General features: G+C 70.8%; 171 protein-coding genes, 1 tRNA gene, 2 pseudogenes and 1 riboswitch. Of the genes and pseudogenes, 95 read left to right on the top strand and 79 right to left on the bottom strand.

What is annotated here, in order from left to right; all coding sequences use genetic code 11:
- Positions 1-118 precede the first annotated feature (118 nt).
- The 3 genes from ACZ42A_RS32945 to ACZ42A_RS32935 form a co-directional block, all read right to left on the bottom strand.
- Positions 119-1,132 (bottom strand): ribonucleotide-diphosphate reductase subunit beta, encoded by a 1,014-nt coding sequence (locus ACZ42A_RS32945; RefSeq protein ID WP_468530968.1) that lies wholly within the window; start codon positions 1,130-1,132, stop codon positions 119-121.
- Positions 1,132-3,504: a ribonucleoside-diphosphate reductase subunit alpha gene (locus tag ACZ42A_RS32940; protein ID WP_468530967.1), complete on the bottom strand. Its 2,373-nt coding sequence runs from the start codon at positions 3,502-3,504 to the stop codon at positions 1,132-1,134. Before ACZ42A_RS32940 ends, ACZ42A_RS32945 begins: the two co-directional genes overlap by 1 nt.
- A gap of 121 nt (positions 3,505-3,625) precedes the next feature.
- Positions 3,626-3,749, bottom strand: a riboswitch (cobalamin riboswitch).
- 52 nt (positions 3,750-3,801) lie between these two features.
- On the bottom strand, positions 3,802-4,308 hold the full coding sequence (locus ACZ42A_RS32935) for a GNAT family N-acetyltransferase (RefSeq protein WP_468530966.1): 507 nt from the start codon (positions 4,306-4,308) through the stop codon (positions 3,802-3,804).
- A gap of 188 nt (positions 4,309-4,496) precedes the next feature.
- On the opposite strand from ACZ42A_RS32935, the gene ACZ42A_RS32930 reads away from it, so the two are divergent.
- The gene (locus ACZ42A_RS32930; protein ID WP_468530965.1) at positions 4,497-8,129 is read left to right on the top strand and encodes an NACHT domain-containing protein; all 3,633 of its coding nucleotides are present in this window, start codon (positions 4,497-4,499) and stop codon (positions 8,127-8,129) included.
- 105 nt (positions 8,130-8,234) lie between these two features.
- Here ACZ42A_RS32930 and mctP read toward each other — a convergent pair whose 3' ends face one another.
- From mctP to ACZ42A_RS32915, 3 genes are all read right to left on the bottom strand, one after another.
- The gene (gene mctP / locus ACZ42A_RS32925; RefSeq protein WP_468530964.1) at positions 8,235-9,863 is read right to left on the bottom strand and encodes a monocarboxylate uptake permease MctP; all 1,629 of its coding nucleotides are present in this window, start codon (positions 9,861-9,863) and stop codon (positions 8,235-8,237) included.
- Positions 9,860-10,117 carry a DUF3311 domain-containing protein gene (locus ACZ42A_RS32920; protein WP_468530963.1) on the bottom strand — a complete coding sequence of 86 codons (258 nt, stop codon included), beginning with the start codon at positions 10,115-10,117 and terminating at the stop codon, positions 9,860-9,862. The genes mctP and ACZ42A_RS32920 overlap by 4 nt, the downstream gene beginning before the upstream one ends.
- 113 nt (positions 10,118-10,230) lie before the next feature.
- Positions 10,231-10,995, bottom strand: a complete 765-nt coding sequence (locus tag ACZ42A_RS32915; protein ID WP_365757924.1) for a GntR family transcriptional regulator — start codon at positions 10,993-10,995, stop codon at positions 10,231-10,233.
- A gap of 398 nt (positions 10,996-11,393) precedes the next feature.
- Here ACZ42A_RS32915 and ACZ42A_RS32910 point away from each other — a divergent pair, with 398 nt between their 5' ends.
- Complete coding sequence (locus tag ACZ42A_RS32910; protein ID WP_468530962.1) at positions 11,394-11,948, top strand: DoxX family protein; 555 nt, start codon at positions 11,394-11,396, stop codon at positions 11,946-11,948.
- 69 nt (positions 11,949-12,017) lie between these two features.
- On the opposite strand, the gene nagB is transcribed toward ACZ42A_RS32910, so the two are convergent.
- On the bottom strand, positions 12,018-12,803 hold the full coding sequence (gene nagB / locus ACZ42A_RS32905) for a glucosamine-6-phosphate deaminase (protein ID WP_468530961.1): 786 nt from the start codon (positions 12,801-12,803) through the stop codon (positions 12,018-12,020).
- A 200-nt stretch (positions 12,804-13,003) separates the two neighbouring features.
- On the opposite strand from nagB, the gene ACZ42A_RS32900 reads away from it, so the two are divergent.
- Positions 13,004-14,074 (top strand): SIS domain-containing protein, encoded by a 1,071-nt coding sequence (locus ACZ42A_RS32900; protein ID WP_468530960.1) that lies wholly within the window; start codon positions 13,004-13,006, stop codon positions 14,072-14,074.
- A gap of 88 nt (positions 14,075-14,162) precedes the next feature.
- Here ACZ42A_RS32900 and ACZ42A_RS32895 read toward each other — a convergent pair whose 3' ends face one another.
- Entirely contained in the window at positions 14,163-14,915 is a 753-nt protein-coding gene (locus ACZ42A_RS32895) for an SDR family oxidoreductase (protein ID WP_468530959.1), read from the bottom strand.
- A 97-nt stretch (positions 14,916-15,012) separates the two neighbouring features.
- Between ACZ42A_RS32895 and ACZ42A_RS32890 the strand changes: the two genes are divergently transcribed.
- Positions 15,013-15,735, top strand: coding sequence for a TetR/AcrR family transcriptional regulator (locus tag ACZ42A_RS32890; protein ID WP_468530958.1), 723 nt, complete (start codon positions 15,013-15,015; stop codon positions 15,733-15,735).
- Positions 15,736-16,205: 470 nt separating this feature from the next.
- On the top strand, positions 16,206-17,672 hold the full coding sequence (locus tag ACZ42A_RS32885; protein WP_468531019.1) for a sensor histidine kinase: 1,467 nt from the start codon (positions 16,206-16,208) through the stop codon (positions 17,670-17,672).
- 224 nt (positions 17,673-17,896) lie between these two features.
- On the opposite strand, the gene ACZ42A_RS32880 is transcribed toward ACZ42A_RS32885, so the two are convergent.
- Complete coding sequence (locus ACZ42A_RS32880) at positions 17,897-18,154, bottom strand: WhiB family transcriptional regulator (protein WP_003992873.1); 258 nt, start codon at positions 18,152-18,154, stop codon at positions 17,897-17,899.
- A gap of 318 nt (positions 18,155-18,472) precedes the next feature.
- Entirely contained in the window at positions 18,473-19,441 is a 969-nt protein-coding gene (locus tag ACZ42A_RS32875) for a diacylglycerol/lipid kinase family protein (protein ID WP_468530957.1), read from the bottom strand.
- Positions 19,442-19,735: 294 nt separating this feature from the next.
- Between ACZ42A_RS32875 and ACZ42A_RS32870 the strand changes: the two genes are divergently transcribed.
- Complete coding sequence (locus tag ACZ42A_RS32870) at positions 19,736-20,182, top strand: hypothetical protein (RefSeq protein WP_468530956.1); 447 nt, start codon at positions 19,736-19,738, stop codon at positions 20,180-20,182.
- 20 nt (positions 20,183-20,202) lie between these two features.
- Here ACZ42A_RS32870 and ACZ42A_RS32865 read toward each other — a convergent pair whose 3' ends face one another.
- The 3 genes from ACZ42A_RS32865 to ACZ42A_RS32855 form a co-directional block, all read right to left on the bottom strand.
- Positions 20,203-21,333: an RNA polymerase sigma factor SigF gene (locus ACZ42A_RS32865; protein ID WP_468530955.1), complete on the bottom strand. Its 1,131-nt coding sequence runs from the start codon at positions 21,331-21,333 to the stop codon at positions 20,203-20,205.
- Positions 21,334-21,350: 17 nt separating this feature from the next.
- Positions 21,351-21,764 (bottom strand): ATP-binding protein, encoded by a 414-nt coding sequence (locus ACZ42A_RS32860; protein ID WP_015657891.1) that lies wholly within the window; start codon positions 21,762-21,764, stop codon positions 21,351-21,353.
- Positions 21,765-22,083: 319 nt separating this feature from the next.
- A complete protein-coding gene (locus ACZ42A_RS32855) occupies positions 22,084-22,344 on the bottom strand; it encodes a UBP-type zinc finger domain-containing protein (RefSeq protein WP_468530954.1) in 261 nt (86 codons plus the stop codon).
- Positions 22,345-22,405: 61 nt separating this feature from the next.
- On the opposite strand from ACZ42A_RS32855, the gene ACZ42A_RS32850 reads away from it, so the two are divergent.
- Positions 22,406-24,001, top strand: coding sequence for a Na+/H+ antiporter (locus ACZ42A_RS32850; RefSeq protein WP_468530953.1), 1,596 nt, complete (start codon positions 22,406-22,408; stop codon positions 23,999-24,001).
- A 168-nt stretch (positions 24,002-24,169) separates the two neighbouring features.
- Entirely contained in the window at positions 24,170-27,076 is a 2,907-nt protein-coding gene (gene fxsT / locus ACZ42A_RS32845; protein ID WP_468530952.1) for an FxSxx-COOH system tetratricopeptide repeat protein, read from the top strand.
- Here the strand turns inward: fxsT and ACZ42A_RS32840 are convergent.
- Entirely contained in the window at positions 27,073-27,969 is an 897-nt protein-coding gene (locus tag ACZ42A_RS32840) for a 1-aminocyclopropane-1-carboxylate deaminase/D-cysteine desulfhydrase (RefSeq protein ID WP_468530951.1), read from the bottom strand. The two genes, fxsT and ACZ42A_RS32840, sit on opposite strands and share 4 nt — an antisense overlap.
- Positions 27,970-28,008: 39 nt before the next feature.
- Positions 28,009-28,599, bottom strand: a complete 591-nt coding sequence (locus ACZ42A_RS32835) for an N-acetylmuramoyl-L-alanine amidase (RefSeq protein WP_468530950.1) — start codon at positions 28,597-28,599, stop codon at positions 28,009-28,011.
- Positions 28,600-28,911: 312 nt separating this feature from the next.
- On the opposite strand from ACZ42A_RS32835, the gene ACZ42A_RS32830 reads away from it, so the two are divergent.
- The 6 genes from ACZ42A_RS32830 (at position 28,912) to ACZ42A_RS32805 (ending at position 34,121) form a co-directional block, all read left to right on the top strand.
- Positions 28,912-30,318, top strand: a complete 1,407-nt coding sequence (locus ACZ42A_RS32830) for a family 2B encapsulin nanocompartment shell protein (protein ID WP_468530949.1) — start codon at positions 28,912-28,914, stop codon at positions 30,316-30,318.
- 112 nt (positions 30,319-30,430) lie between these two features.
- Entirely contained in the window at positions 30,431-31,606 is a 1,176-nt protein-coding gene (locus ACZ42A_RS32825; RefSeq protein ID WP_468530948.1) for a family 2 encapsulin nanocompartment cargo protein polyprenyl transferase, read from the top strand.
- Positions 31,607-32,079: 473 nt separating this feature from the next.
- Positions 32,080-32,688 (top strand): GNAT family N-acetyltransferase, encoded by a 609-nt coding sequence (locus tag ACZ42A_RS32820; protein ID WP_468530947.1) that lies wholly within the window; start codon positions 32,080-32,082, stop codon positions 32,686-32,688.
- Between the two features lie 127 nt (positions 32,689-32,815).
- Positions 32,816-33,400: a dihydrofolate reductase family protein gene (locus ACZ42A_RS32815; protein WP_468530946.1), complete on the top strand. Its 585-nt coding sequence runs from the start codon at positions 32,816-32,818 to the stop codon at positions 33,398-33,400.
- Positions 33,401-33,454: 54 nt separating this feature from the next.
- On the top strand, positions 33,455-33,676 hold the full coding sequence (locus ACZ42A_RS32810) for a hypothetical protein (protein WP_468530945.1): 222 nt from the start codon (positions 33,455-33,457) through the stop codon (positions 33,674-33,676).
- A 16-nt stretch (positions 33,677-33,692) separates the two neighbouring features.
- Positions 33,693-34,121, top strand: coding sequence for a YciI family protein (locus ACZ42A_RS32805; RefSeq protein ID WP_468530944.1), 429 nt, complete (start codon positions 33,693-33,695; stop codon positions 34,119-34,121).
- On the opposite strand, the gene ACZ42A_RS32800 is transcribed toward ACZ42A_RS32805, so the two are convergent.
- Entirely contained in the window at positions 34,118-34,861 is a 744-nt protein-coding gene (locus tag ACZ42A_RS32800) for a VOC family protein (protein ID WP_468530943.1), read from the bottom strand. The genes ACZ42A_RS32805 and ACZ42A_RS32800 overlap by 4 nt on opposite strands.
- A gap of 163 nt (positions 34,862-35,024) precedes the next feature.
- Positions 35,025-35,420 (bottom strand): superoxide dismutase, Ni, encoded by a 396-nt coding sequence (gene sodN, locus ACZ42A_RS32795; protein ID WP_166002256.1) that lies wholly within the window; start codon positions 35,418-35,420, stop codon positions 35,025-35,027.
- A gap of 143 nt (positions 35,421-35,563) precedes the next feature.
- On the opposite strand from sodN, the gene sodX reads away from it, so the two are divergent.
- A complete protein-coding gene (gene sodX / locus ACZ42A_RS32790) occupies positions 35,564-35,998 on the top strand; it encodes a nickel-type superoxide dismutase maturation protease (RefSeq protein ID WP_468530942.1) in 435 nt (144 codons plus the stop codon).
- Here the strand turns inward: sodX and ACZ42A_RS32785 are convergent.
- On the bottom strand, positions 35,902-36,531 hold the full coding sequence (locus ACZ42A_RS32785; RefSeq protein WP_468530941.1) for a CGNR zinc finger domain-containing protein: 630 nt from the start codon (positions 36,529-36,531) through the stop codon (positions 35,902-35,904). The two genes, sodX and ACZ42A_RS32785, sit on opposite strands and share 97 nt — an antisense overlap.
- Before the next feature lie 101 nt (positions 36,532-36,632).
- On the opposite strand from ACZ42A_RS32785, the gene ACZ42A_RS32780 reads away from it, so the two are divergent.
- Positions 36,633-37,403 carry a class I SAM-dependent methyltransferase gene (locus tag ACZ42A_RS32780; RefSeq protein WP_468530940.1) on the top strand — a complete coding sequence of 257 codons (771 nt, stop codon included), beginning with the start codon at positions 36,633-36,635 and terminating at the stop codon, positions 37,401-37,403.
- Between the two features lie 127 nt (positions 37,404-37,530).
- On the opposite strand, the gene ACZ42A_RS32775 is transcribed toward ACZ42A_RS32780, so the two are convergent.
- Genes ACZ42A_RS32775 through ACZ42A_RS32765 form a run of 3 tightly spaced genes read right to left on the bottom strand, consistent with a single transcriptional unit; the run spans position 37,531 to position 40,282 of the window.
- The gene (locus ACZ42A_RS32775) at positions 37,531-38,337 is read right to left on the bottom strand and encodes an amino acid ABC transporter ATP-binding protein (protein WP_468530939.1); all 807 of its coding nucleotides are present in this window, start codon (positions 38,335-38,337) and stop codon (positions 37,531-37,533) included.
- Positions 38,334-39,272 carry an amino acid ABC transporter permease gene (locus ACZ42A_RS32770; protein ID WP_468530938.1) on the bottom strand — a complete coding sequence of 313 codons (939 nt, stop codon included), beginning with the start codon at positions 39,270-39,272 and terminating at the stop codon, positions 38,334-38,336. The genes ACZ42A_RS32775 and ACZ42A_RS32770 overlap by 4 nt, the downstream gene beginning before the upstream one ends.
- A gap of 41 nt (positions 39,273-39,313) precedes the next feature.
- Positions 39,314-40,282 carry an ABC transporter substrate-binding protein gene (locus ACZ42A_RS32765; protein WP_468530937.1) on the bottom strand — a complete coding sequence of 323 codons (969 nt, stop codon included), beginning with the start codon at positions 40,280-40,282 and terminating at the stop codon, positions 39,314-39,316.
- A gap of 549 nt (positions 40,283-40,831) precedes the next feature.
- Here ACZ42A_RS32765 and ACZ42A_RS32760 point away from each other — a divergent pair.
- From ACZ42A_RS32760 to ACZ42A_RS32745, 4 genes are all read left to right on the top strand, one after another.
- Positions 40,832-42,055: an NAD(P)-dependent malic enzyme gene (locus ACZ42A_RS32760; protein WP_468530936.1), complete on the top strand. Its 1,224-nt coding sequence runs from the start codon at positions 40,832-40,834 to the stop codon at positions 42,053-42,055.
- A 300-nt stretch (positions 42,056-42,355) separates the two neighbouring features.
- Complete coding sequence (locus tag ACZ42A_RS32755) at positions 42,356-43,321, top strand: zinc-binding dehydrogenase (RefSeq protein ID WP_468530935.1); 966 nt, start codon at positions 42,356-42,358, stop codon at positions 43,319-43,321.
- Between the two features lie 140 nt (positions 43,322-43,461).
- A complete protein-coding gene (locus ACZ42A_RS32750; protein WP_003997975.1) occupies positions 43,462-43,671 on the top strand; it encodes a helix-turn-helix domain-containing protein in 210 nt (69 codons plus the stop codon).
- The gene (locus ACZ42A_RS32745; RefSeq protein ID WP_468531018.1) at positions 43,671-44,234 is read left to right on the top strand and encodes a Clp protease N-terminal domain-containing protein; all 564 of its coding nucleotides are present in this window, start codon (positions 43,671-43,673) and stop codon (positions 44,232-44,234) included. The genes ACZ42A_RS32750 and ACZ42A_RS32745 overlap by 1 nt, the downstream gene beginning before the upstream one ends.
- 64 nt (positions 44,235-44,298) lie before the next feature.
- Here the strand turns inward: ACZ42A_RS32745 and ACZ42A_RS32740 are convergent, their stop codons facing one another.
- On the bottom strand, positions 44,299-45,330 hold the full coding sequence (locus tag ACZ42A_RS32740) for a PadR family transcriptional regulator (RefSeq protein ID WP_468530934.1): 1,032 nt from the start codon (positions 45,328-45,330) through the stop codon (positions 44,299-44,301).
- 1 nt (position 45,331) lies between these two features.
- On the bottom strand, positions 45,332-46,252 hold the full coding sequence (locus tag ACZ42A_RS32735; protein ID WP_468530933.1) for a DUF4097 family beta strand repeat-containing protein: 921 nt from the start codon (positions 46,250-46,252) through the stop codon (positions 45,332-45,334).
- A gap of 152 nt (positions 46,253-46,404) precedes the next feature.
- On the opposite strand from ACZ42A_RS32735, the gene ACZ42A_RS32730 reads away from it, so the two are divergent.
- A complete protein-coding gene (locus ACZ42A_RS32730) occupies positions 46,405-47,223 on the top strand; it encodes a hypothetical protein (protein WP_468530932.1) in 819 nt (272 codons plus the stop codon).
- A 146-nt stretch (positions 47,224-47,369) separates the two neighbouring features.
- Here ACZ42A_RS32730 and ACZ42A_RS32725 read toward each other — a convergent pair whose 3' ends face one another.
- Positions 47,370-47,549: a DUF6104 family protein gene (locus ACZ42A_RS32725; RefSeq protein WP_003992906.1), complete on the bottom strand. Its 180-nt coding sequence runs from the start codon at positions 47,547-47,549 to the stop codon at positions 47,370-47,372.
- 148 nt (positions 47,550-47,697) lie between these two features.
- Here ACZ42A_RS32725 and ACZ42A_RS32720 point away from each other — a divergent pair, with 148 nt between their 5' ends.
- The 4 genes from ACZ42A_RS32720 to ACZ42A_RS32705 are packed head-to-tail and all read left to right on the top strand — an operon-like array spanning position 47,698 to position 55,320.
- On the top strand, positions 47,698-48,168 hold the full coding sequence (locus ACZ42A_RS32720) for a CU044_2847 family protein (protein ID WP_468530931.1): 471 nt from the start codon (positions 47,698-47,700) through the stop codon (positions 48,166-48,168).
- On the top strand, positions 48,165-50,177 hold the full coding sequence (locus tag ACZ42A_RS32715; RefSeq protein WP_468530930.1) for a VMAP-C domain-containing protein: 2,013 nt from the start codon (positions 48,165-48,167) through the stop codon (positions 50,175-50,177). Before ACZ42A_RS32720 ends, ACZ42A_RS32715 begins: the two co-directional genes overlap by 4 nt.
- Complete coding sequence (locus ACZ42A_RS32710; RefSeq protein WP_468530929.1) at positions 50,174-51,220, top strand: AAA family ATPase; 1,047 nt, start codon at positions 50,174-50,176, stop codon at positions 51,218-51,220. Before ACZ42A_RS32715 ends, ACZ42A_RS32710 begins: the two co-directional genes overlap by 4 nt.
- Positions 51,217-55,320 carry an SAV_2336 N-terminal domain-related protein gene (locus ACZ42A_RS32705; protein WP_468530928.1) on the top strand — a complete coding sequence of 1,368 codons (4,104 nt, stop codon included), beginning with the start codon at positions 51,217-51,219 and terminating at the stop codon, positions 55,318-55,320. Before ACZ42A_RS32710 ends, ACZ42A_RS32705 begins: the two co-directional genes overlap by 4 nt.
- A 66-nt stretch (positions 55,321-55,386) precedes the next feature.
- Here the strand turns inward: ACZ42A_RS32705 and ACZ42A_RS32700 are convergent, their stop codons facing one another.
- The 5 genes from ACZ42A_RS32700 to ACZ42A_RS32680 all read right to left on the bottom strand — a co-directional run bounded on the left by ACZ42A_RS32700 (position 55,387) and on the right by ACZ42A_RS32680 (position 62,688).
- Complete coding sequence (locus ACZ42A_RS32700) at positions 55,387-59,205, bottom strand: multifunctional oxoglutarate decarboxylase/oxoglutarate dehydrogenase thiamine pyrophosphate-binding subunit/dihydrolipoyllysine-residue succinyltransferase subunit (protein WP_468530927.1); 3,819 nt, start codon at positions 59,203-59,205, stop codon at positions 55,387-55,389.
- Positions 59,206-59,497: 292 nt separating this feature from the next.
- A complete protein-coding gene (locus ACZ42A_RS32695; protein WP_468530926.1) occupies positions 59,498-60,607 on the bottom strand; it encodes a sensor histidine kinase in 1,110 nt (369 codons plus the stop codon).
- Positions 60,604-61,344, bottom strand: a complete 741-nt coding sequence (locus ACZ42A_RS32690; RefSeq protein ID WP_468530925.1) for a response regulator transcription factor — start codon at positions 61,342-61,344, stop codon at positions 60,604-60,606. The genes ACZ42A_RS32695 and ACZ42A_RS32690 overlap by 4 nt, the downstream gene beginning before the upstream one ends.
- A gap of 123 nt (positions 61,345-61,467) precedes the next feature.
- A complete protein-coding gene (locus ACZ42A_RS32685) occupies positions 61,468-62,142 on the bottom strand; it encodes a spermine/spermidine synthase domain-containing protein (protein ID WP_468530924.1) in 675 nt (224 codons plus the stop codon).
- A 54-nt stretch (positions 62,143-62,196) separates the two neighbouring features.
- A complete protein-coding gene (locus ACZ42A_RS32680) occupies positions 62,197-62,688 on the bottom strand; it encodes a MarR family winged helix-turn-helix transcriptional regulator (RefSeq protein ID WP_468530923.1) in 492 nt (163 codons plus the stop codon).
- A 258-nt stretch (positions 62,689-62,946) separates the two neighbouring features.
- Here ACZ42A_RS32680 and ACZ42A_RS32675 point away from each other — a divergent pair, with 258 nt between their 5' ends.
- On the top strand, positions 62,947-63,768 hold the full coding sequence (locus ACZ42A_RS32675; protein WP_468530922.1) for a lysozyme: 822 nt from the start codon (positions 62,947-62,949) through the stop codon (positions 63,766-63,768).
- A gap of 61 nt (positions 63,769-63,829) precedes the next feature.
- On the opposite strand, the gene ACZ42A_RS32670 is transcribed toward ACZ42A_RS32675, so the two are convergent.
- The 3 genes from ACZ42A_RS32670 to ACZ42A_RS32660 all read right to left on the bottom strand — a co-directional run bounded on the left by ACZ42A_RS32670 (position 63,830) and on the right by ACZ42A_RS32660 (position 67,787).
- Positions 63,830-64,168 carry a hypothetical protein gene (locus ACZ42A_RS32670; protein ID WP_468530921.1) on the bottom strand — a complete coding sequence of 113 codons (339 nt, stop codon included), beginning with the start codon at positions 64,166-64,168 and terminating at the stop codon, positions 63,830-63,832.
- Between the two features lie 214 nt (positions 64,169-64,382).
- Positions 64,383-66,806, bottom strand: a complete 2,424-nt coding sequence (lon, locus tag ACZ42A_RS32665) for an endopeptidase La (RefSeq protein WP_468530920.1) — start codon at positions 66,804-66,806, stop codon at positions 64,383-64,385.
- A gap of 192 nt (positions 66,807-66,998) precedes the next feature.
- Positions 66,999-67,787: a protein phosphatase 2C domain-containing protein gene (locus ACZ42A_RS32660; protein ID WP_468530919.1), complete on the bottom strand. Its 789-nt coding sequence runs from the start codon at positions 67,785-67,787 to the stop codon at positions 66,999-67,001.
- Between the two features lie 356 nt (positions 67,788-68,143).
- On the opposite strand from ACZ42A_RS32660, the gene ACZ42A_RS32655 reads away from it, so the two are divergent.
- The 8 genes from ACZ42A_RS32655 (at position 68,144) to ACZ42A_RS32620 (ending at position 76,441) form a co-directional block, all read left to right on the top strand.
- Positions 68,144-71,029, top strand: a complete 2,886-nt coding sequence (locus ACZ42A_RS32655) for a sensor histidine kinase (protein WP_468530918.1) — start codon at positions 68,144-68,146, stop codon at positions 71,027-71,029.
- Positions 71,026-71,529 (top strand): roadblock/LC7 domain-containing protein, encoded by a 504-nt coding sequence (locus ACZ42A_RS32650; protein ID WP_468530917.1) that lies wholly within the window; start codon positions 71,026-71,028, stop codon positions 71,527-71,529. The genes ACZ42A_RS32655 and ACZ42A_RS32650 overlap by 4 nt, the downstream gene beginning before the upstream one ends.
- Positions 71,526-71,945 (top strand): DUF742 domain-containing protein, encoded by a 420-nt coding sequence (locus ACZ42A_RS32645; RefSeq protein WP_468530916.1) that lies wholly within the window; start codon positions 71,526-71,528, stop codon positions 71,943-71,945. The genes ACZ42A_RS32650 and ACZ42A_RS32645 overlap by 4 nt, the downstream gene beginning before the upstream one ends.
- Positions 71,926-72,564 (top strand): GTP-binding protein, encoded by a 639-nt coding sequence (locus tag ACZ42A_RS32640; RefSeq protein ID WP_468530915.1) that lies wholly within the window; start codon positions 71,926-71,928, stop codon positions 72,562-72,564. Before ACZ42A_RS32645 ends, ACZ42A_RS32640 begins: the two co-directional genes overlap by 20 nt.
- A 24-nt stretch (positions 72,565-72,588) precedes the next feature.
- On the top strand, positions 72,589-73,842 hold the full coding sequence (locus ACZ42A_RS32635; protein ID WP_468530914.1) for a styrene monooxygenase/indole monooxygenase family protein: 1,254 nt from the start codon (positions 72,589-72,591) through the stop codon (positions 73,840-73,842).
- A 108-nt stretch (positions 73,843-73,950) separates the two neighbouring features.
- Entirely contained in the window at positions 73,951-74,646 is a 696-nt protein-coding gene (locus ACZ42A_RS32630) for a VanZ family protein (protein ID WP_468530913.1), read from the top strand.
- Positions 74,647-74,655: 9 nt separating this feature from the next.
- Complete coding sequence (locus ACZ42A_RS32625; RefSeq protein WP_468530912.1) at positions 74,656-75,363, top strand: response regulator transcription factor; 708 nt, start codon at positions 74,656-74,658, stop codon at positions 75,361-75,363.
- Positions 75,356-76,441, top strand: coding sequence for a sensor histidine kinase (locus ACZ42A_RS32620; RefSeq protein ID WP_468530911.1), 1,086 nt, complete (start codon positions 75,356-75,358; stop codon positions 76,439-76,441). The genes ACZ42A_RS32625 and ACZ42A_RS32620 overlap by 8 nt, the downstream gene beginning before the upstream one ends.
- Here ACZ42A_RS32620 and ACZ42A_RS32615 read toward each other — a convergent pair.
- The 4 genes from ACZ42A_RS32615 to ACZ42A_RS32600 form a co-directional block, all read right to left on the bottom strand.
- On the bottom strand, positions 76,438-77,484 hold the full coding sequence (locus ACZ42A_RS32615; RefSeq protein WP_468530910.1) for a C40 family peptidase: 1,047 nt from the start codon (positions 77,482-77,484) through the stop codon (positions 76,438-76,440). The genes ACZ42A_RS32620 and ACZ42A_RS32615 overlap by 4 nt on opposite strands.
- A gap of 103 nt (positions 77,485-77,587) precedes the next feature.
- Positions 77,588-77,902: a hypothetical protein gene (locus ACZ42A_RS32610; RefSeq protein ID WP_468530909.1), complete on the bottom strand. Its 315-nt coding sequence runs from the start codon at positions 77,900-77,902 to the stop codon at positions 77,588-77,590.
- Positions 77,903-77,912: 10 nt separating this feature from the next.
- Positions 77,913-78,569: a TetR/AcrR family transcriptional regulator gene (locus ACZ42A_RS32605; protein WP_468530908.1), complete on the bottom strand. Its 657-nt coding sequence runs from the start codon at positions 78,567-78,569 to the stop codon at positions 77,913-77,915.
- A 270-nt stretch (positions 78,570-78,839) separates the two neighbouring features.
- The gene (locus ACZ42A_RS32600; RefSeq protein ID WP_468530907.1) at positions 78,840-79,778 is read right to left on the bottom strand and encodes an AurF N-oxygenase family protein; all 939 of its coding nucleotides are present in this window, start codon (positions 79,776-79,778) and stop codon (positions 78,840-78,842) included.
- A 139-nt stretch (positions 79,779-79,917) separates the two neighbouring features.
- Between ACZ42A_RS32600 and ACZ42A_RS32595 the strand changes: the two genes are divergently transcribed.
- Positions 79,918-81,024 carry a ferritin-like domain-containing protein gene (locus ACZ42A_RS32595; protein WP_468530906.1) on the top strand — a complete coding sequence of 369 codons (1,107 nt, stop codon included), beginning with the start codon at positions 79,918-79,920 and terminating at the stop codon, positions 81,022-81,024.
- A 12-nt stretch (positions 81,025-81,036) separates the two neighbouring features.
- Here the strand turns inward: ACZ42A_RS32595 and ACZ42A_RS32590 are convergent, their stop codons facing one another.
- The 4 genes from ACZ42A_RS32590 to ACZ42A_RS32575 form a co-directional block, all read right to left on the bottom strand.
- Entirely contained in the window at positions 81,037-82,494 is a 1,458-nt protein-coding gene (locus ACZ42A_RS32590; RefSeq protein ID WP_468530905.1) for a penicillin-binding transpeptidase domain-containing protein, read from the bottom strand.
- Positions 82,491-83,855, bottom strand: a complete 1,365-nt coding sequence (locus ACZ42A_RS32585; RefSeq protein ID WP_468530904.1) for an FtsW/RodA/SpoVE family cell cycle protein — start codon at positions 83,853-83,855, stop codon at positions 82,491-82,493. Before ACZ42A_RS32585 ends, ACZ42A_RS32590 begins: the two co-directional genes overlap by 4 nt.
- A 149-nt stretch (positions 83,856-84,004) precedes the next feature.
- Positions 84,005-85,276 carry an ATP-binding protein gene (locus tag ACZ42A_RS32580; protein ID WP_468530903.1) on the bottom strand — a complete coding sequence of 424 codons (1,272 nt, stop codon included), beginning with the start codon at positions 85,274-85,276 and terminating at the stop codon, positions 84,005-84,007.
- Positions 85,273-86,028, bottom strand: coding sequence for a hypothetical protein (locus ACZ42A_RS32575; RefSeq protein WP_468530902.1), 756 nt, complete (start codon positions 86,026-86,028; stop codon positions 85,273-85,275). Before ACZ42A_RS32575 ends, ACZ42A_RS32580 begins: the two co-directional genes overlap by 4 nt.
- Before the next feature lie 201 nt (positions 86,029-86,229).
- Here ACZ42A_RS32575 and ACZ42A_RS32570 point away from each other — a divergent pair, with 201 nt between their 5' ends.
- Complete coding sequence (locus ACZ42A_RS32570; protein ID WP_468530901.1) at positions 86,230-87,033, top strand: nuclease-related domain-containing protein; 804 nt, start codon at positions 86,230-86,232, stop codon at positions 87,031-87,033.
- 36 nt (positions 87,034-87,069) lie between these two features.
- On the opposite strand, the gene ligD is transcribed toward ACZ42A_RS32570, so the two are convergent.
- Complete coding sequence (ligD, locus tag ACZ42A_RS32565; RefSeq protein ID WP_468530900.1) at positions 87,070-87,951, bottom strand: non-homologous end-joining DNA ligase; 882 nt, start codon at positions 87,949-87,951, stop codon at positions 87,070-87,072.
- A 90-nt stretch (positions 87,952-88,041) separates the two neighbouring features.
- Here ligD and ku point away from each other — a divergent pair, with 90 nt between their 5' ends.
- The gene (gene ku, locus ACZ42A_RS32560; protein ID WP_468530899.1) at positions 88,042-89,061 is read left to right on the top strand and encodes a non-homologous end joining protein Ku; all 1,020 of its coding nucleotides are present in this window, start codon (positions 88,042-88,044) and stop codon (positions 89,059-89,061) included.
- Positions 89,062-89,636: 575 nt separating this feature from the next.
- Positions 89,637-90,488, top strand: a pseudogene (locus tag ACZ42A_RS32555) (IS5 family transposase).
- On the opposite strand, the gene ACZ42A_RS32550 reads toward ACZ42A_RS32555, so the two are convergent.
- Complete coding sequence (locus ACZ42A_RS32550; RefSeq protein WP_468530898.1) at positions 90,467-91,051, bottom strand: hypothetical protein; 585 nt, start codon at positions 91,049-91,051, stop codon at positions 90,467-90,469. The pseudogene ACZ42A_RS32555 and the gene ACZ42A_RS32550 sit on opposite strands and share 22 nt — an antisense overlap.
- Before the next feature lie 573 nt (positions 91,052-91,624).
- Here ACZ42A_RS32550 and ACZ42A_RS32545 point away from each other — a divergent pair.
- The 5 genes from ACZ42A_RS32545 to ACZ42A_RS32525 all read left to right on the top strand — a co-directional run bounded on the left by ACZ42A_RS32545 (position 91,625) and on the right by ACZ42A_RS32525 (position 96,755).
- Positions 91,625-92,941 (top strand): NACHT domain-containing protein, encoded by a 1,317-nt coding sequence (locus tag ACZ42A_RS32545; RefSeq protein WP_468530897.1) that lies wholly within the window; start codon positions 91,625-91,627, stop codon positions 92,939-92,941.
- Positions 92,942-92,949: 8 nt separating this feature from the next.
- Positions 92,950-93,696: a hypothetical protein gene (locus ACZ42A_RS32540; protein ID WP_468530896.1), complete on the top strand. Its 747-nt coding sequence runs from the start codon at positions 92,950-92,952 to the stop codon at positions 93,694-93,696.
- 430 nt (positions 93,697-94,126) lie between these two features.
- Entirely contained in the window at positions 94,127-94,873 is a 747-nt protein-coding gene (locus ACZ42A_RS32535) for a hypothetical protein (protein WP_468530895.1), read from the top strand.
- 8 nt (positions 94,874-94,881) lie between these two features.
- Positions 94,882-95,295, top strand: a complete 414-nt coding sequence (locus ACZ42A_RS32530) for a hypothetical protein (RefSeq protein WP_468530894.1) — start codon at positions 94,882-94,884, stop codon at positions 95,293-95,295.
- A 992-nt stretch (positions 95,296-96,287) separates the two neighbouring features.
- Positions 96,288-96,755: a DUF6083 domain-containing protein gene (locus tag ACZ42A_RS32525; protein ID WP_468530893.1), complete on the top strand. Its 468-nt coding sequence runs from the start codon at positions 96,288-96,290 to the stop codon at positions 96,753-96,755.
- 175 nt (positions 96,756-96,930) lie between these two features.
- Here the strand turns inward: ACZ42A_RS32525 and ACZ42A_RS32520 are convergent.
- A tRNA-Arg gene (locus ACZ42A_RS32520) sits at positions 96,931-97,002 on the bottom strand.
- Positions 97,003-97,085: 83 nt separating this feature from the next.
- On the opposite strand from ACZ42A_RS32520, the gene ACZ42A_RS32515 reads away from it, so the two are divergent.
- The 26 genes from ACZ42A_RS32515 (at position 97,086) to ACZ42A_RS32390 (ending at position 125,138) form a co-directional block, all read left to right on the top strand.
- Positions 97,086-97,628, top strand: coding sequence for a response regulator (locus ACZ42A_RS32515; protein ID WP_468531017.1), 543 nt, complete (start codon positions 97,086-97,088; stop codon positions 97,626-97,628).
- A gap of 156 nt (positions 97,629-97,784) precedes the next feature.
- A complete protein-coding gene (gene nrtL, locus ACZ42A_RS32510) occupies positions 97,785-98,762 on the top strand; it encodes an ArgS-related anticodon-binding protein NrtL (RefSeq protein ID WP_468530892.1) in 978 nt (325 codons plus the stop codon).
- 17 nt (positions 98,763-98,779) lie between these two features.
- Entirely contained in the window at positions 98,780-100,171 is a 1,392-nt protein-coding gene (gene lysA / locus ACZ42A_RS32505) for a diaminopimelate decarboxylase (protein ID WP_468530891.1), read from the top strand.
- 148 nt (positions 100,172-100,319) lie between these two features.
- Positions 100,320-101,612: a homoserine dehydrogenase gene (locus ACZ42A_RS32500; RefSeq protein WP_468530890.1), complete on the top strand. Its 1,293-nt coding sequence runs from the start codon at positions 100,320-100,322 to the stop codon at positions 101,610-101,612.
- A 6-nt stretch (positions 101,613-101,618) separates the two neighbouring features.
- The gene (gene thrC / locus ACZ42A_RS32495) at positions 101,619-102,677 is read left to right on the top strand and encodes a threonine synthase (RefSeq protein WP_468530889.1); all 1,059 of its coding nucleotides are present in this window, start codon (positions 101,619-101,621) and stop codon (positions 102,675-102,677) included.
- A 282-nt stretch (positions 102,678-102,959) separates the two neighbouring features.
- Complete coding sequence (gene thrB / locus ACZ42A_RS32490) at positions 102,960-103,907, top strand: homoserine kinase (protein ID WP_468530888.1); 948 nt, start codon at positions 102,960-102,962, stop codon at positions 103,905-103,907.
- Between the two features lie 409 nt (positions 103,908-104,316).
- Complete coding sequence (gene rho, locus ACZ42A_RS32485; RefSeq protein WP_468530887.1) at positions 104,317-106,281, top strand: transcription termination factor Rho; 1,965 nt, start codon at positions 104,317-104,319, stop codon at positions 106,279-106,281.
- A 207-nt stretch (positions 106,282-106,488) separates the two neighbouring features.
- Positions 106,489-108,306 (top strand): trypsin-like serine protease, encoded by a 1,818-nt coding sequence (locus ACZ42A_RS32480; RefSeq protein ID WP_468530886.1) that lies wholly within the window; start codon positions 106,489-106,491, stop codon positions 108,304-108,306.
- Positions 108,307-108,516: 210 nt separating this feature from the next.
- Positions 108,517-109,650, top strand: a complete 1,134-nt coding sequence (locus ACZ42A_RS32475) for an LCP family protein (protein ID WP_468530885.1) — start codon at positions 108,517-108,519, stop codon at positions 109,648-109,650.
- Between the two features lie 200 nt (positions 109,651-109,850).
- Complete coding sequence (gene rpmE / locus ACZ42A_RS32470) at positions 109,851-110,075, top strand: 50S ribosomal protein L31 (protein ID WP_030944953.1); 225 nt, start codon at positions 109,851-109,853, stop codon at positions 110,073-110,075.
- Positions 110,076-110,181: 106 nt separating this feature from the next.
- On the top strand, positions 110,182-111,249 hold the full coding sequence (prfA, locus tag ACZ42A_RS32465; protein WP_468530884.1) for a peptide chain release factor 1: 1,068 nt from the start codon (positions 110,182-110,184) through the stop codon (positions 111,247-111,249).
- 36 nt (positions 111,250-111,285) lie between these two features.
- The gene (prmC, locus tag ACZ42A_RS32460; RefSeq protein WP_468530883.1) at positions 111,286-112,131 is read left to right on the top strand and encodes a peptide chain release factor N(5)-glutamine methyltransferase; all 846 of its coding nucleotides are present in this window, start codon (positions 111,286-111,288) and stop codon (positions 112,129-112,131) included.
- Positions 112,132-112,182: 51 nt separating this feature from the next.
- Positions 112,183-112,830, top strand: a complete 648-nt coding sequence (locus ACZ42A_RS32455; RefSeq protein ID WP_468530882.1) for an L-threonylcarbamoyladenylate synthase — start codon at positions 112,183-112,185, stop codon at positions 112,828-112,830.
- A complete protein-coding gene (locus ACZ42A_RS32450) occupies positions 112,827-113,492 on the top strand; it encodes an arsenate reductase/protein-tyrosine-phosphatase family protein (RefSeq protein ID WP_468530881.1) in 666 nt (221 codons plus the stop codon). The genes ACZ42A_RS32455 and ACZ42A_RS32450 overlap by 4 nt, the downstream gene beginning before the upstream one ends.
- A 259-nt stretch (positions 113,493-113,751) precedes the next feature.
- On the top strand, positions 113,752-114,990 hold the full coding sequence (locus ACZ42A_RS32445; RefSeq protein ID WP_468530880.1) for a serine hydroxymethyltransferase: 1,239 nt from the start codon (positions 113,752-113,754) through the stop codon (positions 114,988-114,990).
- A 129-nt stretch (positions 114,991-115,119) separates the two neighbouring features.
- The gene (locus ACZ42A_RS32440; protein WP_468530879.1) at positions 115,120-116,421 is read left to right on the top strand and encodes an MraY family glycosyltransferase; all 1,302 of its coding nucleotides are present in this window, start codon (positions 115,120-115,122) and stop codon (positions 116,419-116,421) included.
- Between the two features lie 286 nt (positions 116,422-116,707).
- A complete protein-coding gene (locus ACZ42A_RS32435) occupies positions 116,708-117,145 on the top strand; it encodes a hypothetical protein (protein ID WP_468530878.1) in 438 nt (145 codons plus the stop codon).
- A 225-nt stretch (positions 117,146-117,370) separates the two neighbouring features.
- Positions 117,371-118,192, top strand: coding sequence for a F0F1 ATP synthase subunit A (gene atpB, locus ACZ42A_RS32430; RefSeq protein ID WP_468530877.1), 822 nt, complete (start codon positions 117,371-117,373; stop codon positions 118,190-118,192).
- A gap of 78 nt (positions 118,193-118,270) precedes the next feature.
- Positions 118,271-118,507, top strand: coding sequence for an ATP synthase subunit c family protein (locus ACZ42A_RS32425; RefSeq protein ID WP_030042676.1), 237 nt, complete (start codon positions 118,271-118,273; stop codon positions 118,505-118,507).
- Between the two features lie 44 nt (positions 118,508-118,551).
- A complete protein-coding gene (locus tag ACZ42A_RS32420) occupies positions 118,552-119,103 on the top strand; it encodes a F0F1 ATP synthase subunit B (protein ID WP_468530876.1) in 552 nt (183 codons plus the stop codon).
- Entirely contained in the window at positions 119,100-119,915 is an 816-nt protein-coding gene (locus tag ACZ42A_RS32415) for a F0F1 ATP synthase subunit delta (RefSeq protein WP_468530875.1), read from the top strand. Before ACZ42A_RS32420 ends, ACZ42A_RS32415 begins: the two co-directional genes overlap by 4 nt.
- A 139-nt stretch (positions 119,916-120,054) precedes the next feature.
- Positions 120,055-121,662 (top strand): F0F1 ATP synthase subunit alpha, encoded by a 1,608-nt coding sequence (gene atpA / locus ACZ42A_RS32410; protein ID WP_468530874.1) that lies wholly within the window; start codon positions 120,055-120,057, stop codon positions 121,660-121,662.
- 21 nt (positions 121,663-121,683) lie between these two features.
- Entirely contained in the window at positions 121,684-122,601 is a 918-nt protein-coding gene (locus tag ACZ42A_RS32405) for a F0F1 ATP synthase subunit gamma (RefSeq protein WP_468530873.1), read from the top strand.
- Positions 122,601-124,037, top strand: coding sequence for a F0F1 ATP synthase subunit beta (gene atpD, locus ACZ42A_RS32400; RefSeq protein ID WP_468530872.1), 1,437 nt, complete (start codon positions 122,601-122,603; stop codon positions 124,035-124,037). Before ACZ42A_RS32405 ends, atpD begins: the two co-directional genes overlap by 1 nt.
- 117 nt (positions 124,038-124,154) lie before the next feature.
- Positions 124,155-124,529, top strand: coding sequence for a F0F1 ATP synthase subunit epsilon (locus tag ACZ42A_RS32395; protein WP_166002312.1), 375 nt, complete (start codon positions 124,155-124,157; stop codon positions 124,527-124,529).
- A gap of 162 nt (positions 124,530-124,691) precedes the next feature.
- Entirely contained in the window at positions 124,692-125,138 is a 447-nt protein-coding gene (locus ACZ42A_RS32390; RefSeq protein ID WP_468530871.1) for a DUF2550 domain-containing protein, read from the top strand.
- Positions 125,139-125,147: 9 nt separating this feature from the next.
- Here the strand turns inward: ACZ42A_RS32390 and ACZ42A_RS32385 are convergent, their stop codons facing one another.
- The 3 genes from ACZ42A_RS32385 to ACZ42A_RS32375 form a co-directional block, all read right to left on the bottom strand.
- Complete coding sequence (locus ACZ42A_RS32385) at positions 125,148-126,977, bottom strand: glycosyl hydrolase family 18 protein (protein WP_468530870.1); 1,830 nt, start codon at positions 126,975-126,977, stop codon at positions 125,148-125,150.
- 136 nt (positions 126,978-127,113) lie between these two features.
- Positions 127,114-127,755 (bottom strand): response regulator, encoded by a 642-nt coding sequence (locus ACZ42A_RS32380; protein ID WP_468530869.1) that lies wholly within the window; start codon positions 127,753-127,755, stop codon positions 127,114-127,116.
- Positions 127,752-128,936, bottom strand: a complete 1,185-nt coding sequence (locus ACZ42A_RS32375) for a sensor histidine kinase (RefSeq protein WP_468530868.1) — start codon at positions 128,934-128,936, stop codon at positions 127,752-127,754. Before ACZ42A_RS32375 ends, ACZ42A_RS32380 begins: the two co-directional genes overlap by 4 nt.
- Before the next feature lie 152 nt (positions 128,937-129,088).
- Here ACZ42A_RS32375 and ACZ42A_RS32370 point away from each other — a divergent pair, with 152 nt between their 5' ends.
- The gene (locus ACZ42A_RS32370) at positions 129,089-129,700 is read left to right on the top strand and encodes a hypothetical protein (protein WP_468530867.1); all 612 of its coding nucleotides are present in this window, start codon (positions 129,089-129,091) and stop codon (positions 129,698-129,700) included.
- On the opposite strand, the gene ACZ42A_RS32365 is transcribed toward ACZ42A_RS32370, so the two are convergent.
- The 3 genes from ACZ42A_RS32365 to ACZ42A_RS32355 are packed head-to-tail and all read right to left on the bottom strand — an operon-like array spanning position 129,626 to position 131,760.
- The gene (locus tag ACZ42A_RS32365) at positions 129,626-130,198 is read right to left on the bottom strand and encodes a cob(I)yrinic acid a,c-diamide adenosyltransferase (protein ID WP_468530866.1); all 573 of its coding nucleotides are present in this window, start codon (positions 130,196-130,198) and stop codon (positions 129,626-129,628) included. The two genes, ACZ42A_RS32370 and ACZ42A_RS32365, sit on opposite strands and share 75 nt — an antisense overlap.
- A 13-nt stretch (positions 130,199-130,211) precedes the next feature.
- Positions 130,212-130,967 carry an ABC transporter permease gene (locus ACZ42A_RS32360; protein ID WP_468530865.1) on the bottom strand — a complete coding sequence of 252 codons (756 nt, stop codon included), beginning with the start codon at positions 130,965-130,967 and terminating at the stop codon, positions 130,212-130,214.
- Between the two features lie 10 nt (positions 130,968-130,977).
- The gene (locus ACZ42A_RS32355; protein WP_468530864.1) at positions 130,978-131,760 is read right to left on the bottom strand and encodes an ABC transporter ATP-binding protein; all 783 of its coding nucleotides are present in this window, start codon (positions 131,758-131,760) and stop codon (positions 130,978-130,980) included.
- An 84-nt stretch (positions 131,761-131,844) separates the two neighbouring features.
- Here ACZ42A_RS32355 and ACZ42A_RS32350 point away from each other — a divergent pair, with 84 nt between their 5' ends.
- The 4 genes from ACZ42A_RS32350 (at position 131,845) to ACZ42A_RS32335 (ending at position 136,788) form a co-directional block, all read left to right on the top strand.
- Positions 131,845-132,486, top strand: coding sequence for a TetR/AcrR family transcriptional regulator (locus ACZ42A_RS32350; RefSeq protein ID WP_468530863.1), 642 nt, complete (start codon positions 131,845-131,847; stop codon positions 132,484-132,486).
- Positions 132,487-132,612: 126 nt separating this feature from the next.
- A complete protein-coding gene (locus ACZ42A_RS32345) occupies positions 132,613-133,461 on the top strand; it encodes a 3-hydroxyacyl-CoA dehydrogenase family protein (RefSeq protein ID WP_468530862.1) in 849 nt (282 codons plus the stop codon).
- Positions 133,462-133,636: 175 nt separating this feature from the next.
- Positions 133,637-133,960, top strand: a complete 324-nt coding sequence (locus ACZ42A_RS32340; protein ID WP_468530861.1) for an STAS domain-containing protein — start codon at positions 133,637-133,639, stop codon at positions 133,958-133,960.
- 263 nt (positions 133,961-134,223) lie between these two features.
- Positions 134,224-136,788: an ATP-binding protein gene (locus ACZ42A_RS32335; protein WP_468530860.1), complete on the top strand. Its 2,565-nt coding sequence runs from the start codon at positions 134,224-134,226 to the stop codon at positions 136,786-136,788.
- Between the two features lie 66 nt (positions 136,789-136,854).
- Here ACZ42A_RS32335 and nucS read toward each other — a convergent pair whose 3' ends face one another.
- Positions 136,855-137,526, bottom strand: coding sequence for an endonuclease NucS (nucS, locus tag ACZ42A_RS32330; RefSeq protein ID WP_468530859.1), 672 nt, complete (start codon positions 137,524-137,526; stop codon positions 136,855-136,857).
- Positions 137,527-137,779: 253 nt separating this feature from the next.
- On the opposite strand from nucS, the gene ACZ42A_RS32325 reads away from it, so the two are divergent.
- Entirely contained in the window at positions 137,780-138,172 is a 393-nt protein-coding gene (locus ACZ42A_RS32325) for an SCO5389 family protein (RefSeq protein ID WP_468530858.1), read from the top strand.
- A 98-nt stretch (positions 138,173-138,270) separates the two neighbouring features.
- Here ACZ42A_RS32325 and ACZ42A_RS32320 read toward each other — a convergent pair whose 3' ends face one another.
- Complete coding sequence (locus ACZ42A_RS32320; protein ID WP_468530857.1) at positions 138,271-139,299, bottom strand: LLM class flavin-dependent oxidoreductase; 1,029 nt, start codon at positions 139,297-139,299, stop codon at positions 138,271-138,273.
- A 219-nt stretch (positions 139,300-139,518) separates the two neighbouring features.
- On the opposite strand from ACZ42A_RS32320, the gene ACZ42A_RS32315 reads away from it, so the two are divergent.
- Positions 139,519-139,860, top strand: coding sequence for an ATP/GTP-binding protein (locus tag ACZ42A_RS32315; protein WP_468530856.1), 342 nt, complete (start codon positions 139,519-139,521; stop codon positions 139,858-139,860).
- A gap of 18 nt (positions 139,861-139,878) precedes the next feature.
- On the opposite strand, the gene ACZ42A_RS32310 is transcribed toward ACZ42A_RS32315, so the two are convergent.
- From ACZ42A_RS32310 to mce, 7 genes are all read right to left on the bottom strand, one after another.
- Positions 139,879-140,727 (bottom strand): ABC transporter permease, encoded by an 849-nt coding sequence (locus ACZ42A_RS32310; protein WP_468530855.1) that lies wholly within the window; start codon positions 140,725-140,727, stop codon positions 139,879-139,881.
- Complete coding sequence (locus tag ACZ42A_RS32305; RefSeq protein WP_468530854.1) at positions 140,724-142,130, bottom strand: ABC transporter ATP-binding protein; 1,407 nt, start codon at positions 142,128-142,130, stop codon at positions 140,724-140,726. Before ACZ42A_RS32305 ends, ACZ42A_RS32310 begins: the two co-directional genes overlap by 4 nt.
- A 124-nt stretch (positions 142,131-142,254) precedes the next feature.
- Positions 142,255-143,025, bottom strand: coding sequence for an ABC transporter permease (locus tag ACZ42A_RS32300; protein ID WP_468530853.1), 771 nt, complete (start codon positions 143,023-143,025; stop codon positions 142,255-142,257).
- A 4-nt stretch (positions 143,026-143,029) separates the two neighbouring features.
- Positions 143,030-143,983 (bottom strand): ABC transporter ATP-binding protein, encoded by a 954-nt coding sequence (locus tag ACZ42A_RS32295; RefSeq protein ID WP_468530852.1) that lies wholly within the window; start codon positions 143,981-143,983, stop codon positions 143,030-143,032.
- A gap of 107 nt (positions 143,984-144,090) precedes the next feature.
- The gene (locus ACZ42A_RS32290; protein ID WP_468530851.1) at positions 144,091-145,026 is read right to left on the bottom strand and encodes a cellulose-binding protein; all 936 of its coding nucleotides are present in this window, start codon (positions 145,024-145,026) and stop codon (positions 144,091-144,093) included.
- 219 nt (positions 145,027-145,245) lie between these two features.
- Positions 145,246-149,259 (bottom strand): polarized growth protein Scy, encoded by a 4,014-nt coding sequence (gene scy, locus ACZ42A_RS32285; protein WP_468530850.1) that lies wholly within the window; start codon positions 149,257-149,259, stop codon positions 145,246-145,248.
- Between the two features lie 211 nt (positions 149,260-149,470).
- Positions 149,471-149,911, bottom strand: coding sequence for a methylmalonyl-CoA epimerase (mce, locus tag ACZ42A_RS32280; protein ID WP_073940977.1), 441 nt, complete (start codon positions 149,909-149,911; stop codon positions 149,471-149,473).
- 148 nt (positions 149,912-150,059) lie between these two features.
- Here mce and ACZ42A_RS32275 point away from each other — a divergent pair, with 148 nt between their 5' ends.
- Together ACZ42A_RS32275 and meaB are read left to right on the top strand one after the other, a co-directional pair.
- Entirely contained in the window at positions 150,060-151,265 is a 1,206-nt protein-coding gene (locus ACZ42A_RS32275; RefSeq protein WP_468530849.1) for an acetyl-CoA C-acetyltransferase, read from the top strand.
- Positions 151,266-151,300: 35 nt separating this feature from the next.
- The gene (gene meaB, locus ACZ42A_RS32270; RefSeq protein WP_468530848.1) at positions 151,301-152,257 is read left to right on the top strand and encodes a methylmalonyl Co-A mutase-associated GTPase MeaB; all 957 of its coding nucleotides are present in this window, start codon (positions 151,301-151,303) and stop codon (positions 152,255-152,257) included.
- Between the two features lie 124 nt (positions 152,258-152,381).
- On the opposite strand, the gene ACZ42A_RS32265 is transcribed toward meaB, so the two are convergent.
- On the bottom strand, positions 152,382-153,032 hold the full coding sequence (locus ACZ42A_RS32265; RefSeq protein WP_468530847.1) for a PepSY domain-containing protein: 651 nt from the start codon (positions 153,030-153,032) through the stop codon (positions 152,382-152,384).
- A gap of 118 nt (positions 153,033-153,150) precedes the next feature.
- On the opposite strand from ACZ42A_RS32265, the gene ACZ42A_RS32260 reads away from it, so the two are divergent.
- Complete coding sequence (locus tag ACZ42A_RS32260; RefSeq protein ID WP_468530846.1) at positions 153,151-153,816, top strand: response regulator transcription factor; 666 nt, start codon at positions 153,151-153,153, stop codon at positions 153,814-153,816.
- Positions 153,813-155,228 (top strand): sensor histidine kinase, encoded by a 1,416-nt coding sequence (locus tag ACZ42A_RS32255; protein ID WP_468530845.1) that lies wholly within the window; start codon positions 153,813-153,815, stop codon positions 155,226-155,228. Before ACZ42A_RS32260 ends, ACZ42A_RS32255 begins: the two co-directional genes overlap by 4 nt.
- 81 nt (positions 155,229-155,309) lie before the next feature.
- On the opposite strand, the gene ACZ42A_RS32250 is transcribed toward ACZ42A_RS32255, so the two are convergent.
- The 4 genes from ACZ42A_RS32250 to ACZ42A_RS32235 form a co-directional block, all read right to left on the bottom strand.
- Positions 155,310-155,786, bottom strand: coding sequence for a MarR family winged helix-turn-helix transcriptional regulator (locus tag ACZ42A_RS32250; protein ID WP_468530844.1), 477 nt, complete (start codon positions 155,784-155,786; stop codon positions 155,310-155,312).
- 93 nt (positions 155,787-155,879) lie between these two features.
- Positions 155,880-156,680: an AIM24 family protein gene (locus ACZ42A_RS32245; protein WP_468530843.1), complete on the bottom strand. Its 801-nt coding sequence runs from the start codon at positions 156,678-156,680 to the stop codon at positions 155,880-155,882.
- Complete coding sequence (locus tag ACZ42A_RS32240; protein ID WP_468530842.1) at positions 156,677-157,327, bottom strand: AIM24 family protein; 651 nt, start codon at positions 157,325-157,327, stop codon at positions 156,677-156,679. Before ACZ42A_RS32240 ends, ACZ42A_RS32245 begins: the two co-directional genes overlap by 4 nt.
- 1 nt (position 157,328) lies before the next feature.
- Positions 157,329-157,961: an AIM24 family protein gene (locus ACZ42A_RS32235; protein ID WP_468531016.1), complete on the bottom strand. Its 633-nt coding sequence runs from the start codon at positions 157,959-157,961 to the stop codon at positions 157,329-157,331.
- 168 nt (positions 157,962-158,129) lie between these two features.
- Between ACZ42A_RS32235 and ACZ42A_RS32230 the strand changes: the two genes are divergently transcribed.
- Both ACZ42A_RS32230 and ACZ42A_RS32225 read left to right on the top strand, forming a co-directional pair.
- Positions 158,130-158,480: a DUF3817 domain-containing protein gene (locus ACZ42A_RS32230; RefSeq protein WP_468530841.1), complete on the top strand. Its 351-nt coding sequence runs from the start codon at positions 158,130-158,132 to the stop codon at positions 158,478-158,480.
- The gene (locus ACZ42A_RS32225; RefSeq protein ID WP_468530840.1) at positions 158,477-158,773 is read left to right on the top strand and encodes an MTH1187 family thiamine-binding protein; all 297 of its coding nucleotides are present in this window, start codon (positions 158,477-158,479) and stop codon (positions 158,771-158,773) included. The genes ACZ42A_RS32230 and ACZ42A_RS32225 overlap by 4 nt, the downstream gene beginning before the upstream one ends.
- 7 nt (positions 158,774-158,780) lie before the next feature.
- On the opposite strand, the gene ACZ42A_RS32220 is transcribed toward ACZ42A_RS32225, so the two are convergent.
- Genes ACZ42A_RS32220 through ACZ42A_RS32210 form a run of 3 tightly spaced genes read right to left on the bottom strand, consistent with a single transcriptional unit; the run spans position 158,781 to position 160,860 of the window.
- Complete coding sequence (locus tag ACZ42A_RS32220; protein ID WP_468530839.1) at positions 158,781-159,431, bottom strand: TetR/AcrR family transcriptional regulator; 651 nt, start codon at positions 159,429-159,431, stop codon at positions 158,781-158,783.
- Positions 159,428-160,108: a DUF4166 domain-containing protein gene (locus ACZ42A_RS32215; RefSeq protein WP_468530838.1), complete on the bottom strand. Its 681-nt coding sequence runs from the start codon at positions 160,106-160,108 to the stop codon at positions 159,428-159,430. Before ACZ42A_RS32215 ends, ACZ42A_RS32220 begins: the two co-directional genes overlap by 4 nt.
- Positions 160,105-160,860, bottom strand: coding sequence for a hypothetical protein (locus ACZ42A_RS32210; RefSeq protein WP_468530837.1), 756 nt, complete (start codon positions 160,858-160,860; stop codon positions 160,105-160,107). Before ACZ42A_RS32210 ends, ACZ42A_RS32215 begins: the two co-directional genes overlap by 4 nt.
- 164 nt (positions 160,861-161,024) lie before the next feature.
- Here ACZ42A_RS32210 and ACZ42A_RS32205 point away from each other — a divergent pair, with 164 nt between their 5' ends.
- The 3 genes from ACZ42A_RS32205 (at position 161,025) to ACZ42A_RS32195 (ending at position 163,690) form a co-directional block, all read left to right on the top strand.
- A complete protein-coding gene (locus ACZ42A_RS32205) occupies positions 161,025-161,534 on the top strand; it encodes a MarR family winged helix-turn-helix transcriptional regulator (RefSeq protein ID WP_468530836.1) in 510 nt (169 codons plus the stop codon).
- Between the two features lie 43 nt (positions 161,535-161,577).
- Positions 161,578-161,916 carry a DUF3817 domain-containing protein gene (locus ACZ42A_RS32200; RefSeq protein ID WP_468530835.1) on the top strand — a complete coding sequence of 113 codons (339 nt, stop codon included), beginning with the start codon at positions 161,578-161,580 and terminating at the stop codon, positions 161,914-161,916.
- Between the two features lie 73 nt (positions 161,917-161,989).
- The gene (locus ACZ42A_RS32195) at positions 161,990-163,690 is read left to right on the top strand and encodes an acyl-CoA mutase large subunit family protein (protein WP_468530834.1); all 1,701 of its coding nucleotides are present in this window, start codon (positions 161,990-161,992) and stop codon (positions 163,688-163,690) included.
- Positions 163,691-163,720: 30 nt separating this feature from the next.
- Here ACZ42A_RS32195 and ACZ42A_RS32190 read toward each other — a convergent pair whose 3' ends face one another.
- Positions 163,721-164,332 carry a TetR/AcrR family transcriptional regulator gene (locus tag ACZ42A_RS32190; RefSeq protein WP_468530833.1) on the bottom strand — a complete coding sequence of 204 codons (612 nt, stop codon included), beginning with the start codon at positions 164,330-164,332 and terminating at the stop codon, positions 163,721-163,723.
- A gap of 236 nt (positions 164,333-164,568) precedes the next feature.
- Between ACZ42A_RS32190 and ACZ42A_RS32185 the strand changes: the two genes are divergently transcribed.
- The 4 genes from ACZ42A_RS32185 to ACZ42A_RS32170 all read left to right on the top strand — a co-directional run bounded on the left by ACZ42A_RS32185 (position 164,569) and on the right by ACZ42A_RS32170 (position 168,821).
- Positions 164,569-165,540 carry a tetratricopeptide repeat protein gene (locus tag ACZ42A_RS32185; protein WP_468530832.1) on the top strand — a complete coding sequence of 324 codons (972 nt, stop codon included), beginning with the start codon at positions 164,569-164,571 and terminating at the stop codon, positions 165,538-165,540.
- 611 nt (positions 165,541-166,151) lie between these two features.
- Positions 166,152-166,787: a DUF6230 family protein gene (locus ACZ42A_RS32180; protein WP_468530831.1), complete on the top strand. Its 636-nt coding sequence runs from the start codon at positions 166,152-166,154 to the stop codon at positions 166,785-166,787.
- Between the two features lie 110 nt (positions 166,788-166,897).
- The gene (locus ACZ42A_RS32175) at positions 166,898-167,476 is read left to right on the top strand and encodes a DUF6114 domain-containing protein (RefSeq protein ID WP_468530830.1); all 579 of its coding nucleotides are present in this window, start codon (positions 166,898-166,900) and stop codon (positions 167,474-167,476) included.
- Complete coding sequence (locus ACZ42A_RS32170; RefSeq protein WP_468530829.1) at positions 167,466-168,821, top strand: hypothetical protein; 1,356 nt, start codon at positions 167,466-167,468, stop codon at positions 168,819-168,821. Before ACZ42A_RS32175 ends, ACZ42A_RS32170 begins: the two co-directional genes overlap by 11 nt.
- Before the next feature lie 107 nt (positions 168,822-168,928).
- Here the strand turns inward: ACZ42A_RS32170 and pyk are convergent, their stop codons facing one another.
- The 3 genes from pyk to pta form a co-directional block, all read right to left on the bottom strand.
- Entirely contained in the window at positions 168,929-170,359 is a 1,431-nt protein-coding gene (gene pyk / locus ACZ42A_RS32165; protein ID WP_468530828.1) for a pyruvate kinase, read from the bottom strand.
- 73 nt (positions 170,360-170,432) lie between these two features.
- Positions 170,433-171,653, bottom strand: coding sequence for an acetate kinase (locus tag ACZ42A_RS32160; protein ID WP_468530827.1), 1,221 nt, complete (start codon positions 171,651-171,653; stop codon positions 170,433-170,435).
- The gene (pta, locus tag ACZ42A_RS32155; RefSeq protein WP_468530826.1) at positions 171,650-173,740 is read right to left on the bottom strand and encodes a phosphate acetyltransferase; all 2,091 of its coding nucleotides are present in this window, start codon (positions 173,738-173,740) and stop codon (positions 171,650-171,652) included. Before pta ends, ACZ42A_RS32160 begins: the two co-directional genes overlap by 4 nt.
- A gap of 203 nt (positions 173,741-173,943) precedes the next feature.
- Here pta and ACZ42A_RS32150 point away from each other — a divergent pair, with 203 nt between their 5' ends.
- Positions 173,944-174,969, top strand: coding sequence for an ATP-dependent 6-phosphofructokinase (locus ACZ42A_RS32150; RefSeq protein ID WP_468530825.1), 1,026 nt, complete (start codon positions 173,944-173,946; stop codon positions 174,967-174,969).
- Between the two features lie 39 nt (positions 174,970-175,008).
- Here ACZ42A_RS32150 and ACZ42A_RS32145 read toward each other — a convergent pair whose 3' ends face one another.
- The 3 genes from ACZ42A_RS32145 to ACZ42A_RS32135 form a co-directional block, all read right to left on the bottom strand.
- Positions 175,009-175,716, bottom strand: a complete 708-nt coding sequence (locus ACZ42A_RS32145) for a helix-turn-helix domain-containing protein (protein ID WP_468530824.1) — start codon at positions 175,714-175,716, stop codon at positions 175,009-175,011.
- A 154-nt stretch (positions 175,717-175,870) separates the two neighbouring features.
- On the bottom strand, positions 175,871-176,560 hold the full coding sequence (locus ACZ42A_RS32140; protein ID WP_468530823.1) for a response regulator: 690 nt from the start codon (positions 176,558-176,560) through the stop codon (positions 175,871-175,873).
- The gene (locus ACZ42A_RS32135; RefSeq protein ID WP_468530822.1) at positions 176,557-178,182 is read right to left on the bottom strand and encodes a sensor histidine kinase; all 1,626 of its coding nucleotides are present in this window, start codon (positions 178,180-178,182) and stop codon (positions 176,557-176,559) included. Before ACZ42A_RS32135 ends, ACZ42A_RS32140 begins: the two co-directional genes overlap by 4 nt.
- Positions 178,183-178,340: 158 nt before the next feature.
- Between ACZ42A_RS32135 and ACZ42A_RS32130 the strand changes: the two genes are divergently transcribed.
- Positions 178,341-179,762: a cation:dicarboxylate symporter family transporter gene (locus ACZ42A_RS32130; protein WP_468531015.1), complete on the top strand. Its 1,422-nt coding sequence runs from the start codon at positions 178,341-178,343 to the stop codon at positions 179,760-179,762.
- A gap of 76 nt (positions 179,763-179,838) precedes the next feature.
- Here the strand turns inward: ACZ42A_RS32130 and ACZ42A_RS32125 are convergent, their stop codons facing one another.
- Both ACZ42A_RS32125 and ACZ42A_RS32120 read right to left on the bottom strand, forming a co-directional pair.
- Positions 179,839-180,717, bottom strand: coding sequence for an aldo/keto reductase (locus ACZ42A_RS32125; RefSeq protein ID WP_468530821.1), 879 nt, complete (start codon positions 180,715-180,717; stop codon positions 179,839-179,841).
- The gene (locus tag ACZ42A_RS32120; RefSeq protein ID WP_468530820.1) at positions 180,714-181,625 is read right to left on the bottom strand and encodes an NAD-dependent epimerase/dehydratase family protein; all 912 of its coding nucleotides are present in this window, start codon (positions 181,623-181,625) and stop codon (positions 180,714-180,716) included. Before ACZ42A_RS32120 ends, ACZ42A_RS32125 begins: the two co-directional genes overlap by 4 nt.
- A 45-nt stretch (positions 181,626-181,670) precedes the next feature.
- Here ACZ42A_RS32120 and ACZ42A_RS32115 point away from each other — a divergent pair, with 45 nt between their 5' ends.
- From ACZ42A_RS32115 to ACZ42A_RS32100, 4 genes are all read left to right on the top strand, one after another.
- Positions 181,671-182,189, top strand: coding sequence for an Lrp/AsnC family transcriptional regulator (locus ACZ42A_RS32115; protein ID WP_468530819.1), 519 nt, complete (start codon positions 181,671-181,673; stop codon positions 182,187-182,189).
- Positions 182,190-182,218: 29 nt separating this feature from the next.
- Entirely contained in the window at positions 182,219-182,599 is a 381-nt protein-coding gene (locus ACZ42A_RS32110; RefSeq protein ID WP_468530818.1) for a MerR family transcriptional regulator, read from the top strand.
- Positions 182,596-182,928 carry a thioredoxin gene (gene trxA / locus ACZ42A_RS32105; RefSeq protein ID WP_468530817.1) on the top strand — a complete coding sequence of 111 codons (333 nt, stop codon included), beginning with the start codon at positions 182,596-182,598 and terminating at the stop codon, positions 182,926-182,928. Before ACZ42A_RS32110 ends, trxA begins: the two co-directional genes overlap by 4 nt.
- Before the next feature lie 167 nt (positions 182,929-183,095).
- Positions 183,096-185,333: a HelD family protein gene (locus ACZ42A_RS32100; protein WP_468530816.1), complete on the top strand. Its 2,238-nt coding sequence runs from the start codon at positions 183,096-183,098 to the stop codon at positions 185,331-185,333.
- Here ACZ42A_RS32100 and glgB read toward each other — a convergent pair.
- The 4 genes and pseudogenes from glgB to ACZ42A_RS32080 all read right to left on the bottom strand — a co-directional run.
- Positions 185,308-187,959 (bottom strand): 1,4-alpha-glucan branching enzyme, encoded by a 2,652-nt coding sequence (gene glgB, locus ACZ42A_RS32095; protein WP_468530815.1) that lies wholly within the window; start codon positions 187,957-187,959, stop codon positions 185,308-185,310. The two genes, ACZ42A_RS32100 and glgB, sit on opposite strands and share 26 nt — an antisense overlap.
- A gap of 34 nt (positions 187,960-187,993) precedes the next feature.
- On the bottom strand, positions 187,994-189,394 hold the full coding sequence (locus ACZ42A_RS32090; protein ID WP_468530814.1) for a maltokinase N-terminal cap-like domain-containing protein: 1,401 nt from the start codon (positions 189,392-189,394) through the stop codon (positions 187,994-187,996).
- Positions 189,395-189,500: 106 nt separating this feature from the next.
- Entirely contained in the window at positions 189,501-191,201 is a 1,701-nt protein-coding gene (gene treS, locus ACZ42A_RS32085) for a maltose alpha-D-glucosyltransferase (RefSeq protein ID WP_468530813.1), read from the bottom strand.
- Positions 191,198-191,713: pseudogene (locus tag ACZ42A_RS32080) on the bottom strand (alpha-1,4-glucan--maltose-1-phosphate maltosyltransferase); the annotation flags it as partial. The pseudogene ACZ42A_RS32080 and the gene treS, both read right to left, overlap by 4 nt.

Below are 191,713 nucleotides of genomic sequence, written 5' to 3'. Positions count from 1 at the left end.
GCCGACCTCCCGGTCTCCGTCACCACCGTCGTGGAGAAGGAGCCGCTCGGCCGCGGGGGGGGGGGGGGGGGGGGGGGCCCCCCCCCCCCCCCCCCCCCCCCCCCCCCGGCCCTGGGGCTCAGAAGTCCTCGTCCAGGTCCACGGTGCCCTCGACCGCGACCTGGTACGCGGACGGACGCCGCTCGAAGAAGTTCGTCAGCTCCTGGACGCCCTGCAGCTCCATGAAGGAGAACGGGTTCTCCGAGCCGTACACCGGGGCGAAGCCCAGCCGGCTCAGGCGCTGGTCGGCCACGCACTCCAGGTACTGCCGCATGGACTCCGTGTTCATGCCCGGCAGGCCGTCGCCGCACAGGTCACGGGCGAACTGCAGCTCCGCCTCGACGGCCTCCCGCAGCATGTCCGTCACCTGCTGCTGGAGCTGGTCGTCGAAGAGTTCCGGCTCCTCCTTGCGGACGGTGTCGACCACGTCGAACGCGAAGGACATGTGCATCGTCTCGTCGCGGAACACCCAGTTGGTGCCCGTCGCCAGGCCGTGCAGCAGGCCCCGGCTGCGGAACCAGTAGACGTAGGCGAACGCGCCGTAGAAGAACAGGCCCTCGATGCACGCGGCGAAGCAGATCAGGTTCAGCAGGAAGCGACGGCGGTCCGCCTTCGTCTCCAGCCGGTCGATCTTCTCCACCGAGTCCATCCACTTGAAGCAGAACTCGGCCTTCTCCCGGATGGACGGGATGTTCTCCACGGCCGCGAAGGCCGCCGCCCGGTCGTCCGGGTCGGGCAGATAGGTGTCCAGCAGCGTCAGATAGAACTGGACGTGCACGGCCTCCTCGAAGAGCTGGCGCGACAGATACAGGCGCGCCTCCGGGGAGTTGATGTGCTTGTAGAGGGTCAGCACCAGGTTGTTCGCCACGATCGAGTCGCCCGTCGCGAAGAACGCGACCAGACGACCGATCAGGTGCTGCTCGGCCGGGGTCAGCTTGGCGAGGTCGGCGACGTCCGAGTGGAGGTCGACCTCCTCCACGGTCCAGGTGTTCTTGATGGCGTCCCGGTAGCGCTCGTAGAAGTCCGGGTAGCGCATGGGGCGCAGGGTCAGCTCGAAGCCCGGGTCGAGGAGATTCTGGTCACGGGTGGACATTACTGGCAGGCCTCGCAGGACTCGGGGTTCTCAAGGGAGCAGGCGACCGCTTCGGGGTCGGCGACCTGCTGGACGGGGATGTTCTTCTCGGGCTGAGCCTGCGCCTGGGCGGCGCGGGCGATGCGCGTCGCGGGGCGCGAGCGCAGGTAGTACGTCGTCTTCAGCCCGGACTTCCAGGCGTACGCGTACATCGAGGAGAGCTTGCCGATGGTCGGCGTCTCCATGAACAGGTTCAGGGACTGCGCCTGGTCCAGGAACGGAGTGCGGGCCGCGGCCATGTCGATGAGGCCGCGCTGCGGGATCTCCCACGCCGTGCGGTACAGCCGCCGTACGTCCTCCGGGATCCACGCGAAGTCCTGCACAGAGCCGTTCGAGTCGCGCAGCGCCTCACGGGTGCGGGCGTCCCAGACGCCGAGGTCCTTCAGGTCCTGCACCAGATAGGAGTTGACCTGGAGGAACTCGCCGGAGAGCGTCTCGCGCTTGAACAGGTTGGACACCTGCGGCTCGATGCACTCGTAGACGCCCGCGATCGAGGCGATGGTGGCGGTCGGCGCGATGGCCAGCAGCAGCGAGTTGCGCATGCCGACCGACGCGATCCGCTCGCGCAGCGCCGCCCAGCGCTCCGGCCAGGTCAGCTCCACGTCGTAGTGGTCGGGGTGCAGCACGCCCCGGGCGGTACGGGTCTTCTCCCAGGCCGGCAGCGGGCCGTTGCGCTCGGCGAGGTCGGCGGAGGCCTCGTACGCGGCGAGCATGATCCGCTCGGAGATGCGGGTGGAGAGCCGCTTCGCCTCCGGAGAGTCGAAGGGCAGCCGCAGCTTGAAGAAGACGTCCTGCAGACCCATCGCGCCGAGGCCGACGGGACGCCACTTGGCGTTGGAGCGGCCCGCCTGCTCGGTCGGGTAGAAGTTGATGTCGACGACGCGGTCGAGGAAGGTGACGGCGGTGCGGACGGTGGCGTCCAGCCGCTCCCAGTCGATGTCGTCGCCGTCCACGAAGGCGCCGAGGTTGACGGACCCCAGGTTGCAGACCGCCGTCTCGCCGTCGTCGGTGACCTCCAGGATCTCCGTGCAGAGGTTGGAGGAGTGGATGACGTGGCCCGGCTCGGCGGTCTGGTTGGCGGTGCGGTTGGCGGCGTCCTTGAACGTCATCCAGCCGTTGCCGGTCTGCGCGAGGGTGCGCATCATCCGGCCGTACAGATCGCGGGCGGGGATGGTCTTCTTGGCGAGGCCGTTCTCCTCGGCCTTGCGGTACGCCGCGTCGAACTCCTCGCCCCACAGGTCGACCAGCTCGGGTACGTCGGACGGGGAGAACAGGGACCACTGCTCGTCGGCGTTCACGCGGCGCATGAACTCGTCCGGCACCCAGTGCGCGAGGTTCAGGTTGTGGGTGCGGCGGGCGTCCTCGCCGGTGTTGTCGCGCAGCTCCAGGAACTCCTCGATGTCGGAGTGCCAGGTCTCCAGGTAGACCGCGGCCGCGCCCTTGCGCCGGCCGCCCTGGTTCACCGCGGCGACCGAGGCGTCGAGGGTCTTCAGGAACGGGACGATGCCGTTGGAGTGGCCGTTGGTGCCGCGGATCAGCGAACCGCGCGAGCGGATGCGGCTGTACGACAGACCGATGCCGCCGGCGTGCTTCGAGAGGCGGGCGACCTGGTGGTAGCGGTCGTAGATGGAGTCCAGCTCGTCCTTGGGGGAGTCCAGGAGGTAGCAGGACGACATCTGGGGGTGCCGGGTACCCGAGTTGAACAGCGTGGGGGAGGAGGGGAGGTAGTCGAGGCGGCTCATGAGCCCGTAGAGCGCCGCGACCTCCTCCAGGGAGCGGATGGTGTCGTCCTCGGCGAGACCGGCGGCGACGCGCAGCAGGAAGTGCTGGGGCGTCTCGACGACCTTGCGGGTGATCGGGTGGCGCAGCAGATAGCGGCTGTGCAGGGTGCGCAGGCCGAAGTAGCCGAAGCGGTCGTCGGCGGTGCGGTCGACGAGGGCGTCGAGACGCTCGGCGTGCAGCCGGACGAACTCGGCGGTGCGGTCGGCGATCAGGCCCTCGCGGTGGCCGACGGCGACGGACTCGGTGAAGGACGTGACGCCCTGCGAGGCGGCCTCGGCGGTGATGCCGATCGCCAGCAGCCGGGCGGCGAGCCTGCTGTAGGCGGGGTCCTCGGAGATGAGGCCGGCGGCCGCCTCCGTGGCCAGCTCGCGCAACTCCGCCTCGTCCGCGTTCGCCGACCGTCCGCGCAGCGCGGCGGCGGCGACCCGGCCGGGGTCGGCGTCGGGGAGGTCGGCGGTCAGCTCGGTCAGGGTCCGCAGCAGCGCGGCGCCGGGACCGTCGTCGTGGGACGGGACCGCTGCTGAGGCCGGATCTGCGGGCGCGATGGTCACGTGGGGCTCTCCCTCGCTCGGCAAGGGGCCTACGAGGGCAGGGGGCAGCTCACGAGCGCACGCGGCGTCGCGTCCACCGGCCCATTCCGCGAGGCCCGGACGTCAGGGCACACCGGCCGGACGGCCGGGTGCGCTGTCGGCAGGTCCTCGGACTGAACAGGCGTGCAGATGCACGCAAGTACACCGTTGCGGGACAGTTCCGGATTCGCACCGGATTCCCCTGCGGCGACAGCGAGCATGAGCATACATCTTGTGCCGGGCTGTCGTGCCACCCCCAGATGTTGTGTCGGGGTGGCTTCAGAGCGTCAACTCGTAGGTGAGCAGAGTGATGTCGTCCAGCTCGGGGATCGGGTTCCAGTCCCGCTCCGGGGTGCGGACGAAGCCCAGGCGCTCGTAGATGCGGTGGGCGGTGCGCATGGTGCGCTGGGACGACAGGACGACGCGGACGCAGCCCGGCGTGGCGCGGGCGCGGTCGACGCAGGCACGCACCAAGGCCTCGCCGGCTCCGCGGCCACGGGCCTCGTGGGCGACCGCCAGCATGCGTATCTCGGCCTCGCCCGGGCCCGCGACGTCGGCCATGGGGCCGCCCGACGGGACGAAGGTCACGCCGCCGAGGACCCGGTCCCCCTCCACGGCGACCAGCACCTTGGCGGCGGCGGCCCGCTTGGCCACGTCCCTCAACTCGGCCAGATAGGCGTCGCTCGTCCCGAAGTCGAGCAGGCCGTCCCGGAGGTAGGCCTGGGCGGTGATCTCGGCGAGGGCGTCGTACTCGGCGGGGGCGACGGGGCGGATGACGATGTCCATGGGGCCGAGTGTGCCGGAGGGGGCCGACAACGGCTCCGGATTTTCCACAGGCGTCGCCCCGGGACCGCGGGGTCCGCTTGCGGGGCCCGGCCGGAGTGATTCCATGGAAGGAGGACTCTCGTGAGGAGATCACACCATGCCGGGGGTCACACCATGACGGGGGGTCGCACCATGACGGGGGCCGGCCCGTGACGAGGGTCGTGCGGAACCCGCCGGGCAAGGAGCGCCCGCCCGACGCGCCGATGACGACACTGGAGCTGAGGCGCGCGGCGAGCCGGGCCCGGCACGGACTGCTGGGGTACTGGCACACCCTGACGATCCGGCTGGAGGCCCGGCGCGGCGGTGCCCGCCCCAGGAAGTGGCGCCGATGGCTCTCCTACACCAACGTGACCAGGGTCGTGTGGCTGCTGGCCGCGCTGCTGGTGGTCGTCTGGTGCGGGGAGGCGGTGTACAACATCGCCACCAGCAGGGAGAGCCCCGTCGACCGCCTGGGCGGTGCGACCAACGGCCTCGAGGATCTCCTCCGCTTCGTCGGCCCCGTTCTCACCGCGTCCGTCGCCGCCGCGCTCTTCCTGTTCTGGTGGTACAGCTGGACCAAGCGCCGCTACCTCGCCCGGGCCCGCTCCTGCCCCCGCCGGCTGGTGCTCACCGCCGGGCCGGACATCGACGAGATCGTGGGCCGCGAGGAGGTCGCCCAGGTCATCGCCGAGCGGCTGCGGCAGCGCGACACCCGGCGGCCCTATCTGCTCGTCGGCGGCGTCGGCGCGGGCAAGACCGCGGTCCTGGTGCGGCTGACCGAACTCCTGGCCCGGCAGCAGGCCGTACCGGTGCCGATCCGGCTGCGCGACGCGGACGGAGCGGCCGCCGCCCTGAACTTCGAGACGCTCGCCAAGCAGCGTTTCGCCGAGGAGGCGCCGCGCGGTCTCCTGGCCCGCACCAAGAACGAGCGGGTCTGGCAGCAACTGCTCGCCGACGACAAGGTGGTCGTCATCGCCGACGGCCTGGAGGAGACGCTGCTCGACGAGTCCCTCCAGCAGAACCGGGACAACATCATCCGCCGGGCCATCGAACGCGCCCACGAGGAGAAGCTGCCCCTCGTCATCGCCTCCCGCCCGCACAGCCCGCTGGAGAGCACGCCCGCCGCGATCGTGGAGCTGGAACCGCTGAGCGAGGAGGAGGCGCTGCGCTTCGTCGCGTCCCGGGTGCCGGACACCGACGAGCGCCGGGTCGACTGGATCGTGGAGACGGCCGAGGTGACCGAGTCGCCGATCTATCTGCAGATCGCCCGCGAGCTGCACCACCACGGCCTGCTGGAACGGGACCGCCCGCGCGGCGACCCGTACCGGCTGGACACCCGCAGCAGGGACCGCGGCACGCTCCGGCTGTGGCTGCTGGAGACCTGGGAGGCCGCCCTGTGCGACGGCCTCCTGCGGGACGACGTGGCGCTCGGTCCACGGGAACGGCGCGAGACCCTGGAGGTGGTCTCCGCCCTGGCGTGCGTCGGGCTGCTCCAGGACAAACTGGAGGTCGGCTTCGGCGAGCTGCTCGACCAGGACGTCCACCCGGGGCCGACCCGGCGGGTCCGGGCCCGCACCGACCATCTGTGGGCCGGCCGGCGCGGCTTCGACCGGTACGGCAGACGCGGCACCGTCTTCTCCGAGTGGCACCGGCAGCGGATCTGGGACACGCTCTGCGACCGGCTCGGCGACGAGACGCGCCGGCGGTTGCGCGAGGGGAACATGGACCAGTGCCATGCCCTGCTCGCCGGGTTCGTCGCGCGCGCGGACAGGCTCGAACTCGTCGAGGGCTCCGAGAAGAAGGTCCGCTTCCCGCACAGCATCATCCAGGCCTACTTCGGCTTTCGCGTGCTGAACCACCTGGGCGAGCGGGGCGCCGGCGACCTGGTCGAGCACGCGCTGCAGCCGCCCGGCCCCAGCCGTGAACTGCTGATCGCCCTCGTCCTGCTGTCCCGTCGGCGGGCAGCGGAACTCGCGGGCGACGGCGGCGGGGTGCGGGCGGAGGTGCGCAAGGGGGTACGTGAGCGGTGGCGGCAGACCCCCGTGCGCGGTCGCCCCCTGGCCCGCCGGCTCAGCGCCGCCGCCGATCGCCGTACCGACGATCCGAAGGCCCTCGACCTGTTCGCTGCGGCCCTCGAAGTGGAGAGCGTGGAGGACGACCCGAGAGCCCTCGGCGACATCGTCGCCGCCGTGCACGCCCGCTGGCCCCGCATCAAGGGCGACCCGCGCACCCTCCAGGACGCCAAGCTCAGGCTGCTGAAACAGCTCGGCCGGGCCCTGCGCCAGGTCTCCGACCGGATGGACACCACCCCCCTGTACTGGCGGCTGTTCCGGATGGGCACCGAGGAGCCGTCGTACCCGATACGGCTCGCCGCAGCCCAGGAGTTCGGCACCGGCGGCAACTCGGCGTTCGCGGTGATCCGGGAGCGGGTCGGGCTGACCACCGATCCCATCGAGGAGTACAACGCCAAGGTCGGCGAGCTGAAGGCCTGGAAGCGGCGGGAGTACGAGACGTGGGCCGCGGAGATGACCCGGGCCCGTTCCGCCCGGGGTGCCGCGCGGGCGGAGGTGCCGCGGCGCATCGAGGAACTGATGTGCCGGCGCCACGAGTTGAACCTGCGGTACCGGGAACGGCGGGTCGCCCTGTTCCGGGAGTTCGTGATGCGGGCCTGGATGGTGCCCATGCTGCTGGGCTCCGTCGACGACGCGCACCGCGACGAGGCCCGCGAGCGGCTCAGCAGATGGCTGCGTCACCTCGACCCGAAGTACACCGGCGGCACGCCCGATCTGCCTCTCGCTCTGGAGGCCGCGCTGGCCCAGGGCTTCAAGTACGCGGCGAACCGGCGCAAACGGCATCCGCACACCTACCCCGGCAACCGCGCCGAGCTGATCCGCCAGGCGGAGACCGTGCTCCAGCGGTCCCGGTGCTGGTACACGCAACTGGTGCTGCTCCAGGCGCTCTGCCTGTGGGAGCTGCCGGACACCGCGGGCCGGCGCGACCACGCCCTCGGCGACGGCGCCGGACGGCAGGGCGAGCATCCGGACGGGGCGCGCCGGCCGGGCACCGGGATCGGCGGGGCGAGCGCCGTCCAGACCGTGGAGCGCTGGCTGTCGATGGCCGGTACGGTGAACCGGCCGCCCGGCGTGGCCGGGGCGCACGCGGACGGGCCCCGGCGGCGGTTGCATCCGTTCGTCGCCGAGGCGGGCGACCTGGTGGCCCTCGCCCTGGAGACGGGTGAGCCCGAGCGGTTCCTGTGGGTCGACGAGAAGGCCGTCAGCGACACCATCGGCTCCCGGGCCCGCTGCGCCGGCGGGTACCGCAAGCACAACCTGTGGATTCCGCCGTCGGTCGGCTGGAGCACCCTCGACCCACGGGCCCAGCGCCTCGTCGCCGATGTGCTGGTCCTGCTGAACCTCATCGAACGGGACGGGCATCCGGACGAGGTCGAGGAGCGGCTGGCCCGCGTGGAGCAGCCGGACATGCCGCTGCCGCCGTGCATCCGCACCGACCGGGAGCCACTCCGGCCGGGACTCCAGGCCGGCACCTCGGTCCTGCCCCCGCCCGGCACCACCTGCCTGCCCGACTGCGAGTTCCAGCTCTGCCCCTATCCGCCGCGCGGCTGTGTTCCGCGCGGCGAGATCCGTGAGCCGTTCTGCCGCCAGCAGCAGGCGCTCCTCCCCGGCCGCTGGCGCCGCTGCCTGCCCCGGGGACTGCGCCGGAAGACACCCCACTGGGTGGGCATGCGAGTGAGGGAACTGGACCGGTTCTGGGGGGAGATGGCCCGGCGGACGAGGGACGACTGACAGCGGTCGGCGGCGACCCGCAACGTGCGGATCGCCGCCGAAACTCGCGGCTCAGGCCGGTTCAGTGGGCTCAGTGGACCAGTGGGCCCCGTGGGCTCCGTGGGCTCAGTGGGCGGATCCCGCCGTCGCCGGCGGCAGCTCGACCTGGACGCCGGGGTCGCCCGCGTCCGCCGTGTAGTCCTCCGGCTTGGTCTCGTCGACGCCCTCGGGAGCCTTGGCCGCCTTGAAGACGAAGGTCAGGACCACGGTCACGACCACGTTGAGGACGAACGCCGTCAGACCGATGTAGCCGATCTCGCCGATGCCCGGGATCTCCTTCGACGAGCCGCCGAAGTGCTTCTGCGTCGGCGAGGCCACCCCGTACGCGGCGACCGTGCCGTAGATCATGCCGACCGCCCAGCCGGCGAGCAGCGCCCAGCGGTGGAACCAGCGGGTGAACAGGCCGCCGACGAGGGCCGGGAAGGTCTGCAGGATCCAGATGCCGCCCAGCAGCTGGAAGTTGATCGCGACGGTCTTGTCCATGGTCAGGACGAAGACCAGCGCACCCACCTTCACCAGCAGCGACACCAGCTTGGAGACCTTGGTCTCCTGCGCCGGCGTGGCGTCGGGGCGGATGAAGTCCTTGTAGATGTTGCGGGTGAAGAGGTTGGCCGCCGCGATGGACATGATGGCCGCCGGCACCAGCGCGCCGATGCCGATCGCCGCGAACGCGACGCCCGCGAACCAGTCCGGGAACATGGTCTCGAACAGCTGCGGGATGGCCAGCTGGCCGTTCTGCACCTTGATCCCGGCCGCGATCGCCATGAAGCCCAGCAGGGCCAGCAGACCGAGCATGAGCGAGTACAGCGGCAGGATCGTGGTGTTGCGGCGGATCACCTCACGGCTCCTCGAGGAGAGCGTCGCGGTGATCGAGTGCGGGTACATGAACAGCGCCAGTGCCGAGCCCAGTGCCAGTGTGGCGTACGTCCACTGGCCCGCCTCCGCCGGGACCAGGGCACCGCGTGGCGCGCCGGTCGCCGGGTTGGTCTCGCCGAACGCCTCGCCCGCCTTGGCGAAGATCTCGTCGAACCCGCCCAGCTTGATCGGGATGTAGATGATCGCCACGGCGATGACGATGTAGATCAGCGTGTCCTTCACGAACGCGATCAGCGCCGGGGCCCGCAGACCCGAGGAGTAGGTGTACGCGGCCAGCACACCGAAGGCGATCAGCAGCGGCAGGTCCTTGATGAACCAGTTGGTGTCCTCGCCGCCGCCGACGCCCATCACGTCCAGCACGGCCTGGATGCCGACGAGCTGGAGCGCGATGTACGGCATGGTGGCGAGGATGCCGGTGAGCGCAACCGCCAGCGACAGCCCCTTCGAGCCGAACCGGCCGCGCACGAAGTCCGAGGTCGTCACATAGCCGTGCTTGTGCGAGACCGACCACAGACGCGGCAGGAACGTGAAGATCAGCGGGTAGACGAGGATCGTGTACGGCACGGCGAAGAAGCCGGCCGCGCCCGCCGCGTAGATCGCCGCCGGTACGGCGACGAAGGTGTACGCCGTGTAGAGGTCGCCGCCGAGCAGGAACCAGGTGATCCAGGTGCCGAACGACCGGCCGCCCAGACCCCATTCGTCGAGGCTGTGCTCGTTCTCGGCCTTGCGCCAGCGCGCGGCCAGGAAGCCCATGACCGTGACGGCCAGGAAGAAGAAGATGAAGACGGCGAGTGCGACGCCGTTCACGCCGTCCTTCATCGCTGCTCACCGCCCCGGCGGGCGCGCTGGTCACGCTGCCACAGCTTGAACGCGATCATCGTCAGCAGGGTGGAGATGACCACCCAGGCCATCTGGTACCAGTAGAAGAACGGGATGCCGATGAACGCCGGGTCGGTCTTCGCGTACGAACCGACCCAGAGCATCGCCACGAACGGCGCTATGAGGCAGAGGGCGATGACGACGCGCACCGGCGTCACCACCGCTCCTCTGCCGACTTCTGGGGCTTGTGACATCGGCGGCTCCGTCCCCTCACTGATCACCTGCGTAATGGGCTGGCAATCTAGGTCACGGTGTCGCGGAAGAGGAACCCCTCGTCCGTATATCGGTCACCGCCTTTACAAAATCGCTATTCGGCGGGGCGCTTCAGCCGCGCCACGAACTTGTAGCGGTCGCCCCGGTACACCGACCGCACCCACTCCACCGGCTTGCCCTCGCGGTCCAGGGAGTGGCGGGAGAGCATCAGCATCGGCAGGCCCACGTCGGTGCCGAGCAGACCCGCCTCGCGCGGGGTGGCCAGCGAGGTCTCGATGGTCTCCTCGGCCTCCGCGAGGTGGACGTCGTAGACCTCGGCGAGGGCGGTGTAGAGGGATGTGTACTTGGCCAGCGACCGCCGCAGCGCGGGGAAGCGCTTGGCCGACAGATGGGTCGTCTCGATGGCCATCGGCTCGCCGTTGGCCATGCGCAGCCGCTCGATGCGCAGGACCCGGCCGCCGGTGGTGATGTCGAGCAGCTCGGCGAGCCGGTCGTCGGCGGTGATGTAGCCGATGTCGAGCAGTTGCGAGGTGGGCTCCAGGCCCTGGGCGCGCATGTCCTCGGTGTAGGAGGTGAGCTGCAGGGCCTGGGAGACCTTCGGCTTGGCGACGAACGTGCCCTTGCCCTGGATGCGTTCGAGGCGCCCCTCGACGACCAGCTCCTGCAGAGCCTGCCGTACGGTCGTGCGCGAGGTGTCGAACTCCGCCGCCAGCGTGCGCTCGGGCGGGACCGGGGTGCCCGGCGCCTGTGTCTCCGTCATGTCGAGCAGGTGCTTCTTCAGGCGGTAGTACTTGGGCACGCGCGCGGTACGGACGGTCGCCCCGCTCTCGTTCTCCGCACTGCTGACGTCGGTGCTCATGCTCCGCCTTCCCGGCTCCGTAGAGGGTGTCGTCGGCACGCTCCGTGATCCCCTCTGTATACCGTCACGGCTCGCGCTGGTCTAGTCCACCACGCTGAAGTGGTCTACCTGAGTATGACGCCTCCGGCCGCTGTTTTCGCCGGGTTCTTACTTAAAGGTTCCTGCATATCTAGGTCCCATAACGGCTGGTCGGGCCCTGCCTCAGACCCTTTGCGCGCCATTTGATCCGACCCAGGCCCCCCGCACTGGTCTACACCATTGGTCCAGATCCCGGCCCCTGGGCGGTATTGCCCTCTCCCTCTCGGCGTCCTCTCCCTCCTTTGGACGTCCTCTCCCCGGGAGAGGAGGATCGGAAGGGTGAGACCGCACCGAGGGCCGTGCCCGGAGGTGATGTCGCGATGACACCCCCCACTGAACGATCAAGCAACTCCGCCGCGACCATCGACAGGAGACCGGCGCCGCGGGCGGGCGCCGCCGACGTGGGCACGCTCCTCCTCCGGCTGGCGGTGGGCGTGATCGTGGCGGGTGCCGGCGCACAGAAGTTGTTCGGCATGTTCGGCGGTCCGGGTCTCGACGCCTCGGGCAAGGCCTTCGCCGAGCAGGGGTACGAGCCAGGGGTCTTCTTCGCCGTCCTGGCGGGAACCTCCGAGGTCGTCGGAGGCCTTGGCCTCGCCGTCGGGCTGCTCACCCCACTCGCCGCCGCGGCCACGGTCGGGGTGATGATCAACGCCATGGCGGTGGCGTCCGAGTACAGCCTGTGGCCCGCCGGGCCCCCGTCGTTCTCATACCCCCTGGTCCTCTGCGTCGCCGCACTCGCCATAGCCGCCGTGGGCCCCGGCCGCCTGTCGCTCGACGCCTTCTTCCCCTGGCGGGACGGCGGCTGGATCCCGTTCCTCGTCGCGCTGGTCCTGGGCGTGCTCGGAGGTGTGCTCGTCATCGTCCTGGAGCTGTGAGACGCACACGGCGACGGCCGGCGCCCGTTCCGATGACCCACCTGCCCGGCGATCACCAGGCCGGGTCGGCTAAATGCCCTGCCACTCCGGCTTGTTGGCGTACGTGTGCCGGAAGTAGTCCGCCAGCTTCAGCTTGGACGCGGCGGCCTCGTCCACGACCACGGTGGCATGCGGATGCAACTGCAGCGCCGAGGCGGGACACACCGCGGCGACCGGCCCCTCCACCGTCGCGGCGACGGCGTCGGCCTTGCCCTCGCCCGTGGCCAGCAGCACCAGGTGCCGCGCCTCCAGGATTGTCCCGATGCCCTGGGTGATGACGTGGTGCGGGACCTGGTCGATGTCGCCGTCGAAGAAGCGCGCGTTGTCGATCCGGGTCTGCTCGGTCAGCGTCTTGATCCGAGTGCGCGAGGCGAGCGAGGAGCACGGCTCGTTGAACCCGATGTGCCCGTCGGTCCCGATCCCGAGCAGCTGGAGGTCCACCCCGCCGGCCTCGGCGAGCGCCCTGTCGTACGCCTCGCAGGCCGCCTGGACGTCCTCCGCCTCGCCGTCGGGCCCCATGAACGCGTCCATCGAGAGTCCCAGCGGCTCCAGCACCTCCCGCCGCAGCACGGAACGGTAGGACTCCGGATGCGACGCGGGCAGCCCCACGTACTCGTCGAGCTGCGCGATCCGCGCCCGTGAGGCGTCCACGGCGCCGGAGCGCACCTTGGCCGTGAGGGCCTGGTAGATGGGCAGCGGCGTCGAGCCGGTGGCGACACCGAGCAGGGCATCGGGCTTACGCCGGAGCAGCTGCGCCATGGCCTCGGCTATCAGTTCGCCGCCGGCCGCGGCGTCCGGAACGATGACAACTTCCACGCTGGCCTGCCGATCTGAAGAGGGGACTCGAAGGCACCCGAAGGGGTCCATGTGGTTTAGACCAATCTAACAGAGCGGGGGTCCCGCGTCCCAGCCTTCGGTGGTCCCCGGGCCGGCCCCATCGGCGCGCTGTGAGCAGGCGCGCCGACCTGCGGGGGAGTGCAATGGGAGGTGCATCCCCACCCCACCCCGGAGGACCCATGACCGCCACCCGACCGGCCTCCCCGACCGACGTCCCCGGCCGGATCATGTCCCGTGAGATGGGCGAGCAGCCTGCCGTGCTGCGGCGGATCCTGGAGGCCGGCACCCCGGACATCCGCCGGGTCGCCCAGGAGATCGCCGCCCGCAGGCCCCGCTTCGTCCTGCTCACCGCCCGCGGCACCTCCGACAACGCCGCGCTCTACGCCAAGTACCTCCTGGAGATCCGCCTCGGCCTGCCCTGCGGCCTCACCTCGATGTCGACCACCACGGCCTACGGCGCCCACCCCGACCTCACGGACGTCCTCGTCATCACCGTCAGCCAGTCCGGCGGCTCCCCGGACCTGGTCGCCTCCACCCGGGCCGCCCGCCAGGCCGGCGCGATCACGCTCGCCGTGACCAACAACCCGGACTCACCGCTGGCCGGCGTCTCCGAGTACCACATCGACATCCTGGCCGGGCCGGAGAAGGCCCTGCCCGCGACCAAGACCTATACGGCCTCCCTTCTCGCGCTCTATCTCTTCGTCGAGGGCCTGCGCGGCGGCGACGGCGCCGCTGCGGGCCCGCTGCCCGGTCTCGCCGAGCAACTCCTCGCCCGGCAGGACGAGGTGCGCGCCCTCGCCGCCCGCTACCGCTTCGCCGAGCGCATGGTGATCACCTCGCGCGGCTATGGCTACCCCACGGCCAAGGAGGCCGCCCTCAAGCTGATGGAGACCAGCTACATCCCCGCCCTCTCCTACTCCGGCGCCGATCTGCTGCACGGCCCCCTCGCGATGGTCGACAACGTCTCGCCGGTGATCGCCGTCGTCACCGACGGCCGGGGCGGCGAGGCCCTCCAGCCCGTTCTGGACCGGCTGCGCGGTCGCGGCGCCGATCTGGTCGTCTTCGGCCCCAGGCGCCAGGTGGAACAGGCCTCGGCCGGGTTCGTCCTGCCCACGGAGGGCGTCGCCGAGGAGGTGCAGCCGATCCTGGAGATCATCCCGCTCCAGCTGCTGGCCTACGAGGTCACCATCGCCCGCGGCCAGGACCCGGACGCCCCTCGCGCCCTGGCCAAGGTGACGGAGACCCGCTGAACCGCCTCGCCGGGCGGCCGGGCCCGGCTCGGGTCAGAGAAGCTGAGGTCAGAAGACCTCTGGCCAGGGAAACGTCAGGTCAGGCACCTCAGGTCAGGGAACCCCCTGTGGCGTCCACCCAGCTCCCCGTGATCCACCGCCCGTCGTCCGAGGCCAGGAACGCCACCACATCGGCGACGTCCGCCGGAACTCCCACCCGGCCCAGCGCCGATATCGCCGCGGCCTGCGCCCAGCCGCCCTCGGTGCCGTGCAGCAGCTCGGCCGTGTTGTCGGTGTCGATGATGCCGGGCGCCACCGAGTTCACCGTGATGCCCCGGGGGCCGAGCACCTTGGACAGGTCCCGGGTGAAGACGTCCAGCGCGCCCTTCGTCATCGCGTAGGCCATCTTGTCCGGCATCGCCGCCGTGCGGGCGAGCCCGGAGGAGATGTTGATGACCCGGCCGCCGTCGCGGAGCCGGCCGAGGCCCTGCTGGACGATGAAGTGGGGAGCCTTCACGTTCACCGCGAAGACCCGGTCGTATTCGGCCTCGTCGATCTCCTCCAGGGCCGACGACGTCCCGATGCCCGCGTTGTTCACGATGATGTCCACGCCGTCCGCGTGCCGGTCGAACTCCGCCCACAGCGCCTCGGCGTCCCCCGGCCGTCCCAGCTCCACGCCGATCGCGAAGGCGGAGCCGCCCGCCGCCTCGATGGCCGCGACGGTCTCCTTCGCCGCCGCCTCGTTCACGCCGTAGTGCACCGCGACCCGCGCCCCGTCGCGCCCCAGCCGCTCGGCGATCCCGCGCCCGATTCCCCTGCTCGCCCCCGTGACGAGTGCCGTCCTGCCGGTCAGCGCGCCCATGGCGACGCCCCCTTCGCAATTAGCTAGCGGTCGATACAGAAATGACCGTAGATCACGTCGCTGACATTTGTCTAGTGCCCGCTATAAAATGCACTCCATGGTGAGCGCGCAGGAGAACAAGGAGCAGGCCACGGCCCCGCGGACCGCGGCTGCCACCCCTCGGACCCCGGTGGCCGGCCCTCGGGTCCCGGCTGCCGCCCCCGCCGAGGGTTCGCCCGCCGGACATCGCGGTCGCGGCCGGGGCCGGCCCCGCTCCTTCGACCGGGAGACCGCCCTGGAGAAGGCGATCATGGCCTTCTGGGAGCACGGCTACGAGGCCACGTCCGTCTCCGACCTCACCCGTGCCATGGGCATCGGCGCCCCCAGCCTCTACGCGGCCTTCGGCGACAAGCGGGCGCTCTTCGACGAGGTCGTGCAGGTGTACGGCGAGCGGTACGGGTCCTTCATCGAGCGCGCCCTCGCCGAGGAGCCCACCGCCAGGGCGGCCGTGCGGCGCGTCCTGCGCGAGGCCGCCGCCGAGTACACCGCCCCCGGCCGCCCGCACGGCTGTCTCGTCGTCCACGCGGCGACCAATTGCACCAGCCCCGAGGTGGAGGAAGCCCTGCGCGCGCGGCGCAACGCCAACATCGCCGCCTTCGAAAGCCGGATAAGGGCGGACATCGCCTCGGGCGAGCTGCCGCCCGGCACCGACGCGGCGGCGCTCGCCCGGCACACCGGAGCGATGATCCAGGGCATGTCCCAGCAGGCGCGCGACGGCGCGAGCCGGGTGGAACTGGAGGCGCTCGCCGAAATTGCCCTGTCCGTGTGGCCCCGCGGATGACCGGGGCACGTTAGGCTGCGAGGGCGGCCGGCGGCCCCGCGCCGCACGGTCTTCGACAACAAAGAGCCTCCGACGCATGGACACGCCGAGTGGTCTAGTCCACAATCGTTGCAGACCGCCATCATGGAAACCTACTGTGCGGTAGTCCCCATGCGTGGGAACAAGCATCCGTCTTCCCCGCACAGGAAGACGGACCGAGGAACCGGTGCTCTCTGCCCTGACTGCCCCGGCTCCTCATCCTTCGGCCGACCGGGACCGCACACCCCACGGCCGATATTGCTCCGGGCTGCGGTGCCGGGAGGGTTGAGGGTCCCTCCCAGGCGCCGCGGCCCGCGGGTGTCTTCGGGGCCGTATGCGTCGGGCCCTACGAGTCTGGCCGGGCCCGTACGAGTCGGGCCGTACAGGGTCGCGCAAGGGCGCACATTTCAGTGCCGTACAAACCCCCGGGTACGCTCGCACACGTGCCCTCCATGAACGAACTGGTCCGCCAGCACACCGCCCTCGACGACTCCGACCTCGAGTGGCTGCATCTGCTGGTCTCGGAGTGGCAGCTGCTCTCCGACCTCTCCTTCGCCGACCTGGTCCTGTGGGTCCCCACCCGTGACGGCACTCGCTATGTCTCCGTCGCCCAGATGCGGCCCAACACCGGCCCGACCTCCTACCAGGACGACATGGTCGGCCACCTGGTCCCGCGCGGCCGCCGCCCCATGCTGGACGTCGCGCTCGACGAGGGCCGGATCGTGCGCGAGGGCGACCCGGAGTGGCGCGAGGAGGTCCCCGTACGGGTCGAGTCGATCCCCGTACGACGGGAGGGGCGCGTCCTCGGTGTCATCGCCCGCAACACCAACCTGCTCACCGTGCGCACCCCGAGCCGGCTGGAGCTGACCTACCTCCAGTCCGCCTCGGACCTCGCCCAGATGATCGCGGCCGGCGCCTTCCCCTTCGCCAACCAGCAGGTCGACATGGACGCCTCGCCCCGGGTGGGCGACGGCCTGATCCGGCTCGACGCGGACGGCATCGTTCAGTACGCCTCCCCGAACGCCCTCTCCGCCTACCACCGCATGGGCCTCGCCGCCGACCTGGTCGGCCACCACCTCGGCCGGACCACCGCCGAACTGGCCCCCACCCGCGGCCCCGTGGACGAGGCGCTGGCCAAGGTCGCCAGCGGCTGGGCGCCCCGCGAGTTCGAGATCGAGGCCAACGACGGGGTGATCCAGTTCCGGGCGATCCCGCTCAAGCCCAAGGGCACCCGGATCGGTTCGCTGGTGCTGCTCCGGGACGTCACCGAACTGCGCCGCCGCGAACGCGAGTTGATCACCAAGGACGCCACCATCCGGGAGATCCACCACCGGGTGAAGAACAACCTCCAGACGGTGGCCGCCCTGCTGCGCCTGCAGGCCCGGCGGATCGAGTCCGAGCGGGGCCGCGCGGCGCTCGAAGAGGCGGTACGGCGCGTGGGCTCGATCGCGATCGTGCACGAGACGCTGTCCCAGAACCTGGACGAGCGGGTGGAGTTCGACGAGATCGCCGACCGCGTGCTGGCGATGGTCGCGGAGATCTCCCCGGGCAAGGTCACCGGCCGGCGCACCGGGCGCTTCGGCATCCTCGACGCCGAGGTCGCCACCCCGCTGTCCATGGTGCTGACCGAGGTGCTGCAGAACGCCCTGGAGCACGGCTTCCGCGAGGGCGACACCGGAACCGTCGAGGTCTCGGCGGTCCGTGGCGGCACGACGAAGGAGGCCCGCCTCCTGGTCACCGTCCAGGACGACGGCGTCGGCCTGCCGCCCGACTTCGACCCGCACACCTCCGGCAACCTCGGGCTGCAGATCGTACGGACGCTGGTCGAGGGGGAGTTGGGCGGCACCTTCGACATGGTCCCGGCGCCGGAGCGCGGCACCCAGGTGCTGCTGGACATCCCGGTGCGGGCGCAGAAGTAGCCGGGCTCTCCCGGGTCGGCTCCGGGCCCGCTCCGGGTCGGCTCGGGGTCGGCTCGGGGACAGCAAAAAGCCCCGGACCTTGATCGGTCCGAGGCCAGTGCTCGCTGCTGCTCTGCTCGTTTGCTAAGCGCATCGGGGGTACTGCGCGCTGCGTGCTCGGGGGCGGGAGTTGCGTACTCGCTGTACGCGCCGCCAAGCTCAGGCTGTCAGCGGGGTGGGTTGTGTCAGGCGGAGGCCTGACGAGCCCGGTTGCGGGCGGCGCGGCGCTTCATCGCGCGGCGCTCGTCCTCGCTGAGACCACCCCAGACGCCGGAGTCCTGGCCGGACTCGAGCGCCCACTGCAGACACTGCTCGATCACCGGGCAGCGACGGCAGACGGCCTTGGCTTCCTCGATCTGCAGCAGCGCAGGACCGGTGTTGCCGATGGGGAAGAAGAGCTCGGGGTCTTCCTCGCGGCAAACGGCGTTGTGACGCCAGTCCATGGCTGCTACCTCTCCTTGGTATTACGTGCAGGTTGCTTGTGAATGTGAACGCTTTCACGAATCCCTCAACAAGTGAAGGGCCGACCGCCAGGTTCCCTGGCGTGGTCCTTGGTTTGGAGAGGGGTTCCGGTGATCTGTGGGGGCCGTTCCTGCGGGCCGTCCCGATCGCCACGTAGAGACTCGCAAACCTCAGCGGCGGATACAACCCCTTCCGGAAAGTTTTTTTTGATTCCTCGGTGTCGACTAGGTCACAGCCGTACTTCCATGGGGTGGATCCTGGCCTAAACGTTCGAGTGAAAGGACTTTAGCCCCTTCTGCTCACACAATCACACGCAGTGCACGGCGTACGCCTGTGAACGTCACGCTCGTACGCAGCCCCAGGTGGTCACCGTCCATCTGGAGGGGCAGAGGCACCTTCGAATGCAAGGTGAACTCGGTCAGATCGTGCAGGGAGACGGCGTGCTTTCCCCGGGGTCCACGCTCGGGGGACGAAGTGAGCAACTGGGTGCCATACCGGGCAACCGCGGCCGTGGACAGGCGGCTGAGACCGAATACGTCGAGGCCGGTGTCGAACGATGCCTTAGGCGACGCATACATGGGGCGATTGCCGAGGAACGTCCACGGGGCGGTGTTCGAGACTATGGACAGCACCAGATCCGTCGCCAGTTCCTCGCCGTCCTGCTCCAGGGTGATCGTCCCGTGCCGGCGATGGGGCTCGCCGAGCAGTTGGCGCACCACCTGGCGGACGTAGAGGGCGTGCGTGGACTTCTTGCCCCGCTCCCGCTGCTGCTCGACCCGGCCGACCACGCCCGCGTCGAAGCCGAGCCCGGCGTTGAAGGTGAACCAGCGGGACGGGACGGCCTCGTCCTCGGTACCGGGGGTTCCCGACGTCAGCCCCAGCCCGACCGTGCGCTGGCTGCCCTCGCGCAGGGCGTCCAGCAGGGCGCCGGTCGCCTCCACGGCGTCGTTGGGCAGGCCCAGCGCGCGGGCGAAGACGTTGGTGGAGCCGCCGGGCACCACGGCCAGTCCCGGCAGGTTGTCCGGGTCGGGGCCGCCGTGCAGCAGACCGTTGACGACCTCGTTGACCGTGCCGTCGCCGCCGAGGGCCACGACCAGCTCGATGTCCTCGCTGTCCGCGGCCTGCCGGCCGAGGTCGCGGGCATGGCCGCGGTACTCGGTGGTGACCGCTTCCAGCTTCATCTCGCTCGCGAGCGCGTGGATCAGCACATCGCGCGTACGTGCGCTTGTGGTGGTTGCCGCCGGATTGACCACGAGAAGTGCACGCATGGATGGCAGCGTACCTACTGGGGGGTACCTGGCCCAGACCGGATCAAGGATGACGTAGGAGTTCGAGGCGTGAACCTCGACACGGGGGCGCGGAAGCGACCTGCGGGCGCATGCCCGTGCCCGCCTGGCGCCTCGGGGCGTTGGAGGGGCCTCACGGTGTCGGCTCGTGCCTGGCAGCTCCGGCGCCTCGGGCCGCGCCCCGCACCTACGGCCCCTGGCCCGCCTTAGCGCCCGCCGCGGTCGCGGCTCGTACCTCGTCCGCGGTCTCCGCGACCCGGCCGCTACCCTGCATGGGTGAGCTCTGCGCAGAACCCCAGCCCCGAAGCCGCCGACGAGGCGGGCCCGCGTCCTGTCCGGCTGACCGCTGCGGCGGCCCTGGCCGCGCTGGAGGGGCTGGCGCTGGTGGTCGGGGGTGTCTGGATGCTCGTTCTCGGGCTGACCGGCGAGCCGGACGACCGGCAGCAGGCAGTCACGGGGGGCGTCACCCTCGTTGTGCTGGCGCTGCTGCCGCTGCTCGCCGCCCGGGGCCTGCTGGCCCGGCGCAGCTGGAGCCGCGGCCCCGCCGTCATCACGCAGATCATGGCGCTGCCCGTGGCCTACAACCTGCTCCAGGCCGACAGCATGGCGATCCCCGCGGGCATCGCGCTGGCCGTCGTCGCCGTCGCCGCGCTCGTGCTGCTGATCAACGCCGAGACGACCCGGGCCCTCGGCATCCGCGGGCCCGGCAACGCCGACAAGTAACCGCCACTCCTCCAGGACCGCTACTCCTCCACGAGCAGCTTCTCCCGCAGCTGCGCCAGCGTGCGCGCCAGCAGCCGGGAGACGTGCATCTGCGAGATGCCGACCTCCTGCGCGATCTGCGACTGGGTCATGTTCCCGAAGAACCGCAGCAGCAGGATCCGCTTCTCGCGCGGCGGCAGATCCTCCAGCAGCGGCTTGAGCGACTCCCGGTACTCGACGCCCTCCAGCGCCTCGTCCTCCGCGCCCAGGGTGTCCGCGACCGCCGGGGACTCGTCGTCGGTGTCGGGGACGTCCAGGGACAGCGTGGAGTACGCGTTGGCGGACTCCAGTCCCTCCAGGACCTCCTCCTCCGAGATCGACAGCTTCTCGGCCAGTTCGTGGACCGTGGGGGAGCGGCCGTGCAGCTGCGACAGCTCCGCCGTGGCCGTGGTCAGGGCGAGCCGCAGTTCCTGCAGACGGCGTGGGACGCGGACCGCCCAGCCCTTGTCGCGGAAGTGCCGCTTGATCTCGCCTACGACCGTCGGAGTCGCGTACGTCGAGAACTCCACGCCGCGGTCCGGGTCGAAGCGGTCGACCGACTTGATCAGCCCGATGGTGGCGACCTGAGTGAGGTCGTCCAGCGGCTCACCCCGGTTGCGGAAGCGGCGCGCGAGGTGCTCGACGAGCGGCAGGTGCATCCGGACGAGCCGGTTGCGCAGCTCCGCGTACTCCGGGCTGCCCTCCTTCAGCGTGCGCAGCTCGACGAACAGGGCGCGCGCCCCGCTGCGGTCCTGAGGGTCGTGGTGCGCGGGCGGCGCGGTCGGCGCGACCGCCGCGTCGTCCTCGGAATTTCGCTCGTGCTCGCTCATCGTCCCGCCCGTCGCCCTTCCCCGAGCCCTCGCCTCGGCCCGGACAGGGGAGCCCCCGTTCCGCCGCTCCAGAGGCGCGCCCTGCACGGCACTGTCCCGATCCCGCTGCCCGTCGCCGGGGAAGTCCGCCCGAGGGGAGTCCTCCTCCGGGTGCGGCCGGGCCTGCTCGGGGATGCCGTCGATGCCGTCCGCCATGCGTCGGGAACCGTCCGGACCGCTCGGAGCGTCCGGGCTGCCCGGACCCGCCGGTCCGCCCGTGCCCTCGGCCGGCAGCTCCCGTGTGCCGCGCTCTTCGTCCCGCACCGGCCCGTCCCCGTTCCTCACGCCGGCCCGGGTCCCGCGCCGCGCTGTTTGTAGAGGCTGATCGAAACGGTCTTGTCGTCGTCCACGGCGGAGGAGACCTTGCCCGCGAGGGCGGACAGGACGGTCCAGGCGAAGGTGTCGCGCGAAGGGGCGTGACCGTCCGTGGTCGGCGCGGAGACGGTGACCTCCAGCGAGTCGTCGACGAGCCGGAAGACACAGCTGAGCACCGAGCCGGGCACGGCCTGCTGGAGCAGGATCGCGCAGGCCTCGTCCACCGCGATGCGCAGGTCCTCGATCTCGTCGAGGGTGAAGTCCAAACGGGCCGCGAGGCCGGCCGTGGCCGTCCGCAGCACCGACAGGTAGGCACCCGCAGCCGGCAGCCGGACTTCGACGAAGTCCTGGGTCGCGGGCTCGCCTGCGATCTGGGACACCCTCACCTCCAAGGTGGTACAAGCTCTACGGGGCCGAGGGTCGCCCCCCGGGGTAACGCGATGTGTGGTTCAGCGGTGACGCTACCGCGCTCTCGATTTTTCTGTCCCGGGACCCCAACCCCCTGCTGTCACTCATAGTAAACACATGAATACGCACAGTGGCTAGAGGGTGGGCGGTCCCAATTCGGAACAGGGCGCGCCGGGTTGACGTACCCCGGCGTCAGACGCTCGAACCGTCAGGATCCAGTGTCTCGAACCGCCAGGATCCAGTGTCTCGAACTGTTCCGATCCAGTGTCCGGAACCGAGGTCACGAGCGGGTCACACCAGGACGTGGTCGACGAAGCACCAACGCCAATTCTCACCCGGTTCGAACGTTCGCATCACCGGGTGCCCCGACTTCTCGTGGTGTTCGGTGGCGTGCCGCCCCGGCGAGGAGTCGCAGCAGCCGACGTGACCGCAGGTGAGGCACAGCCGCAGCTGCACCGGGTGCGACCCCTCCGCCAGACATTCCGGGCAGGTCTCGCTCAGCGGTGCGGGTTCCGGGTGCGGCAGCGCGTCGGCGTGCGTGCACTGTTTCATGATTGCCAGATTACGACGGGTGTGCGGATGACCGCGCGGAAAACGAGAGCGGGCGAGAACCATGGACGTGATGCCCCTGCTGTTGCTGGTGGCCGGCAGTGCCGCGATCGCCGCGGCCGGCCGCCGGACCCCGGTGCCGGCGCCGTTGCTCCTGGTCGCGGCCGGACTGGCGGTGTCGTACATCCCCGGGGTCCCCGACTACACCCTCGACCCGCACATCGTCCTGCCGCTCCTGCTGCCCCCGCTGCTGCACACCGCGGCCACCGACAGCTCCTACCTCGACCTGCGCGCGCAACTGCGGCCCGTCGCCCTTCTCTCCGTCGGCTACGTGCTCTTCGCGACCGTCGTGGTCGGCTGGGCCGCCTATGTGATCGTGCCCGACCTCCCGCTGACCGCGGCGCTGGTGCTGGGCGCGGTGGTGGCGCCGCCGGACGCGGTCGCGGCCACGGCGATCGCCCGCCGCGTGGGGCTGCCCTCCCGGATCACCACCATCCTCCAGGGCGAGTCCCTGGTGAACGACGCCACCGCGATCACCGCCTACCGCGTGGCCGTCGCCGCCGCCCTCGGCGAGGCCACCACCTGGGCCGGAGGGGTCGGCGAGTTCCTGCTCGCGGCGGTCGGCGGCATCGGCGTCGGACTGCTGCTGATGATGCCGATCCACTGGCTGCGCACCCACGTCAAGGAGGCACTGCTCCAGAACACGCTCTCCCTGCTGATCCCGTTCGTGGCGTACGGCGTCGCCGAGCAGGTGCATGCCTCGGGCGTCCTGGCGGTCGTGGTCGTCGCCCTTTATCTGGGCCACCGCGCGTGGGAGGTCGATTTCGCCACCCGCCTCCAGGAGGAGGCGGTGTGGAAGATGGTCGCCTTCGTCCTGGAGTCGTCGGTGTTCGCCCTCATCGGACTCCAACTGCCGGTGGTTCTGCGGGGGCTCGGGGAGTACGAGGGCGCCGACGCCGCCTGGTACGCGGTCGCCCTCTTCGTCGTCGTGGTCGTCGCCCGGTTCGTCTGGGTCTACCCGGCGACGTTCCTGCCGCGAGCGCTGTCCGCGCGGATCCGCAAACGCGAGGACAACCCCACCTGGAAGGGGGCGTTCATCATCTCCTGGGCCGGCATGCGCGGCGTGGTCTCCCTGGCCATCGCCTTCTCCATCCCGGTGACCATCCACGGCGGCGAGGACTTCCCCGGCCGCAACCTGATCCTCTTCCTGACCTTCACCACGGTCATCGGCACCCTCGTCGTCCAGGGCCTCACCCTGCCGCCCCTGATCCGCCTGCTGCGCCTGCCCGGCCGCGACCCGCAGGCCGAGACCCTGGCCGAGGCCAACGCCCAGGCACAGGCCTCCCGCGCCGCCGAACAGCGCCTCGACGAACTCCTTTCCGACGAGCGCAACGCCCTCCCGGCGCCGCTCGCCGACCGGCTGCGCACCGTCCTGGAACGCCGCCGCAACGCCGTGTGGGAACGGCTCGGCCAGCCCAACCCCATCACCGGGGAGACCGCCGACGACACCTACCGCCGGCTCGCGCGGGAGATGATCAGCGCCGAGCGGGAGGTCTTCGTCAAGCTGCGCGACCTGCGCTACATCGACGACGAGATGCTGCGGACCCTGCTGCGCCGACTGGACCTGGAGGAAGCGGCGGCGTACCGGGAGGCGACGTGATGTGATGCGAGGTGCGTTGTCAGTGCGAGGGGGGATCATTGGCTCCACAGGCACGACACGCACCTCAGACGCGGCACGCACGACAGGCACGGCAAGCACCACAGCACGGCACGCACGACCGGCACATCACGCAGGACACGAACGGGACTTGGTGACTCGGGGGGCTCGGTGACCGGCACCACACAGCGGTACTTCATCAGTTACGCGGGCGCCGACCGCTCCTGGGCCGAGTGGGTGGGCTATCACCTGGAGCAGCACGGCCACCAGGTCATGCTCGACGTGTGGGACTGGCGCACCGGCGACGACTTCGTGCAGCGCATGGACGAGGGCCTGCGGCGGGCCGACGCGGTGGTGGCGCTGTTCTCCAAGTCGTACTTCGAACCGGGCCGGTGGACCCGCGAGGAGTGGACCGCCGCCGTCGCCCGCCGGGACCGCGTCATCCCGCTCGCCGTCGAACCGCTCACCAACCACGACATCCCCGCGATGCTCGCCACCAGGATCCGCAAGGACCTCCACGGGCTGGACGAGGAGGGCGCCCGCGCGGCGCTGCTGGCGGCGGTCGACGGAGGCGGCCGGCCGAGCGCCCCGCCGCCGTTCCCGGGCGGTGCCGCGGCCCCGACGCAGAAGCCGCAGCAGCCGAAGACCGGGACGGCCAAGGAGGTGAAACCCCGGCTGCCGGACAGCACCAAGCGGGCCGAGGTGTGGAACGTCCGCCGGAAGAACGCCGACTTCTCCGGCCGGGAGGCGGTGCTCGTCGCCCTGCGGGAGGGGCTGCTCGGCAGCCGCGACACCGCCGCGTACGCGCTCCACGGGCTGGGCGGCATCGGCAAGAGCCAGATCGCCCTGGAGTACGCCCACCGCTTCGCCGGCCAGTACGACCTGGTCTGGTGGATCGACGCGGAACAGGCCGACCAACTCCCCGTCCACTACACCGAGCTGGCGGACCGGGTCGGCGTCGCCAACCCCGAGGCCAGCGCGGAGCACAACGCCCGTACGCTGCTGCAGCATCTGCGCGACCGGCCGCGCTGGCTGATCATCCTGGACAACGCCGAGAACCCCGCCGTGGTGGAGAACTGGCTCCCCGAGGGCCCCGGCCACGTCCTGATCACCTCCCGCAACCCCAACTGGCGGGACATCGCCCACCCGTTGGCCCTGGACGTCTTCACCCGCGAGGACTCCCTCGCCTACCTCGGCAAACGCATCCCCGGCATCCCCGAGGAACAGGCCCGCGCCCTGGCCCAGGACCTCGGCGACCTGCCGCTGGCCCTCGCCCAGGCCGCCGGTGTGATCGGCAACGGCATGACGGTGGACCGCTATCGCCGGCTGCTGACGGAGAGCACCGCGCGGATCCTCCAGGAGGGCGAGGTCCCCGGCTATCCGGCGTCCCTGGCCGCCACCGTGGGCATCGCGACGGAGGGCCTGGCGGAGGACCGTCCCGAGGCGGCGGCGCTGCTCCGACTGGCCGCCTTCCTGGGACCCGAGCCGATCCCCACGGCGTGGCTGGAGGAGGCACGGCCCCGGCTGACGACGATCCCGGGGGACCCGGCGGACCCGATGTGGCTCCAGGCGGCCCTGTCGGCGCTGAGCCGCTTCGGTCTGGCCCGCATCGATCACGAGGCGTTCCAGATCCACCGGCTGACGCAGGCGGTGCTGCGGGACCAGGTCGAGGGAGAGCAGGCGAACGCGGTCCGCGACGACGCGGCGGCCGTCCTGGCCGGCGTCACGGCAGGCGACGAGGAGCGGCCCGAGAACTGGCCGGCCTGGGCGAGTCTGATCTCTCACCTCACCGCGCGGCACCTCGACGTCACCGCGCGGCACGAGCTGCGGCCGACGCTGCGGGGTGGGATGCACTTCCTGCTCCGCAGCGGCCAGGCCCGGTCGGCGCTGGAACTCGCCACACAGCTGCTCGAGTCGTGGACCGCTGTGCTGGGCCCCGACCATCCCGATGCCCTGACGTGCAGGCAGTACCTGGGGCATGCGACGGCGGACCTCGGGGATCTGCGGGGCGCACGGCCCCTCATCGAGGACGCGCTGGAACGGCGGCGGCGCACGCTCGGTGACGATCACGTGGACACGCTCAAGTCGGCCAACGACCTCGCGGTGATCCTGGGTCAGCTCGGCGACGACGCGAAGGCGCTGCTGATCAACGAGGACACTCTCGCCCGTCGCCGTCGGATTCTCGGCGACGATCACCCGGATACCTTCCAGTCCGCCCTCAACCAGGGGGTCAATCTCGACGCGCTGGGACGGTACGCCGAGGCGCGGGCCCTGCACGAGGACACCCTCGCTCGCTGCCGTCGCGTCCTGGGGGACGACCACCCCTTGACCTTCCTGGCCGCTGCCCACGTCGGAATGACCCTGACGGAGCTGGACGAGCTGTCGGCGGCTCGTCGCCTGCTCGACACGGTGCTGCGGCAGTGCCGCGACACCCTCGGCGACGACCATCCGACCACGCTGCACGTGAGCTACTGCCTGGGCGAGGCGCTGTACCGGATGAACGCGTTCGAGGAGGCGCGCCAGTCGCAGCTCGACGCTCTCGCCCGTCATCGCCGCGTTCACGGAGCCGACCATCCCGACACCCTGGCGTGCGCCGACGCGCTGGCTCGCACCCAGGTCGAGGTGGGCGATTTCGCGGAGGGGCGTCGTCTGCTGGAGGACACGCTGGAGCGCGCGCGGCGCGTCCTCGGCGAGGACCATCCAGGCTGCCTGGACTATGCCCACAGCCTGAGCGCGATCCATTACAAGACCGGTCTCTACCGAGAGGCACGCCGTCTGGCGGAGGACGTCCTGACACGGCGTAGCCGCGTCTCCGGCCCCGACCACCCCAGCACGCTCGCGTCCGGTTTCGGCCTCGCCGTCACCCTGTACGAACTGCGCGCGTACCCGCAGGCGGCCGAGCTGCTGGAGGACGTACGGGCCCGCCAGCGCCGGGTACTCGGCGACGACCACCGGGACACCCAGCGCACGACCAGGGCCCTTGCCGACGCCTACACCGCCATGGGCAAGAAGTTCAAAGCCCAGAAACTGCTGGGCAAGAAGAGGGCCGTCCGTAAAGTCGGCCGCAGGGGGCGCTAAGGAGCCCCGGTCAACACGGCCGCCACCACCGTGCCCTCGGCGAAGGACCCCTGTTCCACCAGAGTGAAGAGCCCGTACAGCATCTTGGCGACATAGAGACGCTCCACGCCCACCGCATGCCGCTCCTCGAACTCCTCAGCGAACGCATGCAGTTCCGGAGTCGTCCGCGCATACCCACCGAAGTGAAAGCGCTCGTCCAGCCACCATTCCCCCCGCGGCCCCCCGAACGCCGCCTCCTGCAGCGCCCGTATCTCGTCACCGAGAAAGCCGCCCTTCAGCACGGGTATGCCCAGCACCCGCTGCCCCGGCCCCACCCCCGCCGCCAGCCCGGCCAGCGTGCCCCCGGTCCCGCAGGCCACCGCGACCACGTCCGCCTGCCCGCGCAGTTCCTCGCCGAGGGCCAGGCAGCCGTGGACGGCCAGGGCGTTGCTGCCGCCCTCGGGGACGACATAGGCGTCCTCGGTGCCGGTCGCGCGGAGGATGCGTGCGAGGGTGTCCGGATCCTTTTTGTGGCGATACTCCGTTCTGGTGACGAAGTGCAGCCGCATCCCGTCGGCCACGCAGCGGGCCAGCGACGGGTTGAGGGGGCGGTCGGCCAGTTCGTCGCCGCGCACCACGCCGATGGTGGGTACGCCGAGCAGGCGGCCCGCGGCGGCGGTGGCACGCAGATGGTGGGAGTACGCGCCGCCGAAGGTGACGATCGGCCGACCGTCCGCCGCCGCGAGGTTGGGCGCGAGCTTGCGCCACTTGTTGCCGATCAGGTCGGGGTGGATGAGGTCGTCGCGCTTGAGCAGCAGTCGCACGCCATGGCGGGAGAACCGGTCGTCCCGCACTTCCTGCACTGGGGAGGGAAGCCTCGGACCCAGGGCGGCGAGGGCGTCGTTGCTGGTCACGGCACCATTGTCACCCCTGCGGCGTCACATCAGGCGCCCTTACGTCAGCCGGTCCCCGATCCGCTTCCGCATCGACTCCATGGTGAACCCGCGCGGATCCACTTTCCCGGGCTGCCATTCCTTGTGCCCGATGACCGACCGCTCCGTCCATCCGTGGTGGCGGCAGATCGCCGCGGCGGCCCGTTCGACGGCCTCCAGCTGGGCCGCGGGCCAGGGATCCTCGCCATCGCCGAGGTTCTCGCACTCGAAGCCGTAGAAGTGCCGGTTCCCGTCCGTGTTGGTCTCGTTGTCCTTCGGCAGCGGTCTCTCGTCGATCACCGCGCGCAGGACGTCGTCGTCGCCACCGCCGGCGTGGTTGGCCCGGCCGTAGCCGACGAGGTGGACGGTTCCGTCCTTGGTGATGACGCCGTGGCACAGCGGCCCCGGCAGGTTGGCGTGGCCTTTCCGGCACAGGTCCACGGTGACCTTGCTGCCCCGGGTCACCGTGTGGTGGATCATCACGCCGTGAACGGGGCCCCACGGGCCCACGTGATTGCGGTTGTGGTGCTCCCAGTCGCCGACCTCGACGACCTTGACGCCTTCCGCGCGCAGCACTTTGAGGAACCGGTCCGCGGACATCGGTGAGGCCATGTGAGCCCCCTTTCGCAGGGTCCGTGACGGCCGCCCGTCACGACCGTCCGTACCGCTGCTTGTACGGAGTGTGACACCACGGAATCACGCATTCGCACAGCGTGCGAGCCGATCCGGACAGCGCGCTTCCGGCGGCGCGCGCCTGCGGGATGCCAGGAAAGGTCCCTATGTGTGCCCAGCCGACGATGATCCATTCCCGCTCTTTCGGGTAATAGCACGACCACGTTGCGTGATGGAAGGCTTGGTCGGGAGATCGCGAGATCGGTGCCCGGCGCAGATCGCTGCCAGGCATGACCGGGAGGGCAATTTTCTATGTCGGTAGGCGAAGAGGTCCGCACGGAACAGAGCAGGCCGCAGCAGAGCCTCGGCACGGCTGCCGCGCGGAACCTGGCCACCACCACCAAGTCCGTTCCCCAGATGCAGGAGATCAGCTCGCGCTGGCTGCTGCGGATGCTGCCCTGGGTGGACGTGCAGGGCGGCACGTACCGGGTGAACCGACGGCTGACCTTCGCGGTGGGCGATGGGCGCATCACCTTCGTGAAGACCGGTGACCGCGTCGAGGTCATCCCCGCCGAGCTCTGCGAGCTGCCCGCGCTGCGGTCGTACGAGGACGAGGAGGTGCTGGCGGAGCTGGCCCGGCGCTGCGAGCAGCGGGAGTTCGGGGCGGGCGAGGTGATCGCCTCCTTCGGCAGCCAGACCGACGCCGTCTACCTCCTCGCGCACGGCAGGGTGGAGAAGATCGGCACCGGCCCCTACGGCGACGACGAGAGCCTCGGTGTCCTCGCCGACGGTGCCTACCTGGGCGACCAGGCGCTGCTCGACGCGGACGCCATCTGGGAGTACACGGCCCGCGCGATCACCGCGTGCACCGTCCTCATGCTGTCCCGGCAGGACTTCGAGCAGGTCGCGGAGCGCTCCGACTCGCTCCAGGGCCATCTGGAGCAGCGGCGCTCGCTGCCCCGGCAGCGCACCAACAAGTACGGCGAGAAGGAGATCGACCTGGAGGCCGGCCACACCGGTGAGCCGGACATCCCGCACACCTTCGTCGACTACGAGGCCCGGCCCCGCGAGTACGAACTGAGCATCGCCCAGACCGTGCTGCGCATCCACACGCGCGTGGCGGACCTCTACAACCAGCCGATGAACCAGACCGAGCAGCAGATCCGGCTCACCGTGGAGGCGCTGAAGGAGCGCCAGGAGCACGAGCTGATCAACAACCGCGAGTTCGGTCTGCTCCACAACTGCGAGTACGACCAGCGGATCCAGCCGCACGACGGCGTGCCCAGCCCCGACGACATGGACGAGCTGCTGAGCCGCCGGCGCGGCACCAAGATGTTCCTCGCGCACCCGCGGGCCATCGCCGCGTTCGGCCGCGAGCTGAACAAGCGGGGCCTGGTGCCGGAGACGATCGACGTCGGCGGCAACCGCATCCCCACCTGGCGCGGCGTGCCGATCTACCCGTGCAACAAGATCCCGGTCACCGAGGCCCGCACCAGCTCCATCATCGCCATGCGTCTCGGCGAGGGCGACCAGGGCGTCATCGGCCTCCGCCAGTCCGGCATCCCGGACGAGATCGAACCGAGCCTCTCGGTGCGGTTCATGGGCATCAACGAGCAGTCCATCATCAAGTACCTGGTGACGGCGTACTACTCGGCGGCGGTCCTGGTCCCGGACGCCCTCGGCGTCCTGGAGAACGTCGAGATCGGCCGCTGGCGGTGATCCTTCTCGCCCCGAGTCCGTGTCCCCGCCCGGCAGGGCGGGTACACCCTCCGGGGACGTGCCCGATCGGAGCGGACGCGCCACCGTCCGCGCAGCCCGCGAGGGGGATTTCGTGACCGAGTCCGTGACGCAGGCCGAGCAGCGCCGCGCCGGGACACGCGGTGGTGTCGCCGGTCCGCGCCCCGCGGCTCCGCGCCGGGGCGTCGACCCGCGCGAGAGGCGGAGTCCCCTCCCGGCCGACACGGACGGCGGGCCGGGCCGGCCCGCCGGGGACGAGGCGGCGGTGATCCTGGAGCGCGCCCGGGCGTCGGTCGACCCCGAACTGCGCGCGGCGGTGGAGTCGTTGCCGGGTGCGATGCGCCGGGTCGCGCGCTATCACTTCGGCTGGGAGCACGCGGACGGCACTCCGGCGGCGGGCAACGCGGGCAAGGCGATCCGGCCCGCGCTGGTCCTCGCCGCGGCCGCCGCGCTCGGCGGTCCGGGCGGCCAGGCGGCGGCCGTGCGGGCGGCCGCGGCGGTGGAGCTGGTGCACAACTTCACGCTGCTGCACGACGATGTGATGGACCGGGACACCACGCGCCGGCACCGTCCCACCGCGTGGACGGTGTTCGGCGACGCCGACGCCATCCTCGCCGGTGACGCCCTCCAGGCGCTGGCCCTGCGGCTGCTCGCCGAGGACCCGCATCCGGCGTCGGCCGCGGCCGCGGCCCGGCTCGCGGCCTGTGTGGTCGAGCTCTGCGAGGGTCAGCAGGCGGACACCGCGCTGGAGCGGCGTGGCCCCACCGAGGTCGCTCTGGACGAGGTGCTGGTCATGGCCGAGGCCAAGACCGGGGCGCTGCTGGGGTGCGCGTGCGCGCTGGGCGCGTTGTACGCGGGGGCGTCCGCCGAGGACGTCGAGGCGCTGGACGCGTTCGGCCGGGAGGCCGGGCTCGCCTTCCAGCTGATCGACGACGTGATCGGCATATGGGGCGATCCGAGCCGCACCGGGAAGCCGGCCGGCGCGGATCTCGCCGCCCGCAAGAAGTCCCTGCCGGTGGTCGCCGCGCTGGCCTCCGGCACCCCGGCCGCGGCGGAACTCGCTGAGCTGTACGAAGTGCCGTACGACGGCGGGGATCTGGAGCCCACCGTGCTCGCCGTGGAGCGGGCGGGCGGCCGTGACTGGGCCCAGGGCCAGGCGGCGGATCACATGGCCCGGGCGATGCAGGAGCTGGCCCGCGCCATCCCGGAGCCGGAGTCGGCGGGCGGCCTGCTGGCCCTCGCCGAGTTCGTCACCCGGCGCACGACCTAGACCGCCGTACGGCTCGGGCGGCGTGCGGCCTCGACCGCCGTACGCCTCCGACCGCCGCAACCCGCCGTCCGCCGCAACCCGCCGTCCGCCGTCCTCCGTCCGCCGTCCGCGGCAACCCTCCGACCGCCGTACGGCCGGGGCCGGCGATAGGCCCCCGCCGACTGCGCCCGCCGCCCGCCTCCGACGGCCGACCGCCTCCGCCCGCCCCAACCCCGTCCGCCTCCGCCTGCCGTCCGCCCCCCAACTCCCGTCCGCCCCCAACCCCCGTACGGCTCGGACCGCCGTACCCCGCAGACCCCGGCGCCCCCGGGACCGCGCGGCTCCTGACCCCGCGCGGTGGCCGGGGGCTCCGGTCCAGGGGTCCCGCACATCCCCACGGTGTGCGGGGCCCGCCCCGTCTCCGGTCCCGCCCGGCGTACCGGTTAGGCTCAACGGCCGTACGGACACGGCAGGTTGCGGCGAAGGGGCGGGGTATGGGCGTGGCGATCCGGGCGGCGGGGGAGGGCGACCGGGAGCTGGTCGTCCGGTTGCTGGACGAGGCGTTCCGGGAGGACCCGGTCAGCCGCTGGGTCTTCCCCGGCGACGAGTACCTCCGCAGTACCCACCACAAGCTCATGGCCGCCTTCACCGACATCGTGCTCGATGCCGGGCGGGTCGATGTCACCGAGGACGGCTCGGCGTGTGCGCTGTGGCTGTCGGTGCCCGCGGCCGATCCGGACGACGAGGGGCACGCCGACGACGACGGCCCCGCCCAGGTCCGCGCGGCCGTCGATCCCGCGAACGAACGCGTGGAGCTGATCGGCCGGCTCACCGGGGAGATCCACCCCGGGGACCGTGCCCACGAGTATCTGTGGATGATCGGCGTGGCACCGGACCGCCGGGGCGAGGGCCTGGGTACCGCGCTCATCGCGTCGGTCCTCGACCGCTGCGACCGCGAGGGCCTGCCCGCCTATCTGGAGGCGAGCAACGCCGACAGCCGCCGGCTCTACGAGCGGCTCGGCTTCGCGGTGATGGCCGACCGGGTGCTGGAGCTGCCGGACGGCCCGACGATGTGGCCGATGTGGCGGGAGCCGCGCGGCTGAGCCACCGACCGACCAAGCGGAACTACCTCTCCCACTTTCCCCGATCTTCGCCACACCCTTGCAACCACTACAGCTGGAGTACTACAACTGGAGTAGTCACCGAAAGAGCCAAAGAAAAGAGCCCCGCTTGCGCAAGCTCACGTACTTCATCGCCTGTTCCCTCGACGGTTTCATCGGGGACCCGGACGGCGACGCGTCGTCCATGTTCCTCTTCGTCGAAGAGGAGTTCCTCACCTTCCTCAAGGAGGAGTATCCGGAGACCGTGGCGACCCACGGCCGCCGCGCGCTCGGCATCGACGACCTGCCGAACAAGCGGTTCGACACCGTCATCCAGGGGCGCGCCAGCTACGACCTGGCCCTCAAGGAGGGCATCACCAGCCCGTACGCCCACCTGCGGGAGTACGTCGCCTCCCGCACCCTCACCGAGTCCCCGGACCCGAACGTCGAGATCATCGCCGACGACCTGGTCGGCCGGGTCCGCGCGCTGAAGGCCGAGGACAGCCCGCTGGACATCTATCTGTGCGGCGGCGCGCGGCTCGCCGGTGAGCTGATCGACGAGGTCGACGAGATCGTCATCAAGACGTACCCCCTCGTGTACGGCTCCGGCATGCCGATGTTCGCCTCCGGCTTCGCCGCCACCGAGTTCACCCTCGAATCCGTGCGCGCCTTCGGCAACGGCGTCCTGGTACGGACGTACGCCAGGAAGCGGTGAACGAGGGGCGAACGGCGGGGAGCGCTCCGGCGCCGGGCGTCCTACCCTGAGGACATGGACAGCGAAGAACACGCCTGTCCCGTCTGCGGACAGCCCGTCGAAACGGTCGTCCGGCGCCACAAGACGCTGGGCGCGTGGGTGCCGACGTGGGTGGCGGGCCCGTGCCGGAACCCCAAGTGCGAGGCCTACGTCGGGGAGGGCGCCGAAGCCGCCGAGGAGCGGCCCGGGCGCCCCGCCGTGCACGCGCGGCACCCGGGGCACGCCAGAAAGCCCTGAACCGAGGAGCGCACGCATGAAGTACCTGGTCGTCGTGCAGGGCACCCAGGCGGACTACGAGGCGATGAGCGGCAAGGCCTCCGCGCACGCCCCGGTGTGGACGGAGGACGACCTGAAGGCGATGTACGCCTACATGGGTGCGATCAACGCCGAGCTGGCCGAGACCGGCGAGCTGGTCGACGCCCAGGGTCTGGTCGAACCCGCCCGCACCCGCCTGGTCACCCGCGGTCCGGACGGCCGTACGGTGATCGCCGACGATCCGTACGACGCGACCGAGGTGGTGTCGGCGGGCTACTGGCTGCTGGACTGCCCGAGCCTGGAGCGGGTCACGGAGATCGCCGAACGCGTCACCCGCTGCCCCGTTCCGGATGGGACCGCCGATGTGCCGGTGGTGATCCGGCCCGTCCAGGACGGCGCCGACGACGTCCGGACCGACGTGGCCTAGGCCGCCCCGGGCAGCCCGCCCGTCTCAGGGTCCCGCCCCGTGAGGCAGTACGTGCCGCCCGCCGGGTCCCGCAGCACCGCCCAGTGCGCGCCGCGCGCCACCCGTACCGCGCCGAGCCGTTCGTGCTCGGCGCGGGTGGCCTCGATGTCGGCGCAGGCCAGGTCGAGATGGGCGGAGACCGGCCGCTCGGTGCCGAGGCGCTGCAGCAGCACCCGCACCGGCAGTCCGGCCGGCGGCACCACCCCATGGAACTCCGGCAGGGACCCCGGCCGGGACGACCAGCCGGTCAGCAGCCCGCTCCAGAAGGCGACTTCGGCGTCGTAGGACGACGGCGGGACGTCGACACACACCTGGTCCAGCCGGCTGCCGCGCACCACGGGCGGCCGGACCGACTCGCCGTGCCACGGCACGGCGCAGAACAACTGCCCGGCCGGCGACCGCAGGACGGCCCAGCCCTCGTGCTCGGCGACGGTCCGCGCCCCCAGCCGCAGCGCGCTGCCGACGAACTCGTCCACGTCGTCCACGGCGAAGTCGAGATGCGCCCCGCCGTCCCCGGAGTCCACGCCCTGCACCTTCACACAGGCGTCGGCCCCACCGCCCGGCAGCAGCGTCGCGAACTCGCCCCTCTCGCCCCGGGGCGCGGACAGCCGGGTGTCCGTGACGGCCGTCCAGAACTCCTGGGCCCGGCCGAGGAGGGCGGCGGGGCGGTCGACGAAGGCGTACGTCCAACGGATGGTCATGAACGCGATCGTAGAAGGAAGCACCGCACCGCCCGTGCGAATGCCCGAGCGCAGAGCGCCCGTTGGACGCCACAGGGGCCGGTCGGTGTTCCGACCGGCCCCTGTGGGATGCCCGGTGACCTGCGATGGTGCACCGATCGCGGGTCGTGGAGCAGGCCTTGGATCAGGCCTTCTTGGTCTCCCAGAAGATCTTGTCGATCTGGGCGATGTAGTCCAGGGCCTTCTGACCGGTGGCCGGGTCGGTCGACGCCTTGGCGGCCGAGAGGGCCTTCAGGGTGTCGTTGACCAGCTGGTGGAGCTCCGGGTACTTCTCGAAGTGCGGCGGCTTGAAGTAGTCGCTCCAGAGCACCGAGACGTGGTGCTTGGCAAGCTCCGCGCGCTGCTCCTTGATGACCGTCGCACGCGCCTGGAAGTGCGGGTCGTCGTTGGCGGCCATCTTCTCCTGGACGGCCTTCACCGACTCCGCCTCGATGCGGGCCTGGGCCGGGTCGTACACACCGCAGGGGAGGTCGCAGTGCGCGCTGACCTTGACCCTGGGGGCAAACAGGCGGGAAAGCATGGAGCATTCCTTCCTCGTGATCGTCTTCTCAGGTGGGACATTACTCCCTGAGGGACGGGATTTCGCGAGTGCCCCCTTGGGCTTAGGACAAAAGTCCCGGGTGAGACTGAGACTGGTGGAGGATCGGACGGGGAGGTGCCGGGATGCGGGAGCTGTCGCAGGAGACCGAGCGCAGGGGGGCGGTGGCGCCCTTCGGGCTGGCGGAGGTGACCGGGCCGTCGATGGTGCCCACGCTGTACCACGGGGACCGGCTCGTGGTGCGCTACGGCGCCCGGATCCGCCCCGGTGACGTGGTCGTCCTGCGCCATCCGTTCCAGCAGGACCTGCTGGTGGTGAAGCGGGCCGTGGAGCGGCGCGACGGCGGTTGGTGGGTGCTCGGGGACAACGCGTATGCGGGCGGCGACAGCACCGACTACGGCACCGTCCCGCCGGAGCTGGTGCTGGGCCGGGTGCGCTGGCGGTACCGGCCGCGCAAGCCGGGTCAGCGCTCGCCGCTGGCGGTGCTGCGCTGGGCGCTGTCGGCGGTCAGGCCGGTCTTCTGCGACCGGTCCGCCTCCAGGCGCTTGCGGGCGCGGTAGGCGGCCACGTTCGCCCGGGTGGCACAGCGGTCGGAGCAGTAGCGCCGGGAGCGGTTGGTGGAGGTGTCGAGGAAGGCGTTGCGGCACGGGGCCGCCTCGCACAGGCCCAGCCGGTCCACGCCGTACTCGGTGAGGTGGAAGGCGAGGCCCATCGCCGCGATGGCCGCGTAGCCGGCGGTCGCGTTCGACGGGTGGTCGGCGAGGTGCATGTGCCACAGCGGGCGGCCGTCCTCGTCCCGGAAGTCGTGGCCGGAGATCTGCGGGCTCACCGGGAACTCCAGCAGCAGGGAGTTCAGCAGGTCCACCGCCAGGGTCTCGTCGCCGCCGGCGGCCGCCTCGAAGACCGCGCGCAGCCGGGCCCGGACCGAGCGGAAGCGGGTGACGTCCGCCTCGGTGGCGCGCCGGGCCGCCGACTGGTTCTCCACGAAGAGACCGCGGACGGCCTCGACGGACGTCAGCGAGTCCTTGCCCCGGGCCGGCTCCTCGCTGTTGACGAGACGTACGGCGTAATCCGAGTAATAGGCCAGTTCCACTTGTAGTCCTTACGAGGGCACTCTATGGTCATGCTTGCGGTCGGGTAACAGACGATCGTGCTTCCAGGGTATTACGCATGCGTACGTCAGGGAGGGCGACGATGACGGACACGGGCATCACGGCGACGGGCACCGACTGGCAGGCCTGGCAGCGGAGCTGGGACCGCCAGCAGGAGTGGTACATGCCCGACCGCGAGGACCGGTTCCGGATCATGCTGGACATGGTCGAGGCCGTCGTCGGACGCGCGCCCCGCGTACTCGACCTCGCCTGCGGCACCGGCACCATCACGGCCCGGCTGCTCGCCCGCTTCCCCGACGCCACCAGCACCGGAGTCGACCTCGACCCGGCCCTGCTCACCATCGCCGAGGGCACCTTCGCGGGCGACGACCGGGTCACCCTGGTCACCGCCGACCTCAAGGACCCGGACTGGCCGGCGAAGCTGCCCCACGGCTCCTACGACGCCGTCCTCACCGCGACCGCCCTCCACTGGTTGCACAGCGAACCCCTCGCGGCCCTCTACGGTCAGGTCGCGGAGCTGGTCCGCGACGGCGGTGTCTTCATGAACGCGGACCACATGATCGATGACACCACGCCCCGGATCAACGCCGCGGAGCGCGCGCTGCGGCACGCCCGGATGGACGAGGCCAAGCGCGGCGGCGTGCTCGACTGGGCCGAGTGGTGGCAGCTGGCCGCCGAGGACCCGGTGCTCGCCGCGCCCACCGCCCGCCGCTTCGAGATCTACGGCGAGCACGCCGACGGCGACATGCCGTCCGCCGCCTGGCACGCCCGCGTGCTGCGCGAGAAGGGCTTCGCCGAGGCCCGGCCGGTGTGGTGCTCGCCGTCGGACACGCTGCTGCTGGCGCTGAAGTAGGCCGGGTAGGCGAAAGGGGCGGTACGGGAATCCCGTACCGCCCCTTTCAGCGCCCCACAGAGGCGCGGGGAACTGCGTGACCAGCCACAACGCACGCGCCGGCGAACGCGGCGCCACCCGGCGGAGCCTAGAGCACCTTGGACAGGAACGCCTTCGTCCGCTCGTGCTGCGGGTCGGTCAGGACGTCACGCGGGTTGCCGGACTCGACCACCACACCGCCGTCCATGAAGACCAGGCTGTCGCCGACCTCGCGGGCGAAGCCCATCTCGTGGGTGACGACGACCATCGTCATGCCGGACTCGGCGAGGTCGCGCATGACGTCGAGGACGTCGCCGACCAGCTCCGGGTCGAGCGCCGAGGTCGGCTCGTCGAACAGCATGAGCTTCGGGTCCATGGCCAGCGCGCGGGCGATGGCCACGCGCTGCTGCTGGCCGCCGGAGAGCTGCGAGGGGTAGTTGCCGGCCTTGTCGCCCAGGCCCACCCGCTCCAGGAGCTGCATCGCGCGCTCCCTGGCCTCCGTCCTGCTCTTGCCCTTGACCTGGACCGGGGCCTCCATGACGTTCTCGACGGCCGTCATGTGCGGGAACAGGTTGAAGCGCTGGAAGACCATGCCGATGTCCCGCCGCTTGAGCGCGACCTCGCTGTCCTTCAGCTCGTAGAGCTTGTCGCCCTTCTGGCGGTAGCCGACCAGTTCGCCGTCGACGTACAGCCGGCCGCCGTTGATCTTCTCCAGGTGGTTGATGCACCGGAGGAAGGTCGACTTGCCGGAGCCGGAGGGGCCGATGAGGCAGAACACCTCACCGGTCTTCACCTCCAGGTCGATGCCCTTGAGGACCTCGACGTGGCCGAAGGACTTGTGGACGCCCTCGGCCTTGACCATCGGGACGGTGGAGTGCTCGACGGGCTCGTCCGTCTTGCTGAGCTTGTCGGTCATGCCATGCCCCCCTTCGGGCGGCCGAGGGACAACATGTTGGCCTTCACCTTCTGCCACGGCGTGGGCGGCAGCTGGCGGCTCGCGCCGCGGGCGTAGTACCTCTCAAGGTAGTACTGCCCGACGCTGAAGACCGAGGTCAGCAGCAGGTACCAGGCCGCGGCGAGGAACAGCATCTCGGCCGGGGCGCCGGAGGTCTGGCCGATGTCCTGGGCGACGCGGAACAGCTCGGAGTACTGGACCACGGACACCAGCGAGGTCGTCTTCAGCATGTTGATGACCTCGTTGCCCGTCGGCGGCACGATCACCCGCATCGCCTGCGGGATCACGATCCGGCGCAGGGTCTTGGCGTGACTCATGCCCAGGGCGTGCGCCGCCTCGGTCTGGCCCTCGTCGACCGCGAGCAGACCGGCGCGGCAGATCTCCGCCATGTACGCGGCCTCGTTGAGGCCGAGGCCGAGCAGCGCGGTCAGGAACGGGGTCATGAAGTCCGACCACTCGTCCTTGTAGACCGGCCCGAGGTTGATGTACTCGAAGACGAGGCCCAGGTTGAACCAGACCACGAGCTGCACCAGGACCGGCGTGCCGCGGAAGAACCAGATGTAGAACCACGCGATGGACGAGGTCACCGGGTTCCGGGACAGCCGCATGACGGCGAGCAGGATGCCGCCGACGATGCCGATCGCCATGGACAGGACGGTCAGCAGAAGCGTTTTGCCGACGCCGCTGAGGACGCGGTCGTCGAAGAAGTACTCGGGGATCGCGTCCCAGTTGATCCTGCCCTGGGAGAACGCGTACACGACCGCGCCGAACAGCGCGAGCGCGACGACGGCGGAGACATACCGCCCGTAGTGCCGGACCGGGATGGCCTTGATGGCCTCCGGTCCGGCCGGGGGCGTGTCGGCCGGACCCGTCGTCTTGTCGATGTCAACAGTCACGGGTGTTGCCTTTCAGTGCCCGCAGTGCGGTGGTCACGCGGTCACTTGCCGCCGTTGATGGTGGCTTCCTCGACGGCGCCTTCGGCGACGCCCCACTTGTCGAGGATCTTGTCGTACTCGCCGTTGGCGATGATCGCGTCCAGCGCTGCCTTCAGGGCGTCCCGCAGCTGGGCGTCGTCCTTGGCGACCGCGATGCCGTACGGCGCCGCCTCGACCTGCTCGCCGACCAGCTGGAAGTCCTTGCCGCCGCCGGAGGTCTTCACGGCGTACGCGGCGACCGGGAAGTCGGAGGAGCCGGCGTCCGCGCCGCCGCCGCGCAGGCGGGTCTGGGCCTGCTGGTCGTTGTCGAAGGCCTCGATGGTGATCTTCTTGCCCTTCGGGCACTTCTTCGACTCGGCCTTGGCCAGGTCCTCGGAGACCGTGCCGCGCTGCACCACGATCTTCTTGCCGCACAGGTCGGACCAGGTCTTGATGCCCTGGTCGTCGCCCTTCTTGGTGTAGATCGAGACACCGGCGGTGAAGTAGTCGACGAAGTCGACGCCCTCGCCGACCTTCTTGCCGGTGTCGGAGTCGATGCCCTCCTGGCGGTCCTTGGTGTCGGTCATCGCGGACATGGCGATGTCGTAGCGACCCGAGCGCAGACCGGTGATCAGGGTGTCGAAGGTGCCGTTCTCGAACTGGAACTCGACGCCGAGCTGCTTGCCCATGGCGGCGGCGATGTCCGGGTCGATACCGATCGTCTTGCCGGAGTCGTCCTTGAACTCGACGGGCGCGTACGCGATGTCCGAACCGACCTTGATGACGCCCTTGTCGCGGATCTCCTTGGGCAGCCGGTCGGCCAGCGGGGCCTCCACGGTCTTCGTCGCGGTGTCCGTGCTGCCCGAGCCGCCGCCGTTCTCCGTCTGGTCGCCGCAGCCGGTGAGCAGCACGGCGCCTGCGACCGCGATCGCACCGACCGCGGCTAGCCGGGAACGCGCGGCGGTCGGACGACGGGTGGAGCTTGCGGTCATTTTGGGTTCCTCCGGCGGATGGGTGGAGTTGCCGATGGGTCGACGAGAACACACACCTTCGGGTGTCGCGACCTCGTGTGATTACGGCATCTTGCCATTCGGACTGAGCCATTCAGGCGGCCCGCTATGTCAAAATCGGATAACGGGTGACCCCCGAACCGCATCACTCCGGACAACACGACCGCACCTTCTGCGGGAATCCCTCCTTCCAGCCGGAAGATCTTCGGCGTGTCTCACGATGTGGATGTTCGAAACCTGGCATTTGCCGGTTGTCGATCGCTTGTCAAGGGTTTGTCGAGCCCTTGTCCCCATATTCATCTATGAGTCATGTCACCGGCATGTGACCTTCGCGTTATGGACTCGTCGGCGACGCCCTTCGTCCGGTAAGAAGGTTCTTTACACCCCTCATCCGGGGCAGGGCGCGTGTGCGGCGCGCCCGTCGCGTATGTGCCCGTACGCATCACTCACTGGGTCATACGCGGTGCCCGCCCACCCCTCACCAGGAGTGGACCCACCCTCAAACCATGAACACTTAAGGGGTAAAACGAAGTGGCAGCGGAGATCGTCAATCCTCGCAGCGAGACGAATACGGATCAGGAGGGCGGTGCGGAGCCCCTCGATTCCTTCGATCCGGCGTTCGCGCTGCACCGCGGCGGCAAGATGGCCGTGCAGGCCACCGTGCCGGTCCGTGACAAGGACGACCTGTCCCTGGCGTACACGCCCGGCGTCGCGAAGGTGTGCACCGCGATCGCCGAGCAGCCGGACCTCGTGCACGACTACACCTGGAAGTCGTCGGTCGTGGCCGTCGTGACGGACGGTACGGCCGTGCTCGGGCTCGGCGACATCGGACCCGAAGCCTCCCTTCCTGTCATGGAAGGCAAGGCGATCCTCTTCAAGCAGTTCGGCGGCGTCGACGCCGTGCCGATCGCGCTGGCCTGTACCGACGTCGACGAGATCGTCGAGACCGTGGTGCGGCTCGCCCCGTCCTTCGGCGGTGTGAACCTGGAGGACATCTCGGCACCCCGGTGCTTCGAGATCGAGCGCCGGCTCCAGGAGCGGCTCGACATCCCGGTCTTCCACGACGACCAGCACGGCACGGCGGTCGTGACCCTCGCGGCGCTGCGGAACGCGGCGAAGCTCTCCGGGCGTGAGCTCGGCGATCTGCGGGCGGTCATCTCGGGCGCCGGCGCGGCCGGTGTCGCGATCGCCAAGATGCTGATCGAGGCCGGCATCGGGGACGTCGCGGTCACCGACCGCAAGGGTGTCGTCTCCCGGGACCGTGAGGACCTGACCGCGGTCAAGCGCGAGCTGGCGGAGATCACCAACAAGGCCGGGCTGAGCGGTTCGCTGGAGCAGGCCCTCGCCGGTGCGGACGTCTTCATCGGCGTCTCCGGCGGTACGGTGCCGGAGGAGGCCGTCGCCTCCATGGCCGAGGGCGCGTTCGTGTTCGCCATGGCCAACCCGAACCCCGAGGTGCACCCCGACGTCGCGCACAAGTACGCGGCGGTCGTCGCCACGGGCCGGTCCGACTTCCCGAACCAGATCAACAACGTGCTGGCGTTCCCCGGGATCTTCGCCGGGGCGCTCCAGGTGCGGGCCTCCCGGATCACCGAGGGGATGAAGATCGCGGCGGCGGAGGCGCTGGCCGCGGTGGTCGGCGACGACCTCGCTCCCGACTACGTCATTCCCTCGCCGTTCGACGAGCGGGTCGCGCCGGCCGTGACGGCGGCGGTGGCCGCGGCGGCTCGGGCGGAGGGTGTGGCTCGGCGGTGACGCCGGACGCGTCGAGGCGCTGAGTTCAGCCGAATGGCCCCGTCCTTTTTGGGCGGGGTCATTTTTTTCGTGGGGTTGGGCTGTTCGAGTGGGGGCGCCTTGGGTGGGGAGGTGGGGCCCGCCGTAGGTGATCGCGAGCGGGGAGGTGGGGCCCGCGGTGCGCGACCGCGGGTGGTCTGTGGCTGGTCGCGCAGGTCCCCGCGCCCCGTTCGGGGCGTGCGGTCGCCCGGCGTGCAAGAGGGTATGTCTCACAGGGTGGCGCGGTTCCGTCGGCCCGGACGTACGCCTATCGTCGCCCCCATGTTCGCTGTCTACGCCGCCCGAATCGACCCCGACCAGCCGCTCAGCGGCCTGGAGTTGGGGGAGCGTCCCGCCCCCGAGGCCCGGCCCGGCTGGAGTGTCGTCAACGTCAGGGCCGCCTCCCTCAACCATCACGACCTCTGGTCCCTTCGCGGGGTCGGCCTCCCCGAGGACCGGCTCCCGATGATCCTCGGCTGTGACGCCGCCGGCGTCGACGAGGACGGCAACGAGGTCGTCCTGCACTCCGTCATCGGCCAGACCGGCCACGGCGTCGGCCCGAAGGAACCGCGCTCCATCCTCACCGAGCGCTACCAGGGCACCTTCGCCGAGCAGGTCGCCGTGCCGACCTGGAACATCCTGCCGAAGCCCAAGGAGCTGTCCTTCGAGGAGGCCGCCTGTCTGCCGACCGCCTGGCTGACGGCGTATCGGATGCTCTTCACCAACGCCGGGGTGCGCCCCGGTGACTCGGTGCTCGTGCAGGGTGCGGGCGGCGGCGTCGCCACCGCCGCGATCGTGCTCGGCAAGGCGGCCGGGCTGCGGGTCTTCGCGACCAGCCGGGACGAGGCCAAGCGGAAGCGGGCGCTGGAACTCGGGGCCGTGGAGGCGCTGGAGCCGGGGGCGCGACTGCCGCAGCGGGTGGACGCCGTGATCGAGACGGTGGGCGCCGCGACCTGGTCGCACTCGGTGAAGTCGCTGCGGCCCGGCGGCACGCTGGTCATCTCCGGTGCCACCAGCGGCGACCGGCCGTCGCACGCCGAACTGACGCGGATCTTCTTCCTGGAGCTGAAGGTGGTCGGGTCGACCATGGGCACCAAGGACGAGCTGGAGGACCTGCTGTCGTTCTGCGCGGCCACGGGCGTACGGCCGGTGATCGACGAGGTGCTGCCGCTGGACCGGGCGCGGGAGGGCTTCGAGCGGCTGGCGGCGGGGGAGCAGTTCGGCAAGATCGTGCTCACCAACTCCTGAGCACCACGGCTCCTCAGTACCGCAACTCCTGAGTGCCGCCGCGCGTTTCGGCCGGTCCGGTTCTTCCGGGCCGGCCGTTTTCGTGGACGGGATGTCAATCAGGGTTGACATCCGGGGATGTGTCAACTTAGGTTGACATCATGACCGAAGCAACGGATCTCGCCGAGCGCGCGGGCGACCGCGACCCCCGGGTCGGACTGCGGGCCGTCGCCGCCCTGCGCAGGCTGCTGGAGCAGTTGGAGGCCGTGCAGGTGCGCAGTGCGCGCAATCAGGGCTGGTCGTGGCAGGAGATCGCCGCGGAACTCGGAGTGAGCAGGCAGGCCGTGCACAAGAAGTACGGGAGGCGATGATGTTCGAGCGGTTCACCAAGGACGCCTGTGAGGTGGTGAAGGGGGCTGTCGTCCACGCCGAGCGCGAGCGGGCGCGGACCGTCGACGCCGGGCATCTGCTGCTGGCGCTGCTCGACCGGGAGGCGAGCCGGGACTCCTTCGTGCTGGCGGCGCTGGGGGCCGGGCGCCGGGAGTCGATGACCCGGGCGCTGGCCGAGGCGCGGCGCCGCGCCGGGCTGTCCCAGGCCGAGACCGAGGCGCTGGCCGGACTGGGGATCGACGTGGCGGAGATCGTGGCCCGGGTGGAGGAGGTGCACGGCGTCGGCGCGATGGCCGGGTCCCCGAAGGACAAGGCGTGGTGGGGCTCGGGCCGCCCCTCCTTCGGCCGGGACGCGAAGGAGGTGCTGGAGAAGTCCCTCCGCATCACCCTGGCCCGCCGCGACCGTGCCATCGGCGACCAGCACCTCCTCCTCGCCCTGACGACGCTCCCGGGCGTCGCCGCGGAGGTCCTGGCGGACCATGGCGTGTCCTACGAGTCGGTGACCCGGGTGCTGGACGGCGGGGGAGAGGCGAAGGCGGGCTGAGGGGGACTGAGGTGGCCTGAGGTGGCCTGAGGCGGGCCCCTCGCGGGGTTGCCGCCCGGCCTCCCTACACCTTCGGCTTCGGCGCCCGCAGCAACGCACCGATGTGCGCCGCCGCCATGGACAAGTGACCGCGGGCGTCGCGGAGTTGGTCCGGTGTGACGCCGTGGTCGCGGGCCGCGTCCCGGATGTCGTCGCGGAAGCGGTCCAGAAGGCGGTCCAGGTCGCGGGCGGGGTCGCCGGTCGGCGGCTCATGGGCCCAGGACGGTTCGTAGTCGGCCGGGAAGTCCTCGGGGGTGGCCGCATACTCGGGCTCCGGCCCGGCCTTGGTCGCCTGGCCGCGGCCGAAGCCCATGTCCTTGCCGAACTCCTTGCCGAAGTCCTTTCCGAACTCGCCGAACTCCTTGGCCAGTTCGGTCAGTCCTTCACGCAGCCCCGTCGGCCAGTCGCCGCGCGCGAAGTGGTCCTGGACCTGCTCCTGGACCCGTCGCGCGATGCGCTGCACCTCCTCCTGGGCCTGCGTCCGGGCGCGCTCCTGCGCCTCCTTCGCCTGGCGCCGGGCGCGCTGGGCCTCCTCGCGGGCCCGGCGGCTCTCGTCCTTGGCGCGGCGGGCCTGCTCCTTCCACTCCTGCTTGACGCGCCGCATCTCCTCCTTGGCCGCGCGCCAGGCCTCCTTGTCCACAGGCTCCTCGGCGGCGCCGGTGCCCTCCCGGGCCTGGCTCGCCGCGGCGGCCCTCATCTCGCGCCGCAGATCACCGGCCGCGCCCCGCACATCGGCCCGGATCTCCGCGGCCAGCTCGGCGACCGACTCCCGGATCTCCAGCTCCAGGTCGGCCAGCTCTCCGCTGCGGTCGGCCAGTTCGGCGCGGCCCGCGTCCGTGATGGCGTACACCTTGCGGCCGCCCTCGGTGGTGTGGGTGACCAGGCCCTCGCTCTCCAGCTTGGCCAGGCGCGGATACACGGTGCCCGCCGACGGCGCGTACAGCCCCTGGAAGCGTTCCTCCAGGAGGCGGATCACCTCGTAGCCGTGGCGCGGGGCCTCGTCGAGCAGTTTCAGCAGATAGAGGCGGAGGCGGCCGTGGGCGAAGACGGGGGGCATGTCAGAGCACCTTCTTGTCGGTCGTGCCGTCGGCCGGGGCGCTGGTCGGGGACGAGCCCTCGCCCGGACCGGCAGCGGCATTCTCCCCCGAGCCCTCCCGTGTCCACGGCTCCCCCTCCTCCTGCGGCCGGCGCAGGAGGGCGATCGAGCCCGAGACGGTCGTCGCCTTCAGGCTGCCGTTGCCCGCGCCGAGGCGGCCGGTGATGCGCTTGGCGCCCCACTGGCCGCTGACCCGGAGGTCCTCGAAGGCGTTGGAGACGGTGCCGCTGGCGGTGTTCGCCTCCACCTTCGCGTCCGCCGGCTGCGGCAGGCGGATGGCGATCTCACCGGAGACGCTGGTGAGGCTGATGTCGGTCGGGCGGCCCGCCGGGTCGAGGTCGACGATCATCGAGCCGCTGACCGAGTCGGCCTTCACGGAGGAGCCCGCCTCGACGACGGTCAGGTCCCCGGAAGCGGAGTTGAAGCGCAGATCGCCGGTGAGGGCCTGTGCCTCCAGGTTGCCCGAGACGAGGTCCGCGCGGACCGGTCCGGCGAGCCCGACCAGCGTGGTGTCCCCGGAGACACCCTTCACCTCCACATGGCCCTCGATGCCGGAGACCACCGTGGCGGCGCCGATCGTGCCCACCTGGACGTGCGTGCCCGCGGGGACGGCCAGGGAGACGACGGCACTGCGCCGCCACTCCTTCCGGTCGAGCCACTTCCGGACGTCCTTCCAGGGGAGATCCTCGTAGGTCACCGTCAGCCTGCCGCCCTGCTGGGTCACCAACACGGGTGGGCCCTCGATCTCGGAGATCTCCAGGCGGGCGGAACCCTCGTCCGTGCCCACCACGTTCACCGTTCCGTTGACGACCTGGACGTGCAGCTCGCGCACGGGCTCGTCGATGGTGAGCTTGCTCGGCTCCGCGACGGACCACTCGGACATGGTGCAGACCTCCTCGAACGCACAGCTCCCCATCGACGCGCCATATCGCGTCTCACGTAATTCACGATATATCGCGGCTGGGAGAAGTCAAGAGACTCGTTCTGGCGATCACCAAGCTCACAAACCAGACAAAGTGGCCTAGCGTGTGAGGCATGTCGAAGGACGACTCCCCGGGCGCCCTGCTGCTCTGCCGTGCGGACCCCGACTCCGTCGCCTCCACCGCCCGGCTGCTGCGCGAGCCCATGCTGCTCACCGGCGCCGGGGCGCAGTGGAGCGTGCTCGTGCCGGAGGGCACGCCGTGGCGGGACGGCGGCGAGCCGGTCGACCGGGTCGCCACCGGGTGGGCCGCCGCTCTCGCCGTCAGCGCTCCCTGGCCGGTTCTCGCCCTGTGGTGGGACGCCGACCGCGCGGGCTACACGCTCGCCTCCGGCTTCCGCCGCCCCGTCGGCTACATCTGGCTCACGGCCGGCACCCCCGCCGGGGAGGACGAGGCCATGCGCACCTTCGCCGCCCGGCTGGGCCTCGACCCGGTCCTCGACGTGCAGTCCCTCGACCAGCTGACGCGGCCCGACGCCGAGGCCGACGCCCGCGCCCGGATGCGCGGTCTGCTCGCGGTCCTCACCCGCGTGGGCGTGGCCCTGCCCGCCGGTCTCGCCCCCGGCGAACCCGCCGGCCGTCTGACCGAGGCCGCCCGGGCCCGCCCCGACGTCCGGCACATCGAGTGGCCGGGCCTGCGGGAGGCCGTCCGCGCGGAGCCGGCCGTCGTCGAGCACAGTCGCCTCGGGTCGTATCTGCCTCCGTACGGCGACCCCAGGGCCCGCGGCCTGGCCCTCGCCCAGATCGCCGCCGGTCTGCCGCTCACCGCGTGGGGCCTGCGGCGCCGTAGCGCCGGCTGGCTGGTCGCGGGCGCCCTCCTGCTGGCCCACGGCACCCTCGGCCTGGCGTACGAGCTGACCCACCCGCGCGACTGACGCGGCAGCGCGGGGGGAACGAAGCCGGGCAAACGAAAACGGGGCACCCTAAGGCGCCCCGCTCACCGTCCGTACCGGAAATCCGTCCGTACCGGAATCCCGGCCGTACCCGGAATCCCGGCCGTACCGACGACCTGGTCGTCGTCCTACTCGTCGTCCTCGTCGTCCAGCCGCGCCAGCCACGTCGCCAGCCGCTCGACCGGCACCTCGAAGTCGGGGTTCAGATCGACGAACGTCCGCAGCTGCTCGGCGAGCCACTCGAAGGTGACCTCCTCCTCGCCGCGCCGCTTCTCCAGCTCTTCGATGCCTCGGTCGGTGAAGTACACGGGTGTTCTCCTGGGGCTGGGCCTGTGGCCTCGGGGTCTACCCCACCAGGTTATGCGCAGCGCGCGCGTGACCTGCCCTGGCCGGATCCGGACCCCCGTGCATGCCGGTGCGTGCACAATATGCGCACCTACAGTCACGGGGGACGCCATGGACCACCGCAGAATTCAGGAGATCGAGCTGCCCGGCGGCGGAACCGTCCTCGCGCGCGTGAGCGTTCTCGAACCGGACGAGGTGCCCGGCGCGCCCGACGAGTTCTCCTACGAGGACGTCGGCGCCCTGGACCACATGGCCGCCCGCATCGACCAGCTCAACGAGCTGGTCCGGGGCGTCGGCTCGGCCGTGCTCCAGGCGGCGCGTACCGTCCGGCCCGACGAGGTCAGCGCCACCTTCGGCGTCGAACTCGCCGTGAAGCCCGGCAAGGCCGTCGCCCTGCTCGCCGACGGAGAGGCCAAGGCGGCCCTGTCCATCACGCTCACCTGGCACGGCGACGGCGCCCGGTCGTCCGCCGACGGGACCGCCACGGCTGCCGACGCGTCCACCTCCACCGGAACCGCCACCGCAGGAACCGCCACCGCCACCGCCACCGCCGTCGGCAGGCAGGGCACGCCGACGGCATGACGGCCAGGCTCGACGCGCTGATCGTCCGTGCCACCGTACGGATAGGCCCGGAGGGCGAACCGGACACGCTGTGGGGCAGCGGTTTCTTCGTCGCGCCCGGCTGGGTGCTCACCTGCGCGCACGTCCTGCCGCCGGAGGCCCGCGGCCCGCGGCGCACGACCCTCCGCGTCCAGGGGCACGGCGGCCTGGACGCGCGGGCACGGACGGCGTACTGGCTCGGCGGCACCGATCCGGAACAGGACCTCGCACTGCTCCGGGTCACCGACGCGGTGGACCACGTCTGCGTGCGCCTCACCGACCGCTACGACCCCCCGCTCGCCGTCACCGCCCACGGCTGGCGCTCCCCTGGGGGCGCCGTACCCCAGCGGTGGAGCGGACAGACCGAGTGCAACGGCAAGGACGGCGCGCACGGTCTCACCCTCGCGCCGCTGGTGGAGATCCCGCACGGCGCCTCCGGCGGGCCGCTGCTCGACCGGGAACGCGGTGTGGTGGCGGGCGTCGTCAAGGCCCGGCGCAAGGACAAGGACGGCGGCCTGGCCGTCGCGATCACCGCCCTGCGCGGCTTCCGGCGCGCGATGCCGGTGGGCGACGAGTCCTCCCTCGGCGCCGACCCCTACGCCGCGCTGATCCGCGCCCACGACATCTGGCACCAGCGGGTACGCGGCGGCCAGGCCTGGGTGAAGGCGCAGCAGGAGCTGTACGGGTCGGGCGCCCGCCGGTGGACGCCCCGCGACAGCGCGGAGGCCGGCGCGCTGCTCGCCGCCCTGCCCCGGCCGGGCTCGCCGGCGGAGTTGCAGGCGCTGATCGAGCGGGTGCTGGGCGACGAGCCGCTGTGGGAGGACGAACGCGCCCCGCACGACTGGCGCGACGGCCAGGGGTGGCTCTACGAGCACGCGGAGGGCGCCGACGTCGTCTCGCTGCACTATCTGCGCGTGGTCGCCCACGCCTGCGCCGACCGCGCTCCGGAGGCGGCGGCCCGCCTGGAGCGATGGGTCGAGGAGCGGGCCGGGCAGCTCCCCGACCACCTGCGTGCCCTGCTGATGAGCGTGGCGGCCTCGGCCCCCGCGCCCTGGGCCCCGCCCACGGTGGCGACCGACGCCACGGGCAGCGGATTCGAGACAGGATCCGGCAGCGGCCACACCCCGGACGACGACGGCGCGGACGGCAGCGACGAGCACGGCCATGACGAGCACGACGAGGGCCCCGTCGTCGCCGTCGAGCTGGAGCCCGACCTCTTCCGCCCGCACGACCGCTTCCACTGGCGCATCTGGACCTGGACCGGCGCCCACGACACCGCGCGTGCCGTGGACCAGGACACCGACGGCGAAGGCGCCTCCCTCGCCGACCTGCCGTACGTCCTGAACGAGCCGCTGACCCGCACCTTCGGCCTGCTCGACACCGCGCGGCGGGCCCGGCTCGAACTCGCCGTGCCGGTCGAGCACTTCGGCGTGGACGTCCACCTGTGGCGGCCCGGCCCCGTCGTACGCAGCCTCAAACCGCACCCCGCCGAGCGGCCGTTCGGCGTGCACCGACAGGTCGTGCTGCGCTGCCTCAAACGCCGCGGTGAACCCACCGACGTCTGGCGCGAGCGCTGGCGCGGGGTCGCCGAGGGCACACCCAAGGCGCTGCCGGTGCCCTCGGAGGCCGTCGCCGCACAGACCCTCGCCGAGGCGCCGCCCGGCGCCGTGCCGGTGCTGTGCCGGCCGCCCGCCGAGAGCACCGGCCCCCTGACGCGGGCGATCAGCGCCGGATACGGCGTCATCCTGTGGAACCAGAAGGCCGAGCACACCCACGGCTGCGGGCCGGACTGCGAGCGGCTCCACGACAAGGCCGCCGAACTGCTCGCCTCCACCAGCAGCGCGACCGCCCTGCCGGAGCGGCTGCGCGCCCTGCGCGAGCGGGTCAGCCAGTCCCACGCGGACGCGTACTGGGCGGAGGACCTCGCGCTGCTTTACGACGACCCGCGACGCCCCATCCCGCTCTGCGACGACCTGCTGGAGTCCCCGTGACCGAGACCCCCGAGACGGACTGGCACATCTACCGGGGCACCGGTGAACCGCACGACGGGATCACCAGGCTGCCGCCCCCGCCGCCCTGGCGCGACTTCGACGGCGGTCCCGTGATCGACGCGGTGCCGCCGCTCGGCACCGAGTCGGTGCGCCGGCTGGGCGGGTACGGCGAACACGGCATCGCGTGGCGGCCGGAAGAGCTGGAGCTGATCAACGCCGCGCTCTATCTGCGCCGCCCGCTGCTGGTGACCGGCGACCCCGGCTCCGGCAAGTCCACGCTCGCCCACGCCATCGCCCACGAACTCGGCCTCGGCCGCGTCCTGCAGTGGCCGATCGTCAGCCGTACGACCCTGCGCGACGGCCTCTACACCTACGACGCCATCGCCCGGCTCCAGGACACGCAGATGGCCGAGCTGGGCGGCGAGACCCGCAAGGACATCGGCGCCTACCTGCGGCTCGGCCCGCTCGGCACCGCCCTGCTGCCGTACGACCGCCCCCGTGTCCTGCTCGTCGACGAACTCGACAAGAGCGACATCGACCTGCCCAACGACCTGCTGAACGCGCTGGAGGAGGGCGAGTTCCGCATCCCCGAACTCCAGCGCGTCGCCGACCGGCAGGAGGAGGTGCGGGTGCTCACCGACGACGACGAGCACGCCCCGGTGCGCGGCGGCCGGGTCCGCTGCCGCGCCTTCCCGGTCGTGGTGATGACCAGCAACGGCGAACGCGACTTCCCCGCCCCGCTGCTGCGCCGCTGTCTGCACCTGGACCTGCCCTCGCCGCGCGACGACGCGTGGGGCCGGGCCCGGCTCGGCGCCATGGTCGGCGCCCACTTCGGCGCCGCCGACGCGCGGCGCAACGACGACCTCGTCCGCTCCTTCCTCGGCTCGGCGCCGGGCGCGCTGCGCGCCGCCGACCAGCTCCTGAACGCCATCTACCTCACCCAGGAGGCCGCGCGGCAGGGCGGCGGCGACCGGGACCGCCTCGCCGACCTGCTGATGCGGCCCCTCGACCACGGCGAGCAGGGGAGCGGACGCCGCGCATGACCACACCGGACGGGCGGCTGGGGGAACTGGCCGAGCGACTGCGCGCGCTCGGCGCCGAGCCGTCCGCGCGTGAGCTCGCCGAGGCCCTGTGGCTCGCCCGCTACGTGGCCCCGGCGGCCGTACGCCCCGACCCGGCACCGGTCGCGCCGCCCACCGCCGACCGGCCCGCCACCGACCCGTCCGCCACGGACCCGGAGCCCGCCCCGCACGCACAGGACAGCGCACCCGTGTCCCACACCCCCGACGCACCGGACGCCCGCACCCTGCTGCACGCCGAGCGGCCTGGGCCGGCCGACCGGCCCGGGCCCGACGCGCCCGGCGACACCGCGGGCCCCGTCCGGGTCCGCGTGCCCATGGCCACCGCGCTGCCCCAGCCCCTGGATCTCCAGCGGGCCCTGCGCCCCCTCCAGCACTACCGCCCGCCCGTCCGCGCCGCCGCCGTCCACCTCGACGAACAGGCCACCGCCGAACAGGCCGCCGAGACCCGGCTGCTGCTGCCCGTACTGCGCGCCGCCGACCGCCGCGAGGCCCGGCTGCGGCTGCTCATGGACGTGTCGACCTCCACCGGGGTGTGGGACACGGCGCTGGAGGAGCTGCGCCAGATCTGCGCGGGCCTCGGCGCGTTCCGGGAAGTGGCGGTGCACTACGTCCGCGAGGACGCCGACGGGCACCTGGTGGCCACCACCGCACGCGACGGCGGCCGGTCGGTGCGCGCCGCCGAGCAGCTGCGCGATCCGACCGGGCGGCAGCTGACCCTCGTGCTCAGCGACTGCGCCGGACCCCTGTGGCGGTCGGGCCGGATGCAGCGGCTCCTGCACCACTGGGGCCAGGCGGCGCCCGTCGCCGTCGTACAGCCGTTGCCCCAGCGCATGTGGCGGCGCACCCACCTGCCCGCCCTGCCCGGCACCCTCCGGCGCCGCGAAGGACTCGGCGCCCGGCTGGAGTTCACCCCGCTGGACGGCGAACTGCCGCCGGGCGCGCTGCCCGTGCCCGTGCTGGCGCCCACCCGCACCGCGCTCGGCACCTGGGCCCGGCTGCTGGCCGGCAGCACCGGGCTGGCGCTGCCCGCGCCCGCGTCCTGGGTGCACGCCGACCACCCCGCCGCCCCGCCCCGCGCGGCGCGCCCCACCCCCGACGCCGACGCCCTGGTCCGCGCCTTCCGCCGCACCGCCTCCCGCCAGGCCGTCCAGCTGGCCGTCACCTTCTCCGCCGTCCCCCTCCTGCTCCCGGTGATGCAGCTCGTCCAGCGCGCCATGCAACCCGAGTCCGGCCCGACCGTGCTGGCCGAGGTGCTGCTGAGCGGGCTCCTGGAGCGCGGCGCGCAGGACGGGTGGTACGAGTTCCGGCCCGGCGTACGGGAGGAACTGCTGCGCCTGCTGCCGCCCGGCGACGCCCTCCTGGTGCTCAAACACAGCGGCGACTACGTCGACCGCCACTTCGGGCGCCGGGCCCGCAACTTCCCGGCCCTGGCGCTGAACCGGCTGACCGGGCGGCCGACCGCCCTGCCGGAGGGCGAGGCCGGCGACACCGTGCCCGAGGCGTTCGCCGAGGTGTCCGCGCTGGTGCTGGACCGGTTCGCGGCATCCGCCCCGCAGCCACGCCGGGAACGCCTCGACATCGTGTACGTCGAGGAGGACCAGGAGTGGGCGACATGGGCGGCGGCGGTCCTGGCCGCGGCGGGCCAGGAGGTGTCGCTGCGCCAGGTGCTCGGCGGCCCCCCGGCACTGCCGGACGTGGTCGCGCAGCGGCTCGCCGACCGCCCCGGACTGCGCGTGGCCCTGCTGATCGGGCGCTGGCACACCGGTCACGCGGAGAGCGGTCGGCTGCGCGCCCTCGTCGAACGGCACGCGGACCGGCTGTTCCCGTTCATGGTGACGCCGACGGGGTGGGCGGCCGGGCTCGACTCCGTCACCCGGCTGTGGGACACGACCGCGGCCGACGCAGGGCGGCGGCTGCTGGCCCGGTTCGGCATCGAGACCCAGGCCGGTTCGACGGGGCACTTCCCGGGTCCGCAACTGCGCCTGCGGCACGGCGTGCCCAGCGTCGATCCCGGCACGGTGGTACCCGACGACGCGCTGCGCAGGGTGCGCGAGAGCCTGGCGCCGGAGCGCCTCGACGCGGCGTGCGTGGTGACCGGACCGTCTTCCGAGGACAAGGCGGCCCTCGCGGCGGAGTACGTGCGCCGCCACGGGGCCGAGTACGACATCGTCTGGTGGATCGGCGACGCCGGACCCGAGCACCGCCGCGAGGAACTGGCGCGGCTCGGCGTCGAGTTCGGCCTGCCCGCGAGGGGCGGCCTGGACAGCCGCCTGGCCGAACTGTCCCAGGTCCTGCGCGACACGGCCGTCAAGTGGCTGCTGGTCTTCGCCGACTGGGACGACGCCGAGGCCGGGGTCTACCTCCCGGAAGGCGGCCACATACTGATCACCTCGGTGCGGGAGCGGTGGCCGGGGACGTTCGACGTCGTACGGCTGGACACACCGGCCCCGGAGGGCGAGGAGTCCGTCCACCGGGCCCTGCTCCGGGTGCGGGCCGCGGACGGCACCACCCGCACCGGCTTCTTCCTGACCCCGGATGTCGTGCTGACCTCGGCACGCGTGGCGGGGCAGGACGGGGTCACCGCGACGACGGCGGACGGCGAGACGTACGCCCTGCTCCCGAAGCGCGTGGTCGGTCGGCTGGCGCTGTTCGACGTGCCGGGAGACACGGAGTATCCCTGTGTGTGGCTCACCGACCGGCCCGACACCCGTCCCGAGGACGTCACCGTGTACACGGCCCCGGAGCGTCCGCGACTCCCGGCGACCATCACGCCGTCCCGTACGGCAGGGCAGCCGGGGCTGCTCGCTCTGCCGCTCCAGGGTGCTCGGCTGCGTCCCGAGAGCATCGGCGCTCCGGTGCTGAGCCTGCGCGACGGCTCCGTCATCGGCGTCGTCACGGCACCGGACGAGGCGGTGCGCATCGAGGCGCTGCGGTCCCTGTGCGAGGAGGACGACGAGGGCCCGGAGCTGTGGCACGGCATCATGCGCGCGCACGACGGCCTCGCCCGGATGTCGTCGTACGACCCGAGACCTCCGTCGCCCCAGCGGCTGGACCTGTACGCCCGGCTGGCCCGGCTGGAGCCCCCGTGGGAGCCGGGGATCGTGCAGCGGCTCATCGACCCGGACGGGAAGCTGCCGGACCCGCCCCACCCGCTGCGCAGCTGGCGCGACGGGGCCGGGCACCTGTACGCGCTGGAGTCGGAGGACGCCGTCGTGCGCTACGTCGGGCGGGTCCGGGACGATCTCGCTGCGCGGCGGGAGACGCAGGGTCACTTCGCGTTGCAGCAGTGGATCGACCGGGAGGTGGACGAGCTACCCGAGAAGGAGCGGCAGAGGGTGCTCGGCGGTGCCACCGGGTGCCACATCACTGTGAAGATCTCCCAGGGACCCGAGTGGAGCCTGAGTGCTGTCCAGGGCGGCAGACGCCTCCACGAGGCGACCGGCCGGATGCACGGCGCCGGGGACATCTCGCCGGTGCTGTTGGAGGACAGTCTGCGGACCGCGCTGGGGCAGGCCGACACCAGCAGGCGCCGGCCCACGGTGGAGTTCCGGCTGCCCGAGTGGCTGCTGTGGTCCGTCGCGGTCGATGACTGGACCCCGCACCTCCCGCTGCGCGCCGAGTGCAACGTGTTCATCCGCGGGCTCCAGAGGAGCAGGGCCGACGTGCGGCGCCTGGCCGCGCTGCGGCGCGGACCGCTGACCGCGCTCAGACCGCACGCCGACCGAGGGACGGCCCCCTTTGAAGCCGACTTCCAGGCGTTGCTGGACACCCCAGCGAACGCCGTCCCGCTCCTGTGTCGGCACAGCGGCCACCCGCGCCCGACCACCGTGCCCGACCGGGCGCGCGCCCTCGGCTATCCGCTGATCCTGTGGAGCCGCGCGGAGCAGCACCGCGACTGTGTGGCCGCCTATGACGAGGTGGAGAGCGAACTCGTCAGGTCGGGCAGCGTTCCCGAACTGCTCGCCCGCCTGCGGGGCCTGCGGATCCGCCCGGTCTTCGGCAGCCGACTGCGCGACTCGATGAAGCACCTCACCGTCTACTACGACCCCCCGACCGCATGACGAAGGGCCCGGCCCCCGAAGGGGACCGGGCCCTCACACCGAACCGGTGTTGTCAGTGGCTCGGGCTCACGCCTCGAACACCTCACGCACCAGCTGCTCCTGCTCGGCCTGGTGCCGCTTCGCGGAACCGACGGCCGGGGACGAGGAGTGCGGACGCGAGATGCGGCGCAGGCGCTCGCCGTGCGGGACGTCGGCGCCGACCGCCAGGTCCAGGTGGTCGATCAGGTTGAGCGCGATGAACGGCCACGCACCCTGGTTCGCCGGCTCCTCCTGGGCCCACAGGTACTTCTCGGCGTTCGGGTACTTCTTGATCTCCGCCTGGAGCTCGGCACCCGGCAGCGGGTACAGCCGCTCGATACGGATGATCGCGGTGTCCGTCACGCCGCGCTTGACCCGCTCGGCTTCCAGGTCGTAGTAGACCTTGCCCGCGCAGAAGACGACCTTCTTCACGGCCGCCGGGTCCACCGAGCCGTCGCCGATGACCGGGCGGAACTGGCCCGTGGTGAACTCCTCCGCCTTCGACGCGGCGGCCTTGAGGCGCAGCATCGACTTCGGCGTGAAGACGACCAGCGGCTTGTGGTGCGGGTTGTGCACCTGCCACCGCAGGAGGTGGAAGTAGTTCGACGGCGAGGTCGGCATGGCGACCGTCATGTTGTTCTGCGCGCACAGCTGGAGGAACCGCTCCGGGCGGGCGGACGAGTGGTCCGGGCCCTGGCCCTCGTAGCCGTGCGGGAGGAGCAGGACGACGCCGGACGTCTGGGCCCACTTCTGCTCGGCCGACGAGATGAACTCGTCCACGACCGTCTGGGCGCCGTTGACGAAGTCGCCGAACTGGGCCTCCCACAGCACGAGCGCGTCGGGGCGGGCCAGCGAGTAGCCGTACTCGAAGCCCATCGCCGCGTACTCGGACAGCAGGGAGTTGTAGACGTTCAGCCGCGCCTGGTCCTCGGAGAGGTACTGCAGCGGCGTGTACTCCTCGCCCGTCTCGCGGTCGATGATGACCGCGTGGCGCTGGCCGAAGGTGCCGCGCTGGGAGTCCTGGCCCGCCAGGCGGACCGGCACGCCCTCCAGGAGCAGCGAGCCGAACGCGAGGGTCTCGCCCATGCCCCAGTCGATGGTGCCGTCCTCGACCATCGTCGCCCGGCGCTGCAGCTGCGGCAGCAGACGCGGGTGGACGGTGATGTGGTCGGGGATGTTGACCTGCGACTCGGCGATCCGCTTGACGACCTCGGAGGTGACCGCGGTGCCGACGGCGACCGGGAACTCGGCCTGCGCGTCGGGGACGGCCACCGCCGCCGGCTGCGAGGTGGCCTCGCGGACCTCGGTGAAGACCTTCTCCAGCTGGCCCTGGTAGTCCTGGAGCGCCTGCTCGGCCTCTTCCAGGGTGATGTCGCCGCGACCGATCAGGGACTCGGTGTAGAGCTTGCGCACCGAGCGCTTCTTGTCGATCAGGTCGTACATCAGCGGCTGGGTGAAGGCCGGGTTGTCCGACTCGTTGTGACCGCGGCGGCGGTAGCAGATGAGGTCGATCACCACGTCCTTGTTGAACGCCTGGCGGAACTCGAAGGCCAGACGCGCGACGCGGACCACGGCCTCCGGGTCGTCGCCGTTCACGTGGAAGATCGGGGCCTCGATCATGCGGGCCACGTCCGTGGCGTACATCGACGAGCGAGACGACTCGGGCGCGGCCGTGAAGCCGACCTGGTTGTTGATGACGATGTGGACCGTGCCGCCGGTGCGGTAGCCGCGCAGCTGCGACATGTTCAGGGTCTCGGCCACCACGCCCTGGCCCGCGAAGGCCGCGTCGCCGTGGATCGCCACCGGCAGGACGGTGAAGTCCGTGCCGCCCTTGTTGATGATGTCCTGCTTGGCGCGGGCGACGCCCTCCAGGACGGGGTCCACCGCCTCCAGGTGCGACGGGTTCGCGACCAGGGAGACCTTGATCTGCTCGCCGTCCAGGCCCGTGAAGGTGCCCTCGGCGCCCAGGTGGTACTTCACGTCGCCGGAGCCGTGCATCGACTTCGGGTCGAGGTTGCCCTCGAACTCGCGGAAGATCTGGGCGTACGACTTGCCGACGATGTTGGCGAGGACGTTCAGGCGGCCGCGGTGGGCCATGCCGATGACGACCTCGTCCAGGCGGGACTCGGCGGCCGAGTCCAGCACCGCGTCCAGCAGCGGGATGACGGACTCGCCGCCCTCCAGGGAGAAGCGCTTCTGGCCGACGTACTTCGTCTGCAGGAAGGTCTCGAAGGCCTCAGCCGCGTTCAGCCGGCGCAGGATGCGCAGCTGCTCCTCGCGCTCCGGCTTGGCGTGCGGGCGCTCCACGCGGTCCTGGATCCACTTGCGCTGCTTGGGGTCCTGGATGTGCATGAACTCGATGCCGGTGGTGCGGCAGTACGAGTCGCGGAGCACGCCGAGGATGTCGCGGAGCTTCATCATCGACTTGCCGGCGAAGCCGCCGACGGCGAACTCGCGCTCCAGGTCCCACAGCGTCAGCCCGTGCTCGACGATGTCGAGGTCCGGGTGCTTGCGCTGGCGGTACTCCAGCGGGTCGGTGTCGGCCATGACGTGGCCGCGGACCCGGTAGGAGTGGATCAGCTCGAAGACGCGGGCGGCCTTGGTGACGTCGTCGTCGTGCGAGGCGTCGATGTCCTTGAGCCAGCGGACCGGCTCGTAGGGGATGCGCAGCGCCTCGAAGATCTCGTCGTAGAAGTTGTTCTCGCCGAGCAGGAGGTTCGCGACCTGGCGCAGGAACTCGCCGGACGCGGCGCCCTGGATGACCCGGTGGTCGTAGGTCGACGTGAGCGTCATGACCTTCGAGATGCCGAGCTTGTTCAGGGTGTCCTGGGAGGTGCCCTGGAACTCCGCCGGGTAGTCCATGGAGCCGACGCCCATGATCACCGACTGGCCGGGCATCAGGCGCGGCACGGAGTGGACGGTGCCGAGGCCGCCGGGGTTGGTCAGGGAGACCGTGACCCCGGTGAAGTCGTCCATCGTCAGCTTGCCGTCACGGGCGCGGCGGACGATGTCCTCGTAGGCCTGCCAGAACTCGAAGAAGTTCAGCGTCTCGGCCTTCTTGATCGCCGCGACGACCAGCTGCCGGTCGCCGTTCGGCTTGACCAGGTCGATGGCGAGGCCGAGGTTGACGTGCGGGGGCTTGATGAGGGTCGGCTTGCCGTCCTTCTCCCCGTACGACCAGTTCATCGACGGCATGGCCTTGATGGCCTGCACCATCGCGAAGCCGATGAGGTGGGTGAAGGAGATCTTCCCGCCCCGGGCCCGCTTCAGGTGGTTGTTGATGACGATGCGGTTGTCGAAGAGCAGCTTCACCGGCACCGCGCGGACCGAGGTGGCGGTCGGCAGCTCCAGCGAGGCGTTCATGTTCTTCGCGACCGCGGCGGCCGGGCCGCGCAGCGTGACCAGCTCGGGGCCCGCGGGGGCCTCGGTGGCCGGAGCGGCCTTCGGCTGGGCGGCGGCGGGCTTCGCCGGGGCCGGAGCCGGAGCGGCGGCCTTGGCGGCCGGAGCGGCCGGGGCCGGAGCGGCGGCGGGCTTCGGGGCCGCCGGGGCCGGGGCCGGGGCCTGAGCGGCCGGGGCGGCGGGAGCGGCCGGAACCGCGGGCGCGGCCGGCGTCTGAGCCGTGGTGGTGGTCTCCGCGGCCCCCGCGGCCGCGGTACCCGCCGGAGCCGAGGCGTTGGCCGCCCCCGGCTTGTAATCGGCGAAGAAGTCCCACCAGGCGCGGTCTACCGAATTCGGGTCCTGGAGGTACTGCTGATAGATCTCGTCGACGAGCCACTCGTTGGCACCGAACGCGGCAGCGGGGTTCTTGCCCGCTTGGTCGGCGTCGGTGGAGATGCTCGATGCGTTACTGGGGGACTGTGGCGACACGGCGGCAACCGCCCTCTTCCGCTTCACAAGGTGATGGACAGCGGGAATAAAGGCTACGCCTCCCTGACCGTGAAGGTCAGGCCCGGCCCGTTCATCGTCGCGTAAGTCACATCGGAAAGCGTGTTTCGGGCTTGATAATGGCGGGAAACAAGCGTGGTTCCGGCCTGTGAGCAGGCACGACGGGTACGACGAGACGGGCCCGGCGCGGCAGGAGGCGCGGACCCTTCCCTGATCACACGTGTCCGTCAGTGCGGACGTCCGTGGATCTTGTGGCTCCGCTTCGAACCTTACGTCAACTTGGCAGGGATGGCAGTCCCGGAAGGGTGACAAGAATCCGGCAACCCCGCTCGGATTCGGCCACCCCGATCCGGCCGCCGTGCAGATCCACCGCCCAGCGCGCGATCGCCAGACCCAGACCCGTGCCGCCGTCGCTGCCAGGGCCGTGCGGCCGGCTGACCACACCCCGGTTGAACCGCTCGAACACCCGGTGCCACTCCGAACGCGGAATGCCCGGGCCCTCGTCCAGCACCTCCAGCTCCAGCGACTCCGGCTGGGCCCCGCGCCGCGCCTTCACCGTCACCCGGCCGTGCGGCGGGCTGTGCTTGACCGCGTTGTCGATCAGGTTGGCGACCACCTGGTGGATGCGCTCCGGGTCGGCGTGCGCGGTCAGCTCCGGCGGGGAGACGTCGAGATGCAGATGGACGTCGGTACGGGTGTGGCTGCCGGAGCCGGAGGCGATGCCCGCGCGCGCCGAGGCGACCATGTTGGCCTCCTTCAGCACGCCCGACAGATACGGCCACACCTCGAACCGCCGCTTCTTCAGCGGGACGACGCCGTTGTCCAGCCGGGACAGGTCCAGCAGCGTCTCCACCAGCCGCCCCAGGCGCTCGGTCTGCTTCAGCGCCGTACGCATGGTCTCGGGGTCGGCCTCGGCGATGCCGTCGACGACGTTCTCCAGCACCGCGCGCAGACCCGCGATGGGGGTGCGCAGCTCGTGCGAGACGTTGGCGACCAGCTCCTTGCGCTGGCGGTCCTGCGCCTCCAGCTCGTCCGCCATGACATTGATCGTCTGGGCCAGGTCGCCCAGCTCGTCCCGCCGGTTCTCGCGCACCCGGCGGCTGTAGTCGCCCTGCGAGATGGAGCGGGCCACCGCGTTCATCTCGTCCAGCGGCGCGGTGAGCGAGTGCGCCACGAACTGCGTGATCAGCAGCGTGGCGATCATCGAGAAGACCGTGATGAAGCGCAGTTCGGTCTCGGTGCGCATGGCCACCATCATCAGACCGGTGGTGATCAGCACCGAGATGACGACCAGCGCCCCCAGCTTGGTCTTGATCGAGAACGGGCGTAGGCCGCCCCAGGGCTCCCCGGGGCTCCTCCGTGCGGCTCTCCGCCCGTCGCTCATGGCGTCGGGGTCTCCAGGGCGTAGCCCACGCCGTGCACCGTGCGGATCCGCTCGGCGCCGATCTTCCGGCGCAGCGCCTTGATGTGGCTGTCGACCGTGCGGGTGCCGGAGGCGTCCGCCCAGTCCCACACCTCGGCGAGCAGCTGCTCACGGGAGAGCACCGCGCGCGGGGTGTTCGCCAGGCACACCAGCAGATCGAACTCGGTGGGCGTCAGATGCACGTCCTCCGACTTCACCCGCACCCGGCGCTGCGCGTGGTCGATCTCCAGTTCGCCGAGGCGCAGGATGCCGCTGCGCGGCGTGGAGGCGGCCAGCGCGGCCCGCTCCACCCGGCGCAGCAGCACATGCACGCGGGCGGCCAGCTCCCGCATGGAGAACGGCTTGGTCATGTAGTCGTCGGCGCCGACGCCGAGCCCGACCAGCATGTCGGTCTCGTCGTCGCGCGCGGTGAGCATCAGGACCGGGACGGGCCGCTGGGCCTGCACCCGGCGGCACACCTCCAGCCCGTCGAAGCCCGGCAGCATGATGTCGAGAATCAGCAGGTCGGGCTGCCAGGCCTCCGCCGTGTCGACCGCCGCCGGACCGTCGCCGGCCGTTTGCACCAGGAATCCCTCGGCGCGCAGGCGGGCCGCGATGGCGTCGACGATCGTCGGGTCGTCCTCGACCACCAGGACCCGGCGCTGCGCGCCCGGAGTGGTCGTCGCCGTGCCGTTGTGGGAGGTCTGTGTCTGCTCCATCGCCCGCCCCAAAAGTGTGCTTTCCGGAATCAGTGGGGTGATCCCATGTCTGCGCATGACTGCGATTGACGCTTGAATGATCCGCGTCAGGGAAGCAGCGTACGGGGAGTCACCGCGCCTTTGCTATCCAGGTCGGACGCCGAGGTGCACGACGTCCGGAACGCCCCGGGCAACGGGGATCTCTTCGGTACGCACATGCTGGAATCCGGCATTCCACAAGGTTTCTTCGAATTCCGGGGAGGGTTCCGCGGACCATACCGCGAGCACCCCGCCGGGACTCAACACCCTTGCGCAGCTTGCCAGTCCGGCCGGTTCGTACAGTCCGTCGTTGCCTTCCGTGACGGTCCATCCGGGCCCGTTGTCGATGTCCAGGCACAGCGCGTCATACGTGGCGGATGTCTCATTGACGAAACTGACGAGATCAGCCTCGACGATCTCGGTGCGGGGATCGGACAGAGCCTTCCGGGACAGGTCGGAAAGGGGTCCGCCGCGATGCCAGTCGATGACGGCGGGCTCGCGCTCCACGACCGTGATCCGCCCCCAGCGGGCGTTCGCGGCGTGTGCGAGCGAGAAGCCGACCCCCAGTCCGCCGATCAGCAGCCGGGGCGCCGGCCGCTCGTCGAGCGCGGCCAGCGCCGCGTCGACCAGCCGCCGTTCCGAACGGCCGTCGGAGGTGTCCATCAGGAAGCAGCCGTTCGCGATGATCTGCAGCACATCACCGTGCCGGCGCAGCACGACCTCGCCGTAGGGGCCCTCGCGGCGGTCCAGCACCTCAGGAATGTCGTAAGCGGTGGACATCCGTCCATCCTGGCACTTCGCTGACGGCCCGTCGGCGGAATTACCGACCGGGGGCTACTTCTCCATGCCGCGGTTGAGCTGCTGCAGCAGTCGGGCCAGTTCCGCCACCTCGCGGCGGTCCCAGTGGGCGAGCTGGCTGACGTAGCGGGCCCGGCGGGCCTCCCGCACCCGCTGCACCCGGCGGCGGCCCTCCTCGGTGAGGTGCACCAGCCAGGCGCGGCCGTCGGCCGGGTCCGGCTCGCGGGCCACCAGGCCCAGGTCCTCCAGGGCGCGCAGCTGACGGGACATGGTGGCCTTGCCGACGCCGATGTAGGCCGCCAGCTCGGTGGCGCGCTGCCGGCCGCACTCGTCCAGCCGTACGAGCAGGCCGTACGCCGCCGACTCCAGGTCGGGGTGGACCGCGCGGGCCATCTCGCCCTGCTTGGCGCGGGCCCGGCGCATCAGCACCGTCAGCTCCCGCTCCAGGGCCAGGTACTCCTGGTCCACACCACTCGGCGACGCCGCGGATTCGCCTCCGTGTCCGCCGCCGTTTCCGTCCTCGTGCACGTCAGCACCCCTGATCCGGTTTCCCGATCCTGAAAGTTCCTGCCAAAGGCAACCATCGCCGCAGCTCCGCCAGTATTTCGCAGGCGTAGACCAACGGCGGCAACCGGTCCCTCTTCCCACCCGCACTTCTGCGTGCGTAGCTTCTTTACCAGGCAATTACTGGCATGCCCACGCCAGTACCGGACGATGACGTCCACCCCACCGTGTTCCCCCCACCGAGCACCCCCTCATCGAGTCTTCAGTCTTCGGAGGCACGTCATGCCCGTGCACAGATCCGGAACGACCCGACGCCGGCGCCGTCTGACCGTCGCCGGCATCCTGCTCGCCGCCTTCTCCCTCCTCTTCACCGTCCCGTCGTCCGCCGCCGACACCCCCGCCCGCGGCACCGCCTACATGGGCATGGGCGTGCCGGCCCACGACGGCGTGCACGGCACGCCCACCCCCGGTGACGCCACCCAGACCGAAGGCGTGGACGTCAGCAGCCACCAGGGCAACGTCGCCTGGACGACCCTGTGGAACAGCGGGGTGAAGTGGGCCTACGTGAAGGCCACGGAAGGCACGTACTACAAGAACCCGTACTTCGCGCAGCAGTACAACGGCTCGTACAACGTGGGCATGATCCGTGGCGCCTACCACTTCGCCACCCCCGACACCACCAGCGGCGCCACCCAGGCCAACTACTTCGTCGACAACGGCGGCGGCTGGTCCCGCGACGGCAAGACCCTCCCCGGTGCCCTCGACATCGAGTGGAACCCCTACGGCGCCGCCTGCTACGGCAAGTCGCAGACCGCGATGGTCTCCTGGATCCGCGACTTCCTGAACACCTACAAGGCCCGCACCGGCCGCGACGCCGTCATCTACACCGCCACCAGCTGGTGGAAGCAGTGCACCGGCAACTACGCCGGATTCGCCCAGTACAACCCGCTGTGGATCGCGCGGTACGCGTCGACGGTGGGGGAGCTGCCGGCGGGGTGGGCGTACTACACGATGTGGCAGTACACCTCCACGGGCCCGACCGTGGGAGACCACAACAGGTTCAACGGCGCGTACGACCGACTGCAGGCGCTCGCCCTCGGATAGCCCCACGGACACGGCGATGCCCCGCCGGTCGAGGGACGGCGGGGCATCGCGTCGGTACGGATCAGTCGTCGTGCTTGTCCTTCTTGTGGTGGTCCTTCTTGTGGTGGTCGTGGTGGTCATGGTGATCGTGGTGGTCGTGGACCTTGACCCACTTGCAGTGCTTGTGCCAGTGGCCGTGCTTGTGGTGCTTGTGCCACTTGCAGTGCTTCTCCCAGTGCCCGTGGTCGCTGTGCGTGGCGACCGAGCTCACGGCCGACGATGCGGGCATCGGGGCCGCCGAGGCCGCGCCCCCCGAGAGGAACATCCCGCCGGCGGCCACCGCGACCGAGGCCACGACCGTCGCGAGACGGATTCCGCGCTTCTGACGGATCTCCGGCTTGTTTTCCTTCGTGTGCGTCATGGGTTCGTCCTACTCTCCGAGGGCCCTTCGCCTTGTCCGGTCTTTCCGGTGGGGCCGCACTTCCAGTAGGCCGAATCGGGGCAAAAGGGTCATGTTCCGAAGTTTCGGGACTTGACACCACACGGAGTAGGGGTTAGGGCCCGCCCACGCGCCCATGGCGAAGGCCCGGGCCTCCCTCACGGGACCCGGGCCTTCTGTTGTCCGGACGCGTCCGTCACGCCGCGACCGGAACCTCCGGCGCCGCGCCGCTCGTGGCCGGCGTCAGGGCCAGCTCCAGGACCTGGCGGACGTCGGTGACGGTGTGGACGTCGAGCTTGTCCAGCACCTCGGCGGGGACGTCGTCCAGGTCGGGCTCGTTGCGCTTGGGGATGATCACCGTGGTGACGCCCGCGCGGTGCGCGGCGAGCAGCTTCTGCTTCACGCCGCCGATGGGCAGGACCCGGCCGGTCAGGGAGACCTCGCCGGTCATGGCCACGTCGGTGCGGACCAGGCGGCCGGAGAGGAGGGACGCCAGGGCCGTCGTCATCGTGATGCCGGCGCTCGGGCCGTCCTTCGGGACCGCGCCCGCCGGGAAGTGGATGTGCACGCCCCGGTCCTTCAGGTCGGCGACCGGGAGTTCCAGCTCGGCGCCGTGGGAGCGGAGGAAGGACAGGGCGATCTGTGCGCTCTCCTTCATCACGTCGCCCAGCTGGCCGGTGAGGGTCAGGCCCGCCGCGCCCGTCTCCGGGTCGGCCAGCGACGCCTCCACGTAGAGGACGTCACCGCCCGCGCCGGTCACCGCCAGGCCCGTCGCCACGCCCGGGACGGACGTACGGCGCTCGGCCGGGTCCTGGGCCGACTCCGGCACATGGTGCGGGCGGCCGATCAGGCCGCGCAGATCGGCGTCGGTGATGGTGAACGGCAGCTCCCGCTCGCCCAGTTCGTGCTGTGCGGCGACCTTGCGCAGCAGCCGGGCGACGGACCGCTCCAGATTGCGTACGCCGGCCTCGCGCGTGTACTCACCGGCCAGCTTGCGCAGCGCGCTCTCGTCGATGGTCACCTCGTCCGCGCCGAGCCCGGCGCGCTCCAGCTGGCGCGGCACCAGGTGGTCACGGGCGATGACGACCTTCTCGTCCTCGGTGTAGCCGTCCAGCCGGACCAGTTCCATCCGGTCGAGCAGGGCCTCGGGGATGGCCTCCAGGACGTTGGCCGTGGCCAGGAAGACGACGTCCGACAGGTCGAGTTCGACCTCCAGGTAGTGGTCGCGGAAGGTGTGGTTCTGGGCGGGGTCGAGGACTTCGAGGAGCGCCGCGGCCGGGTCGCCGCGGAAGTCGGAGCCGACCTTGTCGATCTCGTCCAGCAGGACGACCGGGTTCATCGAACCGGCCTCCTTGATGGCGCGGACGATCCGGCCGGGCAGCGCGCCGACGTACGTGCGCCGGTGGCCGCGGATCTCCGCCTCGTCGCGGACACCGCCGAGGGCGACGCGGACGAACTTGCGCCCCATGGCGTGCGCGACGGACTCGCCGAGGCTGGTCTTGCCGACGCCGGGCGGGCCCACCAGGGCCAGGACGGCACCGCCGCGCCGTCCACCGACGACGCCGAGGCCGCGCTCGCCGCGGCGCTTGCGCACCGCCAGGTACTCGGTGATCCGCTCCTTCACGTCCTCCAGGCCGGCGTGCTCGGCGTCCAGGATCGCCTTGGCGCCCTGGATGTCGTACGCGTCCTCGGTCCGCTCGTTCCACGGGAGTTCGAGGACGGTGTCCAGCCAGGTGCGGATCCAGGAGCCCTCGGGGGACTGGTCGCTCGCCCGCTCCAGCTTGTCGACCTCCTTGAGGGCGGCCTCGCGGACCTTCTCGGGCAGGTCGGCGGCCTCGACGCGGGCGCGGTAGTCGTCGGACTCCTCGCCCTCCTTCTCGCCGTTCAGCTCGCGCAGCTCCTTGCGGACCGCCTCCAGCTGACGGCGCAGCAGGAACTCGCGCTGCTGCTTGTCGACGCCCTCCTGGACGTCCTTGGCGATGGTCTCGGCGACGTCCTGCTCGGCGAGGTGGTCGCGCAACTGCTGGGTGGCGAGCCTGAGGCGGGCGACCGGGTCGGCGGTCTCCAGCAGCTCGACCTTCTGCTCGGTGGTGAGGAACGGGGAGTAACCGGAGTTGTCGGCGAGCGCGGAGACGTCGTCGATCGCCTGCACCCGGTCGACCACCTGCCAGGCGCCGCGCTTCTTCAGCCAGGCGGTGGCGAGGGCCTTGTACTCCTTGACCAGCTCGGTGACGTGCCCCGGCAGCGGGTCGGGCACGCTCTCGTCGATCCGCGTGCCCTCGACCCACAGGGCGGCGCCCGGCCCGGTCGTCCCGGCGCCGATCTTCACCCGCCCACGCCCGCGGATCAGGGCGCCCGGGTCACCGTCCGCCAGCCGGCCGACCTGCTCGACGGTGCCGAGCACACCGGTGCTCGCGTAGGTCCCGTCGACGCGGGGCACCAGGAGGACCCTGGGCTTGCCCGGCTCCGACCGCGCGGCCGCCTGAGCGGCTTCCACCGCGGCCCGTACATCGGCGTCATTGAGGTCCAGCGGAACCACCATCCCGGGCAGCACGACCTCGTCGTCGAGCGGCAGCACAGGCAGGGTGAGCGGTGTGAACGCCGTGGACTCAGCAGCCATGATCTCCCCTTCGGCAGTCAAGTTGAGTTATGCCGACTCAATGCGCGGAAGAGCTTGAATGTTCCCAGGCCCTTGTTCGCTGTCAGCGATCACTGGCTCCGGGTGCTGTTTCCGCTGGTGGGAGCGGGGGTGCCGGCCTCGGGCGCTACTCGGGACTCCGCTCGGAAGCCCACTCAGAACTCAGAACTTCACTCAGAACTCCACGAACACCACCGTCGCGTCGTCGTGCGTCTTGCCGCGGCCCAGGCGCGTCCGCTGCTCCCGGTCCGCCTCCTCCAGGGTGCGCACCCGGTCGATCAGCCACTGGGGGCCGTTCTTGCGGATCGCGCTGTGGAGGTCGGTCCAGTCGCCTTCCCGGAACTTCTCCGTCCAGCGGGTGGCGCCGTCGGTGAGGGCGGTCAGGGAGGCGACCGACGCGCGCGGGACGGTGCCCGTCACCGCGCGGGCGGCGACCGCCGGGTCCGCGGCGGCGGTGAAGAAGCCGCCCTCCTTGTTGCGCAGGGTGGCGTCGATGGCGGTGTCGGAGGTGAGGGCCGCGCGGGGGAGGCGGGTGAGGCGGTCGTCGAGGACGGGGGTGACCGCGCCGTCGGGGGATTCGAGGAGCAGGGCGGAGTCGGACAGGACCAGGTACTCGACGGTCTCCTCCGTCCAGCGGGCCAGGACCACCGTTGCCTGTGGGGTGCGTGGGTGAGAAAGGTCACAGGTTTCGGTGTGGGCTTCGGAGGTACGTGCGATCGCGCGGGCCAGTGCGTCCGCCAGCGGAACATCCGGGAGTGAAACGGTCAGTTCGGTCAGCGCCCCGCCCAGGCGCGCGGTGTACCAGGGGACGGAATGCAGACAGCCGGTTCCGCCCCGCGGCGGGGTCACGCCGTCCAGGACGACCAGACAACCGCCCTGTCCGGAGGCGGGAAGTCCGACACCGGCGAAGTCCTCGTTGGGGCGCGCGGGATCGCCCGCCACCGAGACAAGTTCCGTACGCATCCGGTCAGTCTGCACGAGCCCTTCACAAGGTCCGCGAAAGGCTGGCATCGGTCGCCGAATCATCGAACCGTCGCAGGTCAGGAGCCGGGTTTGGGATGGAATGGCGCACTCCGGGAAGGCGTGGCGGCGAATCCTGCCAAAGCCTGCGGCAGACGTCCAACCGGCCCGCCGCGCAAGGCTGTCGCACGCGCCAGAGGAACTTGCCCGCCAACTCCGGTCCGATGTTCACTCCTTCGGGTGGCGGGTCAGACGATGCACGTCCCCTGCCCACCGGCACTGGGAGGGTCGGGAACTGTACCGGGAGTACGCACCAGTTGACGGAGCGTCACCCGGGTCCACGGGTACACGAGTCAGGAATGCGAGCACCGGTGCAGAAGAAGCGGCCTCGGCGCACAGACAGGCAGACGGCCCCCGAGGGGGCAGCGGAGCACACTCCCGTCGGCAAGGGCCGCCCCACCCGCGTACGCAACCGCCTCATCGTGGCCGTCGCCGTGGTGGCCGCCGCGATCGCCGGTGCGGGCACCCCCTCCGTGCTCGCCGCCGCGGGACAGGCCCACGACACCCAGGAACTGGTGACGCTCTCCGAGCAGACCCAGGACGCCCTCGCCCTCGCCCACGCGCTCGCCGACGAGCGCGACGAGGTGATCTCGTACGTCGCGGCCGGCCGCCCCAAGTCCAAGGCGCCCTCCGAGCAGCGCTCCGCCCGGGTCGACCGGCAGGTGGAGGAGCTGCGCGCGGACAGTGACACCCCGGCGTCGGTGCTGAAGGACCTGGACGGTATCGCGGCCGTCCGCAGAGCGGCGCTCACCGGAAAGAGCACCGCTCTCGAAGCGCACCAGGCGTACTCCGACGCCATCGCCGAACTCCACCGGCTCGCCGAGGACCTGGCCGAACAGCTCCCGCCCCGCGCGGGCGCCGGAGCGTACGCCCTCGCCGAACTCGACTCCGCCGTCCAGCAGTCCGCCGCCGCCCGCGGCCTGCTGCTCGCCGCGCTCAACGTGCCGCGCACCACCCAGACGGTCATCGACCCCGTCACCGGCGTGCCCACCACCGCCACCACCTCCTCCCAGGCCGACGCCCGGCAGCGCGCCGCGCTCACCGCCGCCGCCCAGCAGGCCCGGCTGCGCTCCGACGCGGCCCTGGCGGACTTCCGGGAGACCGCGCCCAAGGCCGCCCGCACCTCGTACGACTCCACGGTCACCGGCCCCGAGGTCAACTCCGCCGAGAAGTACCTCGCCGCCCTCACCGACCAGCCGACCCTCTCCGACACCGAACTCGCCACCGACGCCGCGAAGCTGAACGCCGCGCTCTCCGCCCGCGTCGACGCGATGCGCGGCGTCGAGTCCGCGCTCTACGACCGCCGCACCAAGGACCTGGAGGCGCTGCGCGACGACGACGTCACCGAGCTGGAGATCCGGATCGCCCTCCTCGGCGCGCTGCTCCTGCTCGCCGTCGGCATCGCCACCGCCATGGCGCGCACCCTCACCCGACCGCTCGCCGTGCTGCGCATCGGCTCCGCCCGGCTCGCCGAGGCCGCCGACCCGGCCGCCGAGGAACCGGTCAAGTTCACCGGGCGCAACGACGAGTTCGCCCGCGTCGTTCGCTCCGTCAACGCCCTGCACGCGCAGGCCGTCGCCCTGCACGAGCGGGTCGCCACGCTGGAGGCCGACCGCAAGCACCTGGTCGGGCAGCGGCAGAAGATGGCCGACGCCCGCGAGCAGCTGCGCGCGGAACTGGCGGAGTCGACCGCCCAGTTGGAGCGGGTGCGCACCAGCATCGGCGGTACGTTCGTCAGCCTGGCGCTGCGCACGCTCGGTCTGGTCGAACGTCAGCTCGCCGTGATCGAGCAGCTGGAGGAGCGCGAGCAGGACCCGGACCGGCTCTCCACCCTGTTCAAGCTCGACCACTTCGCCACCGTGATGCGCCGGCACAGCGAGAACCTGCTCGTCCTGGCCGGTACCGAGCACGTCCAGCAGCACCACGGACCCGTCCCGCTGGTCGACGTCGCCCGGGCGGCGGTCAGCGAGATCGAGCGCTACGAGCGGGTCCGGATCTCCGCGCTGCCGCCGCACGCCCACATCGCCGGGTTCGCCGCCGACGACCTCTCCCACCTGCTCGCCGAGCTGATGGAGAACGCCACCTCGTTCTCCCCGCCCGACGTGCCCGTCGAGGTCTCCGGCTGGCTGCTGGAGAACGGCGAGGTCATGCTCTCCGTGCAGGACGGCGGTATCGGCATGACCGAGGAGCGGATGACCCGGCTCAACGCCCGGCTCGCCGACTTCGACCCCGAGGCCGCGTACGACCAGGAGGGCGACGACGGGCTCGGGCTGGGCCTGTACGTCGTCGCCCGGCTCGCCCACCGGCTCGGAGTGCGGGTCCAGCTGCGGGAGCAGAAGCAGGGCGGCGTCGCGGCGGTCGTGGTGCTGCCGCAGCCGCTGCTCGCCGAGGCCGGGCCGGCCGCCGTGCCCAGCGCCTCGCCCTCCCCGGACGGCACCCTCACCTTCTCCCTCCCCGGCGCGGACGCCGAGGCCAACTCCAACGTCCTGCCCGGCCGCGCCAAGCACACCGACCCGCTGGTCGCGCTCGCGGAGAAGGCCGTACGGCAGGAGGAGGCCGCCGCGGACGCCGCGGCCGGCGTCGAGGCGGACGTACGGCCGGAGGAGCAGGCCGGGAGCGACGTAGAACCGGAGCCGCAGCAGGAGCCGGAGTCGGAGCGGGAGCGGGAGCCGGAGCCGGGCGACGAGCCCGAGTCGGACGGCGAGCCCGAGTCCGAGGCGGTGCCCGCCGCGGAGGCCCCCGCCGAGACCACCATGGAGCTGCTCATCCCGGAGCCCGCCGCCGAGCCGGAGCCGGAACCCGAACCCGAGCGGCCCGCCACGAAGACGCCGGAGGCCCCCGCCGACCCCTACGCCATCGGCCCCGACACGCACGACCGCGCTCCCGACGAGGGCGAGGACCAGCTCACCGACAAGGGGCTGCCCAAGCGCACCCCGAAGATCACCGCGCCCGCGGCGGCGCCCCGGCAGCGTACCGAGGGCGTCGACGCCGAGGCACTGCGCCGCCGGCTGGGCGGCTTCCGCCGGGGGGCGGAGGCCGGGCGCCGTGATGTCGAGGCGGAGATCGCCGAGCAGACGGCCCAGACCAGGACGCCGGACGTCCCCGCACCTCACCACCGCACGACCGCAGGACACGCACAAGCCGAAGAAGCCACGGGGGGCACAGTCGAGGAGGCAAGCAGTTGACCGCGCCCAGTACCTTCGGACTGAGCAGTGAAGCCCGCAACCTGCACTGGCTGCTGACCAACCTCGTCGAGGAGGTGCCCGGCATCCTCTCCGTCGCGGTGGTCTCCTCCGACGGACTGCTGCTGCTCTCGTCCGACCCCGGGCGGAACGAGGCCGCCCGCGCCCCCCGCGCCGGCCGCCCCGCCGGCCCGCGCGGCTCCTCCGCCGACCTGGCCACCATCGTCTCCGGCATCGGCAGCCTCACCATCGGCGCCGCCCGGCTGCTGGAGTTCGGCGGGGTGAAGCACACCATGGTCGCGATGGACGAGGGCAGCCTGTTCGTGATGTCGATCAGCGACGGCTCGCTGCTCGGGGTGCACGGCTCCGCGGACTGCGACATGAGCGTGGTGGCGTACCACATGGCGCTCTTCGTCGGCCGCGCCGGCCATGTGCTGACCCCCGAACTGCGCAGCGAGCTACGGAAATCCCTGGAGTCCGAGTCGACGGGGAGTGCCCGATGAGTACACCCAAATCGCAGCTCCCGGTGCGCGGCGGCGACCGCAAGCCCGCCCGCGTCCGCCCCTACTCGCTCACCGGCGGCCGTACCCGCTTCGGGCACGTCCTGCTGGTCGAGACGTTCGTGGCTTCCACGGCCGCGCTGGACGCCGCCGAGCAGCGGAAGGAACTGACGAATGGTTCCCTCACCACCCGGGTGATGCCGGAGATGCGGGCCATCGTCGAACTGTGCCGCCGGATGCGCACGGTGGCCGAGATCGCCGCGCTGCTGAGGATGCCGCTCGGCGTGGTCCGCGTGCTCCTCAGCGACCTCGCGGACCAGGGAAAGATCCGGGTGTACGGAACCGGTACCGGGCACGGCACGGGCCGCCCGAACCGAGCGCTGCTGGAAAGGGTGCTGAGTGGACTCCGTCGTCTCTGATGCCGCTCGCGGCGTCTCCCCGCTCCTCGACGACGAGGGGCCCGTACAGCCCTGGCAGACGGACCGCACCCGCGCCCCCGTCGCCACGAAGATCGTGGTGGCGGGCGGCTTCGGCGTCGGCAAGACCACGCTGGTCACCTCCGTCTCGGAGATCACCCCGCTGCAGACCGAGGCCCTGATGACCGAGGCCAGCGAGGAGACCGACGACCTCACCGCCACGCCCGGCAAGCTGACCACCACCGTGGCCATGGACTTCGGCCGCATCACGCTCGACGACGACCTGGTGCTCTACCTGTTCGGCACGCCGGGCCAGCAGCGGTTCTGGTTCATGTGGGACGACCTGGTGCGCGGCGCGATCGGGGCGGTGGTGATGGCCGACACCCGCCGTCTGAAGGACTGCTTCCCGGCACTGGACTACTTCGAGAGCTGTGGACTGCCGTACGTCGTCGCGGTCAACCACTTCGACGGCAGCGAGCTGTTCGATCCCGAGGACGTCCGCGAAGCCCTCACGATTCCCCCGCACATACCTGTCATGATCATGGACGCGCGGCGCCGGATCTCGGTGATCGAGACGCTCCTCGCCCTCGTGGCCCACGCGCTCGAGGAAACCCCCGAGTAGCCCACCTAGGAGAGACATTTCCGCATGCGGAAGATACTCGTCGTAGGGGCCGGCCAGTCCGGCCTCCAGATCGCCCTCGGCCTCCAGTCGCACGGCTACGAGGTCACCCTGATGTCGAACCGGACCGCGGACGAGATCCGCTCCGGCCGGGTCATGTCGACGCAGTGCATGTTCCACACGGCACTCCAGCACGAGCGCGACCTCCAGCTGAACTTCTGGGAGTCCCAGGCCCCGAAGATCGAGGGACTCGGCGTCTCCGTGGCGGCGCCCGGCTCGCACGACCCGGGCCCGACACAGCGCGCGATCGACTGGGTGGGCAGGCTCGACGGGTACGCGCAGTCGGTCGACCAGCGGGTGAAGATGGCCGGCTGGATGGAGACCTTCGCGCAGCGCGGCGGCCAGCTCGTCATCCACGGCGCGGCGGTCGGCGACCTCGACTACTTCTCCCGTACGTACGACCTGGTGCTGGTCGCGGCGGGCAAGGGCGAGCTGGTGCAGATGTTCGCCCGGGACCCCGAGCGCTCTCCCTACGCCGAGCCGCAGCGCGCCCTCGCGGTGGCCTACGTCCACGGCCTCGGCCCGCGCCCGGAGCACCCGGAGTTCGACGCGGTCCGCTGCAACCTGGTGCCCGGAGTCGGCGAGCTGTTCGTCATGCCGACGCTCACCACCTCCGGCCGCGCCGACATCCTGTTCTGGGAGGGCATACCCGGCGGCCCGCTCGACGTCTTCCAGGGCGTCAAGGACCCGGCGGAACACCTCTCCCTGACTCTGGAACTCATGGAGAAGTTCACGCCCTGGGAGTACGCGCGGGCCACCAAGGTCGAGCTGACGGACGCGGGCGGCACGCTGGCCGGCCGCTACGCGCCCACGGTCCGCAACCCGATCGGCCGCCTCCCCGGCGGCGGTCTGGTCCTCGGCGTGGCCGACGTGGTCGTCGCCAACGACCCGATCACCGGGCAGGGCTCCAACTCGGCGTCCAAGTGCGCGGCGGCGTATCTGGCGGCCATCCTCGAACACGGTGACAAGCCGTTCGACGAGGAGTGGATGCAGGCCACGTTCGACCGCTACTGGGCCACGGCCCAGCACGTCACCAAGTGGACCAACGCGATGCTGGCTCCGCCGCCCGAGCACATCCTGAACCTCATCGGCGCCGCCGGGCAGCTTCAGCCGGTGGCGGATCGTTTCGCCAATGCGTTCAACGATCCTGCGGATTTCGAGAACTTCTTCTACGAGCCGGAGAAGACCCAGGCGTACCTGTCCTCGGTCACGGGAGCCTGACGGGCCTCCGACCAGCGGTCCGGCGGTCGTCGTCGGGGATTCCGGGTATCGCGGGCGTATCGAGAATCGCATACGCCGGCGCAACGGCCCTCCGTCTCCAATGGGGGCATGAACCACAACGCGTCCCTGTCGGCACCGCCCCGCCGCACGCGCGGCATCGTGCTCCTCGGCCTGGCGATCCTCGGCGTGGCGGCCGCCGCGTTCGTCGTGCGGCGGCCGCTCATGATGTCCGCTCCGATGTGCATGGCCGGGCGGTGGCACGGCTGCTTCGGTACGTTCAACGGTGTAGTGCTCATGACGTTGGTCGCGCTGCCGTTGGCCGCGTTGGCGGTGTGGGCCCTGGCGCGGCGTCGGCGGGCGGCCGGCACCACCGCGCCGTGGCGGATGTCGCTGGCCGAGGTGGGCATGGTCCACGGGACGGTGCCGTTCCTGTGGATGACCCTGATGCCGGGCGGCGGTGCCGGCACCGTCCCCGCCCGGGTGAGCCTGGTACCGCTGCGGGACCTGGTCACGATGGGGACGCTCGGCATCGTCGGCAACCTGCTGGTCTTCGCGGCGCTGGGGTTCTTCGCCCCGATGCGGTTCGCGGCGCTGGCGTCCGTGCCGCGGATCCTGGCGCTCGGGGCGGGCTGCTCGGCCCTGGTCGAAACCGCACAGTACGTCCTGCGTCTTGACCGGGTGTCCTCCGTGGACGACGTCCTGGTCAACGCCGCCGGCGCCGTGCTGGCCGCGCTGGCGTCGCGCCGTTGGTGGCGTACTACGGCAAAAGCGCCGCATACGTCGGCGATATGTGGTGCTGCCTAGGCTTCGGACATGCGCGTACTGATCGTGGAGGACGAGCCCTACCTGGCCGAAGCCGTGCGTGACGGTCTCCGGCTGGAAGCGATCGCCGCCGACATCGCCGGGGACGGCGACTCCGCTCTGGAGCTGCTGAGCGTCCACTCCTACGACCTCGCGGTCCTCGACCGCGACATCCCCGGCCCCTCCGGCGACGAGGTCGCCCGGCGCATCGTCGCCTCCGGCAGCGGCATCCCGATCCTCATGCTCACCGCCGCCGACCGGATCGACGACAAGGCGTCCGGGTTCGCGCTCGGTGCCGACGACTACCTCACCAAACCGTTCGAGCTGCGGGAGCTCGTCCTGCGGCTGAGGGCGCTCGACCGCAGGCGCGCGTACGCCCGGCCCCCGGTCCGCGAGATCGCGGGCCTGCGCGTCGACCCCTTCCGCCGGGAGGTGTTCCGCGACGGACGCTACGTCGCGCTCACCCGCAAGCAGTTCGCCGTGCTCGAAGTCCTCGTCGCCGCCGAAGGCGGGGTCGTCAGCGCCGAAGAGCTGCTGGAACGGGCCTGGGACGAGAACGCCGACCCCTTCACCAACGCCGTCCGCATCACCGTCTCCGCGTTGCGCAAACGGCTCGGCGAACCCGGGATCATCGCCACGGTGCCGGGTGTCGGCTATCGCATCGACACCGGCCCCGACACCGGCCCCGGCACCAGCCGACCCGGCAGTACGCATGCGTAGGCGTCCAGGGCTCAGCGTCCGGCTGAAGCTCACCCTCAGCTACGCCGGGTTCCTCGCCGTCGCCGGCGCTCTGCTGCTGGCCGTGGTGTGGGGGTTCGTGCTGCGCTACGTACCCGACAAGCCCCAGGGTCTTCTCGGGATCGCGCCCAACCGCTACCTCCTCGTGCGCACCTTCGTCCCCGCCGCGGCCCTGGCGATGGCCTTCCTGCTCGTGTTCGGCCTCGTCGGAGGGTGGATTCTCGCCGGACGGATGCTCGCACCGCTCACCCGGATCACGGCAGCCGCACGGATGGCAGGGAACGGATCGCTGTCCCACCGGATCCGCATGGCAGGCCGGCAGGACGAATTCCGTGAACTCGCCGACACGTTCGACACCATGCTCGAACAGCTCGAGTCGCACGTCGCCGAGCAGCAGCGGTTCGCCGCGAACGCCTCCCACGAACTGCGCACCCCGCTGGCCATCTCGCAGACGCTGCTCGACGTCGCCCGCAGGGATCCCACGCGGGACCAGGACGAGCTCTTCGCCCGCCTGCGGGCCGTCAACACGCGCGCGATCGATCTCACCGAGGCCCTCCTGCTGCTCAGCCGCAGCGACCGCGGGAACTTCACGCGCGAGAGCGTCGACCTCTCCCTCGTCGCTGAAGAGGCCGCCGAAACCCTGCTTCCCTTCGCCGAACAGCGCGGGATCACGCTCGACGTCACCGGCGGAGCGGCACGGACCAGCGGCTCGGCGGAGCTTTTGCTGCGGATGGTGACGAACCTCGTCCAGAACGCCATCGTCCACAACCTCTCCGCCGGCGGCACCGTGACGGTCCACACCGAAGCACAGAGCGACGCGAGCGTGCTGCGGGTCGAGAACACGGGTCATCCGCTCCCACCGGAACTGGTGCCGACCCTCACCGAACCCTTCCGGCGCGGAACGGAACGCGTACGCACCGACGAGCACGCCGGCGTCGGCCTCGGCCTTGCCATCGTGCACAGCGTCGTCCGCGCCCACGACGGGACCCTCGACCTCGTCGCCCGCCCCGCCGGCGGCCTCCTCGTCACGGTTCGGCTTCCCGGCATGCCGCCCCCTTAGCGGCGCTCACCCGGGCGTACCGCTCCCAGGATCGGGTTGCCGGCGATCGGCGAGAGCTTGACCTTCTCGCCGGGGCGAGGGGCGTGGACCACCTTGCCCTCGCCCGCGTACATCGCCACGTGGGTGGCCTTGGGGTGGTAGATGACCAGGTCGCCGGGGCGCAGGGCGCGTAGCGGGACTCTCGGGAGCCGGGCCCACTGTTCCTGGCTGGTGCGGGGGATGCGGGTGCCGGCGGCGGCCCAGGCCTCCGAGGTCAGGCCCGAGCAGTCGTAGGTCTTCGGGCCCTCCGCGCCCCACTCGTACGGCTTGCCGACCTGCCGCATGGCGTAGCGCAGGGCCCGGTCGCCCTCGTCGGACGGCTTGGCGTCGTCGCCCAGTGCGCCGGAGGTCACCAGGTCCCGCTGCGCCTTCTCGATCCCCTTGTTCTCGAAGTCGGCGAGCGCGGTCAGCTGCTCGGCGGTGAGGGAGGCCAGTAGTTCCTCGACGTCGCCGAGGCGCTCGCGTACGGCGTCGCGCTCCTTCTTCTGCCGTTCCGCGAGGGCGAGTTGGGTGTCGAGGGCCTTGCGGGCGCGGCGGGCCAGTTCGTCGGCCTTGCGCTCGGTGCCGGTCAGGCGGCCGACCGTCTCGGCGCGCTCCCGGGCCAACTGGCCGATCACATGGCCCTGGTCGAGGGCGTGCTGCAGATCGCGGGCCATGAGGAGGCGTGCGTAGGGGGAGATGTCGGTGCTGGTCTGGTACTGGTGGCGGGCCAGGCGGCCTGCGGCCCCTCGGCTGTCGTGCAGGGAGAGGCGGGCGCGGGCCAGGGCGCGGTCGAGGCGGGCGACCTCGGCGCGCTGCCTGCGCAGCTTCTCCTCGGTGGCGTTGTAGGTCTCGGTCGCCTGTTCGGCCTCCTGGTACAGCCGCTGAAGGTCCGTCAGTAGTTCGGCGACGCTGCGGTCCTGGGGCGGCTCGGGTTCGGGTGCGGCGGTCGCCGGGCCGGGCGTGAGGGTGGCGCAGACCGTCACGGCCGCCGTACAGACCAGTCGCAGAAGCCTTCCTGACACGTCATCACCTCCGATGCGGGGCGGAGTCTCCGCGCCGCACCGTGAGCATCCGGCGGGTTCGCGCGGTCCGCGCGCCGGGCGTGCTCGGGATGGCGTAACCGCGTCACCCGTCGGCGTCGTCCCGGTTGCCGCCCGGCGTGGCACCGGGGCCGGAGGACGGCTTCGGCTTCGACCACGGCCACTTCGGGCCGCGGCCGCCCTGGTCACCCGCCGGATCGTGGACGTACTTCCAGCGCTGGGTCAGCCGGGCCTGGCCGCGCGACACCCTGCGGTAGACCAGTACGGTCGGCGGGCCGCCCGCCGGGTCGGGGACGGGGATGCGGTAGGTCTTGGGCGGATGCCCGGTGATCCCCAGCAGTACGGGCAGTGTCCGGCCGTCCATCGGCCCGCCCTCGAAGGGGGTGTCTTCGCTCTTCACGGCACCAGTGTCAGCCATCCGCCGAGGTGAGGGCGTGCACCACCGCCGCGGTCTGGTCGTCCCGCGCGGCGGTCACCGACAGCACCGCGACGAACTGGTCCACCAGCCAGTCCCGCAGCTCCTCGACGGGCGGGCGCTTGTCGTCGTCCAGCCACATCAGGGAGGCCGCCTCGACGGCCGTGATCCACATCCGGACGGTCATGCGGAGTCGGGGGCCGGGCCCCTCGACGCCCAGGTGGCGGAAGATGTGCTCGGCCGCGGCGCGCCGTACGCCGTCCACGATGGCCGTCGTACGGGAGGTCTCGACCACGCTGCCGCCCTGGAGGAGGGCGGCGAAGCCCGCGTCGTGCTCGTCGACGAAGGTCAGATAGCGGTCGAGGGCCCGGGCCAGGCGGGGGAGCAGCGGGCCCTCGCGCGGCTCGTCGAAGCAGCCCTGGAGCGCCTCGGCGGCGGAGCGCAGGGCGGCCTCGTACAGCTGCTGCTTGCCGCCGGGGAAGTAGCGGTACACCAGCGGCCGGGACACTCCGGCGGCCTCCGCCACGTCGTCCAGCGAGACGTCCTCGGGGGCCCGGTGCGCGAAGAGCGAGAGCGCGGCGTCGAGCAGCTGGCTGCGCCGTTCCTCGACACTGAGCCGGCGGTAGGTGCGGGCGGGGGCCTGGGGGGTCATGACCCGCAGCGTAGTCGGGGGCTGCCGGTGGTGGGGTGGGTGCGGGTCCGGTGGGGGTCTTGACGCCTGCGGCGGCCTGTGGGGGGTGGGTGGGGGTTCGCGTAGCGCCTGCGGGCGGTGGGTGGGGCGGGGCCGTGCCGGGGGGTGCCCGTCCTCGGTCCGGCGGTTGCCGTGGGGCAGGAGGTGCTGTTCGTTGACGCCGGCCGCTGCGGGCGGGCACCCCCCGGCACGTCCCCTTCTCGCCGTGCGCGGCTGCGGGCCCGTGGACGCCTACGCCAGTAGGCCCGACGACTTCCACAGGCGTCGGCCGACCCCGCGCAGTACGCCGATGTCGTCCAGGAAGTCCGTCAGCCGCTTCGCGCCTGTCTGCATGATCTCGCGGCGGTGGCCGCTCGCCTTGACCTGGGCCATGGCCTCACGCTTGTCGAGGCCCACGTTGGTGTACACCTCGGGGTTGACGAAGGCGACGGAGAACACGCGGGCGAACTCGCCGGAGGTGACGCGGGTGAACTCCTGGGACCATTTCGGCGCCGTCACCATCTGGCGCCGCAGTTCCTCGCGGGCGTAGCGGACGTGGCGGGCCTCCTCCACGACGTGGATGCGGGTGACGCCGCGGATCAGCGGCTGGACGCGCTCGTCGGGGAAGGTGAGGCGCTGCATCCAGTCGAGGACCTCCTCGCCGAGCAGGGTCGCGGTGAAGGAGCCCGGCGTGGTGGAGATGGTCTTGAAGAGGCGGCCCAGGTGCTGGTGGGTGCGGCTGACCGGGTACCAGGGGGTCTCGCCGCGGGATATCAGCCGGGCGAACATCTTCGAGTGGCGGCACTCGTCCTCGATCTCGGTCAGCGCGTAGCGCACGTGTGCGCTCGTCGCCGCCTTGTCGTAGATGTGCCGGACGAGCAGCTGCATGAGGATGATCTCGAACCAGATGCCCAGGGAGGCGAGCGCCGCCGCCTCGTGCTGGGACAGCAGGATCCGCTGCTCCTCGCCCATCCGCTTCCACAGCGGGGTGTCGTAGAGCGACACCAGCTCGGGCGGCCAGAACCACTTGCCCTCCTCGAAGGGCGCGTCCCAGTCCAGTTCCTTGTCCGGGTCGAAGGAGTGCTTGGCGGAAGAGTCGAGCAGCCGCTCGGCCACCTGCTCCCGGTCCTTGAGCAGGCCGAGCGCGTCGCGCAGCCCCTCGACCGCGTCGGCTTCCGTCAGGGTCGTCATGGCAGTCCCATCTCGTCGTACGGAGCGGTGTTCCGGTTACCCGTGGGTCACTGCTTATGAGACTGCTTGTCAGCAAGCCCGTCAATACTCCGTGCGCGACTTGTTGACCGCGCGTCTACTACGCGGGAGCCTGCGGGACATGCCGACCTTCGACGTGTACGTCACCCCGCCGGAAGGCCCCCAGTGGGCGGTCCCCGCGAGCGGCGCCGCCCGCTTCAACTGGGAGTACGAGGAGGGACGGGACCGCCTGCTGGCCCTCTACCAGAAGGGCAAGGACAAGCAGTGGGACGGTGCGAAGCGGATCGACTGGGAGCTGGAGGTCGATCCGTACGACCCCCTCGGTACCCCCGACGAGGCACTGTCCCTGTACGGCACCCCATACTGGGCGAAGCTCACCGAGAGGGACCGTGCCGACCTGCGCCGGCACTACGCCTCCTGGCAGTTCAGCCAGTTCCTGCACGGCGAACAGGGCGCGATGATCTGCGCCGCGCGGATCGTGGAGTCCGTGCCCGACCTGGACGCCAAGTTCTACTCGGCCACCCAGACCATGGACGAGGCCCGCCACGCCGAGATATACGGCCGCTTCCTGCACGAGAAGATAGGGCTCCTCTACCCGATCAACGACAACCTCCAGTCCCTCCTCGGCGACACCCTGCGCGACAGCCGCTGGGACATGCCGTACCTCGGGATGCAGGTGCTGATCGAGGGGCTGGCCCTGGCCGCCTTCGGGATGATCCGGGACACCACCAACAAGCCGCTGCCCCAGCAGATCCTCGCCTACGTCATGCAGGACGAGGCCCGGCATGTGGCCTTCGGCCGGATGGCGCTGCGCGACTACTACAAGCAGCTGACGGACGCCGAGCTGCGGGAACGCGAGGAGTTCGTCATCGAGGGCTGTTACCTCATGCGCGACCGGTTGCGGGGTGTCGAGGTCCTGGAGAATTTCGGCATCCCGAAGACCGAGGCCGAGGAGTACAGCGAGCAGTCCGAGTTCCTCGCCCTCTTCCGCAAACTCCTCTTCAGCCGCATCGTCCCCTGCGTCAAGGACATCGGTCTCTGGGGCAAGCGCCTCCAGCAGGCCTACGTCGACCTGGGCGTCCTGGAACTGGGTGACGCCAACCTGGACCTGTTGATGTCCCAGGACGAGGAGGTCGCGGAGAAGCTGGACGCGGAGCGGTTCGCGGTGGAGGAGAGGGAGCGGGTCGCGGAGGTGCGGGACGCGATCGAGGAGGGGGCGAACGGCTGAGCCAGGCCCGTCTCACGACGTGAGCACCGCTTCCATCACCGCCTTGGCGATCGGCGCCGCAACCCCGCCCCCGGTGATGTCGCCCCGGTCGGCCGCCGCGTCCTCTACTACTACTGCTACCGCTACCTTCGGCTCCAGGTCCCGCCCGCCCTGCGCCCAGGAGACGAACCACGCGTACGGCGTACCGGAGTTGCCGATGCCGTGCTGGGCGGTGCCGGTCTTGCCGCCGACCGTGGCGCCGGGGATCGCCGCGTTGATGCCGGTGCCCTTCTCGACCACGTTCCGCATGAGTTCGCGCATGCGGACGGCGGTCGACGGGTGCATCGCCTGGCGGACCGGGCGGGGGCCGGCGCCGGCCACGGTCGCGCCGTGCGCCGTCGTCGTCCGCTCCACCAGATACGGCTCGCGCACCTGACCGCCGTTCGCCACCGCCGCCGCGACCATCGCCATCTGCAGGGGCGTCGCCCGGGTGTTGTACTGGCCGATGGAGGAGAGGGCCAGCTGCGCCTTGTCGACGGTGGTGTCGAACGTGCTCGTCGCGACCGAGTACGGGATCCGCAGGTCCCTGTCGTTGAAGCCGAACGCCTCCGCCGTGGCCGCCATGTCCTCCACCCCGACGTCCACGCCCAGCTTGGCGAACACCGTGTTGCAGGACCACTCGAAGGCCACCCGCAGCGGCGCGTTCTCGCAACCCCTGCTCCCGTTGGTCAGGGTTGTTCTGGTGCCGGGCAGGGTGTAGGGGGCGGGAGAGTCGGTCGGCTCGTCGAGGTTCCGGATCACGCCCGCGTCCAGCGCTGCCGCCGCCGTCACCACCTTGAAGGTGGAGCCCGGCGGATACGTCTGCCGTGCCGCCCGGTTGAGCATGGGCTTGTTCGGGTCCTCGTTCAGCTGCGCCCAGGACCGGGCCACCATCTCGCCGTTGCCCGAGAGTGACTCCGGGTTGTACGAAGGGGTCGAGACCAGGGCCAGGATGCGGCCGGTCGCCGGCTCCAGCGCCGCCACCGCGCCCTTGCGCGCGCCGAGCCCGGCGTACGCCGCCCGCTGGGCCGCCGCGTTGAGGGTGGTGGCCACGTCGCCGCCCGGGGTGCGCGCCCGGGTGAGGTCGCCCACCAACGGGAACGGCGACAGCAGCGGGTCGGTGCCGGAGAGGATCCCGTCCTCCGTGTGTTCCAGGAGCGAGGAGCCGTACACCTGGGAGGCGAAGCCGGTGACCGGGGCGTACAGCGGGCCGTCGGTGTACGTCCGCTCGTAGCGGAGCCGGCCCGCGGTGTCCTTCGAGCCGGTGATGGGCCGGCCGCCGACCAGGATGTCGCCGCGCGGCTGGCCGTACCGGGCGATGGACTGGCGGCGGTTGGCGGGGTTGTCGTCGTACGCCGGGGCCTGGAAGACCTGGATGCGGGCGGCGTTGACCAGCAGCGCCGCCAGGAGCAGGGCGCAGAAGACGGCGGCGTGCCGGATGTACCGGGTCATGGGCCCACCTGCCCGTCGTACTGTTTGCGGGCCGCATGGCTCACCCGGATCAGGAGGGCCACGATCGCCCAGTTGGTGACGACCGAGGAGCCGCCCTGGGCGAGGAACGGCATCGCCATGCCGGTCAGCGGGATCAGCCCGGTCACCCCGCCCGCGATCACGAACACCTGGAGCGCCACGATGGAGGCGAGGCCGACCGCGAGGAGCCGGCCGAACGGGTCGCGCAGGGCGAGGCCCGCGCGGTAGCCGCGCTCCACCAGCAGCCCGTAGAGCAGGAAGATCGCGGAGAGTCCGGCGAGGCCCAGTTCCTCGCCCGCCGTGGCCAGGATGAAGTCCGACTTGGCGGCGAAGCCGATCAGGATGGAATGGCCGAGGCCCAGGCCGGTGCCGAGCACGCCGCCCTCGGCGAAGGCGAACAGCGACTGGGCGAGCTGGTTGGGCCCCTGACCCGCGTCGATGGTGGCGAACGGGTGCAGCCAGTCCTGGATGCGGCCGTGCACATGCGGTTCCAGCCGGGCCACGGCGACCGCGCCGAGCACCGCGAGCAGCAGGCCGACGGCGATCCAGCCGGTGCGGCCGGTGGCGACGTAGAGCATGACGACGAACAGGCCGAAGAAGAGCAGCGAGGTGCCGAGGTCGCGTTCCAGGATCAGCACGCCGACGCTGAGCAGCCAGATCGCGACGATCGGGCCGAGGACCCGGCCGGTGGGCAGCTGGAGCCGCCAGATCCTGCGGCCGGTGTACGCCAGGGCGTTGCGGTTGGCGGCCAGGTACGCGGCGAAGAAGACCGCCAGCAGCACCTTCGCGAACTCGCCCGGCTGGATGGAGAACCCGGCGACGCGGATCCAGATGCGCGCGCCGTTCACCGCCGGGAAGAAGATCGGCAGCGTCAGCAGGGCGAGCGCGGCGGCCACGCACACGTACACGTAGCGCTGGAGGAGGCGGTGGTCGCGCAGGAGGAAGACGACCACGATGAACAGCCCCACGCCGAGCGTGGACCAGACGAGCTGGGCGGGGGCCGCCCGGTCGCCAGGGGTCTCCAGGTCGAGGCGGTAGATCAGGACCAGGCCGAGGCCGTTGAGCAGGACGCCGATGGGGAGCAGCAGGGGATCGGCGTAAGGGGCGCGCAGCCGTACCCCCAGATGGGCGAGGAGTGCGAGGACGCCGAGCCCGGCGCCGTAGCCGGCGGCACCGGGCGGGAGGGTGCCGTGCTGGGCGAGGCCGACAGCGCAGTAGCCGTACACCGGGAGGAGTACGGCCACGACGATGAGGGCGAGTTCGATGCCACGGCGCCGGGGGAGGCGTACCGCGGGAGCGGGCACGTCCGCAGCCACGGCGGTTCCGGTTCCGGCCTTCGTCATGTCCGGAACTTACCCAAATAGGACGAGTTGCTCGCTGTGTCCGTCAGCACCAGCGTGGCGTGGGGAGGTGCCACAGGGGGTGTGCGGGGAGGCGGCACAGGGGGTGTGGGGAGGCGCCACCGGGGGGTGTCATGTCGCCATCGGGGGTGTCATGCCACGCCGTCGGCGAGGGCGCCCCGCCCCGGCGGGGTCTGAGGCAGCGTCAGGGTGGCCACGGCTCCGCCGTCCGGGGCGTTGCCGAACTCCAGGCGGGCGCCCAGGACCTCCGCCTGGCCCAGGGCGATCGTCAGGCCCAGGCCGTGTCCGCGCGCGCCGCCCTCCGTGCGGAACCGCTGCGGGCCGTGCGCCACCAGGTACTCCGGATAGCCGTCCCCGTGGTCCCGTACGGTGACCACCGGCCCGTCCACCGTCAGCACCACCGGCGTCCGCCCGTGCCGGTGCGCGTTCGCCACCAGATTGCCCAGCACCCGCTCCAGCCGCCGCCGGTCGGTCTCCACCCGCGCGTCCCGCACCAGCCGCACCTCGGTGTCGGTGCCGGACGCCCGCACCACCCGCCGGGCCAGCGCCCCCAGCTCCTCGCTGTCCAGCTCCAGCCGCTCCCGGCCGGTGTCCAGCCGGGAGATCTCCAGCAGGTCCTCGGTGAGCGTGCGCAGCGCCGCCACCCGGTCGCGCACCAGCTCCGTCGGCCGCCCCGGCGGCAGCAGCTCGGCCGCCGCGTGCAGCCCGGTCAGCGGGGTGCGCAGCTCGTGCGCCACGTCCGCGGTGAACCGCTGCTCGGCCAGCAGCTTGCCCTGAAGCGACGCCGCCATGGAGTCCAGCGCGCCGGCCACCGCGGCCACCTCGTCCTGCGGGCGGCCCGGATCCTCGGCCCGCCGGTCGTGCACCCGCGCGTCCAGATCGCCGGCGCTGATCCGCCGCGCGACCCGCGCCGTGGCGTGCAGCCGCCGGGTCACCCGGGTCACCGCGAACGCGCCGACCAGCAGCGTCGCCCCGATCGCCAGCGCCGAGGACCACAGGATCGCCCGGTCCAGGCCCTCGATGGTGCGGGCCTGCTGCGAGTAGTCGACGGCCACCGCGAGCGCGCGTCCGCCCTCGGCGGGGCCCGCCGCCCACATCGTGGGCCGGCCCTGATGGTCGGCGACCATCGTGCCGCGCTCCCCGTCCGCCGCCAGCTCCCGCAGCGGCCCGGGCAGCTCGTGCGGGTCGACGCCCGCGCCCGGCAGCAGCGGATCGCCCGCCTCGTACGCCGCCGTCGCGTCCGTCAGCCGGGACAGTGCGAGGTCACGGGCCTCGCCGACGGTCTGGTTCGTCACCGAGACATGGACGAGCGCGCCGAGCAGCGCGGCGAGCGCGCAGCACATCACGGTGATGAACAGCGCCGCCTTCACGGCCAGGGCGCCGGCCCACTGCGGAAGCCTCATCGCGGGCTCTCCGCGGGGGAGGGGGTGCGCTCCGCAGGGGAGGGCGTGCGCCGGCTTTCCGCCGGGCTGGGCGTGCGCCGGTCGGTGCGCAGCATCTCGTCGTGGGTCAGCAGCATCGCCCGCTGCTCCGGGTCCCAGCTCCACTGCAGCCGGTACTCGTACCCCTTCACCTCCGACGGCGACCGGATGATCACCGACCGCCCGGCCAGCTCGACCCCGCTGACGGCGTCGTCCCACGTCATGACCCGCACGAGCCGGTTCTTCTCCACGGTGTACACCCGTACGGCGGTCAGCTCGCCGGGCAGCTGCCGGAAGCCCAGCGTCAGGTCGTCGCGCCCGTCGCCGGTCAGATCCCGGTAGTACGGCGCGAGCACGGGACACCCGCCGCGGCCCGGCCCCGCGGCGCACTCGGCCATGTGCGCCCCCGTCTCCCGGAAGCGCGCGTCGGCGCCCTCGTACAGGTCCGGATGCGCGTCGATCTCGGCTCGTACGACCGTCACCGGATCCACCGTGTGGACGTTCCCGCCGGGCACCCGCACACCCTTGATCACCTCGCGCTCCACCTCGCCGATCTCGAAGGCGGGACTGGACGCCGGCGGCAGCGTCGGCCACAGCAGGACGGGCCCCTCGGCGGTCGGTGTGGGCCCCGCGGCCTGCAGCCCGCCGGCGTCCCCGCAGGCCGTGGCGGCGATGCCGGTGACCAGCAACAGGGCGGCGACGGCACAGGCGCGGGGGCGGACGCGGACGGGCACGGCACTCCGGTGATCAGGCTGACCAGGGACCCGTACACCTTATTCGTACGGACGTCCTTTTTGCGCACCGCGAGGCGTTCCGCGGCGGCCGGTGAGGGTCACTCTGCCAGGCGGGGACCGCTCCGCGCGCCTCCCGAAGGCAGACGGGGTTCTTGCCCGCGCAGCACCGCGCCTGTTCCCATGGTCGAGGGGTGATGCCGCATGAGCGCACTGCGCGTCATACCGACCCGGCGGCACGGCCGGGATCGGCTCTACGTCTGTCTCCCGGACGGCGCGAACATCGCCTGGTACGACCGTGAGACGGCCCGCGTCAACCTGCTGAGCGAGGACCGCAGAGAGGACGTCCTCGCCGCCCTGCGCCCCTTCGTCACCGGCCCGGTCACGGTCGGCCCGCCTCCCGTCCCGACCCCCGCCGAGCTGGCCCGGCTCAGCCTCCACCCCGACGACGACCTCGCCCCGAACCGCCCCGGCGAGGCCCTGCTCGTCGCCGTCGACCGGGACCCGGCCCCCGGGCGGCTGCTGCGCCCCGACCCGCGGCGCCGCGCTCTGGAGGCCGAGCAGACGGTCGGGGACGCGCTGGACGCCCTGGACGGGGCCGGCTGGCACACGCTGCACTCCGTACCGCTGCCCGGCGGCGGCCGCGTCCACCATCTGCTGATCGGCCCCGGCGGCCTGTTCGCCGTCCACACCCTGTACGCCCGCAGGCAGCGGGTGCACATCGCCGACCCCATGGTCGCGCTGGGCCACCGCGAGCCGGAGCCGCTGCTGCGCCGCGTCCGCGCCGAGGCGTCCCGGGCCTCGTACGCCCTGACCGCGGAGGTCCGCCCCGTGCTGGCGCTGGTCGGGCCGGGGCGGCTGAGCGTGCCCGGCCCGGTCCGCGAGGTCCGCGTCCTCACCGACGCCGACCTCGACGGCCTGGGCCGACTCGGCGGTGTCCTCAAACCGGCGGACGTGGAGGCACTGCACGCGATGGCGCGGGACCGGAACACGTGGACGCGGGTGTGACAGGTGTGACAGCCGTGTGACAGCTGGGCACCCGGGTCACGGCAGCGGACCCGCGCGCTCGGGATCGAGCAGCGGGGCCAGCAGATCGCCGTAGTCCTGCACGCGCGGGGCGATGTCCGGGGCCCGGAACGTCAGCTGTGCCGGATCCCCGCACGCCTCGACCTCCTCCCAGGTCACGGGCGCGGAGACCCAGGGCTCGGCGCGCGCCCGCAGGGTGTACGGGGTCGCCGTCGTCTTGCGGGCGGCGTTCTGGCTCCAGTCGACGAACACCTTGCCCGGGCGCAGGCTCCGCGTCATGCGGTGGACGACCAGCCTGGGCATCGCCCGCTCCGCCTCCACGGCGAGCGCCTTGGCGTACTCGGACGTCTGCTCGGAGGACGCTCCGCGCACCGCCGCCAGCAGATGCAGCCCCTTCGACCCGGACGTCTTGGCATACGCCTCCAGCCCGTCCTCGGCGAGCCGCTCCCGCAGCCACAGCGCGACCTCGCAGCAGTGCACGATGGTCGCCGGCGCCCCCGGGTCCAGATCGAAGACGACCCGGTCCGCCTCCTCCGGACTTTCCGCGAGCCACTGATGGGTATGGAACTCGGCGACCAGGTTCGCCGCCCACATCAGACTCGGCAGATCCTGCACCAGCACCATCCGCGCCGGGCCCTCCGTGCGGGGCACCTCGGCGGTCGTGACCCAGTCGGGGGTACCCGGCGGCACGTTCTTCGTGAAGAAGACCTGCCCGTCGGGGCCGTCCGGGTAGCGCAGGAAGGACACCGGCCGATCGCGCAGATGCGGCAGCAGGACGTCGGCGGTGACGGCGTAGTAGTGCAGCACCTCGCCCTTGGTGAAGCCGGACGCCGGGTACAGCACCTTCTCCAGGTTGCTCAGCGCGAGCCTCCGGCCCTCCACCTCTGTGATCGGCGTCATACGATGAGAATCACACGAAACTGGATGAAACCGGTTGAAATCAGCCGATATCCCCCATCAGGACGCTCGCCGGATCGAAAGGTGCCGCAGGTGCGATCCATATGGAACGGAGCCATCTCGTTCGGCCTCGTCAGCATCCCCATCAAGCTGGTGAACGCCACCGAGAGCCATGCGATCTCCTTCCGCCAGATCCACACGGAGGACGGCGGCCGCATCCGCTACCGCAAGGTCTGCGAGCTGGAGGACCGCGAGGTCAGCCAGGCGGAGATCGGCAAGGGCTACGAGGACGCCGACGGCACGATCATCCCGATCACGGACGAGGACCTGTCCCACCTGCCGATTCCGACGGCGAAGACGATCGAAATCGTGGCCTTCGTCCCGGCCGACCGCATCGACCCGCTCCAGATGGACGCGGCCTACTACCTCGCCGCGAGCGGCGCGCCCGCCGCCAAGCCGTACACCCTCCTGCGCGAGGCCCTGAAACGCAGCAACAAGGTGGCGATCACGAAATACGCCCTACGCGGCAGGGAACGCCTCGGCATGCTCCGCGTCGTAGGCGACGCGATCGCCATGCACGGCCTGCTCTGGCCCGACGAGGTACGCGCCCCCGAGGGCGTCGCGCCCGACACCGGCGTCACCGTCCGCGACAAGGAGCTCGACCTCGCGGACGCCCTCATGGACACCCTCGGCGAGGTCGACCTGGAGGACCTGCACGACGAGTACCGGGAGGCCGTCGAGGAGGTCATCGCCGCCAAGGCCGCCGGCGAGGCACCCCCCGAGGCGCCCGAGCCCGCGGCGGGCGGCAAGGTCCTCGACCTCATGGCCGCCCTGGAGAACAGCGTCCGCGCGGCCAGAGAGTCCCGCGGCGAGGAAGCCGAGGTCAGCCCCCTCCCCGAACGCAAGACGGCGCGCGCCGCCCCGAAGCCGACGGGCGGCAAGAAGTCGACGGCCACGGCGAAGAAGACGACGAAGAAGCCCGCCGCCTCCGCCACGAAGAAGTCGACGGCCAAGTCGACGACCCAGGGCACGAAGAAGACGACGGCGAAGGAGACAACGACCAAGAAGCCGGCGGCGAAGAAGACGACAGCGTCCCGCAAACGCCCGGCATGAACGGCCGGTGCCGGCGGGGCGGGGCCCGGGGCTTAACCTGCTCGACCGTTTAGGCCATGTGGTGGATGGGCCAACCAGTGACGGCGAGCGCACTGTCCGGGACCAGCCTTCGGGGACTCTGACGTCAAGAGCTCCGGGCGCACTTGAGGGAGTTCGGCACGGCAATACGCCTTCCCGCCGCAGCAGGTCGACTGCGAACGCATGACAAAGAGCGGGACACCCAGCAACATTGGGTCCCGCTCTCGTATGTCGGCATCCGCCCTGGTCACACCTTTACACCTGGCTGTGACCGGCGAGTGCCCCGGCAGGATCGAACCTGCGCACACGGCTCGGGAGGGCATGTCTATAACATGCTTGATTACAGCTCCGACTGGGCAAACAGCCAGGCGGGATCCCGAGATTTTGAAACTCACACATCTCTCACGCACAGGGCTTGCTTCTTTGGGGCCAGCAAGGAGTAGCGACCTGTGCCCCACCGCTGGTGGCAGGCGGCAGCACAGGGTGTTACAGCCACGGGTTTCGGACACCCGGACACTTGCGTCTTAGAGGTCATCTTATTTGGCCAGCTCGGTTGGCTGCGGGCTGTGGTGGGGGTTGTCGAGCGGCTGGTGCCGGACGAGCTGTGGGAGCTGTTCCAGCGAGTGGTGCCGGAGGCTCCTTCGCGGCCCCAGGGTGGTGGCCGGCGTCGGCATGGTGACCGAGAGGTGCTGGCCGCGATCGTGTTCGTGGCCACGTCGGGCTGTACGTGGCAGCAGCTGCCGTCCGCGTCGTTCGGGCCGTCGGGAGCGACAGCCCACCGGCGCTTCTCCGAGTGGACGAAGGCCAGGGTGTGGGCCAAGCTCTACCGCCTGGTCCTCGACGAACTCGGGGCCCGAGGCGAGCTGGACTGGTCCCGCTGCGCGATCGACTCGGTGAACATGCGGGCGGTGAAAAGGGGGACCTGACAGGTCCGAATCCTGTGGACCGGGGCAATACGGCTCGAAGATTCACTTGATCACCGAGCGGACCGGTCTGCCCATCTCTGTCGGGATCTCGGCGGCGAACCTGCACGACAGCCAGGCCCTGATCCCGCTGGTGAAGGGCATACCGCCGATCCGCTCCCGCCGCGGGCCCGTCGGCGCAAGCCGGGCAAGCTCCACGGCGACAAAGGCTACGACTGCTCCCACCTGCGGCGGTGGTTACGCGAGCGGGGCATCACCCACCGCATCGCTCGCAAGGGCGTCGAGTCCTCGCAGCGACTGGGTCGTCATCACTGGACCATCGAACGCACCATGGCCTGGCTCGCCGGCTGCCGGCGCCTCCATCGACGCTACGAACGCAAAGCCGACCACTTCCTTGCCTTCACCAGCATCGCCTGCACCCTCATCTGCTATCGCAGGCTCATGCCCACCCGGGGCGACAGAGCTCAGGTGTTCGCGGCGCCATAGTGCAGGACGTCGCCTTGTGGAAGCAGGTATCCGATGTCACGCGTCTGCGGCAGCACTCCCGCCAGCGTCGACGCGTCGGTGCAACCGGAGACCTCGAAACCGATAACCCCCAGGCTGAAGGAGGCGCTCTTGAAGGTTTCGGCCCCGATGGCAGCCAGCCATTCGTCTATCCCGGCAGACCTGAAGAACGGTCGGCCGTCCCAGTAGGCGACACCTGCTTTGCTCAGGGCACCGACGGGGATGTAGAAGTCCAGCCAGTCACTGCTTTCATCACCGCCCCGGATCGCCACACAACCGCACACGGCCAGCTGGCCCGTCGGTAGCCGGACCTGACCGTGCAGGTGACCGAACTCGGCCAGTGATCCCACTGTGCATGGCACGGGATCCTGCTCCTCAGGTTCACGGTCTCTCCGCCCGAAGCACCCGCGAATGTCTGCGGCAGACCACAGAGCACTCAGGACGGCTTGGATCTGGGCGTCATCGCTTGACCCAACCTCTATGGCCAGCTCGTAGTAGCCGTCGGACCAGTTGGTCTGGTCCCGGAAGGAGGCAGGACTCGTCATGACGTGATCATGTGGCAGAGCCACCCCTCAACGCCACCTGCAATTCAAACGCGCGGCCGAACCAATTGAGATGGCCTCTAAAGCTCGCCGCCGCCCGCCGCCTCCCTGTCAAGTTCGGCGTGTAGCTGGTTTGGTTCTGCGCATACTGCCGTTGCCTGCGCTTGATGGCGGCAGGGATGCGACGGACTGCGAGGCGCTTGGGAGAGCGGAGGCGCCGGAAGGAATCCGGCTTCATGTGTCCTCTCTGACAAGCCATCTGATTTGGTGTAGATGACCTGTTAGGAGGTGGGTATCCCGCTGTGCGCGGCACGGCAGTGGAAGATCTGAAGCACCTACTCGCTTCATTCGCTTCTGATGACACCGGTTGTTGACGAGTTTGGACACAGGCCCAGACTGGAGCCTTCGAAAATTTTCACGAACTCGGCAACACCTCCAACGTGGCATCGTCCATGGAATATCGCGGAGTCAGCGGCTGAAATCTTAGGAATGTCGTCCGGGCTACCGCATGATCGCCTTGTGAGACGTGTACCGAAGCAGGTCGGGCTACTATATGTAGTCCTGGTCGGGGCATTCTTGGCGTGGTACATCGCGCTCGGCCACAAGATCGACTACCTGATCGCCGTGGTATCCGCGTTCACCGGCCTGCTGGCACTGCCCGCCGCAGTGATCGCCGTGCTCCGCGCCGGCCAGAGCCGACCGGCCCCCGATCGGCTGGAAGACGTGGTCGACCAGCTTGCGCAGGGTGTGCGCCAGCAGTGGGAGGCCGAGGCACAGCTACGTCGCCTCAACGATCCGTTCCCAATGTCGGTCGAATGGACTGCTGCCGACTCGGACCTTGTCGAGTCATGGCCGCACCTCAGGGAGCTGGCTGAGGACTGGTCTGGCCGACGTGCAGAGTCCCCCACCACGTGGGCTGCCAGCCCCCGAGGACTGGCCGGCGAGGGAGGCGCCATCGCCCACGTCCTCGAACGCGTTCCCACCCGCCGCTTGGTCATCCTCGGCGAACCAGGCGCCGGCAAGACCATGCTGCTCATCCGCCTCACCCTGGCCCTGCTTGAACACCGCCCGCTTGGTGGCCCAGTTCCTGTTCTGTTCGCCTTGGCCTCGTGGGACCCAACACAGCAGGACTTGTATGCGTGGATGGCCGCCCAACTGGTGCGGGAGCACCCCGCGCTATCAACCCACGCGCCCGACAACCCCCCACGGGCCAGCACCGGTACTCAGGCCGCAGCCCTGCTCACGCGGCGGCTAATCCTGCCCATCCTCAACGGCCTGGACGAACTCCCTGAGTCCCTGCGCTCTCATGCCCTACACGCCATCAACCAGGCACTGCCAGCTGGGCAGCCGCTCGTGCTCTCCAGCCGCACCGCCGAGTACCGCAACGCTGTGGCCTCACCGGCCGGGACCACCGTGCTCCTGAACGCGGCCGCGGGGATCCGCCTCGTCCCCCTGGACCCAGCGAAAGTAGCCGCCTACCTGGAGCGGGACGCCGGAGGTTCCGGCACCCAGGCCGCAGCCCGCTGGAGACGAGTCATTGCTGCGCTGGGCACCGGTGCCCCCGTCTCCCAGGCGCTGAGCACGCCGCTCGGACTGTTCCTGGCCCGAACCATCTACAACCCTCGCCCCGGCGAGGGCTTCACCGATCTCTCCGATCCCAACGAACTCCTCGATCAGGATCTTTTCCCTACTCGGCAGGACATCGACAGGCATCTGTTCGCCGCCTTCATCCCAGCTGCCTACCGCCCCGACCCTCAGCACCCCCCTCGCTGGACCACCCGACAGGCCCAGCGCACCCTCACCTTCCTGGCCTGCCACCTTCAGTACACCTCAACGGCACGCCCAACCTCGCCTGGTGGCAGCTGCCCAAAGCTCAGCCTGACCGGGGACTAAATCTTGCGGTGGGACTCGCGATCGGACTCATGGGCGCGTTCCCCATCAGCCTTGTGCTCGGGCTCACGACCGGCCTCCTCGCGCCCGCGCTCGCTTTCGGGTTTTGGATCGGGCTCCCGTGGACCGCGGCGGCAACGCTCCTTGCCAGGTCGGCAAGAGACAAACATCCGAGTTCGGGGATGCGCTGGAGTTTGAGGGGGAGATCCTGGCTGAGATTCGGGGTCCCATTCGGAACCGTTTTCGGATTCCTACTCGGATATGGGTGGTATGGGCTCACGAACCGGCTCCTGGCCGCGATCGTTGTCGGGCTCGTGTCCGGGCTTCCATTCGTGCTCATGGGTGGGTTGCGATCCGAACACCCTGATCTGGCCAAAGCCGTGGGGCCAGGCTCTGTGCTGGCCCGCGACCGGCGCACCTTCTGGACCATGACATTCGCGGGCGGGCTCGCGGGCCTACTTACGTTCGCACTCGCGGGCGCGTTCCTGTTCGGGTTCAAGGCCGCTTTCTTGTGGGCGCTCCTGATGGGGCTTGCGTTCGGATTCGCGGTCGGTCTCATGCTGGGACTGGTTCGGACCGTCTGGATGGAATTCCTGATGGCACGGATCAGACTGGCGGCGCAAGGGCGCCTCCCCTGGCGCTTCATGACGTTCCTGGCCGACGCCCACGAGAAGCGTGGAGTACTACGCCAGATGGGAGCTGTGTACCAGTTCCGCCACGTCGACCTGCAGCGTCACCTGGCAGGACGCGCGCCATGACTCGCCGACTGCAAGCAACTGCCTTGGGCTTGGAACCGCCATCGAGTCTGCCGATTCCGCCTCCCACGCCTGTGCGATGAGCATCCCTGGGCGGAAGGGCGGCTGGCTCGCGCGGTTCCCCTGACCCGGCAAGCCACCTAGGGCATACGTGGGCCTGCCCAGGGTGACCTCTCAATCGCTGCACTGCGGTCCGCACGTCGCCTGGTGTGTTGCCCCGGCCAACTACGCCATACGAGATGACCTGTTAGGGATGTTCGACCCATTCGTGAAGGTCGTAGCCCTGACCGGACAGTCGGACACCCTGTGCCTCCCGGGGGAGCGGCAAAACCGTGATCATTCACCTCCCAACCCGATAGGATGCTGCGCCTGACGTAAGGTGAAGTGCCTTGGTAGACACGGGAGTTAAGGCGAGGGCGTGGAAACGGGGAGGGTGCTCTTCGGGCTGTCTGCGGCAGTGCTTGTTCCATGGGGGATTGGCTGGCAGCGATCGCGCCCCTGGTCGATGGTTCTCTTCACTGTGATCTACGGCGGGTTTGTGATCTGGCCATACCGGGCTGAGGAGAAGCCCTTGTTGGCTTTGATTGCGGTCTGCTTAGTGGCCTGGTCCACGGTGCTCCTGTATAGGCCCGCCGGTATGCCCCCCTTGGGGTTCTCCATCACGCTGCCTCTCACGTCTGGGTCGGTGCCAGCTGTGCGACGCGTTGGCGCCGGTGTGTTGGTGATTGCGACGCTCGTGGCGTGGTGGGCTGCTGGCGCGACTGCCCAGGCGCTGGGTGAGGCGCTGCTGCTGAGCGATAGGGCGACGATCTTTATGTCTGCCGGGCTCGTTGCCGTGTTCGGCGGCGGTGCCTTCGCCCAGGCTGCAACTGCTCCAGTGCGTCGAGCGGTCGATGCGCTGCCGGTGGGGGACACTCAGCGCCGTCTCGCTGAGGACTTCATGATGGGCAGTCGCAGTATCGGCCTCTTGGAGCGAGGTCTTATGTTTGCGTTCCTGGCCGCTGGTCAGCCGGAGGCTGCGGCACTCGCCTTGACCGCCAAGTCATTGGCGCGTGGTCCTGCCTCCGACCATGGCAAGTACGCCTCTGAGTACTTCCTGCTCGGTACGCTGGCGAGTGTCATTGCATCGTTGGCCATGAGTATGGCTGCTCGCGCGACGGTCGGGCTGCCTGTCCTGTAGGAGGCGCGTTGGAGCTGAGCAGGCACCCGCTGATTGAGAAGTTGCGCTCGCTCCAGTTGCCGCCGGCGGACTACGTCGTTGCTGGTAGCGGCCCACTGCTTGCCCACGGGCTTCGGCAAGAGATCAGAGACCTCGATGTCGTGGCTCGTGGTACTGCCTGGAAGCTGGTATCGGACCTGTCTGATCCCATGCTTGCTCCTTCCGGATGCGGCCGCATGGTGCTTCTCTTCGAAGGCGCCATTGAGGTATTTGATCGCTGGCTTCCAGGCACAAAGGAGCCCGACAACTTGATTGAGGAGGCAGAACTAATCGGCGGGATTCCCTTCTGCCCGTTGCAAGAGGTTCTTGATTGGAAAGTGCGGTTCGATCGGCAAAAGGACCGAGAGGACGTCAAGCTAATCAAGGAGTACCTGGGCCGTTAATCCTTCCCGCCTGTGAGTTCTGGGGTGCAGTAGCACCCCAGGTAGGGGCAGCGCAGTTGGTCGGGACGACCTACTAACAGGGTGTGGGTGGAGGCGAGGGCGTACGCCTTCCCGCCGGTCAAGTTCCACTCGCCCCCTGGCGGAGAACCCGTACGCCGGTCGTGCCTCCTGCATCACCCAGTGGCTCAAGGCCGGTCTCGCGATCGCGGAAGTAGCCCGGCGAGCCGGAACCTCCCCGGAGGTCATCGACCGGCATACGCGGGCTCGTCGACAACAGCGAGGAGGAGGACAACAAGATCGAGAAGGCGATGGACGGGGAGACGCCCGTCGCCGCGTGAGCCTGTGCGTGGCTCACGCACTCCTCACGGACAAGCGGTGAGAGGGCGTGAGAAGGGGGGGCAGTGAGCCTGACTCCCGCCCTTTGCTGTCGGCATCCGTCCTGGTCAGACCCTGCTTGTGAGTCTCTGACCGGCGAGTGCCCCGGCCGGATTCGCACCTGCGCACACGGCTCCGGAGGGGCCCTTAGATCCCAGAGAAAGCTACTGGGCAGCACCTCGACACCTTCGGCACTGCGAAGGGCGGGTGGCTCTTCACGAACGAGCGCGGGGGAGTCGCGGCTCGTCCACGTACTACCGCGTATGGCAGGAGGCGCGCGCTGGCTTCCGCCGGCCGTGGTCGCCTCGCCGCCCGCCGCCCGCCGCCCGCCCCCTACGACCTGCGGCACTCGGCGCTGCCGACCTGGCTCAACTCCGGGGTCGATGCGACCGAGGTCGCCGAGCGGGCGGGCAACAGCGTTGAGGTCCTGCTGAGCCGCTACGCGAAGTGCATCGCTGGTCGGCAGGAAATCGCTAACCGCAAGATCGAAGAGTTGGTGCGCGAGTACGAGTGATCGGTCCCTAGAGCGTTAGCCCCCGGCTTTCGGGCTGGGGGCTCCGTCGTGTCTCGGTCGCGCTTCTTCGGTCGGTGGTTGCTAGTTGCACCTGCCGGGTCGTATGCCATTCCATCAGCGCACGACTGCCTCAGGTATCCCGTCTGGTTCGCGCTCTACGCACAGGTCGCCGAGCTGCCCACCCTCGCCCTATGGGGCTTTAGAGAAGACGCCGCGCCGACTGGGTAGCGGGCAGTCGCGCTGTCCGTACTGCGGCTTACCGCAAGATCGAGTGGCGACGCTTGAGTATGACTGGGTGATGTTGGAACCGGACATGGCTCCCCTGGCCCACACGGTGCCGGCGGAGCACCGGTGGATCCAGCTATCTGATGGGCGGGTGACCGTCTACGGGGTCTGTCCGCCGGATCAGTTCCAGCGGTGCCGTATCGAGCACCGCCTGGCCTGCCCGGCGCAGCCACTGCCGGATCTGTGGCCGTGGCTGACGGCCCTGCGAGGGGAGAATGCGCGGCAGGCGGAGCGGGACGAGCCGGAGCCGCCTCCGCCCCCTGAGCAATGGCCGGACGCCGGCTGACGGGCACTCCGAAAACTCAGGGGCTGACCAGGCAAGACGCCCCATGATCCGGTCCATGAATAGTCCACAGACCCCGCCCTAGGGCCGCTCAGCGCTGCATACACCTGCACATACGCCAAGACCCCGACCTCAGCGTTTCCACTGGCGACGGGGTCTTCAGGCACCTCATAAGGGGTGCCCCCGGCAGGATTCGAACCTGCGCACACGGCTCCGGAGGCCGTTGCTCTATCCCCTGAGCTACGGGGGCGCGTCGTTCGCGGTGTCTTGCGGCGACGGGTAGAACATTACCAGCTCCGCGGGGGTGTTCATGAACGGGTTTCCGGGGTGGTGATGTGGGCCGGGGGAGGGCCGGGTCGCCCGCAGGGGGTGGAAGTGGGGAAAACCGGGACGCGGTGGCCGGTCCGGACCTACTCTCAAGTTGTGCCAGGCGCGTCGGGCCGGGTGCTTGTTGTGGACGACAACAAGGTCATCCGGCAGCTGATCAGGGTCAATCTCGAGCTGGAGGGTCTCGAGGTCGTGACCGCGGCCGATGGTGCCGAGTGTCTTGATGTTGTGCATCAGGTGCGGCCCGATGTGGTGACGCTCGACGTGGTCATGCCGCGGCTGGACGGCCTGCGGACCGCCGCCCGGCTGCGCGACGACCCGCGGACCCGTGATCTTCCGCTCGCGATCGTCAGCGCCTGTACGCAGTACGAGGTCGAGAGCGGTCTCGAGATCGGCGTCGACGCCTTCCTCACCAAGCCTTTCGAGCCCTCGGAACTCGTGCGGATGGTGCGCCGGTTGCTGGAGGGGAAGAGGGCCGGCGGGAGCGGGCCGGCCGGTGGGCTGATCGGCGCGGAGGAAGGGGAGATCGCCGGGCGCGCCGGGAGTTGAGGGCGGGGTCCGCCCGCCGCGGCGTCCGCTGCTGACGCCAGTGCGCCCGCCGTCGATGCCAGGTAGCCGCGCCGCAGCGGCCCGCGTCGTCCACATGCCGGAAGGCTCCGTAAACCGGTTCGCATACCCACCCCCCTCCTCCCCTACGCTTGTCCCGTGACCCCCGTCGAGCTCTCGCGCACCGTGCTGCACGCGGTGCGTCGTGCTGTCGACGCGGGGGAGCTGAGCGTGACCGTTCCCGCACGGGCCGTGGTGGCGCCGCCGGGGCCGGGGGGCTGGGGGGACTACGCGACCAACATCGCGCTTCAGCTGGCCCGGCCGGCCGGGCAGCCGCCGCTGCGAGTTGCCGAGGTGATCCGGCCGTATCTCGCGGGAGTGGAGGGCGTCGGCGGCGTGCGGATCACCGGGCCCGGGTTCATCAATATCCGGCTTCAGGGCTCGGCCGTCGACCGGCTCCTGCGGCGGATCCTCAGCGACGGTGCGCGGTACGGGCACAGCGACTCCCTCGCCGGGCAGGTCGTGGACCTGCGCATTCCGTACGACGTGCGCGCCGAAGTCGTCGCCGACGCGCTCGTGCGGATCGTCGGTTCCCAGGGCGGGCGGGCAGAGGTGGAGCACGGTGAGCCCGTGACGCTGCGGCCCGTGCCCGCGCCGGAGGATCCCGCGCCGCTCGGACGTGACGCCGCGCGCTGGGCCCTGTTGCATCCCGCCCCGCACGACCGGCCCCGGATCAGCGCCGATCATCTCGTCCAGCGGGAGAGTAATCCGCTCTTCCGCGTGCGTTACGCCCACGCCCGCACCCGGGCGCTCCAGCGCAACGCCGCCGACCTCGGTTTCACCGCCGAGCCGGGTCCGCTCGGCGACCGTGGAGACAGCGACGGGCTGCTCGCTCTCCTCGCCGATCACCCCCGCATTCTGGCCGCGGCCGCCACCCACCGTGCCCCGGACCGTCTCGCCCGGCATCTCGTCAGCGTCGCCGACGCCGTTCTCCCCGTGCTGCCCGCCGTGCTCCCGCGCGGTGCGGAGAAACCCTCGGCCGCCCACCGTGCCCGGCTCGCCCTCGCCGAAGCCGCCGGGGCGGTGCTGGCCGGCGGCCTGTCCCTGCTCGGCATCGACGCACCCGAACACCTCTGAGAGAGCCACGACACGTCATGAGCCGTTCCGCACACCCCGCCGGGCCCCGTCACGCCGACGTCCTTCCCGAGGGCCACTACTCCGCTCCGCCCGCCGACCTCAACGCCCTCGACCCCAAGGTGTGGGCGCACACCGTCGACAGGAACAGCGACGGTGTCCTCACCGTCGGCGGAATCGACGTCAAGAGCCTCGCCGAGGAGTTCGGCACCCCGGCCTACATCCTCGACGAGACCGACTTCCGGGCGCGGGCGCGGGCCTGGCGCACCGCCTTCGGCCAGGACGCCGACGTCTTCTACGCGGGCAAGGCGTTCCTGTCCCGCGCGGTGGTGCGGTGGCTGCACGAGGAGGGGCTCAACCTCGACGTCTGCTCCGGCGGTGAGCTGGCGACGGCGCTGTCGGCGGGGATGCCGGCCGACCGTATCGCCTTCCACGGCAACAACAAGTCCCCGGCGGAGATCGAGCGGGCCATCCGCGCCGGGGTCGGGCGGATCGTGCTCGACTCCTTCCAGGAGATCGCCCGGGTCGCGCACATCGCCCAGTCCCTCGGCGTCCGGCAGCGGGTGCAGATTCGTATCACCGTCGGGGTCGAGGCGCACACGCACGAGTTCATCGCCACCGCCCATGAAGACCAGAAGTTCGGTATCCCGCTCGCGGGCGGGCAGGCGGCCGAGGCCGTGCGGCGGGCGCTCCAGCTGGACGGGCTCGAGCTGATCGGGATCCACTCGCACATCGGGTCGCAGATCTTCGACATGTCCGGCTTCGAGGTCGCCGCCCACCGCGTGGTCGGACTGCTCAAGGACATCCGGGACGAGCACGGCGTCGAGCTGCCCGAGATCGACCTCGGGGGTGGTCTCGGCATCGCTTACACCAGTGACGACGATCCCCGCGAGCCGCACGAGATCGCCAAGGCCCTGACGGAGATCGTCACGCGTGAGTGTGAGGCCGCCCGCCTCCGCACCCCCCGTATCTCCGTCGAGCCGGGGCGCGCCATCGTCGGGCCGACCGCCTTCACGCTCTACGAGGTCGGCACCATCAAGCCGCTGGACGGGCTGCGGACGTACGTCTCCGTCGACGGCGGCATGTCCGACAACATCCGTACGGCGTTGTACGACGCGGAGTACAGCGTCGCGCTGGTCTCCCGCACCTCGGACGCCGCGCCGATGCTCACCCGGGTCGTCGGCAAGCACTGCGAGAGTGGTGACATCGTGGTGAAGGACGCGTTCCTGCCCGCCGACCTGGCACCGGGCGACCTGATCGCCGTACCGGCCACCGGGGCGTACTGCCGCTCCATGGCCAGCAACTACAACCACGTCCTGCGCCCGCCGGTCGTCGCCGTGAAGGACGGCGAGGCGCGGGTGATCGTCCGCCGGGAGACCGAGGACGATCTGCTGCGGCTCGATGTGGGCTGACCCGTGTCAGCCGCCGGGGCGGAAGATCTCCTGTCTGAAGCCCCTGCGAAAATGAAATAGACGTCTCACGATCCGGACCAGTGGCAGAAACTCCGGTCCGGTGAGTGAGACTGGTCCAACCGAAGACGGTATGAGGAAACGAGGTCGGATGATGCGTACGCGTCCGCTGAAGGTGGCGCTGCTGGGCTGTGGAGTGGTCGGCTCAGAGGTGGCGCGCATCATGACGACGCACGCCGACGACCTCGCCGCCCGGATCGGGGCCCCGGTGGAGCTGGCGGGCGTGGCCGTACGGCGGCCCGACCGGGTCCGGGAGGGCATCGACCCCGCCCTCGTCACCACCGACGCCACCGCCCTCGTCAAACGCGGGGACATCGACGTCGTCGTCGAGGTCATCGGCGGTATCGAGCCGGCCCGCACCCTCATCACCACCGCCTTCGAGCACGGCGCCTCCGTCGTCTCCGCCAACAAGGCCCTCCTCGCCCAGGACGGCGCCGCCCTGCACGCGGCGGCGGAGGAGCACGGCAGGGATCTCTACTACGAGGCCGCCGTCGCCGGTGCGATCCCGCTGATCCGGCCCCTCCGCGAATCGCTCGCCGGTGACAAGATCAACCGGGTGATGGGCATCGTCAACGGGACGACGAACTTCATCCTCGACAAGATGGACTCGACCGGCGCCGGCTATCAGGAGGCGCTCGACGAGGCCACCGCGCTCGGGTACGCCGAGGCCGACCCGACCGCCGACGTCGAGGGCTTCGACGCCGCCGCCAAGGCCGCGATCCTCGCCGGCATCGCCTTCCACACGCGCGTACGCCTCGACGACGTCTACCGCGAGGGCATGACCGAGGTGACGGCGGCGGACTTCGCCTCCGCCAAGGAGATGGGCTGCACCATCAAGCTGCTCGCCATCTGCGAGCGGGCCGCCGACGGGGAGTCCGTCACCGCGCGCGTGCACCCGGCGATGATCCCGCTGACCCACCCGCTCGCCTCCGTGCGCGGTGCGTACAATGCCGTGTTCGTGGAGTCCGACGCCGCCGGGCAGCTGATGTTCTACGGCCCCGGTGCCGGCGGCTCGCCCACCGCCTCCGCCGTCCTCGGCGACCTCGTCGCCGTCTGCCGCAACCGGCTCAGCGGCGGCACCGGCCCCGGCGAGTCCGCGTACGCCGCGCTGCCCGTCTCGCCCATGGGCGAGGTCGTCACGCGCTACCACATCAGCCTCGACGTGGCCGACAAACCGGGTGTGCTCGCCCAGGTCGCGACGGTCTTCGCCGAGCACGGTGTCTCGATCGACACCGTCCGCCAGCAGGGGAAGGACGGCGAGGCGTCCCTCGTCGTCGTCACCCACCGCGCGTCCGACGCCGCCCTGAACGGGACCGTCGAGGCGCTGCGCAAGCTCGACACCGTGCGCGGTGTCGCCAGCATCATGCGGGTTGAAGGAGAGTAACCAGCAATGACCCACCAGTGGCGCGGAATCATCGAGGAGTACCGGGACCGGCTGCCGGTATCCGACACCACGCCGGTCGTGACGCTCCGTGAGGGCGGCACGCCGCTCGTGCCCGCGCAGGTGCTCTCCGAGCGCACGGGCTGCGAGGTCCACCTCAAGGTGGAGGGCGCGAACCCGACCGGGTCCTTCAAGGACCGCGGCATGACCATGGCCATCTCCAAGGCCAAGGAGGAGGGCGCGAAGGCGGTCATCTGCGCGTCCACGGGCAACACGTCGGCCTCCGCCGCCGCGTACGCTGTGCGCGCCGGTATGGTTTCGGCCGTTCTCGTCCCGCAGGGCAAGATCGCGCTCGGCAAGATGGGCCAGGCCCTGGTGCACGGCGCGAAGATCCTCCAGGTCGACGGCAACTTCGACGACTGCCTGACGCTGGCCCGCGCGCTCAGCGACAACTACCCGGTCGCCCTGGTCAATTCGGTCAACCCGGTGCGTATCGAGGGCCAGAAGACGGCCGCTTTCGAAATCGTCGACATGCTCGGCGACGCGCCCGACATCCACGTCCTGCCGGTCGGCAACGCGGGCAACATCACCGCCTACTGGAAGGGCTACAAGGAGTACGCCGCCGACGGCGTGTCGGCCAGGACTCCGCGTATGTGGGGCTTCCAGGCGTCCGGCTCCGCGCCCCTCGTGCGCGGCGAGGTCGTCAAGGACCCGTCGACCATCGCCACCGCGATCCGGATCGGCAACCCCGCCTCCTGGCAGCACGCGCTGAACGCCCGCGACGAGTCCGGCGGCCTCATCGACGAGGTGACGGACCGTGAAATCCTGCGCGCCTACCGCCTGTTGGCCGCCCAGGAGGGCGTCTTCGTGGAGCCCGCCTCCGCCGCGTCGGTGGCCGGTCTGCTGAAGGCCGCCGAGCAGGGCAAGGTCGACCCCGGCCAGCGGATCGTCTGCACCGTCACCGGCAACGGCCTGAAGGACCCGGACTGGGCCGTCGCCGGCGCGCCGCAGCCGGTCACCGTCCCGGTCGACGCGGCGACGGCGGCCGAGCGCCTGGGCCTGGTGTAACCAGCGCCACGTCAGGCGTAAGAGGGCGCTTGCCTGGGGAACTTCTCTACGGTGGGTGCACAGGGGGCTTACGACACGCATCGTGCGCCTCCTGTGCGCCCTATGTCGCCACAGAACCTTCCTTCGATAGGCTGTACCGAACCCGCCCGCCGCATATGCCGCGGTGCCGCGCCGTCTTCGTGATCAGCGGCCCCATCAGCGGTTCCCCCAGCGGTCCCCTGGGTTCTCGTACGTCATCGAATGTCTTCGACAATCACGCAGCTCAAGGAGAGTCATCGAGCGATGGCCGGTCCAGCGTTCCGCGCCGCCGCCGTCCGGGTGCGCGTCCCCGCCACCAGCGCCAACCTCGGCCCGGGCTTCGACGCCCTCGGCCTCGCGCTGGGTCTGTACGACGACGTGGTCGTCCGGGTGGCCGACTCCGGGCTGCACATCGACATCGCGGGTGAGGGAAGCGAGACGCTTCCCCGCGACGAGAAGCACCTGCTCGTGCGCTCGATGCGCGCCGCCTTCGACATCCTGGGCGGACAGCCGCGCGGCCTGGAGATCGTCTGCGCGAACCGCATCCCGCACGGCCGCGGCCTGGGCTCCTCCTCCGCCGCCATCTGCGCCGGCATCGTCGCGGCGCGCGCCGTGACCATAGGCGGCGAGGCCCGTCTCGAGAACGCGGCGCTGCTTGAGCTGGCCACCGAGATCGAGGGCCACCCCGACAATGTCGCGGCCTGCCTGCTGGGGGGCTTCACCCTCTCCTGGATGGAGAACGGCGCCGCGCGGGCGATCAGGATGGATCCCGCGGATTCCATCGTTCCGGTGGTTTTCGTGCCCGGAAAGCCGGTCCTGACCGAGACCGCGCGCGGCCTGCTCCCGCGCACCGTGCCGCACGTCGACGCCGCGACCAACGCCGGCCGCGCCGCCCTGCTCGTCGAGGCCCTGACCAGGCGCCCCGAGCTGCTGCTGCCCGCCACCGAGGACCGGCTGCACCAGGAGTACCGCGCCCCCGCCATGCCGGAGAGCGCGGCGCTGGTGGAGCGGCTGCGGGCCGACGGGATCCCCGCGGTGATCTCCGGCGCCGGACCGACGGTGATGGCCCTGGCCGACGCCGAAACGGCCGACAAGGTGGAAGCGCTGGCCGGTGCGGACTGGGCGGCGAACCGGCTGGCCCTCGACCTGCACGGAGCGAGCGTGCTGCCGCTCGCGACCGGCGGTGCGAACGGCGCGAACGGCGCGAACTGAAAAGCAGCGGGCGATTGCCGGATGTGGAGAGGGGGAATGTTTGTTGGATCCGGTAGTGTTAACCTCAAGTCTGCACCCGACCCCACCATGGCGAGGTGCCTCGTGTCCCCGTCCGGGACAGACATTCTTCCGGGAGCCCCCCAAGTCGCACTGTGTCTCGTACCTCGTATGCGGGCAGTACGTCGTACGTCGACACTGAGCGGCCCGCCGGGCACGCTCCGGAACCGGTGCGACCACGCCACGTGACACCAGGTGCCACGGCTCGAGGAAGCGCCATCACCAGATATCTCTTCCGCCGCTTAGGCGGACCACCGCCCCGGCACGGTTCACAGAGCAAGGACCGAAGCCGGACAGCACAACCGGTCGCCGAGCCAGACAGGCCGACGTCCGCTCCAGGGAAGGACCCTTCGTGAGCGACACCACCGATCTGATGGGCGCACGTGTCGAGGAGACCGCTGCCGCGCCCGCCACGGACGCCTCCGCGCCTGCCACCGGTGCCGGCTCCCGGCGGCGCCGCGGTACCGGCCTCGAGGGCATGGTGCTGGCCGAGCTGCAGCAGGTCGCATCCGGCCTCGGAATCAGGGGCACCGCGCGCATGCGCAAGAGCCAGCTGATCGAGGTCATCAAGGAGGCGCAGGCCGCCGGGGGCGCCCCGGCCAAGGCCGAGACCGCCACCGAGACCAAGCCCAAGCGCCGCGCCACCTCCAAGGCCCGTACGGGTGAGGAATCCGCCGCGCCGAAGAAGGCGGAGAAGTCCGAGGCCCCGGCCGAGAAGGCCGTGGCCCAGCAGCAGATCGAGATCCCCGGCCAGCCGGCCTCCGACGACGCCCCCGCCGAGCGCCGTCGCCGCCGTGCCACCGCCGAGGCCGGTGCCCCCGCTGCCGCCGCCCCCGAGACGGTCGCCGCCGAGGCGAAGAGCGAGCCGAAGGCCGAGACCCCCGCGCAGCAGCAGCCGCAGGGCGACGCCGGTGAGGGCGGCGAGGGCCGCCGCCGCGACCGCCGCGAGCGCGGCCGGGACCGCGACCGCCGCAAGGGCGACGACCAGCAGGGTCAGGGCGGCCAGCGCCAGCAGCAGAGCCAGCAGCAGGGCCGCCAGGACCGGCAGGACCGGCAGCGGGCCGATGAGGACGGGGACGACTTCGAGGGCGGCCGCCGTGGCCGTCGCGGCCGCTACCGCGACCGCCGTGGCCGTCGTGGCCGCGACGACGTGCAGGAGCCGCAGATCGCCGAGGACGACGTCCTGATCCCGGTCGCGGGCATCCTGGACATCCTCGACAACTACGCCTTCATCCGCACGTCCGGCTACCTGCCCGGTCCGAACGACGTGTACGTCTCCCTCGCCCAGGTCCGCAAGAACGGCCTGCGCAAGGGTGACCACATCACCGGTGCGGTCCGCCAGCCGAAGGAAGGCGAGCGGCGCGAGAAGTTCAACGCGCTCGTGCGGCTCGACTCCGTCAACGGCATGGCGCCCGAACACGGGCGTGGGCGGCCGGAGTTCAACAAGCTGACGCCGCTGTACCCGCAGGACCGGCTCCGTCTGGAGACCGACCCGGGCGTGCTCACCACCCGCATCATCGACCTGGTCTCGCCGATCGGTAAGGGCCAGCGCGGTCTGATCGTGGCCCCGCCGAAGACCGGTAAGACCATGATCATGCAGGCGATCGCCAACGCGATCACGCACAACAACCCCGAGTGCCACCTGATGGTCGTCCTCGTCGACGAGCGTCCGGAAGAGGTCACCGACATGCAGCGGTCGGTCAAGGGCGAGGTCATCTCCTCGACCTTCGACCGCCCGGCCGAGGACCACACGACGGTCGCCGAGCTGGCCATCGAGCGCGCCAAGCGCCTCGTGGAGCTGGGTCACGACGTGGTCGTGCTGCTCGACTCGATCACGCGTCTGGGCCGTGCGTACAACCTGGCGGCGCCCGCCTCCGGCCGCATCCTGTCCGGTGGTGTCGACTCGACCGCGCTGTACCCGCCGAAGCGCTTCTTCGGTGCGGCGCGGAACATCGAGGACGGCGGTTCGCTGACCATCCTCGCCACCGCCCTGGTGGACACCGGGTCCCGCATGGACGAGGTGATCTTCGAGGAGTTCAAGGGCACCGGCAACATGGAGCTGAAGCTCGACCGGAAGCTCGCGGACAAGCGGATCTTCCCGGCGGTCGACGTGGACGCCTCCGGTACCCGTAAGGAAGAGATCCTGCTCGGGGCCGAGGAGCTGGGCATCGTCTGGAAGCTGCGGCGGGTGCTGCACGCGCTTGACCAGCAGCAGGCGATCGAGCTGCTGCTCGACAAGATGAAGCAGACCAAGTCGAACGTCGAGTTCCTGATGCAGATCCAGAAGACTACGCCCGCGCCGGGAAACGGTGACTGATCGCCGTTGACCGACCAGGTCGTCGGTTGGCTGCGGGTTGTGTGTGGCTTGTCGCGCCCACGCGGCGGAGCCGCATATTGATACAGCCCCGCGCCCCTTAGAGGCCGGTCCTCGTCACGTCAGTGACGAGGACCGGCCTTTTGGCGCTGAGGGGAAGGGGCGTATCAGCTCGCCTCTTCTCACTCATGCACCTCTGGGGGGACCTTCTTGTCCACGACCACGTCCGGCGGTCGTCACAGACGTCGGATACGTATCGCGCTGCCCGTCTCCGCGGCCGGGGTCGCCGCCGCTGTCGCCGCCGCGCTGCTGACCAGCTCCGCGGACGCGGCGACGCCGTTGCCGCAGCCCGCCGTCAAGCCCGTCACCAGCTCACCGTCGGCCGCCGAGCTGGAGCGGCGGGTCGTCACCGCGGTCGCCGGGGACGACACCGCCGGCGAGAGCCTGAGCAAGTCGTCGTACAGCTCCGGGACCACCGAATCGACCGTCGACGCGATGATCATCGGCGGTAGCACGACGACCATCACCTCCGCGCCGTGGATGGCGCAGCTCTGGTACGGCGACGACAAGGGCACCGCCGACAAGTCCGACGACGTCGGCTTCTTCTGCGGCGGGGCGGTGGTCGCGCCGACGAAGATCCTCACCGCCGCGCACTGTGTCGCCGGGTACGACTGGCACAACCACGGTTCGATCATCACCGGCACCGCGCAGCTGCCGACCGTCGACGACCAGGGCAACATCACCGACCTGCACGGGGGCAGCCTCAGCGGCGTCTGGCGGCAGTGGAACCACCCGTCGTACCGCCCGGCGACCACCGACGCCGACCTCGCCGTCCTGACCCTGCCGTACGCGGTCAAGGCGACGCCGATCCGCATGACGACGTCCGGGGACACCGCCTCGTACGCCGCCGGGACCAGCGCGAAGGTCTACGGCTGGGGCCGGACCAGCTCCACGAACGACAACATCTCGGAGACGCTGAAGACGGCCACGCTGCCCGTCCAGTCCGACACCACCTGCGCGGCCGCCTACGGCTCGGCCTTCATCAAGGGCCACATGGTGTGCGCGGGCAAGCCCGCCACCGGCAGCGACAGCGGCACCACCACCGCCTGCAACGGCGACTCCGGCGGCCCGCTGGTGGTGAACAACCGGATCGTCGGCATCGTCTCCTGGGGTGTGGAGGACTGTGTCGCCAAGGGCGCCTACAGCGTCTTCACCAAGGTCAGCACCTATGTCGGCGCCGCCTATCCGCGCCTCGACGACACCAACGTCAACGGCGACCACAAGGCCGACCTGTGGCTGCGCAACGCCGCCACGCAGACCGGCTACTCCAAGAACTCCAACGGCACCTCGTTCGCGGCCCGGGAGACCTGGGGCAGCTGGGCCGGAGTGAACCTGGTCCTGCAGACCGATCTGGACCGGGACGGCTACCAGGACCTCGTCTACCGCCGCAGCAGCGACGGCGACGTCTTCTGGACCCACTACGTGCGCTCCAGCAACTCCTGGGCCACCCAGCGGCTCGCCGACAACTGGCAGACCCGCACCCGCATCGTCACCCCGGGCGATGTCACCGGCGACTACCTGCCCGACCTGCTCTCGGTCGACTCGGCCGGCGTGCTGTGGATCTACCCCGGCCAGGGCAACGGCTCCTTCGCCACCCGGGTCAAGGTCGGCTCCGGCTGGAACCAGTACAACTCCCTGCGCGGCCACGGCGACTTCACCGGCGACGGCAAGACCGACCTGATCGCCCGCGCCAAGACCAACGGCTACGTGTACCTCTACAAGGGCACCGGCAAGGCGGGCACCGGCGCGTTCGCCACCCGGATCAAGGTCCGCACCTGGAGCAGCTCGACGTACAACGCCTTCGACGCGGTCGGTGACGTCACCGGCGACGGCCGGGCCGACTTCCTGGCCCGTACGCCCGGCGGCACGCTCTACCTCTACAAGGGCACCGGCAAGGCCACGAGCGAGATCTTCGCCACAAGGATCTCGGTCGGGACCGACTTCAAGCAGTACGACATCTTCGGCTGAAATCGCAGGTGACAGGCGGATCCGTCCCCTCGCCACCGCTACGCACCGTGCCCACCCGGACCCCGGGTGGGCACAGTGCGTCATGCAACCCTGTGCCGAGTTTCCCCGTCTGACCCGGCGGGGCGACGATGGAGCGGTACGGGGTCGTGCCTACGACCGAGTCTGACCGCCACCGCAGGGGGTAACCGACCGACGAGAGCCGAGGAGCACATGTCTGCCCAGAGCACGCCGGAGCCCGGCATACCGGGCGAGCCCGGCACCAGCGGCCCACGCCACCGCGCCAAGGGCCGTCGCCGCAAGCCCCGGGGCAAGCGCCGCAAGGGGCTGATGATCACGGCCTGGACCGCGGCGGGCATCGTCGTCCTCGGCGGCACCGGCGTCGGGTACGTCTACTTCAAGCTCAACGGCAACCTCAAGAGCGTCGACATCGACCAGGCCCTCGGCACCGACCGCCCCACCAAGGTCGACAACGGCTCGCAGAACATCCTGGTCCTCGGCTCGGACACCCGCTCCGGCAGCAACCGGAAGCTCGGCGGCGGCGCCGACGACGGCAGCGCCCGCTCGGACACCGCGATGATCGTGCACGTCTACGAGGGCCACAAGAAGGCCAGCGTGGTCTCCATCCCCCGCGACACCCTCATCGACCGCCCGGCCTGCACCGACACGGACGGCGACACCTACCCGGCCGCCTCCGAGGTGATGTTCAACTCCGCGTACTCCACCGGCGGCGCCGCCTGCGCGGTGAAGACCGTCGAGACGCTGACCGGCATCCGCATGGACCACTACGTCGAGGTCGACTTCAGCGGCTTCCAGAACCTGATCGACGAGCTGGGCGGCGTCGAGGTCACCACCACGCAGGACATCAAGGACCCCGACAGCCACCTCGACCTCAAGGCCGGCACCCACCGCCTCAACGGCGAGCAGGCCCTCGGTCTGGTCCGCACCCGCCACGGCGTCGGCGACGGCTCCGACCTCGGCCGCATCCAGCTCCAGCAGGCCTTCCTCAAGGCCCTGCTCAACCAGGCCAGGGACATCGATCTCTTCGGCAACCCGAAGAAGCTCTACGACCTCGCCGACACCGCGACGAAGACCGTGACGACCGACTCCGACCTGGGCTCGGTGAACTCCCTGATGTCGTTCGCGAGCGGCCTCAAGGGCATAGGCGCCGACGACATGACCATGGTCACCATGCCGGTCGTCTACGACCCGGCGGACCCCAACCGCGTCCTCCTGGCCGAAGCCAAGGCCCAGCAGGTCTGGACGGCCCTGAAGAACGACAAGCCGATCCCGAAGTCGGCCACGAAGGGAACGGCAACAGGCGAAGCCAAGGGTGTGGTGACCTAGCCAAGGGGCGCGGGGCTGTATCGATATGCGGCTCCGCCGCGTGGGCGCGACCAGCCACAGACGGCCCGCAGGGAATAGACAACAGCCACCCCCGGTTTTGGGGGATGGCCCCAGTCCTGGCAGACTGGTACGTCGGCTCCGGTTCACGCTCCCGCATCCCGCGGCAGCGACCCGGCGCCCTCCCGAAACTAGGAGACACCTTGAAGCGCGACATCCACCCCGAGTACGTCGAGACGCAGGTCAGCTGCACCTGCGGCGCGTCGTTCACCACCCGTAGCACCATCGCGTCCGGCACCATCCGGGCCGAGGTCTGCTCCGAGTGCCACCCGTTCTACACGGGCAAGCAGAAGATCCTCGACACCGGTGGCCGTGTGGCCCGCTTCGAGGCCCGCTTCGGCAAGGCTGCCGCCGGCTCCAAGAAGTAGCGAGCCCCTTTTCGCCGGTCCACGGTCACGCCCTTCCGCGGGCGTGCCGGGACCGGCGTTTTTGGTCGCCGCCCACTTCACCCCCCGTACGACACAGGAGCCAGAGATGTTCGAGGCCGTCGAGGAGCTCGTCGCCGAGCACGCCGACCTGGAGAAGAAGCTCGCGGACCCGTCGGTCCACGCCGACCAGGCCAACGCGCGCAAGCTCAACAAGCGCTACGCCGAGCTGACCCCGATCGTCGCCACGTACCGCTCCTGGAAGCAGTCCGGCGACGACGTCGAGACCGCCCGTGAGTTCGCCGCCGACGACCCCGACTTCGCGGCCGAGGTCAAGGAGCTGGAGAAGCAGCGCGAGGAGCTGACCGAGAAGCTGCGCCTGCTGCTCGTCCCGCGCGACCCCAGCGACGACAAGGACGTGATCCTGGAGATCAAGGCGGGCGCGGGCGGCGACGAGTCCGCGCTGTTCGCCGGCGATCTGCTGCGCATGTATCTGCGGTACGCCGAGCGGGTCGGCTGGAAGACCGAGATCATCGACGCCACCGAGTCCGAGCTGGGCGGCTACAAGGACGTCCAGGTCGCCGTGAAGGCCCGTGGCCAGATCGAGCCCGGTCAGGGCGTGTGGGCGCGGCTGAAGTACGAGGGCGGCGTGCACCGCGTGCAGCGCGTGCCGGCGACCGAGTCGCAGGGCCGTATCCACACCTCGGCGGCCGGTGTCCTCGTGACCCCGGAGGCCGAGGAGGTGGACGTGGAGATCAACCCCAACGACCTCCGCATCGACGTCTACCGGTCCTCCGGCCCCGGCGGCCAGTCCGTGAACACGACCGACTCCGCGGTGCGCATCACGCACATTCCGACCGGAGTCGTCGCCTCCTGCCAGAACGAGAAGAGCCAGCTGCAGAACAAGGAGCAGGCACTGCGTATCCTGCGCTCCAGGCTGCTCGCCATGGCGCAGGAGGAGGCGGAGAGGGAGGCCGCGGACGCCCGCCGCAGCCAGGTCCGCACCGTCGACCGCTCCGAGAAGATCCGTACCTACAACTTCCCGGAGAATCGGATTTCGGACCACCGCGTCGGCTTCAAGGCGTACAACCTTGACCAGGTCCTGGACGGCGACCTCGACGCGGTGATCCAGGCCTGTGTCGACGCGGACTCGGCCGCCAAGCTCGCAGCCGCGTAAGGCACGTACGAGCAAGTACCCACACGGAGGACGAGCGTGAACCTGCTGCTCGCGGAGGTGGCCCAGGCCACCCAGCGGCTGGCCGACGCCGGCGTGCCCTCGCCGCGCACCGACGCGGAGGAGCTCGCCGCGTTCGTGCACGGCGTGAAGCGGGGCGAGTTGCACTCCGTGAAGGACGCCGACTTCGACGCCCGCTACTGGGAGGTCGTCGCGCGCCGGGAACAGCGCGAGCCGCTCCAGCACATCACCGGCCGCGCCTTCTTCCGGTACCTGGAACTCCAGGTCGGGCCCGGGGTGTTCGTGCCGCGGCCCGAGACCGAGTCGGTCGTCGGGTGGGCCATAGACGCCGTACGCGCCATGGACGTGGTCGAGCCGTGCATCGTCGACCTGTGCACCGGCTCCGGCGCCATCGCGCTCGCCCTCGCCCAGGAGGTGCCGCGCTCCAGGGTGCACGCCGTGGAGCTGTCCGAGGACGCCCTGGTGTGGACCCGCAAGAACGTGGAGGGCTCCCGCGTCGACCTGCGGCAGGGTGACGCGCTGACCGCCTTCCCCGACCTCGACGGCCAGGTCGACCTGGTCATCTCCAACCCGCCGTACATCCCGCTCACCGAGTGGGAGTACGTGGCCCCGGAGGCCCGGGACTACGACCCCGAGATGGCCCTGTTCTCCGGCGAGGACGGCCTCGACCTCATCCGCGGCCTGGAACGCACCGCGCACCGGCTGCTGCGCCCCGGCGGCGTCGTCGTGATCGAGCACGCCGACACCCAGGGCGGCCAGGTGCCGTGGATCTTCACCGAGGAACGCGGGTGGGCCGACGCGGCCGACCACCCCGACCTCAACAACCGCCCCCGGTTCGCCACGGCCCGCAAGGCACTGCCGTGAGCACCACCCCCACTCTTTCTCTGAAGCACGTGTACGAGGAGGCCCGCTGATATGGCACGGCGATACGACACCAATGACGCGACCGACCGCGTGACCGGTCTGCGTGAGGCCGCGTCCGCCGTCCGCCGTGGCGAGCTGGTGGTCCTCCCGACCGACACCGTGTACGGCATCGGCGCGGACGCGTTCTCCAAGGAGGCCGTCGGTGACCTGCTGGAGGCCAAGGGCCGGGGCCGCAATATGCCCACGCCCGTGCTCATCGGCTCGCCGAACACCCTGCACGGCCTCGTCACGGACTTCTCCGAGCTGGCCTGGGAGCTGGTCGACGCGTTCTGGCCGGGCGCGCTCACGCTGGTCGCCAAGCACCAGCCGTCGCTCCAGTGGGACCTGGGGGACACCCGCGGCACGGTCGCCGTCCGCATGCCGCTGCACCCCGTCGCCATCGAGCTGCTGACCGAGGTCGGTCCCATGGCGGTGTCGTCCGCCAACCTGACCGGCCACCCGGCGCCGGAGACCTGCGACGCGGCGCAGGAGATGCTGGGCGACTCCGTCTCCGTCTACCTGGACGGCGGCCCGACGCCCGGCAATGTGCCGTCCTCGATCGTCGACGTCACCCGCGAGGTGCCGCTGCTGCTGCGCGAGGGCGCGCTGTCGGCGGACGAGCTGCGGAAGGTCGTACCCGACCTCGAGGTGGCGAATTGACAGCCCCTGAGGCGGGGCGTGGCATAGGCAGCGGGGAAGAGACGACGACCTTCGGTTTCCCGAGGGACACCTTCCGCATCCTCCACGTCAGCACCGGCAATGTGTGCCGCTCGCCGATCACCGAGCGGCTGACCCGGCACTTCGTGTCGCAGCGGCTCGGCGTGCTGGGCGGCGGGCTGATCGTGGAGAGCGCCGGCACCTGGGGCCACGAGGGCGCGCCCATGGAGGCCAACGCGGAGACCGTGCTGGCCGACTTCGGCGCGGACGCCTCCGGCTTCGTGGGCCGCGAGCTGCTGGACGAGCACGTGATCATGGCCGACCTGGTCCTGACCGCCACTCGCGACCACCGCGCCCAGGTCATCTCCATGGGCCACTCCGCGGGCCTGCGCACCTTCACCCTCAAGGAGTTCACCCGCCTGGTGAAGGCCATAGACCCCGCCACCCTCCCTCCCTTGGAGGACGGCGTCGTCATGCGCGCCCGCGCCCTCGTCCGTGCCGCCGCCGCGCTGCGCGGCTGGCTGCTGGCCCCGACGGCGGAGGCGGACGAGGTGTACGACCCGTACGGGGCGCCGCTGCCGTTCTTCCGCTCGGTGGGCGACGAGATACACGAGGCACTGGATCCGGTGGTGACGGCGCTGACGGGGGTACCTGCTCGCGCGTGATGCGGCGGGGTGAGCCGGCGGACGGAGTCCGACGCAGCGGCTCGAAGCCCGGGAGGCCCGCCAGGGCCGAGCGGTGCGAGTGACGCGTCGGGGATGGGCCCCCGCCACCCTCCGCTCGGTGGGCGACGAGATAACACGAGGCACTGGATCCGGTGGTGACGGCGCTGACGGGGGTACCCGCGCGGATGTAGTCGCAGGGCGGCACAGGGGCGCCGGGCCTACATTGGACGTACGTCAGCGTCGACGCCCGGAGCACACCATGACGGTCACCCCTGCCCGTGAGACCGACGTCCTGCGCGCTCAGGACCCCGAGCTGGCCGAGCTGCTGCTCGGGGAGCTGGACCGGCAGTCGACGACGCTCCAGCTGATCGCTGCGGAGAACTTCACCTCGCCCGCCGTGCTGGCCGCGCTCGGCTCACCGCTCGCCAACAAGTACGCGGAGGGGTATCCGGGGGCGCGGTACCACGGGGGATGCGAGATCGTCGATGTGGCCGAGCGGATCGCCGTCGACCGGGCGAAGGCCCTGTTCGGGGCCCAGCACGCCAACGTGCAGTCGCACTCCGGCTCGTCCGCCGTGCTCGCCGCGTACGCCGCGCTGCTGCGGCCCGGCGACACCGTGCTCGCCCTCGGACTGCCGTACGGCGGCCATCTCACGCACGGCTCGCCCGCCAACTTCTCCGGCCGCTGGTTCGACTTCGTCGGCTACGGCGTCGACGGCGAGACCGGGCTCGTCGACTACGAGCAGGTGCGCGCCCTGGCCCGCAGTCACCGGCCCAAGGCGATCGTGTGCGGGTCCATCGCCTACCCCCGGCATCTCGACTACGCGCTCTTCCGCGAGATCGCCGACGAGGTCGGGGCGTATCTGATCGCCGACGCAGCCCATCCCATCGGGCTGGTCGCCGGGGGAGTGGCGCCCAGTCCGGTGCCGTACGCCGATGTCGTCTGCGCCACCACCCACAAGGTGCTGCGCGGTCCGCGCGGCGGAATGATCCTGTGCGGGAGCGAACTGGCCGAGCGGGTCGACCGGGCCGTCTTCCCGTTCACTCAGGGCGGCGCGCAGATGCACACGATCGCCGCGAAGGCCGTCGCGTTCGGCGAGGCGGCAACACCGGCGTTCACCGCGTACGCCCATCAGGTGGTCGCCAATGCGAGGGTTCTCGCGGCGGGGCTGACCGCCGAGGGCCTGGTGGTCACGACCGGCGGCACCGACACGCACCTCATCACCGCCGACCCGTCCCCGCTCGGCGTGGACGGCCGCACCGCCCGAGGGCTGCTCGCCGGCGCCGGGATGATCCTGGACTGCTGCGCCCTGCCGCACGGCGATGTGCGCGGGCTGCGGCTGGGCACGGCGGCCGTGACCACGCAGGGCATGGGAGACCTGGAGATGGCGCGGATCGCCGTCCTGCTCGCCACCGCGCTGCGGGAGCCGCAGCGGGCCAAGGCCGTGCGTGAAGAAGTGCGGGAGCTGACGGGCCGATTTCCGCCGTATCCGGGCTGAGCGAGGGTAGGCGGTCTTCCGTGCACAGCCACCCGTGCAACCATCGTCGCTACCCGTAAGTCCCCACACATATGCGTCCCTCGCTAGGGTGTGGGGCTGAGATGGCCAGCGAGACCTGTGGGGAAGCCCGTGCGTGAATACCTGCTGACGCTCTGCATCACGGCCGCGGTGACGTACCTGCTGACAGGGCCGGTGCGGAAGTTCGCGATCGTGGCGGGAGCGATGCCGGAGATCCGGGCCCGGGATGTGCACCGGGAACCGACTCCGCGGCTCGGCGGTATCGCGATGTTCTTCGGGCTGTGCGCCGGTCTGCTGGTCGCCGACCACCTCACCAACCTCGGCACGGTCTTCGAGAACTCCAACGAACCGCGCGCCCTGCTCTCCGGGGCCGCCCTCATCTGGCTGATCGGCGTCCTGGACGACAAGTTCGAGATCGACGCCCTGATCAAGCTGGGCGGCCAGATGATCGCCGCCGGCGTCATGGTCATGCAGGGTCTGACGATCCTGTGGCTGCCCATCCCGGGCGTCGGCTCCGTCGCGCTGACCCAGTGGCAGGGCACCCTGCTGACGGTCGCGCTCGTCGTCATCACCATCAACGCGGTCAACTTCGTCGACGGCCTGGACGGCCTCGCGGCGGGCATGGTGTGCATCGCGTCGGCCGCGTTCTTCCTCTACGCCTACCGGGTCTGGGTGTCCTACGGCATCGAGGCCGCCGCCCCGGCCACCCTGTTCGCGGCGATCCTGATGGGCATGTGCCTGGGCTTCCTGCCGCACAACATGCACCCGGCGCGGATCTTCATGGGCGACTCCGGCTCGATGCTGATCGGCCTGGTGCTCGCCGCCGGCGCCATCTCCATCACGGGGCAGGTCGACCCGGACGCGCTGAAGCTGTTCGCCGGCTCCGAGAAGGAGGCCGTGCACCAGACGGTGCCCGTCTACATCCCGCTGCTGCTGCCGCTGACCATCATCGCGATCCCAGCGGCCGACCTGATCCTGGCGATCGTGCGCCGTACCTGGCGCGGCCAGTCGCCGTTCGCGGCGGACCGCGGCCATCTGCACCACCGGCTGCTGGAGATCGGGCACTCGCACAGCCGCGCGGTGCTGATCATGTACTTCTGGTCGGCGCTGATCGCCTTCGGCGCGCTGGCGTACTCCGTGAACAGCGCGTCCATGTGGATCGTGCTCGGTGTGGTGGTACTGAGCGCGATCGGCCTCGTCCTGCTGTTGCTGCCGCGCTTCACGCCGCGCGCCCCGATCTGGGCGGAGCGCTTCGTGCCGCCGCGCTACCGGCGCCGCAAGGTCATCGTGACGTCCTCGCAGCCCCTCGCGGAGGCCCCGGCCGAGGAGGAGACCCGTACTCCTGTGGCCGCCGGGGTGTCCGGTGTCAACGGCGCGACGGCCGTGGGACCCCGTTCGCGGCTGCCAAGGTAAGAATCTGACTAGAGCATTGCCAAGTCATGGGGGAGCGAACCGCCCCAATACCAGACAAGTGGGCGCGGTTTTTGCACAGACGCGCAGGGTCACTCTCATGTGTGACAGCCAGCACACCCACCAGGTAAAGACCTCATCAAATAGTTTGTGATACCGTTCACGAGAACCCCGGATAGAGCCGAAGGACCGTAGTGCGACGGTCCCTTGGCGTGAGGCTCTCTCTCACCCCGGGACTACGCTCGTCCATGACGACACCCCTGCCCCCTTTGAAAGCGGAGTTGCCGCCATGCCGTCCAACGACGTCCGGATCCTGGCCCAGGCCGCTGTGCCCACAGCTGCCGTCGGCGCTGTAGCCGCCGTCGTCAGCGGAGTGGTGGCCGGCGGCAAGGGTGCCCTGGGCTCCGGCGTGGCCGCCCTGGTGACGATCCTCTTCATGGGCCTCGGCCTGTACGTGCTCCAGCGCACTGCCAAATCGCTTCCGCACCTGTTCCAGGCGATGGGCCTGATGCTCTACGCGGCTCAGATCCTGCTGCTGTTCATCTTCCTCGCCGCCTTCAAGAACACATCGCTGTTCAATCCGCGGGCCTTCGCGTTCACGCTGATCGCGACCACCCTGGTGTGGATCGGCTCGCAGACGGTCGCGCACATGAAGTCGAAGATCCTTTACGTCGAACCGGACTCCTCCGAGGGCAGCAAGCCCGAGAAGACGGGCCCGTCGTCGTGAGGGGTAGGGCCGGGATAAAGACGCGTTCGACAAGCTGCTATCGTCCGGTGCCAACTGCGGCACTGCGGGCGCGGGCATCCGAGCTGACGCCTGTTCCATCGCGAGGCTCGACGCCGAACCGCCGCCCCCACACCAGAAACACCAGTCCAGTGCCGAACCGCGGCCGCGCGCCGCGCCGACACAACGAGGTTGCCGTACCTATGCGCCACGCTGAAGGAGCCCGCGGTGAGTGCTGACCCGACGCAGGTGCTCGCCTTCGAGACCGACTGCCACATCTTCGACGGCTGTGGCTTCCCGGCTCCCGGCCTGCACTCGTTCCTGTTCGAGCCCCTCTGGGGCGACGCGGACAGCAACCTGTACTTCAACAAGACGATGCTGCTGGCGCTGCTCGGCTCCATCGTCGTGATCGGCTTCTTCTGGGCTGCTTTCCGCAAGCCGAAGGTCGTCCCGGGCAAGCTCCAGATGGTCGCCGAGTTCGGCTACGACTTCATCCGGCGCGGCGTCGTCTACGAGACCATCGGCAAGAAGGAAGGCGAGAAGTACGTCCCGCTGGTCGTCTCGCTGTTCTTCTTCATCTGGATGATGAACCTGTGGTCGATCATCCCGGTCGCCCAGTTCCCGGTCACCTCGATCATCGCCTACCCGGCGGTGCTCGCTCTGATCGTCTACATCCTGTGGGTCTCGCTGACCTTCAAGCGGCACGGTTTCGTGGGCGCCTTCAAGAACTTCACGGGCTACAACAAGGAGCTCGGCCCGGTTCTGCCGCTGGCCATGGTCATCGAGTTCTTCTCGAACCTGCTGGTCCGTCCCTTCACGCACGCGGTGCGACTCTTCGCGAACATGTTCGCGGGCCACACCCTGCTGCTGCTCTTCACCATCGCCAGCTGGTACCTGCTGAACGGCATCGGCATCGCCTACGCCGGCGTCTCGTTCATCATGGTCATCGTCATGACGGCCTTCGAGCTGTTCGTACAGGCCCTTCAGGCGTACGTCTTCGTGCTCCTGACCTGCACCTTCATCCAGGGCGCGCTCGCCGAGCACCACTGAGCACCCGCCTCTTCGAAACCCCCGCAGACGTCCGGTGGCCAACCCCCACCGGTCCTTGAAAGAGAAGGAAGAACTGGCATGTCTACTCTTGCCGCTGTCACCGGTGACCTCAAGGCCCTCGGCTCCATCGGCTACGGCCTTGCCGCCATCGGCCCCGGCGTGGGCGTCGGCATCATCTTCGGTAACGGCACGCAGGCCCTGGCCCGTCAGCCCGAGGCCGCCGGCCTGATCCGTGCCAACCAGATCCTGGGCTTCGCGTTCTGTGAGGCGCTCGCCCTGATCGGTCTGGTTATGCCGTTCGTCTACGGCTCCTGATCACTTCAGGCTGACGACCAGCAATCCAGACGAAAGGCAACGACATGAGCCAGCAGCTCATTCTGGCGGCGACCGAGGGGGCGGCGGAGAACCCCCTCATCCCGCCGATCCCTGAGCTCGTCATCGGCCTGCTCGCCTTCGTCATCGTCTTCGGCTTCCTCGCCAAGAAGCTCCTCCCGAACATCAACAAGGTTCTGGAAGAGCGCCGCGAGGCCATCGAGGGCGGTATCGAGAAGGCCGAGGCCGCGCAGACCGAGGCCCAGAGCGTCCTTGAGCAGTACAAGGCCCAGCTCGCCGAGGCCCGTCACGAGGCCGCGCGACTGCGTCAGGAGGCGCAGGAGCAGGGCGCCGCTCTCATCGCCGAGATGCGTGCGGAAGGCCAGCGGCAGCGTGAGGAGATCGTGGCCGCCGGTCACGCCCAGATCGAGGCCGACCGCAAGGCCGCCGCGTCCGCGCTGCGCCAGGACGTCGGCAAGCTGGCCACCGACCTGGCCGGCAAGCTCGTCGGTGAGTCCCTCGAGGACCACGCCCGGCAGAGCCGTGTCATCGACCGCTTCCTCGACGAGCTCGAGGAGAAGGCAGAGGCCGGCCGATGAACGGAGCGAGCCGCGAGGCCCTGGCAGCCGCACGTGAGCGTCTCGACGCGCTGACGGACAACACGTCCGTGGACGCCGGACGGCTCGCCGACGAGCTGGCCGCCGTCACCGCGCTGCTCGACCGCGAGGTGTCGCTGCGTCGGGTCTTCACCGACCCGGCGCAGGCCGGTGAGGCCAAGGCCGAGCTGGTCCAGCGGCTGATCGGCGGCCAGGTCGGCGGCGAGACCGCGGACCTGCTGTCCGGCATGGTGCGCTCCCGCTGGTCGCAGTCGCGCGACCTGGTGGACGCGCTGGAGGAACTGGCGAACACCGCCGACCTCACCGCCGCCCAGCAGGCGGGCACGCTCGACAACGTCGAGGACGAGCTGTTCCGGTTCGGCCGGATCGTCGCCTCCTCCACCGAGCTGCGCGCCGCGCTGACCGACCGCGCCGCGTCCAAGGCGGCCAAGAGCGAGCTGCTGCGCAGCCTGCTCGGCGGCCGGGCAGCCGCGACCACCGAGCGTCTGGTGACGCGCCTTGTGACCGCGCCGCGGGGACGTAGCCTGGAAGCGGGACTGGAGTCCCTGTCCAAGCTCGCCGCCGACCGGCGGGACCGCATGGTCGCCGTCGTCACCTCGGCGGTACCGCTGAGCGACACGCAGAAGCAGCGCCTGGGCGCCGCCCTCGCGAAGCTCTACGGCCGCCAGATGCACCTCAACCTGGACGTGGACCCGGCGGTCCTCGGCGGGATCCGGGTGCAGGTCGGCGACGAGGTCATCAACGGCTCCCTCGCGGACCGTATCGGCGACGCCGAACGCCGGCTGGCCGGCTGACCGCGACGCGACAGCCGCGGCAACTGAACACGCAGTACGTACTTACGGCCCTGGTTGGGCCGTGCAGAGGATTCCTGGGGGTCGCCCCCAGACCCCCAAAGTGAAACTTCGGGCCCAACAAGGAGAGCAGGGAACCCAGATGGCGGAGCTCACGATCCGGCCGGAGGAGATCCGGGACGCGCTGGAGAACTTTGTCCAGTCGTACAAGCCGGACGCGGCCTCGCGCGAGGAGGTCGGTACGGTCACCCTTGCCGGCGACGGCATCGCGAAGGTCGAGGGTCTTCCCTCGGCCATGGCCAACGAACTGCTGAAGTTCGAGGACGGCACCCTCGGCCTCGCGCTCAACCTGGAAGAGCGCGAGATCGGCGCCATCGTCCTCGGTGAGTTCAGCGGCATCGAGGAGGGTCAGCCGGTCACGCGCACCGGCGAGGTCCTCTCCGTCGCGGTGGGCGAGGGTTACCTCGGCCGCGTCGTCGACCCGCTCGGCAACCCGATCGACGGCCTCGGCGAGATCGAGACGTCCGGCCGCCGCGCCCTCGAGCTGCAGGCCCCCACGGTCATGCAGCGCAAGTCGGTGCACGAGCCGATGGAGACCGGCTACAAGGCCGTCGACGCCATGACCCCGATCGGCCGCGGTCAGCGTCAGCTGATCATCGGTGACCGCCAGACCGGCAAGACCGCCCTGGCCGTCGACACGATCATCAACCAGCGTGACAACTGGCGCTCCGGCGACCCGAAGAAGCAGGTCCGCTGCATCTACGTCGCCATCGGCCAGAAGGGCTCCACCATCGCGTCGGTCCGCCGCGCGCTGGAGGAGAACGGCGCGCTGGAGTACACGACCATCGTCGCCGCCCCGGCGTCCGACCCGGCCGGCTTCAAGTACCTCGCCCCCTACACCGGCTCGGCCATCGGCCAGCAGTGGATGTACGAGGGCAAGCACGTCCTGATCATCTTCGACGACCTGTCGAAGCAGGCCGACGCCTACCGCGCCGTGTCCCTGCTGCTGCGCCGCCCGCCGGGCCGTGAGGCCTACCCGGGTGACGTCTTCTACCTGCACTCCCGCCTGCTGGAGCGCTGCGCCAAGCTCTCCGACGACATGGGTGCCGGCTCGATGACCGGTCTGCCGATCGTCGAGACCAAGGCCAACGACGTCTCGGCGTTCATCCCGACCAACGTCATCTCCATCACCGACGGCCAGTGCTTCCTGGAGTCGGACCTGTTCAACGCCGGTCAGCGCCCCGCGCTGAACGTCGGTATCTCCGTCTCCCGAGTCGGTGGTTCCGCGCAGCACAAGGCGATGAAGCAGGTCTCCGGCCGTCTGCGCGTGGACCTCGCCCAGTTCCGTGAGCTGGAGGCGTTCGCCGCCTTCGGTTCCGACCTGGACGCCGCGTCCAAGGCGCAGCTGGAGCGCGGTCAGCGCATGGTCGAGCTGCTGAAGCAGGACCAGTACCAGCCGATGGCCACCGAGGACCAGGTCGTCTCCGTCTGGGCCGGCACCACCGGCAAGATGGACGACGTCCCGGTCGCCGACATCCGCCGCTTCGAGCGCGAGCTGCTCGACTACCTGCACCGCAAGGAGCAGGGCCTCATGACCTCCATCAAGGAGGGCGGCAAGATGTCCGACGACACGCTCACCGCCGTCGCCGACGCCATCGCGGAGTTCAAGAAGCAGTTCGAGACCTCGGACGGCAAGCTGCTCGGCGAGGAAGCTCCGGCCGCTCCGAAGGCGACCAGCGCCTCCAAGTGACGTAAGGAAGGGACCTGACTCATGGGAGCCCAGCTCCGGGTCTACAAGCGTCGCATCCGATCCGTCACCGCGACCAAGAAGATCACGAAGGCGATGGAGATGATCGCCGCCTCGCGCGTCGTCAAGGCGCAGCGCAAGGTGGCGGCCTCCACGCCGTACGCGGAAGAACTGACCCGCGCGGTCACCGCGGTCGGCACCGGCTCGAACACCAAGCACCCGCTGACCACGGCCGCCGAGACCGTCACCCGGTCCGCGGTGCTGCTGCTGACCAGCGACCGCGGTCTGGCCGGCGCGTTCAACTCCAACGCCATCAAGGCGGCGGAGCAGCTGACCGAACGGCTGGAGCGCGAGGGCAAGCAGGTCGACGTGTACATCGTCGGCCGGCGCGGTGTCGCCCACTACAACTTCCGTGAGCGTGCGATCACGGAGTCGTGGACCGGGTTCACCGACGAGCCGTCGTACGCGGACGCCAAGAAGGTCGCGGCCCCGCTGATCGAGGCCATCCAGAAGGACACGGCGGACGGCGGCGTGGATGAGCTCCACATCGTCTACACCGAGTTCGTCTCGATGATGACGCAGACGGCGATCGACAAGCGCATGCTGCCGCTCAGCCTCGACGAGGTCGCGCAGGAGACCGCCACCAAGGGCGAGATCCTGCCGCTGTACGACTTCGAGCCGTCGGCCGAGGACGTCCTCGACGCACTGCTGCCGCGGTACGTCGAGAGCCGGATCTACAACGCGCTGCTCCAGTCGGCCGCTTCGAAGCACGCCGCCACGCGGCGCGCGATGAAGTCGGCCACCGACAACGCGGGCGAGCTGATCAACACGCTCTCCCGTCTTGCCAACGCGGCCCGCCAGGCCGAAATCACCCAGGAAATCAGCGAGATCGTCGGTGGCGCGAGCGCCCTGGCCGACGCGACCGCGGGGAGTGACAAGTAATGACCACCACTGCTCAGACGGCCACGGCGACGGGCCGCGTCGCGCGGGTCATCGGCCCGGTCGTCGACGTGGAGTTCCCCGTCGACGCGATGCCGGAGATCTACAACGCGCTTCACGTCGAGGTGGCCGACCCGGCCAACGCCGGCGAGAAGAAGACGCTGACCCTGGAGGTCGCCCAGCACCTGGGTGACGGCCTGGTCCGCGCGATCTCGATGCAGCCGACCGACGGTCTGGTCCGCCAGGCCCCGGTCGTCGACACCGGCGACGGCATCACCGTCCCGGTCGGCGACTTCACCAAGGGGAAGGTGTTCAACACCCTCGGTGAGGTGCTGAACGTCGACGAGAAGTACGACGGCGAGCGCTGGTCCATCCACCGCAAGGCCCCGAACTTCGACGAGCTCGAGTCGAAGACCGAGATGTTCGAGACCGGCGTCAAGGTCATCGACCTGCTGACCCCGTACGTCAAGGGCGGCAAGATCGGTCTGTTCGGCGGCGCCGGCGTCGGCAAGACGGTGCTCATCCAGGAGATGATCTACCGCGTCGCCAACAACCACGACGGTGTGTCGGTGTTCGCCGGTGTCGGTGAGCGCACCCGTGAGGGCAACGACCTCATCGACGAGATGAGCGAGTCGGGCGTCATCGACAAGACCGCGCTGGTCTTCGGCCAGATGGACGAGCCCCCGGGCACCCGTCTGCGCGTGGCCCTGGCCGGTCTGACCATGGCGGAGTACTTCCGCGATGTGCAGAAGCAGGACGTGCTGTTCTTCATCGACAACATCTTCCGCTTCACCCAGGCCGGTTCCGAGGTGTCGACCCTGCTCGGCCGTATGCCCTCCGCGGTGGGTTACCAGCCGAACCTGGCCGACGAGATGGGTCTCCTCCAGGAGCGCATCACCTCGACCCGTGGTCACTCGATCACCTCGATGCAGGCGATCTACGTCCCCGCGGACGACCTGACCGACCCGGCCCCGGCCACCACCTTCGCCCACCTCGACGCGACGACGGTTCTGTCCCGTCCGATCTCCGAGAAGGGCATCTACCCGGCCGTGGACCCGCTGGACTCCACGTCCCGGATCCTGGACCCGCGCTACATCACGCAGGACCACTACAACGCGGCCATGCGCGTGAAGAACATCCTGCAGAAGTACAAGGACCTCCAGGACATCATCGCGATCCTCGGTATCGACGAGCTGGGCGAGGAGGACAAGCTCGTCGTCCACCGTGCCCGTCGCGTGGAGCGCTTCCTGTCCCAGAACACCCACGTCGCCAAGCAGTTCACCGGCGTGGACGGTTCGGACGTGCCGCTGGACGAGTCGATCGCCGCGTTCAACGCGATCTGCGACGGCGAGTTCGACCACTTCCCGGAGCAGGCGTTCTTCATGTGCGGTGGTCTCGAGGACCTGAAGAAGAACGCGAAGGAGCTGGGCGTCTCCTGACCCGGGCAGCTGCCTGAGTCATGAGGGGGCGGGCACGTCCCGCCCCCTCTGCCACGCCCATTAGACTTGTAACCAACACCCGGCAGACCCGCCGGGTGGTGACCCGAGGAGCCAACCTTGGCTGCTGAGCTGCACGTCGCGCTGGTCGCGGCCGACCGAGAGGTCTGGTCCGGCGAGGCCACCCTGGTCGTCGCGCGCACCACGTCCGGCGACATCGGCGTCATGCCCGGTCACCAGCCGCTGCTCGGTGTGCTGGAGTCGGGCCCGGTGACCATCCGTACGAGTGATGGTGGAACGGTCGTCGCCGCGGTGCACGGCGGTTTCATCTCGTTCGCGGACAACAAGCTGTCCCTGCTGGCCGAGGTGGCCGAGCTGTCGGACGAGATCGATGTCCAGCGCGCACAGCAGGAGCTGGAGCGCGCGAAGGCGGAGGGCGACGAAGCCGCCCAGCGCCGCGCGGACGTCCGACTGCGTGCGGCGGCGGCGCGCTGACCCCGAGGGTCCCTCCCGGGCCGTCTAGGCTCTGGGGGAGCGCCGAGTAGTGACGTCACTCAGCCGCGGTCGGCACCGGAGCAATCCGGAGCCGGCCGCGGCTGAGGCAGATATAGAGGTTTTTTCCGTTCCGTTACCTAGGAGACGAGGAGGTCGGTGCCGATGGTCCTCGCTCTGACTGTGTGCGGAATCGTCGTCGCCCTCGTGGTGCTGGGGCTGTTCGTCTTCGGTCTGCGCCGCAGACTCATCCAGCGTTCCGGCGGCACCTTCGACTGCTCCCTGCGCTGGGACGCCCCCGAGCCGGGCGACACCAGCGGCAAGGGCTGGGCCTACGGGGTGGCCCGCTACAACGGCGACCGCGTCGAGTGGTTCCGGGTCTTCTCCTACGCCGTCCGCCCGCGCCGGGTGCTGGAGCGCTCGGCGATCGAGGTGCTGGGCCGCCGGCTGCCCGAGGGCGAGGAGGAGCTGGCGCTGCTCTCCGACGCGGTGGTCCTCGCCTGTCTGCACCGGGGCACCCGCCTCGAGCTGGCCATGAGCGAAGACGCGCTGACCGGTTTCCTCGCGTGGCTTGAGGCAGCCCCGCCCGGTCAGCGCGTCAATGTCGCGTGAGTAAGGCCGTTACTTCAGCCCGTTGCTGATCGCGGAGACCAGCTCACCGTTGCCGGTGTCGCCGCTGAACTCCCAGAAGAAGGCTCCGCCGAGGCCCTGGTTCTTGGCCCAGGTCATCTTGGTGCCGATGGTGGCCGGGGTGTCGTAGGACCACCAGTTGGTGCCGCAGTGCGCGTACGCCGTGCCGGCGATGGTGCCGGTGGCCGGGCAGGCCGTCTTGAGCACCTTGTAGTCCTCGATGCCGGCCTCGTAGGTGCCGGTCGCCGCGCCGGTGGCGGTGCCGCCGGGGGCGGACTGGGTGACACCGGTCCAGCCGCGGCCGTAGAAGCCGATGCCGAGCAGCAGCTTGGCCGCCGGGACGCCCTTGGCCCTGAGCTTGGCGATCGCGTCGGCGGAGTTGAAGCCGGCCTTCGGGATGCCGGTGTACGACGTGAGCGGGGAGTGCGGGGCGGTCGGGCCCGTCTTGTCCCAGGCGCCGAAGTAGTCGTACGTCATCACGTTGTACCAGTCGACGTACTGGCCGGCGCCGCCGTAGTCGGCCGCGTCGATCTTGCCGCCGGACGAACCGTCCGCGGTGATGGCGGCGGTGACCAGGTAGTTCGAGCCGAACTCGGTGCGCAGTGCCTGCATCAGGGTCCTGAACGCGGCCGGGCCGGAGGTGTCGCAGGTCAGACCGCAGGCGTTCGGGTACTCCCAGTCGATGTCGATGCCGTCGAAGACATCGGCCCAGCGCGGGTCCTCGACCAGGGCCTTGCAGGACTTGGCGAAGGCGGTGGCGTTGGCCGCGGCCTGGCCGAAGCCGCCGGAGTAGGTCCAGCCGCCGAACGACCACAGCACCTTGATGTGCGGGTACTTGGCCTTCAGCTGACGCAGCTGGTTGAAGTTGCCGCGCAGCGGCTGGTCCCAGGTGTCGGCGACGCCGCTGACGGACTGGTCGGCGGTGTAGGCCTTGTCGGTGGCGGCGTAGGCGTCGTCCAGGACGCACTGGCCGTTCTTGACGTTGCCGAACGCGTAGTTGATGTGGGTGATCTTCGCGGCGGAGCCGGAGGTCACCAGGTTCTTGACGTGGTAGTTGCGGCCGTAGACGCCCCACTCGGTGAAGTAGCCGAGGTTGACCTTGGAGCCGGGCTGCGGGCCGGGGTCGGTGGAGCCGCCGGTGGTGCGGACGGCGACCGCGCCGCTGACCGGTCCGGTCTGGTCGGCGGTGTCGCGGGCCTGGACGGTGTACGAGTAATCGGTGCCGGCGGTGAGGCCGGTGTCCGTGTAGCTCGTTCCGGTGACGGTGGCGACCTTGGTGCCGCCGCGCAGCACGTCGTAGTTCTTGATGCCCTTGTCGTCGGTGGCCGCGCTCCAGGTGAGCTTCACCGAGGTGTCGGTGACGGAGGAGGCGGTCGGGGTGCCGGGAGCGCTCGGCGGGTTGTCGCCGGGGACGCTCGGGCCGCCGTCACAACTGCCGCCGTTGAGCTTGCAGTTGGCGGGGGAGCCGGTGCCGGTGCCGTTGAAGCCGAAGGAGACCGAGGCGCCGGGGGCGAGGGTGCCGTTCCAGGACTTGTTCTTGGCGGTCCAGTGGTTTCCGGAGGACGTGATGTCGGCGTCCCAGCCGGAGGTGACGGACGTACCGGAGGGGAAGTCCCACTCGACCGTCCACGAGCTGATGGTCGTGGTGCCGGTGTTCTTCACCGTCCACTTGCCCTCGAAGCCGGTGCCCCAGTCCGAGGCCTTGGTGTAGGTGGCGGTGGCTTCGGTTGCGGCCTGGGCGGGGCTCGCGAGCCCGACCAGTCCGGCGAAGGGGAGCAACAGGGTCGCGAACCCTGCCGCGGCTCTGTGTCTGAAGCGCATGCTGCGCCTCCTTTGTGGGGATGTCGGGGGCGGGCGTGACTGAGCCTTCACGCCCACGGTGCCGCGAGAATAGAAAGGTCTGGACCATAGGTCAATAGGTCTGGACCACTACCCCGGCCACCCGCCGGTAACCCCGTCAGATCCCCAACTCCTGCGCCAGTACGGCGGCTTGCACCCGGCTGCGCAGCTCCAGCTTCCCCAGCAACCGGCTGACGTGCGTCTTCACCGTCGCCTCCGCCATGTCGAGCCGCCCCGCGATCTCCGCGTTCGACAGCCCCTGTCCCAGACACGACAGCACCTCGCGCTCCCGCCGCGTCAGCTGCTCCAGCACCGCCGGATCGGCCTTCGGCTCGCGCACGGGCCGGGCGGCGAACTCGGCGATGAGACGCCGGGTCACGGCCGGGGCGATGAGCCCCTCGCCGCGCGCCACCGTCCGTACCGCGTCGAGCAGATCCCCGGCCTCGGTGTTCTTCAGCAGAAAGCCGGCCGCCCCGGCCCGCAACGCCCCGAACACATACTCGTCGAGGTCGAAGGTGGTCAGCACGAGAACGTCGGCGAGCCCTTCCTCGACGACCTTCCGCGTCGCCGACACCCCGTCAAGACGCGGCATTTGTACGTCCATCAGCACCAGGTCGGGCCGCAGCTCCCGGGCCAGCGCCACCGCCTGCTCCCCGTCCGCCGCCTCGCCGACCACCTCGATGTCGGGGGCGCTGCCCAGGATGAGCACCAGCCCGGCGCGGACGGCGGACTGGTCCTCGGCGACCAGGACGCGGATCATGCGGGGTCTCCTTCGTCGGTGGGAAGTGTCGCGCGTACGGCCCAGATCTTGCCGTCCGCCGTGTCCTCGGGTCCGGCCTCCAGCGTGCCGCGCAGCAGCGTGGCCCGCTCCCGCATACCGACCAGTCCGGCCCCCGAGCCGGGCGCCCGGGGCGCGTCCCGGTCGCCGTAGGGGCTGGTCACGGTGATGGCGAGGGAGCCGTCCCGCTGGGCGAGGGTGACGGTGACGCGGCCGGGGCCGGCGTGCTTGAGGGCGTTGGTCAGGGACTCCTGCACGATGCGGTAGGCGGCCAGTTCCACCGGCGCGGGCACGCGGTCGCAGGCGGCGTCCAGGGTGACGTCGAGGCCGTTGGCGCGGGCCGTGTCGACCAGCGCGCCCAGGCCGTCGAGGGTAGGCGCGGCGGACGGCTCGGTCTCTGCGCCGGCGTCCCGGAGGATGCCGATGAGGCGGCGCATCTCGGCCAGTCCCTCGACGCTGTTCTCGCGGATGACCCCGAGGGCCTTCCGGGTGGTGTCCGGGTCGTCGAGGGACAGCGCGGCCGTGGAGTGGATGGCGATCGCCGACAGATGGTTGGCGACCATGTCGTGCAGCTCGCGCGCCATCCGGGCGCGCTCGGCGCCGACCGCCTGGGCGCGGTCCATCTCGGCGAGCAGGGCGGTCTGCTCGGCGCGCAGCCGGGCGGCCTCGGCGGCCTCACGGTGATTGCGTACCACCCAGCCGGTGGAGGCGGGCGCGAGGGAGACCACCCCGACGCCGACGCCGATCAGCAGCGACTCCGGGATCCGCCAGACCGCCAGCGGCACCACCGCGCCCGCCACCGTGAGCAGCCCGGTGATCCAGGGGATGCGCCGGGCGGAGGCGGCGGTGCCGTAGAGGACGGCCGCGTACACCAGGTCGGTGAACATGATCACCGTGACGACGCTGCCGCGTGTGATCGTGTCGGCGGTCAGCGCGAGGACGCCGATCAGCAGTCCGGTGCGCGGCATCGTCCGGCGCAGCAGCTCGCAGCCCGCCGTCACCGCGAGCGGCACGAGCGCCGCCCACGCGGGTGACCACAGGACGAGCCCGTCCTCGGCACGCCGCGGGAAGAGCTGGGCGCCCCACAGCAGCAGCCCCCCGAGCAGTCCGGCCAGCGCGACGTACACGTCGAAGCGGTGCGGGCGGGGGAGTCGTACGGCCATGCCCTTATCCAACACGGCACCCGCCGCGCCCGCCTGATGCCCGGGAACGGTCCGCGACTGCATCTTTCGATGTACCGCGAGTTCGTCACCGCCGACGACGATCGGCGCCGCTTTCGCCGGGAGCCTGGAAGGGTGACCGAAGGGAGCATGTCGTGATCGTCGCGTTGATCATCGCCTGTGAGGTCGGCTTCTGGGTGCTGCTGGCGCTGGGCCTCGCCGTCCGCTACCTGCTGAAGTGGCGCCGGACGAGCGTGGCGCTGCTGCTGTGCGAGCCGGTCCTGGAGCTGGTGCTGTTCGTGGCGACGGCGATCGACCTGAAGAACGGCGCCGAGCCGAGCTGGGAGCACGGCCTGGCGGCGTTGTACATCGGCTTCACGGTGGCCTACGGCCACTACACCATCCGCTGGCTGGACGGCCACGCCGCGCACCGCCTCGCCGGGGCGCCGAAGCCGGTGGGCGCCCCGCGCTACGGCCTGCCCCGGGCCCGGCACGAGGCCCGCCTCTGGCTGCGTACGCTGCTCGCCGCGGCCGTGGCCTGCGCGCTGCTCCAGGGCGCGGTCTGGTACGTCGGTGACGACGGCGACATCTCGTCGCTGCGCGCCTTCCAGTGGGCGGCGCTGCGGGCCGCCGGCATCCACGGCCTGGTCGCGCTGGCCTACTTCATCTGGCCGAAGAAGGCGCCCGCGGGGTCAGCGCTCCCCGCCCGGGACCCAGAGCACGTCCCCGACGCCCTTGTTGGCCGTCCGCGCCAGGATGAACAGTAGGTCCGACAACCGGTTGAGGTAGGTCGCGGTGAGCGGGTTCATCGTCTCGCCGTGGACCTCCATCGCCGCCCACGTCGAGCGCTCGGCCCGGCGGACGACCGTGCAGGCCTGGTGGAGGAGGGCCGCTCCCGGGGTGCCGCCGGGGAGGATGAAGGAGCGCAGCTTCTCCAGCCGCTCGTTGAAGCGGTCGCAGTCCGCCTCCAGCCGGTCGATGTAGAACTGCTCCACCCGCAGCGGCGGGTACTCGGGGTTCTCCACCACCGGCGTCGACAGGTCCGCGCCCACGTCGAACAGGTCGTTCTGCACGCGGGTGAGGACCTTGACGATCTCCTCCTCCAGGTTCCCCAGCGCGATCGCCGTGCCGATCACCGCGTTCGCCTCGTTGGCGTCGGCGTACGCGGAGATCCGCAGGTCGGTCTTGGCGACCCGGCTCATGTCGCCGAGGGCGGTGGTGCCCTGGTCGCCGGTCCTGGTGTAGATGCGCGTCAGATTGACCATGCGGCCAGCGTAGTTACGGCTGGCCCCCGGCGGTACGGAAGACCCGTGTGCCCACGGTCACGGACAGCGCGGTGAGACCGACGGCGACCAGGACGCCGTACAGCATGTGCGCGGTCGCGTACCGCCCGACGTAGGCGTCGCGCATCGCGTCCACCAGATAACGGAACGGCACCAGGTGGGAGAGCACGTCCAGCCACGCCGGTCCGAGGCTCATCGGGAGCATCAGGCCGGACAGCAGCATCGAGGGCATGCTGACGGCATTGATCAGCGGCCCGAACTCCTGCGGGCTACGCACCTTCATCGCCAGCGCGTACGACAGCGAGGCGAGCGACACGGTCAGCAGGGCGACGAAGCCGAAGCCGATCAGCACACCGGCCAGCGGCGCCCGCAGCCCCATCACCAGTGCGGCCAGCACCAGCAGCACCGCCTGGAAGAGGAACACGGTGGCGTCCCGCAGCACCCGGCCCAGCAGCAGCGCGAGCCGGCTCACCGGGGTCACGCGCATGCGCTCGACGACGCCCTGGCCGTTCTCGATGATGACCATGAAACCGGCGAACAGCGCGCCGAACAGCCCGAGTTGCAGCAGCAGCCCGGGCACCAGCACCTGCCAGGAGCTGCCCGCCCCGCCGAGCGGCAGATCGGTCAGCAACGGTCCGAAGAAGAGCAGATAGAGCATCGGCATCAGCGCGCCGAAGAGCATCGCGAAGCGGGAGCGCAGGGTCTGGCGGGCGTAGCGCCCGTAGATCAGCGCGATGTCGTGCAGCAGCATCCGGTGACTCCTATACGGCGACGGGGGCGGCGTCGGCCGGGGCGGGACCGCGGCCGGTGATGGCGAGGAACGTCTCCTGGAGGGTGGCGTCGAGCGAGCCGCCGTACCGCAGCTTCAGCGCGCTAGGGGTGCCTTCGGCCGCCACCACGCCCCGGTCGACGACGACCAGGCGGTCGGAGAGGGCGTCGGCCTCGTCGAGGTAGTGGGTGGTCAGGAAGACGGTCGTGCCGTGCTCGTCGCGCAGCCGCCGGACCAGGTCCCACAGATCGGCGCGGCTGCCGGGGTCGAGGCCGGTCGTCGGCTCGTCGAGGAAGAGCACCCGCGGGCGGTGGGTGAGGGCCATCGCGATGTCCAGGCGCCGGCGCTGGCCGCCGGAGAGCGCGGAGGTCTTGCGGTCCAGCAGCCCGGTGAGGTCCAGCTGGTGTGCCAGCTCCTCGGCGCGGTCCTGCGCCTGAGCCATGGTCAGCCGGTACAGGCGGCCCTGGGTGACCAGCTCCTCGCGCACCCCGATCTGCCCGTCGACGCCGCCCGACTGGGCGACGTAACCGCACGCCCGGCGGACCCCGACCGGGTCGGTCGCCAGGTCGCACCCCGCGACGGTGGCCGCGCCGCCGGTCGGCTTCAGCAGGGTGGTCAGCATCCGCAGGGTGGTGGTCTTGCCCGCCCCGTTCGGGCCGAGGAAGCCGAGGATCTCGCCCGGCTGGACGGTGAGGTCGATTCCGCGGACGGCCTCCACCGGGCCGTGCTTGGTCTGGAAGGTACGAGCGAGTCCGGCCGTACTGATGATTGCCATGGCCACCAGAAAAACAGAGTCTCTGAAATTTTGCAATGACACCAAGTTTTCAGTGGCACCAGCGAAGCCGGGTAGGCTGCGGGCATGGCCGAGGGACTCAGGGAACGGAAGAAGCGGCAGACCCGGCAGTACATCTCCGATGTCGCCACGGGGCTGTTCATCGAGCGCGGCTTCGACGCGGTCACCGTCGCGGAGATCGCCGAGGCCTCCAACGTCTCCGTGAACACCGTCTACAACTACTTCCCAGCCAAGGAGGACCTGTTCCTCGACCGCTCCAAGGAGGTCGTCGACCGGCTCTCGCGCTGGGTGCGCGGCCGGCGTGACGGGGAGTCGGCCGCCGCGGCGGTGCTGCGCGAACTGCGCGACGAAGTCGAGTCGGTCTCACCCCGAATGGGCTTGATGGACGGCTATGCCCGGTTCATGACGGTGATTCACGAGTCGCCCGCCCTGCGCTCCCGGCTCTGGGCCATCAGCCAGGAGGTCGTCGACAACCTGGAGTACACCCTGCGCGAGGAGACCGGCGCCGAGCCCGACGACCCCATGCCCGCCCTGATCGCCGGTCAGGTCAACTGGCTCCACCAGACCGTGATGGCGGACATCGGCCGCCGCATGATGGCCGGCGGCAAGCCCGCCGAGGTGTCGCGCGAGGTGCTGCTGCTGCTCGACGAGATGGAGGGCCTGTTGAGCGAGAAGGTGCTCAACTACGCCGTACGAGGCGCCGCATGACCCCTGCCGGTGTGATGTCCGTCATCTGAGACGTGACGCGCATTACTTACCGGTCACACAGCCCCTCACGAGCGCTAGTGTCCGCCCGAGAGGAACAAGGACAGCGTGTATCAGGGGAGTCGCACAGTGGCACGGAAGCTCGCCGTCATCGGGGCCGGTCTCATGGGGTCCGGCATCGCCCAGGTCTCCGCGCAGGCGGGCTGGGACGTCGTTCTGCGCGACGTCACCGACGAGGCGCTGAAGCGCGGCACCGACGGCATCAAGGCCTCGTACGACAAGTTCGTCGCCAAGGGGAAGCTGGAGGCGGAGGCCGCCGAGGCCGCCCTCGGGCGCATCACCGCCACCACCGACCTGGACGCCGTCGCCGACGCGGACATCGTCGTCGAGGCCGTCTTCGAGAAGCTGGACGTCAAGCACGAGATCTTCCGCGCCCTCGACAAGCTGACGAAGGACGAGGCGGTCCTCGCCTCCAACACCTCCGCCATCCCGATCACCAAGATCGCCGCCGTCGTCGAGCGGCCCGAGCGCGTCGTCGGCACCCACTTCTTCTCGCCGGTCCCGATGATGCAGCTGTGCGAGCTGGTGCGCGGCTACAAGACCAGCGACGAGACCCTCGCCACCGCGCGGGAGTTCGCCGAGTCCGTCGGCAAGACCTGCATCGTCGTCAACCGGGACGTGGCCGGCTTCGTCACCACCCGGCTCATCTCGGCCCTCGTCGTCGAGGCCGCCAAGCTCTACGAGTCGGGCGTCGCCAGCGCCGAGGACATCGACCTCGCCTGCAAGCTGGGCTTCGGCCACGCCATGGGCCCGCTCGCCACGGCGGACCTGACGGGCGTCGACATCCTGCTGCACGCCACGAGCAACATCTACACCGAGACCCAGGACGAGAAGTTCGCTCCGCCGGAGCTGATGCGCCGGATGGTTGACGCCGGTGACATCGGGCGTAAGAGCGGGCAGGGCTTCTACAAGCACTGAAACAGCACACGCCTCAGGGACATCACACCTCGGGGTGAATTCGGTATCGGTTCGCTTACAAGCAGCAACCGCACCGCTGCCGAAGCAGTCAGACGGTGCAAGCCACCGTCCTTCCGACGTTGCACAACCACCGTCATCGTCATGGAGTACGTCACCGAACGCACGGGGAGCGCATATGCACATCAGGGGCGACCACGCCGAGGTGGTCGTCGAGGGCCGCCTCGACGTCCGCACCGCGGCGGACGCCCGTGCGGTTCTGCACTCGGCCGTCGACGACGGAGTCGGCGATCTCGTCCTCGACCTGTCCGAACTGGACTCCTGGGACGCCACCGGGCTCGGTGTCATCATGGGTGCCCACCGGCGGGCCGGCCGCTGCGGCCGGCGGCTGGTGCTGCGCGGTGTACCGCCGCAGATGCAGCGCCTGCTGGTGGCCACCCGGCTGCACCGGATCCTGGCGATCGAGGGCGGCATCGGCGTGGAGTCCCTGCCGCGCGTGTGAGGCACGGCAACGCCGGCACGGGTACGGTGCGGAGCCGGACGTTCCGGTCCCGAAACGTACGTCGCGCCCAATCCTCATGAGAGTGTGACGTCTCGGACGGCGCGGTACCCCGGGCTGTCGTAGATACTGAGCGAAGGTTTAGGGTTCGGTCGCCCGCTGTCCAGAACCACCCTCGAGCGGGCCCGGACCAGAAGCGACAGCGCGGTGTGCGACACGGCCGGGAGGGGCTGGACGCACTCGACGCTTTTGGGGGGCTTGAACCTATGGACCCGAACAACCGGGGACCCGAGGACTACGGCCATGACGGCGACGGCGGCACGCCGCGCCAGCGCCCGCCCAGGGACCCCCTCACACCGGACTTCGGACAGCACGCACCGGCACTCGCCCGCACGGTCCAGCTCGTCTCCGGCGACTTCCTGCTCACCGTCAACCCCGTCGACGGCAGCGAGATCGAACTCTGCCCGCCGGCCGAGCGGCCCGGCCGGCCCGCCAAGCTGACCGCGGCCGAACGCGCCGAGGTCGACCGCGCGGCCCGCCCGCCGGCGCCGCCCGGACCCACCCGGCCCGAACTGCCGCTGCTCGGCCGCCAGGAGGAGCGCGAACGCCTCGTCCGGCTGCTCGCCCGCGGCCGTTCGGTACGGCTCACCGGCCCCGGCGGCTCCGGCCGCACCCGCCTCCTCGACACCGTCGCCGAGGACTGCGCGGACCTCGCCCCGGACGGCGTGATCCGCCTCAGCGGCTTCCACCGCACCGCCGACGAGCTGCTGTACGACCTGTTCTACGCGGTCCACGGCGCGCCCCTGCACCGCCCGGAACGGGACGAACTGCGCGAAGCCGTCCGGGAGATCGGTGCCGTCGTCGTCCTCGACGACATCGAGTTCGGCGGCGCCGCCCTCGACGAACTGCTGGACGCCACCCCCGAGTGCGCCTTCCTGATCGGCGCCACCCCCGACGTGCCCGCGCCGTCCGCCGACTCCGCCCTGGAGGAGGTCTTCCTCGGCGGCCTCGACCGCGCCGGCGGCCTGGACCTCCTGGGGTACGCCGTCGGCCGCACCCTCACCGAGGACGAGTCCAACTGGGCCGGCGACCTGTGGTTCGAGTCCGAGGGCCTGCCGCTGCGGTTCGTCCAGGCCGGTGCCCTGCTCCGGCAGCGCGACCGGCTGCGGGCCGGCGCGGACGCCTTCGACGAGTTCGGCGTCTTCCAGGAACCCCCAGCGGACGCCCCGTTCGAGGCGGCGACCAGCGACGCGATACCGCTGCCCTCCCTCGCCGAGGGCGCCGCGCCCGCCGCCCTGCTCGCCTCCCGGCTGAGCGAGTCGGCGCGCGCCACCCTGCGGTTCGCCGTCGCCCTCGGCGGCGAGGTGCCGCACCAGGCCCATCTGCCCGCCCTGGTCGGCGACACCCACGCGGACGCCGCCCTCGGCGAGCTCCTCGGCTGCGCCCTCGTCACCCCGGTCGGCGGCCGCTACCGGCTCGCCTCCGGCGTGCGGACCCAGCTGGAGGCCGCCGGATACGCCGACGACGTCCAGGGCGCCGCCCGCGCCGCCGCGCGGCACTACGCCTGGTGGGCCGGGCACCCCTCGGTCACCCCCGAGCGGGTCTGCGCCGAGGCCGACGCCGTGCTCGCCGCGCTCGACGTCCTCGTCCCCGTCACCACCCCGCCCGGCGAAGGCCAGGAGAGCCCCGCCGTGCAGCTGGCCCGCACCGCGGCCCCCGCCTTCGCCGCAGGCCTGCACTGGAGCGCCTGGGAGCGCACCCTGCGCGCCGGCGCCAAGGCCGCCCGGCTCGCCGGAGAGGTCGCCGAACAGGCCTACTTCCACCACGAACTCGGCATCCTCGCGCTGTGCGAGGGCCGCCTCGACCGGGCCCGCGCCGAACTGGAGGCCTCCATCGGCCTGCGCGGCGCCCTCGCCGACAAGCGCGGCACCGTCGCCGGCCGTCGCGCCCTGGCGCTGGTCGACGACCGCTCGGGCAACACCCCCGGCGTCGGCCTGGTAAGCGCGGCGCCCGTGCTCGGCGCCACCGTCGGCGACGAGGTGGCCGCCGCCCGGCACGAGGAGTCCGCCTCGCCGCCCGGCGGCGTCCCGGCGGCCCTGACGGAGTTCCCGACACTGCCCCGCCCCGCCGACACGCTCGTCACCCACCGCACCACTCCGGGCGGTACGGCGTCCCGGCGCGCTGGGGGCGGTCTGCGTGGCCTCGCCCGGCGCAACCTGGTCGCGGCCGGCGCGGGCGCGCTGCTCGTGGCGGTGCTCGGCACGGTGGTGACGCTCGGCGCCACCTCCAGCAACGACGCCGACAGCCCGTCCGACCAGGTCGGCGTGAACCCGTCGGCCAGCCAGGGCACCGGCGACGACAGCCTGGGCGCCGACGAGGCGGACCGCGACGGCGACGGCGCCCCCGACACGGGCAGCGCGACCAGCCGCCCGACCGACCCGGGCCCCGACGGCACCTTCGGCACCTCCGACGACCCGACGCCGACGGACTCGGCCACCGGCTCGGAGTCCGGCGAGCCGTCGGACGACCCGAGCGGCAACGACCCGAGCGGCGACCCGTCGGAGTCGCCGACCAAGCCGCCGTCGTCGACGACGAGGCCCCCGTCCTCGACCAAGCCGCCCACCGAGACGAGCAAGCCGCCGACGCAGACCCCCACGGAGACCCCGACCACCACCCCCACGACTCCGACGGAGACGCCGACCACCACGCCCACAGACGCCCCGTCCACCTCGGACTCCGCGAGTGCGCCCACCGAGTCCAGCAGCAGCTCGGCGAGCGCCCCGCAGAGCAGCGACGCGGGCTCGCCGAGCAGCGCCGAGTCGGTGATCTGAGGCCTACGGCACAAAAGGGCCGGGTCCGTTCCCAGGACCCGGCCCTCACTGTCGTAGCAGTGGCTCTCAGAACAGCCGCAGCTTGTCGTCCTCGATGCCCCGCAGGGCGTCGTAGTCCAGCACCTGGCAGCCGATGCCCCGGTCCGTGGCGAGGACCCGGGCCTGCGGCTTGATCTCCTGCGCGGCGAAGATGCCGCGCACCGGCGCGAGATGGGGATCGCGGTTCAACAGCTCGAGATAGCGGGTGAGTTGCTCCACACCATCGATCTCGCCGCGCCGCTTGATCTCGACCGCGACGGTCTGGCCCTCCGCGTCCCGGCAGAGGATGTCGACCGGGCCGATGGCCGTCATGTACTCGCGGCGGATCAGCGTGTAGCCCTCGCCGAGCGTCTCGATGCGGTCGGCGAGCAGTTCCTGGAGGTGTGCTTCCACGCCGTCCTTGATCAGGCCGGGGTCGACGCCGAGTTCGTGCGAGGAGTCGTGGAGGACTTCCTCCATGGTGATGATCAGCTTCTCGCCCGCTTTGTTGACGACGGTCCAGACGCCCTCCTCCTCGCCCGTGCCCTCCTTCAGCGTGCAGGGCGGCGACATCCAGTTGAGGGGCTTGTAGGCCCGGTCGTCCGCGTGGATGGAGACACTGCCGTCCGCCTTCACCAGGATCAGACGGGGTGCCGAGGGGAGATGGGCGGTGAGCCGGCCGGCGTAGTCGACCGAGCATCGGGCAATGACGAGACGCATGGTCGGCAACGCTACTCGACACCCCGGGTGGTACGCGATTCGCGTCCTGTTTATCCAGAACACTCGTGTTCGGTCGTGGCCGATTGTGTGCCCACCGGGATCTGCCTGTATCCGCATTCTCCTGGTGCCGTCACGGCCAGTTGCCTACCGTAGTAAACGGGAGGTCGCGGCGCGTGTACTCAGGGTGTCCGGTTCGCGAGCTCCCCTATCTGTCCGGCAACCCCTGCTGGTCGGGGGTGCGAGAGGAGTACCCATGTCGCTCGACGTCTCACCGGCCCTACTCGAACAGGCCGAGCGAGGCGAGGTCGACGAAGCTGACTTCGTCGACTGCGTCCGGACCTCCCTGCCCTACGCGTGGGAGATGATCAGCTCCCTGGTGGCCCAGCTGAAGGTGGACGGCGGCCAGTTCGCCGACAACCAGACGCCCCCGCCGGACGAGCAGGCACGCGGTCAGCTCCTGCGCGCGCTCGCGAGTGACGCCATCCGCGGTGCGCTGCAGCGGCACTTCGGTGTGCGGCTGGCCTTCCAGAACTGCCACCGGGTGGCCGTGTTCCCGCTGGACCCCTCGGTGGACGAGACGCTGGCCCGCTTCACCTCGGTCCGCAGCCAGTTGCTCAACCAGTCCCCGGAGCTGCGGGACTGCTGACTGACGCAGGCCCTAGCTTGCCGCTCTCGTCCACGGGAGGTGGGTTCAGTGCCGGGGCGGCAAGCTCCCGGACCGCCGGGCCGGTGCCGTCCGGTCGTTCAGCTCAGTTGCGGCAGCACCTCCGCGCCCAGGCGCCGGACGTTCTCCTCCGTCGCCGCCAGGTCTCCCGAGCCCTCGACCAGCAGGGCGAAGCGGGAGATACCGGTCCGCTCGCTGGTCGCCGCGAGGCGGTCGGCGCACAGCCGCGGGGTGCCCACCGGGTGCAGCCCGCAGAGCAGTTCGGTGTAGGCGATCGGATCGCGCATCCGGCGCTCCCGGCCGTCCACCGTCACATGCGCGTCCAGGCCCTGCTTCAGCCAGCCCGGCATCGCCTTGGTCAGGGTCTCGGCCGCGTCGACGCGCCGGTCCGCGATCTGGCAGACGCCGGCCGACACATGGCCCGGATCGGCGATCTGCTCCGCGGGACGGCCGGCGGCACGTGCGCGACTGCGCCACAGGGCGACCATCTCGGCCTTTTCCTCGTCCCCGACATGCATGCCGAGCAGCATCGGCAGTCCGCGCTCGGCCGCCATCCGGACACTGGCGGGGGAGGTGCAGGCGACCAGCACCTCCGGGCCGTCGACCTCGATCAGGGACTCCGACGGCCGCGGGACGACGGGCACCTCGCGGAAGGCATAGCGCTCCCCGGCGGCCTCGACGCGGGGTTCGCGCAGCCAGCGCACCAGCAGATCGAGTGATTCCGGGAAGCCCTTCTCGTACGCCTCCAGGCCCGCGCCGAACACCTCCAGGTCCACCCACGGGCCGCCCCGGCCCACGCCCAGGGACAGCCGTCCGCCGCTCGTGACATGGAGCAGCGCGGCCTGTTCACCGAGGGTCACGGGGTGGGTGGTGGGCAGTACGCTGACCGCCGTGCCGACCCGGATACGGCGTGTGCGGCCGAGCAGTAACGCCGCGAGGGTGATGGCCGACGGGCAGGTGCCGTACGGCACGAAGTGGTGCTCGGCCAGCCAGACCGAGTCGAGCCCCGCCTCCTCGGAGACCTCCGCCGAGCGGACCGCGCGGTGCAGCGCCTCCCCCTGGCCCTGACCCGGGAACTGGGCCGCCAACACGAAACTTCCTACGCGCATCGCTCTTCCTGCTTCCTTGGCTCCGACACGGAGCTCCCCCACCCGGCATAACCGTCTGACACGTGCCGAGGACACGGCCTCGCGGATGAATGTGAGGATTGTCTGCAGAATGCCCGGCCGGGAGGGGGGACTTGTGTGGTTCGCCGCTTCCGCGTACCCCTGCCGGGGGCGCGTACGCTGGACAGGACCCGCTTCCTGTATAGCTCCGTGAGGTGTTCCGTGTCCCCGCGTCGCAACCGACCCAAGGGCCCGAAGAATGCCGTCTCCTCCGGTCTGGGCGCCGAGGACGACCGGCCGGGCCGCTACGGCGGATGGCAGTCCAGCGAGGACTGGCAGGGCGAGGAGTGGAGCGTGCGCCATGTCGCGGGCGCGAGCACACAGGGCAAGAGCTACCGCTGCCCCGGCTGCGACCAGATGATCCCCGACGGCGTCCCGCACGTGGTCGCCTGGCCCGAGCACTCCGGCGTCGACGAGCGCCGGCACTGGCACAAGTCGTGCTGGAACGCGCGGGACCGCCGCACCACGCGGGTGCAGCGGTCCCGTAACGCGCCGAAGTTCTGAGCGGATCCCAGGTCGGTCCTACACGTCGCGCCGCTCCAGCAGGGCGTACGCGCCGGCGAAGGCGACGGCGGTGATGCCCAGCATGATCCACAGCGGGTCCCAGCCCGACGGGCCCGAGTCGCTGAGGGAGTTGGCGTAGAAGACACCGAGCTGGTTCGGGATCGAGTACTCGAACAGGAAGGTGCGGACGTCGTCCAGCGACGCGGAGAACATGAACAGCGCGACCACCAGCGGGGCCAGCACCGCGCCGATCATGATGGTGATGGCGCCCGCGGAGTGCCGGATGATCGAGCCGACGACCAGCGAGAGCAGTCCGAGCAGCGCGATGTAGAGCGAGACGCCGACCGTGGCCTTCAGCCACTCGCCGGCCGAGGGGTCCCGGGCGTCCACCATGCCGACCTGGGCGAAGGCCACCAGGCCCGACGAGACCAGCGTCGCGGTGAACGCGACCGCGAAGAAGACCAGCGCCTTCGCCGTCAGCACCCGGCCGCGCGAGGGGCAGGCCGTCATCGTCGTACGGATCATTCCGGTGCCGTACTCGGACGCCGTGGTCAGCACGCCCAGCGTGATGACGCACATGGTGCCGAGCAGCAGCCCGAAGAAGCCGAGGGCCAGCGCGCTCTCGCCGCCCAGATCGCTCCCCGAGCCGTTGCCGCCCACCACCGCGCCGGTCAGCAGACCGATGCCGATGACGAGCGCGACGAACACGCCCAGCGTCCATATCGTCGACCGTACCGACTTGATCTTCGTCCACTCCGAGGCGATGGCGTGCCCGAGGTGGGTGCGGACGACGGGGATCGGCGAGGTGTAGCCGGGGTACGGCGTGCCGGGCGCGGCCGGCGACATCGGGGTCTGGGGCGTGCTCATCGGGCGTCCTCGGACTGGGTCGGGTCGGAGACGGGGGCGGGGGCCTGCGGCTGGTCCTGCGGCGGGGTGGCGGGCGCGGCAGGCGCGGGCGCGGACGGGGCGGCGGGCGCGGACGGGGCGGCAGTGGGCTGCGCGGGCGCGTCCTGCGGCGCGGCCGTGCCCTGAGCGGGCGCCGGTGCGGCCTGCGGTGCGGCCGGGACAGGGGCCTGGCCGGGCTGCGCCGGTGCCTGGCCCGGCTGCTGCGGGGCCGGCTGCGCGTACGGGTTCGGCTGACCGGCACCGGGTGCGGCGGGCGCGCCGGGTGCCTCCGGACCGCCGTACGGACCCGGGGCGCCGTACGGCCCCGCCCCCTGCGGCATCGCGAACGGCTGGCCGCCCTGCTGGGGCGGCGGCGGGGCGTACCAGCCCGGCTGGCCCTGGCCGGCCACCGGCATCGGAGGCTGGGCGCCCGGCGGCAGCGGCTGCTGGAGGCCCGCCTTCTGGTCGATGCTGGAGCGGTAGTCGACGGCGGCCTGGGTCATCCGCATGTAGGCCTCCTCGAGCGAGGCCTGGTGCGGCGACAGCTCCCACAGCCGTACGTCCGTGTCGTGCGCGATGTCGCTGATGCGAGGGAGCGGCAGGCCGGTCACCCGCAGCGCGCCGTCCTGCTCGGGCAGCACCTGTCCGCCCGCCTCGGTGAGCGCGGCCGACAGCTTCTCGCGCTGCTGCGGCTCGGTGTCCGGGGTGCGCACCCGCGCGAACCCGGCGGAGTTCGCCGCGATGAAGTCCCGCACGCTCATGTCGGCGAGCAGCTGCCCGCGCCCGATCACGATGAGGTGGTCGGCGGTCAGCGCCATCTCGCTCATCAGGTGCGAGGAGACGAAGACGGTACGGCCCTCCGCCGCGAGCGACTTCATCAGGTTCCGCACCCAGAGGATGCCCTCCGGGTCCAGGCCGTTGACCGGCTCGTCGAACAGCAGCACCTGCGGGTCGCCGAGCAGCGCGGCGGCGATGCCGAGCCGCTGGCCCATGCCGAGCGAGAAGCCCTTGGAGCGCCGCCTGGCCACGTCCTGGAGACCGACCACACCCAGCACCTCGTCCACCCGGCGGGCCGGGATGCCGGACAGCTGGGCCAGGGACAGCAGATGGTTGCGGGCCGTGCGGCCGCCGTGCACCGCCTTCGCGTCCAGCAGCGCGCCGACCTGGCGGGGCGCGTTCGGCAGCTTGCGGTACGGGTAGCCGCCGATCGTCACCTGCCCCGAGGTGGGGTTGTCCAGGCCCAGGATCATCCGCATGGTCGTCGACTTGCCGGAGCCGTTGGGGCCCAGGAAGCCGGTGACGGCACCGGGCCGCACCTGGAAGGAAAGGTTGTACACAGCGGTCTTGTCGCCGTAGCGCTTGGTCAGGCCGACTGCCTCGATCATGCTCCGCACCCATCGAAAGGTTCAGGACAGCGGGGCACACGCCCCCGTAAGGGTTAGGAGGATATCGAGGCGCTGACGGTTCCACCCAAGACCGGGTAAAGAGCTTCGGCCACCAAGGCCCTGCCTAGGCGTCCCGCCGTTTGAGCAGGACGTAACCGCCGACGAGGGCCGCGATCACCCACAGTGCCAGGATGCCCAGCCCGCCCCAGGGGCCGTACGGGGTGTCGTCCTCGACCGGCGGCACCACCTGCATGATCTTGCTGCCGGCCTGGTCGGGCAGGAACCGGCCGATCTTCTCGGTGGCGTCGACGTTGCCGAGGATGTTGGAGATCAGGAAGAAGAACGGCATCAGGATGCCCAGCGACAGCATCGGCGAGCGCAGCATCGCGGCGACGCCCATCGAGAACATCGCGATGAGGGTCATGTAGAGGCCGCCGCCGATCACCGCTCGCAGCACGCCCGGGTCGCCGAGGTGCGCCCTGAGGTCGCCGAGCATCGCCTGCCCGAGGAAGAAGGTGGCGAAGCTGGTGGCCATGCCGACGACGAGGGCGAGCACGGTGGCGACGGCGAGCTTGCCGAACAGGAAGGTGCCGCGCTGCGGCACGGCGGCCAGCGAGGTGCGGATCATGCCGGTGCTGTACTCGTTGGAGACCACGAGCACTCCGAACACGATCATCGCCAGCTGGCCGAGACTCATCCCCGCGAAGCTGATGAACGTCGGGTCGAAGGACAGCCTGTCCCGGGTGCTCATGGTGTCGAACTCGTTCTTCGACAGCGCGGAAATGAGCATGCCGAGTGCGAGAGTGACCAGCGCGGCGAGGGAGAGTGTCCACACCGTGGACGCGACCGAGCGGATCTTCGTCCATTCGGACCGGATGACCTGGGTGGCCGTCATGCCGTCACCTCCTGTTCCCGGCATCGCCCCACCGCGGCCGCGCGGGTGGCGCGTCGGAGTGCGCGTGGTACTCGACCGACTCGGCCGTCAGCCGCATGAACGCCTCCTCCAGGGAGGCCTGCTGCGGGCTCAGCTCATGCAAGACGACCTGGTGCTGGGCGGCCAGCTCACCGATCCGCTCCGGCTTCTCGCCGTCCACCTCGAACGCCCCGCCGCCGGTCGCCACGGCCGTGATCCCGGCGCCGTGCAGCACATCCAGCAGCCGCTCGCGCTGAGGGGTGCGAATGCGGACGTACGACCGCGAGTTCCGCGCGATGAAATCCGCCATGGACGTGTCGGCGAGCAGCCGGCCCTGCCCGATCACCACCAGATGCTCCGCGGTCAGCGCCATCTCGCTCATCAGATGACTCGACACGAACACCGTCCGGCCCTGCGCGGCCAGCGATTTCATCAGCGTGCGGATCCAGTGGATGCCCTCGGGGTCGAGCCCGTTGACCGGCTCGTCGAACATCAGGATCCGCGGATCGCCGAGCAGCGCGGCGGCGATGCCGAGGCGCTGGCCCATGCCCAGCGAGAACCCCTTGGTCTTCTTGCGCGCCACCGCCGTGAGCCCCACCGTGTCCAGCACCTCGTGCACCCGCTGCTTCGGGATGCCGTTGCTCTGCGCCAGGCACAGCAGATGGTGGTAGGCGCTGCGCCCGCCGTGCACGGCCTTCGCGTCGAGCAGCGCGCCGATGTACTTCAGGGGATCCTTGAGCCGGTCGTAGTGCCTGCCGTCGATCCGGACGTCCCCGGCCGTCGGCCGGTCCAGGCCCAGCATCATCCGCATGGTGGTGGACTTGCCCGCGCCGTTCGGACCGAGGAAGCCCGTGACGACGCCCGGTCTCACGGCGAACGTGAGGTTGTTGACCGCCACCTTCTCGCCGTACCGCTTGGTCAGCCCCTCGAGCTCGATCATGCGGTCACGCTAAAACGGGACAAAGCCCTCTGCCACCGGAGCGGCAGAGGGCTTTGTGAGGATTTCAGCGGATGTACGCCGACCGGTTACCGGCGTACATCGACCGGTTACCGGGACTGCTGAGCGGGCACCCCGCGGGAGATCGGCTCGTCCTCGGCCGGCGTGCCGGCCGCGGCCACCGCGGCGCCCGTGAGCGTGGCGAGCATCTCGCGCACGTTGGTGAGCTGGGCGTTGATGGAGTCGCGGCGGTTGGTGAGGGCGGCCAGCTCGCGCTCGGATTCCGAACGGATCCGGTCGGCCTTGGCGTTGGCGTCGGCCACGATGTCCTCGGCCTGGCGCTGGGCGGTCTCCACCGTCTGGCGGGCGCGGCGCTCGGCGTCGGTGCGCAGCTTCTCGGCCTCCAGGCGCAGCTGCTCGGCGCGGTGCTCGATCTCGGCGAGGCGCTTCTCGGCCTTGGCCTGACGGGACGCCAGGTCGCGCTCGGACTGCTCGCGGCGCTTGGCCAGGTTCGTCTCGAAGTCCGCGGCGGCCTGGGCGGCCTTGGCGCGGGTCTCCTCGAACAGCGCGTCGGCCTCCTCGCGCTTGGACTGCGCGTCCTTCTGCGCCTCGGCACGCAGCTGAGCGGCGTCGCTCTTGGCCTTCTCGACGATCCGGACGCCCTCGTCCTCGGCCTTCGCCTTGCGCTCGGCGGCGAACGCCTCGGCGTCGTTGCGCACCTGCTGGGCGGCCGACTCGGCCAGCTCACGGTGCTGCTCGGCCGCGCGGCGGGCCTCCTCGCGCAGGTCCTTGGCCTCTTCCTCGGCCAGCCGCAGGATCTTCTCGACGCGCGCGCCGAGACCGGCGTACGACGGCTCGGCGTCGCTGACCTGGGCCTGGGCGTTCTGCGTTTCGAGGTGGAGCTCCTCGATGCGCTTTTCCAGAGCGGTGATGCGGGCGAGAGCACTGTCACGGTCGGAGACGAGCTTGGAGATACGTTCGTCCACCTGAGCGCGGTCGTACCCACGCCGCACAAGCTCGAAGCCGTAGGGGGAAGTGTCGCTCATGGGGTTCCTGTCGAATGAGACCGGTGAGGTGATAGGTGGAATCCTAGGGGCCAGAACGGTGTGTCATCGAGCGGATGCGTGTTTGATCTGGAGAATGACACCCCTTTTGAGTGGCTAACCGTCGGACTGCTTGCCAAAGACGTCGTCAAAGGCTTGGCCAAAGGCCCCGTCGGGGACACGGCCAAAGGCTCCAGCAAACACCGGAGCCCGGCCTCCTGACTAGCCGTCCGACGACTTGCCACCCGATCGAGGCGCGCCCACCGTCGCTCCGGCCTTGACGCCGCCGTCCTTGCCGGCCGACGGGGCCTCAAAAGACTCCAACGCCTCCAGCACGTCCTGGACACGCGAGATCTCCGCGTTGATGTCCTCGCGGCGGCGCACCAGGATCTCCAGCTCGCGCTTGCCCTCCTCGACCGTGCGCTCGGCCTCGCGGACCGCCTCGGCCTTCAGCTCCTCGGCCTCCTTGACGAGCGTGGCCTTCTTCTGCTCGGCCTCCTTCAGCAGCCCCTCGGCCTTCTTCACCGCGGCGATGCGCACCTTGCCGGCCTCGGAGTTCGCCTCCGACACCAGCTCCTTCGCCTTCGCCTCGGCCTTGGCCAGCTGCTCCTCGGCCGCCTTGATCAGCGCGTCGCAGCGGTCGCCGGTCGACTTCATCGTCTCGGCGGCCTCGCGGCGGGCCCGCTCGTGCAGCTCCTCGATCTCGGTGGTGACGCGGTCGCGCAGCTCCTCCGCGCGCTCCCGGATCGCCGTCGCGTCCCGGCGGGCGCCGACCAGCAGCTCGTCCGCGTCCGTACGCGCCTTCTCCACCAGCGAGTTGCCCTCGATCGTCGCCTCGGTGACGATCCGCTCGGCCTCCTTGCGGGCCGCGCCCACCATCGTGTCGGCCTGCGACTCGGCGTCCGCGGTGGCCTTCAGGGCCTGCGCCTGCGCCTCGGTGAGCAGCTTGTCGGCCTCGGCCGTGGTCTCCGAGATGAGCTTGTCGACCTGCTCGGCCGCCTCCGAACGCCGCTTGTTGGCCTCCTTGCGGGCCTCGTCGAGCGTCCGCTCGGCCTCCTCGCGCGCCGCCGCGGTGACCCGCTCGGCCTCCTCGGCCGCCTCGGACTTGACCCGCTCCGACTCCGCCCGGATGCGCTCCGCGTGCGCCTGCGCCGACCCCACCGTCTCCGCGGCCTCGGCGCGCAGCCGCTCCGCCTCGCCGGTGGCGTCCGCGAGCAGCTGCTCCGCGTTCGCGCGCGCCTCGGTGGTGACCCGTTCGGCCTCGGCCAGCGCCTCGGTGGTGACCCGTTCGGCCTCGGTGACCGCCTCGGTGGTGACCCGTTCGGCCTCGGCGCGCGCCTCGCCGCGTACCCGATCGGCCTCCGCCGCGGTCTCCGTGGTGAGCCGCTCCGCCTCGGCCAGCGCCTCGGTACGGACCCGCTCGACCTCGGCGGCGGTCTCGGTGGTGAGCCGCTCCGCCTCGGAACGCGCCTCCGTGATGAGGGTGTCGGCCTGCGTCGCCGCGTCCGACCGGATGCGGTTGGCGTCCTCCCGGGCGTCCGCCCGGGTGCGCGCGGCGGCCTGGTCGGCCTCCGCCAGGGTGTCCGACGCCTCCGTGCGCACCCGCTGGGCGTACTCGGACGCGTCCGACCGCAGCCGCTCGGACTCGGTCAGCGCCTCCGCCATGGTGCGCTCCGCGAGCGCCTTGGCGGCCTCCACCTCAGCGGTGGCCTCGTGCCGCATCCGCGCGGCGTCCTCGCCGGCCCGCTCCCGCTCGGCGTAGGCGTCGGCGCGGACCCGGTCCGCCTCCTCCTCGGCCTCCCGGCGGGTACGGTCCGCCGCGTGCTCGGCGGCAGAGCGCAGCCCGGCGATCTCCTCCTGCGCCTGCTCGTGCAGCCCGGCGACCGAGTCCCGCACCTGCTGGGCGTGGAGCTCGGCGGCCGACACCATCTCGGTGGCGCGCCGGTCGGCCTCCTCGACCAGCCGGACCGCCTCGGCCTGCGCCTCCTCCACGCGCTTGCGCGCCGACGCCAGCAGCTCCTCGCTCTGCTCGCGGGCCCGCTCGCGCTCCTGGTCGGCCTCCTGCCGGGCCGAGCCCAGCGTCTCCTCCGCCTCGCGGCGGCGCCGGACGGCCTCCTCCTGCGCGGCGGCCAGCGTCTCCGACGCCTCCGCGGCCAGCCGCTCGGCGGCGGCCTGCGCCTCGGCCCGCACCCGGTCGGCGCTCTCCTGCGCCTCCGTCTTCAGCCGCTCCGCCTCGGCCGCGGCCTCCGACCGCAGCCGTACGGCGACGGCCTCGCCCTCCGCGCGGGAGGCGGACGCGTCGGCGGCGGCCTCGGTGCGCAGCCGCTCGGCCTCCGTCTCGGCCTGCTGCTGGAGCGTACGGATCCGCTCGGCGGACTCGGTGCGCAGCCGGTCGGTCTCCTCCGCGGCCTCCCGGCGGATCCGGGCGGCCTCCTCGCGGGCCTCGGTCAGCGCCTGCTCGGCGGCGGCCAGCCGCTGCTCGGCCTCGGCCTGGAGGCGGGCCAGCTCCTCGGCGGCCTCCGCCTGCCGGGCCGCGACCGCCCGCTCGGTCTCCTCGCGCAGCTCGCGCGCCGCCCGCTCGGCCTCCGCCTTGATGCCCTCGGCCTGCTCGACGGCCTCCTCGCGGTGGCGCTCGGCCTCCGCGCGGGTGCGCTCCAGGGTCTCCTCGGCCTGCCGGCGCAGCGTCGTGGCCCGCTCGATGGCCTCGGTGCGGACCTTCTCGCTGTCCGCGGTGGCCATACGGCGCAGCTCGTCCGCGTCGGCCTTCGCCTTGGACAGCAGCTCCTCGGCGGACTTGGCCGCCTCCTCGATCTGCGCCACGGCTTCCTTGCGGGCCTCCGCGCGGATCTTCTCGCCCTCGGCGACCGCGTCGGCGCGCAGCTGCTCGGCCTCGCCGCGCAGCCGGCGGGCCTCCTCCTGCAGCTCGACCGTCTTGGCGCGGTACTCCTTGGTGTCGTCCTTCGCCGCACCCTTGAGCTGCTCGGCGATGTCGTGTGCCTCGGCGCGCAGCCGGTCCGCCTCGGCCTCCGCCTCCTTGCGGATCCGCTCGGCCTCCTCGGCGGCGGCCTTGGTGGTCTGCTTGGCCTCCTCGGAGGCCTTGTTGAGGACGTCCTCGGCGGTCTTGGCCGCCTTCGACAGCTGGGTGGCGGTCTCCTCGGCGGTGATCGTGCGGGCCTTCTCGACGGCCTCCGCGACGATCTTCTCGGCCTCCGCGCGGGCGTCCGCGACCAGCTGCTCTGCCTCGGCCTTGGTGGTCTCGGCCTCCTTGGTGGCCTCGCTGACCAGCCGGGCGACCTGCTCCTTCGCCGTACGCGTGCGGGTCTCGTTGGCGGCCTCGGCGCTGGACAGGGTCTTGGCCGCGGCGTCCTTCGCCTCGGTGACCAGCTTCTCCGCCTCGGACTGCGCCTTGCGCAGCGCCTCCTCGGCCTCGGCCATCCGCTGCTCGGCGGCCCGGCTCAGCTCCTGCGCCTGGCGGCGCGCGGCCTCCGACTCGGTGGCGGTGGAGGTGCGCAGCTGCTCGGCGTGGTCGGTGGCCTCCTGCGCCTGGGTGGAGGCGGCGTTCAGCAGCCGCTCGGCGTCCGTGCGGGCGCGGCGCAGCAGCTGTTCGGCCTCCGCGCGGGCGGCCTCCGCCTCGCTCTGCAGGCGCTGGCGGGCCTCGGCGGTGAGCCGTTCGGCCTCCGCGCGGGCGGCGGCCATGGCCTGCTCGGCCTCCGCACGGGATTCCTCCAGCAGGCGCCGGGCCTGCTGCTCGGTGCGGGCGCGCAGCTGCTCGGCCCAGGCCACGTTCTCGTTGACGTGCGACTCGACGGTCTGCCGGCGCTCGGCCAGCTCCTGGTCGAGCTGCTGGCGCCGGGTCACCGCCTCCTGGTGCAGCTCGGCCTGGAGCCGGGCCGCCTGCTCGGCGTGCTCCTGGAGGATGCGCTGGGTCTGCGCCCTGGCCTGGCTCAGCTCGCGCTCGGCGTCGGCGCGGATCTGGTCGGCCTGCATCTGCGCGTTGCGCAGCAACTGTTCGGCCTGGTAGCCGATGTCGGCGCTGTCGTAGGCGGGCCGGGTCATGAGGGAGCGGCGCGCCTCGTGCAGCTTGGCCCGCAGCACCTCGACCTGGTAGCCGAGGTCCTCGGCGTGCTGGATGGCCTTTTCCCGCTCGGTCCTCAGCCGCTTCATCTCGGCCTCGAACCGAGAGAGGTGGTCGAGGTCAGCCGCCGGCTCTCGCTCCTGGCTCTCGTAGCCCCGCACTGCGCGGTCCCATCCGTCCCCTGGTCGCAAGTCTCTCCAAACGAGCTCCGTCCATCCGCCGAACGGGGCCCCCGGGGAATGGTGTCAGATCAGCGACGGACCACGGGCTGCTGCCCCGACGCTCGTCCCCCGAAACCCGGACCCCGGCACGGATCGCCCCGGTGGAAGCGGGGCGACCGCCCCCAACCCTACCGGCCCCTATGTACGAGGGTCAGTGCTCAGGTGACTCAACAGGCGCCGAAGTGACCAGTTCTGTCAGAACGCCATGGCAGTCCTTGGGGTGCAGGAAGGTGATCCGTGACCCCATGGAGCCGCGCCGGGGCTCTTCGTAGAGCACCCGCACGCCCTTGTCCTTGATGGCCGCCGCGTCGCCGTCGACGTCCGCCGTGCCGAAGGCGATGTGGTGGACGCCCTCGCCGTTCTTGGCGAGCCACTTGGCGACGGTGGAGTCCTCACGGGTGGGCTCCAGGAGTTGCAGATACGAAGCTCCGCCGTCGGACGTATCGTTGATCTTGAGCATGGCCTCGCGCACGCCCTGCTCCTCGTTGACCTCGGAGTGGAACACCTCGAAGCCGTAGGTGGCCCGGTAGAACTCGACAGTCTTGTCGAGGTCGAAACAGGCGATCCCGATGTGGTCGATTCGCGTCAGCATGGACTCAGTGCAGCGCTCCGGAGGTGGTTACGCAACGTGCGCGCGATCACACCGACAGCCCGATGACGGCGTGGACTACCCCTCAGTACATTCGAAGTAAACCCTCGTTCACTCCTCGGCTGTGCAGCCGGTAAGGGGATCGCAGCTCATGTCTTCTGCTACGAACGGCACGACGTCCGTCATCGTCGCGGGTGCCCGTACCCCGATGGGACGGCTGCTCGGCTCGCTGAAGTCCTTCTCCGGAGCCGACCTCGGCGGTTTCGCGATCAAGGCCGCCCTCGACCGTGCGGGGATCGGCGGCGACCAGGTGCAGTACGTGATCATGGGCCAGGTGCTCCAGGCCGGGGCGGGGCAGATCCCGGCGCGCCAGGCCGCCGTCAAGGCGGGCATCCCCATGAACGTCCCGGCGCTCACCATCAACAAGGTGTGCCTCTCCGGCCTGGACGCCATCGCCCTCGCGGACCAGCTGATCCGCGCCGGCGAGTTCGACATCGTCGTCGCCGGCGGCCAGGAGTCCATGACCAACGCCCCGCACCTGCTGCCGAAGTCCCGCGAGGGCTTCAAGTACGGCGCGGTCCAGATGCTCGACGCCATGGCGTACGACGGTCTGACCGACGCCTTCGAGGGCATCGCCATGGGCGAGTCGACGGAGAAGCACAACACGCGCCTCGGCATCAACCGCGCGGAGCAGGACGAGATCGCCGCCCTGTCCCACCAGCGGGCGGCCGCCGCGCAGAAGAACGCCATCTTCGAGGCCGAGATCACGCCGGTCGAGATCCCGCAGCGCAAGGGCGACCCGGTCCTGTTCAGCAAGGACGAGGGCATCCGCGGCGACACCACCGCGGAGTCCCTGGGCAAGCTGCGCCCGGCGTTCTCGAAGGACGGCACGATCACGGCCGGCTCCTCCTCGCAGATCTCCGACGGCGCCGCCGCGGTCGTGGTGATGAGCAAGGCCAAGGCGCAGGAGCTGGGCCTCGACTGGATCGCCGAGATCGGCGCCCACGGCAACGTCGCCGGCCCGGACAACTCTCTCCAGTCCCAGCCGTCGAACGCGATCCTGCACGCCCTGAAGAAGGAGGGCCTGGAGGTCTCCGACCTCGACCTGATCGAGATCAACGAGGCCTTCGCCGCCGTCGCCGTGCAGTCAATGAAGGACCTCGGCGTTTCCATCGAAAAGGTGAACGTCAACGGTGGTGCCATTGCCCTGGGGCACCCGATCGGCATGTCCGGCGCCCGCCTCGTGCTGCACCTCGCCCTGGAGCTCAAGCGGCGCGGCGGCGGTGTCGGCGCGGCCGCGCTGTGCGGCGGCGGCGGTCAGGGCGACGCGCTGATCGTCCGGGTGCCCAAGGCCTAGTTCTTCGGCGGAATCCTCTAGTGAACGGAGCTGTGATGCAGGACATCTCCTCGCTGGTCGCCCAGGCCAGGGAAGGCCGGCCGCGGGCCGTGGCCCGGCTGATCTCCCTGGTGGAGGGGGCGTCCCCGCAGCTCAGGGAGGTCATGGCGGCACTCGCCCCGCTGACCGGCAACGCGTATGTCGTCGGCCTGACCGGCTCCCCCGGCGTCGGCAAGTCCACGTCGACGTCGGCCCTGGTCACGGCATACCGCAAGCAGGGCAAGCGGGTGGGTGTCCTGGCGGTGGACCCGTCGTCCCCCTTCTCGGGCGGCGCCCTGCTGGGCGACCGGGTTCGCATGTCGGAGCACGCCTCGGATCCCGGGGTCTACATCCGCTCGATGGCCACGCGAGGCCACCTGGGCGGCCTGGCCTGGGCCGCCCCGCAGGCCATCCGCGTCCTGGACGCGGCGGGCTGCGATGTGATCCTGGTCGAGACGGTCGGCGTGGGCCAGTCGGAGGTGGAGATCGCCTCCCAGGCCGACACGAGCGTGGTCCTGCTGGCCCCGGGAATGGGCGACGGCATCCAGGCGGCCAAGGCGGGCATCCTGGAGATCGGCGACGTCTACGTCGTCAACAAGGCCGACCGGGACGGCGCCGACGCCACCGCCCGCGAGCTGAACCACATGCTCGGCCTGGGCGAGTCCCGCGCCCCCGGCGACTGGCGGCCGCCGATCGTGAAGACGGTGGCCGCGCGGGCCGAGGGCGTCGACGAGGTGGTGGAGGCCCTGGAGAAGCACCGCGCCTGGATGGAGGAACACGGCGTCCTGACGGAACGCCGCCTGGCCCGAGCCGCCCACGAGGTGGAAACCATCGCGGTCACCGCCCTGCGCGAGCGCATCGGCGACCTCCACGGCGACCGCAGGCTCAGCACACTGGCGGAACGGATCGTGGCGGGGGAGCTGGACCCGTACAGGGCGGCGGACGAGCTCGTCGCGGGGCTTACCCAGGGCTGAGGCGGCCTTCGAGCAGCCTGGCTGGGCCGCGTCGCGCCGGGTGCGGGTCGTTGGGGGCTGGTCGCGCGGTTCCCCGTGCCCCTGAGGGGACGTCCAGCGCCCGTCGGCAGTGTGCTCGGCCGTGTCAGTCGTCCGTCTCGTCCAGGTCCTTGTCGTCGTCCCGGTCCGCCGTCACCTTGCCCGTCTTCAGGTCGACGTGCCAGTCCTGGTCGGACCCGGCGGTCTCCACACTCCAGCCCGCGGAGCGCTCGTCGTCGTCCAGGTCGACGGACGTCACGACACCCTTGGCGGCAGCGGCCTCCGCGGCCTCGCGGGCGTCCACATCCGCGCCCTTCAGGACGCGGCGGGCCTCGGCGACGTCGTCCTCGTCCTGGTCGGTGTCGGTGCCGAGGATCTTGCCGGACGCGGGGTCGACGTGGACGGTGTACGAGGTGGTGCCGGAGCCCAGGATGTCGACCTCCCAGCCGCGGTCGTCGCCGTCGTCGTCACCGTCCCGGTCGTCGTCGAGTTCGGCGGAGACGGCCGTGCCCGGCTGCGCCTTCAGCGCGGCCTCGATGGCCTGAGCGGCGGTCAGCTTGCTCGCCGGCGTCCGATCGGCGTCGTCGTCGGCCGTACGGTCGGTGTCGTTGTCGGCGACGACGCCCGCCGCGGTGTCGACGACCGTCGTACGCGGCGCGGCCTTCGCGCCGTCGTCACCCTCCGCGAAGGCGACCGCCGCTCCGCCGCCGAGCAGGGCGGTCGCGGTGATGGCGGCGATGACGATGTTGCGCTTCATGAGGACCCTCCAGGTCGACTCGCTCGGTTTCGACGTGATCCACCCTGCCGAGCCGAACCTGAAGCCACGCTGAAGCAACCTGAAGATCACTTCAGCTTGCGTTTGCCACCCTGGACCCATGCGCCTGCTGATCGTCGAGGACGAGAAACGCCTCGCCCTGTCCCTGGCCAAGGGCCTCACCGCCGAGGGCTACGCGGTGGACGTCGTCCACGACGGCCTGGAGGGCCTGCACCGGGCGAGCGAGTCGCCGTACGACCTGATCGTGCTCGACATCATGCTGCCGGGCATGAACGGCTACCGGGTCTGCTCGGCCCTGCGCGCCGCCGGCAACGACGTACCGATCCTGATGCTCACCGCCAAGGACGGCGAGTACGACGAGGCGGAGGGGCTGGACACCGGCGCCGACGACTACCTGACCAAGCCGTTCTCGTACGTCGTCCTGGTGGCGCGGATCAAGGCGCTGCTGCGCCGCCGGAACACGGGCGGCGCGGCGCCGGTCATCGCGGTCGGGGAGCTGCGGCTGGACACCGGTGCCCGGCGGGTCCTGAAGGACGGGGCGGAAGTGCCGCTCACCGCCAAGGAGTTCGCGGTCCTTGAGCAGCTGGCGCTGCGGGCCGGCGACGTGGTGTCCAAGGCGGAGATCCTGGAACACGTCTGGGACTTCGCCTATGAGGGCGATCCGAACATCGTCGAGGTGTACGTCAGCGCCCTGCGCCGCAAGCTCGGCGCCGCGCTGATCCGTACCGTCCGGGGCGCCGGGTACCGCCTGGAGGCCCCGCGATGAGACGCCTGTTCGGATCCGTGCGGGCGCGGGCCGCGCTGGCCGCGACGCTCGTGGTCGCCGTGGCGCTGCTCGCGGCCGGGGCGGCCGTTCTGCTGTCGTTGCGCGGCAATCTCGAGAGCCGGGCGGACGCGGAGGCCGACGGGGCCGCCCGGCAGATCGCCTCCCGGATCGCCGCCGGCACCCCGTACGCCGACCTCGACCTTCCCGAGGCCGACGACAACCCGGTCCAGGTCGTCGACGAGGACGGCCGGGTGCTCGCGGTGAGCGAGGGGCTGGAGGCGATCAGCGGCACCGGCGTGCCAGGGGTCACCCCGGTTCACAGCCCCCGACCGGAGCGGGACGACGAGGAAGACGCCGACGACGGCGCCGACACCGACTCCGGCGAACTCGGCGACATCACCGATCACCGGCAGGGCACCGCCACCGTCGAGGGCGAGCGCGGCACGTACCGCTTCGCCGAGGCGGAGGTCGCCGACTCCCGCGACGAGACGGTCCGCGTCTACGCCGGGGCCTCGCTCGCCGCCCAGGAGGACGCGGTGCGGACCGCGGCCGGTGTGATGCTGATCGGGTTCCCGCTGCTGCTCGCCGTGGTGGGCTCGGTGACCTGGCTGGTCACCCGGCGCGCCCTGCGCCCGGTCGAGGGGATCCGCCGCGAGATGGCGGAGATCACCGCCTCCGAGGACCTGTCCCGGCGGGTGCCCGAGCCCGCCACCCACGACGAGATCGCCCGCCTGGCCCGCACCACCAACGAGACGCTGGCCGCGCTGGAGACCTCCGTGGAGCGCCAGCGCCGGTTCGTCGCCGACGCCTCCCACGAACTGCGCAGCCCCATCGCCTCGCTGCGCACCCAGCTGGAGGTGGCCGCCGCCCATCCCGAGCTGCTGGACCTGGACGGGGCGGTCCAGGACACCGTACGGCTGCAGCGGCTCGCCGCCGATCTACTGCTGCTCGCCCGGCTGGACGCGGGGGAGCGGCCCACCGGGACCCCGGTCGACCTGGTGGCGCTGGCCCGGGAGGAAGCGGCGGGGCGGGCCCTGGTGACGGTCGAGGCCGGGACCGGCGGTCTGGAGGTGGCCGGATCACGCGGCCAGCTGGGTCGCGTGCTCGCCAATCTCCTGGACAACGCCGAGCGGCACGCACGCTCGTCGGTCACCGTGACCGTGGGACGGGACGGGGACCGGGCGGCCGTGGTGCGGGTCGCCGACGACGGCGACGGGGTGCCCGAGGGCGACCGCGAGCGGATCTTCGAGCGGTTCGTCCGGTTGGACGACGCCCGCAGCCGGGACGAGGGCGGCGCCGGTCTCGGCCTGGCCATCGCCCGCGATGTGGCCGTCCGCCACGGGGGCACCCTCACAGCCCACGCGGCGCCGGCCGGCGGAGCCCTGTTCGAGCTCCGCCTGCCACTGCCCTAGCCCTCCAGGGCCAAAGCCGCCACTGGCCCAGCCCTCCAGGGGCTCAAGCCGTCACTGGCCTAGTCCTCTGGCACTGTGCGGTCAGGGGCGTCCGCGCTGGCCGCGCAGATGCTCGGCGATGGGTTTGAGGGACTTGTCGAGCTCGGTCAGGGCCTCGGGGGAGAGGAGGTCGATGAAGTGCCTGCGGACGGACGCCACGTGGTGCGGGGCGACCTTCCGCATGGTCTCCATGCCGTGGTCGGTGAGGACCGCGAACAGTCCCCGGCGGTCGGACTCGCAGTTCTCCCGGCGCACCAGCCCGGCGTTCTCCATGCGGGTGATCTGGTGGGAGAGGCGGCTTTTGGACTGCAGGGTGGCGGAGGCGAGGTCGCTCATCCGCATCCGCAGCTCCTCCGACTCGGAGAGATTCACCAGGATCTCGTAGTCGTTCATCGTCAGGCCGAACGGCTGCAGGTCCTTTTCGAGCTGGTACGTCAACAGCCTGTTGACCTCCAGGTGGGTGCGCCAGGCACACTGCTCCGCATCGGTCAGCCAGCGCGTGGCCGTCTCGGTCTCCATGAATGAAGTCTACCTAAGAAAGTTGAATGGTGAACTAGTCTAGGTGGTGTGACAGTGCGCACGCGTTCGATGTCACACTCCGCAGACTACCGCTCACAGCCCGAAGCGACGCTGGAGGTCCCCCAGCTGTCCGGGAAGGCGCGGTGCCCCGGCCGAACCCCCACGCCCTCCGGACGTCCCGCCGCCGGGCACGCCGGCCTCGGGCGGGACCGCCCCGGTGTCCTGCTCGGGCAGCAGGGTCTCGGTCGACTGGAGCAGGACCGTCCCCGCCCCCGCGAACTCGAACTGATGCTCCTCTCCGGAAGCCCCGCCGAGGCCCGTCAGTGCACGTAGACCGCCCATGACGCCCGTCAGGTAGCCATGGTCGTAGTGATGGCACGGTGACGGGCAGTCGGCCCAGCCGACGAGCGCCTGCGGGTCCACCCGGATCGGGGGTTCCATGAACACCACCGGACCGTTAGATGCGGCCACGAACGTCCCGGTTCCGAGGAGCGTCAGAAAGCCCGGCACGATCGACTGCTTCAGTGACAGACTTGGCTGAAAAGCGAGCAGATTGCCTGCCCGAACGGTCAGATTGCCGTCCTCCAGGTCGTACGAGTTCACATCGAAGGCCCGGTCGGCGAGCAGCATCTTCCCCGAGCCCTCGGCCACCACCCAGTCGGCGGCGTGCAGCGGCGAGTGGAACGACGTGCGGACCAGCCGCTCCAGCCGGCCGTGCCCGATCCCGTTGAACTCGATCGAGCCGTAGTAGGCGATCATCTTCCCCTTCTGGAGGAACCACTGGGTCCCCTTCAGCTCCACACAGAAGGTGTACGGGTTCACGTTGTCGTCGGCCGGGAGAGTGGCGGGGTCGAAGACGGCCGGGCCGCCGCCGGGGGCCGGGTAAGTGCTCACAGCTTCTCCTCCGAGGCCTGGACGTACACCGCACCGCTGCCGCTCAGCTCCAGCTGGAACGCCTCGCCGGAACCCCGGCCCACCATGTCCCGCCAGCCCAGAGCGGTCGACAGCTTGTTGCGCACGTCGCCGTGGTGGGCGACGTAGGCCTGCGGATCGACGTGCACCGGGCGCTGCGGCGTGATCGGGATCTCGAAGACGCCGCCGTGCGCCATGACGGCGACGGCGCCGTGTCCCTTGAGCGTGGTGGTGAACAGCCCCTGCCCGCTCACCTGGCCGCGCACCATGCCCATGACCCCGCCCTGCGAGCCCATGAACATCGTCCCCTGCTGGAGCGTGCCCTCGAAGGCCAGCAGCCGGTCCGCCTCGACGTACAGCGTGTCGCCGGCGAGGTTGATCACCTGCACGTGGTGACCGCCGTGCCCGAAGAGGACCGTGCCGCTGCCCTCGACGGTCATGAGGGGGGTGTCCTCGTCGGCCAGTCGGCGGCCGATCATCGACATGACCCCGCCCCGGCCGCCGGCCATGTTCGGGGTGAAGGTCACCTCGCCCTGGTAGGCGAGCATCGCGCCGCGCTGACTGAACAGCCGCTGACCAGGGACGACGGTCGCCTCGACCATCTTGGGGTTGATCTCCCGGAAGGTCATCTCACACGTCCCCCGCGATCGTGTTGCGCTCGCTGGGCTGGACGTAGACCAGCCCGTCCCCCTCGAACCGGATCTGGAAGGCCTCGCCGCCGCCCTCGCCCAGGAAGGTGCGGAAGGTCACACCGGACTGGAAGGACTGCCGCAGATTCCCCTGGTGCGCCACATACGCCCCGGGGTCCACGCTCAGCGGATACTGCGGGCTGACCCGCAGCACCACCGCGGGCCCGTCCGAGGTGATCGCCGCCTGCCCGTGCCCCTCGACCGTGGTCGTGAACAGCCCGTTGCCCTGCGAGGCGCCGCGCAGGCCCGTGAAGCTCGTGCCGGTGCGCAGCCCGCCGTCGGTCGCGAGCAGATTGCTCGACTCCACGTACAGCTTGTCCCCCTGGAGACTCACCAGGTTGATCTCGGACGCCCGGTCGGCGAACCAGCACGTCCCGTGCCCCTTCACCTCCATCACGGTCATCTGCTCTCCGGTGATCCGCCGGGTCACCATCCCCCGGATGCCCTCACCGCCGCCGCTCAGCTTCTTGAAGGCCATCTGCCCGTCGTACGCGACCATCGACCCGTTCTTCGCCCGTACGGCATCCCCGGTCATGTCGACGGCGAGCACCTTGCCGCCCTGAAGTCGGAACATCGCCACGCATGCGACGGTAGCCGCCGGGGGTGTGCGCCGACAGGGCCTCACGGGGGACACCGACCCTGAGCGAACCCCGAGCGGGGCCGTTTGCCACAATGGCGGGACGCTTGTGCCTGCGTTCACAAACCGGCAGGCCGACGACGACTTCCCCACCGAAGGTGACCCGTGGACATCAAGACAGCCTCTGCCATCCGCCGCCTCCGCCTGGTCTCCGTGCCGGAGGGAATCTCCTGGATCATTCTCGCGGCCTGCACGATCATCAAGTACACGGTCGCGTCCGGCTTCGACGTCGCCCCGGTGCTCGGCCCGATCCACGGCGTGCTGTTCGTCCTGTACGTGCTCTTCTGGCTGGACGCCTGGAACCGCACCAAGTGGGACGTGAAGACGGGAGCCCTCTACTTCGCGTACTCGATCATCCCCGGCGGTGGCTTCATCGCCGAGCGCAAGCTCCGCCGCGAGGCCGAGGACGCGGTCATCGCCGCCCGCGCCCGTAAGGAAGGGATCGTCAACGCATGATCGTCGCCTTCTCCGTGACGCCGCTGGGCGTCGGCGAGGACGTGGGGGAGTACGTCGCCGACGCCGTCCGGGTGGTCCGCGAGTCCGGGCTGCCCCACCGCACCGACGCGATGTTCACCTCGATCGAGGGTGAGTGGGACGAGGTCATGGACGTGGTGAAGCGGGCCGTGGCCGCGGTGGAGGCGCGGGCGCCCCGCGTGTCCCTGGTGCTCAAGGCGGACATCCGGCCCGGGGTGACGGACGGCCTCACCTCCAAGGTGGAGACCGTGGAACGGCACCTGGCCGCCGAGTAGGCGGAGCTCAGCGACGGGCCGTGCGGCGCAGATGGTGCCGTACGGCCCGCTGGGCCACCGGACCCAGTTCCTCCAGCGCGGCCACCAGCACCCCGAGCTGCTCCAGCGCGTCCAGCGCCGAGGCCGCCCCGCGGCCGTCCACCCCTTCGTACAGCTCGATTCCCACGAACGACGCCGCGACCGCCCGCGCCAGCCCCGCCGGGTCCGTGAACTCGCCGAACGGCGTCCCCCCGAGGACCCGGACGAGCACCCTCTCTATCTCGTCGATCCACAGCTGGAGCCCGCCCGCCGTGGCGGGGCCGAGGGTGGCGTGGGTCTGGGCGCCGGCGAGGAGCTGGCCGAGGAGGGCGACATGGCCGCCGGCCCGCTCCTCCTCGTGGATCGCGCGGCCCACCGCGAGCAGCTCGGAGAGGGACGTGACCTCGGCGAGCCGGGCCCGGTAGCGGGAGACCGCCTGTTCCGCGCCGTACCGGCAGGCCGCCGCGAGCAGTTCGTCGACCGAGCCGAAGTGGTAGAACACGAGCGCCTGGTTGACGCCGGCCGCCGCCGCGACCGTACGGGCCGAGGTCTTCGCGATGCCCTGCTCGGTGAGGGTGCGCAGCGCGCCCTCCAGGAGCTTGGTCTTGGTCTCCTGCGCCTTGGCGGTCTCGGGGCTCATGCGCGGGACTCCTCGCGGACGGGGCGCAGCCCGGGCCGCACGCCGCAGCGCCGGATGTCGGTGTACGTCGCCGTGAAGGTGCCCTCGTAGCCGAAGAGGGGGCCGAAGTGGTCGTTGACGACGCGGACCCGGATACGGAACGAGCCTGTGCGGTCGTCGAAGGACTCGCGCACCTCCGCCGTCGCCCCGATCAGACCAGGCACGCGGACGTCCACCGGCCCCTCCCGGAAGCGGTGCTCGCCCGAGCGGATCAGCAGGGAGCCGTCGGGCTCGGCGCTGAGGTGCAGCTCGCTGGCGAGGTGCTGGTGGGTGCCGAGGTAGTCGAGGACGCGGTCGCCCTTGGGGCTCAGCACCATCTGGGCGTCGAAGCGGCGAGGGCGGCCGGGCAGCCGGAAGGTGCGCACGAAGCTCACCGTCTCACGGCCGAAGGTGTCGGCGTACGGGACGTTCTCGATGGTGAAGGGCACGTTCCGGCCGGTGCGCGGGACCAGGATGTTGCGGGTGGCGCCCAGGGCCAGGAACGGTTTGACGAAGGCACCGCCGTGCCAGATCCGGCTCATGACGCCCCGGCCCGTGCAGGCCTCGCCGCTCGCCAGGCCGACGGAGAAGCGGCGCTGCAGCTCCGGGTGGAGGCGGTCGAAGTCGGCGCCCAGCACCGTACGGAAGATCGAGGTCATCGCGGGTTCTCCAGGGTGCGCAGCAGACGGGGCGCACGCGCGCGCGTGGGCGGGGTGCGCAGGCAGCGGCGGGCGGCCGGGGTGCAGGACAGGGGCTCCTTGAAGAGGGCCAGGCAGATGGCGACGGCGAGGAGGAGGGGGCAGAGGTACGCGGTCGAGGCCGCGAACGGGCCCAGCAGGCGCAGGGCGGAGCCGTGGCCGCTCAGGCAGGTCACCGCGACGGTGATGACCAGCGCGCGGACGGCCAGCTCGGCCAGCCAGTTGCGGAGCGCGCGTTCCGGGCTGATGCCCCGCTCCAGCCACAGGCGGAGCCGGTCGAAGGACCAGGCCGTGGCCCAGCCCATGAGGGGCCGGAAGACGTAGCGGTCGGCGAGCGCGCCGAAGGCGCCCCAGCGGGGCCGGTAGTCGTAGCCGGTGAGAAAGCGGATGCCGTCCCCGTCCGGCACGTACCGCCAGTAGCCGCTGCCCTCGGCGAGCAGGGAGAGCGGATGCGGGGAGGAGAAGCGCAGGGCGGAGGTGCGGGTGCCGTCGGGACGCTCCCGCTCGCCGGCCGAGACGCCGGTGCCGGCGATCGTCAGGAGGGGCAGCACCCGGGTGGCGTACCGGAAATGCTGCGGCTCGCCCTCCGCGCGCGGGAGGTAGGCGATCTCGGTGAAGCGGAGGTCCCAGCGCTGGTGCTGGGACGGCTCCTGGGTGCGGGCCCAGAGCTCGTCGAGGTCGGTTCTGATCCGGGCCTCTATGTAGAGCCCCATGCGAATCCCCCAGTTCGTCAGAGATTTGAGCGTCTGCTCAAATGCCAGGACAGGACGGTAGCACTGATTTGAGCGAACGCTCAAAGAGAGGGGGCGAAGAGGGTGGGGACCGAAAGACGAGACAGGGCTGACCGGCATATGACCGGCGGGTAAGGTCTGATGACGTGCCGAAGCCGCTCAGCCTTCCTTTCGATCCCATCGCCCGCGCCGACGAACTCTGGAAGCAGCGCTGGGGGAACGTGCCGTCCATGGCCGCGATCACCTCGATCATGCGGGCACACCAGATCCTGCTCGCCGAGGTCGACGCGGTGGTCAAGCCGTACGGCCTGACCTTCGCGCGCTACGAGGCGCTGGTGCTGCTCACCTTCTCCAAGGCCGGCGAGCTGCCGATGTCCAAGATCGGCGAACGGCTCATGGTCCACCCCACGTCCGTGACCAACACCGTGGACCGCCTGGTGAAGTCCGGCCTGGTCGACAAGCGCCCCAACCCCAACGACGGCCGCGGCACCCTCGCCTCCATCACCGACAAGGGCCGCGAGGTGGTCGACGCCGCCACCCGCGACCTCATGGCCATGGACTTCGGCCTCGGCGTGTACGACGCCGAGGAGTGCGCGGAGATCTTCGCGATGCTGCGGCCGTTGCGGGTGGCGGCCCACGATTTCGAAGAGGACTGACCCGGGCCAAGATCTCCCGGAACGGGTGGTTACGCTCGTACGCATGAAAAAAAGCGTGCTGACGCGCTACCGCGTCATGGCCTACGTCACCGGCGTGCTGCTCGTCCTGCTGACCTTCGGCATGATCGGCAAGTACGCGCTCAAGAGCGACGGCGCGGCGGACTTCACCCAGGTCGTCAGCATCGCGCACGGCTGGCTGTACGTGGTCTACCTGATCTTCGCGTTCGACCTGGGCTCCAAGGCGAAGTGGCGGATCGGCAAGCAGGCGTGGGTGCTGCTCGCCGGGACCATCCCCACCGCCGCCTTCTTCGTGGAGCGCAAGATCAGCCGCGAGCTGGAGGCCAAGGTCGCCGAGGGCTCGCCGGCGGTCGCCAAGGCGTAAGCGGACAGCCGTACGGATGAGTACGGCTGTCAGCCATCGACATTTACTAGGACGTCCTAGTAAATTCGAAGGTATGGACGCTGACGCCATCGAGGAGGGCCGCCGACGCTGGCAGGCCCGGTACGACGCCGCGCGCACGCGGGACGCGGACTTCACGACGCTCTCCGGTGACCCCGTGGAGCCTGTGTACGGGCCCCGACCGGGGGACATCTATGAGGGCTTCGAGCGGATCGGGTGGCCGGGGGAGTATCCGTTCACCCGCGGGCTGTATCCGACCGGCTACCGGGGGCGTACGTGGACCATCCGGCAGTTCGCCGGGTTCGGGAACGCCGAGCAGACCAATGAGCGGTACAAGATGATCCTCGCCGCCGGCGGTGGCGGGCTGTCCGTGGCCTTCGACATGCCGACACTCATGGGCCGCGACTCCGACGACCCGCGCTCGCTGGGCGAGGTCGGGCACTGCGGGGTGGCGATCGACTCGGCGGCCGACATGGACGTCCTGTTCCAGGACATCCCGCTCGGGGACGTCACCACCTCGATGACCATCAGCGGGCCCGCCGTGCCCGTCTTCTGCATGTACCTGGTCGCCGCCGAGCGGCAGGGCGTGGACATCTCGCGGCTCAACGGCACGCTGCAGACGGACATCTTCAAGGAGTACATCGCCCAGAAGGAGTGGCTCTTCCAGCCGGAGCCCCATCTGCGGCTCATCGGCGACCTGATGGAGTACACCAGCGCCAACATCCCCGCCTACAAGCCGCTGTCCGTCTCCGGCTACCACATCCGCGAGGCGGGTGCCACGGCCGCGCAGGAGCTGGCGTACACGCTGGCCGACGGGTTCGGCTACGTCGAGCTGGGGCTCAGCCGTGGGCTGGATGTGGATGTCTTCGCGCCCGGCCTCTCCTTCTTCTTCGACGCGCACGTCGACTTCTTCGAGGAGATCGCCAAGTTCCGCGCCGCCCGCCGGATCTGGGCGCGCTGGATGCGCGACGTGTACGGGGCCAAGAGCGAGAAGGCGCAGTGGCTGCGCTTCCACACCCAGACCGCCGGCGTCTCGCTGACCGCGCAGCAGCCGTACAACAACGTCGTGCGTACGGCCGTGGAGGCGCTCGCCGCGGTGCTCGGCGGGACCAACTCGCTGCACACCAACGCCCTGGACGAGACCCTCGCGCTGCCGAGCGAGCAGGCCGCGGAGATCGCGCTGCGCACGCAGCAGGTGCTGATGGAGGAGACCGGCGTCGCCAACGTCGCCGATCCGCTGGGCGGTTCGTGGTACGTCGAGCAGCTCACCGACCGGATCGAGGCGGACGCCGAGAAGATCTTCGACCGGATCAAGGAGCGCGGGCTGCGGGCGCATCCCGACGGGCGGCACCCGATCGGGCCGATGACGTCCGGGATTCTGCGCGGCATAGAGGACGGGTGGTTCACCGGGGAGATCGCCGAGTCCGCGTTCCGCTACCAGCAGGCTTTGGAGAAAGGTGACAAGAAGGTGGTGGGCGTGAACGCCCATACCGGGTCGGTCACCGGGGATCTGGAGATCCTGCGGGTCAGCCATGAGGTGGAGCGGGAGCAGGTGCGGGTGCTCGGTGCGCGGCGGGGTGAGCGGGATGAGGCCGCGGTGCGTTCCGCGCTGGACGGGATGCTCGCCGCCGCGCGGGACGGTTCCAACATGATCGAGCCGATGCTGGAGGCGGTTCGGGCGGAGGCCACGTTGGGGGAGATTTGCGGGGTGCTGCGGGATGAGTGGGGGGTGTACACCGAGCCTGCCGGGTTCTGACGTGCCCGGTGCTCCCGGTTTGCGCCGACGCTAAGCCGACAGGCCCTGCAACAGCAGGCGCGTGAAGCTGTGTACCCACTGTTCGTCCACCGGCTCCGCGCTGATCAATTCGCGGTGGACCACCGCGCCTGCCACCACGTCGAAGATGAGGTCCGCTGTGCGAGCTGCCTCCTCGGGGTCCGTCTCGGGGGGCAGCTCGCCGCGTTCCTGGGCTCGGGCGCGGCCCTCCAGGACCAGGCGTTTCTGGCGGTCGACGATGGAGGCGCGGATGCGTTCGCGCAGGGCGGCGTCGCGGGTGGATTCGGCCAGGACCGCCATCAGGCCGCTTTTCGCCTCCGGTCGCGCCAGGATGGCGGCGAACTGGAAGACCACGCCCTCGATGTCGGCGGCGAGGGTGCCGCGGTCGGGGAGGCGGAGTTCGTCGAAGAGTTCGGCGACCGCGTCGACGACGAGTTCGTTCTTGCCCGCCCAGCGGCGGTAGAGCGTCGTTTTCGCAACCCCGGCGCGTGTCGCGACGTCTCCCAGGGTGAGTTTCGACCAGCCGAGTTCCACCAGGGCCGCCCGGGTCGCGGCCAGGATGGCGGCGTCGGCGGCGGCGCTGCGCGGACGTCCGGCGCGGCCGGCGGGGGAGCGGCTCTGCATGGCTTCGACCATATCCGGACGGCGGTCGGCGGCCCGTCCGTGCAGCAGTGAGCGAGATCACCGGTCCGGGGTGCCGGGAAGGGCTTGCGTGGCATTACGCTACGACTCGTAGCGAAAGCTCGTGAGCGGCACACACGGGCGACGACCACATGGCGTGGGGTGGGGACCCGGCGCCGACATGCACACGCGTGCACATCGCTTTTCACACACGCGCGGGAACGGGGGAGGATAGACGCATGCAGCCACGGAACATGTCCATGAGCGGCGTCGTCGACCTCGCCGCGGTCAAGGCGGCCCAGGAGGCCAAGGCGAAGGCGGAGCAGGCGCGCGCCCAAGCGGCCCGCCAGGGCGGGGGCGGGGCCGTCTCCCCGGCCGATCTCGTCATCGACGTCGACGAGGCCACCTTCGAGCGCGACGTCCTCCAGCGCTCCACCGAAGTCCCGGTCGTCATCGACTTCTGGGCCGAGTGGTGCCAGCCCTGTAAGCAGCTCAGCCCGGTGCTCGAGCGGCTCGCCGTCGAGTACAACGGGCGGTTCCTCCTCGCCAAGATCGACGTCGACGCCAACCAGATGCTGATGCAGCAGTTCGGGATCCAGGGGATCCCGGCCGTCTTCGCGGTCGTCGCGGGGCAGGCGCTGCCGCTCTTCCAGGGGGCCGCCGGAGAGACGCAGATCCGGGAGACCCTCGACCAGCTGGTCACCGTCGCGGAGCAGCGCTTCGGCCTGACCGGTCTCACCGTCGACCCGGAGGCCGAGCCGGGCGCGGCCCAGCCGCCCGCGCAGCCGGTCGGCCCGCACGAGGCGGCGCTGAACGCCGCCGCGCAGGCACTCGACGCGGGTGACCTGGGCGGCGCCATCCAGGCGTACAAGAACGTGCTCGCCGACGACCCGGCCAACCCGGAGGCCAAACTGGGGCTCGCGCAGGCCGAGTTGCTCCAGCGCGTGCAGGGGCTCGATCCGCAGCAGGTGCGCAAGGAGGCCGCCGAGAAGCCGGCCGACGTGCAGGCGCAGATCGCCGCGGCCGACCTGGATCTGGTCGGCGGGCATGTCGAGGACGCGTTCGGGCGGCTCATCGACACCGTCGGGCGCACGGTCGGCGACGACCGGGACACCGTACGGCTGCGGCTGCTGGAGCTGTTCGAGGTCGTCGGGGCCGACGACCCGCGGGTGACCGGGGCCCGCAGGGCACTGGCGCGCGCTCTGTTCTAGCCGTTTTCCAGCCGTGTTCCGGGAGGGGCACGGCTGCCGTCGTGGCACCGATGCGGCCGCGCTTTGCCAAATCTTGGTAAACGCGGCCGCTGTTACTGCCAGTAAGTCACCGGCGTGGTTCTGTCGGATTCCGTCCCGGCATTCCTCCTTTGTCACCCCCCTTGAAGCCACCCAGCGTCGCCGAGCGAGACCGAGGGGTCGTTGTTCGGTTATCCGGCCGTTACTAGTGAGTAACGAACCCCCTTGTGCGGGCGGCGAGAATGCACCACGATCGGCGACGCTCGGTCCGTTCCCGCACCCCGACAGCCGGTTGGGTCGCGGGATTTCCTGGGTCCCCACCGAGCAGAGCCGATCGTCTGTGGCGCCGGCTCTTGGACAGGGGGGTCTTCGCCAGCGGGCGAAGCCTGTCCGGCAGGGTTGTGCGTGATGCGTGTCAGGCGCGACCAGTGGTTGTCGCTCGGGGGTGATCGCCGGTGATTCGGGCGCGGTACGCGCCGCCGAGCGCGGGCGCTCTCCTTCCCGAGGACGTAGCACTTCTCCCATCCCTGCCCGGCTGAGCCGCCGAAGGGGGCCAGTCAGGTCAGGAGATGTACGTCCGAGAAGGAGGAAATATGGAGTCCCAGGTGCGTGGTGGGACCAGATGGAAGCGGTTCGCCGTGGTCATGGTGCCCAGCGTGGCCGCCACGGCGGCGATAGGCGTCGCCCTCGCGCAGGGTGCTCTCGCCGCGTCGTTCAGCGTTTCCGGACAGTCGTTCAAGGTCACGACCGAGCGTCTCGACGGCACGGGCTTCGTGCAGTACGGCGCTCTCGACGAGGGCTACACGATGGACGGCAAGAAGACGGTTCACCCCGTCGCCGTCTCGGCGTTCAAGTCCGCGACCATCAAGAGCCTGTGCCAGTCGGTCGTCACCCCGAACATCCCGGTGCTCGGCAACGTCAGCCTGATCCTGCGGGCGGGCCAGGGTGACACCCCGGTCAAGGCCGAGAACCTGTACATCGACGTCGCCGAGCTGGAAGGCGACGCCGTCTTCCGCGGTATCGACATCGGTGTGGCCGCCAAGGACGCCGCCAAGGGTCCGGGCATGAAGGGCGGCAAGGAGCAGTCGAACCCGTACGGCTTCGCCCAGCAGGCCGACTCGGTCACCCTCACCGACGTGAAGCAGACGGCGTGGGCGACCACCGCCGGAACCTTCAAGCTCAGCGGCCTGAAGATGTCGCTGTCGACGGGTGTCAAGGAGTGCTACTAAGCACTCGCTGACGGGCGGGGGAGCCGGTGGCATCCCCGCCCGTCATCTCTCCGACTCTGCATTCGCAGTACCACTCACCACGGCAACGCCGTTCCAGGGAGCTGTTTTCCATGAGCGCCGAGACTCCTGCCGCGCCCGGCAACGACGAGCACTACCTCCGGGTCTTTCGGCGGAACTTCCGCGCCTGGCGGGGCACCCGGCCGTTCTGGGCCGGCCTGTTCGTCATGCTCGGCGGACTCCCCATCGCCTACTTCCCGTACGCAAACCTCCGGCTCGGCCATCTGACGCTGGCGATGGCCACCACCGCGGGTGCCGGGTCCCTGATCATCGGCGTACTCCTCGTCGTCCTGGGCATCAGCCTCTGGTTCCAGAAGCACGTCCGGGTCTTCGCGGGCGTCGCGGCGATCCTGCTCGCGCTGGTGTCCATCCCCGTCTCCAACCTCGGCGGCTTCCTCATCGGCTTCCTGTTCGCCCTCATCGGCGGCGCGATGGCGGTGTCCTGGGCCGAGGACGCCCCGCCCGCGCCGGGGCCGGCGGACGTCAAGGGAGCGGACGCCGCCCCCGAGGGCACGGCCATGCGGGCCCCGGTCACGGACACGATCGCGGGCGTGGACACGGTGGGTGCAACCGACGATCTGTCAGGAACGAGCCCCGGCAACGAGGCGAACGGGAGGCACAGTGCCGGCTGACGAGGTGACCCACGGGGCTGATGTGGACGAGTCCCGTGTGAGAACCGGGCCGCGCCACGCGGCTCCCAAGAAGCCGCTGTTCACCAGGTTCCACATGCCGGCCGGCAAGGCGATAGCCCTGGCGGCGATGCCCACCGCGGTCCTGATGGGGATGGGGTTCACTCCGAAGCTCGCCCTCGCCGAGGACCAGCAGCCGGCGTCGCGCAGCCTGACGGCCGACGAGTACAAGGAGTGCGTGGCGGCCCTGGAGGACGCCGAGAAGGGCGACTCCGCCACGGCCACGCCGTCGCCGTCCGCTTCCGCGAGCGAGAGCCCGTCGGACGGCGGCGCCGAGCCGAGCCCGTCGGCGACGTCCGGCTCCGGCGACTCCGGTTCCGGCTCCGGTGACGCGGACTCGGGTGAGGGTTCTTCGGCGGATTCAGGTTCCGCCGACGAGGCCGAGCCCACGCCGTCCGCCTCCGCCGAGGCGCCGGCGACCACGGAGCCGCAGAGCGCGCCCACGCCGTCTCCGTCCGAGTCGCCGAAGGGCGTCCTGGAGACCATCGGCGACGGCGTCACCGGTGTCGTGGACGGGGTCGTCGACGGCATCACCGGCGGCGGCGCCGAGGCGAGCCCGAGTCCCTCGCCGTCCCCGTCCGCCTCGGCGAGCCCGAGCCCGAGCGCGGGTGAGGGCTCCGGAAGCGGCGACGCCGACGGCAAGGACCCGGTCAAGGACACCACCGACCAGGCCACCGACCCGGTCGAGGACGCCGTCGAGGGCGCCGGGGACACCGCCTCCGAGGCGGCCGGAGAGGCCGCCGAGGGCGCGGAGGGCGCCGGGGAGGCCACCGCCACCCCGTCGCCGTCGGCGAGCCCGAGCACGGACGTGGACGACTGCCCGGTCGCCACCGACGCGGAGGGCGGTGTCGACAACCCGGTGCCGCTGCCCGACGACCCCTGGTTCCTGGACGCCAGCTCGCTGACGCTGAAGGGCGCCGACTACCAGGGCATCGTCGAGGTGCGCACCGCCAACGGCACGGTCAAGAAGGTGCTGAAGTACGTCATATCCGACGGCACCGACATAGGTGACCTGCACCAGACGGTGAAGGACGACCTGACCGGCAAGACGTACCACGTGCAGGCGGCCAAGGGCTCGACGTCGACCATCCGCGACGGCGAGACGATCATGTACACCGAGCGCATCTCCGGCAATCTGCTGGGGCTGATACCGGTGACGTTCGACCCGGAGCACCCGCCGCCGCTGAACATCCCGCTCATCTACTTCACGAAGGTGAAGGTGCAGCAGGCCGGCCAGTTCGGCGGCACGCTGCACGTGCCCGGGCTGCATCAGTACGTCACCGACTGATCGCCCCCGCAAGCCGGTTCGGGAGCCGCGAAAGCACCGAGGGCCGCCCCCTGTCACAGGGGGCGGCCCTCGGTGTCGTACAGGAGACCGTCGTACGACGGACGGCGTCAGTCGCGGCCGCCCTCGCCCAGGTGGTGCACCCGGACCATGTTGGTGGTGCCGGGGACGCCGGGGGGCGAGCCGGCGGTGATGACCATGATGTCGCCCGGGTTGAAGCGGTTGAGCTTCATGACCTCCTGGTCCACCAGGTCCACCATCTCGTCGGTGCTGTTCACGAACGGCACGACGTTGGGCTCCACGCCCCAGCTGAGCGCCAGCTGGTTGCGGGTGGACTCGTCGGTGGTGAAGGCCAGGATCGGCTGGGACGCGCGGTAGCGGGAGAGCCGGCGGGCGGTGTCACCGGACTTGGTGAAGGCCACCAGGCCCTTGCCGCCGAGGAAGTCGGCGATCTCGCAGGCGGCACGGGCCACCGAACCGCCCTGGGTGCGCGGCTTCTTGCCCGGGACCAGCGGCTGCAGGCCCTTGGCCAGCAGCTCCTCCTCGGCCGCCATGACGATCTTCGACATCGTCTTGACGGTCTCGATCGGGTACGCGCCCACGCTGGACTCGGCGGAGAGCATGACCGCGTCGGCGCCGTCCAGGATCGCGTTGGCCACGTCGGAGGCCTCGGCGCGGGTCGGCCGGGAGTTGGTGATCATCGACTCCATCATCTGGGTCGCCACGATCACCGGCTTGGCGTTGCGGCGGCACAGCTCGATGAGCCGCTTCTGCACCATGGGGACCTTCTCGAGCGGATACTCGACGGCCAGGTCGCCGCGCGCGACCATCACACCGTCGAACGCCATCACGACGTCCTCCATGTTGGCCACCGCCTGCGGCTTCTCCACCTTGGCGATGACCGGGACCCGGCGGCCCTCCTCCTCCATGATCTTCCGGACGTCGTGCACGTCGTTGGCGTCCCGGACGAAGGAGAGGGCGACCAGGTCGCAGCCCATGCGCAGCGCGAACCGCAGGTCCTCGACGTCCTTCTCGGACAGCGCGGGCACGTTGACGGCCGCGCCGGGCAGGTTGATGCCCTTGTGGTCGGAGATGACGCCGCCCTCGATGACGATCGTCTTCACCCGGGAGCCGTCGACCTCGGTGACCTTCAGCTCGACGTTGCCGTCGTTGATCAGGATCGGGTCGCCCTTGGCCACGTCGCCGGTCAGACCCTTGTAGGTCGTGCCGCAGATCGTCTTGTCGCCCGGGACGTCCTCGGTGGTGATGGTGAACTCGTCACCGCGCACCAGCTCGACCGGGCCCTCGGCGAAGGTCGCGAGGCGGATCTTCGGGCCCTGGAGGTCGGCGAGCACACCGATGGCCCGGCCGGTCTCCTTGGCGGCGGCCCGGAGACGGTCGTACCGCCCCTGGTGCTCGGCGTGGGTGCCGTGGCTGAAGTTGAAGCGGGCCACGTTCATGCCGGCTTCGATCAGCGCGACCAGTTGCTCATGGGAGTCGACCGCGGGGCCGAGAGTACAGACGATTTTCGAACGGCGCATGGGGCGATCCTATCGGTTTGTTTCGCTGCGGAATATTCCGGCTGGCGGAAAATACAAAAGGGCGGGATGCCGCTCAAGTGAGATTCGATGAGGCATTTACCAGCGCGTACGTCTGAGTGGCTATCTCCAGTTCCTCGTCGGTCGGCACCACGGCCACCGCGACCCGTGCGTCCTCGGGCGAGATCAGCCGCGGTTCGCCGCTGCGCACGGCGTTCCGCTCGCCGTCGACCGCCAGACCCAGCTCCTCCAGGCCCGCCACGGCGGCCTCCCGCACGGGCGCCGCGTTCTCGCCGACCCCGGCGGTGAAGGCGACCGCGTCCACCTTGCCGAGCACGGCGTAATAGGCGCCGATGTACTTCTTCAAGCGGTGAATGTAGATGTCGAAGGCGAGTTGCGCCTGTTCGTCGCCCTCGTCCACCCGCCGGCGGATCTCCCGCATGTCGTTGTCGCCGCACAGCCCGATCAGCCCGCTCTTCTTGTTGAGAAGAGTGTCGATCTCATCCGTGGACATTCCGCCAACACGCATCAAATGGAAGATGACGGCCGGATCCAGGTCGCCGGAGCGGGTACCCATCACCAGCCCCTCCAAAGGCGTCAGACCCATCGAGGTGTCCACGCACCGGCCGCCCCGGACGGCGGAGGCGGACGCCCCGTTGCCCAGGTGCAGCACGATGACGTTCACCTCTTCGGGGGCCTTGCCCAGCAGCTCGGCGGTCGCCCGGGAGACGTAGGCGTGCGAGGTGCCGTGGAAGCCGTACCGGCGGATCCGGTGCTTGTCGGCGGTCTCGACGTCGATCGCGTAGCGGGCGGCCGACTCCGGCATCGTCGTGTGGAACGCGGTGTCGAACACGGCGACCTGCGGCAGGTCCGGCCGCAGCGCCATCGCCGTACGGATACCGGTCAGGTTGGCGGGGTTGTGCAGCGGGGCGACCGGGATCAGCCGCTCGATCTCGGCGAGCACGGTGTCGTCGATGACCGTCGGCTCGGTGAAGTGCTTGCCGCCGTGCACCACGCGGTGGCCTATCGCGGCCAGCTCGGGGGAGTCCAGGCCCAGGCCGTCCTGCGCGAGCTGCTCGGAGACGGCCTTGAGGGCGGCCTCGTGGTCGGCGATGGCACCCGTCCACTCCCGGCTCTCGCCGCCGCCGTGCAGCGGGGTGTGCTTGAGGCGGGAGGTCTCCTCACCGATGCGCTCGACGAGGCCCACCGCCAGCCGGCTGCTGTCGCGCATGTCGAGCAGCTGGTACTTCACCGACGAGGAGCCGGAGTTGAGGACGAGGACACGGGAGGAGCTCACTGCTGGGTTGCCTTCTCGATCGGGGACTGGGCCTGGATCGCCGTGATGGCGACGGTGTTGACGATGTCCTGGACGAGCGCGCCCCGGGACAGGTCGTTGACGGGCTTGCGCAGACCCTGCAGCACCGGGCCGACGGCGATCGCCCCGGCCGAGCGCTGCACGGCCTTGTAGGTGTTGTTACCTGTATTGAGGTCCGGGAAGATCAGAACCGTTGCCTGCCCGGCGACCTCGGATCCCGGCAGCTTGGTCGCGGCGACGGACGGCTCGACGGCGGCGTCGTACTGGATCGGCCCCTCGATCTTGAGATCGGGCCGGCGCGAGCGCACCAGCTCGGTGGCCTCGCGCACCTTGTCGACGTCCGCGCCGGAGCCGGACGTACCGGTGGAGTACGACAGCATCGCGATCCGCGGCTCCACCCCGAACCGGGCGGCCGTGGTCGCCGACTGGATGGCGATGTCGGCGAGCTGCTCGGCGTTGGGGTCCGGGTTGACCGCGCAGTCGCCGTAGACGAGCACCTTGTCGGCGAGGCACATGAAGAAGACCGAGGAGACGATCGAGGCGTCCGGCTTGGTCTTGATGATCTCGAAGGCCGGACGGATGGTGGCCGCCGTGGAGTGCACGGACCCCGACACCATGCCGTCGGCGAGACCCTCCTCGACCATCAGGGTGCCGAAGTAGTTCACGTCGGAGACCACGTCGTACGCCAGCTCCACGGTGACGCCCTTGTGGGCGCGCAGCCCCGCGTACAGCTCGGCGAAGGAGTCCCGCAGCTCCGAGGTCGCCGGGTCGATCAGCTGCGAGTCGCCGAGGTCGATGCCGAGGTCGGCGGCCTTCTTGCGGATCTGGTCGACCGGCCCCAGCAGGGTCAGATCGCAGACACCTCGCCGCAGCAGCACCTCGGCCGCGTGCAGCACGCGCTCCTCGGTGCCCTCCGGCAGCACGACCCGGCGCCGGTTCGACCGGGCCGTCTCCAGCAGCTGGTGTTCGAACATCATCGGGGTGACGCGGTCGCTGCTCGGCGCGGAGACCCGCTTGTTCAGGTCGGCGGTGTCGACGTACCGCTCGAACAGGCCGAGCGCGGTCTCCGCCTTGCGCGGGGTGGCCGCGTTCAGCTTGCCCTCCATGGAGAACAGCTGTTCGGCGGTGGGGAAGCTGTTGCCGGACACCGAGAGCACCGGGGTGCCCGGGGCGAGGCGGGCGGCGAGGGTGAGGACGTCGTCGCTGGGCACCTCGTCGAGGGTGAGCAGGACGCCCGCTATCGGCGGGGTGCCGGCGCTGTGCGCGGCCAGCGAGCCGACCACCAGGTCGGCCCGGTCGCCGGGGGTCACCACCAGGCAGCCCGGGGTCAGGGCGCCCAGGAAGTTCGGCAGCATGGCGCCGCCGAAGATGAAGTTCAGCGCGTCCCGGGCGAGGCCGGAGTCGTCGCCGAGCAGCACCTTTGCGCCGAGCGCGTGGGCGATCTGGGAGACGGTCGGCGCGGACAGGGCGGGCTCGTCGGGGAGCACGTAGCAGGGCACCGGCAGCCGGTCGGCCAGCCGCTCGGCGATCTCGTCGCGGTCCTCGCGGGCCACCCGGTTGGTCACCATGGCGAGCACGTCGCAGCCCAGGCCGTCGTACGCCCGGTAGGCGTTCCGCGTCTCGGCCAGCACCGACTCCGCGGTCTGCTTGCGGCCGCCCACGACCGGGATCACGGACGCGCCGAACTCGTTGGCGAGCCGGGCGTTGAGAGCCAGCTCGTCGGGGAACTGGGTGTCGGCGTAGTCGGTGCCCAGGACGAGGACGACGTCGTAGTCCCGCGCGACGAGATGGAACCGTTCGACGAGGACGGCGACCAGCTCGTCCGCGCCCCGTTCGGCCTGCAGCGCGGAGGCCTCCTGGTAGTCCATGCCGTAGACGGTCGCCGGGTCCTGCGACAGCCGGTAGCGGGCGCGCAGCAGCTCGAACAGACGGTCGGGCCCGTCGTGGACGAGAGGGCGGAAGACACCCACCCGGTCGACCTGCCGGGTCAGGAGTTCCATGACCCCCAGCTCGACGACCTGGCGGCCGTCGCCGCGGTCGATACCGGTCACGTACACGCTGCGCGTCACGCGTGCTCTCCGTTTCGTCTCGAGTGGGATTCGTCTCGGGCGGGGTACAAAAATCGCCCACCAAGGTGAGCAGAACCCTCTTGACAATACCTCTGGCGATGGATAAGGCGCCCGTCAAGAGTGGTGAACGGCACCGGGGTGTGGGACGTGAAACAATCGGAAGTGGCTCACCGGTATCCACAGCGAGCAGGAGACACAGCACGATGCGTATCGGAGTCCTCACCGCAGGCGGCGACTGCCCCGGCCTGAACGCAGTGATCCGGTCGGTCGTGCACCGAGCGGTCGACAACTACGGCGACGAGGTCATCGGCTTCGAGGACGGATACGCGGGCCTGCTGGACGGCCGCTACCGCACCCTGGACCTCAACGCGGTCAGCGGCATCCTCGCCCGCGGCGGCACCATCCTCGGCTCCTCCCGCCTGGAGCGCGACCGGCTGCGCGAGGCCTGCGAGAACGCGGCCGACATCGTCAGCGACTTCGGTATCGACGCACTGATCCCGATCGGCGGCGAGGGCACACTGACGGCGGCGAGGATGCTCTCCGACGCCGGTCTGCCGGTGGTCGGCGTCCCGAAGACGATCGACAACGACATCTCGTCGACGGACCGGACGTTCGGCTTCGACACGGCGGTGGGTGTGGCCACGGAGGCCATGGACCGCCTGAAGACGACGGCCGAATCCCACCAGCGGGTGATGGTGGTGGAGGTCATGGGCCGCCACGCCGGCTGGATCGCCCTGGAGTCCGGCATGGCCGCCGGCGCCCACGGCATCTGCCTGCCCGAGCGCCCCTTCGACCCCGCCGACCTGGTGAAGATGGTCGAGGAGCGCTTCGCCCGCGGCAAGAAGTTCGCGGTGATCTGCGTCGCCGAGGGTGCCCACCCCGCCGACGGCACCATGGACTACGGCAAGGGCGAGATCGACCAGTTCGGTCACGAGCGCTTCCAGGGCATCGGCACCGCCCTCGCCCACGAGCTGGAGCGCCGCCTCGGCAAGGAGGCCAAGCCGGTCATCCTCGGCCATGTCCAGCGCGGCGGTGTTCCGACGGCGTACGACCGTGTCCTCGCCACCCGCTTCGGCTGGCACGCGGTGGAGGCCGCGCACCGGGGCGAGTTCGGCAGGATGACCGCGCTGCGGGGGACGGACATCGTGATGGTGCCGCTGGCGGAGGCGGTGACGGAGCTGAAGACGGTGCCGAAGGACCGGATGGACGAGGCGGAGTCGGTCTTCTAGGCGTCCAGGCTTCCGGGCTTTCAAGCCGATTCGTCTGGCTCAGGCCGTGTATCGCTGCGCGGTCGTCCAGAAGTACTCCACGATGCGGTCCAGGAACTCCTGACCCGACGCGTCGGAGTCCCTGCCGCCGCCGCCCCAGCTGAGGGTGGCCGCCATGTGCCCCTGGTAGTCCTGGTGCAGTTCCTGGAGGGTGCCCTCCAGGATGCTCCGGTCCAGGGGCACGATCTTGCCCACCGGACGGACATACGCCTGCCAGCGCGTGCTCACCGCACTGCGCAGCAGATCCGCCAGCTTCGCCTCCCGGCCGGTGACCGTGACGAAGGAGGGCATGTCGAGGTCGAGCAGATCGGCGAGGGCGGCGGACTGCCGGTCGGTGCCGCGCCACTCGTCGTGCTCCTCCATCCGCATGTAGGCGAGCAGCTCAAGGCCGACCGCCCGGGCGACGTCCTCGGGGGCCAGCCCGCGCGCGATGCGGTGCTCTTTGAGCGTCCGCGGGCTGCCTATCAGCTCCCCCGGGGAGCACCAGAGCACGCCCGCGAGCGCGGTCAGCTCCGGGCTGCTGGGGCTGGCCACCCCGCGTTCCCAGGCGATCACGAGGTCGGGCGTCACGTACGGCATTCCGTACGACGCCCGCATGCCGTAGGCGACATGCTCGGGACCCATCCCCAGGGCCGCCCGCAGCCGGCGGGCGGCGAGGGCGTTGAAGGGAGGGGCGGGCTGGTTCGATTGAGCTGAGGGTCGGCGCACGGTGCACCAAGGTACGGGTGTGCGGTCCGAATGACTACGGTCTGTTCGGCCACAATCACAGATCGTAGGAAGGTACGGTTTTGGCCAGGGGGCGGGGTTACTCGTTGGTCACCCCTTGACGACGGCGCGTGATCCCTTTGCGGGGCCGCTGCCCTCAGCGAGTCCCCCGAACCCACCGATAAACCAGCTCCGGCCTCCCCACCTGCCCATACAACGGACTCCGCCCCGCCCTCCCCGCGTCCACCAGATGCTCCAGATACCGCCGAGCCGTGATCCGGGAGATCCCCACCGCCTCGGCCACCCCCGCCGCCGTGAGTCCTTCCTCCGCCTCCCGCAGAGCGACCGTGACCCGCTCCAGGGTCGGCGCGCTCAAGCCCTTCGGCAGTGCCGCGGGCCCCGGCGCGCGCAGGGCCGCCAGCGCCCGGTCGACCTCGTCCTGGCCGCTCGCCTCCCCGGCCGCGCCCCGGAACTCCGCGTACCGCACCAACCGGTCCCGCAGCGTCGCGAAGGTGAAGGGCTTCAGCACGTACTGCACGACCCCCAGCGACACCCCTTCCCGCACCACCGCCAGATCCCGCGCCGACGTCACGGCGATCACGTCCGCGTGATAGCCGGCCGCCCGCAGGGAGCGGGCGAGCTGCAGGCCGTGCACGTCCGGCAGATGCAGATCCAGCAACAGCAGGTCCACCGGCGTCCGCTCCAGCGCGCGCCGCGCCTCCGCGCCGGTGTGGGCCGTGCCGACGGCGACGAAGCCCGGGACCCGGCCGACGTACATCACATGGGCGTCGGCGGCGACGGGATCGTCCTCCACGATCAGGACGCGGATCGGCTCCTGGGCCGTCATGACGTACCTCCGGGCACTGCCGCCGTGCGCAGCGGCAGCCGTACCTCGAACTCCGCACCCCCGCCCTCGGCCTCCGTCACCGTCAGGCTCCCGCCGTGCCGGTGTACGGCCTGGCGGACCAGGGCGAGGCCGAGGCCGCGGCCGCCGGGGCCGGTCGCCGGCTTCGTCGAGAAGCCCCGCTGGAAGACCAGGCCCGCCTGCGACGGGTCCACGCCCGCGCCGGTGTCCGACACCCGCAGCACCAGTTTGCCGTCCTCCGCGTACGCCGCGACCGTGACCCGCGCCTGCACGCTGCCCTGTGCCGCGTCCACCGCGTTGTCGATCAGGTTGCCGAGGATCGTCACCAGATCGCGGGACGGCAAGTCCTCCGGCAGCAGTCCGTCGTCCAGCCGGCTGTCCTGCGAGACCTCCAGCTCCACGCCCCGCTCGTTGGCCTGGGCCGTCTTGCCCAGCAGCAGCGCGGCCAGCACGGGCTCGCTCACCGCCGCCACGACCTGGTCCGTCAGCGCCTGGGCCAGTTCCAGTTCGGCGGTCGCGAACGCCACCGCCTCCTCCGACCGGCCCAGCTCGATCAACGAGACGACCGTGTGCAGCCGGTTCGCCGCCTCGTGCGCCTGCGAACGCAACGCCTGGGTGAATCCGCGCTCCGAGTTCAGCTCGCCCATCAGGGACTGGAGTTCCGTCACGTCACGGAGGGTGACGACCGTGCCGCGGTGCTCGCCGCCGGAGACCGGGGAGGTGTTCACCACCAGGACTCGCGATTCCGTCAGATGCACCTCGTCCACCCGCGGCTCCGACGCCAGCAGCGCCCCGGTCAGCGGCGCGGGCAGGCCCAGGTCCGCCACCGAGCGGCCGACCACTTCCCCCGATACGCCCAGCAGCTCCCGGCCGCCGTCGTTGATCAGCGCCACCCTGTACTGCCCGTCCAGCATCAGCAGTCCCTCGCGTACGGCGTGCAGCGCGGCCTGGTGGTAGTCGTGCATACGGCTCAGCTCGGCCGCGTTCATGCCGTGGGTGTGCCGGCGCAGCCGGGCGTTGATCACGTACGTGCCGACCGCGCCCAGCACCAGCGCGCCCGCCGCGACGCCGAGCAGCGCGGCCAGCTGGCCCTGGACCCGCTCGCTGATCGCCTCCACCCGGATACCCGCGCTGACCAGGCCCACGATCCGCCGGTCCGTGTCCTCGACGGGGGTCACGGCACGCACGGACGGGCCCAGCGTGCCGGTGTACGTCTCGGTGAAGGTCTCGCCCTTCAGGGCGCGCTCGGTGTGGCCCAGGAAGCGCTGCCCTATCTGGTCCTCGCTCGGATGTGTCCAGCGGATGCCCCGCGGGTCCATGATCGTCACGAAGTCGACACCGGTGTCGCGCATGACCCGCAGCGCGTAGGGCTGGAGCGCGGCCGTCGGGTCGGGGGTGCGGATCGCCTCCCGCACGGACGGGGAGTCGGCGACCGCGCGGGCCACCGCCGCGGCCTGGCGGCCGGCCGCCTCCTCGGCCTGCCGGCGGTCGCTGACGTAGGTGAAGAGCGCGTACCCGGCCACGACCACCGCGATCAGCACGGCCTGCATGGCGAAGAGCTGGCCGGCCAGGCTGCGGGGGCGGGGCAGGGACGGGATGCGCATGGCCTCAGTCTGCCTCTCCGGTTAAGTGTGAACTAAATGAACGGAAGGGTGACCGCCCTCACACGGCGGGAGATAGTCACGGCATTCCCTGGAGATTCGCCGGTTCTTCCCCCGGAGAATCCTCCGATCTTCCCCCGGACGTGAGCCGCACGCCGGTGATGCCGACGACGTCGTCAAGGAGGGCAGCCGTGACCAGCACACCCGAAACGGCACCTGCCGCAGCCCCCGCGCCTTCCGCGAAGCGGGACCGCACCCACTATCTCTACATCGCGGTGATCATCGCGGTGGCCCTCGGTATCACCGTGGGTCTGGCCGCTCCCGACTTCGCGGTCGAGCTGAAGCCCATCGGTACCGGCTTTGTGAACCTGATCAAGATGATGATCTCGCCGATCATCTTCTGCACGATCGTGCTCGGTATCGGTTCGGTCAGGAAGGCCGCGAAGGTCGGTGCCGTCGGCGGTATCGCGCTCGTCTACTTCCTCGCGATGTCCCTGATCGCCCTGGCCATCGGCCTGGTCGTCGGCAACATCCTGGAGCCGGGCACCGGGCTCGCCGTCACCGACGCCGTGAAGGACGCCGGACACGCCCAGGTCGACGGCGAGGCCAAGGACACCACCGAGTTCCTGCTCGGCATCATCCCGACCACGATCGTCTCCGCCTTCACCCAGGGCGAGGTGCTCCAGACCCTGCTCATCGCCCTGCTCGCCGGGTTCGCCCTGCAGGCCATGGGCTCCGCCGGCCAGCCGATCCTGCGCGGTGTCGAGCACATCCAGCGGCTGGTCTTCCGCATCCTCGCCATGGTCATGTGGGCCGCCCCGATCGGCGCCTTCGGTGCCATCGCCGCCGTGACCGGCTCCGCCGGCCTGGACGCGCTGAAGAGCCTCGCGGTGCTGATGCTCGGCTTCTACGTGACCTGCTTCCTGTTCGTCTTCCTCGTCCTCGGCGCACTGCTGCGGATCGTCTCCGGGCTGAACATCCTCACGCTGTTCAAGTACCTGGGCCGCGAGTTCCTGCTGATCCTGTCCACGTCGTCGTCCGAGTCCGCGCTGCCGCGGCTCATCGCCAAGATGGAGCACCTGGGCGTCAGCAAGCCCGTCGTCGGCATCACCGTGCCGACCGGCTACTCCTTCAACCTCGACGGCACGATGATCTACATGACCATGGCGTCGCTGTTCATCGCCGACGCGATGGGTACGCCGATGTCGGTCGGCGAGCAGATTCCGCTGCTGCTGTTCCTGCTGGTCGCCTCCAAGGGCGCGGCGGGTGTGACCGGCGCCGGGCTCGCCACCCTCGCGGGCGGTCTTCAGTCGCACAAGCCGGCGCTGGTGGACGGCATCGGGCTCATCGTCGGTATCGACCGGTTCATGAGTGAGGCGCGGGCGCTGACGAACTTCGCGGGTAACGCGGTGGCCACTGTGCTGATCGGTACCTGGACCAAGGAGATCGACAAGGAGCGGGTCGCGGAGGTGCTGGCGGGGCGGGTGCCGTTCGATGAGGCGACGCTGCTCGACGAGCACGGGTCTGCTCCGGTGGAGGAGACCGAGGTGCCTGAGCAGCGGGTGGAGCTGGCCAAGGCCTGAGCAATCGGCGGGGAGCTGTTGTGGTGCGGCTGCGGGTTCGTGGTGGCTGGTCGCGCAGTTCCCCGCGCCCCGTTCGTCACACCCCCGTGTTCAGGAAGTGCCGTTCCTCCTCCGTCAGGGTCAGGTCTGCCGCCGCCGCCGACGAACTGATCGTCTCCGGGCGGCTCGCGCCCGGGATGGGGATGACCGTCGGGGATTGCGCCAGGTGCCAGGCCAGGCAGATCTGCTGTGGACTCGCCCCCCTCTCCCGGGCCAGCTCGTGGAAGGCCGGGAAGTCCTCCTCCAGTCTCGACGGGCCGTCCAGGGAGCTGCGGGTGATGCCGCCCAGCGGGCTCCACGGGAGGAACGCCAGGCCCAGGTCCGCGCACAGGCGCAGTTCGGGTTCGGCGGATCTCATGGCGGGCGAGTAGCGGTTCTGGACCGAGACCAGGCGGTCGCCGAGGATCGCTCGGGCCCGGCGGATCTGGTCCGTGTCGGTGTTGGAGATCCCGGCCAGGCGGATCTTGCCCTCGTCCAGCAGGTCGCGCAGGGCGCCGACCGACTCCTCGAAGGGGATCGCCGGGTCCGGCTTGTGGAGCTGGTAGAGGCCGATCGCCTCGACGCCGAGGCGCCGTAGCGAGGCCTCGGCGGCGGACTTGAGGTGGCGCGGGTCGCCGTCGACCGTCCAGCCGCCGTCGGGGGTCCGGCCCCGGCCCCCCTTGGTCGCCACCAGGACGCCGGAGGTGTCACCGCCGTAGGCCGCGAGGGCGCGGGCGATCAGGAGTTCGTTGTGGCCGTGGGCGGCGCCCGGCAGGGTGTAGGAGTCGGCGGTGTCGATCAGAGTCACGCCGGCGTCCAGGGCCGCGTGGACCGTGGCCAGGGCGCGGGACTCGTCCGGGCGGCCCTCGATCGACAGCGGCATCGCGCCCAGACCGATGGCGCTCACGCTCAGATCGCCGAGTCTGCGGTACTTCACCGGTCCTCGCCCAGGGTCTCCGCGACCGCCCGCGGCAGCCACTGTCGTACGTCGGTGAAGGTGAAGCCCAGCCGCGTGGCGCGGGCGTTGTCCATGCCGTAGGCGCGGGTGAAGGCGAACGGGGACACCTCGCCGACCTCGACCTGCCGGAAGACCGTCCGGCCGCCCGGGATGTGCGCGGCCACCGCCTCGCACAGGTCCTGCGTGGTCAGCAGGCCGTGGGAGGCCGCGTTGAGCGGGCCGGTGAAGTCCTCGCCGGCCGCCCAGAAGAGAACGTCGGCGGCTTCCTCGACGTGGAGGTAGGTGGCGGGCCGGGGCGCGGGCGGGACGGCGATGGGGGTGCCGGTGCGGACGCGGTCGGCGTAGTGGAGGAGGCGGCCGGTGAAGTCGTCGGTGCCGCCGAGGACGTGGGCCAGGCGGACGGCCGTGTACGGGAACGCGGGGTCGGCGGCCAGGACCGCTTCCGCCTGGCGCTTGCCCTCGCCGTAGTGGGAGTCGAGGAACTCCGGGTCGTTCCAGGGGAGTTCGAGGTCCACGGTGACCGTGCGCGGGTCGACGGCCGACTCGGGGACGAGGGTCGCGGAGTCCTCGTACTCGTACACCTCGACCGTCGATGTCAGCACATAGCGCCGGGTGCGGCCGGTGAAGGCCCGGCGGGCGATCGCGGCCTGGCGCGGGGTGTAGCAGACCTGGTCGACGACGACGTCGAAGGTGCGGTCGCCCAGCGCCGCGGTGAGTGCGCGCTCGTCGTCGCGGTCCGCGACCAGGTGTGCGGTGCCCGGCGGCGGGGTGGACGAGCCGCGGTTGAGGACCGTGACCCGGTCGCCGGCGGCCAGCAGCCGGTCGATCAGCCGCTTGCCCATGTAGCGGTTGCCGCCGATGACCAGTATCTCGCGTGCAGTTGACATGACCATAATTCTCCCGGCGTACATCGACGCACTGAAGGGGGAACCATGGGAGATCCGGTCGCCACGCCAAAAGAACCTCGGCATCTGCGCGCCGCCACCAACGAAAACTCGGCGGCCTCCTTCGACGCACTGGACCGGCAGATCCTCGAGCTGCTCCAGGCCGACGGGCGGATCAAGCTCAGTGAGCTGGGCCGCCGGGTGCGGCTCAGTCCGGCGGCGGTCACCGAGCGGGTGCGGCGGCTGGAGGCGGCCGGTGCGATCACCGGGTACGGCGCCCGGGTCGCGCCCGCCCGGCTCGGCTACGGCATCCAGGCCTTCGTACGGGTCAATCCGCACGGCGGCTACACGCTCAGGCACCCGCGCACCCTGGAGCTGATCGAGCGGCCCGAGATCACGGAGGTGCATCACGTGGTCGGCGAGGACTGCTGGATTCTCAAGGTCGCCGTGGCGGACACCCGGCATCTGGAGGAGGTCCTGGAGCAGGTCTCGGCGCTGGGCCGGACCACGACCTCGATCGTGCTGTCCTCCCCGGTGGAGCGGAAGCCGCTGCTGCCGTTGCCTTGACGTCGGCGTCAAGGCTTACGTTCGTACGCATGCGAATCGGCGAGCTGGCCGCACGGGCCGGGACCACGACGCGGACGCTGCGGTACTACGAGGCGCGGGGGCTGCTGCCCGCGCGGCGTGACGGCAACGGGTATCGGACGTACGACGAGTCCGATCTGACACTGCTGCGGCAGATCAGGACGTTGCAGGACTTCGGGTTCGACCTGGAGGAGACGCGGCCCTTCGTGGAGTGTCTGCGGGCCGGTCATCCGGAGGGCGATGTGTGCCCGGCCTCGCTCGCGGTGTACCGGCGCAAGCTGGACGAGCTCGACGCGCTGATCGGCGAGTTGCAGGCGGTGCGGGCGAAGATCGGCGTGCGGCTGGCGCTGGCCGAGGACCCGATGTGCGAACTGGGAGGGCAGGGGCTGTGATCAGGGCAGCGGGTGTGGCCGAGGTGACGGACGCGGACTTCGCGGCGGAGGTGATCGGGGCGGAGCTGCCGGTGCTGGTGGAGTTCACCGCCGACTGGTGCCCGCCGTGCCGGCAGATGGGGCCGGTGCTCACCGCGGTGGCCGCGGAGGAGGGTGAGCGGCTGAAGGTGGTGCAGCTGGACGTGGACACCAATCCGGAGACCACGAATGCGTACAAGGTGCTCTCCATGCCGACGTTCATGGTCTTCCGGAACGGGGAGCCGGTGAAGTCGATGGTGGGGGCGCGGCCGAAGCGGCGGCTGCTGGAGGAGATCTCCGAAGCCCTCTAGCCGGTCCCACTTAACGAGAAATCCCCCGGGCAATTGCGCCCGGGGGATTTCTCTGCGTATATTCAATGGTTCGCGACTTCGAGTAGGCAAGTCGCGATGAAGTTCAGTGAGCAGAGTATATCCGGGCGGGAGTGGAATTGTCAAACTCCGAATTTCCAGACGATGAAATGCGTCAGGAGCAGGAATTCATCGACGCGCTGTACGCACGCGTCGACGTCCTGCGCGGCGAGGCCGAGACCTCCGTCACGGACGCTCTCTCCCAGGGCGACAAGCCGATGCAGGCCCGGCTGGAACGGGACATCCTGGTCGCCGAGCGGTCGGGGCTGCTCGCCGCGCTGAACGCGGTGGACGGCTCGCTCTGCTTCGGCCGGATCGACCTCACCTCGGGCGTACGCCACCACATCGGCCGGATCGGGCTGCGCGCCGACGACAGCGAGCGCACGCCGATCCTCATCGACTGGCGCGCGAACGTCGCCCGCCCCTTCTACCTGGCCACCGGCCACACCCCGATGGGGCTGCGCCGCCGCCGGCACATCTCCACCGAGGGGCGGACCGTCACCGCGCTGCACGACGAGTTCCTCGACGTCGGCGACCGGGAGCGGACCGGGCACGAGGACCCCAGCGGGGACGCCGTGCTGCTCGCCGCGCTCAACTCCGCGCGCACCGGCCGGATGAGCGACATCGTGCAGACCATCCAGGCCGAGCAGGACGAGATCATCCGGGCCCCGCACCGCGGCGTGCTGGTGGTCGAGGGCGGTCCGGGCACCGGCAAGACGGCGGTCGCCCTGCACCGCGCCGCCTACCTCCTCTACGAGCACCGGGAGCTGCTTGCCAAGCGGGCCGTGCTGATCGTCGGCCCCAACCCGGCCTTCCTCGGCTACATCGGCGAGGTGCTGCCCTCCCTCGGCGAGACCGGTGTGCTGCTGGCGACCGTCGGCGAGCTGTACCCCGGGGTGAAGGCCACGGCCACGGACACACCGGAGGCCGCCGCGGTGAAGGGCCGCGCCGAGATGGCCGACGTGCTCGCCGCCGTCGTACGCGACCGGCAGGCGCTGCCCGACCCGGTGATCGCGATCGAGCACGACCGGGAGATCCTGATGCTCGACGACGGGCTGGTGAACGTGGCCCGCGAGCGGACCCGGGCCGCCAAGCTGCCGCACAACGCCGCCCGCGAGTACTTCGAGGGCCACATCCTCAACACGCTCACCGAGCTGTACGCCGAGCGCATCGGCACCGACCCGTACGACGGCTCCAGCCTGCTCGACGCGGCCGACGTCACCCAGATCCGCGACGACCTCGCCGAGAACCCCGAGGTGTGGTCCGCGATCGACCGGTTGTGGCCGGTGCTCACCCCGCAGCGGCTGGTCGCCGACTTCCTCGCCGACCCGGAGGGGTACGTCTCCGACGAGGACGCCGCCGCGATCCGCCGCCCGGTCACCCGGGCCTGGACGGTCGCCGACGTCCCGCTGCTGGACGAGGCGGCGGAGCTGCTGGGCGAGGACGACCGGGCCGCCCGCGCCCGCGCCGAGCGGGAGCGAGAGAGGCAGATCGCGTACGCGCAGGGCGTGCTCGATGTGTCGTACGCGTCCCGGACCTACGAGTTCGAGGACAAGGAGGAGGACGACCCCGAGGCCTCCGAGGTGCTGTCCGCGCACGACATCATCGACGCCGAGCGGTTCGCCGAGCGGCACGAGGAGGACGACCACCGCAGCGCCGCCGAGCGCGCGGCGGCCGACCGGACCTGGGCGTTCGGGCACATCATCGTCGACGAGGCGCAGGAGCTGTCGCCGATGGCGTGGCGGCTGCTGATGCGGCGCAGCCCGACCCGCTCGATGACCCTGGTCGGCGACCCGGCGCAGACCGCGGAGGCGGCCGGCGTCGGCTCCTGGCAGAAGATCCTCCAGCCGTACGTCGAGGACCGCTGGGAGCACACCCGGCTCCGCGTCAACTACCGCACCCCCGCCGAGATCATGGACCTCGCGGCGGCCGTCGTACGGGCCGAGAACCCGGACTTCGCACCGCCGAGTTCGGTCCGCTCGACGGGCGTACGGCCCTGGGTGCGCGCCACCGACGACCTGCCCGGCGCGGTCGAGAAGGCGGTTGCCGAACTCACCCCCGCCGAGGGCCGCCTCGCGGTCATCGCCCCGCGCGACCTGCACCGCCGCCTCGCCGCCCGGCTCGACGGCGTGACCGCGGGCGCCGAACCCGACCTGACGCGGACCGTGGTCCTGCTCGATCCGCGCCAGGCCAAGGGCCTGGAGTTCGACTCCGTGCTGGTCGTCGAACCCGGCCGGTACGGCACGAGTGACCTCTACGTCGCCCTGACCCGGGCCACCCAGCGGCTCGGCGTCCTGCACACCGGCGCCCTGCCCGAGAGCCTCAGGCAGGCCGTAGCCACACCGTAGCCAGCGGCGGCAGCGTCAGCCGGATGCTCGCGGGGCGGCCGTGCCAGCCCTGGGCCTCCGGCTTGACGGGGTCGGGCCGGGTGACGTCGCCGCCGCCGTAGCGGGCGGCGTCGGTGTTGAGGACCTCGTGCCAGGCGGGGACGTCGTCGGGGACGCCGAGGCGGTAGTCGTGGCGGACGACCGGCGAGAAGTTGCTGACCGACAGCAGCGGGGTGCCCTCCGCGTCCAGGCGGAGGAACGCCAGGACGTTGTCGTCGGCGGCGTCCCCGACGATCCACTGGAAGCCGTCCGGGTGGACGTCCCGCTCCCACAGGGCCGGGGTGGCCCGGTAGACGGTGTTGAGGTCCCGGACCAGGTCGCGGACACCCCGGTGGTCCGGCTCGGCGCCGTAGGCCGGGTCGAGGAGCCACCAGTCCGGGCCGTGCGCCTCGGACCACTCGGCCCCCTGGGCGAACTCCTGCCCCATGAAGAGCAGTTGCTTGCCGGGGTGGGCCCACATGAAGCCGAGGTACGCGCGGTGGTTGGCGCGCTGCTGCCACCAGTCGCCGGGCATCTTGGAGACCAGCGCCTGCTTGCCGTGCACCACCTCGTCGTGCGAGATGGGCAGGACGTAGTTCTCGCTGTACGCGTACACCATCGAGAAGGTCATGTCGTGGTGGTGGTACTTGCGGTGCACCGGGTCCTTGCTCATGTACTGGAGCGAGTCGTGCATCCAGCCCATGTTCCACTTCAGCCCGAAGCCGAGGCCGCCGAAGCCGCTCGGGCCCTTGTGGTGGGTGGCGCGGGTGACGCCGTCCCAGGCGGTGGACTCCTCGGCGATGGTCACCACGCCCGGCACCCTGCGGTACACGGTCGCGTTCATCTCCTGCAGGAACGCCACCGCGTCCAGGTTCTCCCGTCCGCCGTGCTCGTTGGGCACCCACTGCCCCGGCTCGCGCGAGTAGTCCAGGTAGAGCATCGAGGCGACGGCGTCGACGCGCAGGCCGTCGATGTGGAACTCCTCGCACCAGTACACGGCGTTGGCGACCAGGAAGTTGCGCACCTCGCGCCGCCCGAAGTCGAACTCCAGCGTGCCCCAGTCGGGGTGGGCCGCCCGGCGCGGGTCCGCGTGCTCGTACAGGGGCCGCCCGTCGAACTCGGCCAGCGCCCAGTCGTCGCGCGGGAAGTGCGCCGGCACCCAGTCCATGAGGACGCCGATGCCCGCCTGGTGCAGGGCGTCGACCAGGTACTTGAAGTCGTCCGGGGTGCCGAGCCGGGCGGTGGGCGCGTAGAAGCCGGTGACCTGGTAGCCCCAGGAGCCGCCGAAGGGGTGCTCGGCGACCGGCATCAGCTCGACGTGGGTGAAGCCCAGGTCCTTGACGTAGGCCGGGAGTTGCTCGGCGAGCTGCCGGTACGTCAGTCCCGGCCGCCAGGACGGCAGGTGTACCTCGTACACCGAGAACGGTGCCTCGTGCGCGGGGCGTTCCGCGCGGCGGGCCAGCCACTCCGCGTCGCCCCACTCGTGGTGCGAGGCCTGGATGACCGACGAGGTGTTCGGCGGGGCCTCGGTGCGGCGGGCCATCGGGTCGGCGCGCAGGGTGCGGGAACCGTCCGGCCGGGTGATCTCGAACTTGTACAGCTCGCCCTCGCCGATCTCGGGCACGAACAGCTCCCAGACCCCGGAGGAGCCCAGTGAGCGCATCGGGTAGCCGGTGCCGTCCCAGTAGTTGAAGGTGCCGGCCAGGCGTACGCCTCGGGCGTTCGGCGCCCACACCGTGAACCGCGTGCCGGTCACGCCCTGGTGGATCATCGGGTGCGCGCCCAGCGCCGTCCACAGCTGCTCATGCCGGCCCTCGCCGATCAGGTGCAGATCCAGCTCGCCGAGGGTGGGCAGGAAGCGGTACGCGTCCTCGGTGTCGAGGACCGTCTCCTCGTACTCCACCAGCAGCCGGTAGGTGTCGGGCACCGCCTGGAGGGGGAGCAGCGCGGAGAAGAAGCCCTGCCCGTCGTCGTGCAGCTCGGCCCGCAGGTCACCGCAGACGACGGTGACCGACCGGGCGTACGGCCGGAACGCCCGGAAGACCACCCCACCGGGCATCGGGTGCGCGCCGAGCACGGAGTGCGGGTCGTGATGCGTGCCGGCCAGCAGCCGCTCGCGGTCGGCGGCGCCGAGGGCGACGGGGGGTGCGGTGACGGCCTTCCCGGCGACGGCCTTGGTGGCCTTCTTGGCGGGCGCCCGCTTGGCCGTGGCCTTTCTCGCGGGGGCCTTGGTCGCGGTCTTCTTCGCCGGGGCCTTCGCGGTGGTCTTCGCGGTGGTCTTCTTGGCGGGGGCCTTGGCCGCGGCCTTCTTGGCCGGCGCCTTGGCCGCGGGCACCTTCGCGGTGGTCTTCTTGGCGGGCGCCTTCTTCGCGGGTGCCTTCTTGGCGGCGGCCTTCCCGGGAGCCGCCTGCCGGCCGACCGCCTCCTTGGCCGCGGCCTCCTCGGGCGCCGCCTTCTGCGCCGGCGTCTTCGGGGCCGTCTTCCTGGCGGCGGCCTTCTTCGCGGTCGCCTGGCGCGGCACGGTCTGTTTCGCCGCCGTCTCCTGCGCGGAGCGATCCTCGGCCGTCTGCTTCGGGTCCGAACCGCTGGACGGGGTGCGGGGAGTCACGGGGGGAGCCTCCTGGGAGGGATCAGGGGGAGGGTCAGGTAGGTCGGTTCGTGGCCAGGCGCCGTATCGCCGACAGCGGTACCGGGAGCCAGTCGGGGCGGTGCCGGGCCTCGTAGACCACTTCGTACACCGCTTTGTCGGTTTCGTACGCGCGCAACAGCACCGGGTCGTGGCGCGGGTCGCTCCCACCGGCCTCCGCGTAGCCGGAGCAGTACGCGGCCCGGCAGGTCTCCGCCCAGCCCGGCACCCGGGGCCGTACGGAGTGCGCGGCGTAGTCGAAGGAGCGCAGCATCCCGGCGACGTCCCGCACGGTCGGCTGCGGCATCCGCCGCTCGGCCAGCGGCTTGGCCGGCTCGCCCTCGAAGTCGATCAGCGTCCACTGCCCGGCCGGCGAGCGCAGACACTGGCCGAGGTGCAGATCGCCGTGGATCCGCTGGGCGGTCCAGGTGCGGCCCTCCGTGCCGAGCTGGGCGACCGCCTCGAAGGCGGTGCGCAGGTCCGGCGCGTACGGCCGCAGCGCGGGCACCGCCTGGGCGGCGGCGTCGAGGCGGTCGACCATGGCGTCGACCAGCGGCTGGAGCTGGGCCGGGCCGAGGGTGACGGTCGGCAGGGCGCGGGCCAGCGCGGTGTGCACCTCGGCGGTGGCCCGCCCGAGCGCCCGTGCCTCGGCGCCGAAATCCTCGCCCTTGGCCAGCTCCCGCAGCGCCAGCTCCCAGCCGTCGGCCGCGCCCTGGACGTACGGCTGGAGCACGCCCAGGACATACGGCTCCCCGCCCAGCTCGGCGCGCAGCCAGGCGGTCGGCGCGGGCACCCGGGGGCAGCCCTCGCGGGCCAGCGCGAGCGGCAGCTCCAGGTCGGGGTTGACGCCGGGGACGATCCGGCGAAGCAGCTTCAGGATGAACGTATCGCCGTAGACGACCGAGGAGTTGGACTGTTCGGCGGTCACCGCGCGCGCGACGAGACCCGGGCGGATCTCCTGGCCGGGGTCCCGTTCGAAGCGCAGCCCTCCGATGCGGGCGCGGGTGCGCAGGGCCTCCAGGAGCAGGTCGGCGGGCCGGGGGTCGTACAGGGCCTCGTAGACCGTGCGTCCGGCGAGCGGGCCCTCGGCGACATGGCCGATCAGCGCGGGCGCCAGCCGGGGCGGCAGCGCCTCGCGCACGCCTATCAGCAGCTGGTAGCAGTCGCCGGGGACGGAGGAGGCGGCGCTCTGCACCGGGCCGAGCGGCTGGTGGACCTGGACCAGCAGGTGGTACAGCCCCAGCCGGCCGCCCGCGGGCATCAGTTCGGTGGCCGCCACCAGCGAGAACCCGGTGACCGGACGCCCCTTGCCGGCGAACCACCGCTGGCGCGGCAGCCACTCTCTCAACAGGGGCTCCAGTGACGCGAGGAGGCCCGGGCCGAGCGAGAGGACGGGGCGGGTGACGGCTTCCGACATGGGCTGCGTCCTTTCCCCGGAGTGTTTTCGGGGTTCCCCGGAGTAGTCGGGGGGTTACGGCATGCGTGCCCCGGGCGGGACGGCGGAAACCGCCCCGCCGCGGGTTCTAGGCGGCGTCCTTGCGGAGCCGGAACCAGTAGAAACCGTGGCCTGCCAGGGTCAGCAGATACGGCAGTTCCCCGATGGCGGGGAAGCGCACCCCGCCGATCAGCTCGACCGGATGGCGCCCGGCGAAGGAGCGCAGGTCCAGCTCGGTCGGCTGCGGGAAGCGGGAGAAGTTGTGCACACACAGCACCAGGTCGTCGCCGTGCTCCCGCAGGAACGCCAGCACCGCCGGGTTCGAGGACTGGAGTTCGGCGTAGGAGCCCAGACCGAAGGCGTGGTTCTGCTTGCGGATCTCGATCATCCGCCGGGTCCAGTGCAGCAGCGACGACGGCGAGGCCATGGACGCCTCGACGTTGGTCACCTGGTAGCCGTAGACCGGGTCCATGATGGTGGGCAGATACAGCCGCCCCGGATCGCACGACGAGAAGCCCGCGTTGCGGTCCGGCGTCCACTGCATCGGCGTCCGTACGGCGTCCCGGTCGCCGAGCCAGATGTTGTCGCCCATGCCGATCTCGTCGCCGTAGTACAGGATCGGCGAGCCGGGCAGGGACAGCAGCAGGGCCGTGAACAGCTCGATCTGGTTGCGGTCGTTGTCGAGCAGCGGGGCGAGTCGGCGGCGGATCCCGATGTTGGCGCGCATGCGCGGGTCCTTGGCGTACTCCGCGTACATGTAGTCGCGCTCTTCGTCGGTGACCATCTCGAGGGTCAGCTCGTCGTGGTTGCGCAGGAAGATGCCCCACTGGCACCCGGAGGGGATCTCCGGGGTCTTGGCCAGGATCTCCGAGACCGGGTAGCGGGACTCGCGCCGCACCGCCATGAAGATGCGCGGCATGACCGGGAAGTGGAAGGCCATGTGGCACTCGTCGCCGCCGCTGGAGTAGTCGCCGAAGTAGTCGACGACGTCCTCCGGCCACTGGTTGGCCTCCGCCAGCAGCACAGTGTCCGGGTAGTGGGCGTCGATCTCCTTCCGCACCCGCTTCAGGAACTCGTGGGTCGCGGGGAGGTTTTCGCAGTTGGTGCCCTCCTGTGCGTACAGGTAGGGCACGGCGTCCAGGCGGAAGCCGTCGATGCCCAGGTCCAGCCAGAACCGCAGTGCGGAGATCATCTCCTCCTGCACCGCGGGGTTCTCGTAGTTGAGGTCCGGCTGGTGGGAGAAGAACCGGTGGAAGAAGTACTGCTTGCGCACCGGGTCGAAGGTCCAGTTGGAGACCTCGGTGTCGACGAAGATGATCCGGGCGTCCTGGTACTGCTTGTCGTCGTCGGCCCACATGTAGTAGTCCCCGTAGGGGCCGTCGGGGTCCCGGCGCGACTCCTGGAACCACGGGTGCTGGTCACTCGTGTGGTTCATGACGAAGTCGATGATGACCCGCATGCCGCGCTGGTGGGCGGCGTCCACGAACTCCACGAAGTCGGCGAGGTCGCCGAACTCCGGCAGCACGGCCGTGTAGTCGGAGACGTCGTAACCGCCGTCCCGCAGGGGCGACTTGAAGAACGGCGGCAGCCAGAGGCAGTCCACGCCGAGCCACTGCAGATAGTCCAGTTTGGCGGTCAGGCCCTTGAGGTCGCCGACGCCGTCGCCGTTGCTGTCCTGGAAGGAGCGGACGAGGACTTCATAGAAAACGGCACGCTTGAACCACTCCGGGTCCCGGTCCTGGGCAGGCGTGTCCTCGAAGGTGTCCGGGACGGGCTCGTTGACGATCATTGTGTGGGTGACCCTCCGATCTGCGGGTTGGACGGTCGCAGGACGGTGAGGACGTGTGCCGGCCGGAGGCCCGGTTCCAGGCGCACGTAGTTGGCCCTGCCCCAGTGGTAGGTCTCGCCGGTGAGCTCGTCGCGCACCGGCACCGACTCGTGCCAGTCCAGGCCGAGTTGCGGCATGTCCAACGAGACCGTGGCCTCCTGGGTGTGGTGAGGGTCGAGGTTCGCGACCACCAGAACCGTGTTCGAACCGCGCCGCTTCGAGTACGCGATCACCGCTTCCTTGTCCGCGTGGTGGAAGTGCAGATCACGCAGCTGCCGCAGGGCCGGACTCCGCCGGCGGATCTCGTTGAGCCGGGTGATGAGGGGGGCGATGCTGTCCGGGTCGTCCCAGTCGCGGGGACGGAGCTGGTACTTCTCGGAGTCGAGGTACTCCTCGCTGCCTTCCCTGAGCGGGGTGTTCTCGCACAGCTCGTAGCCGGAGTACACGCCCCAGGTGGGGGAGAGGGTCGCGGC

The sequence above is a fragment of the Streptomyces sp. NPDC030838 genome, from assembly GCF_055572035.1.
This window is presented reverse-complemented; position numbering and strand designations above follow the sequence as displayed.

Bases quoted from the DNA above. Each gene is read 5' to 3' on its own strand.
- ACZ42A_RS32945 (WP_468530968.1), bottom strand. From the start codon at position 1,132: ATGTCCACCCGTGACCAGAATCTCCTCGACCCGGGCTTCGAGCTGACC.
- ACZ42A_RS32935 (WP_468530966.1), bottom strand. From the start codon at position 4,308: ATGGACATCGTCATCCGCCCCGTCGCCCCCGCCGAGTACGACGCCCTC.
- mctP (WP_468530964.1), bottom strand. From the start codon at position 9,863: ATGAAGGACGGCGTGAACGGCGTCGCACTCGCCGTCTTCATCTTCTTC.
- ACZ42A_RS32920 (WP_468530963.1), bottom strand. From the start codon at position 10,117: ATGTCACAAGCCCCAGAAGTCGGCAGAGGAGCGGTGGTGACGCCGGTG.
- ACZ42A_RS32915 (WP_365757924.1), bottom strand. From the start codon at position 10,995: ATGAGCACCGACGTCAGCAGTGCGGAGAACGAGAGCGGGGCGACCGTC.
- ACZ42A_RS32910 (WP_468530962.1), top strand. From the start codon at position 11,394: ATGACACCCCCCACTGAACGATCAAGCAACTCCGCCGCGACCATCGAC.
- ACZ42A_RS32900 (WP_468530960.1), top strand. From the start codon at position 13,004: ATGACCGCCACCCGACCGGCCTCCCCGACCGACGTCCCCGGCCGGATC.
- ACZ42A_RS32895 (WP_468530959.1), bottom strand. From the start codon at position 14,915: ATGGGCGCGCTGACCGGCAGGACGGCACTCGTCACGGGGGCGAGCAGG.
- ACZ42A_RS32890 (WP_468530958.1), top strand. From the start codon at position 15,013: ATGGTGAGCGCGCAGGAGAACAAGGAGCAGGCCACGGCCCCGCGGACC.
- ACZ42A_RS32885 (WP_468531019.1), top strand. From the start codon at position 16,206: ATGAACGAACTGGTCCGCCAGCACACCGCCCTCGACGACTCCGACCTC.
- ACZ42A_RS32880 (WP_003992873.1), bottom strand. From the start codon at position 18,154: ATGGACTGGCGTCACAACGCCGTTTGCCGCGAGGAAGACCCCGAGCTC.
- ACZ42A_RS32875 (WP_468530957.1), bottom strand. From the start codon at position 19,441: ATGCGTGCACTTCTCGTGGTCAATCCGGCGGCAACCACCACAAGCGCA.
- ACZ42A_RS32855 (WP_468530954.1), bottom strand. From the start codon at position 22,344: ATGAAACAGTGCACGCACGCCGACGCGCTGCCGCACCCGGAACCCGCA.
- ACZ42A_RS32850 (WP_468530953.1), top strand. From the start codon at position 22,406: ATGGACGTGATGCCCCTGCTGTTGCTGGTGGCCGGCAGTGCCGCGATC.
- ACZ42A_RS32835 (WP_468530950.1), bottom strand. From the start codon at position 28,599: ATGGCCTCACCGATGTCCGCGGACCGGTTCCTCAAAGTGCTGCGCGCG.
- ACZ42A_RS32830 (WP_468530949.1), top strand. From the start codon at position 28,912: ATGTCGGTAGGCGAAGAGGTCCGCACGGAACAGAGCAGGCCGCAGCAG.
- ACZ42A_RS32820 (WP_468530947.1), top strand. From the start codon at position 32,080: ATGGGCGTGGCGATCCGGGCGGCGGGGGAGGGCGACCGGGAGCTGGTC.
- ACZ42A_RS32810 (WP_468530945.1), top strand. From the start codon at position 33,455: ATGGACAGCGAAGAACACGCCTGTCCCGTCTGCGGACAGCCCGTCGAA.
- ACZ42A_RS32805 (WP_468530944.1), top strand. From the start codon at position 33,693: ATGAAGTACCTGGTCGTCGTGCAGGGCACCCAGGCGGACTACGAGGCG.
- ACZ42A_RS32800 (WP_468530943.1), bottom strand. From the start codon at position 34,861: ATGACCATCCGTTGGACGTACGCCTTCGTCGACCGCCCCGCCGCCCTC.
- sodN (WP_166002256.1), bottom strand. From the start codon at position 35,420: ATGCTTTCCCGCCTGTTTGCCCCCAGGGTCAAGGTCAGCGCGCACTGC.
- sodX (WP_468530942.1), top strand. From the start codon at position 35,564: ATGCGGGAGCTGTCGCAGGAGACCGAGCGCAGGGGGGCGGTGGCGCCC.
- ACZ42A_RS32780 (WP_468530940.1), top strand. From the start codon at position 36,633: ATGACGGACACGGGCATCACGGCGACGGGCACCGACTGGCAGGCCTGG.
- ACZ42A_RS32775 (WP_468530939.1), bottom strand. From the start codon at position 38,337: ATGACCGACAAGCTCAGCAAGACGGACGAGCCCGTCGAGCACTCCACC.
- ACZ42A_RS32765 (WP_468530937.1), bottom strand. From the start codon at position 40,282: ATGACCGCAAGCTCCACCCGTCGTCCGACCGCCGCGCGTTCCCGGCTA.
- ACZ42A_RS32755 (WP_468530935.1), top strand. From the start codon at position 42,356: ATGTTCGCTGTCTACGCCGCCCGAATCGACCCCGACCAGCCGCTCAGC.
- ACZ42A_RS32750 (WP_003997975.1), top strand. From the start codon at position 43,462: ATGACCGAAGCAACGGATCTCGCCGAGCGCGCGGGCGACCGCGACCCC.
- ACZ42A_RS32745 (WP_468531018.1), top strand. From the start codon at position 43,671: ATGTTCGAGCGGTTCACCAAGGACGCCTGTGAGGTGGTGAAGGGGGCT.
- ACZ42A_RS32740 (WP_468530934.1), bottom strand. From the start codon at position 45,330: ATGCCCCCCGTCTTCGCCCACGGCCGCCTCCGCCTCTATCTGCTGAAA.
- ACZ42A_RS32735 (WP_468530933.1), bottom strand. From the start codon at position 46,252: ATGTCCGAGTGGTCCGTCGCGGAGCCGAGCAAGCTCACCATCGACGAG.
- ACZ42A_RS32730 (WP_468530932.1), top strand. From the start codon at position 46,405: ATGTCGAAGGACGACTCCCCGGGCGCCCTGCTGCTCTGCCGTGCGGAC.
- ACZ42A_RS32720 (WP_468530931.1), top strand. From the start codon at position 47,698: ATGGACCACCGCAGAATTCAGGAGATCGAGCTGCCCGGCGGCGGAACC.
- ACZ42A_RS32715 (WP_468530930.1), top strand. From the start codon at position 48,165: ATGACGGCCAGGCTCGACGCGCTGATCGTCCGTGCCACCGTACGGATA.
- ACZ42A_RS32705 (WP_468530928.1), top strand. From the start codon at position 51,217: ATGACCACACCGGACGGGCGGCTGGGGGAACTGGCCGAGCGACTGCGC.
- ACZ42A_RS32695 (WP_468530926.1), bottom strand. From the start codon at position 60,607: ATGAGCGACGGGCGGAGAGCCGCACGGAGGAGCCCCGGGGAGCCCTGG.
- ACZ42A_RS32690 (WP_468530925.1), bottom strand. From the start codon at position 61,344: ATGGAGCAGACACAGACCTCCCACAACGGCACGGCGACGACCACTCCG.
- ACZ42A_RS32685 (WP_468530924.1), bottom strand. From the start codon at position 62,142: ATGTCCACCGCTTACGACATTCCTGAGGTGCTGGACCGCCGCGAGGGC.
- ACZ42A_RS32675 (WP_468530922.1), top strand. From the start codon at position 62,947: ATGCCCGTGCACAGATCCGGAACGACCCGACGCCGGCGCCGTCTGACC.
- ACZ42A_RS32670 (WP_468530921.1), bottom strand. From the start codon at position 64,168: ATGACGCACACGAAGGAAAACAAGCCGGAGATCCGTCAGAAGCGCGGA.
- lon (WP_468530920.1), bottom strand. From the start codon at position 66,806: ATGGCTGCTGAGTCCACGGCGTTCACACCGCTCACCCTGCCTGTGCTG.
- ACZ42A_RS32660 (WP_468530919.1), bottom strand. From the start codon at position 67,787: ATGCGTACGGAACTTGTCTCGGTGGCGGGCGATCCCGCGCGCCCCAAC.
- ACZ42A_RS32655 (WP_468530918.1), top strand. From the start codon at position 68,144: ATGCGAGCACCGGTGCAGAAGAAGCGGCCTCGGCGCACAGACAGGCAG.
- ACZ42A_RS32645 (WP_468530916.1), top strand. From the start codon at position 71,526: ATGAGTACACCCAAATCGCAGCTCCCGGTGCGCGGCGGCGACCGCAAG.
- ACZ42A_RS32635 (WP_468530914.1), top strand. From the start codon at position 72,589: ATGCGGAAGATACTCGTCGTAGGGGCCGGCCAGTCCGGCCTCCAGATC.
- ACZ42A_RS32630 (WP_468530913.1), top strand. From the start codon at position 73,951: ATGAACCACAACGCGTCCCTGTCGGCACCGCCCCGCCGCACGCGCGGC.
- ACZ42A_RS32625 (WP_468530912.1), top strand. From the start codon at position 74,656: ATGCGCGTACTGATCGTGGAGGACGAGCCCTACCTGGCCGAAGCCGTG.
- ACZ42A_RS32620 (WP_468530911.1), top strand. From the start codon at position 75,356: ATGCGTAGGCGTCCAGGGCTCAGCGTCCGGCTGAAGCTCACCCTCAGC.
- ACZ42A_RS32605 (WP_468530908.1), bottom strand. From the start codon at position 78,569: ATGACCCCCCAGGCCCCCGCCCGCACCTACCGCCGGCTCAGTGTCGAG.
- ACZ42A_RS32600 (WP_468530907.1), bottom strand. From the start codon at position 79,778: ATGACGACCCTGACGGAAGCCGACGCGGTCGAGGGGCTGCGCGACGCG.
- ACZ42A_RS32595 (WP_468530906.1), top strand. From the start codon at position 79,918: ATGCCGACCTTCGACGTGTACGTCACCCCGCCGGAAGGCCCCCAGTGG.
- ACZ42A_RS32590 (WP_468530905.1), bottom strand. From the start codon at position 82,494: ATGACCCGGTACATCCGGCACGCCGCCGTCTTCTGCGCCCTGCTCCTG.
- ACZ42A_RS32585 (WP_468530904.1), bottom strand. From the start codon at position 83,855: ATGACGAAGGCCGGAACCGGAACCGCCGTGGCTGCGGACGTGCCCGCT.
- ACZ42A_RS32580 (WP_468530903.1), bottom strand. From the start codon at position 85,276: ATGAGGCTTCCGCAGTGGGCCGGCGCCCTGGCCGTGAAGGCGGCGCTG.
- ACZ42A_RS32570 (WP_468530901.1), top strand. From the start codon at position 86,230: ATGAGCGCACTGCGCGTCATACCGACCCGGCGGCACGGCCGGGATCGG.
- ligD (WP_468530900.1), bottom strand. From the start codon at position 87,951: ATGACGCCGATCACAGAGGTGGAGGGCCGGAGGCTCGCGCTGAGCAAC.
- ACZ42A_RS32550 (WP_468530898.1), bottom strand. From the start codon at position 91,051: ATGACGAGTCCTGCCTCCTTCCGGGACCAGACCAACTGGTCCGACGGC.
- ACZ42A_RS32525 (WP_468530893.1), top strand. From the start codon at position 96,288: ATGCCATTCCATCAGCGCACGACTGCCTCAGGTATCCCGTCTGGTTCG.
- ACZ42A_RS32515 (WP_468531017.1), top strand. From the start codon at position 97,086: ATGTGGGCCGGGGGAGGGCCGGGTCGCCCGCAGGGGGTGGAAGTGGGG.
- lysA (WP_468530891.1), top strand. From the start codon at position 98,780: ATGAGCCGTTCCGCACACCCCGCCGGGCCCCGTCACGCCGACGTCCTT.
- ACZ42A_RS32500 (WP_468530890.1), top strand. From the start codon at position 100,320: ATGATGCGTACGCGTCCGCTGAAGGTGGCGCTGCTGGGCTGTGGAGTG.
- thrC (WP_468530889.1), top strand. From the start codon at position 101,619: ATGACCCACCAGTGGCGCGGAATCATCGAGGAGTACCGGGACCGGCTG.
- thrB (WP_468530888.1), top strand. From the start codon at position 102,960: ATGGCCGGTCCAGCGTTCCGCGCCGCCGCCGTCCGGGTGCGCGTCCCC.
- ACZ42A_RS32475 (WP_468530885.1), top strand. From the start codon at position 108,517: ATGTCTGCCCAGAGCACGCCGGAGCCCGGCATACCGGGCGAGCCCGGC.
- prfA (WP_468530884.1), top strand. From the start codon at position 110,182: ATGTTCGAGGCCGTCGAGGAGCTCGTCGCCGAGCACGCCGACCTGGAG.
- ACZ42A_RS32455 (WP_468530882.1), top strand. From the start codon at position 112,183: ATGGCACGGCGATACGACACCAATGACGCGACCGACCGCGTGACCGGT.
- ACZ42A_RS32445 (WP_468530880.1), top strand. From the start codon at position 113,752: ATGACGGTCACCCCTGCCCGTGAGACCGACGTCCTGCGCGCTCAGGAC.
- ACZ42A_RS32435 (WP_468530878.1), top strand. From the start codon at position 116,708: ATGCCGTCCAACGACGTCCGGATCCTGGCCCAGGCCGCTGTGCCCACA.
- ACZ42A_RS32425 (WP_030042676.1), top strand. From the start codon at position 118,271: ATGTCTACTCTTGCCGCTGTCACCGGTGACCTCAAGGCCCTCGGCTCC.
- ACZ42A_RS32420 (WP_468530876.1), top strand. From the start codon at position 118,552: ATGAGCCAGCAGCTCATTCTGGCGGCGACCGAGGGGGCGGCGGAGAAC.
- ACZ42A_RS32415 (WP_468530875.1), top strand. From the start codon at position 119,100: ATGAACGGAGCGAGCCGCGAGGCCCTGGCAGCCGCACGTGAGCGTCTC.
- atpA (WP_468530874.1), top strand. From the start codon at position 120,055: ATGGCGGAGCTCACGATCCGGCCGGAGGAGATCCGGGACGCGCTGGAG.
- ACZ42A_RS32405 (WP_468530873.1), top strand. From the start codon at position 121,684: ATGGGAGCCCAGCTCCGGGTCTACAAGCGTCGCATCCGATCCGTCACC.
- atpD (WP_468530872.1), top strand. From the start codon at position 122,601: ATGACCACCACTGCTCAGACGGCCACGGCGACGGGCCGCGTCGCGCGG.
- ACZ42A_RS32390 (WP_468530871.1), top strand. From the start codon at position 124,692: ATGGTCCTCGCTCTGACTGTGTGCGGAATCGTCGTCGCCCTCGTGGTG.
- ACZ42A_RS32385 (WP_468530870.1), bottom strand. From the start codon at position 126,977: ATGCGCTTCAGACACAGAGCCGCGGCAGGGTTCGCGACCCTGTTGCTC.
- ACZ42A_RS32380 (WP_468530869.1), bottom strand. From the start codon at position 127,755: ATGATCCGCGTCCTGGTCGCCGAGGACCAGTCCGCCGTCCGCGCCGGG.
- ACZ42A_RS32375 (WP_468530868.1), bottom strand. From the start codon at position 128,936: ATGGCCGTACGACTCCCCCGCCCGCACCGCTTCGACGTGTACGTCGCG.
- ACZ42A_RS32365 (WP_468530866.1), bottom strand. From the start codon at position 130,198: ATGGTCAATCTGACGCGCATCTACACCAGGACCGGCGACCAGGGCACC.
- ACZ42A_RS32360 (WP_468530865.1), bottom strand. From the start codon at position 130,967: ATGCTGCTGCACGACATCGCGCTGATCTACGGGCGCTACGCCCGCCAG.
- ACZ42A_RS32355 (WP_468530864.1), bottom strand. From the start codon at position 131,760: ATGGCAATCATCAGTACGGCCGGACTCGCTCGTACCTTCCAGACCAAG.
- ACZ42A_RS32350 (WP_468530863.1), top strand. From the start codon at position 131,845: ATGGCCGAGGGACTCAGGGAACGGAAGAAGCGGCAGACCCGGCAGTAC.
- ACZ42A_RS32340 (WP_468530861.1), top strand. From the start codon at position 133,637: ATGCACATCAGGGGCGACCACGCCGAGGTGGTCGTCGAGGGCCGCCTC.
- ACZ42A_RS32335 (WP_468530860.1), top strand. From the start codon at position 134,224: ATGGACCCGAACAACCGGGGACCCGAGGACTACGGCCATGACGGCGAC.
- nucS (WP_468530859.1), bottom strand. From the start codon at position 137,526: ATGCGTCTCGTCATTGCCCGATGCTCGGTCGACTACGCCGGCCGGCTC.
- ACZ42A_RS32325 (WP_468530858.1), top strand. From the start codon at position 137,780: ATGTCGCTCGACGTCTCACCGGCCCTACTCGAACAGGCCGAGCGAGGC.
- ACZ42A_RS32320 (WP_468530857.1), bottom strand. From the start codon at position 139,299: ATGCGCGTAGGAAGTTTCGTGTTGGCGGCCCAGTTCCCGGGTCAGGGC.
- ACZ42A_RS32310 (WP_468530855.1), bottom strand. From the start codon at position 140,727: ATGAGCACGCCCCAGACCCCGATGTCGCCGGCCGCGCCCGGCACGCCG.
- ACZ42A_RS32305 (WP_468530854.1), bottom strand. From the start codon at position 142,130: ATGATCGAGGCAGTCGGCCTGACCAAGCGCTACGGCGACAAGACCGCT.
- ACZ42A_RS32300 (WP_468530853.1), bottom strand. From the start codon at position 143,025: ATGACGGCCACCCAGGTCATCCGGTCCGAATGGACGAAGATCCGCTCG.
- ACZ42A_RS32295 (WP_468530852.1), bottom strand. From the start codon at position 143,983: ATGATCGAGCTCGAGGGGCTGACCAAGCGGTACGGCGAGAAGGTGGCG.
- ACZ42A_RS32290 (WP_468530851.1), bottom strand. From the start codon at position 145,026: ATGAGCGACACTTCCCCCTACGGCTTCGAGCTTGTGCGGCGTGGGTAC.
- mce (WP_073940977.1), bottom strand. From the start codon at position 149,911: ATGCTGACGCGAATCGACCACATCGGGATCGCCTGTTTCGACCTCGAC.
- ACZ42A_RS32275 (WP_468530849.1), top strand. From the start codon at position 150,060: ATGTCTTCTGCTACGAACGGCACGACGTCCGTCATCGTCGCGGGTGCC.
- meaB (WP_468530848.1), top strand. From the start codon at position 151,301: ATGCAGGACATCTCCTCGCTGGTCGCCCAGGCCAGGGAAGGCCGGCCG.
- ACZ42A_RS32265 (WP_468530847.1), bottom strand. From the start codon at position 153,032: ATGAAGCGCAACATCGTCATCGCCGCCATCACCGCGACCGCCCTGCTC.
- ACZ42A_RS32260 (WP_468530846.1), top strand. From the start codon at position 153,151: ATGCGCCTGCTGATCGTCGAGGACGAGAAACGCCTCGCCCTGTCCCTG.
- ACZ42A_RS32255 (WP_468530845.1), top strand. From the start codon at position 153,813: ATGAGACGCCTGTTCGGATCCGTGCGGGCGCGGGCCGCGCTGGCCGCG.
- ACZ42A_RS32250 (WP_468530844.1), bottom strand. From the start codon at position 155,786: ATGGAGACCGAGACGGCCACGCGCTGGCTGACCGATGCGGAGCAGTGT.
- ACZ42A_RS32240 (WP_468530842.1), bottom strand. From the start codon at position 157,327: ATGACCTTCCGGGAGATCAACCCCAAGATGGTCGAGGCGACCGTCGTC.
- ACZ42A_RS32235 (WP_468531016.1), bottom strand. From the start codon at position 157,961: ATGTTCCGACTTCAGGGCGGCAAGGTGCTCGCCGTCGACATGACCGGG.
- ACZ42A_RS32225 (WP_468530840.1), top strand. From the start codon at position 158,477: ATGATCGTCGCCTTCTCCGTGACGCCGCTGGGCGTCGGCGAGGACGTG.
- ACZ42A_RS32220 (WP_468530839.1), bottom strand. From the start codon at position 159,431: ATGAGCCCCGAGACCGCCAAGGCGCAGGAGACCAAGACCAAGCTCCTG.
- ACZ42A_RS32215 (WP_468530838.1), bottom strand. From the start codon at position 160,108: ATGACCTCGATCTTCCGTACGGTGCTGGGCGCCGACTTCGACCGCCTC.
- ACZ42A_RS32210 (WP_468530837.1), bottom strand. From the start codon at position 160,860: ATGGGGCTCTACATAGAGGCCCGGATCAGAACCGACCTCGACGAGCTC.
- ACZ42A_RS32200 (WP_468530835.1), top strand. From the start codon at position 161,578: ATGAAAAAAAGCGTGCTGACGCGCTACCGCGTCATGGCCTACGTCACC.
- ACZ42A_RS32195 (WP_468530834.1), top strand. From the start codon at position 161,990: ATGGACGCTGACGCCATCGAGGAGGGCCGCCGACGCTGGCAGGCCCGG.
- ACZ42A_RS32190 (WP_468530833.1), bottom strand. From the start codon at position 164,332: ATGCAGAGCCGCTCCCCCGCCGGCCGCGCCGGACGTCCGCGCAGCGCC.
- ACZ42A_RS32185 (WP_468530832.1), top strand. From the start codon at position 164,569: ATGCAGCCACGGAACATGTCCATGAGCGGCGTCGTCGACCTCGCCGCG.
- ACZ42A_RS32180 (WP_468530831.1), top strand. From the start codon at position 166,152: ATGGAGTCCCAGGTGCGTGGTGGGACCAGATGGAAGCGGTTCGCCGTG.
- ACZ42A_RS32175 (WP_468530830.1), top strand. From the start codon at position 166,898: ATGAGCGCCGAGACTCCTGCCGCGCCCGGCAACGACGAGCACTACCTC.
- pyk (WP_468530828.1), bottom strand. From the start codon at position 170,359: ATGCGCCGTTCGAAAATCGTCTGTACTCTCGGCCCCGCGGTCGACTCC.
- ACZ42A_RS32150 (WP_468530825.1), top strand. From the start codon at position 173,944: ATGCGTATCGGAGTCCTCACCGCAGGCGGCGACTGCCCCGGCCTGAAC.
- ACZ42A_RS32140 (WP_468530823.1), bottom strand. From the start codon at position 176,560: ATGACGGCCCAGGAGCCGATCCGCGTCCTGATCGTGGAGGACGATCCC.
- ACZ42A_RS32135 (WP_468530822.1), bottom strand. From the start codon at position 178,182: ATGCGCATCCCGTCCCTGCCCCGCCCCCGCAGCCTGGCCGGCCAGCTC.
- ACZ42A_RS32130 (WP_468531015.1), top strand. From the start codon at position 178,341: ATGCCGACGACGTCGTCAAGGAGGGCAGCCGTGACCAGCACACCCGAA.
- ACZ42A_RS32120 (WP_468530820.1), bottom strand. From the start codon at position 181,625: ATGTCAACTGCACGCGAGATACTGGTCATCGGCGGCAACCGCTACATG.
- ACZ42A_RS32115 (WP_468530819.1), top strand. From the start codon at position 181,671: ATGGGAGATCCGGTCGCCACGCCAAAAGAACCTCGGCATCTGCGCGCC.
- ACZ42A_RS32110 (WP_468530818.1), top strand. From the start codon at position 182,219: ATGCGAATCGGCGAGCTGGCCGCACGGGCCGGGACCACGACGCGGACG.
- ACZ42A_RS32100 (WP_468530816.1), top strand. From the start codon at position 183,096: ATGCGTCAGGAGCAGGAATTCATCGACGCGCTGTACGCACGCGTCGAC.
- ACZ42A_RS32090 (WP_468530814.1), bottom strand. From the start codon at position 189,394: ATGTCGGAAGCCGTCACCCGCCCCGTCCTCTCGCTCGGCCCGGGCCTC.
- treS (WP_468530813.1), bottom strand. From the start codon at position 191,201: ATGATCGTCAACGAGCCCGTCCCGGACACCTTCGAGGACACGCCTGCC.